Consider the following 230,686-nt stretch of genomic DNA (forward strand, 5'->3'; position numbering starts at 1 on the left):
TCCAGGCAGGGCAGCCTCAATATGGCAGCATTCTGAAACAAGTTTGTCATTATCATTAAAAATTACATGATTACAGCCAGGAAATGCACATTGATTCCCGGAACGTAACAATAACATCTTTATTGTTTCAGTAGCTGGTGTAAGTCTTTTGGTGTTAGCCATCAATCAAAGATTATTTAAATACTATTTATTCATTTTCATAAAGATCAAAGATAGTTAAAATTAATGTTTGTTAGATGTTAAATTCGAATGTAGAACTTTATCATCTTTTGAAATCATTCATCCTTAAACATCTTAATATTCACTATATTTGCAATATGACTGATATAAATTATTGAATAATTAAAATATTAGGAAATTTATAATTTAAATGAAAAACCTTGATTACTATATCCTATGCTTTACTCACTTAAGGAGAGCTCCCAATAATGGAGGTGCCCCTCATAAACCGATTTTATTATTGAGTATATTGGATTGCATTGAAAAGGGATATATTTTAGATAATAGAATTTACATTACTCCTGAACTTATTGCATATTTTAAAAGTAACTGGCAAATATGGGTGAAATCCAAACATATAATGAATTTCTCCATGCCATTTTATCATATGTCGGGAGAACCATTTTGGAACCTCATTTTAAAACCAGGTTGCGATTTAAAATTAGATAAAAGCAATTCGATAAAATCGTTCAACCTGCTGAACACAGTTGTTGACTATGCATTGATGGATGATCAATTAATGCAATTATTGTTTCAGCCTGATAATAGACAAATATTAAGAACTATCCTGATCGATAAATATTTTCCTACTATTCATCATTACACTGCAAGTAATATGGCTTATCTGGATTCTATTGCGGATGAGATACTCCACGACTCTGCAATCCAATACATGAAGAAGATTGAAAATATTAAGCAGAAGGAGAATATAGTAACATTTGAAGAAGAAATATTCCTGCGAAACTATGTTTTCAAGAAGCAGATTCCTTTAATATATGATAATACATGTTGTATATCCGGTTTAAAGATTAATACATGGTACAATATATCAATGATTGATGCTTGCCATATTATTCCTTTTTCCCAGACTCATGACGATACCATTGGAAACGGGTTGGCTCTTTGCCCCAATCTTCACAGGGCGTTTGACCGTGGATTAATTTCAATAGATGAAAACTATAAAATTGTTGTATCAAATATATTTAAAGAAGACAAAAAGAGTACACACTCTATTATACAATTTGACCGGAAGGAAATCAATTTGCCATCCAATGAAAAATTCCACCCGAAAATGGAAAATTTATTATGGCATAGAAATAATATCTTCAGAAGTTCACAATAATCATTTGACTTAATAGTAATTGGATAATTAAAATAGCATGTTGCAAAATATACGTTTGGGATCAATTATGGTAAGTACAGCCGAAAACAGTGCTTTTGCTGTGATAAATCGGTTAATTGATTCCATTGGTCCCCGGACGGAGCTTGTCATGACTTTTTTTGAAGACGGTCGATTCGGTTATTATTGTTCTAGTAATAAAGGATTTTTAAAGCTCGCAAAACAGTTCGGTTGGTTACTGACCGATAACAGGATAGATGAGTCAGGAATAATAACAGGAGAGGGCTACTATGCTACCCAATGGTTTGACGCCTGTTTCTGGCAATGCAAAAGTGAAAGACGAAGTATAGATCTGGAACATATATTGAGAAATAACTGGCAAAGTCTTGAAAGAGACGAATATTACCCACATAACATGCCTTTCAGACACTTCGAGAAAGACGGATATAAATGCTATTATATTTATGATTACTACACCAAAAATTCCAAACACGAAAGAACCGACCTGGACAAGAGAGCCCGAAATCTCATTTTTAATATGAAAAATGGAATTGCGGACCATCAGGCTGCACGTATACTTGGCAATGCCATAAATCTACAGTTTGATAAAGAATCGAAATCAAACCATCTGATAATACCTATCGCAGCATCAACAATTGAAACCCATACAAAAAGATTTTCCCGTTTCTGTCAGCTTTTATCTTGGTATACCGGTATAAAGAATGGTTATGATACAGTTGAAGTTGTGGAGGAAAAAATTGAAATTATTCCTAAATCATTGGTTTCACTACATCATATTAAATTGGATAATAAAAAGCTACACCGCAAATCCGTTTTTCTTATTGATGATGTATATACGACAGGAGGATCATTTACCGATATGGTATACAAGTTAAAGAAACATGGTATTACGGATATACAAGGGATTTTTCTAAGTAAGACCAATTTTGATTAGATATGAAACCGGTCAAAACCTCAATTCTTAAAAGACCTATTATAAACAAAGTGCCTGTTTCACAACAGGCACTTTGATAATGTTTAATTAATTGATTATGCATTCTATTTAATCATCAGTCGGATCTTTCTTCCGAGTGTTATGCTTCTGAAAAAATTCCATAACATCTGATTTCCTGTAATAGACCTTCTTATCTATTTTATAAAAAGGTATTAGTTTCAATTGACGGTATCTTTGCACCGTTCTTTTTGTTACTCCTAGTAAATAGCATAAATCCTGATTATCTATAAGTTCATCACCATCAAGGATAGACTTATTTCTAATCATCTTATCCAATTTGTTATCAATTTTGTCAAACCGTCCGGTTATATAGTCCTTGATCTCGTTCAATTTAGTAAAGCTATCATCCATAAATCTTAGTTTTTATATATGAAATTTTATAATAGAATTCTGAATTGTAAATATCAGAAGCTATATCCGTATTGATTCACAAGTTGGATTTATCATTTTTATTTATTTTATATATCCATGAATATTAGGAAGGTGGATATATAAGAATTTTTATTATCACTAGATAAGCATTTCGATACTGTGAGATTTATTATCAAAAAAATGAATAAATAGTATAAACCCGTAAATTTCACAACTTGGTATTATTGAAATTTTCAGACAGAATATATACAGATGGCCTATTCTAATTCATCTCCCCACAATTCAATATCCGTCTTCGCACATTTAATACTAATAATAATATATATCCAGGAAACCATTTGATATATTGCAATAACATACATCCATACATTCATGATCCTCTACCCTCCTCTGAAGTGTCGTTATTAAAATTGAAGGATAGTGGAAACTCTTTACCGAAATTGTCGTAAAAGACAATATCTATCGTTTGTCTTTCTTCTGACATAGAGGTATAATATAACCGGAATGTTTCTTTTTTCAATTCGTAGCTGTCATTAGGTTCGAAGATCGTTCCATCATCCATAGACAATATACCTTTTCCTTCCGGTTGAAAATAACGAATATAATACTTAGCCTTATCATAATCACCGCTTTTATCCAGTTGGCAACGGATCTCGGCAGTCTGTCCGTATTTTAGTTTTTTCGGGACAGGAAGGTTAGTAACCTTGAATTCATAAGACTGCTGAACGTCAATATCGTCACTACAGGCACATGCTATTGCCGCAAGCAATAGTGTGTAAATAAGGTATGATGCAAATTTTTTCATTGTTTTTTTATTAATCAGTTAATAATGAATTTTATTCCTGCTCCAGCCTGAAAATGGAATTTACCAATTGTTGAAGTCGGTAGTATTCTTTCCCTGCAATGGATAAGAAGTATCATCCTGTCCGTAAGGAAAGTTTCTATCTCAAGACCGATAGCCCCACCGTAAAGGAATTTATCTTTATTTGTAAGTACAGCCCCGTCATACAGCTCTTTCTTTCCCCAGTTGACCGTTTCATATCCCGACATTAAAGATGCTCCTATAGAAACGAAAATAGTTTTAGAATAATCCGAGAGGAATTTTTTATAATATCCTATTTCACCTGTGAACTGTGAAACGGGTATATACTGGTTACTGTATCCGTATTGTTTTTGAAGGTATTCGATGCCATATATCCACCTGTTACCGCTTTTATTATAAGTAGCTACGCCTATACCTAATGCGAACGCCTGACCGTCACCGCTTGTCAGTTTAAAGCCATCCACTGCAGAAGCGGTCAGTTGTATTCCCTTTTGCCCGGGCAGGTAACGCTGAGCCAAAGTTTTTTCAGTAATGAGTAAGCTTAAGGTAAATGCCAGTGTTATTATTAATATTATTCTGTCCATATATTTTTCGTAATTTATGTTTAACAAGAGGGTCTGAGACCTCTATTTTACTTTGAGTTCATTAATCCTTTCAGCCCTGATCAGGTCGGCATTCTCAATGGTAAAACTTTGATTACGCCCTCCCTGCTTTTCGTATAATTCCACAATAAGTTTCTTATCGTCGGGTATAGTAATTTTCTCTATTGTGAAGACTGTTTGCCCGGTAGAATTTCCGTGCACTTCAGTCACATAGTTAAATGCCCGGAGTGGTACAATAATCGTTTCCTGAATAGCGGTGCGTTTGGTAAGCTTTTTGTCGACAATTTTAAAGCGTACAAAATCTATATCAAAAGATACATTTGATTCATTCTTAATCTGGGTATGCAGGTAAAGGAGGTTGTTATGGGTGTAAATGCCTTTTAACAGGTACTGAATACCGAAGCGCTTACTGCCGATATGCTTTATAATACGTTTATCACCGTGATAAATGGAGCGCATAATCAGGTGCACAACTTTCGGGGATTCGCTGCCTAGGTCTTTCAGGTAGATCTCCATCGAATTATTGGGGCGGTTCACCGCTTCACCATTATGCATAAAATCCTTCATCTCGATATTGAGCTTCACCGGTTCATCCGAATACCGTATATTGAAGGTATAAAAACTTCCTTCTTCCGTGATGACGGACATATTGGTTTCTTTTTCAAAGCCCCTTAGAGCCGCTTTTACCCTGAGTACATTATCCGAACTCTGCGCTCGTGCCGCTACGATATTTGAAGAACCGAGATCAACATCCTTGATAGAGGATGGAAAAATAAGTGTAGTGGTCTTATCAAAAGTTACTTCGATGCCATATGGCGGTATCATCCTGTCAAACATAATTTTGCGGGTCAGTCCCTGATATAGGTCACCCACTGAAGGCTGTTCCTTTTTATCTTCTTCCTCTTGGGGAACATTCACCTCAGTTATTATTTCCTGTGAATGTCCATACGATACATGCAACAGGAGAGAAAAGATTAATACGGTTAAATATTTTATTGTTTTCATACTTTAATTTTTATTATTCATTTAAATGATTTTGAATTAAGACATATGCGTTTTGGCTTATTAACTTAATCCTATTTAGGTAATAACATCAGTTTATATCCGGCTTTAAGGATTACTGTTACCGTCCGGAATTTTTTTCCAAGATACTGGGACGTTCCTTGTATAAGCCCTCTGCCCGCATCACTTAACAACTGCTGTCCTGCACTTTGCTGTGAAATATTGATCGTTGAGCCCAGGTTACTGCCCATGTTGGCTGCTATTTCTTTGGCTGCGCTAAGTTCCATCGATCCGGGTATATGAATGCCTTTCTGTCCGTCCGAATCATAGACTGTCAGCTCCACATGGATAATCTTGCCTTCATGTTCAATCGTATTAATCAATACTTCGAGCCTCTCTCCCTGTATTTTTGCATGGCCCGTCAGCATGGTATTTACCGGGATAAAAGTATCCCCAGCTATCAGGGGTTCGGAAAGACGCATCCGCAAAATCTGTCCGTCTGTAACCTTCTGCTCATCATGGATACATGCGGAGATTGTATTCTTATTATTCCCGGCTGATTGTTTATCCATGGAGTTAAAACCGTAATTACGTTCCCGGTCATAGCGTTCCATCAACTCTTCATCACTCAAACGTTGGGATAAAGAAGAGACTACCGTTTCCAACAGATGATGAACAGGAGTTGCTTTCGGCTTCTTATTTGCAACCGAAGACTTTACAATTTTGTTTTTCATCTCTTCAGCCGACAATCCTTGTCCGGGGGGATAAGGATAGCCTTCTGCCTGCCCCTGCGGCATATATTTCGCTGCCATCTGATATGATTTTTCCATAAGGGCAAGTTGTTCATCCATCTGGGTTTTCCTGTTTTCCTTTTCGTCCAGTTTAGCCTCCAGGTCTTCCAGCCTCTTTTTCATTTCTTCCTTCTCCGGGTCTTCTTTAGGGTTTTCGTAGAAATTACCCAATGTCCTGTTTATATCGCTGTAAGCGGTTTGTGAAGTCTGAATGGCATTTCGTTTGCTTTGCTGTTTAGAAGACTGAGCAGCTTCACGTTCCACCTGTTGATTTTCCATTATATCTGACTCCTTACCGTCCGTATCCATCATAAAAGCATCCAGTGAGCGCATCCTGTCCTTTTGCTTTTGATCCAGCTGTTCCTGTTCATAAGCATCCCGTTTATCTGCAATAATCTCATCCTTTTTAGGATCGGGAATATCCGCATTAAATCCAATGCCTTCTTTCTGTTTTTCCTTTTCTGATTCGGATGGTGCAAATATCAGCCACATGCATCCTGCAAAAGCAAGGAACATCATGGCAAAAACAGCATATTTCTTCAATTGTTGTTTTTTGCCGGAGTTACCTGTCGTACTCATATTCGTCTGTTTTTTCGGTTAATAACTGAATGCTATCTTTGTCTGATAATTGTGCCAAAACCGTTTGTGCAGCCTTTACACTGTCGAATTTACTTTTAGGAACATAGGGATTATAATAAATATCTTCTATTTCCAGTTTCGTTTCCGGTTTATTTTTACCGCAGCATGTAAAAAGTATAAGAAAACATATCAGTAAAACCATTAAAGTGGATACAGGGCTGAATACACGAATATTTATCCGTTTTAATTTATTTTTCTTCATATTCATAAGTATTTGAGTTATCTACATGTTCCTTTTTCAGTATTTCAGGAACTTTTATCTGTTTTATCTCCTTATCATCAGCTTTACCGGATTTACCCCAGTTGTTTATTGTTGAAAACATAAAGTAAAAATTCAATATAGTGCCTGCCAGTAATAACAGTACGATAATGAATAGGCGGGTGTCGGGAGATAATAAGGCGCACAGATACCGAAGTTTATCCTGAATTTTGTCCCTTAACGAGATTGACAGGTCGTTTATCTTTTTCTTCATTTTTGCATGTATTTTATCTGTCCAGCACTCTTAAATCTTTATTCTCTTTAATCTCGAAAGCTTCAATTGTAAAACCATGGGGATTATTATCAGACCGCACCGAGTTCAAAAGGCGGCAGGATGTTATGAGGCTGCGTTCGGTGACGTTACTTTCCCGGATAATCATCTGACGGGCAAAGGTTGCTACACGGTAAGGATATACATCGAAATTGCAGGATATACTGTCAATCACCAGATTCTGATTAATATTACCGGAAATGACCCGGTTGTAAAAGCCCTTTTCAGCCAGGTCCCTGTAATAATTAAATGCGCTTTTGTCTGATAGTACCAAAGCTCGCTGGATATTACTCTCAATAGCGCTTTTATCAGGAGAGAGCGTGAAAAACAGTTCATGGAATCGCTTTACATGCTCACGGGCTTCAACCGGCCTGTTTTGTGACAGGTCCTGTGACAAGGCAAGCATCAGTGACTTCCCTTCATCGAGAACATAGATTTTCTGCCGTTGCTTTTCAGCAAAGTTATACGCCCAGAATACCGACAAAGAGGTAATGACTGTGCATAATACCAGAAAGGCAATGCTGAATATCCGCAGTTGCTTAAAGCTGGTTTCTATATTGGTTAATGATTTGAATTCCATAATTCTAATTTGTTAATGAGTTAATATGCCAATATGCCGATGATGAAATTGTTATTACTGAAATCCGGAAGCTTGAAAATATTGGCAAATTGGCACATTGAATAATTTGCATATTGATAATCCTTCGGCTTATCACCGCCCCATAAGCCGTCCACCGATGTTGCCTGAGGCAGCGCCGGCTGCTCCTGCGGCAACAGAACCGGCCTTAACTGCTGCTGTGTTCACGCTTTTCCCGTAATTACCCATTCCTTCGGCCTGGATTATCCATCCGGCAACAGTCGGTATCGTGAAATATCCTACAATTCCGATTATCAGAAAAATGATATAAATGGCATCAGAAGAGTCCATCGAATAGTTCGGGTCCGCTGTCATACGGTCTATATCTGCCTGTAGCATCAGTGATTGGAGACGTGCTAGAATGGAGCTGAACAGATCGGATACCGGAAGCCATAAATAAACGGTTATATAGCGGGATATCCATTGGGTTATAGTAGAGCCGAAACCATCCCATACTGAAATGGCAAAAGCCAGAGGGCCGAGTATGGCAAGGACAATCAGGAAGAATGTCCGGATAACGTCTATTACAAGGGCAGCTGCCTGAAAGACCAGTTGCAGGAAATTCCGGAAAAGTTCCTGAAACCATTTCTTCAGTTTATAAGCCGCACGGTCTATATATAAACCAGCCTTTTCACCTACATCGGTTACTCCCAGCTTTTTAAGCTCAGCTTCAAAGATGTCGTCGTCCACAAGATAGGCTGTCTCCGGATTTCTTTTTTTATCTCATACTCCAGTTTATCTTTTTGCTCGGCAAACTTTTTCATATCAAATGTTTCGGACTGCATCATCTGGTTGGTTCCCTGTACTACCGGACTCATAATACTGTTTATGGTACCCAGTACAAGGGTTGGAAAGAACATAATGCATGCACCGATAACAAAAGGTCTCAATAGCGGATATACATCTATCGGCTCTGCCCTTGCCAGACTTTGCCATACACGGTAGGCTACGTAGAACAAAGCTCCCAGGCCGGCAATACCTTTGGCTATACCGATCATATTGCTGCATAAGGGCATCATCTGGTCATAGAGCATCCGTAGGGTTTGGTGAAATTGATCGAAATCCATAGTTTTAATTTGAAAATGTGACAATTTGCATATTCGAAAATGAAAAGCCCTTCTATAGAGCAATTGGCTAATCTCCGAATTTGCTTATTTGCTAATTGATTCTACCAGTACCTGTCCGAAGGATTCCCATAAAGGGCTGTAACACGTGCCGTCTCTCCGGTCTTTTTTGCCCGCAGATAGGATACCCCGATATTTTTATTGGTAAAATACACCACAAGGTTTTTGTAGTTCAATATGGAATTGTATGAACGGTCCACAATATCCATACGCTCTTTATCGGTCATGGAGAGTGTCGTCACATTCACAACGTCCTTGAGTTCATTCAGGACACCGCTGCTCTCTTCCAGCAATTTTGCATAACCTGTGGCTATCGCATTCAGTTCTTCGATACTGTAATTAGGATCGGACATCATTTTCTGGAAATTAACGACATAGATATCTGATATTTCGCCAACCATCAGAATGGTTCTCTGTACTTTTCGTGCATCTTTTACAAGGTTGTGAACGGACCTGAGCTTGTCATAATACTCCTTTCCCAGCTTGTAAATTTTTACTGTTTCCTCGAAACTTTTTATCATGTTTGTCGCGGTCGTCGATGTCTGCACTACATTCCGCGTCGTATTTACAATACCTTGTGCCAGATTGGACGGATCGACGACTGTCCATTGTGCGTTTAATTGCGTTGTGAAGAATAAAACAAGTCCCCACAACATGAATAATCTCGTTTTCATATTGCCTATTGTTTAAGTAAATTGATAATTGATTTGCTGTATAAGAATGAAATGTCAGACAGGTTCAAATATTGCTTCGAAGTGTAAGGATTCACTTAGTACCGTATGATATATACTTCCACTCGTAGAACCGGAACTTCCCTGCCACCTTACAAATTTCCACCCCGATTTTGGTACCGCTTCTAAAAAGATTGTCGTACCATACATGATATTTACAACTGACCACCCTGAATCGTTTTCAAGATAATTCCGAATGAAACCCTGTCCTTGTATACCAAAATGGACGATGCCATACTTTGCGGTAAACCTTGCCTCAAAATGACGGTCATTCTCTACAGTGAATGAATAAATTTTCGATGTGGATACAAGTGAACCATATTCATACCATCCCTCAAACTTATAATCGGCATATTCGGTTGCTTTAAGTGTACAGATACTTCCCACGGAATATTTACCGGGTCCTTCAATAGTTCCGCCTCCGGTATTGTATACTGTAATAATTCCGTGGTGTAACGGTGCATATTTAACAATCAGATGTCTGTCTTTTGTCGCCTCGAATGTGTATTCCAGCTGATCGGATACTAATGTGCCGTCTTAAAACCATCCGACCAGATACCAATCCGGGTATACCCTCCCGTGAACAGTTACCTGCTCTCCATGCCCGTATATTCCACCACCATATACATTTCCTTCTCCATGGGCTTCGACACCTATCCTGTATTGCAGGGCACATTCAAACTGGTTTTTCACACCCGGTTTAAGGACAAGATCTTCTCCTGCCTTAAAAGTCCGGGTATTTCCGTCCACATGAAATACAAATAGCGTGTCGCCTCTGTTTATTTCCTGTTGTGGTGCGATATAACGGTATATAAAAGAGTTACCTATTGTTTGATCCAGAAACATTTTATTCAACTGCCTGGAGGAATTTTTCTCTTTTAATTCCCCCGTTTGGAGATTCAGGGATACAGCCGGAGTTTTACCGTAAAATTGTGCAGAGGCAGGTTTTTTACCGGATACAGAGTTGAATTTTACTTCCACTAAAGCCAGTTTATGAGTAAAATTAAGAGGAATCAGTTTGTCCATAATGGCGGAAGTATTTACAGCCCATAACAAATCACTCAACGTAATATTATCATCCTGTTCTTCCGGTACAATAAAATGAAGGTTCGTCGCATCGTCAATATTCTCCAGAAAAGGGTAATAGGCATAAAAATCCAGCTTATCTTCCTGCATATACAGTATTTTATCTTCTTCAGAAAAAGGGGAAAGGCCCTGTCCGTCAAAACGGTACTTTTTGTTATCTGCATAATTATCTTTGGCTTTGAGGCTAGAACCTTTTTTTACTGCATAAATGCCAATCAGGTCACCTTCTTCGAAACGGGTATCTGTGGCATAGGTTTCAGCACCTAATGTGAATCTTATCTGCCGCACCTCCGGACCGCTAAAACCTCCGGATTCCTCATCCCTATCACAACCATATAACAAGGTGAATAATGAAAGTATGACTAGTATATTAAATCTCATAATGCCTGCTTATTTGGTTTAGGAATAATACGGGAAGTAGAAACAGTTTTCACTCCCCGTATTACAAGTGTTCAACTATAATTAATAAAGATTCAGAGAGTTTTCGGGTCCTGTGAGCCAATCTGTAATGACAATATCATCGATGGTTAGTTCGGTTCCATTCAGCGTCACATTGAAAGTATTCTTTGTACCTTGCTTGAAAGTAGTATTGACCGGTATATAGTAATAGTAAGTCGAACCGTCAATAATAAATTTCAGGTATACCGAACCGTTGGCGGAAGTTTTGGATACCGGTAAAATCATTAGGTTCACAAAGTTTTCCTCTTTTGTAGGCATTTCTTCGGTAAGTGTAACCAGACCATTAGCATTTTCCACAAATGCCGGATTATGTTGTCCCTGGTAAGCAATCTCCCCCGATCCGATATTCAGAAGACCGTAACTTACAATTTCATATTTACTTTGGGCATTCAAAACTTCAACACGTGTTAGTTTTCCTTCACCCGGATAATTCATCTTCTTTACCTTGAATTGCAACAATGACAGCGCATGCTTCATACGCAGGCGAACATTGGGATTACTCCTGTCAACCGATTCTTGCCCTTCAGCATTCGTTCCGAACATATAATCGACCTGGTTAGAAGTATATATAGGCACAGAAGCCGCATTCGTAATTGAAGTGGTGTATGGAAAATAGGCGTAAATAATAGCCGGTGTATCGGATAGTTTTACCTGTGGAGTTAGCACCCATTTACCTGATTTAAATTCCGCCAATGCATTATTGTAAGGCCCGATAGGATAGTTTTGTCCGATTGCACCCGGAGTGACGAATAGTCCCAGTTTAGCTCCATCCGGGAATGTACTGAGCGGAGCATAAGTTTCCGGCATGCCTGAAATTTCAGTTTCTACATGCAAATCAGCAGTCTTTTCCGAAATACGCTGAGGTTCATCTTCATTATTGCAACCCGAAAATGAGAACAACATCGCGGACATAGCCGCCATAAAAAGAATCTTTTTCATTTTGTTTAATTTTAATTTGGTTATTATTGGGGAGCCACCTCCCTTTATTAAATTTCAATTTTACCTTCTTCTCCGGTTTCCCAGCCTGTAACTTCCGCCTCCATACCCAACAGTCCGAGACGTATTTCCAGTGTAATATGTATTATCGGAGATTCAAATCCCTCGAATTGTCTTGTCAGGTCTATTAGAGCATGGTGACTAGTGCCATCCGACAGTCTAAGGTCAACTTCAAGGATATTTTCAGTTGCTTCCGGTGTATCCTTATCTGGATTCATGCCGAAAACTACATTTGAGCTGCGGAAAAGGCCGGCTTTTTGCTTTTTGGAATTCACTTGCAGAATAGTACTGGAGGTATTGCCTTTCCATTTGAAAATGAATAGCCGGACTGCACTCCTGTTAGATTACCAGAAATATTATCGACTTCCTGCGCCACGCCGTTATCGGGTATTGTAAAATCGATTACTACCTGCTGAATGCAGGAAATGGGTATTATTTCGCACGCAGTAGTTTGTCCTGCAATTATCGTTACCTCTTTTTTATCCACATATATAACAGGCGCTTGTCCTATGTACTGATTGTTCCCCTGTATGTTTACAGGCAGGGTAATGGTTGCGGATTCTGCTTCATCCAGATTATAACTGACACCTTCGGCTATGTTAAACGCAAGCAGTGTCATCCTGCCTTCCGGAATTTGCTTGAGAATCGTATCACCGGATATCAAATAGCTATTGACAGGTTGGGTATAGAGCTGCAAATTAATCTCTCCCGGCTGCTTATCTCCTTCGAGCAGGTAATTCCAGTTCAGACGGATATCCAGATTTCCGTCATATACACAATCTTCCGAAAAATCAACGAGGCTGCATGATGCCAATATCATACTGATGAATACAGTAATTAGTTTTATCTTTTTCATTTCTTGAGAGTTTAATGATAGTCTTCGTTATTAAGCCCGTGAGCTTTTATAAGTTTGTTTATTTCGGGATCGAGCGTACCCCGCCAGCGTTTGGTAGCATCCAGTTCAACTGACCTGAGATAGCGCTTTACAGCTTCTTCTTCCTGACCTGTTCGTGAGGCCAGTACTGCCATCAGATATTCCCCATCCGCACTCTCGGGCTCATTCTCCAATATATGATAAGCCGCTTTATCATAGCCGAGGCTCATCATGCAAATCGCCGTATTGAAATCAGCATATTCATTCAGGATTTGCAAAGCTTCACCATATTTTCGCTTCATCATCAGTTCTATGCCTTTAGCGTAGTATGTATCCGGCTCGGTGGTATGGATCGTATCTTTTAGCATCCCTCTGCGGTGCATATGGAAAGTAAAATCGACTGCCCTGAGCTTTGGATAGAGCTCGTTACGTATAATCCTGTAACTTTCCGGGTATTTCTGCTTTATCGTCTGCTCGCGGTTATCAGGGTCACCGACCGATGAAATGTTTTCAAGGATCGATTGCTTTTGATCAATTCCTTCGGTTTCCTGTATCAATCTGACCAATCCGTCCCAGTCCTCACCGTAAGGATAGACCGGTAGCATTTTTTCAATTCCATATATTTCCGATAACTCACCGAACAGATAGACCCTGATAGATTCTCCCCTCTTTTTTGCCAGCAATAAATTGGAACGGTAACTGCCTTCCGGAGAACATCCTGCCTTTATCGAAATACTGTCCATCGCAAACTCACCGGTTTCTGTCAGTTCAACGATCATCTGATGTACCTTATCTGTTTCACTCTGGTTTAAGCCGAGCGAAATATCCAGTTCCGATCTTCCGGCCTTAAAAGTGATATTTGCCCTTAGTGAAGAGGTCGCTTTGCGCTCAATGATCTTTCGCTTATACCGTGGTGTGTGATCAATGAAATGTATCATTGAAGAGACTGTATAACTGAGTGTATCGGAAGGCGGTAACAGGTATTCCCTACCGTCTTTTGTCATTATTGTCCCGTCGACATACAGCTGCATCCGGTTACTATCCTCATCGGTATTTAATTCCTGATGGTAGTAGTACACGACTTTGCCTGCATTAAATATGACGGAATCCAATTTTGCCGTCTCATTTTTAGGAAAGCGAACCATGCTCCTGAAGGCGATATCCATATTATCTTTCAATAACCGGTTTTTCTCTATCTTGTCGTTCTTCAGAAAGCGTTTGATAATAAAAGCCGAGTCCGCAGCGGTGAACGGTTGGTAATCATTTATATATTCACCCTGAAATCTGTCGTCGCGGTATTTCTTTATCATAGTGGATGCAGATAACTCACGCAACATATAGAATTGGGGAAATGTTGATGATATAAACCTGAACCAGTTATGATAGACCGAGGCTAGATAGGTGGTATCTCTTTCGAAATATTCATAGCGCTGCCTTATCTTCGAATAACTTAGCCTTTTCCTGAGGGTTGTTTTATTTTTATCTATTTTGTTATTGAAAAGATCGTAACGGACTTGCAGCTTTCGGGTATAATTGCTAAAACCTACATATTCCATAGAATCTCTGTATATCCTGTCGAGTTCGGATTTTAAATAACCTGAGATATACCTGTTAAAGGCACCGGTCTTTACAAAATGGTCATTATAAAGACTGTCGGGAATTATCCGGCTCATGTACTTTTCATACCTGCGGTAACCTTCCTGCCGTACTTTATCGAATTCTCTTCCGGTAAGGATCAGATCGTCAAAATCACTCTCCGTCTCCTTTTTGATAAGATGAGGCGTCAGATTTACCTGCCAGTCTTCATGGATCAGGTTTTCGGGAATATGTACCATAAAATCCACGTCTACTTTTCCGAACCGTTCGGGTATGCTTTTAAGCTTGGCGGTAATCGTCACTTCGGAAAGATGTACGGAAACCTGCCTGTTTCCTTCCTTATCTAGTTCTGTCTGGGCGTAGATGGTCTTATTACCGTATCTGTCCTTCATCTCGACTACCGAAGGGAGATCATCTTCATTCTTTTTTTCCGTCTGTTGTTCCGGTTGTACAGGCAGCGACACTCCAATACGGGCGTTGCTGTCAGGACGCCTGACGGCGCAAGACGATAAAAGGACAAGGGCTATTACGGTGAATAATACTATCTGTATTCTCTTTTTTCTCATATCGTTTATTTTCTGATAACTGTTGACTGTTGACTGATTAAAAGAGATAGATAAGGGAGACGGCGACCTTATTGGGTACGGCATACCATTTGTTTTCATCACTTACTTTTTTGCCGCACTTTTCGCACGGGTATTTGTTATAATCAGCGTATACTAATCCTACGCCTCCTTCCACTTCCAGATTCCAGCGAGGAGAAAGCAGCCAGGCATAACCTAAGCTGATTCCGGCTCCGAAGGCAGTACCCTCATAACGGTAGTCTTTCCATGTGAAATGATATTTCGTTCCGATAGCATTCACTCCCCCAAATGCATGTACATAGGATTCAAGCAACCAGTAACGTACCCCCGGCATAGCGGCAATATGCTGGAATTTCTTATTATCCTTGAATACAAATGGATTGTAATAGACTGGAAGATGCAGCGACCATTTCCTATTCAGTGTCATACTGGCCTCGATATTCAGTGTGGTAGTTCCCAATGCAGGGATATTGGTTCCCAATGAATAAAACTGGCCGTATAAATGGGACGAGCAAAGACACAGGAAGGTCATTAGAGCATATATCGATATGATCTTTTTCATTCGTTTATTTATTTGATTATTACTGTTTTATTCTGTCGGAGTGTTATGGGCGCCGTCTTCTTTTATAATTTCGGTTTCTACGTTTTTATGGTGTGCGATGCGTTTATAGGTTTCATTTGAATGAAGCATAATCGTATCGGGTTCGGGATGATAAACCAGATGTTGCGGCTCAATAAAAATTGTGCCTGTATTGAAGTAAGGCCAGCCTGAATCCTGATGGATCGTATAGGTTTCCATGGTCAGCCTTCTGAATAAACCCCGCTTTTTAATAAAGAGCAATTTATATATATCATTCTCCCTGTAGATGACAAACCGGGTATTGGATGTTATACTTTCCCATTCACCGCACATGGTGTCCAGATCGTCAATCATATCGTGCCTGCGGTCTTCCGTAGCGTACAGGTTTAAAATACCCTTACATAAAGTCTGGAGTAGGAAAGCCATATTTTCCAGTTCTGCCTTGTTAAATCTGTAATTCATAATCTTCTATGTTTTTAATTAATTATTTCGTTTATTATTTGCGAGCCTTTTGATGGCCAGTTCTATATTGCCGTCCAGCTTTTCAGCCAGCTGGAATACTTCCATCTTCTCAGTCTCTTCGGTCGTATATGCCAGATATTCTTCCATCGAAACTTCGGTGGCATAGACCGCCGATTGCACTCCGCCAAGTCCGATCCACACTTCTTTGTATTTCCTGTTCGGATTATTGGCCATATTGATGGACAGTATCTGTGACTTTTCTTTATCGGTCAGTCCCAGTAATTCCTGTATGGAATCGAATTTGTTCATGTATTTACGTTGGTCGAGCAGGATTTTACAATCGGAGTTGTTGATTATGGACTCTTTGACTATCTCCGAGCTTAACAGATCTTCGACCTCCTGTGTGACCGTGATTGCCTCGCCAAAATATTTACGGACAGTCTTATACAAATACTTAATGTACTCTGCCATCCCCTCTTTGGCGATTGCTTTCCAGGCTTCTTCAATTAATATCATCTTGCGGATTCCCCTTAATCTTCTCATTTTATTGATGAATGATTCCATAATGATAATCGTGACTATCGGAAACAGGATTTTATGGTCTTTAATGGCGTCTATCTCGAAAACAATAAAGCGTTTTGACAGTAGATCCAGCTGCTTATCCGAGTTCAAGAGGAAATCATACTCACCTCCCAGATAGTATGGCTCCAATACATTCAGGAAATTATGAACATCGAAATCCTTCTCGCGCGTATTCTTCTTCTCGAGAACCTGCCGGTATTCGTCATACACAAATTCATAGAAAGTATTGAAACAGGGAATAACCGATTTATCCGTCTTTATCTTCTCAAGATACTGGTTGACGGCATTGGACAGGGCTACTTCTTCAGCGCGTGTCGGCGGCTCGTCATCCCTTTTCCAGAGGGTTAATATCAGTGTCTTGATAGACTCTTTCTTCTCAATATCGAAAATGCCGTCATCCGTAAAAAATGGATTAAACGAAATCGGGTTTTCTTCGGTATACGTAAAATAGATTCCATCCTCTCCTTTGGTCTTGCGGTTTATCAGTTCGCAGAGTCCCTGATAAGAGTTTCCCGTATCGACTAACAGTACATGCGTACCCTGTTCCCAATACTGCCTGACCATATGGTTCGTAAAAAAAGATTTTCCCGAACCGGAAGGCCCTAAGATGAACTTGTTACGGTTGGTGATTATACCCTTCTTCATCGGCAGGTCGGAAATATCCACATGAATTGGTTTTCCGGTCAGCCTGTCAACCATCTTGATGCCGAAAGGCGACGGAGAATTCCTGTAATTGGTTTCTTCCACAAACAGGCATACAGCCTGCTCGATAAAGGTGTAAAAACTTTCCTCATTCGGAAAGTCTCCTTCGTTTCCGGGAATGGCCGCCCAATACAGGGTAGGCACATCGATGATATTGTGGCGCGGCTTGCATTCCATCAATGCCAGTTGCGAGCCGACATCGTTTTTGATACGTTTCAGTTCTTCCGAATCTTCGCTCCATGCTATTACATTGCAATGGCAGCGCACGGAGATAAGACCGAAGCTATGGGCTTCGTTCAGGTAATGCTCGATCCATTCGCGGTTAATCTGATTGCTGCGGCTATACCTCGACAGGGAATGCATATTGCGCGCCTGTTTCTCAAACTGACTGAGGTTTTCTGTGTGGTCGTCAATAAAAATGAACTGGTTGTAAATATGGTTACAACTTAATAATACGCCCACAGGTGCGGCAAAGGACAACCTACAATCGCTCCTGTCGGTGGATAACTTCTCATACCGGGTGTCAGTATTGACCTTAGTGGGAAGATCTTCCGAATCGGACAGGGTATGCAACACCAGCCGCTTATCGCCGATACGCATCTCAGCCGGGTTCAGGTCAATATCCTTCAGGCAGGTCGTGTCTTCCTGAGACAGGGAGAAATATTTTTCGATAATACCTGCTTGTTCTTCCAATCCGGTGATATCATCGGTAGTCATTTTTTTGAGGCTGATAAATCCGCTATCATTAATGATCCGCTCGAATTGGTCACAGCTCTCCATAAACCGGAGCGCCGTTTCCTTATCCTGCATTTCTTTAGGTATGATAAAGCCTCTGGTCAGTGCATTGAAATTGCTTTGCTGACGTGCCCGTTCTTTCGTTGTCTTGGTAAGGAACAGATAACTGGTATGATTCAGGTATGGCCGCTCATTGAAGTGAAGCTGGAAACTGCGGTCAAGGAAACTCATGTCGGCAGAGCGTACCTGGGGTTTATAATTTTCCTGTATAAACCAGTCCTGCTTATGTACGATGGAATAATTCGGTAATACTTTGATGGCTTTAAGCCATGAACCGTGGATTGCTTCATATTCTGCGGATGTGACTGTATAGAGTTCGGGAAGTTCCACCTGGTAACAAAGTGTGATATCCGCATCCTTGCTGATAATAATACCATGCTCTACGGATAACAGCGGAAACTTACTCTCTAATGTTGCTGCTTTTAAAATATTCCTCATCGCGTCAGCTGTTATTGTCCATTTGTATTGTTGTCCTGACGATTCGTTTGAAAAGATGGTTTATCTTCCGTCGGTTAATGATATAGCGGGGATGGTTCGCCAACGCCATCAGTTTTAGTAATCCGTATTCACCGTATTTACCGTTCAGGAAGAAAGTACCCCAGACAAGCCCTCCGCCGGTAATAATCCCGAATCCGATACAAATCCACTGACTGACCCCTGCCATATACATGATTACAAAAAGTATAAATACAGCCAGTAATCCTCCTGCGAATATGAAAAGGTATTGCGCTTTGAGACCCTTGAACTCGCTATTGCGCCCAATGCCTTTGTTGATTGAATATTCCATTTTCTAAATCTTTAGTTCTAAATCGATTTTTTTGTACTCTCGGGCTTTCCCCATTGGGGAAACAAAAGGGACATTTACAAAAAGAATGATCTCAGGATTGTCGCAGCAACGATAAGGAAGATGCACGCTCCGAACCAGGAAGCTGCAGTCTTGGAGGTATCGGGATCTCCGGAAGAGAATTTTCCGTAGACTTTGACTCCGCCGATCAGGCCGACAACCGCGCCAATGGCATAAATAAGTTTGGTGCCGGGATCGAAATAAGAGGTTACCATATTGGTGGCTTCGGTAATACCGGCCTGGCCGTTGCCTTGGGCATACATGGCGGTTGCAGCTAAGAGAAATGTGGAAAGAAAAAATAATTTTTGCATCGCTTTTACATTTTAAAATGAATAACTAAATGAATTGCGATATCAAATATATTGGAACTAAATAGCTGAATTCCAAACCTGTCGGCGTATTGCTTTATATGTCATAATGTTTCACTTTCAGGAATTACGGTAGGGTGTTTTCTTAATGATACCTTAAAAAAATAAGGTATTAAAAAACTTGCTGACATACTGTTGTCATTCCCACCTGATACATTTGCAGTGTAGTTAATTAAAAAAAATATAAACATGAAAATTAAACCTTATTTAGCCTTTAATGGCAATGCAGAAGAAGCATTGAACTTTTATGCCGGAGTATTTAACGGAACAATTGGAGAGATATGTCGCTATGGAGAATATCAGGAAATGGAAAGCCCCGCGGGTTACAAGGATAAGATAATCCATTCCAATCTGGATTTTAATGGCTGCACAATCAGTATGGCAGATACGATGCCCGGTACAAAAACCGATTTCGGTTCAGGTCTTACAATAACGGTATTTTGCGATACAGAGGAGCAGCTTAAAGACATTTATGCAAAATTATCTGTCGGCGGACAAATAAAATGCGAACTTTGCCAGCCGGGTTATGCTAAGTTATATGCAGAAATTCTGGATAAATTTGGCGTACTTTGGGCATTGATTATTGAATAAAATTGCACAGTGGATAAAGACTTAAACCGAATTGACCGTATATCGGCATTATTAGTACAATTACAGTCGCGACCGATTGTCAAAGCCTCTGAGATGGCAAAACGTTTCGGGGTAAGTCTCCGGACGATTTATCGCGATATGAGTACCCTGTCGGAAGCAGGAGTGCCCATATGTGGTAATTCGGGAATAGGTTATTCACTGGTTGAAGGTTACAGGCTGCCTTCGCTTATGTTTACCAAAGAGGAAGCGATGGCTTTTCTTACAGCCGAAAAGATTATCGAGCAACTGACCGATACCCAGAACAGCAATTATTTTCGTCAGGGAATGGATAAAATCCGTGCTGCATTACGGGCAGTGGATAAAAAATACCTTCACGATATGGAAGATACCATTGCTGTATATAAAAGCAGGAATACCAAAGAAAGTTTACCCAATCTGATGCAGGTAATACTAAGCAGCATTAATGATAAATTAATCGTAGAGATTAACTATACAAATGCAGGAGAAAATAAAAGCAATCGGTTATTGGAAGCTGTCGGTATCAGTTATTCGCATCCCCGTTGGTATCTTGCCGCCTGGTGTCATTTAAGGGAAGAATACCGGATGTTCAGGCTAGACCGTATAGAGAATATAAAAATTACAGATAGTAAGCATACTAAAGTTCATCCTCCATTGGAATCTCTTATAGAAGTAGATGATCCCAACTGCCTTCATGAAGTAATTTTGCATACGAGTAAAGAGGTGTCCAAAAACTTTGCCGACAGATGCCATTACATGGGTTTAGTAGAAGAAAAAGAACTTGAAAACGGGCAGATTGAACAAACATATATGGCTTATTCTCTTGAAGGTCTAGCGAGGTGGGTATTGGCAAATGCCGACACAACAACAGTGGTTAAGCCTATTGAAATAAAAAGTATCATAAAACAAATAATTAAGAATTTAGACCTATGAAAATAAATAGTACAGAGATAAAAAATCTTGAACCGATAAATACAATTGCAATCTCACATGTAGGTGATTATTCCGCTATTGGAAGCGCATTTGAGAAACTTGCGGCATGGGCAGGTGAGAACAACCTTTGGGCGGCTATGCCTAAAATGGCGGGTATCTATCACGATAATCCGATGGATACTCCGACAGATAAACTCCGTTCGGAGGCTTGTCTGGAAGACTTGGCAGGCACTGAACCGGGAGAAGGAATGAAACGCTATACCATCACCGGAGGCAAGTATTTTATGATGCAGGTAGAAGTAACTATGGCAGAATATGGCGAAGCCTGGCAAAAGGTATATGTTTTACTTGGCGAAAAAGGCTATGGATGCGACATGAGAGACCATTATGAAATTTATATCAGTTGTGTAGGCGATACTCAGGATGCTAACTCCCCCTGGATTGTGGATATATGTATTCCTGTTAATTAATAGATTATTAACAATTTTATAACTTTTTATTTAAAATAAATAAAGCCCGTGAAGTTAACATCACAGGCTATCTTTTTATATTACTCAAGAAAGTTGAGATCAGCCATTAGTTTATCGAGATCACAAAATGGTGATAACTTCCCTGTTCAATTAGATTTTCATAAATGATAAAGATTCGTCATTCAGGACATTTTTGTTATCTATACTGTCATTTTCATTTCCCCATCTCTTGCTATATTTACCTGCAAGAAGGATACATGTTCTATATACCTGCTTTATATGTCTTCGTATCCTGAAACCTAATTGAATAACCAATATGCGCATAGCCATTTTTTTGGATAACATAAATTATAAAGAATTGAATGACGGGCTAAAGACTATACTATTGTTTGATGTTGATGATTACTTAGTTGTTGCTGTCGGACAACAATTATTATTGATATATAATTTCAGCTACCTGATAACATGGCTTTTGGGCAAAAGAGTTGAAAAGGTGTATATGACAGGGTCTGACGAAGTAATAAAAAAAGCCATTGAGCATAGCGGGGTCATAACAGTGGAACCCTTGTCTAAAATAAAAGACAATCCGTTACTAAAATCACTTGAATTACCAATTGATTAGGAGTTCCTGTATTTCAACGGGGTCATTCCTGTATATTGTTTGAAGAATCGTCCGAAAAAAGAAGGATTGGCAAAGTTCAGATCTTCAGATATCTGGAGGATCGATAAATCCGTTGTTTTTAGCTGCTTCTTAATTTCGGTTATCAGCGCTATCTGTATCCATTCCTGAAATGAATTTCCGCTCACTTTTTTTATAATGGATGACAGGTAGTTTGGAGTCAGGCATAATTTATCAGCATAGAAAGCCAGTTTCTTTTCCGCGCGGAAATGTTCCATCAGCAACAAAAAAAACTTTTTGGCAACATCGTCTTCCCTGGATGATTGCCTGAGGATCCCTCTATCCATTTCAATCTTATAATAAGAACCAATCTCAAGCATGAGGGCCATAATCAGGGATTTGATTATATCTTCCTTAAATGCAAGGTCTTCATGATGCTGCTTTATAATGATAGAATGAAGTTCAAGAATATTATAGATGGCTTCTTTACTCACTTCAGTAACCGGATTCTCATTCATATTAACCAAAATATCCTTATCCATACGCAGGGGAAAAGAAACGATATAATCCTGAGAAAAAAACATCAGTTCGAACAGGAAGTCATCCGATACTTTTAACATTGTGCATAAATTCTTTGGAAATATGCAGGTAATTGTATTAGCTTTTACTCCATATTGACGATGGTTGACTTTCAGCATTCCGTTTCCTTTGATACATACTCCCAATATAAGACCGTCAAAAAGGAATGCTTCTTCCAACCCTATATAATCGGGAAATTTACTGCTGTCGGAAATAATATAATTTTTCAAAAGCGCATTTCCTGTTTCGTCTGCTACTCTTTTCAATGATAATGTTTTATGCTCCTTCTGCATATCTTATCTTTTAGTGTTTATGAAGCCAATCTGTACACAATGATACAACTTTATTTTCAAAATTCGTTATTCAGGACATTTCTATTGTCAAATCAGTTACATACGGGCAGATTTAAAACAGCACTTTTGTACTAAACAAATAAATAAAATTAAACGAATTATGGAAAAGCAAGAAAAGAAGAATAAACAAAATGAACCGGCTCAGAATGGCAATACGCCAATGCCTTCTTATTACAATTTTATAATTGTGCTCGTTGTATTGATGCTGATCAATTCATTAGTTGTACCGGGCTTGTCGGAGAAAAAAATAACCGATACCGATTATGGTACATTTATCGAAAAAGTTGACAAAGGGAAAGTCAAGCAGGTAAAGATGGATGAGGGGAAGATCTATTATTCTGCTTTGAATGACAGTAATGAAGAGCAAACTTATCAGACAGGTGCGGTAGATGATCCTGATTTGGTAAACAGATTACTTGCTTCTGAAAGCCCGAATGAAAATGGTAAGATTGAGTTCACCAAGACCATTCCCAGGCAAAACTCACCGATTATCAGTTTCTTGTTAATGTGGGTACTTCCGGGATTGATATTCTTCTGGATATTCCGTTCAGGCTCAAAAATGATTCAGGGACGTATGGGAGGAGGTGAAAACGTTATGTCATTCGGAAAGAGTAATGCCAAGATATATGCCGAATCGGAAATAAAAACAACATTCGCTGACGTTGCCGGACAAGATGAGGCAAAAGAATCCCTGAACGAAATTGTGGACTTCCTTCATAATCCGCAGAGATATGCATCAATCGGTGCAAACCTGCCAAAAGGAGCCTTGTTGGTAGGTCCTCCGGGAACAGGTAAGACTTTGATAGCACGCGCTGTTGCAGGAGAAGCGAAAGTACCGTTTTTTGCTATATCGGGTTCTGAGTTTGTACAAATGTTTGTTGGTGTAGGCGCCGCTAAAGTACGTGACCTCTTTAAACAAGCAAAGGAAAAGGCGCCTTGTATCATCTTTATAGATGAGATAGATACCATCGGTAAAAAACGAGACAGCCGTATGGGAGGTAATGATGAACGTGAACAAACACTCAATCAACTATTGACAGAAATGGACGGATTTAATGGACAAACGGGCGTTGTTATACTGGCAGCTACTAACCGCCCGGAAAGTCTTGATAGCGCTTTATTACGCCCGGGACGTTTCGACAGGCGCATACAGATGGAATTGCCCGACCTTGAAGGACGGAAAGCTATACTAAACGTACATCTGAAAAAAGTTAAACATGAAAATATCAATCTCGACCTTGTGGCACGTGCTACTTCCGGTGCATCGGGAGCTGAGTTAGCGAACATAGTTAACGAAGCAGCATTAAGGGCTGTAAGGCTAGGTAAAGATAGTGTAACTACTGTCGATCTGGAAGAAAGTGTAGAGGTGGTGATAGCCGGAGCACAGAAGAAAGGGAAGGTTATTTCTGATGAAGAAAAAAAGATCATTGCTTATCACGAAATAGGACATGCCATTGTTGCCGCCAAACAGAAAAATACCGCTCCTGTGCATAAGATAACCATTATACCACGAACCTCCGGCGCATTAGGCTATACCATGCAAGTGGATTCAGGGGATCAGAACCTGATGAGCAGGGAAGAACTGCTGAACAGGATCGCTACTCTGACCGGAGGACGTGCAGCCGAAGAAATAATCTGCAATACGGTTACAACCGGAGCATCCAATGATATTGAACAGGCTACCAAAATGGCGCGGGCAATGGTTACCCGCTACGGGATGAGTGAAGAATTCGATATGATGGCTTTGGAAACGGTGAATAATGCTTACCTGGGTGGCGATAGTACATTGACCTGCTCGCCTGAAATATCGGCAGCCATAGACAGGGAAGTACTCAAGATGATAAAAGACGCGCATGAAAAGGCATCTCAGATTATCAGGGATAACCTGGATAAAATACATGAACTCACGGATTATCTTCTCCAGAAGGAAACAATAACGGGAGATGAATTCATGGCAATATTGAATAAGAAATGAAATAGCTTTTCTATACTATTTATTTGTTAGCCGTGTCAGGCAATGTATTTCATTCCGGCACGGCTTTTTTAATTACACATTTTAATCTTTGTAATAAAATGAATTGGGATATAATATTTTCAGGTTTTAATACGACATTGATCATATTGGTCGTAACAATAATATTCTTTGTTCGGGGAAAAATCCGTTCCGATCTGGTCGCCTTATGTTCACTCTTAGCCCTCTTGCTTTTCGGTATCCTTACTACAGGCGAAGCCCTTGCCGGATTTTCCAGTTCTATTGTATTAATGATGGCAGGATTGTTTGTCATAGGAGGTGCTATCTCCCGTACAGGCCTGGCCAAACTGATAGGCAGCAAGATACTTAAATTGGCGGGAGGGAATGAAAACCTTCTTTTCGTTCTGGTTATGCTGGTTACGGCATTTATCGGCGCGTTTGTCAGCAATACAGGTACAGTTGCTATTATGATGCCTATCCTGATTAGTATAGCTGCATCTTCTAAGCTTAATATACGCCGCTATCTGATGCCGATGGCTTTTGCCAGTGCGATGGGTATTTTCACGTTGATCAGTACTCCTCCGAATATGATAATACAGGACACATTGGTAAATAACGGATTTGAGCCGTTAGGATTTTTCTCTTTTGCCCCGATAGGATGTATAGCTGTAATAGTAGGGATAATTATCCTGTTTTTTTCCAGCAGGTTGCTCAAAGCAAATAAAAACGGGAATGACCGGTCGGTACAAAGTAAATCGTTATCAGAACTCATAGAAGAATATGATTTGAACAATAACCTGTGGAAAATTATTGTACCCGGTAAAACAGAAATCATAGGAAAATCTCTTGATGAATTACAACTAACATCAAATTATGGAATTGTTGTCGGGAAAATAATCCATAAAGGAAAGTCCGGGTTTATTTTAAAAAAAGACGAACAGGAGATTGCCAGGCCGGATTCTCGGATAGCCAAAGACGATATACTTTATTGTTATGGAAGTATTGATAATATAAAACTCTTTGTAGAACATTCTAGTCTCATCCTTTCTGATATCAGCCAAAAGGAAAAAGAATCCGGTTCGGAAGAATATGGATTGATAGAAGCTGTTATACTTCCTGATTCATATCTGGAAAACCGCACAGTTACAGATAGCCGTTTCAGGGAGAAGTACCATGTTATTGTGGCGAGTATTAAAAGCTCGGTGAGTGGCCCGGCCAAAGACGTGAAAGATAAAAAAATGCAAACAGGCGATGTATTGCTCCTATCCGGCAAATGGGAAGATATTATCTCATTGTCGAATAACCAACGGGATTTTGTTATTATTGGTCAACCGGAAAAGGAAGCATCAAAAGTCAGTTTTAATAAAAAAGCTCCGCTTGCAGCATCGATACTGATAGCAATGGTATTTGCCATGACATTTAATCTGCTGCCGGCTGTAACAGTTGTATTGATAGCGGCTGTTCTGATGGTTATTACAGGATGCCTGAGGAATATGGAAGAAGCGTATGATAGTATCAACTGGAACAGTATCGTCCTTATTGCAGCTATGCTACCTATGGCAACGGCCTTTGAAAAAACAGGTATTACGACATATATTTCCGAAGCATTATCGCAAGGGTTCGGTTCGATGGGGCCATCTGTAATGCTGGCGGCGATTTATTGTTTTACTTCGATACTTTCCTTGTTTATTAGTAATACGGCAACTGCCGTACTGTTTGCGCCAATAGCTATGAAGACGGCTCTGGTTATGAATGTAAGCCCGTACCCGTTCCTGCTGGCTGTAGCCGTAGCGGCATCTATGTGTTTTGCTTCGCCATTCTCAACCCCTCCTAATGCGTTGGTGATGAATGCAGGAAATTACACTTTTAAAGATTATGTTAAAGTGGGACTTCCTTTGCAAATAATAATGGGAGTAGTTATGATTATATTCATTCCTCTGATTTTTCCCTTTTAAGTCATAATCGATGATTCAGGACATTTTCGTTATAAGGAAGGACACGGATGTTTTTATTTAAATCATGATCTTCGTTATAAGAAATAATCAAGTAAAAAATACTAAAACTAAAAGATTATGAAAACAACATTTTTGTACAGAGAGAAGCCTAAATACTGGTGGATGTCGTTATTAATAGGCATATTGGCTCTTATTATGGGAGTTGTATCATTGGTTACACCCGATACAACACTGGTTGCCCTTACCGTTTTCTTTATTACAATGTTTTTTATCAGTGGTATAATTGATATTATATATGCTGTCTCGAACAGGAAAACATCCAATAACTGGGGGTGGGCCTTAACTGGAGGCATAATTGATATTGTATTGGGAGTACTGCTCGTTTGCATGCCTTTACCGGTAGTAACCACCATGCTGGTATATTTTGTGGGTTTTTGGATATTGTTCCGATCAATTCTTTCGATTGGTTTGTCCTGTGAACTTCAGCAACAGGGGGTAAAAGGCTGGGGATGGTTACTGGCTCTTTCTATCCTGGGAATACTATTCTCTATTTTTTATATGTTAAGTCCTGTACTTAATGGGTTATTTGTTGTGATGCTGGTTTCAATAGCTTTTATGACATATGGTATTTTCAGGATCAGTTATGCCTTTAAAATTAAATCGATAAATGATTTACTTAAAAAGGATAAATAAGAAACAGAAAAACGCACTATGGCTTAATTATTAGAACAAAATGTATTAAATGAGAGATTTTGGATTTTTCGAAGGCGGAATCTATCGAATAAAAACTAAATAAAAAGGAGGTTTATTATGAAAATTACAGATGGACAACTAAACGAAACAGATAATCAACAAAAGGTTGAACTTGTTTCAGATGATAAGCAGAGAATCACATCTCCTGAAGAAGATTATCAAAAGTTGAAAGAAACCAAGAGAAGAAGAAAAAAATATTGGTATTGGGTAAAGAATAAATAGGTATAATTCCCGATTCTGTTAATTATAAAAGAAGTATCTCAATTGTTAAGATACTTCTTTTGTAATTATTTATAGGGTAATTATTAATTTTTACGGCTTCTGTCTGAATAGACGGTATAATCCCGATTTATCTTATAAATATGTATTCCTATTTGGAGTTTCGAATAAAAAACCTGGATGATCTTTACTCTAAATACATATCCATATTAAACTCTTTTGTATCCACCTTTGTAATATCCACTTTATATTTCTTTATATAACCATCCATAATCGATTTAGCCATTATATCGCTCTCCTCGGTATTGATAAACATCTTGAACATATCCGTTCCATTCAGGGTATAAAGAACATTTGCTACAATATCGCTATTCACTGATTCTGCCGGTATTTTATTATGCAGGACTTTATAAGCCTGCTCCATTTCCTGAACGGATATACCGCTTGTATCATCATCAGGTAAATCATTTTCATACCCGTCAAATAACGCTTCCTCCATTTCTTTTCGAAGCTCTTCAGATGGAAGGGTTTCTCTTTCCTCTTCGAATTCATCCGATTCGGGAAATGGCATTTCTACCGGTTCCTGCGGTTCTTCCAATGGTACCTCTACCGTTTCAAAAGGAACAGCCTCATTCAGTTCAGGCAACCTGAAAATAAGAACAGTCTTTGTATTTCCAACGACCGGATGAGCCGAGTTGAGTTGTTCAGGTAAATTATCTTCTTTCTTTAATGGTTCTCTTTTTAAAATCTTCCTTTGTTCCCTGATGCTTAAAGCGAATAACGGGCGTTGGCTTTTACGCAGTATCCTATTAAATGAATTAATCAAATAGGATAAATATTTAATTGCTAATACAACGATTTTGTTGCACCACGTAACGCATTCGATCAAGCTTGCCAGAAATATATAGATAACTATTTTCATTTCATTCGTTGCTTTTAAGTTTCAGGATGCTTTGATCGATAACCTCATCTATATCATCTCCATATTCCGTAAAATGAAAATCAAGGATATTATTCATAAACATGGCAATCGACACGCCGGGTGTTAACATCAACAGCTTACCGACTTTCCTGTAATTATCCTCGGACAATTGTATTGTTGTCGCCCTTTTCAAGATGGGCTTGTTTAACTTAAGAAACAGTTCGCAATAATCTGTCTTTTGCTTTTTCTTCTTTACATTTCCTGAAACTGGATTTGATTGCGGAATGGATTCTTTCTCTACATCTTTCTTCGAAGGAACAATTTCGTAAGGCTTTTCACTACTTCCTGTCTCCGTTTCATCTTCACCTGCAATCATTCTTTTGAGTTTGTCCTCATCAACCTGCACTATTTTTCTTTTATTCATAGTCCGATCATCTTATTGATTTCTGTAACCAGCTTCTCAAGATTGCTATTGCGTAGCAAACGTTTATCAGGAGGGAATAAAGTCGACCGGAATATATCGGTACGGGTTACGGATAACTCCTTGTTGTATTTTTTAGTGTCGGGTATCTGTGTTTTTAATATCGGCAATTTCATATCTTTCGCCAACTCTGTAAAGATTTCATATAGTTCGGTATTTTCCCGCTTATCGACTTTGTTCCAGAAAAAATATGCGCCTTTCAGGCTACAGGCCAATGTCGTGTCCTGTATGTTTTTATTGAGTGTCATGGCAAAAGACAGGCTGCTGTTCAATGCCCTTCTGTCTGCAATGATGGGAATGAAAATAAAGTCCAGGTTGATAATCACGTTCAATACTCCCTGACTGTTTACGGTGCCGGGCAGGTCGAATAATACCACATCGACAGGCACTTTATTCTTGTCGAGCTGATTGATCACAGTTTCTAATGCCGTCTCAGGACTTGCTTTAATGATCTTATAGGCTTTCCGTCCTGTCAGATCAAATCTTTTTTCAAGCAGTGCCTGTAGTTGACTGTTTCTACCCATGGTTTCAATATCGGACTCACGCATATTAACAATGGAATGTTGGGGATAGTCACAATCGATAACTATCACGTTCTTCATCAATTCATAGTGAAGGTAACTGGCATAAATAGTGGTCAGGGCCGATTTTCCGACTCCGCCTTTCTGATTGCCGAAAGCAATAAAAATAGTCTTCTTATCCATAATTTATTAAATGAAAATTAATAGTCGTGCAATCCATTTAATTATTCATTAAAATCAGAATTATGGTTTTCGTATGATATAGTTCACCGGAGAAACGGATCATCGTTATTACCGTTTATCCATAATACCATGTAACGGTGGAACCGTGTAATAATATGATCCAAAGATTAAGTTTATATTCCGGATTTTCGGTATCGTTTATCAAAAATGGCGGTATATTTCACCGTTTGTCGATGTATTTCTCACCTGTATAATAATAAATCAGGATTATACTATAGTATGATCCTGCCTTAGGTTGGTTATTTTATTTATTATATCCTGGTACAAGCTCTGGCGTTGGCCTGAAAGGGACAACCTTATGTTCACGCGGTGCTATCCATCCTGATTTTTCAGGATTTAGTTCAACTTTATAGCAAATATCCGAAATTATTTTCCGATTGCAAATGGCTTTCCCTTCAAAAACATTCCAGGGCAGCGGTAAATTGTTCCAGTCATCGGTATTGGGATCGAGTTTACCCCCACTACTAATATGCCAGTAGACTACATCTCCTGCCATTAAGCGTAATACTTTACCGAAACAAAGTGTATCTAAAAGGTCATCCATACCCATAGCATAAATCAGATTCATCCAGTTATCCCTAGATTTATTCCATGCGCCGGCTGTATCGTTCCAGGTAGTCGAATCATTCCCTTTTTTTACGACCATGTTTTTAAGGTTTATATCACTTGTATTCCAGATTTCCTGCAACAAGTAAGATTCCCTTCTGCTCATCGGTGGGATTGTTTAATACTTCGATAGCAGGATATACATGTGATATTGCCCATCAGTTAGTGGATGGTTATCCAGGCAGCGTTTGTATAATAGTTCGCTTATTTCATCGAATGCTCTTTGTTGACCGTAGATAGTGAATTTACTACGCATGTTGCATCGTGAAGTGTAATATGCAATGAAACAGGCGGTATCCACATCGGATGCAAAATTTTCACAATCCAAACGGTGGATAATACCATGCTTGGCTATTTTCTGGAATTCAGTTTTACGGTTTTCCTGATAAATTTCATCAATTTATCTCCAATCTTATCACCGAGTACTTTTTAGGATCTTTTTAATCATTCATACTTCATTTCATCAGATTGTAAAAATGAAGTATGAATACATTAAAAATTATTATTTAACCTTCTTGATTGTATAATAATTATCCTGGGGTTTATTATTTTCCCAAAGCATTTTATCTAATTCATCTGCCTTTTTCATCCAGAAGCTTTCCTTTGATTTTAGATTAAAATACTCGTTAAAACTATCTGTATTTCCTTGAAATTGTTCCAGTATATCTGCTTTTGGAGTAGAAACATCGTCAATTTCATACCGTTTTTTGAGCTCACCATACTCTTTCATAGCAATGTATCGAATGTTTCCCACTATAGAAGTATATTCTGCTATGGTTTCTGCAAGTAAAGCAGCCTGTTTATTTTGGGGTGTATCAGCTATGGTAGCTAAATTAAGCCCTTTTGCAAACTCAGCCGCTTCATAATCCGCAATAGCGATACTATTTATAGAAAGGGTATATTTGCCCGGCGTTAGTCCGTCTATTTGAAGTATTTCCTGATTTAATTCATTCTCAAAATCCATAAATAGTGAAGCTTCCTCCGGAATAGCCACTTTGGGATAAGGCAAGGCGTATTCTAACAATGAAAAGCTAATAGTTCCATCTTTGAATGAGAGATTACTAACCGAGCAATTATTTTGTTCCCTAACCGAGAAAGACTTCGCATCAATCTTTGTTTTTGAAACGAAAGGAGTGCCATTTGTGGATTTTATAAAGATATATCCCATCAGGAAATCAGCCAAAGGAGTAGTATGAACGCGGTCTTTAGTAAGCAAAGTAAATGTCGAATCAATAGTTTGCTGCTCCAGTGTAATCTGATGCATTGGATTATAGAAATCAACTACAGGTAAATTCCGTTTTCTCCCCAAGTCGATAACCTGACTTGCCAGTCGTTCCAACCCCAGTCTTTTAGGATCTACCCGTTCTGTACTTTTCACAGAATAATCGTAGGGAGAAGGTGTAATGAGAATAACCCGACTACCATTTTCTTCCAGTCGATTTATAATTCCTTCGAGATCACGACTATAATTTTCCTTAGTAAAAAGTCCGCTGTTTTCCCACCAGATATCATTCATGCCAAGCATTATGGTAGATATTGTAGGTTGATGTACCAAAATATCTCCATCCATACGACGGGTTAGCGTACCGGTAGTTGTATCTCCTCCCGCACCACAATTTAATAATTTAAATTGCTGCGTGGGGAAACGGGTAATGTAATAAAGATATATCATCTCAAGGTATTTACCTTGGTGGGTAATACTATTACCTATGGCACACCAACGATCACCTTCTTTAAATGGGATATATGTTTGGGAGAAAGTCTCTACTAATATCAACATAGACAAACACAAACAAAGAATTATTTTTTTAATCATATCATATTTTGTTATTTATCGAATTTTATATTGAAAAGAATGTCTAAAAAGTTCTCCTCCACCTTTGGACTGCAAGAGAAGAAACTTTTTAGACAACTATTTTTTAAAACTATTTAGTTTACAGTAAGTTCTACTATCTCACTATAGTTTACTCCATTACTGGTGTGGGCGGCAACTCTTACATATATCCGGTTTTGATTAGCTTTGATTTTATGGATGTTTTCCTTAAAAGCATTATCGTTGGGCAAATCGAATATACATGTTCCGTTAGCCTCAGTTTGAGCGGTTCTTGAAGCGTAGTTCGAACTATTGGCATCTACACCCTTGGCAAAGTTCCACATAACAGATATTTCATTAATAGTATATGATGGGGCAGACGGCGTTGCCGTATAGGTTACCGATAATTGATTACTGGCATCTACCGTAGCCTGTATGCCTATCCGCGCATAAGGAGTAGCGGTAAGATCAAGTTGAGTTTGTCCTTTAATCGTTACGTTACTTTCGCATTTATCGGTAAATGGACCGTTCACTACTACACGGTATTCGCCGTTAAAAACCCGGCTGTTTTCGAAAGTACCGTCTTGCTTGGCACGGAAGTCGATAGATTTGGTAGCATTTGTATTGAGTTCGTACAAATTAACCATTATACCTGAACTGCCGGCTACAGGAAGTGGTATCGGTTTGTTGGTTTGTGCATCGTAAACTGTGCCCCGGATGCCTCCGTTGGGCGCATCATAATTATCTATGTCGTTGTCGCACGATATACATATGACAACCAGCATGATAAGATATATTATTTTTTTCATACTTTCTTTCATTAAATATTATTAGTTTTCGAATCCGGGATTTTGTACCAACAACGGATTGGTACTTATATCGTTACCATACAAACGCACGTAATAGTTTTTTTCGAGGAATATACGTTTCTGCTTAGGCGGATTGGTGCCTATTTCGAACGTATATTTGCCATCACTTAGGTTATACCACGGATAAAGGGCGCTGCCACGGAAGTTTGTTAGTCCGCCTTGTGTAACATCAAGGTGGGCAATGCGCCAACGTTTCATGTCCCAGTAACGGTGTTTTTCGAAAGCAAGTTCTATGCGACGTTCATGACGCACTTTTTCCAGAGTAATGACATCAAGTTTCTTAATGCCGGCTCTTCCACGTATTTCATTTACCGCCGACAATGCTTCGCCATCTTTGCCACCGAGTTCCATGCATGCTTCTGCAAGATTAAGATATATTTCCCCAAGGCGGAATACGACCCAAGGAGTTTCCGATTTCCCCATTTCCATATCGGTAAGAGTTTCATCGAAGAATTTCTTTTGGTAAAAACCGGTTTTAGAAGGGTCACCCACATCAGCACCGCCGTCTTTGCCCGATGCATTATATTTTACCCCGTTAATTTCTACGGTGTTGTCTCCGCTTGGTTGGTTATAGGCCTGGTATTTGGTTCCGTCAGGGCCAATTATTCCTCTTTTCCACTCGATACGGGTGTCCTGACAAGGTGAGCCGGGAAGATAAACTGATGCAAATAAACGTGGATCCTTGTCTGCAAATAGATCGAGTACATCGTCAAAGCGGCGCGGAGTTACTCCGTCAGCTTCATATATGCGGAGTTTACCTTCTGTACCATCAGTATATTCGAATGCTTCAACTATTTCGAGCGTAGGAGCCATACCGCTACCCCAGCCGTTTCCCCGGTATGAGAAAGGGGCGTTGCGTTTATCCCAGTCATGACCTTTTCCGCCGGCTGCATTGTATTGCTTCTGGAAAATGTATTCTCCGTTATCTCCATTACCTTTAGTAAACATTTCGTAGAAATTACGAGCCTTGTCGATATTTTTTTCATACAAATGGTATTCTCCCATTCCCAATAGTTCCTTAGATGCATTGTAGCATTCGGTAAACAATCTAGGTGCTTCGGAAGCCGGAATACCTACAACTCCGTCGAGTTGTACCTTACCGTATGTGGCGATAGAACCTGCATACAGGGCGGCACGCGAACATAGAGCCAGGGCTGCACCTTTGGTAGCACGGTATTTTCCGGAATTATTTCGTGTAGGTTCCAATACTTTTGCAATAGCTTTGCATTCGTCGATTATAAAATTGTACACTTCTACCTCCTTGTTTCTCGGAACTTGTAACGAACTTATATCACCGGGAACGTAGACTTGAGGCTCAATAATTAAGGGTACACCACCGTAGCGTTTTACCGATCCGAAATAATGCAATGCCCTTATAAATCGCGCTTCGGCATTGAGTAATTCCTTTTCTTTCTCGTTTAGAGCAGTTGTTTGGGTAAGCTGTGCCAGGAATTCGTTGGTGCGGCGTATGTGATTATATCTGTCGTAAAATTTGTCTTCGGCTAAATAATCATCATATGTATAAGTTCCGCCGGCATTGTCAAACATCGGGTCTTTCTGATACGAGCCCTGCGCCTCGTCCGAAAGTGTTGTAGGATTCATAAGCCGCCAGTCGGTAATATACCAGTCATTAAATTCGTCGAGACGAAGTCCATCATACAGATTCACAAGTACGGCATCGATTGCTTTGGGGTTTTGCCACACCAAATCAGGCGTGATAGTGCCGCTGGTACTCTCCCGGTCGAGGTAGTCGCTACATCCGCAGAATATGGAAGACAGGATGCAGAAACATAATATTTTTTTATAGTTTCGTATTTTCATAAATTTGATTTTAAAAAGTTATGTTTAACCCGAAATTAAATGTCTTCATCTGAGGATAGTATCTCAGTAGACTATTGTCACTCTCCGGATCGGTGTATTTCATTAGACCATCTCTATTGGTGAATGTAAGAAGGTTGTTGCAATTTACATATAGCCGCACTTGTTCCAAACCGCACTTACTTAACAATGTGGAGGGGAGCGAATAGCCGAACTCAAGTGTTTTTAATCTCAGGAAATTAGCCTTGTGTAACGACCAGGAATTGTTAGAACGGTTATCACTTAATCCGGCAGGACGCACAGCGGGCATTTCGCCCGGAATCCATTTGCTGTAAGGATCGGTAGGGTCTTCACGGTGCCAGCGATCGGTTTGTATGGCAAATCCGTTACCTAACCCTTGTTGAATGAAGGGGTCGAGCACGTCGCCACTTATGAAAATATCGTGTCCGGCAGCACCTTGAAAGAATAGAGTAAGATCAAATCCTTTATACTCACCCGAAAGGTTAAGACCATAATACATACTGGGTGCACTGCCATGCCCGATAGGTTGTTCATCGTTTCCATCGATAACACCGTCGTTATTCCAGTCCTGAAATTTCAAGTCACCCGGAAGAAGAGATTTATTTCCATTACCGTCCTGTACTGGCGAATTTAGTATTTCCTCATAAGACTGGAACTGTCCGATAACTTTTCTACCCCAGCGGATGTCTTTATAACGACCATTGCTATTATTGCGCCAGTTGTCGTACATATTAGTGGAAGCTTCGCGCTCTATATAATCGTTCAGAATACGGGTAAGGGAGAAGTTTCCTGATACCTGGTATCTGAAATCTCCGATTTTATTCATATGACCCAGCACGATCTCGAACCCTCTATTTTTATCTGAGTTGAGATTTTCCTGTGGCATGGGTTGTCCGAATGTGGTTGGTAAACTACCTGCACGGGTTGCCGGAAGCCCGGAGCGATTACGCTGGAAATAATCGAACTCAACAGACAGGAGTCCCCTTTTCCAAGAGGCTTCGAAGCCAATGTTTTTGATTTTTGACTCGTACCATGTAAGCCACGGGTTTGCCATACCACGGTTGCGAAGTCCGAGTGTAAGACCATCGGAACCTAACACGTAGTGCCCTTCATACTGGTATCCGTCTAAATATTGATAGGCATTAAAATCTCCTTCGTCACCCACTTTGGCATAGGATGCACGAATTTTGAGATTATCAAGATCAGGAAGCAAGTTCTTCATGAAAGCTTCTTCAGAGAGTCTCCAACCTACGGATACTCCGGGGAAGAACCCCCATCGGTCGCCTGCACGAAATTTATAGGAACCATCATACCTAAAATTGAACTCTACCAAATATTTGCCGGAGTATGCGTAGTTGAACCGCCCTACTAATCCCTGGTGCGCTGTTTCAACAGAACTACCTCCGGAAGTTTGGTTTTCCTTGTCACCATAATCCAGATCTTCAATCAGGCCAATAGTATATTGTTTGTATCCCTGTACCCAAGTTTTGCGGTCGTGATACATTTCCCAAAGCAGCATACCGCCAACATCGTGCTTATCGGCAAACATATGGTTGTAGTTTATAGAATATTGCTGAGTAGGTTTATAGTAATTTTCCATTTTCGACGTAAGGTGAGACATGGAGTTAATTATTTTTCGGTCATACTGCTCTGTTGAAGCATCGTAAGTATATCCGTAAGCTTCTTTTTTCCAACTTTTCTCTTCAACATTACGGTAGTCGTAAGCAACTAATGCTTTTGCAATTAAACCTTTAACGTAAGGTATCTTCCATGTTACGCCTACCGAGCCGTTAAATTCGCGACGTAAGCGGTCTTCGTATCCGACTTCGCTGGCATACGACATTTGTACCGGATTGTCTGCATGCCAATAGTCAGGATTATTGTTAGCATATATTGGGTAGGTTGGGTTTACCATCTGTGTCATACCAAACAAGTTCCATGCATTGTTGGGATTAGTACGTTTGTCGTAGCGACCGCTCAGTTGGAAGTCTACAGTCAGACCTTTGACAACCTCTGTGCTAATATTGGAGCGTACATTATATCGGTTATAGTTCCAGTCGGTAGATTTCAATATACCTTCCTGGTCCATGTAACCTAGTGACAGGTAGTATTTTGTTTTTTCCGTTCCACCGGTTACACTCAGGTTATGAGCCGTTTGCGGAGCAGAATTTCTCATCGTTGAGTCCCACCAATCAGTACCTACAGAGCCATTACGGAAGGCTTCCAATTGTTCGGGTGTAAATGCTGCTACACCGTTCCACTGGTTGGTATTATAAATAGCTTCGTTATATGCCGAGGCGTATTCGTAAGCATTCATTGCATCAGGATAGCGGGTTACTTGCTGAAACCCGAAATATCCGTTATAGTTAATTTTTGCTTTAGATTCTGTTCCCTTTTTAGTCGTAACCAACAATACTCCGTTAGATCCTTTGAAACCATATACCGCAGCGGCAGCATCTTTCAGTATGGAAATTGATTCTATGTCGTTAGGGTCGAGTTGAGAGTAATCCCGTTCGATACCATCGACAATGACTAGCATACTTCCATATCCACGGATATCTACCGATGCTCCATCGTCACCCGGGCTACCCGAACGCTGTACCGCGCGCAATCCCGGAAGACGTCCGGCTAGCATATTAGATACATTAGGTGCTTTTACTGTCATCAACTCATCGGATTTAATGGCAGATACGGATCCGGTTACAGATGCCTTTTTCTGTACACCATAGCCTACTACGACTATTTCGTCCAGTAATTCTGTATTTTCCTGTAATACAATTTTCATGTATGTCATGCCATTCACTGCCTGTTCTAGGGGTTTGTATCCTATATATGAGATTTCAAGTATGGCATTTGCTGGAACGGTGAGGGTAAAGTTACCATCCAAGTCCGTGATAGTACCTATAGTAGCAGCAGCTTTAACTTTAACGGAAGCTCCAATTATCGGATCTCCTTTTTCGTCGACTACCACACCGTTTACTTTGATTTCGGTTGATAGCTGGTCTGTTTCTCTGGCGTCTGCTCCGTAAGTCGGGCTTATTCCTGCCCAGCCGACAAAACAAATGAATACCACCAGAATAGTTTTCAAGTGTTGTTTCATGTTTAATAGATTAATTGTTAACGTTTATAATCGCATATCGCAACAGCTAATTGCGAATCTGCACACCCATAGTATAAATATAGTTTTCCGTTAAGGTAAGAAAGACCTTCAAGGAACACGGTTCCGTCTACATACTGCCCGCTTTTTTCGAAAGGAGCTTGTGGATAAAAAAATGGCTTATCCAAACGGTCGAGTACTTTATAAGGATCATTCTTGTCGAAAAGAAATTGTCCTGCACAATAAGCTCCGGCAGGATAATTAGGGTCTCCATTTCCATCGTGCCGTCCATTCTTGCCGTTGTAAAGTAAAACTATGCCATCATCAGTCATCAGAGCAGGAGGACCACATTCGGTTAAAAGGCTGTCGAAAAATCCGTCCCGGGGGGTTGCCATTTTTTTGAGTTCGTTGTTCTCATCCAGAACGGGAGTCCAGTCAATTAGATTATCAGATACTGCGGCACATACAGCATTCTCACCCCAATACATAAAATACTGGCCTTGAATCTTTTCAATTACAAGCTTGCCATCTTTTATACGGGTAACCATAGATGCCGATTTACAGCTCATATTTTTAAAACGTCCATCGTATGCCTTGCCGAATGCCAAACCGTGTTTCTCCCAATTAATGAGGTCGCGTGAGGTCGCTATAGCTAATCGGGCTCTATGATGGTTCCAAGCCGTATAGAGCATAACATACAATCCATCTTCAGTCATGGTTACACGCGGATCTTCACATCCACCGGGCCATTCGAGTTCTTTATTTTCATCTTGGGCCGGGAAGAGTACAGGTTCTGTACGGCGGCTCATAGTAATACCGTCGGCACTTTCGGCATAACCGATACGGGAAGTTCTACTTCCAATACCCTGTGCTGAATTATCTTCAGCGCGGTATAGAACAACAATCTTGCCGTCCTTAACGGTAGATGCGGGGTTGAACGTATCGCTTTCTTCCCATTTCATCATTTTTTGACGCATAGGACAGAAAAATTCGGTATTTGTTCTTGGTGAGATAACAGGGTTTACATTAGGTGGTCGTTTAAATTCGCCTAATACCCAGACTTTATTATCCTGAGAAGTTTCTGAACTTCCGGGTTCCTTACTCGCAGAGCATCCAACCAGAAGTGCTACTGCAAAAGACATAGAAATGATTAACCTTAGTTTGTTCATGCTTATTACATTTAAGTTTTTTAATTAACGATGCACAAAGCTATTTTAAGTTCTGCCGGGAAATGTCCTCTATGTTCCAAAAAATGTCCACAATCCGCTTGCAGTGCGTTTTTTCTTTTATGTATAGCTTTTTTTTGCTAACTTGCGTTCCTATTAGTTAACCACATTCTACACGGACTGATGAGAAGCATACGCTTTATATTTGCTTTATTATTGTGTTATATACCAGCTGCTAAATCACAATATGTTGTCGAACAAATTTCGAATATCGACGGCCTTTCTAACAGTTCCATCAACTGCCTTATGGAAGATTCTCATCATATTCTGTGGATTGGTACTTGGGATGGTCTGAATGCTTACGATGGTCGGGAAGTGAAAACATATCGGTACCACAAAGACAGCAAATCAATCAGCCATAATATCATCCGAAGCATTGTGGAACAAGATAACATGAATGTCTGGATAACCACTGATGGAGGTTTGAACCGATGGTGCCGGAAGACTCAGACTTTCGATCGTTTTTTCGAAAGAAATTCGAACATATTAATGGCTGTAACCGCTAACTCGACAATTGTATGTTGTATAAATAAGCATTGGTATTACTTCGATGAAACCCGACAGGAATTCATTGAAGTTAAACGTGAGAAAAACCTGAATATCAACAATATACATATTGATAAAGAGGATAATATATACACGTTATTGAATAACAAGATAGTTATGAAGGGGCGGATAGTCTATGAAAACCATATTCCACGAATAACTGAGGAGACACTTTTGTATGAGGGAGAAAATGTATTAGACTTATTGCTATCGGGCAATAAACTTATTATCAATTGCGGCTCTTATCTCGAAGTTATGGACAAGGACGACCGTAACAAACAACGGATAGAATCGCCTCATAAAACCATTGCGAAGATTTCATACCGGAACGAACTGTTATTTATGAACTATTCCTCTGGTGGGTGCGCCATGTATGATTTCGAAAAAAACAAGCTAATCCCCCTAAACGATATTTCAGCAGATATTCCGGTCTTTTCTATTCATGTAGGCTCGCAGGGGATTCTTTGGATAGGTACCGACGGAAAAGGTGTATTGAAAGTTTACAAGTATTCTTCTCCGTTCAATAAAGTATTTACTGAACATCATGTACGGTGCTTCTGCGAATCGGACGATGATCATTTGTTGGTGGGAACTAAAGGAGAAGGCATCAAGATACTGGACAAAAAAAGAAAGGTACTACAAGACTTTCTAACTACGGGTACCGGGCTGAATTCAAATGATGTGTATACCATCCGAAAAAATAAATACGGTGACTTCTTTGTAGGTACCGATGGTTTGGGGTTGGCTATTATCCAAGCCCGGAACAACAAAGTGCAATATCTGGAAATACCCGATAGCACTTTGAAGTTTAGATCGGTATATTCTATACTCTTTACTCACAATGATTCTTTATTATGGTTGGGTGCTGTAAATTACGGTTTATTAAAGATAGAACTAAAAAGAGAGAATGGTGTGTACAAGGCTAATAACATTCACTGCTATTACGAGGGTTCATTGAACAATACTTCGATTTATTCCTTAGTAAAAGGCAAAGACGATAACGAAATATGGATATCTACGCGCAAAAACGGCTTATTTAAACTGAATGTACTGGCAGAACATTTCGATAAACTTGAAGAATTGAACCGGAATCTCTCGAGTGAAGATATACTTTGTATCAAAAAGGGAAAAAACGACAAATTGTGGATAGGAACAGGATATGGATTGAACAGCATAGATTTAACCGTTCCCGAATATCCGGTAACAAATTATGCAGACAGGCAGGAATTTGTGAATAATACCATTCACGGTATATTGGAAGATAAAGATGAAAATCTATGGACGAGCACCAATCACGGCATATGTTTTTTAAATACGAAGTCGGGGAACATTATAAACTACACTTCCCTGAATGGTCTTCATAACGATGAATTTTCCGACGGTTCATTTTATTCCGACAGCGATAATATCCTGTATTTCGGCGGCGTAGGTGGTTTCAGTTATTTTAGGAACGACGAAATTCATTTACGCGATTATATACCTCCCTTGCACCTGAATCAGTTACGAATAAATAATGTTTCACAGAACGTATACGAACGCATTAAAAACAACACTTTACATCTATCTTACAATGAACCATTTGCTACACTCACTTTCCTGTCTGGAGATTTTATAAACAATGAAAATTGTGAGTATGCTTATCGTATTTCCGGTTATGCCGACGAATGGGTAGCAAACGGAAATAATCCGAATGTACTTCTTACCCGTCTTCCCCCGGGTCAATATATACTCGATGTGAAATGTACTAATGGTGATCGTGTATGGAGCGATGACATTTATTCGTTAAATATTCAAGCGGATCATCCATGGTGGCACAGTGTATGGGCATACGTCATATATATGGTATTATTGGTTGGTACGACTTATGTTATCATCTTCGTAATCCGTAACCGATTAAAAAGAAACCGTCAAGTATTACTAGACCGGATTGAGAAAGAGAATCAGGAACGGATGCACGAATCTAAACTGAACTTCTTTACCAATATAGCCCATGAGTTTTTTACACCGCTGACACTGATATATGGCCCTGCCAGCCACCTCTTGGAGAAAGCGAATCTTGACAACCTATCCAAAAAGTATATAAAAGTTATCAAGAATAATGCTGACAGGATGCAGAAGCTCATCAATGAATTGATGGAATTCAGGAAAGCCGAATCGGGTTTCTCGACTCTTCGTGCAGAAAGCATCAATATTGAACAACTCATGAATTACATCTCGGATAATTATGCTGAAATAGCAGCCGAAAATAAAATAGATTTCCATATACACATGGAAGAAAACATCTCTTTTGTCACCGACCGCAGCTCTCTGGAAAAGATAATATTCAACCTCATATCGAATGCATTTAAATATACACCTCTTAATGGTTATATACAGATATTTATTTATTTGAATGAAACTACTAAGCAATTGAATTTCCGAATCCGGAATTCAGGAAAGGGACTGACTGATAAACATAAAAGAGATATATTCGATCGTTTCAGTATTTTCGAAGAAAGCAGGTTGAAACATTCAGGAAGCATAGGCATCGGATTAAATCTCACAAAAAGCTTAGTAGAATTGCTTGGTGGGGAAATTAAAGTTGATAGTCGCATAGACGAATATGTAGAGTTCAGTGTCGTATTAAAGCCAATTATTGTAGAGGGTAATGGATCCGAAGACCCTGTATCGATGGCATTGAGTATTAATCCGGAAAACATCTTAACGCGTAAAGATATTACCGTACTTATTGTAGAAGACGAACGAGGAATACGTGAATTATTGAAAGATATTCTGGAACCTTATTACCGTGTGATTACAGCGGAGAATGGTAAAGATGGTATTGAAATACTTAACAAAGATGTACCCGATATAGTGATCTGCGACATTATCATGCCCGAACTGGATGGCATTGGTTTCATAGATCATCTAAAAGGAAACTTGCATACGGCCCATATTCATATTATCAGCATTTCAGCTAAAAACAGCATCGATGACCACATCAGTGCGTTCCGCCACGGTGCCGACTTGTACATTAATAAACCTTTCCAGCCACGGCACGTTCTGGCTGCCGTAGAAAATATTATCAACAAACATTTTACCCTGAAAAAGTACTTCAATTCGAGCCGTTCGGAAATGATGATTAAAGAGGGTATACAGATGCATCAAGAGGAAAATACATTCCTGCAAAATATTGTCAGATTTATTGAAGATAATGTCGATAACGAATCACTAAGTCCTACGCTCATTGCTGAAACTACAGGTGTAAGCAAAGCATCTTTGTATGACAAGATGAAGAAGATAGTCGGTAAAACACCTAGTGAATACATCAGGTACATCAGGTTAGAATATGCCTCGCGGTTATTGAAAACAACCCAGCTTACGGTATCCGAGATAATGTTCAAATCAGGATTTGCAAGTCGTTCGTACTTTTATAAAGAGTTTTCTAAAGAGTTTGGTGTATCACCAAAGGAATACCGAAAAAAAGAAGAGTAAATTATTGAAAATTTGAAAATATTTATTTTATCGACATTAATAGGGTGATTATGTGGATATCGTTTGCAATGGCAATTTTATATACTTCTTTTATTAGAGAATAATAAGAAAATAAATATTTCCAAATCTGTCATTGAAGCTATTTGTCTTTTTAAAACATAGATATACCTTTACACTGCCAACTTATACCACAAACTATTTTTCACTTATTTTCCTGACTTATATCTCTTTCCTTTGCATTTTCAAATCAAGAAAGGAGAAATATGGAAATAAAAATGATAGAAGGAAAAACTTTTGAACGACTCAAAATGTGTATTACCGATTTACTTGCACAAATTGACTCTCTATATAAAGAGCCAACCAATGACTGTTTAGACAATCAAGCAGTTTGTCAAATTCTAAATGTCAGCAAACGCACACTTCAAACATTCCGAGATAAAGGATTAATCCCATATTCACAGATTGGACATAAATGTTTTTACAAACCGGAAGATGTGAAAGAGTTCCTTGAAAAGAACCGTGTAGAATCGTTGAAAAAGTATAGATAATGGATATAAATGAGGTTTTAGATTCACGTTCACCGGTAATGAATGAACTGTTTTCTGCTATACGGATAGGCAGCAATAAGATTTTCACTTATAAGAAATTGCGGTAACCGACATTACTCGGAGAAACGTTTCTTACTAACAAGGAGGTCTGCAAAACATTGGGATTGGGATTAAGTACTTTACAGGATTACCACGAACGCGGGTATCTTGCATACTATAGGATTGAGGGTAAAATTCTGTATTAACTATCGGATGTGCTGAAAATACTTGAAAATAACTATTTTGATCTTTGGAAAAGAAAGCGGTATCTTGCGTCGTCCAAAACAGGTAATGATTTGGTAACGGAAATACAACGGAAATTATAAGATTTTGCACTTTTCGGATTAGGACAGCTTCGGACAACTAGTACATATCAAGCTAAGTATCAGCGGGTTCATCCAGTTTGGCATTTAATCACTTTGGGAGAACTTTAATTCAAATATAAGTATAATTTTCAAATGTTAATATTATCTTTGTGAAGTGTGGTATTTGTTTTCTGTCAATATAATAAAGTTTAAACTATGAAATCGCGGTTCAAAAAAGCACTACAAGGCATATTCCTTACTTCTGTAGCTTCTATCGTATCTACAAATGGAGCAGAAGCTTCCAATTACGATTTGGAAAGAGTAAATCTTGATGAAAATAACAGTAATACGGAGGTAGGTGGAAAAAACGGTAAAAACGACCCCTTAAAAACGGCGGAAAATGGCCATTAAAAAACGGTCGAAACTGACCCCTTGAAAACGGATGAAAGTGATCCCCTAAAAACGTTTCAAACTGACCCCGGCAAGGGTAATTGTTAAAAAGTTGTTCAAAGATGGTATTAAAAGTGTAAGATTTTGTTAGCTTGACCGGCGACCAAAATCAGAAGATTATGCCGAACATACCAATTAAGATGAACAAACTTAGAACCATTATCCGTTTGTATGAGGAGCAAACGGGTTTAAAGACCATCGCAGCGATGGCTCGCACCTCACGTAATACAGTAAAAAAATACGTTCAAAAGTGGAACTCTTTGAAAATGACCTACGAAGAGTTTCATGGCAAAAGTGATGCCGAGCTTCACGACCTGTTTTGTGTACCGGCTTGTATGCTTCAACCTAATCCCCGCCTGGAAGAATTGGAAGGTTTAATGCCCGATATCTGCAAAGAACTTGGACGTAAAGGAGCCACTACCCTCCAGCAATGGGATAAATATCGACAGAACCATCCTGATGGCTATGGACTTACTCAGTTCCGATTGGCTATCCAGCGTTACCGGATGATTACCAACCCTTCGATGCGGATGGAGCATAAAGCCGGGGATAAAATGTTTATCGACTATACAGGAGATAAATTATGGATATATCCTCATGGGGAATCTCCCCGTCAGGTAGAAGTCTTCGTAGCTATATTGGGCTGCAGCCTGTTAACTTATGTAGAAGCGGTTTCCAGCCAGACAAAGGAAGATTTTATATCAGCCTGTGAAAACGCTTTTTATTATTACGGTGGGGTCCCTCAGGCAATGGTTCCCGACAACCTGAAAGCAGCCGTGACAAAAGCCGGACGTTACGAATCGGTACTCAATGAAGAGTTTGAGCGTTTTGCCGAGCATTATGCCGTAACCGTTCTACCAGCCCGTGTGCGTAAACCTAAAGATAAATCAGTAGTAGAGAATGCTGTAAAATTAACATACAAAGATATCTTTACCCGGATAGAACATCTGCGTTGTCCGGACTTAAAGTCATTGAATGCGGCTATACGGTCAGCCCTTGAGATACATAACTACCAGCTTTTAAGTCGTCGTAATTACTCCCGCAGGAGTTATTTTGAGGAGATTGAGCGCGATGTATTGGGTCCGCTAAATCCGATACGTTATCAGATAAAAAAGCACATTATGGCAACAGTAGGTAAAGACGGCTATGTCCGTCTGCGTGAAGATATCCACTATTATAGCGTCCCTTATATCTATATCGGTAAAAAGCTGAAGATATCCTATACGACAAGTGATGTGGAGATATTTGACGGCTATACCTGTGTGGCTTGCCATACCCGTAACCGCCTTGAGTTTAAACATACAACCAATCCTGAACATTTGTCTCCAAAGCATAAGGCTATCCTGGAATGGTCACCTGAGACCTTTATTAAACAGGCTGCCGAGATAAATGAAGATGTCGAGTTTTACATCCGTAAGGTATTGGAGAAGAAGCGCTATGTTGACCAGGCTAATAAAAGCTGTTCGGGCATCCTGTCTTTAGCCCGTAAGGTAGGTCCTCTCAGGCTGGCTGCCGCATGCCGTCTTGCCGACAGCTATGGCAGGTATAGTTTCCTTGAGATACAGGATATACTTAAAACCCAGTCTGAACTTATTGAGGTTCCCGAAGAAACGGCAGACATCCCGGAGCATGAAAATATCAGGGGGAAAGACTATTATAAATAACCTTTAATAAATAAAACAATGAACAATCAAACATTAGACAAAATGCGTCAGATGCGCCTTTTTGGTATGCACGACGCCTTCAAGACATCACTGGAAAATACATTGAAAGAACAAATGACCCAGGATCAGTTTATAGGACACCTGGTGGCCAGTGAGTTCGACAACCGCCGAAACAGGGCTATTGAAAGGGCGGTTAAAGCTGCTTCATTCCGTTACAATGCTTCGATAGAAGAGATTGATTACACCTTTGAGCGGGGACTGGACCGTAATCAGGTTGAGCGGTTAGCTGCCCTGGAGTTTGTCGCAGAAAGTAAAGACCTGTTCATAACCGGACCCACAGGAACAGGTAAGAGCTATCTGGCTACCGCATTGGGTAATAAAGCATGCCAGGATGGATATAAGGTATTATATGCCAGTACTGCAAAACTGATGAGCCAACTGAAGATTGCAAAGGTCAAAGGCTCTGTTATAAACGACTTTAAACGTATCGAGAGGATGGACCTGCTTATACTGGATGACTTCGGTATGCAGGCTTTCGACTCTCAGGCAAGGGGAATACTGATGGATATAATAGAAGACAGGCATCAAAAGAGATCTACTATTATTACTTCGCAGGTCCCTGTTAAAGGTTGGTATGACGTTATTGGTGAGAAAACAGTTGCCGATGCCGTACTCGACCGATTAGTACATCATTCCCTGAGGGTAGAGTTATTTGGAGAATCAATCAGAAAAAGGAAAACTAAAAATGAAAATATGTATCGCTGATAAATTATGTGGGTCCGAATATAGAGATGTTGGGACTTATACCTATTTTTGTAAAATCTGTGGACCCATTACCTGGGTAGACCGATAAATATTAAGTTTAACTCGGGCTTAAATCTTCTTCTTTTAGACCCCAATCCCGAGAACAACTTTTTACTGTTTGAACGGCATAACTTCAAGGGATCATTTTCCGCCGTTTTTAAGGGGTCATTTTTACCGTTTTTTCCACTTTAGACACTTACAAAAAATGCGGTATTGCCCCATTAACATATTCCCGACTAATGCCAGATGCATTACATCCAAACGATGCCGGTCATTATGAGATAGCCCGTGTGATATGGGGCGATTTGGAGAACCTGATAATTTCATATTTCAATTCTTAGTATTTCATTTTGAGTAGATAAATTATAGGTGTACCAACGGATTTTTATCATTGTAGTGATAGGGCATCGTTCCTGCATTATTTATAAGATGACAGATTTCTCCATGATGAATTTTACAGCTGTAGGATCCGGAGCATGTGTATATGTTTCAATTTCATCCGAATTTAAATGGCCTGTTATTGTAGCAATAAATAAATTCGGATATCCCTGACTTTTAAGGTCTGTTATACCGGTATCACGGTATGAATATAGTTTCATTTCCTTTGGCATATCGGTTGCCTCTCTCATTTTGTCCCAATATTTATCTAGCTTTCTGGCGTTAAGAGGTTTTTTCCCGGGCATTAAACCCGATGAAAAAAGATAATAGTCTTCCGGATATCTATCGATACCTAAGTCAATGATCATCTTTATTAAATGCGGCGGTAGAAGACACCATCTTGCAACATTATTTTTTGCTTTCGTTTGATCCAAGTAAAGCGCATTCATAGCTATCTTAATATCTTTAATCTGTGTGAGGCATATCTCTTTTGGTCGCATAAAAGAATTATAAATCAAACCGCAAACGATTTCCATATTTGGTAAACGTTCTCTAAAATAATTCAGGGCTTCTTTACTTCTTTCAGGAGTAATAAGTATTCTTTGTTTCTTCATTGTTATTTTTGGTTTAATTTTTTCGAAATGATTCTCTTTACAATAACCTTTCGATTTAAACCAGATCCACACACCGCGAAGAAAGTTAAGATAATTATTCAGTGTTCTTGGGCTGACATCTTTTTCTTCGTAAACATAATCTAAATATTTATTCGCATGGTTTACATCAAAGTAACTAACATATATACTATTCAGTTTTTCATTGATAAGCCAATCTTTGAATAGCTTTATTTGCGATCTGTAGGTACGCATTGAGTCATCACTTAGTATCCCGTTTTTTTCGTCTTTTTCCTTAACTTTCAGGAATGCATCCAGAGCATCGGTTAACTTATGAAAAGCTTTGGCATTCTTTCCTTCTTCGTATGGATTCCATCCTGAGTCAAGCTTTTCATTAATCACATCGCAGTATAATTTTGCATATCTGCGTGCCCTCACATCGTTGCCGATACGTTTACGAATTTTCTCGAATCTAAGTCTTTTCTTTTCTAATAGTCCTGAGTCCGGATTTAATATGCGGTATTCAATCTGCCATCCGGTAGGCCACTCTTTTAATGAAGCAGGTTCATAGTTTACGAGTGGTAAACTTTCCAATCCCTTTATAAGTAGTTTTTTCTGAATTTGCCTGATGTCCATTTTTTTTTTAGCTGGCTTATAGCCGGCTAAGATTAAAAATATCTCCAGTTGCATTCTGGTTGCACTTCGATTAATCGCAACCCTAAAAACGCACATAAGCCGCTAGTAATTAGCGACTTATGTAATTTTTTGGCGGAGAGAGAGGGATTCGAACCCCCGGAACCTCGCAGTTCAACGGTTTTCAAGACCGCCGCAATCGACCACTCTGCCATCTCTCCAGTGTCTTGCATACACTGTGCTTTTCCTCAAAAGCGTTGCAAAGATATGTACTTTTTTCTAATTGCAAAATAAATAAATGCCTTTTTTATGAGAAAATATCTACCGTTAGAAGAAGTGTTTATTCAGAAACTCCATAAACTTGGCCTTATATGATTCTGATACAGGAATATACTCCTTGCCGAAAACAATGCAGTTTCTTTCTATCGTCTTTATCTTATCCAGATTGACAATGAAAGAACGGTGCACCCGCATAAACTGCTTTACCGGAAGCTTCTCTTCCAGCGACTGCATACTCATCAGCGAACTGACAGGCTCTTTCTGGTTTTCGAGATGAAACTTTACATAATCCTTCTGATTTTCTATATATAGTATGTTGTCGAAGTCAATCTTTTCCATCCTGTATCCCGACTTTATGAAAATACTCGAAGAGATTTCCTGCGTATTCTCTGTCGGTTGCGAAGATATCAGTCTGAACCATTCCAAAGCCTTATTAGCTGCCTGTAGAAATTCGGCATAATTTATAGGCTTCAGTAAATAGTCCAGCGCATTCAGCCGGAAACCTTCCACAGCATACTGATCGTAAGCAGTAGTGAAGATAATCTTGGTAGTGGGAGGGATGGTCTTTGAAAATTCCAGCCCTGTAATATGTGGCATATTTATATCGAGAAACAGTAAGTCTATTTTCTCGTTTCTCAGTATATCTATAGCAGCCAATGCATTGCTGAAAGTACCTGCTAAAGACAGAAAAGGTGTCTTGCCAACATACGTCTTTAACAAGTCTACAGCCAAAGGCTCATCATCTATAATCACACATTTGAGTATCATGATTCAGTAATTTCTTTTCGAAAATCAATTCTTAACAGCGTAAAGAAGCTATCAGTACGTTTCTCAGCTATAAATTCATGTTTATGAGGATACAGGAGTGCAAGTCTTTTAGACAGATTGGCAAGGCCGATACCGGAATTCTTTTCTTCCATATTCTGTTCTTTTTCCACAAGGCTGTTTTCAACTGTACATAAAACTCCTATACCGGGATCGACCAAGATACTGATATCTATAAAACTCTCGCTTCCGTTATTGATGCCGTGTTTGAATGCGTTTTCAATCAGGGTGATAAACATCAGTGAAGCGATCATATCATGGCTTCCTTTATTCTCTATAAGCACGTTCAGCTTCACTTCCGGACTAAGCCTAAGTTTCATCAGATCGATATAATTACGCGTAAATTCCAGTTCTTTATCCAATGGAACAAATAGTACATCATTGTCGTACATTACATATCGCAACAGCTTACTAAGCCTGTGTACAGCGTCCTGCGCCCTACTTTGGTCTATTGCTATCAGCGAATATATATTATTCAACGTATTGAACAGGAAATGAGGATTCAACTGACTCCTCAGATTGCGCAGATCCGCTTCCAGTTGTACGCTTTTAGCTTTTTCTAAATTGATAGAGTCGCGGTACCAGCGTATAGTTGTTTTTATAGCTACAGCAAGCCCGATAACAAAGATTATGGATACATAATCAAATATCACACGCATCACCATCGGAGGCTTACCATAGTGACGCGGCCGGTCTTGAATACCCTGTTGCACAATTTTCATAGCTTCGGGTGCAGGTTTCATATATTCCGAAAGCAGGGCCTGAAAAACTACAAGAACTGCGATAAGCATTATGTTTATAATTATATATAGTGTAAATTTTCTGTTGAAAAGATATTTTCTTATCAGATATGAATAATTGGCATAAAACAATATAGCGAATATTCCCATTCGTATAACATAATTATAATAAGGCTTATAATCGAACGTACCCTCGCGCGATATCAGGTATATAGGGACTATAAGCACGATAGCCCAGATAATTATGTGGGGAAAAATCTTTATGAAGTTTTTCATATCTGTCCTAATCATTATCTCACTCAAACTTATAATTAATATTTAGTATTTGTTAACTATATATTGTTAAAAAGTAACAAAAGTAACGTTTTTCAGCTATTCGTTATTAGTAGATACCTTTTACCTTTTTTATTTTGTCATTTTAAGTATAACGAAACACTTTTCTTACATTTACATTAATTAACTGTATTCTGTTAAAAAGTAACAAACGTAACAATTCTTAATAGACAGTTGATAATTGACAATGAATAAATCCAAAAGCTGTCAACTGTATACTATCCACTGTCAAGAAAAACAGAGAATTATCCACTAATACTGTATAGATAAATTATATACGTCAAAATCGTAATATATAAATCATATTTTAGTATCTTAAACACCCACTTTCTTTATCAGAGGTGCACCCCCCAGATAATATAAGCAGTTGTACAAATAATAAAAGGCAAAACAATATTTTTTCAACATGGGTTCTTCAGAAGAAAAACGATGGCCGGCATCAGGACACCAGCCATCAATAAACCCAACAATCTTAATTTACTATAAGTGTTCATATAAGCCTGATTTGTGAAGTTATTAAAACAAATCTTCATCCGGCGCATCAGTGCGGCCCTTGCCGTCATCCGGTCTTTGTGCAGGGGGCTGCGGCATTCTTCCTCTCGGCGGTCGTGCTCCTTGTCGGCCCTGTCCTCTGAATTCTATGTTTTTCTTATTAACCGCGAAGATGTTATATTGTTCATCGGATAATATGGAACGGTATTTTTTATCATACTTCTCCTCATTCTTCTTTATTTTTTCATCGATTTTAGCCACCTTCTCAAAGAGTTTCTGCCTTTCCTTTTCGGCCATACCCGGATTCTCACCATCTATCTGTAGTTCCCGTTTTTGCTGTATCAATTTCGATGCATCTTTACGTTCGTTGGTGATTTCCTTGCTTAACTTTTCGCGCTGTTCCAGTGTTAGTTCGGGAATATCAGACAGACCCATTATCATAAATCCATTTGCACTTTGTCCTTGCCCTTGACCCGCTCTTTGCATAGGAGGACGACCGCCACCGTGTCCACCCGGACGTCTTCCGCCATTGCCGCCACCTATCGGAGGCTGAGCTGCCAGTGTTGTACACCAAAAAATGAATATTGCTGCTAATAATCCTTTCTTCATAATTTTTTTATTTCAAAATTATGAGAGTGATAACGGCAAAACAATGATAATCGACAAAAGGGTTATTTTAGTCGAAGTATAAGCTTTTCAGGCTGATAAAATGTAGTTGTTTTGTGTATGGTTTGTAGTAAATAATAGAAAAAGGAAAATGAAAATTTGTCATCTTCCTTTATATTTACTTCTTCTTTGCACCGATCCAGGTCATCTTTCTCCAGATATATTCCAACGGCCCGTGCCTGTGGTTTTTCATCCACCAGTAGCAGAAGAAATATTGCAGGATAAACAATACAATGCCTAAAAGAAAAGAATATGTTATCCCCAACTTGTTATGCATAGCCAAGCCCCAATTATAGAAGATAAAAGAACCGATGATAGATTGCATAATATAGTTCGTCAGTGTCATTTTTCCGTATGGGCGTAACTTACTCAGCCATTTATGGCCTCTTACGGTATGGTAATAGATAAGAATGACAAGCGAAACAAGGAAAGTCATAAAGCCCATGTTTGCCAATGACCGTATTATCAACCGCAATGGTGTAAGAATGGCTTTATTTTCTATAAAATCCGGCAACATACTCACCAGTCCGCTCAACGGGAAGAAACATATAATACCTATTATCAGCGCTCTGTTCCAGAAACGGATGTTCTTCTCGTTATGCAGAAGCATTCCGGCCTTTCCTATCACCATGCCTATCATAAACAGAGCAGGTGTCTGGAAGAAGCGGGCGTTTTCCCATGCCCATGTAAGGCTCGCCAATTGTCCATCCCATAGATTTGTCTTAGCCATTTCGAGGAAGGTGCCTTCATTTTGTACTTTAAAAGCTTCTTTGAAAAAATACCCCGCCATAGGCCTGTCCGGTATGTATTCCGGATTTATAAGGGCATATATAAGTTTGCCCCATTCCATTGGCTGCAGCATCAGTATGGTTGCAATAATAAGGATTGTTTTTATTTTCAGGCGGGCAACAAAAATCAGTACGATGCCTGCAATGGAATAAAGTACAAGTATTTCTCCCGTAAAGAACATGGCATTTATATTTCCCCATATAAAGAGCAGGAACAGGCGCCAAAGGAAGCGCAGTCTGAAATCATTCCCTTTTTGCAGTTGGTTGTTGTCCTGAATAAAAAAGCTGAATCCGAACAATAATGCGAAGATACCGTAGGCCTTTCCCCCGAAAAGAAAGAACATGGAATCCCATATCGATTTATCGGTGAATTGAAGCCATGGATTATCAACTTCGGGATAAGAATAAAAATTGAAATGCTCTATACTGTGCAACAGAAAAATTCCCATAATGGCGAAGCCCCGTAGTACATCGGCAACATCGATTCGTTGTGTGTCTTTAATCATATATGGTATTATTTGAGTGCAAGGTATTACAGTTCTGATAGATAAAAGAGGGAAATTATTCATTTTGGGCAGGTAATTCCGTCTTTCGGGGATAAAAATACATAACTCCTTTTGATAATAAAAGGAGTTATGCGCTTATTTTAATTTGATATAATTTTCTATTTATTCCCCGATAATCTCCATTAGAGCCATACAGGCCGTTTCCACATTCGGAATATGCTGAATGCTTACCGAACGTTTTCCGTTACGTTCTTTCAGTTCGCAACTGCGTGGATATTTCTGTATATAATCCAGCAATTTATCGAATGCTTTCGATTGATAATAAGGAGATTCGGGATTGGAGACAAGGAACAGGCTCATACGTCCACCCTTAAGTACTACTTTTTCTATACCGAGTGTTTTTGCTAATATTCTTAGACGAACAACCATAATCAACTCGTGCCCTTCATGGGGTATCTTACCGAAACGGTCTTCTAGTCTGAGAATGAAGTTCTGTACATCGGCTTCCCGTTCCATATTGTCCAGTTCACGGTAAAGAGTAATACGTTCCGAATCGTTGGGAATGTATGTTGCAGGGAAAAGCAGTTCGAGGTCGCTTTCTATCTGTACATCGTCCACGAAGTTGTCTCCGGCAATTTTTTCGTCACCCTCCGTTTCATGATACAGGTCGGCAAATTCATCATTCTTAAGTTCATTTACAGCTTCGGTCAAAATCTTCTGATATACTTCATAACCGAGGTCGGCAATGAATCCGCTCTGCTCTGCTCCGAGCAGGTTGCCCGCACCGCGTATGTCTAAATCCTGCATGGCAATATGAAATCCATGCCCCAATTCGGAAAAATTTTCGATAGCCTGCAGACGCCGTCTTGCTTCGGGAGTCAATGTGTGCAGGGGAGGAGCGAGGAGGTAAGCAAAAGCCTTCTTATTACTTCGCCCTACACGCCCGCGAAGCTGGTGTAGGTCGCTTAGTCCGAAGTTTTGTGCATTGTTTACAATGATTGTATTTGCATTCGGTATATCAATTCCCGATTCGATGATAGAGGTGGCGATAAGTACATCGTATTCGTGATTTACAAAGTCGATAATTATCGATTCCAGTTTTGCAGGGTCCATTTGCCCATGCCCGACAGCGATACGTGCATCGGGAACCTCGCGACGAATGATGTCTTCGAGTTCGTATATGTTTTTTATACGATTATTGATGAAGAATATCTGCCCGTTTCGGCTCATCTCAAACTCGATAGCTTCGCGTATGATCTGCGGGTCGAATGTATGTACTTCGGTCTGTATTGGGTAACGGTTTGGCGGCGGAGTAGTGATAGCCGAAAGGTCGCGCGCACCCATCAGCGAGAACTGTAACGTACGCGGAATCGGGGTAGCTGTCATCGTTAGCGTGTCCACGTTCGATTTCATTTGTTTCAGCTTTTCCTTTACAGCCACGCCGAATTTTTGCTCTTCGTCTATTATCAGTAGTCCGAGGTCTTTAAATTGTACGTCCTTGCTTACAATGCGGTGTGTGCCGATAAGAATATCTACTTTGCCCTCTTTTACATCGTTGAGGGTTTGCTTTATCTGATTCGTACTGCGTGCGCGACTGATATATTCCACACGGCAGGGGAAGTCTTTCAGACGATCTTTGAATGTCTGATAATGCTGATATGCCAGTACCGTAGTAGGTACAAGCACAGCTACCTGTTTATTGTCCGTTACAGCCTTGAAAGCCGCGCGTATGGCTACTTCTGTTTTGCCGAAACCTACATCGCCGCATATCAGGCGATCCATTGGCTTCACGTTTTCCATGTCATGCTTCACATCGGCGGTAGCCTTTACCTGATCGGGTGTATCCTCATATATAAAAGAGGCTTCCAATTCGTTTTGCAGAAACGAATCGGGAGAAAACTTGAAGCCTTCTTCCTGACGGCGTTTTGCATACAACTGGATAAGATCGCGGGCAATATCTTTTACCTTGCTCTTTGTCTTTTCCTTTATATTGTTCCACGCTCCGGTTCCCAGTTTGTTGATACGAGGCGGTTCGCCTTCTTTTCCCCTGTATTTCGATATCTTATGAAGTGCATGAAGCGATACGAAAATCGTGTCGTTATTGAGGTAAATTAGCTTTATCAGTTCCTGCATCTTACCGTTCATATCCGAGCGGACAAGACCGCCGAATTGCCCTACACCATGATCGATATGTACGATATAGTCACCGATCTGGAACTGTTGCAGTTCTTTCAGAGATAAAGCAAATTTACCCGAACGTACACGGTCCGATTTCAGATTGTATTTATGGTAACGGTCGAAAAGCTGATGATCGGTAAAACAACATATTTTCAGAGTATCATCGCTGAATCCTTCCGATAAGGTTCTTTCTACGGGTGTGAAACTTATATTATCGCCGCGGTCTTCGAATATCGATTGCAGGCGTTTGTGCTGTTTCTCGCTATCGCTTAAGATATAGATTTTGAATCCGTTGTCGATATATTTATGGAATGTTTCACTTATCAGGTCGAAATTCTTGTGAAACGGTTGCTGCATGTTGGTGTGAAATTCGAATGTCGCATCGGGCACATCATAAGCCCGCGCTCCGAAGTGGATATGGCGGAATTCGGATATAAGCCTTGTATATTCATCCCTGTTAGTCAACTTATTCTGAATATCTTTTTCATACTCCGGATTATCCAGTATGCCGGAGTCATTATATACAGCCTCTACTTTTTCTGCTGCCCATGCAAAATCCCTGAATCCTATGATACTTTCTTTTGGTATCATTTTCAGAAGCGAATCCCTGTCGAGGTCGGATTTCTGCATATCGGGGATAATCTGTATTTGTTGCAGTTTCTCTTTAGATAACTGTGTTTCTATATCGAAGGTGCGAATTGTACTTACCTCGTCACCGAAAAAGTCAATACGGTAAGGGAACTCATACGAAAAAGAAAAGACATCGAGAATACTCCCACGAATTGCATATTGCCCCGGCTCATATACATAGTCCACATATTCGAAACCAAAACTGTCCAGCATTTCTGATACGAAATTGCGGTCTATCTCTTCATCCGCTTTGATATGGATTGTGTTCTTTTCCAAAATACTCTTGGCTACCACTTTTTCAGCAAGTGCTTCGGGATAAGTTACAACAATAAGATGTTTTTTATCGGCCTGCAATTTTCCCATAACCTCTGTACGGAGAATCTCATTGGCAGCATCTATTTGTCCGTACTTCAATGCCCTTTTATAAGCAGACGGGAAAAACAGCACATTATCCGTATCCAGAATCTGCCCGAGATCGTGATAGAAGTAGCCTGCGCTTTCCAAATCGTTCAGTACATAGAGAAAGCACTTGTCCGTTTTGTGATATAATGCAGCCGCAAACATGGCCGCAGAAGAACCTAGCAAACCTTTTGCATAAATATTCCTGTGTCGCGATAAGGTGTCGGCAATAGCCGGTATATTCTTGTGAGATTCGAAAACCTCCTGAAGAGCTGATAATTTCAATGTTATGATTTTTTTCTTTGTGAGGTGCAAAATTAATAAAAAAGAGCGAAAATTTCGAATCTTCACCCTTTCCTCTTTATGTTAAAAATTGTGCTTACTTCCTCAGTGTCAGTATTTCTTTAACTACATCCGGTGTAATATTGTGGCACTCGCCAAGTTTCCAGCCACGTTCTGCAAGGCGGTTAGAAACTTTTTCTACTACTTCTTCTCCCAGATTATAATCTTTCAGGTGTGTTTTAACACCCATGCTTTCAAAGAAACCTTCGACAGCCTTAATTGTCCTTTCGATTGTATTATCATCTTTTATGCCGAATACTTCACGGCCTAGGCGCGTTATCTTTTTAGATTTCTGTTCCTTCAACACAGTCATTACTCCCGGCAAGACAACAGCAAGTGTCTGCGCATGGTCGAGCCCGTAAAATGCTGTGATTTCATGACCTATCATATGCGTGGCCCAGTCTTCCGGCACACCGCAGTTAATCCAGCCATTTAAAGCCCATGTAGATGCCCACATAAGGTTGGCACGGACATCGTAATTTTCAGGATCGCTAAGTGCTTTAGGGCCTTCTTCTACCAGTGTTTTAAGGATAGCTTCGGCCATATTATCCTGTATGAGCGAATCCCCTTCATTATATGTCAGGTACTGTTCCATCACATGCACGAATGCATCTACTACACCGTTGCCCACCTGACGCGGCGGCAAACTGAATGTAACGGTAGGGTCTAGCACCGAGAATAATGGGAACGTCTTCGGCGAAGCGAAAGAAAGCTTTTCTTCTGTAGATACGCGGGTGATTACCGCCCCGTTATTCATTTCCGAGCCTGTAGCCGGCAATGTGATTATATCGGCAAAAGGCATTGCATTTTTTATTTCACTGCCTTTCGAAAGAATCTGCCATGGGTCACCGTCTTCGAAGCAAGCAGCAGCCGCAATAAATTTAGTGGCATCCAGTACTGAGCCTCCACCTACAGAAAGGATAAATGTAATACCCTTTTCTTTGATAAATTCTACGGCTTTTATACAAGTTTCGTAATGCGGATTCGGCTCTATACCTGAAAATTCGTACCATTCAATACCTTCGAGAGCTTTCACAGCCTGATCGTACACACCGTTCTTTTTGATACTGCCGCCGCCGTAAGTCATCAGGACTTTGCTTCCCTGCGGTATTTCCTTTGAGATTTCCTTAATAGTGCCTTTTCCGAAAATAATTTTAACCGGATTGGCAAATGTGAAGTTATTCATCGTTTTTATTATTTTTTATAATGATAGCAAAGGTATATATTTAGCGGTATATACTGATGATTTAATTATTAAAGATGTTAAAAATATAATCTATAAAGACACATTAGCAGTTCGCCGGATTTTTTGCCTATTTTTGGTGTAAAATTGTATTAAATGAAAAAGATCTTAACTCTGTCCTTTCTCTTCTCTTTTTGCATCTCTCTATCAGCACAAATAAACCTTAATGATTCTACGGTTCAAACCGTTGCTTACTGGGACAAAGGGGATGTATATGAATATCAGATTATCAATAAACGGACTCAATATAAAAATGCACAGTTGATTTCCTGCGATTCCCTTATTTATAACGTAGATATTACCGTTCTTGATTCTACGGCCAATTCATATACAATAGAATGGCTTTATAAAGACAATATCAATAAAGGCCTGAAAATCGTATATAAGACAAATGAAATGGGCGAATTTGACGAGGTAATGAACTGGGACGAGATCAGAAAATTTTTGGAAAAGGCTGCTGATACGATGACCCAGAATAAAGATACAGATATTGAAACGGTAGGGGTGAAAGAAATTATACAATACCATATGTTTTATGGCATGAAATACAAGGTAGATGAACTTATCGAAACGGAAACTGCAATCCCGAATGTTTTTGGCGCCGAGCCTTTTACTGCAGAAACAACTTATCTCTTAGAAGAAATTTATTCCGACGAAACTTATTTAGTAACAGCGGTTCAGACTATATCGAAAGAAGAATTAGCTGCGGCTACCATAGGGTATCTGAAGAAAATATCGGCGGCTACCGGTAATCCTATCGATGAAAATTCATTACGTAATATGGAATTTGAAAATAAGGTTATTACATTATCCGAAATACACAATGCAGGCGTGATTATTTCCAGCGTTCAGCAAACGAAAGTAACAAACGGAGACATCACTATCGTTAAAGAGTGCTCTATTGAATTAGAATAATCTAAAACTCTGCCAGCAGCCTCACATTCATTTGCCTGCCTGTAAGATAATTCGGCACTGCATAATGCTGATTATGAACGTCAGTTATCCAGTAATATGTATTTGTATTCTGCATATCGAAGATATTAAAGGCATCCAGACTCAGCCATATATTCTTAAATGCCCTGCAAAATGAATTGGTGTTGCGTATGGCAAAATCTTCTCCGAGTACCAGCCATGAAAAGCCGATATCTATACGTTTATAATTCGGAGTTCTGAAATAACCCGTTTCATATCCTTTGTATGGAGCAGATACCGGAAGACCTTGCGACCATAAACCGCGCAGGCTCATTTTCAACCGTTCATATCCCGGAAAGTAATCTTGATAAAACAAAGCCAGATTGAAGCGCTGGTCGGTAGGCAACGGCACTTTCACCCCGTCTATATCCTGTTGGGTTTTCATTACGGATAAACTTATCCAACTATCCGCTCCCGGTATAAATTCCCCGTAAAGCTTCACGTCGGCTCCCATAGAATATCCTTTTGACGAATTCTCGCCTGTATATCTTATTTTTACATTATTGACCGTATAAGGAATAAGGTCAGACAGTTTTTTATAATATATTTCACCTGATAGTTTGAAAGGAGGGATACCTCTTTCGTCATCACGTCCGAAGTAATAATCAGCTCCAAGGACTATTTGTACCGATTTTTGCGACTTGATGTCTTTATTCGGCTCTATAACGTTATTGCCGTTTACATCCTTTACAATCCTTTGCAGTTCCTTATAGAAAGGAGCCTGATAGTAAAGGCCGCCTGCAATGCGTAAAGAAAGATTATCGAGTCCTGCAGGAACGAATGCCAATGCTCCACGCGAACTGATTATAAATTCTTCGTTATATGTCCAGTAACTTCCGCGTAAGCCCGCATTCAGCACAAAGAGGCCCTTATCCGTATTGAGTGTATATGTGTCTTGTATGAATCCCGAAATACGGGAAGGGTTGAGGCGGTTATCTGATCTTAAATTAGAGAACAGGTTTACATCCGTACCCGTACTGGGTAGAGAATATCCGGCCGAGTCGCGCATTTCCCATTCTTTTATTTTATCTTCTACTTTTTCTTTGCGAAAACTGAATCCCCACTTCAGTAAATTTTTGTCTATTTTCAAATCTCCGAAATGGGAAAATGTGTATACATCGGATTTCAACTTATTCCGTGCATGCTCCATATATGTACCGATACCCAATGGTGAACCTATACTTTCATTTTCTCCTGTAAAGTTCGTTTCTTCAAGAAGATAGCGCCCTTCTATATCGTAGCGTTCCTGTTCATCGGATGAAAATGCGGAAGCGGTAAGTCCCAGATTGAGATTGTCCGTTACTTTCCCTTTTAACGTGAATGCCCCCTGATAGGTGAGAAATTTATCATTTTCCCAGCCATTGAAATGCACTTTAAATGTGCGTGCATTTGCTAACGTACCGAATGAAGTCTCACGCGTTTTCGGTGTGAATTCATATTTATTATACGAGTAATTTCCTAAGAAACTGGCTTCCCAGCGGGATGAGAGTTTATATGTAATATATGTCTGAAAATCGAGGAAAGACGGGTCATAATCGGCTTTTGTATCGCCTGTACTAAGTAGAGAGCGTAAAGTCTTATATCGTACGCTTGTTATCTGCGAAAAGCGTTCGGTAGAATTACCGACATAGACCTCTCCGCCGAGTAGTCCGGCTGAAAAAACCCCTTCAAAACGTTCGGGACGTTTATAGGTAATATCGAGTACAGACGACATCTTATCATCGTATTCAGCACTGAAACTTCCGGCAGAAAAGGATACTGTCTTCACCATATTAGGATTGATAAAACTCAATCCTTCCTGTTGTGCCGAACGGACAAGCATAGGACGGTATATTTCCACACCGTTTACATATACTATATTCTCATCAAAATTACCTCCCCGCACCGAATATTGCGAACTCAATTCATTAGTAGAACTGACGCCCCCCATTGTGGCAAGGAGCGATTCGATGCTGTTCCATGGATTGGACGGGCGTTTTGTTGCAATATAATCGATGCGGCCTATTACAACGGTTATCATCCTTTCACCCTCTACAGTGACGGGAGCCAGCGTATTATCTGCCGGTTGCATTGTAATGCTGAGGTTGTAGTCTTTGGCCAAACCGGGAATAATATACTGGTGTTTTTGATATCCGATAAGCGAGAAAACTACCTTAACGGAATCATCCGGCATAACTTCTAGTTCGTAAAAGCCGTATCGATTCGTTAAAGTACCGTTCGTTGTATTAGGCTGAGAAACAGAAACATGTTCTATAGGTCTGTTTTCTTTATCGGTGACTATTCCTGCTATCTTTACTTTTTGTGGAAAGGCATAGGCTGATATGAGAAGAAATAATAACAGGAAATATTTTTTTGCCATTGTTCAGCTATTTGGTTCAGTTAACAAATTTATGGATTATTTCCTGTCTTCAAACAATTTATAATCAGAATCTAACTGTTTGGCAATACATTTAAAAAGAAAAGCTGCCCGATGTATACCGGACAGCTTTCCATATTCAGTTATACTATTTACTCGTATTCGTTCCAAGCCTTGATCTCTATTTCATCCACATTCATCTTGCAGAATGCTTGGATAAAAGCCGATGCTAAGCGCGAATTTGTCAGCAATGGTACGTTATAGTCGATAGCCGCACGGCGGATTTTATATCCGTTATCAAGCTCGCTTGTCGTAAAGTTCTTAGGGATATTTACTACAAGGTCTATCTTCTTGTTCTGTATCATTTCCAAAGCACTCGGCTTTTGGTCTTCATTCGGCCAGAATACCTGTGTGGCAGGCACACCGTTTTCTACAAGGAATTTCTGCGAACCGCCTGTAGCATAAAGTTCGTATCCTTTCTGGTGTAGCAGACGCGCAGCCTGTAACAGTTCTACTTTCGATTTTGCAGGCCCTGTAGAGAACAATACTGTTTTCTTAGGCACGCGGTAACCTACCGAAAGCATCGACTTTAGCATGGCATCGTAGAAGTTATCGCCTATACAGCCGACTTCTCCTGTTGAAGCCATATCCACACCCAGTACAGGGTCGGCTTTTTGCAGGCGGGAGAATGAGAACTGCGAGGCCTTGATTCCTACATAGTCAAGGTCGAAGTCGTTCTTACTCGGTTTTTCTACATGTTTGCCGAGCATTACCTGAGTGGCAAGGTCGATGAAGTTTATCTTCAATACCTTAGATACAAACGGGAATGAGCGTGATGCCCGCAGGTTACATTCGATAACCCTTATATCATTATCTTTGGCAAGGAACTGGATATTGAAAGGCCCTGATATTTGCAATTCCTGTGCTATTTTGCGCGCTACTTTCTTTATCCGGCGCACAGTTTCTATATACAGGCGCTGAGCAGGGAATTGTATCGTGGCGTCGCCCGAGTGTACTCCGGCAAACTCGACATGTTCCGAAATAGCGTACATTACTATCTCACCTTTGTCAGCAACGGCGTCTATTTCCACTTCCTTGGCATTTTCAACAAATTCGCTGACTACTACCGGATGTTTTTTGGAAACTTCGGCAGCCAGCCCGAGGAAGTTTTCCAACTCCTGATCATTCGAGCAGACATTCATCGCAGCTCCTGAGAGTACATAGGACGGGCGTATCAGTACCGGATAACCGACTTCGTTGACAAAGCCTTTAATATCGTCCAGCGATGTTAACTCTTTCCAGCGTGGCTGGTCTACACCGATGCGGTCGAGCATGCTAGAGAACTTGTGGCGGTCTTCGGCATTATCGATGCTCTTGGCTGTTGTACCTAAAATGTTGACTTTTGCTGCATCAAGCCTCAAAGCTAGATTATTCGGTATCTGTCCGCCTACAGAGAGGATAACCCCATGCGGATTTTCCAGTTCGATGATGTCCATCACGCGCTCGTATGTCAGTTCATCGAAGTAGAGGCGGTCGCACATATCGTAGTCGGTCGACACCGTTTCGGGATTATAGTTTATCATAACCGAGCGATAACCCTCTTTGCGTATGGTTTGCAGGGCATTAACCGAACACCAGTCGAATTCTACCGACGAGCCGATGCGATATGCGCCCGAGCCGAGTACTATTACTGATTTACGGTCGCCGAGATATTTTACATCGTTTGCCTTTCCGTTGTAGGTGATGTACAGATAATTGGTTTGTGCCGGATATTCTGCGGCAAGGGTATCTATCTGTTTCACACACGGTACGATACCGTTTTCTTTACGGATGCGGCGTACATCGTATGATATGGTTTCTACAAGACTTGGTTCTTTGCAGACAATTTTTGCTATCTGGAAATCGGAGAAGCCGATCTGCTTAGCCGAGCGAAGCAAGTCGAGTGGGAGAGACTGCACATCATCGTATTTCTCCAATTCTTTCGAGCATTTGAAGATATATTGCAGTTTCTGCAGGAACCAAAGGTCTATTTTAGTCAGGTCGTGTATCTGTTCTATGGTATAGTCTCTTTTCAGTGCTTCTTCGATGCAGAAGATACGTTTATCTGTAGGATTTTTAAGCGCATCGTCCAGATTGTCTATCTCTAACGGTTTGTTCGCTGCAAATCCGTGCATGCCTATATTTATCATGCGAAGCCCTTTTTGTATAGCTTCTTCGAAGGTACGACCGATTGCCATGATTTCACCTACAGATTTCATGCTCGAACCGATTTCTTTCGATACTCCGTGAAATTTACCCAAATCCCAACGGGGTATTTTTACTACTACATAGTCGAGAGCAGGTTCAAAAAAAGCGCATGTGGATTTTGTTACCGAGTTTTTCAGTTCGAATAATCCGTATCCGAGTCCGAGTTTAGCAGCTACGAATGCCAACGGATATCCTGTTGCTTTAGATGCGAGTGCCGAAGAACGGCTCAGACGGGCATTCACCTCGATTACACGGTAATCTTCCGACTCGGGATCGAAAGCGTATTGTACGTTACATTCTCCTACAATTCCTATATGCTTTACAATGCGGATAGAGAGTTCACGCAATTTATGATATTCTGAATTTGTCAATGTCTGTGACGGTGCAACAACGATACTTTCCCCGGTATGTATTCCAAGTGGGTCGAAGTTTTCCATATTACACACTGTAATACAGTTATCGTATTTGTCGCGTACGACCTCGTATTCTACTTCTTTCCAGCCTTTCAGCGATTTCTCCACAAGAAGCTGGGTAGAGTAGGCGAGTGCCTTTTCTGCAAGTATACGCAGTTCCTGCTCATTGTCGCAGAATCCCGAGCCCAGCCCGCCGAGTGCATATGCTGCACGTACTATAATAGGATATCCGAGTTCTTCAGCAGCGCTTACAGCCTCTTCAATAGAGCCTACCGCATGGCTTTTGATAGTCTTGACATCTATCTGGTCCAGTTTCTTTACAAAGAGGTCGCGGTCTTCGGTATCCATGATAGCTTGTACGGGAGTTCCAAGAACACGGACATTGTATTTTTCTAGGATTCCTCCTTCGTAAAGCTGTACTCCGCAATTAAGAGCAGTCTGTCCTCCAAATGCGAGTAGTATACCTTCCGGTTTCTCCTTCTGGATAACCTTTTCTACAAAGTATGGAGTAATCGGCAGGAAGTATATTTTGTCGGCACTGCCTTCCGAGGTTTGCACCGTTGCAATATTAGGATTGATAAGGACTGTTTCAATGCCTTCTTCTTTCAGGGCTTTCAGCGCCTGTGAACCCGAGTAATCAAATTCTCCGGCTTCTCCAATTTTAAGCGCTCCCGAACCAAGGACTAATACTTTTTTTACATCTATATCCATATTTTAGTTACAAGTTACGAGTTACAAGTTAAATATTAATATGAAAAATCTATTCATTTGCTAATTATTATAGTTTTTCTACAAACATATCGAACAAGAAAGAGGTATCTGTCGGCCCGCTCGCCGCTTCAGGGTGAAACTGAGCTGAGAAGAACGGTTTGGTTTTGTGCCTGATGCCTTCGTTGGTTCCGTCATTGAGATTGATGAACAATGGTTCCCAGTCTTCTCCCAAAGATGAATTAGCTACCGCAAATCCGTGATTTTGAGAGGTTACAAAGCATTTTTCCGAGTCTACCAACTTTACGGGTTGGTTGTGGCTACGGTGTCCGTATTTCAGCTTATATATTGTTGCCCCTCCGGCTTTTGACAGTAACTGGTTACCCATGCAGATCCCGCAGATAGGTTTGTCGCCTTCCATTGCTTTCTGAATATTCTTTACAGTTTCCTCACAAAAATCGGGACTTCCCGGACCGTTGGAGATAAAGAGTCCGTCCCATTCCAGTTGGTTGAAATCATAATCCCAAGGTACCCGAATCAGTGTCACATTCCTTTTTAGCAGGCAGCGGATGATGTTATGTTTTACTCCGCAGTCGATTAGTACTACTTTCTTTTCACCATTGCCATAAGTTATTACTTCTTTGCAGCTAGCAATAGCTACCTGATTTTCAATATTCGGGTCGTAAAAGTCTATTTCATCTGCATCATTGAAGACTATTTTACCTTTCATCGAACCTTTTTCGCGAAGTATTTTCGTCAGTTCGCGAGTATCGATACCGTAGATACCGGGCACATCGTTTTCCTTAAGCCAGTCACCGAGACTTTTTTTGGCATTCCAATGCGAGTATTCGTGAGAATAATCAGAGATGATAAGCCCGTTAACCTGAATCTTTTCCGATTCGTAAAAGTCGGAAATTCCATTTGTGAATGTATTATCAGGAACTCCGTAGTTTCCTACAAGAGGAAAAGTAACTACAAGTATCTGTCCCAGATAAGAAGGATCTGTAAGGCTCTCGGGGTAACCTACCATTGCCGTGTTGAATACTACTTCTCCGGCATTTGCTTTTTCAGAGCCGAAAGATTTTCCTTCGAAAACCGTTCCGTCGTCAAGAATTAATTGAACTGCTTTGTCTGAATACATTTTTTGTTCGAAATATAATGTGAGTAATAACTGTTTTTAAAAGATAAAAAAAAGGAACGTGATACTGGTATATCCGTTCCTTCAGGTCTATAATTATATATTTGTTGTATCTTTTTCTTTTTTGTCATTTCAAATACCCAATCAATTTGTATGTGAATATCTGAGGTGCAAAGTTAGAAATAAAATTAAGATTAACCGTCTATCCGTTATAAAAAAATGCTATATATAGATTTTTTATGATTCTGCTTATTTTCAAGGTCATCCTGTAAGTTATCTTTGCATAATAAACCGATAATAACAAGAAAAGTAAAAAAGATGCAGGAAGAAATATTCCCGCTTGTCGACGAAACAGGCAATGTAATAGGGCAGGCGTCAAGAAGTGTCTGCCATAACGGTTCCAAATTGCTACATCCGGTCATACACTTACATATATATAACAGTGATGGGGAATTGTTCCTGCAAAAACGTTCTGCTACAAAAGATGTGCAGCCGAATAGGTGGGATTCCTCTGTTGCAGGCCATATCGATTTGAATGAAACACCCGAACAAGCAGCTATACGCGAGGCATTGGAAGAACTGGGATTATCTGTAATAGAACTTTGTTTCGTTACAAAATATGTAATAGAAACGGATACGGAAAGGGAACTCAGCTATTGTTTTTACACTATATATGACGGTGATTTTATTCTAAATCCCGAAGAGTTAGACGACGGTCGTTTTTGGAGTATAGAAGAAATCCAGTCGAATCTGTGCAAAGATAGCTTTACAACAAATTTCGAACTGGATTTTAATAATTTCTTATATAAAGGACTGAATGGGCTTATGCAAGCAACTTTAGTACTCTCTGCATATCCGAGAAATCAGGGATGACATCATTAACCATTTTTCTTAAATCGGCATCGGAATTTGTAGTGGATAATCCGACTACTTTCATACCTGCATCGAGACCGGACTGAATGCCGAAAAAAGAATCTTCAAATACAATACATTCGTCCGGCGATACATTCAGGTCTTTGGCAGCAAGGAGATAGCACATCGGATCCGGTTTGCCTTGTGTTATGCGGTCGGCTGTTACTTCCGTATCGAAAACACCTGTGAGATTCAATTCATCCAAAGCTATTTTCATTTTAAAGTCCTGCGAACTTGTAACTAAGCCTATCTTGTAATTATTCTTTTTCAGGTAATCTATAAATTCGAGAGCTCCCGCGATAGGTGGAAAGTCCATTTGCTTTTCGAATTCTTCCGTTTCGTTGATTATCGACTCTAAATCATTTGCTGAAAGGTGACTCAAGTATTTCTCCACAATATTAGGCATGGTAACACCCTTCACCATAGCTGCAAAGCTTTTATATCCAAGGTTATATTTCTCACCTATTCCGTCAAAAAAGGTATCGTAGAGAGGTTCTGTATTAGTAATCACACCATCGAAATCGAAAAGAACCGTAGAAATTTTAGCCATAGTTTATATTAGTTTTATGAACCGCAAAGGTAAGACAATATATAATGACAACCAATGAGAATATACTATAAACAAAAAAAAGATGGTACATATCTGCACCATCTTTTATTATCTGATTAATTAATTCTTATTTAAGCTTATATGTTACGCCAAATGTACCGTAGATATTCTGCATTTTGAAATTGATAGGGTTCTGATCCCTGTAGAAAATATCGGTTAATCCCAGATTCATATTGACCATTACGCCTATACGTTCATTTATTTTATATCTTCCGCCTACAACAAATCCGGCATCGAAATCACGCATATTATCTTCGAAATCGAATGTAGCAGGGTTATCGGCTTCAATAACGACTATCGGCCCGTTAGGCGTTTTATCTCTAAGGTAACCGTCCGAAACGTTACCTTCGAATTTCGATTTCAGTATACTTGCAGCATATACACCACCCTTGACTTCCCATCTCGATCCTATATTATAGATACCATATAACGATAGAGAAAGATATTGCAGATTGACATTCGTGGTGTTTTTACCTGTAAAATATCCGTCGACTTCGCTTTTATTCGGATTTCCTTTTTCAGAAACCAAAACTTTAGTCTGCATGTATTTTACTCGGTCTTTTACGCGCATCCCTTTGATACCTAATGAGAGTTCTGTGCCTACTCCCCATTTCCTGTTCAGATTATATACTGTAGAAATACCGATATGTGGGTTTATCTTAGGGTTGTAACTCTCTATTTTCCTAACTTCGCGCGGCAAAGGGACAGGCATCGAGCCACCCATATTCAGGCCTAGATTTAGATACCAGTCAAGTCCTTTCTTATCATCTCCGTCGTCTGCTAAGATATTCGTGCTAAATGTAATTAACGCAAGTAATATTATTATGATTTTATTTTTCATCTGTTTCATTATAAGGTTATTCAATATCTTCACAAACAATTTCCACTTCATCCACAATCAGGGTACTGCCGAGTGAGCCTTTATATTCATTGCCGTCCTTGCTGGATGCGAACATGATGACAAGTTTATATTCTTTATTTTCAAAATCGAGTTTAACTCCTTCTTTATATTTAAAAGGTATCTCAAATTTGATAAAGCCTTTTCCTCCTTCGGCAGGGGAATCCGTTATACTTGCTGTTTCAGGTCTCCAGTCAGCTCTGGCAACTATATTCGGAGAATCCATGATAGTGATACCATTTAGGTATTTAACCTGATCGGTAGTTTCGAACAGTACAGAATAAATAGAAAGCTGATCGGTAATATCTTCAGTACTTACTTCCTCCTTGTTTTCATTCAAATAAATGTATGGTTTACCTACTTTATATTTATAGTAACCTGTAAACATTACCGGTTTACCAGCCGATTTTGAAAACGATTGTCCGAGCCTCAAACATTTCAGAGGTTCTTTTATACCACTTAGCAAATTAAAACTACCAAAGAATAATGAGCCGCTGAAAATCGGAATTTTCAAATCGCCCATACTTACATTTCCTTTCAGAGTTTGTAGTTTTGCGGCGTATTTTCCGCTGTATACATCATTAAAATCGCTTGTAGGAATAGTAGCAAAATCTTTACCGGCATTTACAAATGCAATCCCCGGATTACCGGAATCCCACATCTTCACCAGTCTACCGTTGCTGTTCTTTACCATCATATTGTAGAAGCCCTGACTGCTCTGCTCCCAATCCTCGAAATCGAAAGTGAGTGGCATTGATGACGGCTTTATAATGGATACAGTATATCGCTTATCATATTTTCTGTCTTCGGATGTTACTACATAGTGAACGGGTCCTGCTGAAAAATCCTGTACAGTCCCGGATTCGGGAGATACGCTGGCTCCTTCTGATAATTCTATTCTTGGAATAATCTTCGTTAGATCGGTATCCTCAGTAACACTCACGGTGACAGTTTCATTCGATACTTCACTCGAAACAAAATTTTCCCCGTCTATCGTGAAAGAAACAATATCCGTTTCTTTTCCTAAAGGCTCATCTTTTATACATGAACTCATAATAAGAGAGATAAGGGCAATTTGGGCTAATAACAGTTTTGTTTTCATGTCTTATTGGTTGAAAAATGTGCACAAAGATAGAAATTTTCTATAATAAAATCATATGTATTATCATTTTAGCACAACATTTGTTTATTAAATTAAACATATTTTATAAAGAATTATAAAAAGCTCCATTATCGCAAACCGACAATGAAGCTTTTTGTTGAAGTACAATCTTTATATTATTTAGAGCTTTTATTTTGAGTCAGTACTACATTATCATTGTTGTCTATTTCGCTGCGTTTCACTGTAGTGCCTTCATCTGTATGCACATATGTAATATATTCTGATCTTTCGGCCCATTTTTTCTTTTCCGGAACCCATTTGGTTACAATTATATTCGATGTTTTGCCATCTGCCGTATATTCATAATTGTACTTTTGTGAGGGCACCCAACTAAATCGTTGCTTATCCCAATTATATGATGTCCTCTCTATATTAGTGCCGTCAGGGGTATAAAGATAAACAGTTTTGGATTTATTAGGGACAACAGATTCTTTGGTTGTATAACCCGCTTCATCTTTGGTTATCTTTACTTCCTGCCTTTTATTCTGGGAATACAGCCCCGTTGACATAATGAGAAATATTATGAGGGAAATCAAAACATTTGCTTTCATAATTACAATCTTTTTTAATATTATTATTCCTTACTATATATTTTGAAGCGCTTTCTGTAATATATTACGCAAATAAAAAAGAATAGTTACACTTTATTCGAAAAAAAATTATAAGCGATTATAATCAAGGGCATAAGCATCATAAAAAAGATAAGCCTTCCTTTTTTAGAGGAAGGCTTTTTATAATTCACCTTAGCTGCTTGGTAATTTATTAAATTATTATCATTATTATTTGGCCTTTTTTGCCCAGTCATTATTTTTCTTATCCCATTTTACAACGCTTGGAACCGGAAGATTCTCTTCGTTGTATGTGTATTCATATTTCTGAATACCTACCCAGCCCTTGTCGAGAGTCCACTCATAGGTTGCTTTTTCAAGTATACGGTCGTCCGTATCGAAACGATAAACCGTCTTACTGATAGGAGCATTCGTGTCTTTATCGCAAAGAGTTACTTCTTTCAAACTACCTTCTTCTGTCTTTTCTTCATTACTTAAGGTAATTGTTTCGGGAGTACTTGCAAAAATATTTGCAGAAAAGAATAGTACAGCTAATAACGAGATTAAAATTTTTGTTTTCATGACTTAAATTAATTTAGTTTCACAAAGGTAAATTGTTTTTAATGAAAACAAGAGGAAATATATCAAAATAACACAATGATCAAGTTAAATATGGTTAATATAGTGATTTTATATGTTTTTAAAATGTTAAATTCAATATATTTTCTTTCATAATGATATTTTAAAATTTAAGAAAGATGCAAAAAATGAAGAAAAACAAATGAATACCGACACAAAGGAAAATTAAAACAAAAAAAGACTGCTAATTGTATAAAAACACCTTACATAAGCATTCGAAATCCTTTCATATTTGAAAAAAAATAACGAAATTTGCGAGCCTTAAAAGAACTGAATAAATTTAACTGTATAAAATCAACAAACAATGGTAAAAAGCGCTTTACAGATAGCGAGAGCTACTTACAAACCTAAAATGCCGAAAGCATTATATGGTTCCGTGAAAATAGAAGAAGGAGCTGCGACTCAATCGGTAGCCGATCAGGAAGAAGTAAAAAAATTGTTTCCTAACACATATGGAATGCCGACTCTGAAGTTTGTAGAAACTTCTGAAAAAGTTGACTATCCGGCTATAAATGTTGGTGTTATTCTTTCGGGTGGACAAGCCCCGGGTGGACACAATGTGATTGCAGGACTTTTCGACGGAATCAAAAACCTGAATAGCGGCAGCCGTCTTTACGGATTCCTTATGGGACCGGGCGGATTGGTAGACCACGATTATAAAGAGTTAACCGGAGATATCATCGACGAATATCGCAACACCGGAGGTTTCGACATTATAGGTTCGGGACGTACAAAACTGGAAACTAAAGAACAGTTCGACAAAGGTCTTGAAATCCTGAAAAAACTAAACATCAAAGCGCTTGTTATCATCGGCGGTGATGATTCCAATACAAATGCGTGCGTACTGGCAGAATATTATAAAGCTATCGATGCAGGAGTACAGGTAATCGGTTGTCCTAAAACAATCGACGGTGACCTTAAGAACGAAATGATTGAAACCTCATTCGGTTTCGACACAGCATGTAAAGTATATTCTGAAGTTATCGGAAATATACAGCGCGACTGTAACTCGGCTCGCAAATACTGGCACTTCATCAAACTTATGGGACGTTCTGCTTCTCATATTGCCTTGGAGTGTGCTTTGCAGGTGCAACCTAATATCTGTATCATTTCGGAAGAAGTGGAAGCAAAAAAACTTTCACTCGACGATATAGTTACCAATATCGCAAAAGCCGTTGCAAGACGTGCTGCTGACGGTAACAACTTCGGTACAGTACTTATCCCTGAAGGGCTTATCGAATTTATTCCGGCCATGAAAGCTCTTATTTCGGAACTAAATGATTTCCTTGCTCATCATCAGGAAGAATTTAATGCAGTTCCTAAAGATGAACAATTGGCATATATCAAAAATAACCTGTCTGCAGATAATGCAAAAGTATTTACCAGCCTGCCTGACGGAGTTGCACGCCAGTTGACACTCGATCGCGACCCACATGGCAATGTACAGGTATCACTTATCGAAACAGAAAAACTTCTGGCTGAAATGGTAGGCAACAAGCTTGCCGAAATGAAAGCCGCAGGTGAATATAAAGGTAAATTCTCGGCGTTGGTACACTTCTTCGGATACGAAGGACGTTGTGCTGCACCGTCTAACTACGATGCCGACTATTGCTATTCGCTGGGATATACAGCTGCTGCTCTTATCGGTGCAGGAAAAACAGGCTATATGTCTTCAGTTCGCAATACAACTGCTCCTGCAAACGAATGGGTTGCTGGTGGTGTACCTGTAACAATGATGATGAACATGGAGCGTCGTCACGGTGAAATGAAACCTGTTATCCGCAAAGCACTTGTTGAGCTTGACGGTGCGCCGTTTAAATATTTTGCGGCAAACCGCGAAGCATGGGCGCTGGGTACAAAATTCGTTTATCCGGGTCCTATCCAATACTTCGGGCCAACTGAAGTTTGTGATCAGTCGACTGTAACGCTTAAACTGGAACAAGGCAAATAATCTGCTTAAACAATATCATTTAAAGGCATGGGATTTTTCCCGTGCCTTTGTTTTATATACTAATCAGTAGTTAAATGTTATTCTCTCATAAGCCAGATAAGGTCTGGTCGTGCGTCAGCCCTTGTGCATTAGTTCCGCAGGCGGGGAACCCACACGGTGCAGATGGCGTAGAAGGGACAGGGCGTTAGCCCATTTGTCACTTTCAGCCGGCAAACCGTCTGTGGGTCGCCGAGGAACGAAGCACTAGCTTTTTGGTTCGTTTTGGACAATGCCAAAATGAACATTTAGACGGAGCGTAGTGAAGTCGAAAAAGAATTTTATAATTAATTTGAAATACTGATTCGATTTTTTTATATAAATATGTACAGGCATTATCCAATCCCTGATAAAAAGTTCTTCTGTTACTGAAAAAGATGTATATTTGAATTAGGAAAGAGTAAGCACACTAAAATCATATACTAAACATTTGCATACATGATACTAAGTGCACTAAAATATACACGTTATGTAGGCGAGCCGCGCGAATGGAGCATAGTAGGCAGTAAGAAAAACTATGCCTATTTCGGAAACATAAATTTGCTCGTAGGTAAAAACGCATCAGGTAAAAGCCGTACATTGAATGTGATACGCGAAATAGCAGAATTGCTTTCAGGCAAGAAAGACCTTAAACACGCCATAAGCCCGTCCGAAATATTCGATATGGTATTTACCGATACCAAGAATAACAGATATAATTACAAACTGTCGTTTAAAAACAGAATTGTCACAGAGGAAATACTGACGCTAAATAATAAGGTTCTATTAAACAGAAATAAAAAGATACTTCTCAATGCTGAAGGCGAAAATGTAGATTTTACACTGGCCGACGGGCAGATTGCGATAGCATTATGCGATGCAGATAACAAGCCCTATTTTGAAAACTTTGTCACATGGGGCGAATCCCTTAAAAATTACCTTTTTGCCAATCAGGCGGAAAAGAAACGATTGGTTAAGGATTATACACAGGTTGAAAAAGGACAGGATCCCGACGATCCCGATGTTCTGATTTATACTTTCTACAGAGGACGAAAGCTCTTTGGCGACACATTCATCTCGGAAATTAAAGCCGGAATGCACGAACTCGGATATGATATTTCCGATATAGACATTGAAGAAACTGCTAACGGATATGGCTTGTATATCGAAGAGGAGGGGGAATATGTGGTCTCCCAGCGCGAAATGTCGCAGGGCATGTTCAGGGCCTTATCCTTACTTATTATGCTCGGTTTTGCCCGTATGAGCGATCTGTCTTTCTGCCTGCTTGTAGATGATATGGGCGAAGGATTGGATTTCGATGCTTCCAAAAAGATGATGGATCAGGTGATACGTAAAGTCAACAAATCCAATATGCAATTTTTTATGACATCCAACGACAGGAATGTCATGAATCAGATATCGCTTCGTTACTGGTCGATAATAGACAGGGAAAGCACTAAATCGATATTCTATGATTATACCAATTCGAAAGAAACTTTCGATGATTTCAAATATACAGGACTAAACAATTTTGATTTCTTATCCACAGACTTTTATAAAAAAGGATTTGGTGTTATAGACGAGGAAAATGAGGGATGAAACGAATCGCTTTTTTTGTTGAAGGACAGACCGAGCAGATTTTCGTGAATCGCTTAATAAGGGAAATCCTTGGAACACAGTACGTAAATATTATTCAGAAGCAGTTTCGCGGTGGGGTGAATATACCTAAAGTGGAAATTGTGAGGAATTCTGCATTCTCAAAAAATCCGAAATATGAAGTACTTATTTTCGATTGCGGTTCCGATAACAGGGTGAAATCTGAAATACTGGATAATATAGAAACTCTGCGCAAAAACGATTACGAAATGATTATCGGCCTGCGCGATCTTTATCCTATACCGCTCGATGATCTGGAAAAGCTGGAAAAAGGCCTGCGTTTTCTCCCAAATCATCTTAAAGACAGTACAAAGTATTTCGATATTATTATTGCCGTACACGAAATAGAGGCGTGGTTCCTAGCCGAAACCAACCATTTGAAGAAAATAGATAAACGCCTGAAAGGTCGTTTTATTAAAGAACGGTTAGGATTCGACCCGTATGCTATCGATGCCCAGTCGAGGGTGCATCCGGCCAAAGACCTCGATAATATATACCGCTTAGTGGGTAAATCGTATACGAAGAAATACAATGCTACTATACGTGTAGTGAACAAACTCGATTTTAATCATATACGCTTCGACTTACGCTATGATATAAGTTCGCTCGACCGCTTACTGAGAGTTATTGAAGACTTCAAAAGTAAAAGGTAAGGCGCCGGAATCTCCGACGCCCTTTAAAACAAGTATGTGGTGCTACTTTTATTTTCTTTTTAGAAAGACCATTTAGTGGATGTTTTAGGTGAATTTGTATTCACTTGTCCATGACCTTTATAATATTTCAATGCTTCCGGCAATTCTTTCTGCAAATCTCTTTCGCGAGTCTGATCGGAAGGGTGGGTACTTAAAAGTTCCGGAGTCTTTCCTCCCTGTTGTGCCATTCTTTCCCAGAAAACCGGAGCTTCGCGAGGGTCGTATCCCGCCATAGCCATGAATATCAATCCCAGATGATCGGCTTCTGATTCTTGTTTACGTGAGTATGGTAATAATATTCCCACTTGTGATCCAAGACCATATACTGCCATTGCCATTTCCTGAGTTTCTTGTTTTTGGTTACTCATAGCCACACCCAGTGCCACACCGCCTAACTGTGAGGCGAGTTGTTGGCTCATCCTTTCATTTGCATGTCGTGCAACAGCATGCGATACTTCATGTCCCAAAACAACTGCAAGCCCCGTTTCGTCGCGTGTATATGGTAAAATACCTTCATATACTACAATCTTTCCTCCGGGCATACAGAATGCATTTACTTCAGGGCTTTTCACCAGATGGAATTCCCAAGAATAGCTGGCAATCAAATCACCCTTACCATTATTTTTTAAGTAAGTTTCTACTGCATTCGCTATATTTCTTCCAACTTTAACTACCAGAGCTGTATTGGCAGCATCAGTAGAGAGTTTTGCATCCTTCATAAATTCGTCGTACTGCTGCAGGCTTAATGTCATAACTTCCTGATTGGATACCAATGACAATTGTTTGCGCCCGGTAAGAGGTACACTGCTACAAGCTGAAAGTAACAGCAATGTTGACATTAATAATAATGATTTAAAATATTTCATACCGCAAGGTTTGTTTACATAATTTGTTATCTCTTCTAAAAAAGAATTCTCTCATTCTTTTGACTTAAAGAACATCTCATTTTAGATAAATGTTTATTAAATCTTAAAAATTAACAATTTGGTCAACTTAAAATATTGATAGATTAATTAAGATGTTATTATTTATTTTTGATTGAGAATCCATATATTTGTTTCAATCATTTTTGAAGAGAGGGGAGCATGAGTTTTAAGATATATATAAATGATAAACGCAGGGCTATAATGCGTGGTCTTACACGTAATATAGGGCGTATTGTGTCAGGTTCCAGTAATAATGATCTTACAAATACCAATATAAAAAAAGTGTTGGTATCGAGACCTAACAGCCGTTTGGGGAACCAATTGCTTATAACTCCTTTAGTACAGGAAATTATTGATGTTTTTCCCGAATGCGAAATCGATTTGTTTGTAAGAGGGCAGATAGCTCCTATACTTTTCGAAAACTATAAAAATGTAAACAGGATAATCAGATTGCCTAAAAAGCCATTCAAGGAACTATTGAAATATATAAAAGTGTGGTTTTCCCTGAAGAAATACAGCTACGATATGGTGCTGAACATGGATAAGAATTCTTCTTCGGGGAGATTGTCTACTCAGTTTGCAAATGGCAGGTTTAAATTTTTCAATGACATTGATGAAGAACTACAGGCGAAATATGACGATTACGAACATAAAGCCAAATTCCCTGTATATAATTTTCGCAATTATCTTATAAAATCAGGCTTTGAAAATATAGATATCGATAAACCTATACCGACATTAAATATAAAATTAAGCGATTCTGAAATTGCCAAAGGAAAAGAAATACTGGATAGTCTGACTGATAAGAATAAAGAAACAATTGCTATATACACATTTGCTACCGGAGCCAAATGTTATTCGAAGGAATGGTGGTTGCCGGTATATGACAGATTCTGTAAAGAATATGGCAAAGAATATAATATTCTCGAAGTACTGCCTGTAGAAAATGTATCACAAATAGATTTTAAAGCACCGGCATACTATAGTAAAGACCTGCGGGAGATTACTGCTTTCATTAATAATACAAAAGTATTTATCGGAGCCGACAGTGGAATGATGCATCTGGCGAGTGCTGCACAGACTCCTGTCGTCGGCCTGTTTTCGATAACCGATATTATAAAATACCAGCCTTATAATGAAGGAAGTGTTGCTATAGATACCAACAAATCGGATATTGAAGACATAATAAAGACAATAGATAAAATCTTAGGAAAATAAAAAAGGTTCGAAGTTAATCCGAACCTTTATCATATTTATTTTATTTCTTTTAAAAACTCCACTTTTCAGATGTTTTAGCTGAGTTTGTCTTGGGCGTTGCCGGAGTTCCCTTATAATATTTCAGAGCCTCAGGCAAATCTTTTTGAATCTGCTTGATGCGTGTTTCATCAGAAGGGTGCGTACTCATAAATTCGGGAGTACCAGCGCCTTTCTGGGACATACGTTGCCAGAAAGCTGCTGCTGCCGAAGGATCGTATCCGGCCATAGCCATGAATATCAATCCCAATTGGTCTGCTTCAAGCTCCTGCTTACGAGAATATGGTAAAAGAATGCCATACTGCGCTCCCAAGCCTATTGCTACGGCACCTGCTTTTTGTACAGCAACAGATTTCCCATCGAGTACCTTTCCCAATGCGGAAGTGCCATACTCGGCGGCTATCTGGTTGCTCATACGTTCGTTGGCGTGTTTGGCTACAGCGTGGGCAACTTCATGACCCATTACTACTGCCAGTCCGGTTTGGTTCTGTGTATAAGGCAATATGCCTTCATACACTACAATCTTACCTCCCGGCATACAAAATGCATTTACTTCATCGCTTTTCACCAGATTGAATTCCCAACTGTAATCTTTTACCTGATCTGCATAACCATTGTTCTGCAAATAGGTAACTACTGCATTGGCTATATTTTGCCCTACCTTTCTTACCATAGCGGTATTTACCTGATCGGTAGAAATAGGAGCAGATTTTATAAAATCACCGTATTGCTGAAGGCTGAGCGCCAGCACTTCGTTGTTCGACACCAGATTTAATTGTTTGCGTCCGGTAACGGGAACACTACCGCAACCGAAAAAAGATAGCACATATGCTATTAATGATAAAATAAGTATTCTCTTCAACATAGTAGTCTGTTTGTATTGTGTGTCAGTATTTACTATTATAATTATTTATTGTTTCGTATTTTGTTCTTTCAGTAAATCCCTAATTTCAGTTAGTAATACTTCTTCCTTACTCGGTGCAGGAGGTGCTGCAGGTTCTGCTTGTTTTTTGGAATGCAATGCATTCATGCCTTTTATTGCAAAGAAAATAGCAGTAGATATGATTACAAAATCAATAACTGTTTGTATAAAAGTACCGTAATTGATACTTACAGCAGCAGTATCACCGACCGCACCTTTTATTACAAATTTAAGGTCGCTGAAATCCACACCACCCAGAAGTACTCCTATAGGAGGCATTATAATATCGCTTACCAAGGATGATACAATCTTACCGAATGCTCCACCGACAATGACACCGACAGCCAAATCGACCACGTTGCCGCGCATCATGAAATCTTTAAGTTCTTTTAAAACCGCCATAATTTTTTATATATTTTAGTTGTTTATACTATGTTCACATTTAGAACACAAACTTAATATATTTTGTTTAATAAAATTTTAACGGTTGCAGGTTTGGTTTCTGTCGATATTTCATAGCTTTCTACACATATACTGTCTGATGAATGTATCATATATGGTATGGTTTTAAGGTCCTTAATAGTGTCTTTGTTATTCCTGTTCAGCAGATAGCCTTCTGTTTTTATAGTATCGTTATGTATGCTGTAGTCCAGAGCCAAAATTTCTTTATACAGTTTCAAGTAAATACTAACCGGAGAGCTGTCCCGTACTTTTTCAATAAATTCTTTATCCTCTTCTTTGGCGAAAAATGAATCTTCGGGATTAGTATCAATTATATTTTCAACTATCTTGTAATGATCACTGATAGCAAATAACCCCTTATAATATGTGCACACAAGAAATTTATCATTCGCTACAGTATAAATGTAAATATTGCAGTCTTCATATTTAATTATACGTGGAGGAAATGGCAGGGCGATGTTATTTTCAATATGGGATCTGATTTTTTGCTCCTGTTCATAAGTCACTTTAGTAACAAGCAATCTATAACCGTCATTATATTTAGACAATACCAGAGGATATGAAACATTCTGCCCTAGGGCATCAGTCAAAGGAGAAAAAGAGCAGTCATACGCATAAAATTTTTCCAGATTGAATGCTCTGTTTATATTTATCACTTCTAAAGCTTCGGGTGAAACATATTCATATATATTTGTATCGAAGGAGCGTTTGTTACCCTCCAGCCTTTTGTACATATGCCATCCACCAAGAAGAATAGTAATCAGAAGAACAAATAAAATAACTATCTTTATTGCGCGTTTTGTCATAAAAATTGTAATCAACTCTTACAAAGATATATGAAAGCTTTAGTATTGAAAGAACTTAAGTCGGTTTTTTGTTCTGCGGCAGGTGCTTTTTTTGCATTGGCTTTCTATCTCATCATGGGAATGATGCTATGGTTCTTCGATGGCAGGTACAATATTATAGATGGCGGATATGCCGATCTGGAAAGGTTTTTCAGCCTTGCAGCACCTGTTTTTGCCGTACTTATCCCTGCATTGACGATGCGGTTGTTCGCCGAAGAAAAGAAAAATAAAACTTTCGATATCTTAAGATCAAGGCCTGTAAATATACCGGCTGTATATTTTAGTAAATATGTAGCCATTTTGATTTTTATACTGATTACTCTTCTGCCTACGGTCATTTACGTTTGTTCATTGCAGCAATTATCGAATCCTATAGGAAATGTCGATTTAGCTGCCATAACAGCCTCCTATATTTCATTGATATTAATTATTAATGTATTTATATCTATAGGTTTATTCGGCTCCGCCATTACCAAGAATCAAATAGTAGCCCTTATTATCTCTGTATTTCTGTGTCTGTTTTCTTTTTACGGTTTCGATTTGGCAGCAGGTTTGTTTCTTTCGGGAAAAGTACAGATAGCTGTTTCTTTAATAGGGCTGTTACAGCATTATAAATCAATGCAGCGCGGTGTAATCGGATTGTCGGAGATATTTACGGTTGTCAATTATCTGTTAGTATTTATATCTGCATCAATTATTATTCTGAGCCTGAAAAAGAAAACAATGACGCTATGTTTTATAGTAACAATATTGATTCTGAATGTTATTTTTCTATTTCTACCGAATCTCAGAATCGACTTTACTTCTGATAAACGCTATACTTTAAGCGATTTTTCAAGAAAGATACTGAATGATATAAATAAAGAAAAAGAATTATACATCGAAGTCTATTTAGACGGTGATCTTAACTATGGCTTCCAGCATTTAAGAAATGCTACAAATAATTTATTGGCTGACTTCAACAGTGTAGCTCATGGGAACATTAATATAAACTTTAAAAATCCGTATCAACAAGGAGCTTCTATAGAAGATATCCGTGAATCTTTTTCCAATAAAGGCATGCACAGCATTATGCTCAATGAAGTAGATAGGGAAGGAAAGGCCAGCCGGAAAATGATTTTCCCTTATGCGCAAGTAACCAACGGAAGCGATACCTTGGTTGTTTCTCTATTGAAAAATGTTGCAGGCAATACGGCAGAAGAAAATCTGAACGCTTCTGTTGAAAGTCTTGAATTTGAATTTATAGATGCGATACGCCTGCTTAATCAGGATACGGTAAAAACTATAGCATTTATAGAAGGGCATGACGAATTGCCGAGAAGCTATGTTTACGATGCCGAAAGGTTACTTTCGAAATATTACTCGGTCAACCGTGGTGAAATAGGAACTGAATTAGGCATATTAGATGATTTTGCTGCTATTATTATTGCGGGGCCTTTGCAGAAGTACAGTGAGGCGGAAAAGTATATTATCGACCAGTATATTATGCGTGGTGGTAAAGTATTATGGCTCATCGACGGCGTTTACTATTCGCATCAGGATTTAGCGACAACCGGACGATCGGCAAGTATGAAGAACGATCTCAATCTGGATGACATGCTATTTACATATGGAGTACGTATCAATCCTGACCTTATACAAGACAGGCAATGTATTTCCGTCTATCTGATTACAGATGAAAAAACACAGACTGGAACTGTATTGCCGAGCTTTTTCCAGCCTTTGTTTATCCCGTCGGCCGATAATCCGGTAACAAAAAATATAAGGGATGTGAAAGGTGGATTTGCCAGTTCTATAGATATTCTAAACAATTCGAATACTACAAAAAAAAGTGTTTTGCTTACAAGCTCACAGAATACGCATCTACTCCAAGTGCCGGAAGTAATCGATTTCGATGTAGAACGTATCCAGAATATACCTGATTATTTCAATCAGCAGTTTATACCAACAGCAGTAAGCCTCGAAGGCAATTTTACATCGGTGTTCGTAAACAGGACGATACCGGATAGTATTCAGTCGGAAGGCTATAAAACAATTATCCAAAGCAAAAATACGAAAATGATCTTCGTGTCATCGTCCGATATTATCAGCAACCAGCTGCAGGGAAAAGGGCAGGATACCATGGTTTTACCAATGGGCTATGATAAGGTATCGCAGCAGCAATTCGGCAACCCCGATTTTATCGTTAATGCGGTGAACTGGCTGACTGATGACGATGGGCTGATGAAACTACGAACAAAGCAACAACGTCTATATATATTGAATAAAAAGAAGGCTTTTGAAGAAAGAGATAAATATGCCCTTATGAATACCGCATTACCTATTCTCTTTATGGGAATAGTTATGGGTAGTATTTTTGTATATCGAAAAAGAAAATATGAGAGATAGAGAAAGTATAAGTCTTTTATACTATGCCACTTATTATCCATAGAGGTTTTCAGATATATTCCAAATCTGAAAAATAGCTAATTTTTTACTTCTTAAACCTATTTCTTATTATATTTGTATTCACACTTTTAACATTAAGAATGGACCAGATAAAACAACAGATTGATGCTCTACGGGAAGAATTGAACAAACATAATTATGACTATTACGTACTTTCAACCCCTACGATTTCCGATTTTGAATTTGATAAAAAGCTAAAGAAACTGTCTGATCTGGAAACCCGCTATCCTGAATATTTCAATCCGAATTCGCCTACACAGCGTGTGGGAAGCGATATAAATAAATCATTTAAGCAGGTCGTTCACAAATATCCGATGCTATCGTTGGGTAATACCTATACCGAAAGTGAAGTTACTGATTTTTATAACCGTGTACAGAAAGGTTTGAACGATGATTTTGAAATCGTATGCGAACTTAAATACGACGGTACTTCCATATCCCTCACATATATTGACGGCGAACTCACTCAGGCAATAACCCGCGGCGACGGAGTGCAGGGTGATGATGTGACGGCCAATGTACGCACGATACGCAGTATACCTTTAAAGCTAAGAGGGAATGATTATCCTGCCGAATTCGAGATACGCGGTGAAATATTGATGCCGTGGTCTGTCTTCGACGAACTGAATAAAGAACGCGCCGAACAGGAAGAAGCGCTTTTTGCCAATCCCCGAAATGCGGGTTCGGGAACATTGAAGCAGCAAGACCCTAAAATTGTAGCTTCGCGAAAACTCGATTCTTATCTATATTATATGTTAGGTGAAAATCTGCCGACCGACGGGCATTATGAAAACCTGATGAAAGCAAAAGAGTGGGGCTTTAAGATATCCGGTGCAATGGAAAAATGCAGAACATTGGATGATATTTTTGCTTTCATACATAAATGGGATATCGAGCGTAAAAACCTGCCTGTAGCTACAGACGGCATCGTACTAAAAGTAAATTCACTCACACAGCAACGAAATCTGGGGTATACTTCCAAGTTTCCGCGCTGGGCTATCGCCTTTAAATTTCAAGCGGAAAAAGCAGTTACAACACTCGAATCCGTTTCATATCAGGTGGGTAGGACAGGGGCTGTCACTCCGGTGGCAAACCTCAAACCTGTAAAGCTTTCGGGAACTACCGTTAAACGCGCATCATTGTACAACGAAGATTATATAAACCAACTCGATCTGCATATCAACGATCAGGTATATGTAGAAAAGGGTGGGGAGATCATACCCAAAATTACAGGTGTTGATGTAGCAAAGCGTGGTATTTTCGACGAAAAGGTTATCTTTACACAAATATGTCCGGAATGCGGCACACACTTAGTAAAAGATGAAGGTGAAGCCGTATATTACTGTCCGAATGAAGTGGCCTGCCCGCCCCAGATAAAAGGGCGGATAGAGCATTTTTGTACACGCAAGGCTATGAATATATCATGTGGTCCCGAAACTGTGGAACATCTCTATAATGCAAATATGGTCAGGAATATAGCCGATCTTTATACATTGCGCTGGCAGGATGTATCCAGAATGGAGCGCTGGGCAGAAAAGAGTGCAAAAAATTTGACGGATAGTATTCTCAATTCGAAAAATGTTCCTTATCCGCGAGTACTTTTTGCCCTCGGTATCCGTTATGTAGGAGAGACTGTTGCGAAAAAACTGTCAATGGCATTTACAAGTATTGATAAATTGATGGTTGCAAGTGTAGAAGACCTTATACAGGTAGATGAAATCGGTGACAGAATAGCGGAAAGTATCGTCAAATATTTCAATGATGAGAATAATCTTACGGTCATAAACAGACTGAAAGAATTTGGCATACAATTTGAACTTAGTGAAGATATTATTTCTAAAAGGACAGATAAATTAACCGGATTGTCAATAGTTATCAGCGGTACGTTTGAAAAACACTCGCGTGACGAATATAAAGCCATGATAGAACAAAACGGCGGAAAGAACAGCGGCTCAATATCTGCCAAAACAAATTATGTGCTGGCAGGAGATAATATGGGGCCCGCGAAACTGGAAAAAGCAGAAAAATTGGGAATTACCATAATTAACGAGGATGCATTTCTCGAAATGATAAAATAAAACATTAACTCATTTTTTATAAACCTAAATAATAACAACCATGGAATTGAAAGCAATTCAAGAAAAATTCACATCTCTTTACGGTGCTGATGGCGTTACATACACATCACCCGGACGCGTAAACCTTATCGGAGAACATACTGACTACAACGGCGGTTTCGTTTTGCCCGGCGCAATCGACAAAGCTATGTATTGTACAATCAAGCCCAACGGAACAGATAAAGTAAGAGCATATGCACTCGATCTTGAAGAATCTGCCGAATTCGGTTTGGGAGAAAATGATCTTCCGTCCAAATCTTGGGCAAAATATATTTATGGCGTTTGCCGCGAAATGATAAAGAAAGGTGCTACCGTAAAAGGCTTCGATACCGTGTTCGCAGGTGATGTGCCTCTCGGTGCCGGTATGTCATCTTCTGCTGCACTTGAAAGCTGTTTCGGTTTTGCTATCAATGATATGTATAATTTAGGTTTCGACCGCTTCGAACTGGCTTTGATAGGACAGGCCACAGAGCATAACTATGTAGGAGTTATGTGCGGAATAATGGACCAGTTTGCGTCATGCTTTGGCAAAGAAGGCTCTTTGATACGCCTTGATTGCCGTTCTTTAGAATATCAGTATGTACCATTCAATCCGGAAGGATATCGCTTGGTACTTGTTAATACATGTGTGGCTCACGAATTGGCTTCTTCGGCTTATAACAAGCGTCGTCAGTCTTGCGAAGCAGTAGCTGCCGCTATCAAAAAACATCATCCTGAAGTGGAATTGCTACGCGATGCTAATCTGGATATGTTGCGTGAAGTGGCTAACGAAGTAAGCGCAGAAGATTATATCCGTGCCGAATTCGTTATAGAAGAAATACAGCGCTTGCTGGATGCCTGCGAAGCTCTCGAAAAAGGAGATTATGAAACTGTGGGTAAGAAAATGTATGAAACTCATATCGGCCTGAGCCGCAAATATGAAGTAAGTTGTCCTGAACTCGACTTCCTGAACGATATCGCACGCGAATGCGGCGTTACAGGCTCACGTGTAATGGGTGGCGGTTTCGGCGGCTGTACTATCAACCTCGTAAAGAATGAATTACACGACGGCTTTATCAAACGCGCTACAGAAAGCTACGAGCAGAAGTTCAAGATCAAGCCTAAAGTATATGATGTGATCATTAAAGACGGGGCGAGAAAATTATAATATACCCTAAAGACTTTAATTCAAACTGTTTTGTAAAGTCTATTGTTATACTATTCCCCTGCTTAGGCGGGGGAATATAAATATAGAACGAACTACACCACAAAATAAACGATATTTATTTTCTTATATATTTTGTAATATGTTTGGTTTTAAAGTCAAAAAAAAGATAAGCTCGGCGCTTAAGGAAAATAAGCGTGAACATGTTTTCCATAATATGGGGAATATGAAAAAGATACTGATTCTCTTCAATTATAATGATTATAATGAAATCAAGCAGATAGTTGAAGATCTGAAAGTAAAAGGAAAAGAGGTCACGCTGTGGACCGTACAGCCATTGATGAAAGATACAGGCAATACGATATTTCCTCAGGAAGTGAATATCATCATGCAGAAGGATATTTCACGTTGGTTTGGCCTCTCGTCGCGTATCGTGAAAGAATTCAAGCAGTTGTCTTATGATACATTGCTCGATTTGACAACAGAAAACAACAAGACTTTATTATATCTGCTGGCTAACAATACCGCTGAATTCTGCATCGGTATCAGAGAGTTGGATTTTAAAGTTTACGATCTTATTATCCTGAAAGAAGAAAATGCAAATTTACCGGAAACGTATAATCAGATTAAATTTTACCTGAACAATATACGGTGAGGATTAAATTAATTCGTAATTTTGCACAAATTAAAATACAGGCCGTCTTTTCGAAATGGACAGACAGTCTATCTTGAATCATTTTTATGTCTGGAATAAATCTCAGAGGAATGGGAGTTGCTTTGATAACTCCTTTTAAGGAAGATGAAAGTGTGGACTATGACGCACTTCTCCGACTTATTGATTACCAACTGCAAAACGGTACCGATTATCTCGTTGTGCTGGGAACTACAGCCGAAACACCTACACTGACCGAAGATGAGAAGAAAAAGATTGTGGAAACGGTAGTCAGCCGTGTGAACGGTCAGATTCCTATCATTCTGGGCGAAGGTGGTAACAATACACGTGCCATCGTTGAGAAACTAAAGAAGAACGATTTTACAGGTATCGACGGCATTCTGTCCGTTGTGCCTTACTATAATAAGCCGTCTCAAGAGGGCATTTATCAGCACTATAAAGCGATAGCAGAGGCTTCATCACTACCAATCATATCATATAATGTGCCGGGACGCACAGGAGTGAATATGACAGCCGATACTACGTTGCGCATTGCCAACGATTTTCCCAATATTATAGCTATCAAAGAAGCATCCGGTAATATGGCCCAGATGGATGATATCATCAAGCGCAAACCGGAACATTTCCATGTTATCTCGGGAGATGACGGCGTCACGTTCCCACTCATTACGCTTGGCGCGATAGGGGTAATATCTGTTATAGGAAATGCTTTCCCGAAAGAATTTAGCAGAATGACACGTTTGGCGCTCGAGGGGGATTATCGCAGTGCATTAACTATTCATCATAGTTTCAATGAACTTTTCAACCTTTTATTTGTCGATGGCAACCCTGCAGGTGTAAAATGCATGCTCAATATGATGGGTTACATAGAAAATAAACTGCGTCTACCGCTTGTGCCGACGCGCATCACCACATACGAGCAAATCAGGAACGTTCTTATTGAACTGAATATCAAGTGCTGACTCGGATTCGGTGATTTTTTTTCGAAAAATCACTGTTCAGATTTGGAGAATATACAAAACTATTTTACCTTTGCATCGCAATTAAGCAATGGCTACGTAGCTCAACTGAATAGAGCATCTGACTACGGATCAGAAGGTTGCAGGTTTGAATCCTGCCGTGGTCACAAAAAGCATTTACAATGAAAATTTGTAGATGCTTTTTTTTATTTACCACTCAATATTTTTTGTTAATTATATAAGATTCTTATTGTTTGAATGAGATCATGTTAAAAGATGATTCTAAATACTTAATAAAGGTGTAGATATTTTTATTTTAATCCAAAAAATATATCTTTGTATCAGAGCGAGCAATCTACAAATATTTTAATTGCCCAACAAACTTAAAATTTCACAGTAATTATATTTTTAGATTTTGGTAAAAGATCTTCACAGATTCTTTTTATCAAACATTAAGGATACTCTTTAGGCATGTTAGTCTGTAAAAAAGGTATAATTTGATAAATATAATTACTTAGGAGACTGAACTCTATATGAGAAAACATTGTTTACTAAGAGCTACAAAGCGAAGATATATGAATAAAATATTCTATATAATAATTCTAGGTTTAATTATTATTTGCGGAAACCCATTATTTTCTTTTGCACAAGTAACTATCGGTTCAAACACTAAAGCAAATAAAGGCGCATTACTTGATCTGAAGGAGACAGAGGAGATTTCCGATAAAGCCAATTCTACTCGTGGCTTGGCATTGCCAAGACTTAAATTGACCAATGAAAACAATTTATTTCCTATGTTCGAAACTGCAATTGGTTCAGGAGTTGCTAACAGCGAATATGCCGGTGCGTTAAAATCGGCTCAGGATGAAAAACATGTAGGCCTTGTTGTTTATAATCTCAATAAGTGTAATGGTTTTGGACAAGGTACATACGTTTGGGATGGAAAGGCCTGGAAACCTTTAATAGATGTGGGAGAAAGCTTACAGTTACCCAATATACTTCTAACCGACCCGAATGTTATAAAAATTGATAATAATACATACTTATATCATCTACCTAGTGGAAAAGATTTACGATCTTTTCCGAGCGGAAATAAATTTAATCTCAATTTTAATTGGTTATATCCATCCAGCGGAAATCTGAAAATAACAGATATTACATCACTTCCGTCTTCATCTTCAACTCCGGGATCGGATGGTGCATTGAAATTCGCTAATAACACTAATGCTGAAGGTTGGGCTAACCCGGTTACCAAAAGCCCCGCCAGATTTGAGTATGAGTTGCAAGATATGTCTGATATAATAACAAGTGATAATCCATTTGTAAGTAACCCTTTCAGAAGCCGGGAAACAAGTGTTACATTCGAGGTGCCTGCCAATGAATGTTATGGAGCAAACAAAGTGACTGTGAAGTTGAATCAGACAAACTATAGACTGACGGTAAAGAAAGATAACGAGGCATTCAATCAAATGTCATATAGTTTTAAAACCGGTGGGCAGTATGGCACAGGAACGAATCATTACAGGCTTTTAATAACGCCAGTTAACACCAATTTTGAATGGGGTGACGGTATAGACCTGGAATTGCAGTCAAATGCCAAATGGAAATCCAGTCTTGTTAAAACAGATTATTTCTCTGACGTTTTTACCGATATGAATGTACCCGAACGGGGAGGGCAGGAGATAACAAACGGAGCGATGCCTGATATTGTATATCGTAAGCCTGTAAGGAATAGTCAGGCAGCTAATTACAGAACGCGCGGTGAAGTCGCGGCTACTATGACTTTTCAGGATACAGCTGTTAATGTCCGCTTTTATCCCATTATGATAGATTTTGTACAGTGTTCTTCAGACCTGTATGACGAGAAAGGAATGACGGATGTCGGGAGAGCAACAGGTCCATGGGCTAGTGGGGCCGGTGTGCTAAAACATACCGACCAGTCCGGAAGGATCTTCTATTCAGCCGAGTTTGGAACCGCCGGACGGTGGATGATAACAAATCTGGCAGCAACGAAGTTTGATACGGGAAGCAATGCTACCAAAGCTTTATCGCCATATAATAATACTGAAGTGCAAAATCAGGATAATGGGAATCCAAAATATGCCTATCCTCAGACGGAGGGGGTAGACGTAGGCTCCACCAACTGGAGTGAACAACCTAACGACTGGAGACAGACAGAAGGACTTTTCTATAACTGGTATGCAGCCAGCGGAAGGAAATCGGTCGATAATGCAAATGTAGAAGAAGGAAACACCAGTCAGGGAAACGTACAAGGTATTTGTCCGAATGGCTGGCATCTGCCGTCAGATAAAGAATGGAGCCAATTGGAAGAAGTAATACATAAAAATATCGGCACATATGCGACATACGACCAGGAAACGTTAAATGAAAATCTGCCGAAATTACCAGCATGGAGTTCCGGCTGGAATACAGCCAGCGGAGAAAGAGGCGCATGGCTTATGGATGGTGATTTCGGGCATGGTGCTGCTATGAAAGAAATATGCGGTATTAAAGGACAGGAGTTCTATTGGCTTTTAGGAACCAAAAACTATAGTAAGGTACCCCGTTTGGGAGGCTTCAATGCAATGCTTGCAGGCCGTATCAAAACTTACAAAACCAATCAAAATCCGATATCGGGACCAATGCGGCAGGAAGACCGCTATGCAAATGGCGATTACTGGTCGCTTTCCCAAAAAGCATCGACAGATGTAGTTGGGGTAAGTAATACTGCATGGACACGGGGTTTTAGTCTCTATGGGTCGACAGTGCGCAGGGAGGATGTTTCTAAGACACAACTTTTTTCGGTTCGTTGTAAGAAGAATTAAACTTCCCCCAATATACCAAGGCGAAAGTTCTTTATCATTTCATTTTAAATCAATTAACGAATTCAAACTTGACCATATTCATTAAGCATATGATATATCATTCATAAAAAAAAGCATCCGGATTAAACAGCATTCTCTTTATTTGTGTTAATATAAAGAATCTTTGTTTAGAGAGATAAGGCAAATTTTGAAAAGATACAAACAGACATCTGTCAAAAAAATGTATCTTTGTCTGAATTTTTATTATTGCAAAAAGAAATATTAATATATGTTGACATCCGGATTAGAAAAATTAGGGCGATATACACTTCTTATGCAAAAGGTTTTTACCAAGCCTCAGAAATGGAATGTGTTTTTTCGTCAGTTTTTTGATGAAATGAGCAAATTGGGAGTAAACTCCATTTGGATTGTGGTAATAATATCATTCTTTATCGGAGCGGTTATCGTAGTGCAGATAAAGCTGAATATCGATTCTCCTTTTATGCCGCGTTACACTGTCGGGTATGTATCACGTGAGATTTTGATCTTGGAATTTTCGTCCACCATTATGTGCCTTATCCTTGCCGGTAAAGTAGGCTCCAATATAGCATCCGAAATAGGTACAATGCAGGTCACCGAGCAGATAGATGCCCTCGAAATAATGGGTGTAAACTCTGCCAACTATATCATATTGCCCAAAATCGTTGCTTTGATGGCTTTCATTCCTGTTTTGGTAGTATTGAGTATGTTCTTCGGGGTTATCGGTGGATTTGGGGTCTGTATAGTTGGGCAGATAATGCCTGCCGATACATTCCAGTATGGTCTGCAATCGTTCTTTAAAGAGTTTTATGTCTGGTATGCAATTGTAAAAACTATCGTATTCGCTTTTATTATAGCATCTGTGGCCTCATACTATGGCTATTCGGCTAGGGGAGGTTCTCTGGATGTAGGTAAGGCCAGTACCGATTCGGTGGTGATGAGTAGTATACTTGTGCTGATATCAGACTTGTTAATCACTCAATTGATGATGTCATGATAGAGGTTAAGAACTTAGATAAATCGTTCGACGGCAGGGAAGTCCTCAAGGATATAAATATTATATTCGAAGCCGGAAAAACGAACCTGATAATAGGCCGAAGCGGTTCGGGGAAAACAGTATTGTTGAAAAACCTTGTCGGACTGATGCGCCCTACAAGCGGGCAAATCCTGTATGACGGACGCGACCTGACAAAAATGAAAACAGCCGAAGTAAAAGCACTGCGCCAGGAAGTCGGCATGATATTCCAAGGGTCGGCATTATTCGATTCTATGACAGTTTTCGAGAATGTAAACTTCCCACTGATGATGTTTTCGGACATGACGAAAGCAGAACAGGCTAAACGTACACAATTCTGTCTGGAAAGGGTAAATCTGGGAGATTCGGGACATCTTTACCCGTCCGAAATTAGTGGTGGTATGATGAAACGGTCGGCAATTGCACGTGCTATCGCCCTTAATCCTAAATATCTGTTTTGTGACGAACCAAACTCGGGACTCGATCCGCAAACGTCGCTCGTTATAGATGAACTGATACACGATATTACTAAAGAATACGAAATAACTACTATAATAAATACCCACGACATGAATTCGGTAATGGGTATCGGTGAGCGTATCAACTTTATAAAAGAAGGCCTGCTGGAGTGGCAGGGAACAAGCGCGGAAGTCATGTCTTCAACTAATAAAGACTTCAATGATTTCGTATTTGCCTCCGACCTGTTCAAGAAGGTAAAAGCGGCTGAAAACGAAGGGATAAAACTAACATAAAGTTAATGAGTTAATGTGCCAATATGCCAATGCTTATAATTGGCACATCGGCATATTATTTAATTAGCATATTAATATTATGAAAATCATATCATATAACGTAAACGGAATACGTGCCGCTGTAAATAAAGGTCTTTACGAATGGCTGGAAAGGGAATCTCCCGATATTCTTTGCCTGCAGGAAATAAAGGCTATGGAAGAGCAAATAGACGTATTAACGCTACAATCTCTTGGCTACCATTATTATTTTCATTCCGCTGAGAAAAAGGGATATAGTGGCGTAGGTATTGTCACTAAACGCAAACCAGATTTTGTGAAACCGGGGATGGATATGCCTGTGTACGATAGAGAGGGTAGGGTGCTTCGTGCCGATTATGGTGATATGACGGTTATTTGTGTATATATACCGTCCGGTACTATGGGCGATATACGTCAGGATATAAAAATGAAATTCCTCGCAGATTTTACACATTTTATCAACGAATTGCGAAAAGAACGCCCACAGATACTTATTTGCGGCGACTATAATATATGTCATAAACCGATTGATATTAATCATCCGGAACGTCATACCAAAGATTCGGGGTTTTTGCCCGAAGAACGCCAATGGTTCGACGAATATATCGCTACCGGACTGATAGATACGTTCCGCGAGTACGACCAAAGTGCCGAAAAATATAGTTGGTGGAGCTACCGGGCAGGTGCACGGCCGAAAAATCTCGGGTGGCGCATCGATTATCACATCATTTCGGAAGAAGCCAAACCAAGATTAAATGGTGCAGCAATATTAAGTGATGTAAATCATTCGGATCATTGTCCGATAGTGGTAGAGATGGATTTTTGAATAAGTATTATTAATATTATATCCGAAAAGGCTTTTATTTATTATAAAAGCCTTTTTTAATGTTATAATTTAAGGATCACTTCGTTATACTTTTATATATCTGATTTTTTAGTTGTTAATCTGAAAAAACATATATCTTTGGAATCTAAACCTTTGACTAAAATATAATCCTATGAAAAAACTATTTTTATTTTTAATGCTCACAGCTGTTTTATTTTCGTGTAATAAGAAGCCTGCAGAATATTTTATAAATGGAAAAATAAACAATCCGGAACTGAACGGTAAATTTGCTTATCTTCAGGAGTATGGTCATTACACATTAACCGATAAAAAAATAACTGACAGTGTGCTTATCGAGAACAATGCATTTTCCTTTACAGGCAGGAAAGATACAGCCGCATTGTATACTATATCATTTGATTACCAAATCACTTCGAATTATGCGACTTTTATACTTGATAATTCGGTGATAGATATAACTTTTGGTGGAGACAGTACAATAATAAAAGGAAATGCAGAAAGTGATATTATACAGGAATATAGAAAATGGTCTACTATAGAAAATAGGAAGATGAGAGAACTATGGGGCAAAATAAATAATGCGGAGAATGATGAACAAAAACAAAAAATGACTGCAGAAAATGACTCTATTTTCGAATTATTTATGGATAAATCGAAAGAACTTATCCGAAATAATTCAAACAATCTGGCTGGGGCGTTCGTTTACCTTGATATATTTTATGCTTTTTCCGAAGATGATAAGATAGACCTGTTTGATAATGCAGGGCCTGTATTCAAATCGGTTATAGGTATGAATAATATAGAAAAACGCCTCACAGCACTGAAGAAGATAAGAATCGGCAATAAGTTTATTGATTTTGAAATGGCTGATGCTAAAGGTAAAATACACAAATTATCTGATTATGCAGGCACTGGCAAAGTAGTGCTGGTAGACTTTTGGGCAAGCTGGTGTAAACCATGTATTGTTGAAATACCGAATGTAAAAGCGCTTTATAAAAAATATAAGGGTAAGGGGTTTGAAATAGTGGGTATCTCTCTGGATAATAATGAAAAAGACTGGATAACAGCCATGGACAAACATATGCTGGAATGGCCTAATTTATCCGATCTCAAAGGATGGGAGAGTGAAGCTGCAAAAATATACAGTATAGACATGATTCCGCAGACTTTATTAATTGGCAAAGACGGGGCTATTGCCGCCAAAAATATGGAAAGCAAAGAATTGGAAAAGAAAGTTGAAGAACTCCTGCAGAATAATTAAAAATTTAAAATGCTATAAATGTAACAATTTTAGGAGTTGCTTCGTCATAACATAATCCACCAAAAAATTAAATTATGAAAAAGCACTTCATCTTTTTATTATTAATTATCTTTTCAATAGCAGTAAAAGGACAGACAAATTCTCAGGAATCGATACGCGAAAAAGGAGATTATACCTATATTTTACAAAAATCGGGAAAATATACAAAGGAGCCGCCTGTATTCTCTTATCAGGAATCTACGGAACCCGAATTAGTAAAAATTAAAGAATATTTCAATCTGGATTCTATTGCAGGAAACGGCGATGAAATATCTAAAATAAAGAATCTGTTAACATGGTCGCACAACCTTATCAGGCACGATGGTAATAATATGCCTGATGTTAAAGAACGAACAGCGATAGCATTTTACGAATATGCAAAGGAGAACGACAAAGGTATAAATTGTCGGGCTTTGGCTATATTTCTTAACGAGTGCTACTTAGCGATGGGATTTAAATCCAATTTTATCACTTGTATACCAAAGAAAGAAGATGATCCGGATTGTCACGTCATTAATTCGGTTTATTCCACAACATTGAAAAAGTGGTTATGGATAGACCCTACATTCAATGCATGGGTAAAAGACGAAAATGGTAATATGTTAAGTATTAAAGAAGTAAGAAATCGCATAATTAAAGAACAACCACTTTTTATTAATGAAGAAGCAAACTGGAATAATGAAACAAAACAGACTAAGGAGAAGTATATCGATAGCTATATGGCTAAAAATCTCTATTGGTTCAAATGTCCGGTAAAGAGCAAAGTAAATGCAGATATGACCCGTGAATATAATTGTACGGCTGCTCTTGTTCCACTAAATCATTATATGAAAGCAATCGATAGTCTTACATACTACAGTCATGATGAAGATTACTTTTGGGGGAACTGATAACCGTAATTGAGATATAGATTTAATAAATAACTAATAGCCTGCCGGAAGCGGGCTATTTTATTTTTTATTTATTAATTTTGTGTCCGAAAGCCGAAAAGGCTTGAACATATAAGGATTCTTAGTGTTAAAAACGATAGTACCCACTAAGACTATTTATTTAAACAACATAAAAATATAATGGCAAACTTATTAAACATAAAAGACTTGCACGCCAGCGTTGAAGGCAAGGAAATTCTTAAAGGATTGAGTCTGGAAGTCAACGAAGGGGAAATCCATGCTATTATGGGGCCTAACGGCGCCGGAAAGAGCACCCTTGCATCGGTACTTGTCGGTAATCCAAACTTTGAAGTAACAGAAGGTGAAATAGATTTCAGAGGTCATGATCTGTTGGATATGGATCCGGAAGAGAGGGCTCGCGAGGGCTTATTCCTTAGTTTCCAGTATCCTGTAGAAATCCCGGGCGTGAGCATGACTAATTTTATGCGCGCTTCACTCAACGAAATACGTAAGCACAGGGGGGAAGACCCTATTCCGGCATCGGAATTCCTAAAAATGATAAAGGAAAAAAGGGAACTGGTAGAACTGGATAAAGACCTTGCAGGACGTTCTGTAAATGAAGGCTTTTCGGGCGGTGAAAAAAAACGTAACGAAATATTCCAGATGGCTATGCTCGAACCGAAACTTGCAATATTGGACGAAACAGATTCTGGTCTCGATATCGACGCACTGCGTATCGTTGCGGCAGGTGTAAACAAACTGAGACGTAAAGACAATGCAACAGTAGTGATCACACATTATCAACGCCTGCTCGATTATATCAAACCGGATTTTGTACATGTATTGTATAAAGGCCGTATCGTAAAAAGCGCAGGGCCGGAACTGGCTTTGGAACTGGAAGAAAAAGGTTACGATTGGATTATTAAAGAATTTCAGGAATGATAGAAAATCAATATATCGATATATTTAACCAGTACAGAGATAAGATTGATTCTAAATCTGCACCGGGATTAAATAATCTTCGCGATAAAGCATTCGAAGCTTTCCGGAAACAAGGTTTTCCGACTAAAAAGCTGGAAGATTACTTGTATATAGATGTCTCTGCAGAATTTTTACCGGACTACGGACTGAATCTTAACCGCGTACCTTTTAACGGAAATCCGTATGTAGCATTCAGATGTGAAATCCCGAATATGACTACAAATCTGTACTTTGTACTCAACGATTTGTTTCATGAAGAGCATAAACCCAGAGTAGAATATCCGAAAGGTGTATTTGTGGGTAGTATGCAGCAATTTGCTAAAGAAAAGCCCGAGGTTTTCTCTAAATATTACGGACAAATAGCCGATGTAAATAACAACGGTATTATAGCATTCAATACGATGTTTGCTCAGGATGGTTTTGTCATTTATGTGCCGAAAGGTGTTATTATAGAGCAACCTATCCAGTTGATAAACATACTGAAAAGTGAATTCAACTATCTGGTGAACCGCCGTATCCTTATCATTGCAGAAGACGATACACAGGTAAAGCTATTAGTTTGCGACCATACGGTAGACGAATCGCAATTTCTGTCTACTCAGGTAACAGAAATATATGCAGGACGTAACGCTATTGTAGACTATTACAATCTGGAAGAGAATTCGGATAAGGTAACAAGCCTTACAAATACTTTCGTTCATCAGGAAGAATCATCGAATGTGCTTGTAAATAATTTGACGCTGAATACAGGGGTGAGCCGCAATAATTATAATGTGAAGTTAAACGGAGAGCATGCCGAGGCCTATGTGTGCGGAATGGTGATTGCCGACCGTCAGCAGTATGTCGATAATTTTGCATTCCTCGACCATGCGAAGCCGCATTGTACAAGTACGCAATTGTTTAAATACGTGTTGGATGATGAAGCAAAAGGTTCTTTCTGCGGACGTATTCTGGTTGAAAAAGATGCGCAAAAGACAATGGCTTATCAGTCTAATAACAATCTTTGTATTTCACCGAATGCGCATATGTATGCCAAGCCACAACTCGAGATATATGCCGATGATGTAAAATGTTCGCATGGGCTTACTACCGGACAATTGGATGAAGAAGCATTGTTTTATTTGCGTTCGCGCGGTATAGGCTATGATGCTGCTAAACTGATGCTGATGCAGGCATTTACAGCCGGCGTGTTGGAGCATGTACGTATCCCGCGCCTGAGAGATAGACTGCAGGATCTCGTAGAGAAGCGTTTCAAAGGAGAAAGTGCGCGCTGCGGGAATTGCGCAGTATGTAAATAAACAGTTCAAGTTACCAGAGAGGGAAAATTGTACTCGTAACTTGTAACTCGTAACTCGTAACTAAAATGAATATTGAAAAAATAAGAGCCGATTTTCCTATATTATCTACTACCGTTTACGGCAAGCCGCTTGTCTATTTCGACAATGCAGCCACTACCCAGAAGCCTAGATGTGTAGTCGATGAAATAGAAAAAATATATTACACCACGAACGCTAATGTGCATCGTGGTGTACATCATTTAAGCCAGTTGGCTACCGATAGGGCCGAAGATGCGCGTGTAGTTGTGCAGCAATTTATCAATGCCAAATATAGCCGGGAAATAATTTTTACAAAAGGTACGACCGAGTCGATAAACCTTGTGACGCATAGCTTTTGCCGGCAATTTTGTAATCAAGGTGATGAGATAATCATCTCGGCTATGGAACATCATGCAAATATTGTTTCATGGCAATTGCAGGAAGATATACGGGGTATAAAACTCAAAGTAATACCTATTAATGAAAAAGGCGAACTGAAAATAGATGAGTTCAAAAAACTTTTTTCCTCTAAAACAAAACTTGTATCCATAATGCATATTTCTAATGTATTAGGTACGATAAACCCGATTGAAGAAATAATAGAAATTGCCCACAGCCATGATATCCCTGTCCTTATAGATGCCGCGCAATCTGTACAACATATGGAAATTGATGTGCAGAAGCTGGACTGTGATTTCCTTGTTTTCTCTGCACATAAATTATACGGGCCGAATGGAGTAGGGGTGCTATACGGAAAAGAGAAATGGTTGAACCAGATGCCCCCTTATCAGGGAGGTGGAGAAATGATAGGTCAGGTATCGTTTAAAAAGACGACATTCAATGAGTTACCATTCAAATTCGAGGCGGGAACACCTAGCTATCCCGACATAATAGCGACAGCTACAGCAATAAATTACATAAAAAATATCGGACTAGACTCAATAAAAGCATACGAAGATGAGTTATTACAATATTGTACCGATGAATTGATAAAAATCGAAGGAATCCGTATATTTGGTACTTCGGATAAGAAATGTAGTGTAATTTCATTTCTTATAGGTGATATTCATCATTACGATATGGGAATGCTTCTCGACAAGATGGGGATAGCCGTCCGCACAGGTCACCACTGTGCCCAGCCGCTTATGGAAGAGCTTGGTATAGAGGGAACTATAAGGGTTTCGATAGCATTCTACAATACAAAAGAGGAGATTGACAAGCTGATCGAAGGCGTAAAAAAAGTGGTTGCCATGTTTGGATAGGCCGAGCTTCAAATCTCAAAAAAAATATAATTGTAAAAGTTTATTTTCAAATTATAAAAGCTTTGTGTAAATTTGCAAACTAATTTTTGAGTAGAATGAAAATTAAAATTCTGTGTGCTTTATTATTGACCTTGTTATTTGCTTCGTGCGGAGAGTATAATAAAATACTGAAAAGCCGCGATGCCGAACTTAAATATACATACGCCAAGAAATATTTCGATCAAAAAAAGTATGGTAGGACTGTTACCTTGTTGGATGAGATACTCTCCACATATACAGGTTCTTCCAAAGAACAGGAAATTCTTTTCTTAATGGCTCAGGCCTATTTCTACGACAAAGATTATACAACGGCTACTCAATATTACACCCGATATTATAATAAATTCCCGAAAGGAGATTATACCGAACTGGCGCGGTTTAATGCTGCATACGGCTTGTATCTCGATTCTCCCGATGCCCGTCTTGATCAGACGAGTACGATAAGGGGGATACAGGAATTCCAGAATTTCCTCGAATATTTTCCACAGAGTGAAAAGGCACCTGAAGCACAGGACTTAATGTATAAACTTCAGGAAAAGCTGGCCTACAAGGAATACCTTGCTGCCCGTCTGTATTTCAATCTGGGACTTTATATGGGTAATAATTACGAGTCGTGTATCGTTACATCCCGCGAAGCACTGAAAAGCTATCCTTTTTCAGAATTCTCGGAAGAATTTCAGATTCTCATCGTAAGATCGAGGTATGAACTTGCATATTACAGTATTGAAGCAAAAAAACCTACACGTTACCGTGAATTAATGGACGAACACTTCAATTATAAGAATATGTTCCCTAACGGTAAATACTCTAAAGAGTCGGAAAGATACTACCGTCAGGCATTGAAAGCACTCGGGCAGGAAGTGGATCAGGCGACTAACGAAGCCGTACAACAGGAATTGAGCAAATAAAAGAATATAAATTATTATATAAATTAAATAGTAAAAATGGATTATAGAAAATCAAGTGCAGCAAGCAATACCGTTACCCGCGATATGATGTCTTTGTCGGAAGATACAGGTAACGTATATGAAACTGTAAGAATTATTGCTAAACGTGCTAACCAGATTTCTGTAGAAATGAAACAGGATCTGGATAAAAAGCTGCAGGAATTTGCTTCATATAGCGACAACCTCGAAGAAGTTTTCGAAAACAGGGAACAGATTGAGATTTCACGCTATTATGAAAAACTACCTAAAGCATCTTTGATAGCTGCACAAGAATATACAGAAGGTAAACTTTATTACAGAAATCCGAATAAGGATAAAGATAACTTCTAAAAAGAGATGATACAGCGTATACAGTCTGTTTTTCTTTTGCTCACATCTTTATTGATGGGAGCAACTGTTTTTTGTCCTTTAATGGAATTCAGGGACGATAGCAGAGAAATAGTGCAAATCTTTTATTCTACCGGAATAGGAAGCGACTTCCCGACATGGGGTGTGCTGACATTCGCTGTTGTAAGTGCATTACTAGCATTAGTGAATATATTCCTGTATAAGAAGAGAAAAGTGCAGATCAATATCGGCTATGTCACAGCTTTATTCATTATCTTATATTATGCAACTTCTTTTGTATATGTAAATGCTTTCATGGGTAAAACAGATTTTACTGTGAGTGTGGCTAATGTACAATACGGTATTGTGCTGCCTTTGATAGCGCTCATATTCGATTTTCTGGCTATATCGAAAATAAAGAAAGACGAAAAACTTGTAAAGTCACTGGACAGAATACGCTAATTATAGACGCTGAGAATATAGGAAGCTGAATGAAATAGATGATCATTCAGCTTTTTTTTATTTATATTTGTTCCCAATATACAACCCTCTTTATGAAAAAAATACCCGATATAAAAGAATTCCGCATCAAGGATACTTCTTTTGCCAACCTGATGAACAAACGTATTTACAACGTTTTGCTGATTGCAACCAAGTATGATTCTTTTATGCTGGAAGACGACGGACGTATCGATGAACAGATATTCAACGAATATACTTCACTTAATCTGAATTATCCGCCACGCTTTACTCGGGTAGTGACTGAAGAAGAAGCGCTGACCGAACTAGAAGAGAATCATTATGAGCTGATCATCCAAATGCCTAATATGGATGAAGCGGATATGTTTGCCACAGCAAAGCATGTAAAAGAAAATTATCATGATATACCGTTTGTCGTACTTACACCCTTTTCGCGGGAAGTAACAAAACGTCTCTCGCAGGAAGACCTTTCGGGTGTAGATTATGTATTCAGTTGGCTGGGCAACCCCGATCTTTTACTTGCTATTATCAAACTCATAGAAGATGCTATGAATGCCGAACATGATACGGAGAGTGTAGGGGTTCAGATCATATTATTAATTGAAGATTCCGTAAGGTTTTACTCTTCGGCACTGCCGACCCTGTTTAAAATCGTAATGGAAGAATCGAAAACATTTTCGAAAGAAGCTTTGAATGAGCATGAGCAGATGCTTCGTATGCGCGGACGCCCGAAAATCATGCTGGCACGTACTTACGAAGAAGCTGTCAATATATATACAGAATATAAGGATAATATTCTCGGGGTTGTTACAGATATGAGCTATATGCACGAAGGGCAGAAAGATAAACTTGCCGGCTACAATCTTGCACAATGGATAAAAAAGCAAGACCGGTTCAAGCCAATTGTATTTACCTCTTCGGAAGTAGCAAATAAAGCATATGCCGACGAACTTGGCTGTGGATTTATCGATAAAAATTCGAAGACCTTTCCGCGCGACCTCAGGAAACAAGTAGTAAATAACTTTGGTTTCGGTGACTTTATCATTATAAACCCCGAAACAAAAGAAGAAATATTCCGCATTCGTAACCTGAAAGACCTGCAGAAGAATATATTCGATATGCCTACCGATTCGCTGGTATATCATATGTCACACAATCATTTCTCACGCTTTTTCTACTCACGTGCTTTATTTCCGTTAGCAGAAGGGTTGAAGAAAATAGATATCAGCGATTTCGACAATGTAGAAGATGCCCGTCAGATTATCTACGAAATGATAATAAAATACAGGCGTATAAAGAACTCGGGGATTGTCGCCGTATTTGATAAAGACCGTTTCGATGAGTTTTCCAATTTTGTGCGGATGGGTGACGGCTCGATAGGAGGTAAGGGGCGTAGTATTGCTTTTATGGATAATATTGTAAAAGAGCATGCCGAACTAAACGGTGATGAAAACATAATAGTAAAGATTCCCCGTACGGTAGTGATGAGTACCGATCTTTTCGATGAGTTTATGGAGGCGAACGACCTGTATCCGATAGCCCTTTCGGATAGTACGGATGATGATATTCTTCGCGCTTTTCTTAGAGCTGAATTGCCCGACCGTCTTATCGAGGACTTTATGGCGTTTCTCGATGTGGTGAAAGCTCCTATTGCCGTAAGATCATCCAGTTTGCTTGAAGATTCGCATTATCAGCCGTTTGCAGGAGTGTATTCTACGTATATGATACCCTTATTACCCGACAGGTATGAAATGTTAGGGCTGCTGGGTAAAGCTATAAAAGCGGTATATGCTTCCGTTTTTTACAGGGACAGCAAAACTTATATGGTAGCTACTCAGAACATTATTGATGAAGAAAAAATGGCTATCGTCCTGCAGGAGGCCGTCGGTAGCCGGTATGGAGACCATTTTTACCCGACATTATCAGGTGTAGCACGGTCTTTGAATTTCTATCCTGTAGGGAATGAGAAACCGGAAGAAGGCATTGCCAATATCGTTCTCGGTTTAGGGAAATATATTGTCGAAGGGGGGGTAAGCCTGCGTTTTTCTCCGGCGCATCCACACAATATAATGCAGTTGAGTTCGGTCGATTTTGCATTGAGGGATACACAACGTTACTTCTATGCACTGGATATGCAGAACGTCGATCGGGAATTTTCCACGAATGATGGATTCAATCTCTTAAAACTGAATCTGAAAGATGCCGAAAAAGACGGTTCAATCAGATACATATCTTCTACATACGACCCTGTAGATCAGGTTATTTATGACGGATATTACGAAGGTGGGCGGAAAATACTTTCTTTTGTAAATATTCTCCAGCACAATGTTTTTCCTTTAGCCGATATCTTGAAGCAGGTGTTAAAAATCGGCCAGCAGGAAATGGGACGCGCTGTAGAAATTGAATTTGCAGCCGATCTGAAAGATAAAGGGGAGGGGAACTTCTATTTATTGCAAATACGGCCTATTGTGCAAAACAGGGAACTACAAAGCGAAGACCTGACACGGATAAAACCGGAAAATGAAATACTTCACTCGAATAGTGCTCTGGGTCATGGGGTAAGCAATGAGGTATATGATATCATATATGTTAAGACGAAGACTTTCAATGCAGCAAATAATCAAGTGATTGCTAATGAAATAGATGTGATTAACAAGGAGTTCCTTGATAATGAGAAGAATTATATACTTGTAGGTCCCGGCAGGTGGGGTAGTAGCGATCCGTGGCTCGGCATCCCGGTAAGATGGCCGCAGATAAGCAATGCACGGGTATTAGTAGAGATAGCGCTTGATAATTATAAGATAGAACCGAGTCAGGGAACACATTTTTTTCAGAATCTGACCTCATTTGGAGTAGGCTATTTTTCTATCAATCCATTTCTTCAAAATGATGGACTATTCGATGAAGAATATCTGAATCAACAGCCTGCTGTAAATGAAACAGAATTTATCCGTCATGTCCGTTTTTCGCAGCCTGTTATTATCAAAATCAACGGCAAGAAAAAAATTGGAGTTGTGCTGAAACCCGAAACAGAATAGTAATTTGATTTTCTATATATGAAATTGATTCTCCTTACATTCACTTTTCTGTTAATATCATTATTTAGCAGTGCTCAGGAAAAAGGAAAGGCGGCTTTCTATGGCACAAAATTTGATAATAAGATGACTGCCAGTGGCGAGATGTATAGGAAAGACAGTATGGTATGCGCTCATAAAACATACCCGTTCGGTACAAGGCTAAAGGTTAAAAATACGGAGAATAATAAAGAAGTCATCGTTAAAGTAATAGACAGAGGACCTTTCGGAGAGAACTGCATAGTCGATCTCTCGCATGCAGCAGCCAAAGAACTGGATATGGTAAAATCGGGCATTATTAATGTTGAAGTATCGAGATATATCGATAGCCTGAAACTGCCTGCAATTGTTAAATGCTTGCGGAGAATGTAGTTTTATACAAAAAAATATTATATTTGTAATGTATAATCGTTTTGAAAACAAAGGCCCCGGAACCAGTTAGCGATCAATTTATCTCCCTAAATAATAAATAAATACGAAAATCGGAGAGCGAAAATCTTTTATTCTGTCATATTTATTACATCGGAGTACTTTCAGGATTAGATATAAAAATATTTGCGAAAGCTTGTCTGTTGAAGAAATTGTTATATCTTTGCATTCGCTAACCAAAAAGGGTTCCTTGGCCGAGTGGTTAGGCACCGGTCTGCAAAACCGTTGACGGCGGTTCGAATCCGCCAGGAACCTCCAAAAAATCAAACTTTTAGGCTTTGAATAGATAATAATTGGTGTAGATATTATCTTCTAAAAAATAAGTTCCATAAATATTATACAAAATAATTGAACTACCAAAAGGGATACTTCTTGATTATTTTATTGAAAACATACTTAAGAGATTCAAAATCAATACAATTTAATATAGATATACATGCGTATATATAACATTCTTGAGCTTAACGAAAAGCTCACAATAGAACTAAGAACTATCGCTAAAGAGCTGGGGATCAGACGTCCGGATGCGTATAAAAAAGACGAACTCATTTATAAAATATTAGATGAGCAAGCTATTTTGGAAGCTAAAAACAAAAATTCGGAAAGTTATCAAAGTGAAGACAGGATAGAACAGCAGCAGAAAAAATCACAAGCAGCCGCAAAAGGAAAACAAAAGGCTCAAAATCAGCAGAAAAAACAGGATCAGCCGGCTAAAAAGGCAGAAAATCCTGCTCCTGCGAAAGAGAAGAAGCCGGAAGCCAAGCCTCAAAAAACAGAACAGGAAAAGCCTGCAACAGCAGAAAAGAAAGAGGTAAAACATGAACCGGTGAAGGTTGCAACTCCTGCACCCGCACCAGTTGAAGAGAAGAAAGAAGCACCTGCTCCTGCTAAGATAGCCGAAAAAGCTCCTCAAAAAGAGATTGTAGTGAAAAAGAATAATCCTGAAGTGAAAGATGTTAAGCAGGAAAATAAACCTCAGGCTCAGCAACCTGCAGCAAAACCGACTCAATTGGTTTTCCGCTCCAATAAAGTGAGGGAAGCAGAACCGCAGGAACCAATTCCGGGACTACCTTTATTATCACCTCTCGAAGTTGATTCGGAAGTTGCGCCGGTAGAGATTGTTGTTCAGGAAGCACCAGTTAAAGCTCCTAAGCAGCCACAACAGCAGAATCAGAATCAACAACATAACAATAACAATAATCAGAAACAACATAATAATAACCAATCTCAGGAAAAGCAATTCGACTTTGAGGGCATACTTAGTGCTACCGGAGTACTCGAGATAATGCAGGAAGGTTATGGTTTCTTACGTTCGTCCGATTATAACTATATGTCGTCTCCCGACGATGTGTATATCTCTCAATCTCAAATCCGTTTATTCGGACTGAAAACAGGAGATATTGTAGAAGGACCTATCCGCCCGCCGAAAGAATCCGAGAAATTCTTCCCGCTGGTTAAAGTAGACAGGATCAATGGGCGTACACCTGATGAAGTGCGCGACCGTGTACCGTTCGACCATCTTAAACCGCTATTCCCGGATGAAAAATTTAAACTTACTAAAGGCCGCAATGACAATCTTTCTTGCCGCGTAGTAGATTTGTTTTCTCCGATAGGTAAAGGACAGCGCGGTCTGATCGTTGCACAGCCTAAGACAGGTAAGACAACTTTATTGAAGGATATAGCGAATGCTATTGCAGACAATCACCCAGAAGTATATATGATTGTTCTTCTCATCGACGAACGTCCAGAGGAGGTAACTGATATGGAACGCAGTGTGAATGCCGAAGTTATTGCTTCAACATTCGACGAACCTGCCGACCGTCATGTGAAAATAGCGGAAATAGTATTGAATAAAGCAAAACGTATGGTAGAATGTGGTCACGATGTAGTGATACTTCTTGACTCTATTACCCGTCTTGCTCGTGCTTATAATACAGTACAGCCTGCATCAGGAAAGGTACTAACCGGAGGTGTGGATGCTAATGCTCTTCACAAGCCGAAACGTTTCTTCGGCGCAGCGCGTAATATCGAAAACGGAGGCTCACTCACAATCATCGCTACAGCACTTACCGAAACAGGTTCTAAGATGGATGATGTTATCTTCGAAGAATTTAAAGGTACCGGTAATATGGAGCTTCAACTCGATCGCAAGCTGTCTAACAAACGTATTTTCCCTGCTGTGGATATCATTGCATCGAGTACACGTCGCGACGACTTGTTGCTTGATAATGATACACTCAGCCGTATGTGGGTATTGCGTAACTTCCTGTCGGATATGAATTCGGTAGAAGCTATGCAGTTCCTTGACAACAGACTGAGGAAGACGATCAACAACGAAGAATTCCTTATCTCAATGAACGACTGATAAGCAGAAATTTAGAATACCAAATACTTAAAAGCAAGAGAAAAAGTTTAACTTTACTCTTGCTTTTTTTGTTGTATAAGCCCTGATCATTTTTATCTATATATTGAAGTCTACCGACTTTTATTCGGAGAGATTTAAACAAGTTGTTTGCAATGGCTGTTTATTGAAAAGTAAGAATAATATGAAAAGTCGTTACCTTTGTTACTTTTTAACAATATAACGTTAATAAACGTGAAATTACAGTGTGCTACATTCGCCAAACATACAAATCTAAATAATCTGTTATGGAACATAACCATACACATGACGACCATAGTCATACCCATTCACATGGAGGGCATAGCCATGGCCACAATGCCAATAAAAAAGCATTGACTATAAGCTTTGTGCTGATTGCAGGCTTTATGGTAATTGAATTTGTGGGAGGGTATTTAACAAACAGCCTTGCACTTATTTCCGATGCCGGACATATGCTAAGCGATGCTGTTGCTCTCGGATTAAGCCTTAGCGCCCTTATTTTCGGTGCCCGGGCAGCTACACCATCCAAAACATACGGCTACAAACGTTTCGAGATATTGGCCGCATTACTCAATGGAATAGTACTTGTATTACTGGCGGTTTTTATCTGTAAAGAGGCCATAGAGCGGCTCTCGACACCTCCGCAAGTAATAGGGAAAGGGATGATGCTTATTTCCACCATAGGGCTTATTATAAATATCATAGTAGCGTGGATACTACACTCAAAAGGATCGACAGAAGAAAACCTGAATATACGCAGTGCTTTCCTGCATGTCATTGGTGATTTATTAGGCTCGGTGGGAGCAATAGTGGCAGCAATATTAATCATGCTTTTCGGTTGGTATATAGCCGATCCAATAGCTAGTATGATTGTATCTTTGCTTGTATTATACAGTGGTTGGAACGTACTGAAAGAATCCATAAACATCCTTATGGAAGCCAAGCCTGCAAATATCGATTCGGGAGAAGTAATACATCTATTGAAATCGATAGACGGAGTGGAAGATATACATGACCTGCATATCTGGATGATTGCCTCCGACTTCTCAGTTATGACAGTCCACCTGAAAGTGAAACCTGCAGCTGACCGTGACGTTATTCTTGAAAAAGCGAAACGCTCTATTAAAAAAGAATTTGGCATAAGTCATGCCACTATTCAGATTGAAGGACGCGAATTATGCCTGTATGAGGAAACGTGCAATTGATTTTCCTACAAAATAGCTATTATATCTCATGTGGCTTTATCACACTAAATATAAGATCAAAATTTTTCCACAAGAATATGATTTTACAGGTGAAATCAATTTCATGATTATATATGATTTATTCCTCAAAAATTATATTAAAAACCGCCTGTAATCGCAATAGTTTTTATAACTTTGCTCCCCTTAAAGTAGGTAATTAACACATCATGTCTTCGGAGAAAAAAATTAAAACAGCATTGGTATCCGTTTATCATAAGGATGGACTGGATCAGATTTTAAAAAAGTTAGATAGCTTAGGTGTTCGTTTCGTCTCTACAGGAGGAACGAAGAGTTTTATAGAATCGTTGGGGCTGCCGTGTGATGCGGTAGAAGATGCAACAGGTTACCCTTCTATATTGGGTGGTCGTGTGAAGACGTTGCACCCAAAAATTTTTGGTGGTATACTTTGCCGCAGGGAATTGCCGGAAGACATGAAGCAAATAAAGGCATACGACATCCACGAAATAGACCTTGTTATCGTCGATCTCTATCCATTCGAAGAAACAGTAGCTTCGGGAGCTAGTGAAGAAGATATTATTGAGAAAATCGATATAGGCGGTATATCTCTTATCCGTGCCGCAGCCAAAAATCATAAAGATGTGATTATAGTAGCTTCTAAACAACAGTATCAGCCGTTGATGAATCTGTTAGAAGAGAAAGAAGGCAAGTCGGATATTACAGACCGTAAGTTCTTTGCTAAAGAAGCCTTTGCCGTATCTTCATCTTACGATACAGCTATATTTAATTATATGGACAATAACGAAGGCACAGCTTTCCGCTTCGCCGAGGATAATGCCATGTCACTTCGTTACGGAGAAAATCCGCATCAGAAAGGAACATTCTATGGAGATTTCAATGCATTGTTCGATCAGTTGCATGGCCGCGAAATATCATACAACAACTTACTGGACATAGAATCTGCCGTAAGCCTTATCAGTGAATTCGAAGAAACCACTGTTGCCATACTCAAGCATAACAATGCCTGTGGTATCGCTTCGCGCAATACCGTTACCGAAGCATGGAAAGATGCTTTGGCAGGCGACCCTGTTTCAGCCTATGGGGGTATTATTGTATGCAATAGAAAAATAGACAAAGCAGCTGCCGAAGAAATTAACAAAATCTTCTTCGAGATAATAATTGCACCTGATTACGATAAAGATGCCCTCGATATATTGGAACAAAAGAAAAATCGCATTATCTTAGCACAAAAACAGCAATTGACCGGAAGTAAGCAATTCCGTTCTCTTCTGAACGGTGTTTTAGCTCAGGATAAAGATTTAAGTATTCAAACTGCAGAAGACCTGAAACTGGTAACAAACAGGCCTTTGCAGGGAACTGAAGTCGAAGATTTATTATTTGCCAATAAACTGGTAAAACATACTAAGTCGAACGCTATCATTCTGGTTAAGAATAAACAACTATGTGCCGGAGGTACAGGGCAGACATCCAGGGTCGATGCTTTGAAACAGGCCATAGAAAAAGCCGGTACATTCGGTTTCGACCTTAAAGGCTCCGTAATGGCTTCCGATGCATTCTTTCCGTTTCCTGATTGTGTGGAAATAGCAGGAAATGCAGGCATAACGGCAGTCGTTCAGCCCGGAGGCTCGGTAAAAGATAACCTGTCAGTCGATTATTGTAACGAACACAATATTTCGATGGTAATGACAGGTGTACGTCATTTTAAACATTAGAAATAAAATACTTAGCTAAGTAAATAAAATAAGTCAAACATGGGATTATTCTCTTTTACGCAGGAAATAGCGATGGACCTTGGCACCGCCAATACCATAATAATACATAATGGCCGGATTGTTGTCGACCAGCCTTCTGTAGTTGCGCTAGAACGCAATACAGGAAAGGTCATAGCTGTCGGTGAACAAGCCCGTCAGATGCACGGTAAGACTCACGAAGCCATCCGTACCGTAAGACCTTTGAAAGACGGTGTAATAGCCGACTTTACGGCAGCAGAGCAAATGATTCGCGGCCTCATTAAAATGTTCAATAACAAAAGCCGCCTGTTTTCACCATCTTTACGTATTGTTATTTGTATCCCTTCGGGTAGTACCGAAGTGGAAACACGAGCAATACGCGACTCGGCAGAGCATGCCGGAGGACGTGATGTGTATATGATATACGAGCCTATGGCAGCAGCCCTCGGTATAGGTATCGATGTGGAAGCTCCCGAAGGAAACATGATAGTAGATATAGGCGGTGGTACGACAGAAATCGCCGTTATCTCACTGGGGGGTATCGTATCTAACAAATCGATAAAAATTGCCGGTGACGACCTTACTGAAGATATTCAGGAATACATGGGACGCCAGCACAATATAAAAGTAGGAGAGCGTACAGCCGAAAATATCAAGATCGCTGTAGGTGCTGCCCTTACCGAATTATCGGACGAAGAGGTGCCGGAAGATTTTATCGTTCACGGACCTAACAGGATGACATCATTACCGATGGATATTCCGGTATCGTATCAGGAAATGGCTCATTGCCTCGATAAATCTTTATCTAAGATGGATTCAGCTATACTGAGTGCATTGGAACAGACACCGCCTGAGTTATATGCCGATATAGTTCGTAACGGTATTTATCTTACTGGTGGAGGCGCGTTGTTGAGAGGTCTTAGCAAACGTTTCTCTGACAGAATCGGTATACCATTTTATGTGGCTGAAGACCCGTTGCATGCTGTAGCTAAAGGAACAGGTATTGCTCTTAAGAACATCGAGAAGTTTAACTTCCTGATGAGATAATTTTAAGACCCGGGCTAAAATATAACATTATCTGAACTAGTTATTTACAGAAACTTATTATGCGTAACCTGATTAACTTTTTACTAAAGAATAGTTCATGGTTTGTCCTTATATTTCTGGAAATAATCTGCTTCTACTTTGTTTTCAGTAGCAATTCTTATCAAAAAAGCGTATTCCTGAACTCTTCCAATGAAGTTACGGGAAGGGTTTATTCTATTTCAGGTACCATATTTTCATATTTCGGTTTAAAGACAGAGAATGAGCAGTTGCTTCAACGAAGCGCTGACTTGCAGGCTGAGATAAAAGAGTTGAAGAATTATATATTCGACTTGGAATCTGATTCGATAAAGACCGAAGCATTTTTGAAAGATTCGCTTGGACGGAGAGTTGAGCCGCAATATATTATTGCCCGCGTAGAAAAGAATAGCATCTCATTGGTCGATAACTATCTGATAGTAAACAAGGGGAATAAGCATGGGGTTAAGGCTGATATGGGCGTCGTATCTCAGCAAGGAATTGTAGGTGTGGTAAGATCAGCCAGTGCAAATTACGCCATTGTGCAATCTGTACTTAATCCGCATAGTAGATTTAGCTGTAAGATACAGAATTCGAATGCTGCCGGTATCCTTATATGGGAAGGTGGCGATCCCCGATACGCCAGACTTACCGAATATCCTAAGTATGATGATATTGCAATAGGTGATACAATAGTAACTACCGGATTCTCGGACTTCTTTCCCGAAGGGATAATGGTAGGTATATTAGAAGAATATACAAGTGAAACCGACGATAACTTTTATAGCCTAAAAGTTAAATTGTCAACTGATTTCGGTGCCCTTAAGAATGTCCTGCTTATCAATAATACCAACGATGAAATAAAAGAACTGGAGAAAACGATCAAGAATGTTAAAAAGTAATGTTATAAAGTATAGCATAATGTTTGTACTGCTTGTATTATTACAGGTGCTGGTACTCAATAAGATATCCTTTTTGGGGTATGCTGTTCCTTTTGCCTATATTTATTTCATACTTAAACTGCCGATCGGTTTTAACCGTAATTTATCCACTCTCTTGGGATTTCTACTAGGTTTTATAATAGACATATTCTGTAATACACCGGGTATAAATGCGGCAGCTACAACACTCATCGGCTTTCTGTGTCGTCCTGTACAAAGTCTGTTTTTCATGGTAGACGATTATAACGACCAAACTCCGGGGTTAAGACTTCTTGCCGGCGGGTTTATGAAATTTGCCATAAGTATAATTCTCATACATCATATAGTACTTATCTCGGTTGAATCGTTCTCCTATTTCAATATAAAGTTTGTTTTGCTCAGAATTGTACTGTCAGCCATACTCACGTCCATACTTGTTTTTGCATTTGAAGGATTTTCCTTAAATAAGAAGAGTTCATGGCAAAAATCAAACTAGACCTTACTAAGCGTAAATATGTACTTGGAGGCATAGCCTGCGGAATAGTACTTATATATATCGCCCAATTATTCAACTTACAGATAATCAAGAGTGAATATAAGGATTCTGCCGACAATAATGCCTTCTTCAACAGGACATTATATCCGTCACGTGGAAAAATATCCGACAGGAACGATAAGCTTCTGGTTTATAACCAGCCGACTTATGATTTAGTATATATTCCCCGCGAGATACAGCCTTATGATACGCTAGATCTGTGCAAAACACTTGGCGTCACAAGAGAACAGTTCGATAAGCGTCTGGCGGATGTAAAAGACAGGCGGATGAATCCCGGATACTCGACCTATACCCAGCAAACTTTAATGACTCAGTTATCTTCTCATGAGAGTGGTCTCTTGCAGGAAAAGTTGTATAAGTTCCCCGGATTCTATATACAAAAAAGAGCTTTAAGACAATATAATTATCATAATGCCGGTCTGCTTCTGGGCTATGTAGCCGAAGTGAGCAAAAGCCAGATTGAGAATGATAACTATTATGTAAGGCAGGATTATGCCGGAAAGTCGGGTATTGAAGCCTCATACGAAAAACATTTGAGAGGGGATAAAGGTGTTGAAATTCTGCTCAGAGATGCTCACGGCCGAATACAGGGGAAATTTGAGAATGGCAAAAATGATATTGCTCCTGTTTCGGGGAAAGACTTAAAACTATCTATAGATATCGACTTGCAGGCTTATGGTGAGCACCTTATGCAAAACAAGGTCGGCAGTATCGTTATGATCGAGCCTTCTACAGGAGAAGTTTTGTGCATGGTTACCTCTCCATCTTATGATCCCTCTATGTTGCTTGGACGCGATTTCAGGGATAGTTATAAGGAGTTGGAAAGCAATCCGCTGAAACCATTATATAACAGGGCAACTCAGGGTATGTACCCTCCCGGATCGACATTTAAAACCACACAGGGACTGATTTTCCTGCAGGAAGATATCATTACCGAAAATACAATGTTCTCTTGTGCCCGAGGTTATCCACCGCTTGGCGGCCGGCCGAAATGCCACCCTCATGGTGCGCCGCTACCTCTTATTCCTGCCATTGCAACATCCTGTAATTCATATTTTTGCTATGGATTGTCAGCTATGTTGAGCAACAGGAAGAAGTATAAAAATGTTCCCGAAGCATTCGATATATGGAGGTCTCATATGCTGGACATGGGCTTTGGCGACCGGTTAGGAATTGATATGCCATCCGAAAAAAGAGGCTTTATTCCTGATAGTAAGTTTTATAACCGTTACTACAAAAGTAGTTGGAATGCCAATACTATAATATCGATAGCGATAGGACAGGGCGAAGTAACTGCAACTCCATTGCAAGTTGCCAATCTGGCCGCAACAATAGCTAACAGGGGACATTATTACGTACCTCATGTTGTTCGTGAAATACAGGATACGCCTTTGGATGAGACATATACAAACAGACGAGAAACTGGTATAAGACAGGAACATTATCAATCGATTGTAGATGGTATGGCACGTGCTGTAACTGGCGGTACATGCCGGGGAGCAAATCTCTTACCGGATTTTGAAGTATGTGGAAAGACAGGTACAGCAGAAAATCCCCATGGTAAAGACCACTCTATCTTTATGGGCTTTGCTCCAAAAGATAATCCTAAAGTAGCAATATTCGTTATTGTGGAAAATGCAGGATTCGGTGCTACTTTTGGTGTTCCGGTGGGTAGGCTTATGCTGCAGAAATACCTGAGAGGTGAAGTGCCTGCCAGCGATAAATATATCGAAGACAGGATTGTAAATGCAACTATATTGCCGCAGTCATTCCTTAACTGGAACCGTCTGAATAAGAATACCTTTGAGTTTAGACTGCCTCTTAATGAGAATACGGATGCAAAGCAGGAAAGCGGGGTAAAACCGTTTACTCCGGATAAAGAGATTTAATAACGAATGTATCAGAGGGAAGAAGAAAATATAAAGAAGAGCCTCGACTGGCTTACCATTGCCTTATATATTATACTGATAATGGGCGGGTGGTTCAGTATATACGGAGCCAGTTACCAGTATGAGAATGCGACCAGTATGTTCGACCTTTCCGGCCGTGCAGGGATGCAACTCGTATGGATGGGTACTTCAGTGATACTTGGCTTTATTATATTAAAGCTGGATAGTAATCTCTATGATATTCTTGCCTACTATATCTATGCATTCTTTATTCTACTTCTGTTGGCAACAGTCTTTCTCGCAACCGATATTCGCGGATCGCGGTCATGGCTGAAGATAACAAGTTCAATACAAATACAACCCGCAGAATTCGCGAAGTTTGCAGTAGCTTTGGCTTTGGCCAGATTTCTCAATTCATACAATTTCAAATTACTGACGACCAAGAATCTGCTTATTATAGCTATGATGATAATAGTACCAATGGTACTTATCATGTTGCAGAAAGAAACGGGTTCGGCACTTGTTTATACAGCATTTATCCTTATGCTGTACAGGGAAGGGCTACCGGGCATCATCCTGTTCTTGGGTGCATCTGCTGTTGTTTTCTTTGTGGTAGGTCTTAAGTATTCCGAAACTGATATAGGTTTTCTTTCTACAGGAGAATTCATATCTGTTATACTGGTAATCCTTATCAGTGCGGTTTTGGTTATCAGTTACAGAAAGGATGGCATTACAGCCCGCAATATATTTCTCGGAGCCGTATCTGTATTCGGCATAGCATACCTGCTTACGTTGATCGGCATACCTGTCGATTTCGGTATAGTTGCTTTGGTTGCACTTGGTATTTTGGTTGTTTATCTGCTTTATCTGGCTAAGAAACACTGGTCGAAAGTGTATCTCCTTACAGCAGTTTTTGCCTTTGGTTGTATTGTGTTTGTCAGTTCTATCGATTATCTTTTCACGGATATTATGCAGCCACACCAGCAGATGCGTATCAAGGTTACACTTGGCATGGAAGACGACCTTATGGGAGCAGGATATAATGTCAATCAGTCAAAGATCGCGATCGGGTCGGGCGGCTTGATGGGGAAAGGATATCTCAATGGCACGCAAACCAAACTCAAATATGTTCCGGAGCAAGATACCGACTTCATTTTCTGTACAGTAGGTGAGGAACAGGGATTTATCGGTTCAACCCTCGTTATATTGCTCTTTCTTACATTGATATTGCGACTCTTCTATCTGGCTGAACGTCAGAAGAGTACATTCGGACGGGTCTATGGCTATTGTGTAGCAAGCATCTTCCTGTTTCATCTGGCAATCAATATAGGTATGGTGATCGGCCTGACGCCTGTAATCGGTATACCTCTGCCGTTTTTCAGCTATGGAGGCTCTTCATTATGGGGCTTTACAATCCTGTTATTTATATTCCTCCGTATCGATATGGCGAGAAAGCGCCGTTAACGGGTTGTTCCTTAAGAAAGAAGCCAAGTGTTCGAAGTCTTCAAATTTTATTTGTGATGATTTATCTGATATATTGACAGTTATATCATTCGTTTCTTTTGCGCTGACTATAAACAAACTGCTGTCTTTATTATCAGTTATTGCATAACCATGCCTCTCTAATAGGTTCTTTGTCCAATGGTAAAGATCGCCCTCAGCTTCGATAAATACATTTTTGCTGCTTCTGCGGTTTGGAAGAAAATTGCCTGAACTTCTGTCGAATACGACATTTTCTCCTTTAAAGAAATTATCCATTGTACCTGATAAAATGATGTCTTCGGTAACGCCGCTAACTAATCCCTTATCACGAGACAAAAGCCACAGACGGTCGGCGAGGAGTAAGGCCAGATCAAGGTCGTGTGTAGATAAGAGTACCGTTTTATCCTGATTCATAGCAAGATGATGCAAAAGGTTTATTATCTCTATACGGCTTTCAATATCAAGAAAAGCAGTCGGTTCGTCTAGTAAGAGGATAGGGCATTCCTGTGCGAGCGCTTTTGCAATCATAGCCCTCTGGCGTTCTCCGTCAGACAGTTCTGCTACATATACATCCGCCTTATGAGCAATACAGACATCATCCATAGCCTTGTAAACCACATCTTTATCCTGTCGGGTAAGCTGTCCGAAAAATCCTGTATACGGATATCTTCCGAGTTCTACCAATTCCCGCACTAATAACCCGCCTACAGAGGTTTTATCTGTGAGGACAAGTCCGAGTAATTGCGACAATTCTTTCTCAGAATAAGACTTTATATCCCTGCTTTTCAGTAAAACCTGTCCTTTCAGGGTAGGTTGCGAAGCACTGATAGTCCTGAGCAAAGTAGACTTTCCGGCGCCATTAGCACCCAGCAGGCATACAAGCTCTCCTTTATGCAAATTGAACGAAAGGTCTTCATACAAAGCTGTTTTCTCCCTATGCTTTGTCTTTGTATAACCAATGCTTATATTTTTAGCCGATATAATAATCTCTTTTTTCATTTTACATTTATTAACTATATATAGTTAAAAGGTAACAAAAGTAACGTTTTTCAGCTATTAGCTGATAGCCTCTAGCCATTAGTTTTCTATTTGTAATCTTGAGTATGATAAACATGTATTCATTCACATTCATTAACCATATTCTGTTAAAAAGTAACGAAAGTAACGAATTATTGTACCATTTCTTCATATCACTTTTCTACTTATAACTAAAAACTACTCTATATAGATAAATCAATTGAAATATTGTATCTTCTTCTGATTCATTATTACATAGATAATCACCGGAGCGCCAAATATCGGAGTAATAGCATTCAACGGTAACATGCCCGACGAACCCGGCAGTACACTGATCAGATTGCACACCAGTGCCATTACTGCCCCAATAAGAATAGTAACAGGCAGAAGCGATTTGTGATTAGATGTTCCCAATAGCAACCTTGCTATATGCGGAACTGCCAGCCCAATAAAAGCAATAGGCCCGCAAAATGCGCAGGTAATAGCAGTAAGTAATCCGGCACATAATAACAGAAGAAAACGTATCAATTTTATGTTTACTCCAAGATTGCTTGCATATCTTTCACCTAATAACAAAGCATTCAAAGGCTTAATTAATAATATGGATATAATCAAACCAATACTTACAACAATGCAATAGAATGGTAACTGATCGGTAGATACTCCCGAAAAGTCGCCCATTCCCCATATCATAAAAGAGTAAGCATCTTCGCTTGTACTCCAGAATTTTAGAATAGATATCACGGAAGATGTGAGGTAGCCGACCATAATACCTATTATCAGAAGCATGATATTATTGCGTACAACTGATGCAAACCCCATGATAACTACCAATATAAAAGCTGCACCCACAAATGCCCCGAATACAATAGTCATAGAATAAGATAAATCGAAACCTCCGACCGACCCAAGTGTATTCCCGATTAAAAGCATTACCAGTGCAACCCCCAGATTAGCACCCGAACTGATACCTAAAATACCTGCATCGGCCAATGGATTACGGAAAGCCGTCTGCAACAATAAACCGGATACCGCAATGCCTGCTCCTGTAAACAGTGCTGTTACTGCCTGTGGAAGCCGCGACTGAAGTATGATATATGTCCAAGCCTGTTTTTCAACTTCATTTCCGACTAAGACATCAAGTACTGCATGCGCAGGTATGGAAACAGAACCAAGAAATAAGTTTGCTATAAACAATACCGGTATACTGATAATAAATAATAAGCTATATGTAAAACTTTTAGGCATTGGTTTATCTATAAGAAGCCCCTCGGTAAGAGGGGCCAATATTTTTTTTAAGAAGTAAAATTAATATAAAACTTTATATTTATCGCCTGTCTCTTTAACAATACGGTCGTAATGCTCTTTCGGATAACCTACACGATTTGGCGATGACGGCTTTCCGTATGCATTGCGTGTAAATACGCCGTTTTCTTCTTTACGGATAACACCATCCATATATTTAATAGTAAGGAATTCACCCAGTTTTTTCCATCTTTCGAAAGCATATTGGGCTTGTGCATCACTATAGTTGGTAAGGAACTGTACTGCCTGAGCGGGAGATTTCTTGTATAATTCCATTGCCTGAGCTTCTGTTTTTTCCTGTTCAGCAAAGAATTTACCTTCAAGCTCTTTCTGTACTTTTTCCAGATCGGCGTGCATGTAATTGTATTTGTTGTATACCATATTCGAAACCCAATTCTGAATCCAGAAGCTGGATGTCCAAGAGAATGTATATAAGTCGCCGTTTCCTTCACGGTAGCATTCAGGAACTTTGGTTATAGAGCAATACATCGGTGTAAATACTGTCTGATCGGCGTCGTCAGTACCGAACCAAAGTATACCACCGATCGGATTAGGTAGTGAAGATCGCATCTGCGCAGTAAATACAAATCCTGATTGCTGTGTCGCTATCGGGCGCTCGTTGCAATACTGTACAGAATCGGATTCCCAGGTCAGCGGAGCCCAACGGTAAGGAGATTTATACGGGCCTGCGCCTACATCGTTCGTCCAGTCTAGTTCCGTACCTTCATAGTGGTCGCGCATCATTTCCTGTATATCGGCTATAGAAAGTTTCCTGTCCGGCTTGATATATAAAGGCATCGGTTCTTGTGTCTTACCCTGTGCATAGGTCACAAATTTAGCCATATCTTTATTGTAGCGGTTGAAGAAGCTCCATACACGGGCTTCACAGAAACGTTGACCGCCAAAGTCAAGAGGGTTATAAGCCTTAGCAAAGCTAAAATCTTCATCTTTACCGCTATAGTATCCTTTTTCCTTGGCAAAAGATATTACATCCTTTGAATATATGCAGTTGTCAGGATCATTCAATGGGAATTGCTGTATCCTAGCCTGATTGGCATGTGCCGAAATGCAATCGTCCGGAATGCGTACAGCTACCCATACAGCACCCTTATTGCCTTTTCCTTTACCTATCATTTCCAATACCCATATTTCGTTAGGGTCGCCTATCGAGAAAGATTCGCCGCCACTATAGTAACCGTATTCCGTTACCAGTTCCGTCATTACTTTAATGGCTTCCCTTGCGCTTTTGGATCTTTGTAATGTAATATATATAAGGCTCCCGTAATCCATTATTCCGTCCGGATCGGCCAATTCTTCACGACCGCCAAATGTAGTTTCACCTATAGTTACCTGATGCTCGTTCATATTTCCTACTACATTATAAGTTTGGGCTGGTTGGGCTATTTCACCCATATATCTTCCCGTATCCCATTCGTATACTTTAAGCATATCTCCTTTGTTCCATTTTTTGGCTGGCCAATGATAAAGTTCTCCGAATAAGGCATAGGAATCGGCCGAATAACTGATAATAGTAGAGCCGTCGACAGACGCATATTTGCCCACAAGAAAATTTGTGCAGCCAAATACGCGAATCAGAGCAAGTAAGCAGAATAACGCAAACAAAAATATTTTCTTCATAGTTCAAATTTTTTTTAGAGGTATAAAGATATACTTAATAATTTATATAGGAAAAAGACTTTGGATAAATATACAAAAGTATTGTATGAGGAATATACAAAAATACACACCGTATAATATTCAAAAATAAATTCACAACGAAACAAATGTAAATAGAGTAAATTTATACATATATAAACAGCATTTATACAAATGTAATCCAATCTATAGTATACAATTGAATATAGATTAAACAGCATTTATTTAATACATATTTAGTTATTTAAATATCAATATATCAGATATTTATATAAAATATTTAAAGTGATTATTCAATAATAATATGATAGAGTGGGAGAGAGGGTGATTTTTCCTTTATTATTACTAACTTGTATTAAATTTAATATACTTTTAATTAGATTATTAAAAATATAATGAGAAGTATTAATTTATATGGAATACGATTGTATACATTATAATTTATTACAAATGTAATTTGCGGTAATATTTTTGTAAACAACAAAAGTAAACTGGGTGTGTTTTCATTTGTAAAATATTTTATTTACATTTGTTCCTACAATGATATACAAACTTAAATATGAAAGACAGGATAAGATTTATAATGGAACAGGAGAATATGACTCCATCTGCATTTGCCGATAAACTTGAACTTGGACGAGCAGTGATTTCACATATCCTTAATGGCCGGAATAATCCCAGTTTGGATGTTGTTACCAGAATATTAGGAAAAATGAATTATATCAATCCGGATTGGCTCTTAACAGGAACCGGAGATATGTATAAGACTGAGGGGGGAAAGATTTCTTCTGTACAGCAAGAGTCTTCTTCAAATTATTTTCAATCGGGACAAAGTCAACCTGATTTATTCTCTCAGGCTCCCGTATCCTTACCCATTACCCAAACAGAAACCGAATATCGCAAGGAAAATATAGTTAATGAAGCGGCAAATACGCAAAAAGAATCTGAAAAACAGACTATTATATATCAAAAAGCACCTGAGCGTAAAATTACTAAAATAATAATTTATTACTCAGATAATACATTTGAGACATTCAATGCTGATAATGTACCATTATAAACAAATGGCAGGCTAAAAATATTAGGTATTTAATTATAAAACGGAATCTTTAACTTATAATAAACATATGATGGAGTTTTCCTTTCATTATTATACTTTCCGCATTTTTTAGTAAGCCCAAACTTTATTACCTTTGTGTCCGAATAAATCAGAAAGTCTTTATCTCTAAAAAAACTAAGGTAAATGAAAAAAATGCTGGATTTAGTTGTTACACAAAACAACCAACTAAACCAAAGTTACTGCCTCATCAAACTGACAACCACAGATAACTCTCCTTTACCGGAAATGTTTCCCGGACAATTTGTAGAAGTAAAAGTAGACGGCTCGCCCAAAACTTATCTGCGTCGCCCCATTTCGGTTAATTATATCGATAAATCGAAGAACGAATTATGGCTGCTTATACAGGCAATCGGTGACGGTACACGCAAAATGTGCGCATATAAAACGGGTGATATCGTAAACCTGCTTCTTCCCCTTGGTAATTCGTTTACCATACCCGATGAAAATAAGGCTCAGGAGCTCTTATTAATCGGCGGAGGTGTAGGAACAGCTCCCATGCTTTATCTTGGCTCCTGCCTCAAGGAAAAGGGCTTTAAGCCGACATTCTTATTAGGGGCACGATCTAAGGGTGATTTACTCCAATTGAAAGACTTTGCACAATACGGAGAAGTCTTTTGCACTACCGAAGACGGTTCGTTCGGAGAAAAAGGCTATGTAACCGATCATTCAGTGTTAAAAAACACCCGTTTTTCATCGATTTACACCTGTGGACCGAAGCCAATGATGATGGCTATAGCAAGATATGCAAAAGAGAACAAAATAAATTGTGAGGTCTCACTCGAAAACGTTATGGCATGCGGATTTGGAGTCTGCCTGTGTTGTGTGGAGAAGACTCGCGAAGGGAATGTATGCGTGTGTACAGATGGTCCCGTATTTAATATAGAAAAGTTGACATGGACAAATTAATCGTAAACATAGGTAAACTACATTTGAAGAATCCCGTGATGACAGCTTCGGGTACTTTTGGCTATGGGAAAGAGTATTCGGACATTATAGATTTGTCGCGAATAGGCGGTATATTTGTAAAGGGAACTACTATTCGGGAGCGTCAGGGGAATGATTATCCGCGTATGGCAGAAACGCCGGCCGGCATGTTAAACGCTGTAGGACTGCAAAATAAGGGTGTCGACTACTTCGTTTCCAATATATATCCCGAGATAAAAGATTATGATACAAATATAATTGTAAACGTATCGGGTTCTACTATCGAAGATTATGTAGAATGTACCGAAAAACTACTGAATCTGGATAAAATTCCGGCTATCGAACTCAATATTTCGTGCCCTAACGTAAAGGAAGGCGGCATGGCTTTCGGTGTATGCGCCGATTCGGCAGCCGAAGTAACAAGAGCGGTACGCAAAGTATGGGATAAGACTCTGATTGTAAAACTATCTCCAAATGTAACAGATATAACAGAAATAGCCAGAGCCGCCGAAGCAGAAGGTGCTGATGCCGTTTCTCTTATCAACACACTGCTGGGAATGGCTATCGACATCAACAGGAAACGTCCGGTATTATCAACGGTTACGGGAGGACTTTCCGGCCCGTGTGTAAAACCTGTAGCTTTGCGTATGGTATGGCAGACATACAATGCCGTGAAGATACCGATCATCGGTATGGGAGGAATTTCGTGTTGGCAGGATGCGATTGAATTTATCCTTGCAGGGTCATCTGCCATACAGATAGGGACACACAACTTTGTCGACCCCACTATTTCAGTGAAGGTGGTAGATGGCATCAAAGAATATCTCGACAGGCACAATATCTCATCCGTAAAAGAACTTATCGGTGCACTACAGCTATAAAATTAATATCTGGCGGAATATGGAGGAATTTGAAGTAAATAACATATCCTTGTTATCTCTGATTGAGAAATGGGAGCCAAAACTACAGGCTTTACCTGAAAATGTTATTACTCACAGAAAGAATAGTCAAAGCAGAACTATCAGGCAGATCCTCGGACATATGGTGGATTCAGCCTCAAATAATACCCACCGGATTATTCATCTGCAATATCGGGCTAGTCCGCTAATCTTTCCCGATTATGCGAATGTGGGAAATAACGACAGGTGGATTGCGATTCAGAATTATCAGACAGAAGACTGGAATAATGTCATTCAACTATGGAAATACACTAATATTCACATCGTGCATGTTATCAGAAATGTGAATCCGGATAAACTCGGTAATGAATGGATATCGGCTTTAGGAGATAAAGTATCCCTGAAAGATATGATTATGGATTACTTACACCATTTTGAACTTCATCTGAGCGAAATCGATGAACTGATAAGCCAAAACTAGAATCCGATATATAACTTACAATACAAGGTTAATCGAAATAGGTTAACCTTTTTTGTTACATAAATAATAAGTTTTGTTTAAAATATTATAAAATATGCAAAAGCAGAATTGATTTTCATTAAAAAATAAGGTTCTGTCGATTGAAAGAAGTTAATTTCGATCACTATGCGTAAAATATATGTTTTTTTACTGATAATAGGTAATTGTGGTATGCTATATGCGCAGGATGCATCACAAACAGATACCACTACTGTTGAAAAAAAGAGCTTTTTTAAACGGTTTATAGAATATTTCGAAAAATCGAACGAGGTAAATAACGACAAGCGTTTCGATTTTTCAATAATAGGTGGCCCGCACTATTCCGGTGATACCAAACTTGGACTGGGAATGGTTGCTTCGGGGTTGTATCGTATAGACAGGAGCGATCTGAGCATTTCGCCGTCGAACGTTTCGCTGTATGGCGATATAACCACCACTGGTGCATATGTGATCGGGATTAGCGGCAATGCTCTTTTCCCGAAAATGGCGTACCGCATCGATGCTGACATATATTTTGCACACCGCCCCAGCAGATACTGGGGAGTGGGCTATGATGCCGGACGAAAAGATTATGATTCGGATTATGATAATCAGGTAATGGGGCTTAAATTTGATTTTCTCAAGAAAATGGCTCCGAATACTTATCTGGGAATTACAACGAATGTGAGGAACGTAGAAGGTAAAAATTTCGATGATATAAGCTTGCTTGGAGATGCGAAAAGAAGTACTACTGCTGTCGGAGCCGGTCTTATACTATCTTACGATTCGCGTGATTTTATCCCTAATCCGTATAAAGGGATATATGCAAAAGCCGAACAGGTATTTTATCCTAAATTTGTTGGCAGTTCGTATAATTCCAGTACTACCGAGTTGGTGTTCAGGGCTTATAAGCAAGTGTGGGAAGGCGGCATCTTAGCATTCGACCTGCAGGGAATTTTCAACTGGGGAGATGTAGCATGGAATATGATGGCAGAAGCCGGAGGTTCCTATCAGATGCGCGGCTATTACAGGGGACGATACAGAGACAAGAATCTTATTCAGTCGCAGGTAGAGCTGCGGCAACATGTATACAAGAGAAGTAGCGCAGTAGTCTGGGCAGGAGCCGGGAATGTTTTTTCTAAATTTTCTAAATTCGAATTAGATCAGACATTACCCACTTTTGGCATTGGCTACCGCTGGGAATTCAAGAAGAGAGTGAATGTCCGTTTGGACTATGGTATAGGAAAAGGAGAATCCGCTTTTTATTTCAACATAAACGAAGCATTTTAAGAGCCCGAAGATGAACCTAAAAAAATGGATGGATAGCTTCATAGCTAATCCTGTTTATCTGTTCATACTGTTTGTTACAGTTAATTTTTTGCCCAATATTGGATTGATATTTACAGAACCGTTCAATATCGTAGGCAGGTTAATGCTTGTTGTTTTCCCTCTAGGACTTTATTTCTCTACCTTTAGTATATCGAAGAATATCGGTCTGATACAATTACTTCTTGTACCATTATTGGTCCTCCATGCTTTTCAAATGGTTGTTTTTTATTTGTTCGGGGAAGATGTGATTGCCGTAGATATGTTCCTGAATGTGGTAACGACCAATGCTACTGAGGCCGGAGAAGTGATTAACGGTATCTTTGCATCTATCGTTTTTGTTGTTATTGTTTATATTCCGACTATCGTTATCGCTGTGATTGCCTTTAAGAGAGGGGTAAGAAACGAAGGCTCTTTTCGTCGTAAATTCTTTTTTTCAGGCATCATTATCATGGTATCGTCATACGTCTTATGTTTCTTTGCCAAGAATGAGAATACCGGAAATTTTACATTTCATCAGGATGTATATCCGGTCAATATATTTTACAATCTTGATTTTGCTGCGAATAAATGGAAACGCAGCTGTAATTATCCGGTAACTTCTAAAGACTTTACTTTCAATGCCCGAAAAGTAAAAGAAGCCGGACAAAGGGAAATATATGTTTTGGTAGTAGGTGAAACAGGCCGGGCCGAAAACTGGGGGCTCTATGGTTACGAACGCAATACCACCCCTTATCTGGCAAAAGATACGAATATCGTCTTTTTCAAGGATGCAATTACACAATCGAATACCACCCATAAGAGTGTCCCGATAATTATGTCGGCGGCATCAGCTGAAAACTATGATGTGATATATCAACAGAAAAGTATTATCGAAGCATTTAAGGAAGTCGGATTCACAACAGCTTTTATTTCCAACCAGTCGGCAAACCGTACATTTACAGATTACTTTGCTCAGGAAGCCGATTTTGTCCATTATTACCGTTATGCAAATGACCGGATAAATAATTACGATGAAGCTTTATTGCCTAAATTCAGGCATTATATCGATTCTGTTAAAGGAAATCTGTTTATTATACTTCATACTTACGGGTCACATTTTAATTATAAAGAGCGTTATCCGGAAAATTTTGCTAAATTCACGCCGGATAATGTAGAAGAAATCAGCCGGACCGAAAGGCAAATGCTCGTGAATGCTTATGATAACACGATACTATATACGGACAATTTTCTTCATAGCGTGACAGAGATATTAACAGAAACAGGCGCCTGCTCGGGAATGTATTATGCATCGGATCACGGGGAAGATATTCAGGATGATAAGCGAAAACGCTTTTTGCATGCCTCGCCTAATCCGACTTTCTATCAGTTGAAAATACCTATGCTTTTATGGTTTTCACCTGTTTATAAAGAAAATTATCCGTGGAAAACGAGAAATGCTGTAAATAATAGTTCCAAGCCTGTTGCCACAAATGCTGCATTCCATACAGTTCTCGACATGGCCAATATAGAAACGAGCTATCTGGATGCCGACTTATCACTGGTAGATAAAAGGTTTAAAACGACAAAAAGGATGTATCTGAGCGACCATGACAACCCGATTTCTTTCTATAATGCAGGCCTGAAGAAAGAAGATAAAAAGATGATAGAAGAAAGGAATATGTTTCATTAATTAAACTAAGATATGACACAACTACTTAGAAAAACCACACTGTTCGCTATTACAGGATTAATGCCCCTGATTACCCTATTCGCCCAGAATGAAACTGTTGAGCTTATCCCGTTCGGCAATATGGACAAATGGATGGTAAGACAGATAAAAGAATCGAGAATGATAGGCGGTAATACCAAATACTTATATGAAATAACATCGGGTGACACCCTCAAAGACGTGGCCTACAAAAACACCGTATCTCCATGGGCTAATTCGTCTGTGCTTGCTAAAGTAAAAACGATAACTAAAGGCAGCGTAACCGTTTTCCCTGAGAAAAGAGATAACGGATTTTGTGCAAGACTGGAAACAAGAATCGAAAAAGTTACAGTACTCGGTATGATCGATATCAATGTACTGGCCAGCGGCACCATTTTCCTCGGAGAAATGCTGGAACCGATAAAAGATACGAATAATCCCCAGTCGAAACTGGTAACAGGTATACCCTTTACAAAACGGCCAAAGGCAATGCAATACGACTATAAAGTAACTACAGGAGGTAATTGTGTGCAGGCAACAGGCTTCAGCAAACAAAAGAAGCTCGATAAGAAAGATATGGCCGAAGTCCAGATCCTGCTTCAAAACCGATGGGAAGACGCAGACGGAAATATATACGCCAAGCGTGTAGGAACAGGATGGGAACGTTTCGACAAATCGGTTCCTAACTGGCAAAACGGTCACAGGTTGGAAATCCAATACGGAAATATTTCGTCTAAAAGTACATTCGCTCCATACATGGGATTGAAAAACCAAGAAGAAACCTATTATTATACCCGCAACAGTAAAGGGAAGATGGTTCCGATCCGCGAAGCATCATGGGGGCTGCCCACCGACAAAGTTACTCATCTTATCGTCCAATTCTCATCCAGCAACGGTGGCGCGTATACGGGAAGTATCGACAGCCGATTATGGATTGATAATGTAGGTCTTGTGTATTGATTATCACATATTTATATAAAAAATGGCTGGAGAATATCCAGCCATTTTTTATTTCTCTTCTCATTTTTACTTTATATATCCCACAGCTTGAGTCAATACAACTTCCTGCTTATCCGTCAGTTTCATAACATTTTGCAGGTCAGGCCTTTTAAATGAACCGCGGGCAACTGCGCCAAGCCCCGCAGATGCACAGTACAAGTATACATTCTGTACAGAAAAACCAGCTGCGATCAATCCGGCATCGCGGCTGTTCTTATCCAGATTGATTACATAAATAAGTGATAATGCAGCACTTCCCGTAATATTCGGTTGCCCGAGAGCCGCACAAAAATCACCTTTCTGTTTCATTATCAGTTTATTTTCTTTTGCATCATAGAAATAGATTCCGGTACTCAACATCACATATACATCCAATTCCTGCCTGTTCTGGGAGGAAGGTACAGTACGTTTATCTTCCCTGTTAAAACCATATGCCGCCCAAAGCATATCGGATAAAGTCTGAGCCGGCAAATCCTTTTTTACAAAATTTCGGTTCGACTGACGTTCGTTCAATGCATCCATCAATGGCTTACCGCCTGTCCGTGTGGGAGTAACCAATTGAATATCTTGCGCCGTGGCAAAAATAAAAGAGCACAGCAAAACAATAAGTAATAATCCTTTGTTCATATACAAACATTAATTTAATTTTTAACAAAAATCAAAAATAAAGAATATACTGATTCATAGTTCAATATTTGGTTACAAAACGATTATTTTAAATAAAATTCACAACATTACACCGAATGAAGAGTCTTTGCCGATAGATAGTTTAAGCATATATCATTATCTTTGTAAAGGAAAAATTTTAACAATGAAGAAATTTATCATCCTCATACTTATTATATGCGGCTTTGCCGTACACGGAAAGGCACAACAGATTCCACGCATTACATTGAGCGACTCGGCAAAAATCAGCCTGTTAACAAATGCCCCTTGGGACGAAGCTGTTTATTCTCTTTTCGGGCATACATCCATGAGGGTATCCGATCCGTCGCAAAATATCGATTATGCCTTTAATTTCGGGCTGTTCAATATATCGAAATCTAATTTCATACTTCTATTTATACAAGGAAAGACTGATTATATGGTTGCGCCTATCCCGTATGCTCATTATTATAACGAATATAAAGACAGAGGAGTAGGCATTATAGAACAGGAATTTAATCTGACACAAAAAGAAAAGCAGGATATATTCGAAGCCTTGCTGATAAACTGTCTGCCGGAGAACAGGGTTTACCGCTACAATTATTTCTACGATAATTGCACAACCCGTCCGCGTGATATATTTCAAAAATATATTAACGGTAAAATCAACTATACGCCTACCGACAAGGAGCAAACTTATCGGGATTTAGTATGGGAATGTACCAAGGAAAAGCAATGGTTCAGATTCGGAGTAGATTTGGTAATAGGTGCCGATGCCGATAAAGTGATTACAGACTGGCAGAAATATTTTCTTCCGCGTTATCTGATGAATGCGTATGAAGGTTCTAATATAACAAATGAGGACGGAACAACAAGAAATACACTTTTATCGACAAAGAAGCTACTCGAACCGCTACCATTCGATAAGGATTTTCCTATAACGCCTCTTTGGGCGGGAATCATTTTGCTGGTTGTTAGTGCTCTTATATCATATCTGGCATATAAAAAGCAGATGCTTATTTTAGGCAAGGTATTCGATACTTTACTCTTTCTTGTGGCAGGGATTGCAGGCTGCATTATCTTCTTCCTGATGTTCTTTTCAGAGCATCCTTGCACCAAACCAAACTGGAATATAGTATGGTTAAACCCGCTTCAATTCATAGTTGCATTACTATTCTTTGTAAAATCACTGTCAAAGTGCATTTATTACTATCATTTTATTAACTTTGTGGCGCTTTTAGCATTTCTTTTGGCATGGTGTTTGATACCACAGCAATTGGAAATAGCATTCATTCCGTTCATTTTGTCCATAGGGCTCAGATCGTTTATGAATATCGCACAACAAAAAAAGTTAAAGAAAAAGGCTGATTACAGCCTACCTAAAGCAAGATGATAAGAATAATAACCTCACTGGTAGCAGTACTGACTATTACATCTGTTCAGGCGCAGACAACTGTGCGTGAAACGCCTAAATTGGTAATAGGTATAACTATAGATCAGCTCAGAGGCGATTATCTGGAGCTTTTCCGCAATAACTTTACCGAGAGAGGTTTTAAACGCCTTCTCAATGAAGGACTTGTATACCAGAATATTAAATTTGATTTCCCTTACCTCGACGATGCTTCGGCCATTGCAACCATATATACGGGAACAACGCCGTTTTATCATGGCATTGTAGGTAATAAGAAATACTTCGCTGCGAAAGATGAAGAAACTTTCACTTTTTCCGACCCTAACTATCTGGGAAATTATACGGAAGACAAAGTATCGCCTTTGGCCCTCAAAACATCTACTATAACAGATGAATTGAAACTGGCTACAAAGGGAACATCCGACGTATACTCTTTTGCTCCGCAGATATCTCAGGCGCTGATTACAGCCGGATTGAGAGGGAATGCAGCATACTGGGTCGATGATTACACTGGTAAGTGGGCTACTTCAACCTATTATAAGAACTTTTACTGGACTGTAGATCAGGAAAATCGCAGCAATAACGATTTTTCGGTAAAAGCATGGGATATGCGCTGGACTCCGTTATTAAGTACCGGAGACTACAAGGCATTCCCGTATGTAGAAAATAAATCACCGTTTTCACATCACACAGGAGTCGATAAAGCCACATATCAGTTGGCTAAGACCATGCCTGTAGTAAATGAAAATGTATCGTCTACTGCTCTTACTGTACTTTCGAAGGCTGAATTAGGGAAACGTACAAGCCCTGATTTTCTTTCTATGACGTTCTATGCTGGTAATTATCCGAATGTAAATACGGATTATTCCTTCGAAATTCAGGATGTTTATATCCGCCTCGACAGGGAAATAGAGAAATTGCTGGATGAAGTAGAAAAATCGGTAGGTCTGAAAAATACACTGATATTCGTTTCTTCGACAGGATATTTTAATTCCAACGAGATATCCTATACATCGGAACAGAATATTCCTGAGAACAAATTCTATATTAATCGTTGCGAAGCGTTGCTCAATATGTATCTCATGGCCATTTACGGCAGGGATAATAAATGGGTGAATAAGTTTCACAACGGACAGGTATACCTGAACAGGGAACTGATAAAGCAAAAGCAAATATCACTGCAGGAAATACAGGACAAGGCAGCCGAATTCATTTCAGAATTTACGGGTGTACAGGAAGTATATACTTCTTATCAGATACAGCATGGGCAATGGAATCCTGTAATGGAATATTACAAAAACGGATACACCAAGGAAACATCCGGTGACCTGTTTGTGGAAATACAGCCGGGATACAAAATTGTAAATGAGCCTGACCCTACCTTTAAGGAAAAGCAGGTTCGCAACAATGCGGTGATTTGCCCTGTTATATTCTTCGGAAACGGTATAAAAGCCGAAAGAATAAAAAGAACAATAAAAGCTACAGAAATAGCGCCGACCGTATCGTATATTATGCGCATACGTTCACCGAATGCAGCCCGGGAAGAAGCATTATCAGAATTACTCTAAGATTATTAAAAACAATAAACAGAAAAAAATAAAAACTAAATATATGGGATTCGCTGATATTTTATCATCATTATTCGGAAACAAATCTCAACGCGACTTAAAGGAGATTAATCCGTATGTAGACCGCATTAAGGCTGCATATCCGTCGATAGAAAAACTTTCACACGACGAATTGCGTGCCAAGACTGCCGAAATCAGACAACAGGTGCAGGACTATGTAGCTACAGAAAAAAACAGAATAGAAGAACTCAAAGCCAGCGTGGAATCGATGGAAATCGACCAACGTGAAGAAGTTTGGGCAGAAGTAGATAAACTGGAGAAAGAAGTAACAGACAAATACGAAGAAGTTCTCGAACAAGTACTTCCCGAAGTATTTTCAATAGTAAAAGAAACAGCACGCCGTTTTACGCAAAATGAAGAAGTGGTAGTTACCGCCACAGATTTTGACCGCGAACTTGCAGAAACACACGACTTTGTTTCCATTGATGGCGATAAAGCAATTTATTACAACCATTGGGTAGCCGGAGGAAATGACATTGTATGGGATATGATTCATTACGATGTACAGCTGTTCGGTGGTGTCGTTCTACATAAAGGTAAAATTGCCGAAATGGCTACGGGTGAAGGTAAAACCCTTGTAGGTACACTTCCTGTGTTCCTGAATGCCCTTACCGGAAACGGAGTACATGTGGTTACGGTGAATGATTATCTGGCAAAACGTGACTCGGAATGGATGGGGCCTATCTATATGTTCAACGGGCTGTCTGTCGATTGTATCGATAAACATCAGCCGAACTCGGAAGGACGCCGCAAAGCATATCAGGCAGATATTACATTCGGTACGAATAATGAATTCGGCTTCGACTATCTGCGTGACAATATGGCTATTAATCCGTCAGACCTTGTACAGCGTAAACATAATTATGCAATTGTCGACGAGGTTGACTCCGTATTGATCGATGATGCCCGTACACCGCTAATTATATCCGGACCGATACCGAAAGGCGAACAACAATTATTTGAAGAGTTTCGTCCGCGTGTAGAAATTATAGTGAAAGCACAACGCGACCTCTGTACAAAATTGCTTGCTGAAGCCAAAGCAAAAATGGCATCGGAAGATAAGAAGGAACAGGAAGAAGGTAGCTTATTGCTATACCGTTCATTCAAAGGGCTTCCTAAGAATAAACCGCTTATCAAATTCCTCAGTGAGCCGGGTGTAAAAGCATCTATGTTAAAGACTGAGGAGCATTATATGTCTGAACAAATGCGTAATATGCATATTGTTACAGATGATTTATATTTTGTTATCGATGAAAAGAATAATAGTATCGAGTTAACGGATAAAGGTATCGACCTGCTTACAGGTAACTCCGATGACCCGTTATTCTTTGTATTACCTGATATAGGTGCTCAGCTTTCCGAACTTGAAAACGAATCTGTATCTGATAGCGATAAAGCGCAGAAGAAAGATGAGTTGATGCAGAATTATTCTATCAAATCGGAACGTGTACATACTGTCAATCAATTACTGAAAGCATATGCATTATTCGAAAAAGATGATGAATATGTTGTTATGGACAACAAGGTAATGATTGTGGACGAGCAAACCGGACGTATCATGGATGGCCGTCGCTACTCGGATGGTCTACATCAGGCGATAGAAGCTAAAGAACGCGTAAAGGTAGAAGCTGCTACACAGACATTTGCAACTATTACCCTGCAAAACTATTTCCGTATGTACCACAAACTGTCGGGTATGACCGGTACAGCCGAAACGGAAGCAGGCGAGTTGTGGAACATCTACAAACTGGATGTAGTTGTAATCCCTACCAACAGGCCGATTGCACGTAAGGATATGAACGACCGTATCTACAAGACGAAGCGTGAAAAATATACCGCAGTTATCCACGAAATTGAAGAGCTTGTAAATCAAGGTCGCGCCGTACTTGTAGGTACTACTTCGGTAGAGATATCCGAACTATTGAGTAAGATGCTTACCATGCGTAAGATAAAACATAATGTACTGAATGCGAAATTGCACCAACGTGAGGCAGAAGTAGTGGCGCTTGCCGGACAGCCGGGAGCAGTTACCATTGCTACCAATATGGCCGGTCGTGGTACCGACATCAAGTTGGCGCCAAGTGTAAAAGAAGCAGGTGGTTTGGCAATTATCGGTACTGAAAGACATGAATCGCGCCGTGTTGACCGCCAGTTGCGTGGTCGTGCCGGACGTCAGGGTGACCCGGGTTCATCTGTATTCTATATCTCGCTGGAAGACGATTTGATGCGTCTGTTCGCATCGGAACGTATTGCCGGAATGATGGACCGTATGGGTTTCAAAGAAGGTGAAATGCTTGAGCATAACATGCTTAGCAAGTCTGTAGAGCGTGCTCAGAAGAAGGTGGAAGAAAATAACTTCGGTATCCGTAAACGTTTGCTGGAATATGACGATGTGATGAACTCGCAGCGTGAAGTTATCTATAAACGTCGCCGTCATGCCCTTATGGGTGAGCGTATCGGTATCGATATTGTAAATATGCTTTACGATACATCAACAAGCCTTGTAGAGCAATATGCCGATGATCTCGATTATGAAGGACTGAAGATAGATTTACTTCGTTTATTTGCTACAGAAGCGCCATTCGACGAAGCTACCTTCCGCAATATGAAATCGGATACGATGACAGACCAGATTTATGACAAAGCTGTTCAGAACTTCAAACAGAAAATGGATCGTCTTGCCGAAATAGCTAATCCGGTTATCAAACAGGTGTATGAAGAGCAGGGAGATAAATTTGAAAATATATTGATCCCGATTACAGACGGTAAACGTGTCTACAATATATCCTGCAATCTGAAAGAGGCATATGACAGCCAATCAAAAGATATTATCAAAGCATTCGAGAAAGCAATTGTACTGCATACCATAGATGAAGAATGGAAAGAACATCTTCGCGAAATGGACGAACTTCGCCAGTCAGTACAGAATGCAAGTTACGAGCAGAAAGATCCGCTATTGATCTACAAGTTGGAATCATTCAATCTGTTCAAATCTATGCTCAACAGTGTAAATACCAAAGCAGTTACAATTCTTATGCGTGGCCAGATTCCTGTACGCGAACCGGAACAGGTACGTCAGGCTGCTCCTGAGCAAAAGACAGATTACAGCCGTTACCGTACCGAGCGTAATGAAATGGAAGATGGGGCACCACAAGGGGGTGGACAAAGACCGCAACAACAGGGTGCACCTAAAATTTCTCCGGTTCATGTAGACAAGAAACCGGGACGTAACGACCCTTGTTATTGCGGAAGTGGCAAGAAGTATAAAAACTGTCACGGAAGGAACGAATAAACTGACAATTTCAGCAGTTCGACATTGATATACAAAACGTTAATTTAAGGTTTGTCATCACTTCCGGATTTCTGATAATCATAATATAAAAAAGCCCGTTGAAAATTACTGTTCAACGGGCTTTTTTGCTGTATTATTATTTTCATAATAGGAAGAAAATTTGTATCTTAGCATGTTTTTTGAACACTAGTAAATACCTTATTTCTGAGGTACTTCACAAATATTTGAGAATAAAAATTTTATCTTAAAATAATGGCAGAAACAGAGGACAGAATTATTAAGATTAACATCGAAGATGAGATGAAGTCGGCCTACATTGACTACTCAATGTCGGTTATCGTATCGAGAGCATTACCCGATGTAAGGGATGGTTTTAAACCGGTTCACCGCCGCATCCTTTTTGGTATGAGCGAACTGGGTAATACATCTAACAAGCCGCATAAGAAATCGGCCAGAATTGTCGGGGAAGTATTAGGTAAGTATCACCCTCACGGTGATTCATCGGTATATTTTGCCATGGTTCGTATGGCTCAGGAATGGAGCATGCGTTACTTACTGGTCGACGGTCAGGGTAATATGGGTAGTGTAGACGGTGATATGCCGGCAGCTATGCGTTATACCGAAGCCCGGCTAAGCCGTCTGGCAGAAGAAATGCTTAAAGATATCGATAAAGAAACGGTTGATTTCCAGCTTAACTTCGACGATACGTTAAAAGAGCCGACTGTTCTCCCTACACGTATTCCGAATCTCCTTATCAACGGAGCATCCGGTATTGCTGTAGGTATGGCCACCAATATGGCTCCTCATAATATGACGGAGGCTATCAATGCAACTATTGCATATATTGAGAATAGAGATATAGATACAGAAGGATTGATGCATCATATTAAAGCTCCGGACTTTCCGTCAGGCGGCTTTATATACGGCTATCAGGGTGTAAGAGATGCTTTCGAAACTGGTCGTGGACGTGTTGTGATGCGTGGCCGTGCCGAAATAGAAATGGAAGGCAATCATGAAAAGATTGTAATTACAGAGATTCCATATCTGGTAAACAAAGCAGAACTGATAAAACACATAGCCGACCTTGTAGGTGAAAAACGTCTGGAAGGTATAAGCAATGTTAATGACGAATCAGACCGTCAGGGTATGCGTATCGTTGTGGATATCAAGCGCGATGCCAATGCGAATGTGGTTCTGAACAAGCTATATAAACTGACCGCATTACAATCCTCTTTCAGTGTAAACAATATCGCTCTTGTAAAAGGACGGCCTAAGACACTGACTCTAAGGGATATGATTGTTTATTTCGTAGAGCACAGAATAGATGTAGTTACACGCAGAACTATTTATGAATTACGTAAGGCTGAAGAACGGGCCCATATTCTTGAAGGACTGATTATTGCTTCCGACAATATCGATGAAGTAATTGCTATCATCAGGGCTTCAAAATCACCGCAGGAAGCGATTGACAATCTGATAGAAAGATTTAAACTAACCGAAATACAGGCCCGTGCAATCGTAGAAATGCGTCTGCGCCAGCTGACTGGACTGGAACAAGACAAATTGCATAAGGAATATGAAGAAATTCAGAAACTTATCGCTTATTTGAATGAAATCCTGACTAATGAAGAACTTCGGATGAAGGTTATCACTGACGAACTGATCGAAGTAAGGGATAAATACGGTGACGAAAGACGTACCGAAATTGTTTATGCTTCTGAAGAACTCAATCCGGAAGATTTCTATGCCAATGATGAAATGATTATTACCATTTCTCACCTTGGATATATCAAACGTACCCCTCTTACCGAATTCAGGGCGCAAAACAGAGGTGGAGTAGGAGCTAAAGGCTCCGAGACACGCGATACGGACTTTATCGAGCACATATACCCGGCATCTATGCACAATTATATGTTGCTTTTCACTCAGAAAGGTAAATGCTATTGGTTGCGCGTATTCGATATTCCGGAGGGTACCAAAAATTCGAAAGGACGAGCTATACAAAACCTTTTAAATATCGATTCCGATGATAAAGTAACTGCTTTTGTACGTGTAAGAGGATTTGGCGACACAGATTTTATCAATACGCATTATCTTGTATTCTGTACCAAACAAGGTGTAATTAAGAAAACCAAGCTCGAAGCATATTCCCGTCCGCGTCAGAATGGAGTAAATGCTATCACCATTCGTGAAGACGATAAGGTTATAGAAGTGCTCATGACAGACGGTGAAAGTGAAATACTGTTAGCTAACCGTAACGGCCGTGCTATTCGCTTCAACGAAAAGGATGTCCGCGAAATGGGACGTACGGCAACAGGAGTTCGTGGTATGCGCATAGACGAAGATGGGCAGGATGAAGTGATCGGAATGCTGGCAATGTCGAAAGAAGCGCAGGCTAATGAAACAATCATGGTCGTATCTGAACAAGGTTATGGTAAGCGTACCAATCTGAATGAAAAAGATGAAGAAGGTAATGACATACTTGATGAAAACGGCGAAGCTTTACCGGTTTACCGTATAACCAGTCGTGGCGGTAAAGGTGTTAAAACACTGAACATTACAGAGAAAACAGGTAAATTGGTTTCGATAAATAGTGTTACAGATGACAACGATTTAATGATTATTAACAAATCTGGTATCACTATTCGTCTAAAAGTTTCAGATATTCGCACTATGGGACGAGCTACCCAAGGTGTTAGACTCATCAATTTAGGTAAAAGGAATGATGAAATAGCTTCTATATGTAAAGTTGAATCGTCTGTGGAAGCTGATGAAAACGAAGAAGTTGACAATCCTGAAGCTGAAATGGATAATACAAACAATACAAATATAAACGAATAAAATAATTTTAAATAGGTGAATTTATGAAACGTATCTTATTAGTAACATCATTATGTTTGTTGGCTAGCTTTTCATTTGCCCAGAAAAAAGCAGTGAAAGATGCTAAATCGGCAATGAAAGGTAACATAGGAGAAGCAAGAGAACTTATCAAACCGGCTCTGACTAATCCGGAAACATCTAATGATCCGGAAACATGGAAAATTGCCGGGGATATCGAATTCAAAGCATTTGATGACGAACGTACGTTGGAAATGCAAAAGGAGATAACCGGTAAAGGAGGGAATGAAGAAGCCATGTATATAGGTTTGTATAATATGTATGATCCATATATCAAAGCTGATGAATTAGGACAAATGCCTAATGAAAAAGGACAGGTAAAAAATAAATTCAGAAAAGACATTGTTAAAAACATGAGAGACGGCCACAGATTCTATATCAATGGCGGTGTTTATTACAATGATAAAAAAGATTTCAAGAGAGCTGCCGACTTCTTCGAAAGATATTGGGAATTGCCAACTCTAGCTATGTTTGATGAAACTAAAGCAGACTTCAATATGCAGGACAGTACTTATCAGACAATTAAATATTATGCTGTAATCAGTGCAATCCAGTCTCAGGATCATCCGCGTTCTGTAAAACTATTGAAAAAACTTATAGCTGAGCCTTATGTACCGAATGGCACATACAAAGAAAGTGATGTATATGAGTTGCTTACAAGCGAATATCAGCAGATGGACGATAGTGTTGCCTATGTAAACGCATTGCTTGAAGGTGCTCGTAAATTCCCTGCTAATAAATACTTTACACCGAATCTTATTAATGAATATATCAGAGGCGGTAAGACAAAAGAAGCTATCGAATATCTCGATCAGGCTATTGCAAACGATCCTACAAACACATGCGACCTGATGAGTGTAAAAGCTTCATTATATTCTGAACAAAAAGATTATGCACAGGCAGAACCTGCTTATCAACAGGCTTTAAGTGCTGATGCTAATTGCGAAAGGGCACTTGAAGGACTTGGAGTACTTTACGTGCTTCAGGCTCAGGATATGAAAGAAAAAGCAGGGCAGTCTACAAACAGAAAAGAACAGGCTGATATGGATAAGCAAACTACAGATTTGTATAATAAAGCATTACCATATCTTGAAAAATATCGTGATATCCTGAAAGGCAGGAATGCAGATAGTCTGGATATGAAGCCTGCGTTGATGAAACTTCAAAATGTATATTATAATCTAAGTCTTTTGAATGTAGATAAATCTAAAGAATTAGAAGCGATAGATAAAGAATTGAATAGCCTGTAATAAAAAAGCAGTTTATACTAAAAAGGGTGTCCTTGTAGGATACCCTTTTTTAATAGCAAAAATCCGTATATACAGATAAGCCTAAAATTTGTACTGATTTTTTTCGCACAAAATCTCTTTGTTTTTTGTTATATTTACAACGGGAAATTATTGTATAACTAATAAATAAAACAAATTCATATAAAAGTTACATAATTACTATTATGTTTAATTGCTAACTCTCATTTGTCCCCTTTCTTGCAATTTTACTTTTTATGATATGTAAATAACATAATGGATCACATTGAGAACGACGACCAGTTTCAGGGATTACGAGTAAATAAAGGAATATCAGAGCAACCTACAGTTAATCCTTATTTAAATAATTTCAAGAGATTTAAGCGTAAAGAGTATTCTGTTTCTGAATACGTTGAAGGCATACTGAAAGGAAATATAACTATTTTGGGACAGGCTGTAACGCTTATCGAAAGCGCAAAATACGAACATCAGGCTATAGCACAGGAAGTTATAGAAAAATGTCTGCCTTATACCGGAAAGTCAGTACGCGTGGGTATCACCGGTGTGCCGGGTGCCGGAAAAAGTACCTCTATAGATTCATTCGGAATGCACATTCTGAAGGGAAATGAAACGTCCAAAGTGGCTGTTTTAGCTATAGACCCTTCGAGTGAACTGACCAAAGGAAGTATATTAGGTGATAAGACGCGTATGGAGCGGCTTTCTATAGAAAAAAGGGCATTTATCCGCCCCTCCCCTTCCGCAGGATCTCTCGGTGGGGTGGCACGTAAAACCAGAGAAACTATCATCCTTTGCGAAGCTGCAGGTTTCGACAAGATAATAGTTGAAACGGTGGGCGTAGGCCAGTCAGAAACTGCTGTACATTCTATGGTTGACTTCTTTTTATTGATACAATTGGCCGGAACCGGAGATGAACTACAGGGAATCAAGCGTGGAATTATGGAAATGGCCGATGGTATTATAATAAATAAGGCTGACGGAAATAACATTGAAAAAGCACGTCTGGCTCAATCCCATTTTAAAAATGCATTGCACCTGTTTCCTTTACCTGACTCAGGTTGGGCACCTAAAGTACTCACATACTCAGGATATTATGAATTGGGTATAGATGAAGTATGGAATATGATAAACGAATATATCGATTTCGTCAAAAAGAATGGGTATTTCGACTATCGGCGTAATTCTCAATCCAGATTCTGGATGTATGAAACTATAAATGAAAGGTTAAAAAACAATTTTTATAATGATCCTGTTGTGCAAAAAGAACTAAAAATTTGCGAAGAACAAGTGTTAAATTCACAAATGAGTTCTTTTGCTGCTGCAAATAAGGTACTGGATATATACTTTAAAGGGCATAAATAAGGCCTTTTAACTAAAATGCACAAGCTATTATTCACTGTTTTAACTAATGATTAAGACAGAAATAATTATATTTGTACACACATTTTGAAAATAATCTCTTTGTTGAATTAACATTAATATAAATCATGGAAAAACCATATGCTATTGGAATCGATATCGGTGGAACTAACTCTGTTTTTGGGATTGTAGACAAACGCGGACACATTATCAATCAGGGATCAATTAAAACAGGTGCCTATAAAGAAATAAACGAATATGTAGAACATCTTTCGGCCGGAGTTCAGGAGATAATCGATCAGGTAGGTGGTTCAGGAAATATAAAAGGAATCGGAGTCGGCGCTCCTAATGGTAACTATTTTACTGGCTGTATCGAATTTGCCCCTAACCTCCCATGGAAAGGTGTAATTCCTTTGGCCCAGATGCTTACCGATAAGTTAAACATTCCTGTAGCATTGACAAACGATGCGAACGCTGCTGCAATCGGCGAAATGACTTACGGTGCTGCACGCGGAATTAAAGACTTCATTGTCATCACATTAGGAACGGGTGTAGGTAGCGGTATCGTAGTAAACGGTCAATTGGTATACGGACATGACGGCTTTGCTGGAGAATTGGGACACACAACTGCAATTCGTGAAGGACGTATGTGTGGTTGCGGCAAAAAAGGTTGCCTCGAGACATACAGTTCTGCTACCGGAGTAGCACGCACAGCAAAAGAATATCTGCAAACTAAGAAAGACCCGAGTATCCTCAGGGAATTGAATGTTGAAGAAATAACGTCGAAAGATGTTTACGATGCTGCTGTAAAAGGCGATAAACTGGCTAAAGAAATATTTGAATATACAGGAAAAGTTTTAGGTGAATCGTTTGCCGATTTTGTTGCTTTCTCCAGTCCTGAAGCTATTATTCTTTTCGGCGGATTGACAAAAGCAGGAAAACTTATTTTCGATCCTGTACGCAAGCATATGGAAGAAAATATGCTTCCTATTTTCCGCAACAAAATTAAGCTGTTAATGTCCGAACTTAAGGAAAGTGATGCTGCCGTACTGGGTGCCAGTGCATTAGGTTGGGAAGTAAAAGACTATTAATAAGCATAATATACATATAAAAACAGCCTGTAAAATAAAAAATTGCAGGCTGTTTGCTTTTATAAAGTCCGGTTTCATTATCTGTCCGATTTTATTAACTTTGTCCTCCAAACAGAATTAACTTATCCTATAAAGAATGAGCGATCAAAGATATAACCAGCGAGGCGTATCTGCATCGAAAGAAGATGTACACAATGCCATAAAAAACATCGATAAAGGTATATTTCCAAAAGCCTTTTGCAAGATTATCCCTGATATACTGGGCGGCGATCCCGAATATTGCAATATAATGCATGCCGACGGTGCCGGAACCAAATCTTCCCTTGGTTACATATACTGGAAAGAGACAGGCGATATTTCCATATGGAAAGGCATTGCACAGGATGCTCTTATTATGAATATCGACGATTTGCTTTGTGTAGGTGCAACCGATAATATTCTGCTTTCGTCAACAATCGGGCGGAATAAAATGCTTATACCCGGCGAGGTCATTTCAGCCATTATAAACGGCACTAACGACCTCTGTGAAGAACTTTCCCGTTTGGGAGTAAATATCTACCCTACAGGCGGCGAAACGGCCGATGTAGGTGATTTGGTGCGTACAATCATCGTAGATAGTACGGTTACTTGCCGTATGAAGCGCTCTGATGTAATATCAAATGATAAAATACAGGGTGGCGATGTTATTGTCGGACTGTCTTCAAGTGGGCAAGCAACCTACGAAAAAGAATATAACGGCGGTATGGGCAGCAACGGACTGACATCTGCCCGCCATGATGTATTCGCAAAATATCTGGCTGCAAAATATCCGGAAAGTTATGATTCATCTATCCCGCTCGATTTGGTTTATTCGGGAAATATGAGACTTACTGATAAAATAGAAGACCTAAATATCGATGCCGGAAAACTGGTTCTCTCCCCTACCCGCACCTATGCACCTGTAATTAAGGATGTTCTCGAGAAATTAAGACCGAATATTCATGGCATGGTACACTGTTCGGGCGGTGCTCAGACGAAAGTCCTGCATTTTGTTGATAATGTAAAGATTACGAAAAATAATATGTTCCCTGTTCCTCCTCTATTCAAACTAATTCAGGAACAATCGCGTACTGATTGGAAAGAGATGTACAAAGTCTTCAATATGGGACATCGCATGGAAATATACTTATCACCGGAATATGCTCAGCAAGTGATAGATATTTCTCAGTCTTATAACATCGATGCGCAAATAGTAGGTTTTGTAGAATCTTCGGATAAAACTGAGCTCGTTATTGAAAGCGAATTCGGTAGATTTGAATACTGATTTTGAACTATTAGTGATTAAGCAGTTAACTTTTAACATCCATTAATAATATCGAAATCAAATAGCGCATATATTTGCAGGTAACCAAACTCAATATTCTAACTAAACAATTAAAAAAGGAAGAGATGAAGAAACTTGTAATGTCAGCTATTTTATGCATAGCTTTTGTAGCTTCGGGTAATGTAATGGCTCAGGATAGCACGCCTAAAAAAGATTGCTGTAAAGCTAAAACCGAATGCACTAAAGATAAGAAATGTACAAAAGATAAAAAGGAATGTAAAGACAAGAAAGCTTGTTGTAAGGACAAAAAGTCTGACAAAAAATAATTCTAAGAATATTAAAAGAGGGATTTTCGATAAGAAAATCCCCCTTCTTTTTTATAGCTTTCTGAAAGGTGGTTTTACTATTTCTGCTTTCAGGTTTTTATCTCGTATCTTAATAAAAACAGGAGTTCCCAATGCGGCATATTCCGGTTTTACATACCCTAGTCCTACTCCAATTTTCGCAGTTGGCGACATTGTACCTGAAGTAACGACTCCAATCTTCTCATCTTTATCATTCACTATATCATATCCATGACGAGGTATGCCTCTTTCCAACATGTGAAATCCACAAAGCTTACGGCTAACACCTTCTTGTTTTTGCTTTTCCAGAATAGCACGGGCTGTGAAATCCCGTTCTTCAGTAAATTTGGTGATCCAACCTAAGCCTGCTTCAATCGGGGTAGTCGTATCATCCAGGTCATTCCCATACAGGCAGAAGCCCATTTCAAGACGTAAGGTATCCCTTGCGCCTAACCCTATAGGCTTGATACCGAATTCTTCTCCGGCTTCAAATAAGGCTTTCCATATTTCCACCCCGTATTGCGGATAAAAATATATTTCGAAACCTCCTGCACCTGTATAACCTGTATTGGATATAATAACATTATCCAATCCCGACCCTTCGAGGCTGCCAATAGCAAAAGTATAGTAAGGTATCTTAGTGAGGTCTATTTTAGTAAGTTTTTGCAATGTAGCCAATGCCTTTGGTCCCTGTATAGCTAATTGAGCCATATTATCCGATGCATTCTCCAGATCGGCCGCTTCTTTATTATTTTCGGTAAACCATTTCCAGTCTTTTTCTATATTCGATGCATTCACTACAATCAAATACTTTTCAGGTTCGTAATGATATACAATTACATCATCAACAATTCCACCCTGATTGTTTATAATAGCCGAATATTGCGCTTTTCCTATTTCAAGTGAAGCTACATCGTTGCTCATCATGCGTCGTAGGAAAGCTTCGGCGCGCGGGCCTTTCACCCATATTTCACCCATATGTGAAACATCGAAAACGCCTACACCCGTGCACACGGTCATGTGTTCGTCTATTATGCCTGAATACTCTATAGGCATGTTATAGCCTGCAAATTCATGCATCTTTGCTCCCAGAGCAATGTGAATGTCGGTAAATGGTGTTTTTTTCATTTGGTATTTATCAGTTTATTTAGATTTTTTCAATATCGTGTATCTCTGTGAGATTCGAAATCAAATTTAAATTATTTTTCCCTAATCTCAAGCTTTCTTATTGTATTAAGTTACTCTATCGGTTTTATATTGTTTTTAAATATTTCTAAAATTTCTTCTTTATTTTCCTTATTATCCGCCAGAGCCATAATAAACAAATCGTAGCAGCCATAATTCCTGACCGACATCAGAGAATAGGATTCCTGTCCGTCTTTTTCGGATATCAGTTCCCAATAAGGCTGAGTCCAGTTTCCAACAGATAAACTATCCTTTATATTCGACTCGATAATTTTATATTCGGAGGAAATAGTTCTCCTCTGCTTTATTATTTCCAAATCGTTCTTATCATCTTTAGTCTCAGAAAAGATAATTCCCATATGTATAAATGAAGTGGCCTTGTCGGTAGTCGGGATATCTAGCGAATCTTTATACAATGTACAAAAGAAATAAGAATTATTCTTTTTTGTCACATCCCATAGTTCTGATAAGGTTGTGGTAGATGTTCCATGGCTTTTGCTTTCGTCGGCTTCACCGATACGGACATAATTTAATGTATAATCGTCTTTTGATTCAATTGATATATACTGGTAAAACCAGTTGTGAGGGAACTGAAATTCAAAACTTAAATCTTTGTTTTCATAAGTCCATGTTGTGCCGTCTAAAGCTCCTAACGATACAGTAGAGTCCATATCGCAATTATTCCTGTTTTTGCTACATGCCACAAAAACAGGAATAATTAATAATAAAAGATATTTTTTCATTTTTATTTTATCGGGCTACCAGTTCTGCAATTTTCACAATCACTTCCACAGCCTTCTCCATCGATTGAACAGGTATAAACTCATAACGTCCATGGAAATTATGACCACCACCGAAGATATTGGGACATGGCAAACCTTTAAAAGACAGTTGCGCACCGTCTGTTCCTCCGCGTATCGGCTTTACAATCGGGGTCACTCCCACTGCTACCATCGCCTCGAAAGCTACATCAACAATATGTTTAACAGGCTCGACTTTTTCGCGCATATTATAATACTGGTCTTTTATTTCAATGGTTGTACTTTCAGGATAAAGTTTATTAATAAAATCTACGGTATCGTGCATCAGTTGTTTACGCGCCTTAAATAAGTCGCGGTCGTGATCGCGTATGATATAACCGATTGTGGCGGAATCCACTGTACCCGACACATTGGTAAGATGAAAGAATCCTTCATAGCCTGTTGTGTGTTCCGGCCTGTCACTCTCCGGCAAGAGAGAAATCAGTTTATTGGCCACTACCAGAGCATTTGTCATCTTATCTTTAGCATATCCGGGATGCACGCTCCTACCTTGTATATTTATTTTTACACCCGCAGCATTGAAGTTTTCATATTCAAGTTCGCCTATAGGGCCGCCATCCATTGTGTAAGCCCATTCACAGCCGAATTTTTCGACGTCGAACTTATGAGCGCCTAGTCCGATTTCTTCATCTGGATTGAATGCAATGCGTATCTTCCCGTGTTTAATTTCAGGATGTTCCTGCAGATATTTAATTGCAGTGATAATCTCAGCGATCCCTGCTTTATCATCTGCTCCGAGTAAAGTATTCCCGTCTGTTACTATTAAATCTTGCCCTTTGTAATCGAGCATTTCAGGAAAATCTTTCGGAGATAATATCACATTGGTGTCTTTATTCAGTACTACATCACCTCCGTCATAATTATTTACAATACGCGGATTGACATCCTTTCCTGTGAGGTCAGGACTTGTATCGAGATGAGCTATGAAACCGATAACCGGCACTTTTTTATCGGTATTGGCCGGAAGCGTCGCCATCAGATAGGCATTATCATCCAGAGTGATATCTTCGAGCCCCATTTCGCGAAGCTCTTTCTCTATTTCACGAGCCAAGACCATTTGTCCGGGTGTACTAGGGGTTATACCCGTTTCGGGGTTCGATTCAGTATCAAATTTCGCGTATTTGATAAAACGTTCTACTACTGTCATTATTCGTTTTTTATATTATTATTCAATAAAGATATAATTCTTTCATCTTATCTATATCTATCGCCAGTTCTTTCGTAAGGAATGTATTCATAGAACCGTATTTTTCCTCAATTGTTTTATATACTGCTTCCAGATATACCCTGTCTACCGTCACCAGAGGTGCAATGGCCGGATATATTTTTAAGTATGAGTCATATTTCCCGGCGATATATTGTTTACTTAGCAGATAATCTTCCATGATGACTTCTTTATCTACATCAAGTGCCGAATATATTAGCATCGCAGCAACTCCTGTGCGATCTTTTCCTGCTGAACAGTGGTAACTGACCGGCAGATTAGCCTCATTTTGTATCTGAGCAAAGAAATCTTTATAAGCTTTTACATAATCACTATTACTTACTAGCTGCGAATATGTATCTTTCATTACTTCGACAAGTTCTTCTTTAGATGCGCCATTTCTTATCTTATTCAACATTTCATCTGAGAAAATATTTCCTGCCGCAATTTCAAAATCGTGAGTATTCTTAACGCTTGACGGCAGTTTATCCGGTGCAGGCGGTATCAGACCTCCCATAGCGCCCTCTTTCTCGCCTTTTGTGCGGAAATCTACAACTGTTTTCAGCCCGGTACTAGTTATGTATTTCAAGTCTTCATCCGTGAGTTTATTCATCTCATCGGTACGGAAAAGCTTTCCCCAACGCACAAAACGGTTTTCTTTATTTTTTATACCGCCCATATCGCGGAAGTTATAAGCGCCTTTAATCGGCAATAGTTTTTCTGCCAAAAGCACTTGACCTTCATTCGTTCCGAACTGGAAAATATAACGTTTATCGGCATCGACGGTTAAATTGTATTCACCCTCTTTATCACCGGCCAATAGTGTTCTGTTCAGGTCTATATTTTCAACAGCTGTTCCTGCATAAAGTTCCCATCTGTTATTTGTATTGACATGCAAAACAGCTTGCTTGGTTTCAGCATCCCGTACAACAGTTACCTGACCGGTTATATCCTTTCCCGAATATCCGATTATTGTTTCATTTCCATTATCGTCATCATTACTACATGCCATACCTGTCAATAAAAAGAAAATAATAAGATAATTAAATACTTTTTTCATAATAGATCAATTTTAGTTTTAATATAGTGTTTCGAGTTTCATTCTTATATCTACTTACCGAATCTTATTTTTTTAGATTTTTTTCAACAGAAAACACATCATTATAACTAACTGACAGCTAACTTATTTTTTCCGCAAATGAGTTCCACACAAATGTAGTAAAAGGAAATCAAAGGAAAAAATCGAATCTGTATTTTGTCAATATGAAAAATTTATCTACTTTTGTCGCGGGTAAGTCCTATACGGTCAGCTCCCGATTAATCCCCCAGGGTTTGATCGCAGCAAGGGTCGTCGGTTGTAGCGACGCGATATAGTAAGCTTGCCCACCTGCCTCTTTAGCTCAGTTGGCCAGAGCACGTGATTTGTAATCTCGGGGTCGTTGGTTCGAATCCGACAAGAGGCTCAAAAAGAAAGACTGCTTAAATATTAAGCAGTCTTTTTTGTTTCAGAAGATTAAAACCCCAAGAAAGTTATCAGAGGAAGATAATCTTTAAGTTTTATGCGCAGGATTTTCAATGACTGTTGTATCCTGTAATCTACTGTTTTAGGGGAAATATTCAGTTCGGCCGCAATTTCCTTATATGTTTTCTCCTCAAACCTGTTCTTTTCGAAAGCTACACGGTAAGTTTCGGGCAATTGGCTGAGAGCTTCTTCAATCTTTGTTACTAATTCATCCATGATATAAAAATCAGGATCATTGAATACATCCGTCATTTCATTATACAGGGCAGAATTCACTTTTTCTTTTACCTTATCTCTTTCTATCAGATTCAGGCATCTGTTTTTCACCATTTTATACAAATACTGCTTCAGAGAATAATTTATAGGATTATCTTCCCTGTCTTTCCATACCCACAGCATAATATCCTGCACTATCTCTTCCGAGTCCTCGAAACTGACAAACTGCCCTGCATAGCTGCACAAAGAAGGATAATACTTTACGAAAAGCAGATCGAATGCTTCTTTATTTCCATCTCTTATGCGCCTGTAAAGAACATCATCGGCCTGAATAGTTATTCTGTTCATTTATTTTGCTGTGTAATGATAAGTGTAAAATGTACAAAATGTAAAATTAGATATTATAATTTGATTTTAGAGTTTAGGACATTTTCTTTTTCACTTGTCTTAAATATATAGAAAGAATATATTATGCAAGAGAATACACAGATAGAAGAGATGTTAATCCGTTATTATGCAGGCGAATTAGATACTGAAAATAAAAAGGCTGTAGAAGAATGGATAGCATCCTCTGACGAAAACAAAAAAACTGCAAAACAAGTATATTATATCTGTTTTGCTACAAACGCATTAAAAACATTCACCAAAATAGATGTGAATCAAGCGTTGACTAAAGTACATAAGAGAATGGAAGAATCTTCAAACAGAAAGAAAATAAGTATATGGACGTATTTGCAGCGTTTTGCGGCGGTACTGTTTATACCTCTGCTTTGTGCACTTGCATATACAACACTTAAACTCGAGAATGAAGATCTTATTTATCTGGAAACAAGGACAAATCCCGGCATGGTTTCATCTCTGGTTCTGCCCGACAGCACCAAAGTTTGGTTGAATGCTAACTCACGTCTCCGATATCCTCAACGATTTACCGGAAATAAAAGAATAGTAGAGCTGGTGGGCGAAGGTTACTTTGAAGTGAAGGAAAATAAACGGAGCGAATTTATAGTTAAGGCACCGTCAGGAGTTGAAATAAAAGTATTGGGAACAAAATTCAATATTGAAGCCTATCATGAAATAGACAAAATATCGACAAGCCTCTTATCGGGGAAAGTCCAGATGAGTTATAAAGACAATAACAATGATATAAAAACAATCCTTCTCGACCCGCATAAAAAAGCTGTATTTGATAAAAACACTATGTCTGCTATTATGGAAGATACTTTTATCGAAAAGGATATTGCCTGGAAAGACGGAAGAATAATATTATACAACACCTCTCTGGAAGAGTCGTTATGGCTGCTCGAAAAGCAGTTTAATGTCAAATTCACTATTAAAAACGAAAGATTGAAGAAGAACCGTTTTACGGGGACATTCACTCATCAACAATTAGATCAGATACTCAAATATTTTCAGATTTCCTCGAATATAAGATATAAATACATCCCTCAACCGCAGCTCCCCAACAAAATGCAGGAGAAGGATAAAATAGAAATTTACTAACCTAAAAATCTGCCTATGAAAAATGATGATTCTTAAACAAAAAACATACAGGAAAATATTGGCGTATTTCCCTGTATGAAAACAATGACGAAGCTTGTTAAGAACAAGCCTTAAATCTTATTATTTTTTTACTAAAGCACATCAAAATTATGGAAAAAAATTTTCATGTCCAAGCCCATTGGATATTAAAGATCGCGTGGATCACACTTAAAAAAATACCTTTAACTATGAAAATCCTCTTTTTGATACTATGTCTTTCTATAAACATAGTACACGCAACAAACAGCTACGCCCAATCTCAGAAATTAAATCTGAATGTAAATGATGAAACAGTAGAAACAGTATTGAAAATGATTGAAAATCAATCGGAATTTACTTTCTTCTACAATACCTCTCAAATAAATATAGACAGGAAGGTGAAAGTTTCGGCCGAAGATAAAGACATTTTCAAAGTCTTAGATCAAATGTTTACCGAAACCGATGTTGCCTATACTGTGTTCGATAAAAGCATTATATTATCAAATAATAAAAAGATAGGTGAATCTTTTGCTACAGAGCAAAATAAACGCATAAGCGGTACTATAACCGATAGTGAGGGCGAACCTATCATCGGCGCCAGTGTGGTCGAAAAAGGCTCCCGCAACGGAGTTATGTCCGATGTAGACGGAGGCTTCTCCATATCTGTGCCTGTGGGCAAAACAATTCAGATAACTTTCATCGGATATATCGCTCAGGAAATTGTAGTTACTGCCGATATGAGTACACATCTGAATATTACCTTACAGGAAAACGATGAATTACTCGACGATGTGATAGTTGTAGGATACGGCACGCAGAAAAAAGAAGTGATTACAGGTGCAATAAGCAATCTGAAATCCAAAGATATATCATTGAGCCCGTCGGGCAATATGATAGCAGGTCTTGCGGGACGTCTTTCGGGTGTTATTATCAATACACGTACAGGTGAAGCCGGAAATGAAGGAACATCTATACGTATAAGGGGCCAAAATACATTTACAGGATCAAACGACCCGTTGTATGTAATCGACGGTATAGTTCGTTCGGAAGAAGGTGGTATATTATCGAGATTAGACCCTGAGGATATAGAATCTATCAGTGTATTGAAAGACGCTTCTGCAGCAATATATGGATCACGTGCTGCTAATGGTGTTATACTCGTAACTACAAAACGTGGTAAAGCCGGGCAAAAACCGACAATAACTCTTACTTACAATCATTCTTTCTCGCAGCCTACCCGTCTGGTGAAAATGGCCAACTCCCATTCTTATGCCATAGCACAGAATCTGGCTAACGAGATCAGAGGATTATCACCTGCATGGACAGATGATGAAATTCAAAAGTTTGCCGATGGTTCAGACCCACAGCATTATCCGAATACCAATTGGTACAAAGAAGTGCAAAAATCATGGTCGCATCAGGATAAAGCGAATCTGCAACTCACAGGTGGCTCTGAACGATTCACTTACCTTGTATCGGCAGGCTTATTGAAACAAGGTACGCCGTATAAGAACGGTGCGATGAAAAACGACATGTATAACCTGCGGTCGAATATAGATGCGAAAGTAAACGACTATATAAAGATTACATTCGACCTGTTCGGTAAATATACAGAGCGCGTGTTGCCTCGTAACGGTTCGGCTAATGACGGTGGTATATATTCTCACATAGGCCTTAGCGCCCCTACCAAACATGCTATTTGGCCGGGCACAAATTATGCTGCTCCGGGCTGGGGTAATGACAATGCGCTTACATATACCTCGGGAGAAGCCGGAAATATCACCTCTCCTAACTGGGTGTTTAACGGACAGACTACAATAGAAATAAAACTGCCGTGGGTAAAGGGCATGTCTGTAGGAGGAAGTCTGGCGTACGACTATTTTGGTCAGCAATTCAAACAATTCGAAAATATAAACTATGTATATCGTTACCATGAAGACACCAATACTTATGAGAAGTATAAAGGTTCTATCGATGCGCCACAATTATACATTGAAGAAAAACGAACTGAAATTATGACAGGAAATGTACGTATCAATTATCTGAATACTTTCAATAATGTACATACTGTAGATGCATTCGTCGGCTTCGAACAAAGTGAAGCCAGAAATACTTATCTGCAAGGCAGGCGCAGTAACTTCCCTACAGGAGCATTGAAAGAATTAAGTGCCGGAGATGCTAATACACAGAAAAATGAAAGCGGCTCGGGAAGAGATGCCCGGCAGAACTATTTCGGCCGTGTACAATATGATTACGATAACAAATACATGCTGCAGTTCCAGTTCAGATATGACGGTTCGCAGAATTTCCCTAAAGGAGAACGGTTCGGTTTTTTCCCCGGAGTATCGGGCGGATGGACTATATCAAGAGAAAATTTCATGCAAAATCTCACATGGCTTGATAACCTGAAGCTTCGCGGATCATGGGGAAAAATGGGTAACGATGCCGTTAACAATAATAAATTCCAATATATGACAATGTATACATTGGCTGGAGGATATGTTTTCAACGGTACACAATATCAGGGAATTTCAAAAGCAAATACGCCTAATCCTAATATAACATGGGAAACTGCCGAGACATACGACATAGGACTTGAAACCAGATTCCTTAAAAACAGGCTGACTTTCGAATTCGACTGGTTCAAAACAAAAAGAAGCGATATTCTTGCACAGCGTCAGGCATCCATTCCTAGTTTTACAGGTTTGAGCCTTCCTCAGGAAAATATCGGTAAAACCGAAAATAAAGGGGTTGAATTTATGCTTGGTTTCAGAGATGAACCTAATAAGGATTTTTCTTACTCTATATCAGGTAACTTCACTTATGCCAAGAATAAAATAATTTACATGGATGAAACTCCTATGTCGGAAGATTATCAGAAAAGAGAAGGTAAGCCTATAGGTGCCGAACTTAGATATCAGGCAATAGGAATATACAGTGCAGCAGATATTGCCGATGCAAGTGTTCCTAAAAGAGCCGGAACTGTAGCCGGAGATATTAAATTATTAGATGCTAACGGAGACGGTCAAATAACTGATGCTGACCGCATACGTCAGGATTTAACCAACATTCCTGATATCATTTACGGTTTGAATATAAACCTCACCTACAAACAGTTCGACCTTATGCTTGGTTTCCAGGGACAGGCTCGCGCTATATTCTATCTTCGTCAGGACTGGGTAAACCCTTCTACACAAAATGGTGGTGGAAATATATTACAGTGGTGGACAGAAGATACGATGACTTCCGACAATCCAAACGGAACAAAGCCACGTTTGGGTACTGCCTACGGAATAGGCGGAACAACTTTTACCCAAAGATGTGCCGATTTCTTTAAATTGAAAAACGCTGAACTCGGATATAACGTACCACGCCATATTTCATCTAAAATGGGACTGGAAAAAGCCAGAGTATACTTAAGCGGAACAAACTTATTCTCTATCGATAGTATGCACAAATTCGGTATCGACCCCGAAGCTACTTATGGAGGATGGACTTTGAATCCTATGCGTTTAATCAATATCGGTTTTAATATTTCATTCTAAAACATACTATAATGAAAAAGATTATTTATATAATAGGTTTAATAACCATAATGTTGATGCCGTCCTGTAGTGATGTGCTCGACCTTACCCCGACCGACAGATATGCGGAATCTCTTGTGTGGCAGGACGAAAATTTGCTTAAAATGTATGTAAATGAGCAATATACCGGCATATGTAATAACAGTAATTATTATCAGATAATGTACTTCTCCGATGATAATTTTGCCAAATATAACGGAGGAAGTGTAAACATTATTAGGGAAAATATCTTAACATCTGACAATGTAAACAGCCTGAGCAATATTTTACGCACATGGGATGATTCTTACAGATATATCCAGAATATAAACGCATTCTTCAAGAACATAGATTCATCACCTGTAGATGCAGAAGTAAAAAAAACGCTTACAGCAGAAATAAAGTTCGTACGCGCCTATATCTATGCAAAGTTAATTTGGGCATACGGCGGTGTTCCTATCATAGAAGAAGTATATGACATATCCAGTGACTGGTCGCAGGTGAAAAGGAAATCGTGGGAAGAATGCGTCGCTTACATCATAAAAGACTTGGATGATGTAATCACTGCGCTTCCCGACCGTCCGGCTGTAAGGAACAGGGCTAGCGGAAATGCAGCCCGTGCCCTGAAAGCCCGTGTACTATTGTATCATGCCAGCAAATTGAACAATCCGAATAACGATATGCAAAGATGGCAGGATGCAGCGGATGCAGCGGAAGATCTTTTTGATAAAGGATATACACTTGCTACAGATTACCGTACAATGTTTATCGATGTAAACTGCAGTGAGTTCATTCTTTGTAAGGAATTCAATGAAACGTCTTCTACAAACTTTACATTTATTATGGGTGTTGCCGGCGATAACGGCCGCGCATGGGTTACTCCGTCACTCAATCTGGTAGATGCGTATGAAACGACGGATGGCGAAATTCCTGTAATAGACTCGGAATTGGGTACTGTCAACCCTAAATCAATGTACGATCCTGCTAATCCTTTTGCAAACCGTGACCCGCGCTTCTATGCATCTGTATACTACAATGGCGCACAATTCAGAGACCGTAAGATCGAGATTTATAAAGATGTATCTACCGATCCGCCGACATATAGCAAGGACCTTAATAGTCAGGATGCCTCCATGACAGGCTACTATCTAAGAAAATTTATTGAAGAAGATTTGGGGATTGCCGAAACGAGACACTATACAGGGCCGTTCCCATTATTCCGCCTGTCTGAAATGTATCTGAATTATGCAGAAGCTCAGTATCATTTGGGAAATGAAGACCTTGCCCGTGAATATATAAATAAAATAAGAGGACGGGAAAGTGTAAAAATGCCGGCTATAACTGATACGGGAGAGAAACTACTGGAGAGAATATATCACGAACGTTTTATCGAGCTGGCATTCGAAGGTCATCGTTACTTTGACGTACGTCGCTGGAAAATAGCCGATAAAACAGAAACTACCCATATCATGGGTCATGAAATTACTAAGGAAAAAGACGGTAAATTCACGTATAAGAGATATAAACTGACTCAGGATTCCCGAAAAGATGAATGGAAAGATGCATTTTACCGCTTACCTATCCATTACTCGGAGATCCAGAAAAGTAAAAATAGTTTGGAACAAAACCCGGGTTACGATCTTAAATAAGATATTGGTTAAATTCTATATTAACAGTTTTGCTGGAGATGAATTAGGTACTAATTAGCATTCAATTCTAAGGACTGTTTATTATATTTACAGTCCTTAGATCTTTTTAGCCCGATTTACCAAATCAAATAATACCTTGAATTATCATAAAAACAACTAAATGAAACAGAAAAGATTATCCTTAATCCTTATTATGGGAATTATTTTCCTGTGCACAGGTTTTCTTTCTTCTCTTGCACAGGTTGTACATGCCCCTTTCCTACCCTCAAAGGACGAACTGTATAGGCCTTTCGGGGAACACGACAGGAAAGCATTTGCTGCTCCGCCCAAAGTTTATTACCCCGAAACATGGTTCCATTATATCGGCGGCAATGTTTCCAAAGAAGGGATAACAAGGGACTTGGAAGCAGTCGCAAAAGCTGGAATCTCCGGTATCCAATTATTCCATGGACAGTTTGGAGGCCCATGGCCGGGAGTAGAACCACAGATAGCTTGCCTGAGTCCTCTATGGGACGATGCAGTACGTCACACAGCCGATGAATGTAAGCGTTTGGGGCTGCGCCTTACAATGCTCAATTGCCCCGGATGGGCGACTTCAGGTGGCCCATGGATAGAGGAATCGAATGCAATGCGTCATCTGGCATGGAGCCGGACGGATATAAAAGGTGGTACAACAATTTATAAACCCTTACCTGTTCCCGAACCAAACGATGAGCCGTGGCGCGACTATAAAGATATTACAGTACTGGCCTTCCCTACCCCGCTCGATGATACGGATAAGCCACTTGTGCCTCAGTCAGTAAAAAGCAGTAATCAGGCCGACTGGCAGGATTACTTTGCTGGAAAGGCAAAACAGCCGATCAAATTTGCTCCCACTACCGAGGATAAGCCACACTGGGTAGAAGTTACTTTCCCCGAAGCAGTCACTCTTCGTTCTGTAGAGTTTCCTGCTGTGAATAGTTTCAATCATCCTCAATGTTACGAACCCGGAGTATCTGTCAAGATACAGGCTATTTTACCCGACGGCAGTGTAAAAGATATGTTGGCGACCGATATGCCGCAGGAAAATTCACAGGGAAATAAACCCATTACCCTTGCTTGTTCGGATGTGTACGGAGTCAATGAATACCGGATATCTATTGTCAACAAATACAATATGGCTCTTTCATCGCTTCGTTTGTTCTCTGCCGCACGAAAAAACAGCTGGGAATCGGAAGCCGGATGGGTTCTGCGCAGACTTGAACGTGCCGGAGCATTCCCCGAACAATCGCCTAAGGCTTTTATATCTCCCGAACAGATTGTCGACCTTACAGCGATGATGGATAAAGACGGGAACCTGAAATGGACAGCACCGACGGGCAACTGGACAGTACTCCGTATAGGACATGTAAATACCGGAGAAAAAAACGGCCCGGCACCGGCTGAAGGTAAAGGCTGGGAATGTAACAAACTTTCTAAATCAGGGCCTAAAGCACAGTTTGACGGTTATATAGGACGTCTTATCGGTAAAGACGGTCCGTTAGCTAACGGACAACTGGAAGGTATGCTCATCGATAGCTGGGAATGCTATACGCAGACATGGACTGACGAAATGGAAGCCGAATTTAAACGTGTAGCGAATTATCAGCTTCGCAAATGGTTGCCTGCCGTATTCGGGTATGTGATTAAAGATCATGAAACTACTACCCGTTTCCTTTACGACTGGCGCGCCACAATTAACGACTTATTTGCCAATAACTTTTACGGAGGCATGGCCGAACTGGCTCATCAAAATGGTTTATATATGACCTATGAAACGGCTGCGGGCGATGTCTTCCCTGCCGATATCCTCGAATATTTTAAATATGCCGATGTGCCGATGTGTGAGTTCTGGCAACCGATTACAAGCGGCTTTGTCGGTTCGCCGAATTTTAAACCTATTAAACCGGCTGCTTCTGCTGCTCGTCTCTATGGCAAAACGCGACTTGCTGCCGAAGCTTTCACTTCTTTTTCCCTGACATGGGATGAGCATTTCGATATGCTTAAAGAAGTTGCTAATATAAATACGATCGATGGTGTTACACATCTTGTATTCCATACGTATACACACAATCCGCAGGAACCGTTTTTCCCACCCGGAACATCTTTCGGTTCGGGAATCGGAACACCTTTCCTACGTGGACAGACATGGTGGAAATTTATGCCCGAACTAACTTCTTATCTTTCCCGTTGCAGTTACATGCTCGAAAGAGGTAAACCTGTTTCAGACGTATTATGGTATCTGGGAGATGAGATAAATCAAAAACCAAATCAGAATGCACCATTCCCACAAGGGTTCAAATATGACTATTGTAACCCGGATATATTATTGAACCGAATATCTGTAAAAGACGGAATGTTGGTAACACCCGAAGGAATTTCTTATCGCGTATTGTGGATACCTGATGCTCCGCGTATGTTGCCCCAAACTATAGAAAAAATATACGAACTTGTACGTGCGGGAGCAACTATTGTCGGTAATGCTCCAGAAAAATTAGTTACCCTCACCGGAGGAAGTGCAGCACAGAAACGTTTCGATACGGCTGTAAACAACATATGGGGAAAAGGTGGTCAGAGTGTTGTACGTAAAGTAGGCAGGGGTCTTGTATTTTCCAATACCACACTAGATACTGCTCTCGATGAACTGAAAATGACTCCGGATGTGACAGGTGGGGATGCCTTATGGGCACATCGCCAGATAGACGGAGCCGATTGGTATTTCGTTTGTGCTCCGAAAGGTCGCGGATTTAAAGGCGCTCTCGATTTCCGTAGTAACGGGAATATTGAAATATGGGACCCGGTAACCGGAGAATCCAAATCCGTAGCAGGCAAATCCGACGGTAACCGAACATCAGTAGAACTCGACTTACCGCAAGCGGGCTCCTGCTTCGTAGTATTCAGAAAAGGAATTACTACGAAGGCGCAAGCAATATCGAAAGTACAAAATGAAGTTGTTTCGTACGTCACACTTTCCAATCCGTGGACACTTTCTTTTCCGACGGGTTGGGGCGCTCCACAATCGCTGCAAATAACGGACTTGAAGCCATGGAAAGATTTGGATATATCTGATGAAGGAAAAGCCTTTTCAGGTACGGCAACATATAGCACATCTTTCGATATCGGCAAAATAGAACAGGGAATGTCTTACACGCTGGATCTCGGACAGGTGGATATGATAGCAGCGGTATCGGTAAACGGCAAACAATTACGCACGTTATGGGCACCGCCTTATTGTCTTGACTTATCAGATGTGATTAAAGTGGGAAAAAATACACTTACCGTAGAAGTAACCAGTACATGGTTCAACCGTCTGGTATACGACGCTAATCAACCGGAAAAGGACAGGAAAACCTGGACTATAAACGGACCGAGAAAAGATTCGCAATTAAAAGAAACCGGTTTATTAGGACCAGTAAAAATCATACAAGAAAGAAAATAAGAATTCACTTATTTAATATTTATAAAACCACCGATGATGTGTTAATGTATTTATCCGTCACCGGTGGTTTTTATTTTCAAAAATTCTGAATTACAGATATTTATCCGATATCTCAGTCAAACAAACCATTTAAATTAAGATACATACGGAAATTATATTATTTTTGTATATATGAACAACGCATCTATGAAAAGCCCCATACCCTATGAATAAAGTTATATTTGTTGTTACCCTCAACATTATATCTTTTTCTAAGATAATAAAGTGCTTGGCAGGCATCCCTCGGTTTGGAATATAAAAATCAATTAAAATATTATAATCAAACACTATGTTTAGAAAAATTGCAATCTCCTGTTTCATTAGCCTTTGCATAATAATTACAAGCTGTACAATGGAGATAAAAACAGAAAGTTTCGCACCGTCTGATTATGTCAATCCTTTTATAGGAGCCAGTACCAGTGTCGGTTCGGCCGGAGTATATCACGGATTGGGCAAAACCTTTCCCGGGGCAGCCACCCCTTATGGAATGGTGCAGGTAAGCCCGAATACCATAACAGGCGGCGACAACGGTCCGGGTTACAGCTACGAGCATAAAACCATAGAAGGATTCGCCTTTACACAAATGAGCGGTGTGGGCTGGTACGGTGACCTCGGGAACTTCCTTGTAATGCCTACCACAGGAGAATTAAAGATAATAGCGGGTAAAGAAGACGGCAGTATCAGCGGTTACCGTTCTCTTTATAACAAAGGCACAGAAACTGCAAAAGCCGGTTATTATTTGGCTGAGTTAATTGATTACAATATAAAAGCCGAAGCAACTGCAGCGCCTCACAGCGGTATTCTTCGCTTTACATTTCCCGAAAATAAGCAGTCGCGTATACAGATCGACCTTGCCCGAAGAGTGGGCGGAACATCTGTTCAGCAATACATAAAAGTTGTGAATAAAAATACGATAAAAGGCTGGATGAAATGCTCTCCCGAAGGTGGCGGCTGGGGAGATGGTGCAGGCGGCACAGACTATACTGTATATTTCTATGCCCAATTCAGTAAACCGTTGGATAATTACGCTTTCTGGAGTGCCGATATACCGGACGGCTGGCAACGCAAGAACAGGGATGTAGTCAGCGAAACATATCTGAAAAGAGTTTCCGAAGCGCCTGTTATAAAAGGACAAACAGAACTTGAAGGTAAACATCTGGGCTTTTTCACCGAGTTTGAAACACAAAAAAATGAACAAGTAACACTTAAAGTGGGCATATCATTTGTAGATATGGACGGTGCAGAAAAAAACCTTAAAGCTGAGATCGCCAATAAAGATTTTGATAAAGTAAAAGATGAAGCTAAGAAATCATGGGATAAAGAATTGAGCCGTATCAAAATATCGGGAGGCTCGGACAGTGAGAAAACAGTCTTCTATACAGCACTCTATCATACAATGATCGATCCCCGCATCTATGCCGATGTAGACGGCCGATATGTTGGCGGGGACATGCAGATACATAAAACCAATGATTTTACTAAACGTACCATATTCAGCGGATGGGATGTGTTCCGCAGCCAGTATCCGTTACAGACGATCATAAATCCACGTCTGGTTAGTGACCAGCTGAATTCACTGATTACCCTTGCCGATCAAAGCGGAAGAGAGTATTATGAACGTTGGGAGATAATGAATTCTTATTCGGGTTGTATGATTGGAAATCCCGCAATATCGGTTCTGACCGATGCATACGTAAAAGGTATCAGAAGTTACGACATCGATAAAGCATATCAGTATGCCCTGAATACATCCAAGAAATTCGGAAACGACGAATTAGGCTATACTACAGCACTCGGTATTTCCAACACATTGGAGTACGCTTATACCGACTGGTGTATTTCACAGATGGCGAAAGGCCTCGGTAAAAGTGAAGATGAAAAAGCTTTTCTTAAAAAAGGGCAGGCATACCGGAATATTTTCGATAAAGAAAAAGGCTGGTTTCGTCCGCGAATGGCAGACGGTTCATGGGAACCATGGCCGGAAGAAGGTCGCCTGAAAGAATGGTACGGCTGTACCGAATCCAATCCTTACCAACAAGGATGGTTTGTTCCGCATGATATTCCGGGAATGGTAGAGTTAATGGGAGGCCGTGATAAAGTAATTGCCGATCTCACTTATTTCTTCGATCAGACACCTGAGGATTTGCTATGGAACAATTATTATAACCATGCAAATGAACCGGTTCATCTCGTACCGTTCCTGTTCAATCATCTTAATACGCCGTGGCTTACCCAGAAATGGACACGCCATATTTGCAATAAGGCATATAAAAACTCGGTAGAGGGAATCGTTGGTAATGAAGACGTAGGACAAATGTCGGCTTGGTATGTGCTTGCTGCCGGTGGTATACATCCTGCATGTCCGGGCGACACACGTTTTGAAATAACAAGCCCCGTATTCAGCACTGTGGAATACAGACTAAACCCCGATTATGCTAAGGGTGAAAAATTCACAATTATTGCTCATGATAATTCACCTGAGAACATTTATATCCAAAGGGCATCGCTCAACGGCAAAGAGTATAATAAATGTTATATAGACTTTTCATCTATAGCCGAAGGAAGCAAACTGGAATTGTTTATGGGAAATACACCAAACGAAAAATGGGGAATCGAGAAATAACATTTTAAATCTATAATAAACACCATCATGAAAAAAATCACTTTTAATCTGAGCCTTCTTATATTGGCAATAGGACTTATATCCTGTCAGGGAAAGAAACAGACAGAGCCCATAGCCGCTGAATCACCTCAATTTCCTGACTGGGCATGGGCTGATTTTCAGCGTCCCGAAGGTATCAATCCTGTTATATCACCAAATCCCGACACGCGTTTTTATTGCCCGATAACTAAAGATTCGGTCGATTGGGAATCTAATGACACTTTCAATCCTGCAGCTACAATATACGACGGCAAAATTGTTGTCCTTTACCGCGCCGAAGATAAATCCGGCGAAGGTATCGGAGGACGCACATCGAGGCTGGGATATGCATCGTCGGATGACGGGCTACATTTCGAGCGTAAAACGACACCTGTATTCTACCCTGCTAATGACAGCCAGAAAGAACTGGAATGGCCGGGCGGATGCGAAGACCCACGTGTAGCAGTAACCGAAGACGGTACATATGTAATGTTTTATACTCAGTGGAATAAAAAGACGCCCCGTCTTGCTGTAGCTACAACCAAAGACTTACAGAAATGGGAAAAACACGGTCCTGCTTTTGCCAAAGCTTACAATGGACGTTTCTTTGATCAAGCTTCAAAATCAGCTTCTATCATTACCAAACTTGTCGATGGCAAACAGGTCATAGCTAAGATAGACGGCAAATACTGGATGTACTGGGGCGAACATTTCGTAAATATCGCATCATCCAACGACCTTGTAAATTGGGAACCAATGCTGGAAGAAAACGGTGATTTAAAAAAACTGATAAAGCCGAGAAAAGGAAAATTCGATAGTTCTCTTACTGAATGCGGCCCTCCGGCAATAATGACTGATAATGGTATATTATTGTTATACAACGGGAAAAATGATTCCGGAGCGAAAGGCGATACACTATATACAGCTAATTCCTATTGTGCCGGACAGGTATTATTCGACCTGAAAGACCCGACTAAAGTAATAGGTCAGCTAGACAAGCCATTTTATGTTCCTGAGGCTGATTTCGAAAAGAGCGGGCAATATCCTGCCGGAACTGTATTTATCGAGGGACTTGTATATCATAATAAGAAATGGTTCTTATATTACGGTTGTGCCGATTCGCGTGTAGCTGTAGCTGTATACGACCCTGAGAAAACGGCGAAATAAAAAGCGACTGATGAGTTATTGTAACTTTCAGTAATGTTTTAAAAGATTCATATATAATGCACTTTAACGGGCAAAATATGTGAATCTTTTCTTTTAATTTAAAATCTTTGAAACAGTTCTTTTCAATATATGTTTCAGGCGGTTTCTTTTTACACTCTCACGGACAATCTGAATCATTTTCGCTATGTCTTTTTCCCTCATTGCAATAGCCTTTTCAGACAGTTCAATATCTTTAAATATATCTTTGTCATAGAACTTGTCTTGTATTTCCTCCCCTATAAGCTTTTCCACTACATTGTAGTTTAATTTATCGAGTAAAATAAGATTTTCGAAATGAGAGTAAAAGCAGTTTATCAACTCATATTTAATATAAGGTATTGCAATTGTATAGTTATATTTTTCAATATATTCTTCTTTCATTAAATACTGGCCTTTTACTGTCTTCAAAAAATCCGGAGTTGTCTGACTGGTCATACCCCATAACGGTAATAATACACCGTTTCGGTAACAAAGCTTATCTTCGTGAGATAAGGATGTAGCATAAGATTAAATATCATATCTTCAAACATCGGATAAGATGTGGGCTTAACGGGTGATTTATCGAGTGTATGCTTACGATAAATTTTCCCGCACATATATGAGGGCAGAAGATTGACCCCGAAAAAATTTATATAATATTTATCAAATAATTCGGGCATGGTTATACTCTCTGTCCTGTTTTCTCCGATGGCGGTATTTCTAGGCTTTGTTTTTATGATTTTATGACTGTCGATAACTTTCACCATCCCTCCGATAACAATATCAGCATCTTCTTTCTCTATCTTATCATACAGAAGTTCAAGAGCATTTTCAGGTATCCAGTCGTCTGCATCGACAAAAACAATATATTTACCCCGAGCATTCTCCAAACCTGTGAAACGGGCATTAATTGCTCCGCGATTGACGGAATGGTTGATGACCTTAATTCTGTTATCCTTCTTTTCGCAGGCTGAGAGTATTTTATAGCTATTATCAGGAGAACAGTCATTGACAGCAATAAGTTCCCACTTCTCAAAAGTCTGGCTAACTATAGAATTAATGCATTTCTTCAATGATTTTTCTTTATTATAAATGGGTATAATAATGGATATTTCGGGCATCATATATTTGTTGCTTATAAGAAAAGACTTTACAAGATAATAAAAAAGCTGGGCGAATGCTTCTAAAAAAATATTAAACTAAAGGTAAATATAAAATTTCTTATATACTCAAACAAATCGTTAAACAACATGTGCAGTAACAAATTACTTTAAATAAAAAGTCCTCTAAAATTTAGAGGACTTTTTATACTTTATGCTTTTTCTAATGCCTGTTCTACGTCGGTTATTATATCCTCTATGTCTTCGATACCGACAGAAAAACGAATTAAATCGGGAGCAACCCCGGCTTCAATCAATTGCTGGTCGGTAAGCTGCCTGTGCGTATGGCTTGCCGGATGTAACACGCAAGAGCGTGCATCGGCTACGTGAGTTACTATGGCAACAAATTTCAGACTGTCCATAAAGCGGATAGAGTTTTCGCGGCCGCCTTTTATCCCGAAAGATAATACGCCACAAGATCCGTTCGGTAAGTATTTTTGCGCCAGTTCATAGTATTTATTATCGGGAAGTCCGCAATAGTTCACCCAGGATACTTTCGGGTGTTTTTCTAAATACTGGGCTACTTTCAGCGCATTTTCGCAATGCCGCGGCACACGCAAATGAAGCGTTTCCAAACCGAGATTCAACAGGAATGCATTCTGCGGCGATTGAATGGAACCTAAATCCCTCATCAACTGCACAGTTGCCTTGGTTATATATGCATTTTTACCAAATCTTTCGGTATAAGTTACTCCATGGTATGAATCATCGGGTGTAGTCAGTCCCGGATATTTATCTTTGTATTTATCCCAATCGAAATTTCCGCTATCTACAATTGCACCGCCTACAGCCGTTGCATGGCCATCCATATATTTGGTTGTAGAGTGAGTCACGATATCCGCACCCCATTCGAATGGACGGCAGTTTATTGGTGTCGGGAATGTGTTGTCAACAATCAACGGCACTCCTTGTCGATGTGCAATGCGTGCAAATTTCTCAATGTCAAGTACCGATATGGCAGGATTGGCAATCGTCTCTCCGAAGAGAGCCTTTGTAGTCGGGCGGAATGCCTTTTCAATTTCTTCTTCCGAAGCATCCTGATCGACAAAAGTAACTTCTATACCCATTTTTTTGAAAGTCACTTCAAACAAGTTGAATGTACCTCCATATATCGTCGCTGCAGAAACAACATGGTCGCCTGCAGAACAAATATTAAAGATAGCGAAGAAAGATGCAGCCTGTCCTGAAGATGTCAGCATGGCAGATGTACCACCTTCCAGTTCTGCTATCTTAGCAGCAACACAATCATTGGTAGGATTTTGCAGGCGGGTATAAAAATAACCGGCTTCTTCCAGATCGAATAATCTGGCCATCTGTTCGCTGGTTTCATATTTATATGTTGTAGACTGATAAATCGGCAACACGCGAGGTTCGCCGTTCTTAGGCTTCCAGCCTCCTTGTACACAGATGGTACCTTGTTTGTTTTTCTTCTCCATGAGTTGTTAATATTTGTAGCGCAAATTTAAAGATTTCTTATTCTTAAATGTAAAAAATAGCATATATTTTTAAAGAAGATCGATATTAGATACTTATAGACATTAAATTGATATATAATAAGCTGTTAAAAGAAATGTAGTATGAAGATGCTGATAAACAATTTAGAATAAATAAGCGTTTTTAGTGTATATAATTCAGAATAAAGCATATCAATAGTCTTTATTTATTTTCCCCCATAAATATATTGATACTTGTTATACAGAGAGTTTATTCAAGATGAAAAAATTCTCCTGATGTTTTTATCTACAGGAGTAAACAGATAGTTTTTTATAATAATTAAAGCAATAAAATATATGGGAAAAGAATCATTTTACAAAATGCAAAACCCTCTTACGCAATATCGTCAAGACGGTTTTCCAAAACAGTTACAAGAAGCTCCGGGTGTTCAGTGCGAAATGACTCCGGTTCCTGATTGCGGCGAAGAGAGTTACAAAGGTAATGAAAGGCTAAAAGGACGGAAAGCCCTGATTACGGGAGGGGACTCCGGAATCGGTCGTGCTGCGGCTATAGCCTATGCACGCGAGGGTGCCGATATTGCTATCAATTATCTGGAAGCAGAACAGAAAGATGCCGAATCTCTTGCTGAGTTATTAGAAAAAGAAGGCAAGAAAGTAATCCTGATTCCCGGCGATTTAAGCGATGAAAAGTTTTGCAGGCAAATGATTAAAGAAGCGCACGAAAAACTGGGCGGACTAGACATTTTAGCTCTGGTAGCAGGCAAACAGGTTTCAAAAACAGATATAGAAGAAGTTACTACCGAACAATTGACCAATACATACGCAATAAACGTATTCTCGCTCTTCTGGACTGTTCAGGAAGCATTACCGTTATTGCAGCCCGGTTCTTCCATTATTACCACATCATCTATTCAGGCCTATCAGCCAAGCCCCGACCTGTTGGACTATGCAGGCACAAAAAGCGCTATTATAGCATTTACACGAGGTTTGGCAAAACAGGTAGCATCGAAAGGTATACGGGTAAATTGCGTGGCACCCGGCCCGATATGGACACCTCTGCAGATAAGCGGGGGACAACAGCAGGAAAAACTTCCGAAGTTCGGTCAGAATACCCCACTAGAGAGAGCAGGCCAGCCTGTTGAACTTGCAGGCGTGTACGTATTACTGGCTTCTCAGGAATCCAGCTATGTAACTGCGGAAGTATACGGTGTAACAGGCGGCAATCATTTAGGATAAAAGTTTAAGGACTCATTTCAATATAGTATTAATTATAAAAATAAATTATTATGGCAGTAACAACTCCGGACGAAGGCAAATTAACAGTTGCCATCGAAAAACAAACAGCAAAAGTTCCTTCAGGTGTATATTTGGCAGCATCTATCACAGCTATGGCTACGTCACTAACACTTAAATGCTTTGGCAAGAATCACGCTGCATTATTTGTAGGCCAATGGGCAGCACCGTTTCTTATCATGGGATTATATAACAAGGTGGTGAAAACCGAAGGACACGATTGATTGTTAATAATAAAGTAAGAAGGGGCTATTTTTTAATAACCCCTTTTACTGTTATTATAATTATAAATTCGTTAATGATATAAAGAGATGAAAAGCAATATACATTTATTGGCCGGTACATATGTCTTAGGTGAAAATAACGGGATTCATATTTATCGCTTCGATCAGGATTCAGGAGAATCAGAACTTATCGGAAAAGGTGAAGTCGATTGCCCTACCTATATAGTTCCGTCAAAGAATGGCAAATATATATACTCGGTTTTGGAAAATGAAGAAATGCCTTCTTACGTAAATGCATTTTCGTACAAAAAACAAAAAGAGGAACTAGAACAGATAGACAGTATTCTCTCCGGCGATGACGGTTCTTGCTATATCACTATCGATAAAGACGACAAGCATATCATTACAGCTAATTACGGTGGCGGCAGCATCAGCGTATTCGATATAGATACCAACGGACAATTCTATAAAATGTCGCAGCTGATAGTTTTCGAAGGGAAAAGTGTAAATCCGGAAAGACAAACGAAGTCTCACATTCACTGTGTCGAATTTTCACCTGACGGCAGATATCTTTTCGCTTCCGATTTGGGGGCAGATATGCTGTATCAAATGGAAATAGATTACGAATGCAAAGAATGTCAACAGGATTTTGTAATCAATAAAACAATAAAATCGATTAAAGTACCTGACGGCTCGGGTCCTCGACATATTGTATTTCACCCTAGCGGAAAGTATCTCTATCTTATTAATGAGCTCTCTGATACGATTATCGCATTTTCATATGATGACGGTGAAGTAGCCCAGATACAAGAGATCCCTGTCGTAACAAATAAGGCAGGAGGCAGTGCCGATATAGTAATTACCCCTGATGGCAAATATTTGTACGCTTCCGTAAGATTAAAAGACGATGGTATCGCCGTTTTCGCAATTGATCCGTCAAATGGAATATTGGAAAAAACAGGCTACCAATCCACAGCAACACATCCGCGCAACCTGCGCATTACGCCTAACGGTAAATATCTATTATCGGCATGTAAAGAGGATTCTGTTATAGAAATATATAAATTGAATGAAAGTGACGGTTCGCTTGAAAATATCGATAAAGATATAAATATAGTAGAGCCTGCCTGTCTCAAATTTATCTGAAAATCTTGGAGCATCTTCATTTGAATACGATTCTCAGTTCTGCTGCCATTTATATTTTTATTATTGTAGGATTACGTTTACCGGGAAAGAAAGAACTGGGTCAGCTATCGGTAGCCGACCTTGTCTTTATTATGCTGATAAGCGAAGTTGTAGGAGATGTTATGAGAGCATCTGACGATTCGCTACTTATTAGATTGATCGGAGCTTGAAGTAGATGGAAAAATAAGGATACTCAAAGATGAGAATATAAAAACCGAAACAAAAATCGAAGAATAGATTGTTATTTCATATCCCTTTCGAAACCGAAAACTTTATAACGCTCATCCTCTTTTCCCTCAATACTATTGCATATCATCTGTGCAGCACTCATGCTGAAAGTAATACCGTTACCACCATATCCGAGAGCAAAGAAAATACCTTTCTTACCCGGCCATTCGCCTATATAGGGTAAACCGTCTTTTGTAGAACTGAATGTTCCGCACCATGCCATATCTGTTTTGAATGGAATATCAGGGAATAATTTACGGAACTTTTTCTCCAGCTTAGCAGTTTTCTTGCGTAGTAATTCATCTCTTTTGACAGGATCGTGGAAATTTTCGTCCTCTCCACCTACTATAATGCGGTTGCCATTTACAGTCCTTATATAAATGTACGGTTCTTTTGTTTCCCATAACAGGCTTTTATCTTTCCATATATATTTAGGGTCTACAGGTTCGGATATCAACGCATAAGTAGACGTAAGCTGCATAACCTGCTTCGGTAAGAACATTCCGGCTTCAAAGCCTGCAGCAATTATTACATATTTACATTTTACTTTATGTCCTTTATTGGTCGACAGTTCATATCCCCCACCCTTTTTGTCACACTTCGCAACCTCAGTATGAGTGAAAAGCTCCAGTTTATTCTCTTTCATGTAGTAATCGAGAATAGTTATCGAAGCTAGATATGCATCTATCTGTGCCGATTCTTCATTCATCAGGGCACAGGGAGCATCGAATCCGTATTGTTTCTTTACGTCACTCTCTTTCAGTAATTTCACCGGAAGCCCATGCTTTTTTCTGATTGCGTATTCTTTTTCTATTATTTCCCGTCCCTGTTTGTTACTTGCGTAGAATACACTTGGTACACGTTCGAATCCGGGATTCGATCCAATCTCTTTAAAAACATTTTCTACATCGGTTATTGCCTGCAGACAGCTGCGATATGCAAGGAGCGCATTTTCTTCTCCTACCGATTTTGCCATTTTATACAAGGGCTCATCTATCTCGTATTGAAGTAATGCCGTGCTGGCTGTAGAACTTCCGGTAGAGGGAGTGCGTTTGTCTATTATACAACACTTTATACCTGCTTTACAGAGCTGATTAGCAACAAGCGAGCCTGTGATGCCTGAGCCGATTATAGCTACATCTGTCGTATAATTTTTTTCTAGTGGATTGAAATAATCGTATAGCGAATTTTTAGCTATCCAGTAAGGTAGTCCAGAATATAAATCCATATTTCTATTATAAACAAGTTAAGTTTTCAGAATATTAACGCCTTTGTTATTTAATTTGTTTATCGAACATTTGATAGAATTACGTTTCATAATAAAATAAAATTGGCGGATATTCTCCGCCAATTTATTATGCCTTGTCTAATAGAGGATGGAACTCTGCTAATAAACAAGGCATTGGAGTCACCATCAAAAATAGATTTTTAGTCCATATGAAATACTTCTTTAAGAAAATGTGATACAGGTGATTTATCCGGATTGGTTTCCATCAAGTCGGCCATGTGTTCCCACCATTTCATGATTATACCTCCGGCATCAGGTTGTTGGGAATTTGCATTCCCTATATTCTTTTGTACTGCAAACAATACATTGGTATCCGTATCTAAAAATATCGTATAATCTCTTACCCCTTGCTTATGCAATAATTCTTTCAGTTCCGGCCATATTGCATTATGCCTTTTACGGTATTCTTCTTCCATACCCGGTTTGAGGTACATCTTAAATGCTTTTATTTCCATATAATATATCTGTAAAGGTTAGGCTAATAATATCAGCGATAAAGATATAGCCCTGTTTTTTCTTTACAGATAAGTAAAATGGCAATTAGGCATAAGGAATTGATTTTTCTGCTTTTTTGAATGGAATTGTATTCTGTATTTCGTCCGAAGAGAATTTATCCCTGTATGCTAAAGGTGTGTATCCCGTATATTTTTTAAATAGTGCGGTAAAATATGTAGTATCATCATAGCCGACCATATACGATATTTCCTTCACATTCAACGAAGAGTTTAATAATATACTCTTCGCTTTCTGCAACCTTAGTTCCAGCATAAAATGCGCAGGAGAAACATTGGTATATTCCTTAAATAGTTTTCTGAACCATGAATATCCCATATTTACCTGTTTTGCCACTTCCCGCGGCGATATTCCCGTTAGGTAATTCTCCCTCATTATCACACGGGCCTGATCGATACGCTTGACCATAACATCGTTTGTGAACTGCTGGTTGCGGTCGTAATAAATCGCCAACCCCAAAATAAGGTTGCCTATTCCGGCAAGCGCCTGCTGATAGGTAGTATTTTCTGAAATGGCGAGGTCAATCGCCTGATTGTATAGCTGGATAATATCTTCACGCAGGCCTACTTTATATATCAACTGTTTGGCACTGAAAAAACCGTTCTTGAACCTTACATCTATGTTAGGTCCGCGCATACATATCCAGTATTCCTGCCATCCCGTTTTCTTGTCGGGAAGATAACTATGCCACATATAAGGCGGTATTATCAGCATATCGCCTGCAGTGACGGGGATACATTCGTCCTTAGAGATAAAGTATTTCCCTTTGCCCCGCGATATATATATAAGCTGGTAATTATCTAATATACGTCCGTTCTGCGGATTAAAATCATAATCCTGAGGGTGACCTACCTTTGGCGGATAAGCTTCATAATCCATAGAGATGTTTGTCTGACCTACAGTGTCAACGATCAATCCCCAAAGCAAATCCCTTTCACTACTGGCAAGATACTTGAACAGATTTTTATTTTTCATGGTACTATAGAATTCAAGGTTTACACAAAAATAAAAAAATCATTTTACAATAGCAATTTACAATGTTTAATACGATCCGGAAAACTGAATATATAATTCATATTATCAACCTATACTATTGCTTTTTCGGCACTAAAACCACATAAAATACATATTAAATATTAATATCAAAATATTATATATTAAGAACAAACTCTCATGCTTATTTGATAAATAAAATAAAGAATTTTGTCCTTGAGTTATTCTTTTTATTACTATACTTTAAAAAACCTATACAACCATGACAAGCAGAGAAAGGGTTCTCAAAGCCTTTAAAATTATTCCGGGATTACCCGACAGAGTTCCTATCGAATTCGACCTTTCAAAAAACCATCTTAAATATTTTGGTGAAAAGCTGGGCATACCGGTTAACATAACCGACAACCCATATGAAGATGTAACATGGCGCATCAGCGGCAACGAGATACGTGTAGCAATGGGTAGTGACGTCGTCATTACCGGAGCATCGGTCAGCGATAATTTCAAAATTGTAAAAGATGCGGACGAGACATGGCTCAACGAATATGGCATGCGTATGCGGCAGGGGCAGGTGTATGTGGAAGTGGTAGGCTATCCCCTCGCCCATGCAGAAACTAAAGCCGATATAGATGCTTTTGAATTTCCCGATCCTTATGCACCGGGGCGCTATCGTGATGCGGAAAGGCTTATTGCGCAATATAAAAAAGACTATCTGATCTTTGGGGATGTGGAAGTAACTATATTTTCTCTGGCACAGCAACTTGTAGGACTGGAAAAATTACTTATCGATATGATGCTCGAGGCAGAATACGTACAGCCGTTGTTTGCCAAATGCACCGAATACCAGACAAAAATTGCAGCCGAACTTATCAAACGAGGTGTCGACGCCATATGGTACGGCGATGATTTCGGTACACAAAACAGCCTGCTGATGCCTCCGGATATATTCGTTACGCAAGTTAAGCCATGGTATAAGAAGATGAACGACGACCTTAAAAAGCTTAATCCTGACATTATACTTATCCTGCATAGCGACGGCGCTGTAGCTCCTCTACTTAAGGATATAAAGGAAATGGGATTCGAGATATTCAATCCTGTGCAGCCCGATGTTCCGGGACATTCAGCTAAAGAAATAAAAGAAGGTTTCGATCATTTGTTTGCTTTTTGGGGTGCTATCGACCAGCAGCATCTTCTGCCGTTCGGCACAGACGAAGAACTGGAAGCCGACATAAAGGAAAAAATAGAAATCCTGGGTGCCGGAGGCGGTTATATGATTGCCCCTGCACATATCATGCAGGATGATGTTTCGCATGAAAGAGTAGAGAAATTTATTAGTCTTTGTCGAAAATACGGAGCAATTTATTAATACTTAACAGAATGATTATGGCTGACTTAGACAAATTATATGAAGCTGTACTTGGCGGCAAACTTGAGCCTGCCGTTGCAGTTACCAATGAAGCAATAAGTGAAGGCGCAGACCCTCAAAGCATAATAAACGAACATATGATACCCGCCATGGAAGAGATCGGAAAACGCTTCGAACAAGGAAGCGCTTTTGTTCCGAATCTCTTGATGAGCGCACGCGCTATGAAGGGTTGCCTCGATATTTTGAAACCTCTTATGGCGGGAAGTGAAACGGCCAGTAAGGGTAAGATTGTGATAGGCACTGTTAAAGGTGACCTGCATGATATCGGTAAAAATCTGGTAGCAGCCATGCTCGAAGGATGCGGATTTGAAGTGGTGAATATCGGTGTGGATGTACCCAGAGAAAAGTTCGTGGATGCCCTGAAAGAGAGCAAAGCCGATATACTGTGTATGTCTGCCCTTCTGACAACAACAATGAGCTATATGAAAGACGTTGTAGATGCCATAGTGGAAAGCGGATTGCGCGACTGTGTAAAAATAATGGTAGGAGGCGCACCTCTCAATGAAAATTTTGCCCGCTCTATCGGAGCCGACGGATACAGTACCAATGCGAATGGCGCGGTCGTTTTGGCAAAATCATTAATGAATGCCTAGCCCCGATTACCGATACTTATGACTGCAGTATATATTCCTTTGTCACTTCTTGAAGTAGATTCGGATGAAATCTACCGGAATATGGGAATGGATTTTACTGCTGCAGATAAAGAGATTACAGCACTGGTATCGGAATCGATGAAAGAACTTTTGCCGTTCTGCCATCCAAGATATGGCTATACGATATATCCGATTACCGACAGGGATACATCAGGAATTACGATTTCGGGTAAAAGATTCAATATGGGAAAGATTATCACCCGTTTTTTTGCCCAAGCCGAATATTGTGCCGTTTTTGTCGCAACTGCCGGAAATAAATTCACATCGTGGTACCACAGTGAAAATGTATCGGGAGATATAGTCAAAGCTTTGATAGGCGACTGTATAGGCTCGGAGATAGCGGAAGCGGCTGCAAGAAGGTTAGCACAGGATATTACGGTCAAATATGAAGCGAAAGGTCTAAAAACAGGAAACTCATATAGTCCCGGTTATTGTGGCTGGGATATATCTGAGCAACATAAGTTATTTAGTCTTTTTCCGAATGATCCCTGTGGCATTATACTGAATGAATCCGGTCTGATGAATCCCGTTAAATCTGTAAGCGGATTTATACCAATAGGTCGTGATGTTAAGAAAATGCCCTACGGATGCGCTATCTGTAAACGCTCCGATTGTTACAAGAATAAACATAACCAAAAATCAAATTAGCTATGAATACCAGTCAATGGATAGCCTCCGTTATTGAATCGAAAAAAAATGTTGCCGTACCGATTATGACACATCCCGGAATAGAAATAATCGGTAAGAAAGTCATCGACGCCGTAACAAACGGACAGGTACATTTTGAATCGATAAAAGCGCTTAATGAACGATTCCCCCAGTCGGCAGCCTGTACAACGATAATGGATCTTACAGTCGAAGCCGAAGCATTCGGGGCAGAATTGTATATGAGTGACGAAGAAGTGCCGAGTGTTACAGGCAGATTGTTATCCTCACATGAAGATGTGGCGGCTCTGGAAATCCCGACTTTGGATAAAGGAAGGATACCGGAATATCTTAAAGCAAACAAGCTGGCAGCGGAGAATATAGATAAGCCTACCTTTGGCGGGTGTATAGGTCCTTTCTCGCTGGCAGGACGCCTTTATGATATGACCGAAATAATGATGGCCATATATACGGAGCCTGAAACAATGAAATTACTTCTCGGAAAATGTACCACTTTCCTAAAAAAGTATATAGCAGCAATAAAGCAAACAGGAGTGGCAGGTGTAATATTAGCCGAGCCGGCCGCAGGGCTCCTTTCGAATGATGATTGCTACGAATTTTCATCTGTATATGTGAAAGAGATTGTAGACGAACTTCAGGACGATAATTTTGCGATTATACTTCATAATTGCGGTAATGCAGGACATTGTACGCAAGCAATGATAGCTACCGGAGCAAATGGTTATCACTTCGGCAATAAAGCTGATATGGTTGAAGCTTTGAAAGAGTGTCCGACGGATGTACTGGTTATGGGGAATATAGACCCTGTCGCACTATTTAAAGAAGCTACACCGGACGAACTGTTCGAAGCTACAAAAGAATTACTGGCAGCAACCAGCGGCTACAAGAATTTTGTAATATCATCAGGTTGTGACACGCCTCCGGGCGTTTCATTTGATAACATTACGGCATTCTATAATGCGACAGTATAATCGATTAATGAAAATAATTTAGGTTATATACTTAAAACGTCATTGCGAACGAATTGAAGCAATCTATTTTTCAGCGATATATTTGCTAGGATTGCTTCGCCATCGCCCGCAATGACAACTTTTAATACAGCTTCTTCACAATCTTATTTATTCTTTTCAAATTCAAACAATTGAACAAGAGCGCCATTGTATTCAATCATTGCATCCCTAATACCATCAGCAGGAGAACCGGGATGAGAGATTACGTTTAAACCCCTGTTTTTCAGTTCCCAATCAAGGTCTTTCACTTCGAATGCTATATGAGGAACCGTTTGTATCAACTCCTGTACTTTAGAATCTTGTTCAAACCTCATCCATTCAATCCCAAAGGGATTACTGTCAAAACCTGAAACATAAGTTTTAAATTCAGGAAGATATCTTTCATTCTCTTTCTGTTCGTTTGTCGGAATACCTATGTGGTGATATTTCCAGCCCCAGGATGCGATGCATTCCGGCAATTCATGATCTAATCTTATTTTATTCATACGTTTATTTTTTAAAAGTTAGTTACATAAGGTGTCTTTAGTAAATAAATCTGACACCTGTTTTGTTGAGTGTTTTGTATGATGAGCCATTGCTCATCGGTCAAATAACCCATAAACATTTTTTTTAGGATAATAGGAATAGAGGGAATATTCAAACTTTCCCAAAGGCTTTTTATCCGGATTAATAAAACGAAAATTTTAGATTATAGAACTAAGCAATGACACTACCCCCCAGTCAGTTGGGTGGAAGAAAGTGGATTAAAAAAGATTGTTAAGATTCGTCATATCAACGAATCAACTTAGTTCCCGCGATTTTTTTTATTTGCAGACTAACATGTTTGTACCCTTTCTATATATTTAAGGGTTAGTACTTAATTGTCAAAGGCAAATATAATCATTTAATCAAAAACACAAATAAATTTTTAATCAAAAACAGAAATAATTTGTTTTCAATCGATTCAACCGGAACAGATTACTATATTTGTAAAATTGGTAAAAGAAACCTTACTATGAAAAAAACGATTACACTTCTCACACTGCTTTCCATTATGCTATCGGTTACAGCCCAGACGGTTGATATGAATGATGCCACCTTCAGGCAATTATATGAGGAACCTGTTTCGCAGGAATGGATGACCAAACTGGAACCCTATGCACACCAAGTAAGCAACGATGTAGACAACCCCTTATCAGAAAAGGTGTACATGCTATATCCGCGTATGACCGATGATGATAAGAATACTCCCACAGGCAAAAAGTTAAAAGACCTGCTGTTAGCCAATCTTCTTCGCGATCCTCTGAGGTGGCAGCCAGCTATCGATACCGACTTTAAAGACCTTGAGGGTAATGCTCATAAACTGGCAGATTACAGGGGGAAGTATGTACTGCTCGACTTTTGGGCTTCGTGGTGCAGGCCTTGTATAATGGCATTGCCTGAGATACGCAGTCTGACAGAGAAATATAAGGATAAGTTGATAATCGTAAGTATCAATCTGGATGGTGATATCGACAAATGGCGTCAGGTAGCAGAGAAGCATAATATAAGCTGGACAAACCTGAGTGATGGCGGAACGGATCACAGTGGAATATTCACCCAATACATGGGAGTAGGTATACCTTATTTTATACTCATCTCACCCGATGGTAACGTAATGGTTAGATGGGAAGGATACGGCTCCGATAATACGTATATTGAAAAAAGAATCACCAGATATATGAAGTAATGTATAAAAAGGAATAAACATAAATAAAAAAAGTCATGAGTAGAATTTTATTAGTCATTTTAGCTACGCTTTGCTTTCAGGCATGCGTTGTAAAAGAAGAAAAAAAAGTTGTTTTGGAAAGACCAACGGCTGACAAAAGAGTAGAATTGTTAAATATTGTTTTTCGTTTGGCGGAAGCGCCGGGGTATTCATTTCAAGATTATAAACCTTATGTTGATAGAATTGAGCAATATTTTGGAAAGTACAAAGATCACGAATTGATACAGTATACCAAATCAATTTTGAAGGAGAATGAAACAGATTGGGATGCTGTTGCGAAAATGGCTATACGCCTCGACGATAACATGGTACTAATGACAGGTGTCAGTGATGTCTGGCAGGCAGATGCACGGTGGAGTAAAGAAACCGCCGAAAAATTTGTTTCGTTGCTGCCGCAGTTTGTCAAAGATACTGAGTTTGATAATTTTTTCAGGGACAATGCTGATCTATATACTGCAGCAGCCGATAGATTTGTCACTGTTTGTGAACAGGTCAATATGGATTGGTACGGGACCTTCTATGGAAATGAGTCTTCCGGGGAATTTTTAATAATAATGGCACTAGGTAGCGGACCCAGTTGTTATGGAGTAACTCTGGAATATGCAGACGGAGGTCTAACGGCATATGCTATTATGGGTGTATGGAAAACTGATGATGAAGGAATGCCCCTGTTTGATAATCACTTGCCATATAGTGACACTCCGGTTTTACCGATATTGCTTCATGAATTCAATCATTCATTTGTAAACCACGTGACAGAAAAGTACAAAGACTCATTTCAGGAAAGCGGAGAGAAAATAGCTTCTATTCTGAAAAGTAAAGAGAAGATGGCAGGACACTACTATTGGAAAACAGTGTTTGACGAAGCATTAGTCAGGGCCTGCGTAATCAAGTATATGAAAGATAATGGTTTCGCACAGCCGGAGATAGATAAGGAAATAAAATTTCAAAAAGAATGGTGGGGCTTTGTTTTCATAGAAGAACTTGTTTCCGAACTGGAAAGTTACGACAGGCAACGGGACACGTATCCGACATTTGAGAGTTATATGCCGAAACTCGTTGAATTTTATAATGCTTTGCCTGAAAAAATCTGATAAACCCGTCATCTAACGAATAACAAAATGCAGAACGTCTGATAAGCGGTTTATAAATCCGAAAGGGCGGCATTTTCCACTAGGGGTTACATAGAAGCTGTATTAAAAGCCGCAATGACGACTTTTAATACAGCCCCCCTCACAATCTTATTTATTCTTCTCAAATTTAAGCAATTGAGCAAGGGTGCCATTGTATTCAATCGTTATGTGGCCTTTTTTATTAATTCATATCATAGACAAAAGCCTATGCTGTTCTACCCATGCTAAAAGCCCTGCACGAGCATCAGGAAGTTTGTCTTCCCAATGTTGTACAGAGTTTTGCCCGACAACATCTGTGATATATTTGATGGAAAGAAAAGGAATATTGAAGCTTCTGCATACAAAAGCCTGAGCATAAGCTTCCATATCTATGACATCCGCTTTGAATGAAGATACTTCGGTAACGAATGTATCACCCGTGCTGCAAATGCCTGCTTTATTGTAATTTATTATCCAATTTTTGAGCGTTTCATAGCCTTTTACAAATTGCAAACCTTCTATCTCATATTCTACTCCGGGAAGCTTCGTGACTTCATAATCCCTGTCGATAAAATGATTGGAGATAAAGATATCACCTACGTTGTGAATCAATGTTCCGGCGGTTCCTATATTGATTACAAAATCGGGCTTGATTTCGCAGATATGCCTTGTTAGTATAGTCGCAGAGCGGGTTTTCCCAATTCCGGTAAATACAGGTATTATGTTGAAGCCCTCTGCTTTCAGATCGATATATTCATCCTTTACGGCATAGGTGGTCAGGATTGTTTTCATACTATAAATTTTACTCAAAAGTATATTTAAAATCGGATACACATGCCCATTATCTTAATATATTTTGAATTTTTATTATTTCTGTAAAATATCACAATAAGTAAGTGTAATTAACTTTCCATATAGTCGTTTTGGATATAGAAGTCATTGAAATTGGAGTAAGTTGCAGTATCTTTGCACAAAATTTCAATTCGGTTGAAAATAGTTTGGTTATCAATATTAATACAACTTTAATGGAAACATATAAAGACTTCAAAGGTAAGAGATGGCAGGAAACGATTGACATCAACAACTTTATTCTTGAAAATTATACAGAATATACAGGAAGCGCCGACTTTCTGACCGAAGCAACTCCGGCGACGAAAAAACTTTGGGAAAAGCTTGGAGAAATGTTCACCGAGGAAAAGAAAAAAGGTATTTACGATGCCGAAACGCGCATGCCTTCACAGATAGATGCATACGGCGCAGGATATATAGATAAAGATTTGGAAAAAATAGTCGGTGTACAAACCGACAAACCTCTGAAAAGAGCGATTTTCCCGAACGGCGGACTGCGTATGGTAGAACAAAGTCTTAAAGAGTACGGCTATAAGCTGGATGATACGACAAAAGAAATTTTCTCAAAATACCGTAAAACTCACAATGAAGGGGTATTTGCAGCCTATACAGACAGTATCCGCAAAGCGCGAAGTAACGGCTTACTCACCGGCCTACCGGATGCATACGGCCGCGGACGTATAATCGGAGATTACCGCCGTGTTGCATTGTATGGTGTAGACAGGCTGATCAACGAAAGGCAACGTAGATTTGAAGAGTGCGACCCGTCAGAGCTGAGTGACGAACTGATACGGCTGCGTGAAGAATTATCCATGCAGATACTTGCCCTTAAAGCATTGAAACGAATGGCCGCATCTTACGGCTTCGATATATCATATCCGGCAAAAACAGCGCAGGAAGCTATCCAATGGACTTATTTCGGCTATTTGGGCGCTATTAAAGACCAGAATGGTGCAGCCATGAGCCTTGGACGGACAAGCACATTCCTTGATATTTATATCGAAAGGGATTTGAAAAAAGGACTGATTACAGAGCAGGAAGCACAGGAAATGATAGACCATTTTGTGATGAAACTGCGTATCGTGCGTTTCCTCAGAACGCCTGAATATGACGAACTGTTCTCTGGTGACCCGGTATGGGTAACCGAATCGTTAGGCGGAATGACAAAAGACGGTAAATCACTGGTTACGAAGAATAGTTTCCGTATGCTTCATACTCTCTATAATCTAGGGCCGGCACCGGAACCTAATCTGACTGTCTTGTGGAGTGAAGACTTGCCTGAAAACTGGAAGAAATATTGTGCAAAAGTATCTATAGATACATCTTCTCTCCAATATGAGAATGATGACCTGATGCGTCCGCAGCTAGGCGACGATTACGGTATAGCTTGCTGTGTTTCGCCTATGGAGATAGGAAAGCAGATGCAGTTTTTCGGAGCGCGCGCCAATCTGCCTAAAGCGTTGCTTTATACGATAAACGGCGGTAAAGACGAGAAAACAAAAGTACAGGTAACGCCTGCCGTTTATGATAAAGTTACAGGCGACTATCTCGATTTCGACGATGTATGGCAGAAGTTCGATAAAATGCTCGACTGGGTTGCCGAAACATATGTAAAAGCATTGAACATCATCCACTACATGCATGATAAATATTCGTATGAGGCGCTTGAAATGGCTTTGCACGAAGTAGACATCCTGCGTACACAGGCATTCGGTATTTCGGGACTTTCTATCATTGCAGACTCGTTTGCAGCTATCAAATACGGCAAAGTTCGCATTATCCGCGACGAAGAGGGCGATGCGGTAGATTACATTGTCGAAGGCGATTATGTACCATTCGGCAATAATGATGACCGCACCGATGAATTTGCCGTGAAGATTGTGGAAATGTTTATGAATAAAATCCGCAGGCACAGGATGTATAAGAATGCCGTACCTACACAATCGGTATTGACCATTACATCGAATGTGGTATACGGTAAGAAAACAGGCAATACACCTGACGGTCGCCGCGGCGGTACTCCTTTTGCACCGGGTGCGAATCCGATGCACGGACGCGATACGAAAGGCGCAGTAGCATCACTTTCGTCTGTTGCCAAGTTGCCGTTCGAACATGCAAATGACGGTATTTCCTATACATTCGCAATAACCCCCGAAACATTAGGGAAAAGTCAGGAAGATAAGGTAACAAATCTTTCGGGTTTGCTCGACGGATATTTCCACAGTGCAGGACATCACCTGAATGTGAATGTCTTCAACAGGGATTTGCTTATCGATGCTATGGAGCATCCCGAAGACTACCCTCAACTTACTATCAGGGTATCGGGCTATGCGGTTAATTTCGTGAAACTTACAAAAGAACAGCAGTTGGATGTAATAAACCGTACGATTACAACAACGTTTTAAGTAATATAATTATATGAATAACAGGGAATTCTCATCACACAGGATTTCCTGTTTATTCTTTTCAAAAGGAATATATGAAAGGTTACATCCACTCATTCGAATCATTCGGTACCAAAGACGGACCCGGCATACGTTTCGTATTATTTATGCAGGGATGCCCTTTACGCTGTCTTTTCTGTCACAATCCCGACACATGGGGAATGAACGATAAGAAATACGAACTGACTGCCGAAGAAGCCTTTACTGAGATATCGAAAGTCAAAACGTTTATCCGCAACGGCGGTGTAACAGTTTCGGGAGGAGAACCTTTACTGCAACCTGAATTTATAAATGAACTCTTTCAGCTATGCAAAAAAGACGGAATACACACTGCAATAGATACATCCGGCTTCTTACTGAATGATAAAGTAAATGAGGTATTGAATAATACCGACCTTGTCCTTCTGGATATAAAGCATATCAATCCTACAAAGTATAAAGAACTGACTTCAAAACCGCTGGAGCCGACTTTACGATTCATGGAGTACCTCTCGAAAATAAATAAGCCAGTATGGCTCAGATATGTGCTTATACCCGGCTTTACGGACGATGAAACCGATTTGCACGAGTGGGCTAAATATGTATCCCGATTCAATAATGTAGAACGTGTAGAGATACTCCCTTTTCACCAAATGGGATTACATAAATGGGAACAAATCGGAGCCGACTACAAACTGAAAGATATTTATACTACGTCCGAAGCCGAAATAAAAAGAGTAGAAGAGATATTCAAAAGCTACAACCTTAAATTTTAAACCGCTACAGGATAAGCCTTCATATCCTTTCTCAGATATTCCGCTGTCAAGGAATTCTGCGCCCCTAACAATTGTTGCGGAGTACCTTCAAATATTACTTCTCCACCGTTTTTACCCCCGTCGGGTCCCATATCTATAATCCAATCGGCCTGCTTTATAACATCCAGATTATGTTCGATGATTATTACAGTATTACCGTTATTCACCAAACGTTTCAGCAAGCCCATTAAAATTGAGATATCTGCCATGTGAAGACCTGTAGTAGGTTCATCCATTATATATATACTTCCCGTTTTTTTCAGTTCGTTAGCCAGCTTTACGCGTTGCAGTTCGCCGCCGGACAGCGTATCCAGTGATTGCCCCAACGTAAGATATCCTAATCCTACATCATTTAGGGATTGTAGTTTTGGTAAGAACTTTTCATCGGCAAAGAATTCCAATGCTTGTTTGATTGTTAAAGCCAGCACCTCTGTAATAGATTTACCTTTTAGTTTATATTTCAATACATCCGGATTATATCTTTTACCCTCGCATGTCTCACAAATTGTTGTAACGGTATCCATAAAAGCCATATCGGCAGTAATCACTCCCCTGCCCCCGCACGAGGGACATGCACCTTCAGAGTTGAAACTGAACATACCTGCTTTTACTTTATTTGCTTCGGCAAACATCTTACGTATATCGTCCATAATACCGAGATAGGTAGCAGAATTGGAGCGTGTATTGCCTCTGATTGCTTTCTGGTCGACAACTACAGCCTCGGGATGCTGTTCCGTAAAGACCTGTGATATCAACGTACTCTTACCCGAGCCGGCAACGCCTGTAATGCAGGTCAGCACTTCTTTGGGAATATTTACCGATACATTTTTCAGGTTATGCAGATTAGCATTCTTTATTTCAATCCACCCTTTCGGCATATTGACCGACTCTTTGACAGAAATAAAATTATTGAGCATTTTACCCGTCAGTGTATCAGACCGATACAGTCCGGCGACATTCCCCTGATAGACGACTTCGCCACCGTGTTCTCCGGCTAACGGTCCCATATCGATTACCGTATCGGCATGATGTATAATATCCTTATCGTGCTCTACAATCAGTACGCTGTTTCCCTTGTCGCGCAATGCAATAAAAAGATTCTTAAGCAGGCCTATATCGCGCGGATGCAACCCTACGCTGGGCTCATCAAAGATGTAAGTCATACCCGTTAAACTGCTGCCGAGATGCTTTACCATTTTGAGACGTTGCGATTCTCCACCCGATAAGGTAGATGTTTCGCGTCCAAGGTGGAGATAGCCTAAGCCGACGCCTTTTATCCGTTCAAGATTCTCTATAAGTATACGGGCAACAGGCGTTCCTAGTTTATCATCTATTTTTGATAATACAGGAATCAGGTCAGATATCTCCATTTCGGAATAGTCGGCAATATTATACCCGTTTATCCTGCTGTTTAGTGCCGCCTGACTCAAACGTTTTCCTGCACATACATGACATATCTGTTCAGTTACGAAACTGCTTATCATATTATTTGTTCTTTCGGATGAAGCATTCGAATCGCGGTTGAGATAGATACGGTTGAACCTGTCTATAATACCTTCATAGCCCAGACGCTGAAATGTGGGAATATCCTTTCCGAATGAAACTTCTACTTTTTTACCCTCCACTCCTTTAGCATAGAGGAACATATCCATTTCTTCCTTTGTATAGTCTTTCAATGGCTTGCGGTTATCAAACAAACCGGAGTTGGCATATTTCTGCCAGTGCCATGTGCCGAAACGGAACGGCGGGAAAAGTATAGCCCCTGTATTAAGCGATTTTTCCATATCGAATATCTTACTCATATCCAGAGCTATTGCCTTGCCAAGCCCCTGACAATGCGGGCACATCCCTGTAGGGTCATTGAACGAATAACGGTTAGATGTACCTGCACTAGGTACTCCCGCACGTGAGAAGAGCAGCCTTAACAGTGGCTGTATGTCCGTAATTGTTCCTACTGTGGAGCGGATATTACCGCCCATTTGTTTCTGGTCTATAACAATTGCCGGTGAAAGGTTTTCGATACTACCCACATCCGGTTTTTCATATTTTGGCAAGCGGTTGCGTATAAAGGAAGAAAACGTATCGTTCAGTTGCCGTTGCGATTCTATAGCTACAGTATCGAATACGATAGATGATTTTCCCGATCCTGATACTCCTGTAAAAACAACGATTTCATTCTTCGGTATCTGTACGGAAATATTCTTTAGGTTGTTGAGTTTAGCCGATTTTATGATTATATAATCTGCCTGTTTATTTTTCATTTCTGTTTATTCTTGTGGTTCTGTACAAAGATAAAACAGGCTGATGACAACAGTATGTCAGCATGTTTTTGATTTTTTGAAGTAAGTTTTCGACAGAGAAGACTTCACTTGGTTTTGCATGAGTAAGAAAAAAAGGAGGTTTAACTATTCCAGCTAAATTATAATTTTATATTTTCCAGTATCTTACGCACTGAATCTTTAAATTCGAGAGGTTCGATAATACTGGCCTGATCGGCAAATGTGATATACCAGCGGGCAAATTGGTCTAAAGAATAAGTGATGTAATGCTGTATTACATAATCGGTTCCGTCGTCCTCTTCATTCAGCAAGCCGAATATATATTTTGTACGTCCCATACTACGCAAAGCCGACTTATTTACTCTCACTTTTACATTAAAGGTTTCTTCCCGCGCATAAATCGTTTCCAGTAGTGTCTGCACATCGGGATGTTCTTTGGTAAACTTATTCTCTGACGGTGTAATTTTTCGGATAAGGCTGAGATTAAACGTCCGGTAATCCTTTCTTAGCCTGCACCAGGCAAATACATACCAGTTGTTTACCATGTAGTATATACCCAACGGTTCTATATCCCGCGAAGTTATTTCCCTGTTGTAGTTGGCAAAATATTCAATCTTTGAGCAGCGCTTTTCTATGATACAGTTGAGTAACGGCTGAAGTATATTTGAAGCCTCTGAATGGGGCAATGTATGGTCTTCAAGCACATGGATATATTCGTCGAAATCTTCCAGAATGTTTCTTTCTGTATTTTTTAATACCGCACGTATCTTATCCATCCCGCTACGGTAGAGGCGGTGCGTATCGCCATCTGTCTGCCGGCTTATCAGTTTCTCTGCCATCAGGAAAGCAATAGCTTCTTCGACAGAGAACATCAGTGGCGGCAGTTTAAAGCCCTCCACTAGCGAATAGCCGATACCTGCCTCTCCGGTAATGGGTATACCGGATTCTTCCAACACCTTTATGTCACGATAGACGGTGCGCAGACTTATCCCAAACTGGTCTGCAATCTGCCGGGCTGTAACCACAGAGCGTGATTGCAGCCTGACAAGTATGGCAGATATTCGTTCAAGTCTGTTCAAAATGAAAATCTATTAATAGTATGTAAAGTTAGCGAATTAAGCATATGTTATTATAAGAACTCTGCATTTTCACATAAGCATAGCTTTTACCGCCGAAGTTTCAAATTTTAGGATACATAAGCCCTCGCTTTCTACACCTTCGGGGCAATGGTGAATCATCCAGTCTTGCCACTTGGCTCTTTTCGTTTCCAGATCGATCAATACCTTAACTTTTCCTGTCAATATTACTTGTCCATTACCATCGGTGTAGAGGATTTCGCATGACGGGTTTTCTTCGATGTTCTTTACTTTTTGTGATTCCGTGTCCGTTGCAAAATAAAGTGCATTCATTGTTTGTGCGGGCAAGTTGCTTACAGTTGACAGTCGTGCTCCCGTTTGTTTGTTGTTTGTCGCTATTACAGTATATTCACATCCCTGTATAAATTCTTCCGCTAACCGGACGTCATTGGCTGCCATAGCGTTTACTTCTCCGGTATAAAATAATTTCATTTCCATAATTAATAATTTAAAGTTTGTTGATTCCGTTATCTGCGGCAAAAATATAACCCTGTAGTGACAACAGTATGTCAGTAGCATAATAAAAATATAAATTTTGCCTTCACAAATAGCTATATTTGTATATCAATCATTTAATCCCAATCGATATGAAAAACGAACTACAAAAATGCATAGACGGAGAATGGTACGACTGCCACGACGATATCTTTATCGAATTCAAAGCTAAAGCACGCAGACTGGTAACGCAATATAACGCTACGCCATACGACGATAAAACGACAAGGCGAGTTATCCTGAAAGATTTATTTGGCAGCATAGGCACGAATGTATCGGTAGGCAATCCGTTCATCTGCGATTACGGACGCAATATCTATATGGGAAATAATGTTTCGGTGAATATGAACTGTACATTTGTCGACTGCAATAAAATCACTATCGGCAACAATGTACTCATAGCCTCGAACGTGCAAATATATACAGCGGCTCATCCGACAGAACTGACTGAACGGCTTACACCGGATTGGACACCCGAAAGCAATGAATATTTTTGCCGTACATTTGCACTTCCTGTTACGATAGAGGATGGTTGCTGGATTGGCGGCGGTGTTATTATATTGCCCGGTGTGACTATAGGCCATGGCTCGGTAATAGGTGCAGGCAGTGTAGTCACCAAAGATATACCTGCCAACAGTCTGGCAGTAGGAAGCCCATGCAGGGTTATACGTAAATTAAACGGAGAGCAATAATAAAATGAGAATCATAGACAAGAAGCCCGAACTATTCGAAAAATCCAGTTGCAATATTTGGACTGATCCATACATCCAGCAACAAATGCTGAAAGAACATCTTAATCCTTCATCGGACGGAGCCAGCAGAAAACAGGAGTCCATTCTTAAAATCAGGGATTTTATACTCGGACAAATAAAACCGTCGGGAAGCTTGCTCGATCTGGGTTGCGGGCCGGGATTATACACCTCTCTTTTCGGGGATGAAGGTTATACTGTTACAGGCATCGATTTTAATAAGGCATCTATAGAATATGCTAAAAAACAAAGAAAGGATATAGACTATATATGCGGTGATTATATAAAGGATTTTCCGCAGGGCAGCTATGATGCCGTATGTATGATCTATTGCGATATGGGTACTCATTCGGATAACGACAGGGATTTACTATTAAAAAATATTTATAATTCTCTGAACAACGGCGGCGTGCTTATTTTCGATGTATTCACTGAAAGGCTGATGAATGATAAACAGGAAGGCCAAAACTGGGAATATGCACCTACAGGTGGTTTCTGGAATGAAAATGAATACTTACTGTTAAGCCAGACTTTTCACTATCCGGAAGCTAAGGCTTTTGCCTATCAATATAATTTATTATGTACTGGCCAAAATAAACATTTCATTGTTTGGGACAGATACTATTCTGAAAATGAGATAATAGACATATTGAAACAAACGGGATTCAGGAGCATTTCAATTCATCATAATGTACTTAACGGTAATAACTTTACATCCGATAATGAAATGTTTATAGTAGCGAAGAAATAACTAAAGATATGAAAACTAAACTCAAAGTAAATAAAATAAACGTCGTCATCGACTGCCAAGACGCCGGAGTAATGGCAGACTTCTACAGCAAATTACTGGATTGGGAATGGACTCACCCGCATGCAAACGGTTGGGCTGCCATAACTTCTCCTGACGGTACGGTATATGCTTTTCAGGAAGTGGAGGATTATCAACCGCCTGTATGGCCGTGGGAAAAGGGAAAACAGGGGCAGATGCTGCATCTCGATTTCTATGTAGATAATCTCGAAGAAGCAGTACAATATGCTGTCAAGCTGGGTGCAAAGCAGGCAGATACACAATATTTCAGGACATCAACAACGATGATAGATCCGGCAGGGCATCCGTTTTGCCTCGATACGGAAGAAGAGGAAGTATAAAACAAAATTACATAATAAGAGCGATAGGTAATACATATAACTTATCGCTCTTATAGTGATCCAGTACAACCACCTTTACTTTAAAGGTAACTTTTTCAGGTTAATTTTCGGTTTTGCCGCACTGTTTGCAGTCCGGTCGAATATGGTAAATAAATCTGTATTATCGTCAAAAAATCCGCAATTCTGCAGGAAGAAGCGATTATCTTCCACTCCACCTTTATAGTCTTTCCTCACCCCTGCAGTCGCAGTAGCATCATATGTAAAACGACCTTTAGTAACAGGCATCCATTTGCCGCGTGATGTCACAAGCCACTGGTTGCCGAAGTATACTTTGCGGGTAAGATTACCCTGCTCGGGAATAAAATTTTCCAAAAATGAATGTGCTCCGGTATACCATAGATCCGTTTTAGGCCGCAGGAAACTGGCTATCAGCCGCCAACGGTTTTCATCTGTAGCATAGAAATAAGCAGTAAAAACAGTATTTCCTTTTCCGTCGGGATGTATGCGGGTAAGAAATTTGTAAGTAACGTCCGTTTTCCATGGATATATGAGATAACTCTGTCCGCCGGAACCTTCATTACCGAACTCGCCTATATGTACACCTTCGCCACGAGCCAGAGTTTTAACCTGATATTCTTCGGGAATCGATTTCGGGTCGTCGGTTTCGTAAGGACTCCAGACTGAGAATAATATCCTGCGCTCAGTCGGACTGTTTGCCTGCATACCGAAGTATCCGCCACCAAAGCCATTAGCCATATAATATGAGCCTATAACGTCGTTGCCTTTAGGCACTGTAACTTCATTATAAAACCACTCTATATCTTCGTTTTCCGGAAGAGTATAACCCATATGCACTGAAGGTCCTCTCCTGCCCCAGTATGTTTCAAATTCCCTGAGAAACGACAACGGTTCTTCCGCAGCAGGCCCGCTGATGATTATATCTGAAATATCGGCAAAAGCATCACCTTTCTTTTCCAAACCCTGAAAATCGATTTTGATATATCCCGCTTTGCTTACATCTATTTGTCCTACAGGGATAATCGCCCATGTCTTATTCTTCATAGATATATCGAAAGGTTTACCATGGGCTGTAACTTTTATTTTTGCTCCTTTATCATACGTTTTAGCTCTTAATGAAATGTTAAGCTGACCCGGTTTCGATACTTTAAACCATGACGAAAACGTGAAAGAAGGATCATTCCAAGCATATATACCGTCTTCATTGATAAAATTACGCTTGTGGACGCCATCGGTTACATATGTATTACCATTCAGGGGAATACTTACAATATTCCCACAATCAGATACCTGTGCAGATATGGCACTTACTAATAAAAAACAAGAAAATAAAGATAGGGTCAACTTCTTCATCAAGCAGGTATTTAAGGTTAATAGATACAAATATAAGCCTTTCGTTAGTAATAAACGAAAAAAGAGCCCTTATTTAAGGACTCTTATGTATATTTTACACAATAGAAGATATTTATCTCAATTGCGCTCCTAATTCACTTTCCAATGACTTCTGTATTTTTTGCATAATTGCATCGATCTGCTTATCGTTGAGCGTTTTCTCATCATCCTGAAGTACAAAGTTAATGGCGTACGATTTTTTGCCCTCCGGAAGATTTTTCCCTTCATATACATCGAACAGCGTCACATCCTTCAGAAGCTTACGTTCTGCTTTGTAAGCAATTTTCTCGATCTGGTCGAACAATATGCCTTTATCTACTAAAAGTGCCAAATCGCGCCTTACAGCAGGAAATTTCGACATCTCGGTATATGTGATCATATTCTTTCTTATCTCTTTCATCAGAGAATCCCAGTTGAGTTCGGCAAAGAAAACGTCCGTATTTATATCCTGTACTTTCAATAGCTTTTTATTTACGATACCAAGTTTACCCAGCGATTTTCCCTTACCTTTTGCCTGAATATCAATTGCAGTGCTGAATATTTCATTCGAGAATTGTACATAATCATATCGGCTGGCCGGTATTCCCAAACGGTTCAGTATATTCTCCACATGGGCTTTAAGCTGGTAAACCGACGACTTTTCATCTGCGACCGCCCAACTGTTATCTATGCTGCTTCCGCTAAGCCACAACCCTAAATGGTATTCTTCTGAATATTCTTTCAGTGTTTCACCCTCTACCTTTTTCGAAGCATCGTAAAAATAGCAATTGCCGAATTCATAGAAACGGATATCCGGATTCTGGCGGTTACGATTATAGGCTATGCTTTCTAATCCGCCATATATCAGGGTTTGCCTCATTACACTGAGGTCATTGCTTAAAGGATTCAACAGATGTACACATGATGATATCGGATAAAGTTCCGATTCGGCATAATAAGATTCCTTTGTCAGCGAATTATTCATTATTTCATAAAATCCGCTTCCTGTAAGCTGTTCCGAAATCAACGTCTGCAGGTCATAGCTTTTATCAGTAGCCGTTTCGTACGACAGGTTCGATTTTAGACTTTCGCCCATTTCAATATTGTTGTAGCCGTATACACGCAGGATGTCTTCTATTACATCCACATCGCGCAATACGTCTACACGATAAGTAGGTACTTCTATTGTGAGCATATCCCCGCTTTCTTCTGTAATAACCATTTCCAGATTATTCAGGATAGATTTTACCGTTTCCTTATCTATAGTTTTGCCAATGAGTGAATTTACTTTTTCATACGACAATTTCACTACAGGCTTCGCAATCGAATTCGGATAAACATCTTCTATCTGTCCTGTAATCTTTCCGCCTGCTACTTCCTGTATCAGCATAGCTGCATATTTCAGTACGTAGATGGTATCGTTAGGGTCGCAACCGCGTTCGAAATGGAAAGAAGCATCCGTGTTCAGTCCGTGACGGCGTGCAGTCTTACGTATCCATGTAGGATTGAAGTATGCACACTCAAGGAATACATCAGTAGTACTCTCTGTAACTCCTGATTTTAGTCCGCCGAAAACTCCCCCGATACACATTCCCTCTTTATCGTTGCATATCATCAGGTCTTTATCACTAAGAGTACGTTCCACTTCATCGAGAGTTACGAACTTGGTTCCTTCGGGCAAGGTCTTCACGATGACTTCACCGCCTGTGATATGCGCTACATCAAAAGCGTGCAGCGGATGTCCGAAGCTGTGTAATGCATAGTTGGTGACATCCACAACATTGTTTATCGGCCGCTGACCTATAACCGTAAGTTTTTCTTTTAGCCAGTCAGGGCTTTCAGCAACTTTTACACCCCTTATCGTCAATCCTGCATAACGCGGACATGCCTCGGCATTCTCCAGTTTTACAGGGATACCACCTGTAGGTTCATCTATTTTAAATTCGTCCACAGAAGGCATCGTCAGACCGCTTTTCAGCTTATTCTGACGCAAATAAGCTTCCAGATCGCGGGCAACACCATAGTGAGATGCGCCGTCGATACGGTTAGGCGTAATATCTACTTCGAGGATATAATCGCTCTTTATATTGTAATATTCTTTTGCAGGCGTTCCAACTTTAGCATCGGCAGGCAATACGATAATTCCTGCATGGCTGGTACCGATACCGATTTCATCTTCGGCACATATCATACCGAAAGATTCTACACCTCTTATCTTCGATTTCTTTATGGCAAAAGACTCTTCTCCCGAATACAGTTTTGTGCCCACAAGCGCCACAACAACCTTCTGTCCGGCAGCCACATTCGGCGCACCGCATACAATCTGCAAAGGTTCGCCTTCACCTACATTTACTGTAGTTACATGCAAGTGATCAGAATCGGGATGAGCAACACAAGTTAATACTTCACCTATCACGAGGCCTTCCAAACCTCCTTTGATAGCTTCTACTTCTTCCACGCCTCCGGTTTCCAGTCCGAGTGAAGTAAGCGCCGCAGATGTTTCTTCGGGCGACAAATCGAAATCGAGATAGCTTTTCAGCCAGTTGTAAGAAATATTCATTTATATGATGTTTATATTTTTCAAAAAAGTCCGTCAAAAATACAAAATAGTTGCGAGTTACGGATTAGATGTCATGAGTTATTTTCTCCATATCCGTATACACCGGATATAAAATAGGGTTTATCCTTTAAAATAAATTGTTAATTATCACACCATAGTTAACAACAATCTGTAAGGTGGTGCGGGTTTCATTTGGCAGTGTCAAAAAAAATCTTATATTTGTATTGAGATAATAAGACCTAACATTATATACTAAATCAGCACAATTATGAAAGAGTTTTTTTCGAGTATGGACGCTGCACAACAGTTTTACTGGTATGTAGCCATTGGCGCCAGTGTAATATTTATCATCCAGACTATTATGACTTTTATAGGGGCAGATTCCGATACCGGGGTCGATGCTGATTTCGACGGAAATCTGGATGGTGGCGATTCTCCTTTTCAGCTATTCTCATTGAGGAACCTTGTTTGTTTCCTGCTTGGATTCGGATGGACAGGAGCGGCCATGTATGGTTCGTTCGACAGTAAAATACTGCTGGGTGTTGTAGCACTGTTGGTAGGATGCCTTTTTGTCTTCCTTTTCTTTATGGTGATGAGAACGTTGATGAAACTGTCGGAAGACAATTCCTTTAAAATAGAAGACACTATAGGTAAGACTGCCGACGTATATATGAACATACCTGCAGAGAAAAAAGGAAAGGGCAAAATATTTATAAGTGTGAAAGGCTCTACACACGAACTCCCTGCAATTACAAACAGCACAGAACCCATAAAAAGCGGAGCGCTCGTAAAAGTTGAAGCGCTGGAGGGAGGTATATTGCTGGTTACCCCATTAAACCAATAAATAAAACTAACTATATTATAAATCAACTAAACACTTAATTAAATTATGATTGAAGGTATACCTGATATTGCAATTATTATTGTCGTAGGTGCCATTGCGCTGTTTGCATTCATTGCAGCCATGGTATCCAGATACAAACGCTGCCCGTCGGATAAGATACTGGTAGTTTACGGAAAAACAGGAGGAGCATCTGCCAAATGTATTCATGGCGGCGGTGCATTCATCATACCTGTTATCCAGGACTATGCATATCTCGATCTGAAACCAATCTCTATTGAGGCTAACCTCACCAGCGCACTGAGTAAACAGAATATCCGTGTGGATGTGCCCTGCCGGTTTACGATTGCCATTTCTACCGAAAAGGAGAATATGAACAATGCGGCTGAAAGGCTTTTGGGATTGACTACATCACAAATACAGGAGTTAGCAAAAGATATCCTGTTCGGACAGTTACGTCTGGTTATCGCTACCATGATGATCGAGGAAATCAACTCCGACCGCGACAAATTCCTTGACAATATCTCTAAAAACGTAGATACAGAGCTACGCAAAATCGGTCTGAAACTGATAAACGTAAATGTAACCGACATTAATGATGAATCGGGCTACATCGATGCATTAGGAAAAGAAGCTGCTGCTAAAGCTATCAATGAAGCGAAAGTGAGCGTAGCTGAACAGGAAAAAATCGGGGAAACAGGTAAAGCCATTGCCGACAGAATGCGTGATGTTCAGATTGCCGAAACCCACAGAGACAGGGACGTATCTATTGCCGTAGCACAGAAAGATAAGGAAGTAAGCATTGCTGGTGCCGTAAGGGACGAATCTATTGGTAAGGCCGAAGCAGACAGAGATACCCGTGTGAAGACTGCTGAAGCAAATGCGATAGCCGTAAAAGGTGAAAATACGGCTAAAATAGAGATTGCAGGATCGGACGCATTGCGCCGTGAAAAAGAAGCGGAAGCTGCCCGTCTGGCTGTTGCAGCAGAAAAAGTGCAACAGGCGAAAGCTCTCGAAGAAGCATATGTAGCGGAGCAGAAAGCCGAAATGGCGCGTTCGGAAAGGGAACGCTCTACACAGATAGCCAATGTTGTGGTTCCTGCCGAAATAGAAAAACAGAAACTCATTATCGAAGCGCAAGCTATTGCTGAGCAGAAACGCGAAGAAGCAAAAGGGGAAGCCGATGCTATATTCGCGAAAATGGATGCCGAAGCACGCGGTTTGTATGAAATACTTACCAAGCAGGCCGAAGGTTACAGAGATGTTGTGAATGCTGCGAAAGGCGACCCTGTGGCAGCTTACCAGTTATTGTTGATCGAGAAACTTCCTGAACTGGTGAAAACGCAGGTTGAAGCCGTTAAGAATATCAAGATCGATAAGGTTACTGTCTGGGATACAGGAAATGGTGTCGGTGACGATGGCAAAACGTCTACAGCCAACTTCATATCAGGGTTGATGAAGTCTGTACCGCCGCTTAACGACCTGTTCGGCATGGCCGGAATGAATCTGCCTTCCTATCTGAAAGGACAGGCCGAGAAAGATAAGGACGTAATAATTCCTTTGGCTCCTACTGCTACTCCGGTAGAAACAGAGGAGAAGAAAAAGAAATAATCAGATATTTGATATTTGGAATGCCCGCCGGACAAGTTCTGAGCGGGTTTTCTTTTATCTTATACTTTCCGGCAAATCAGCAAAACTTTTCTATCATCGGCAAGGGTGGTTGCAAATATGTATACTTCGCCTCCGTCTTTTAGTCCGGTTTTCTTTCTGATTTCCTGTACTGATAGAGGAAAATTGCGGGTTGTAATATTTGCCTGCTTTATATCTGCCAGATGCAGTTTAATATCTTTCTTATTGAGAGAACTGATAGTCTGTATAGCAAATACACGTCCGGGAAAATTGCTATGCAAAGTATCGGAAGTATATAAATGGCTACTCGGATGCAGCTTATCTAGAGAGAAAGATCTGGCTATACTTTTATATGCACCGCCTTTTAATATGGAAGCATTCGGTTCGTAAAGGTATTTACCGAGATCGGAAGAATAAGATAGAGAAATGTTGTCCTCTTCCTCTTTATCGAAGGTAAATGAATCGGTCTTACTACCTGTAATATTTATACAATGATAGTGTGTTCCACTACTTTGTCGTTTCTTTATAAACAGGAGTTCCTTACATTCATTGCCGACACTGATGATATATACATCCGATACATTCCGCAATGATTTTACCGCTAATGAAATATCCAGCATCGGCGAAAGTTTAATCATTGTCTGCGCGGCTTTCTCTTCCAATAAATCTTCTATCGCAAGGACATTAGGCGTACAATCTTCTATAAGGACTGTTTTACGCCCTGTATTATCCCTTCGCGCAGGATCGATATATACCATATCTACAGCAGGCATGGAAGAAAGATACTCTACGGCATCGCTGTTAATTACCTTTATTCGTTCTAAGCCCAGCTGTTTGAAATTATGAACTGCTATTTTGGCGAGTTCTTCCTGCTGCTCTACATAGCTTGTTTCTTCAAAACTTGCAGACAGAAAAGAGCAATCAACGCCGAAGCCACCTGTAAGGTCTGTCATAGATTTTCCTTTGCATAAGGATGCCTTAAAACGGGCGGTTTGCTCCGAAGAGCATTGTTCTAATGAAAGATGTTGCGGGTATAAAATACGGTCATTGGCATACCACGACGGAACTTTCTCTTTTACAATCTGCCTGCCTTTTATCTGGCGGATAGCAAACTGCATATCAATATCGGGATATAACTTAGATTGCAGGGCAAGAGTATGGATATCGTCCTTCTCATGCTCATTGATAAAGTGTATAATCCTATCGTTTAAGATCATTTCTTCATTCTGATGAAAGGACTCAATGTACTGCCCTTCTGGATAGAATCGGGAAGAAGCGGAGCAATACTATCTCTGCTTATCACTCTCGGACGGGTACGGTGAAAGAGGTCGCGAAGTTCGTCGAAGTCCTTTTTATAGATAATACCTACTCCCTGTGTCTGGGTAGCATGCCCGAGATAATAATATTTTTCGTTGTAATGGTTATAAGCTTTTATACGCCATGTTCCCGCATTGTTGAGCAAGTATTCGATATCGATATCGGTTATCATCGCCTCATTTTTCAGGTTGATGTCGTTTCGGTATCCGAAGTTACCATTTATCAGCAGCCTGTCGTTCAACAACTGACTTGACAGTAAAAGTTCAGCCTCGGTATTTGTCAGTTCGGTATCACTGTATCGTATATTTGTTCCCAGCTGCCAGCGGTCGTCTATCTTGCTTACAATCTTTGTCAACTGGTTTGACAAGGTTGAAGAGGCCAATGCGGCAAAATCGGATGTCTGCGAGCCCGGATTAGCATAACTCGGTGCCTTGAATTTAGACAATATCAACAAATATGCTACCTGTTTATTTATCTCATCCTGTGTATTCAGTATACTTTTCACCTGACGCTCTACTTCGCTGTCAGTAGAAGGTAGTGATATATCCAGCCCTACATTCGGATGCTTCAGAGGTCCGGTAAGGTTCAGGACGCAATTTACAGGAATAGTCGTCTGCCCCACCCTATCGGCTAGGTCTTTATCCAAGTCGTTCAGGCTGGCATTCACTTTATAGATAGCTTCCACATCGAGAGTAGCTTCGAACGGGTCGCCCCTGAACTGCACATTACTACCGTCCACTATATTAAAGCGACGTTCCATAAGCCGCTGGAAAGTAAAGTTATAGCTTCCCCGGTTGATATTATATGTTCCGAAAAGTTTCGGAGAAGACTTCATGTTCCATTCAAACTGCATAGCACCGCTTCCCGTACCTTTCAGTATATCTCCGCCTGCAGGGTCCATTAAAAGCTCCAATGTGGCGTCGGGTGTTGCATCTACATAGAAATGCATATTGATGTCCATTCCGGAATCATTCCGTAGATATGCAGGAAGAGTGTTCGATACAGCGGTTGTATCGGGATTGCTCTTATCCTTATATGTAATGAAAGAATATTCGTTTACAACATCTTCCATAAAGTTCATACGTACCAGCGTATTAGCCTCAGTACGCATACGTACATTGATATCCACGCCGCTTTCATCTCCGCCTATAGTTCCGTTACCGCTACCGAAAACTTTTCCGTAAAATAACGGATTAACGGACGGTGTGGCATTATATACAAGGAAATTATTGGCATTCAGTTCAATGAGATACATAAAATTACTGAACAGGTCATGCGCTACTTTCCCGCTGACTTGAGCCGTATTGTTATACTCATCGGCCATTGTTATATCGTTGAAGTAGATCAGGTCATTTTTCAGATACACCGTATCGGTAAAGTTATAACGGGTATTCAGGAAACGAATTCCAAAACTTCCATCCTCAATAAAAGCCTTGCCTTCTACCGTTACTTTCGAGAAATTCCCATGCAGATGTACCTTCCCCGTACCCCGTCCGGTTATATTGTCGAAGATAGTTTCTGCATATTTATTAAGGAAACCTATATTGATGCTGTCGGCATCGAAGTTTATCGATAGCTGCTGCTTCACAGGATCGAGCGTACCGTCGACCTTTGTCCTTTTGTTCTCATGGCTGACAATCAATCCGTCGAGAACTACCTGACTTGTTTCATCGTCCAGTTCGCTGAACAGGTTCAGATTTCCGAGTTCTGCTCCGTTAAACTTAAAGTCGGTGACATTGAGGCGTGTATTCAGATACGGCTTCTTTTCTATACTGGAAACAAACAGGCTTCCTGTAGCCGCACCTCCGAACTGGAGTGCATCGATAGCAAGCGTCTGGAATATATATTCAAGGTTGATATTTTTCAGCTCAGCTTTTAGTATATCATTGGAATCCTTTTGGGTATATTTTCCGTTTATCTTAATCTCCTGACTTCCATCGTCGTTATATACCCTGAAATTATCGACATCGATCAATCCGTCCTGAATAGCTATATGCGACTTATCCATTCGCCAGTCGGCATTATTGAGCAATAAATCGCTAGGCAACATATCTATATCCACTCTGAACGGGTCTGTTCCGTCTTTAGTCAGAAGAGTAGCAATAGAGAAATTTCCGCGGGCACGTTGCGCACCTGTATTCATCAGCGATATATCAGTATTTATCAGGTTGTTGCTTATTCTGGAATTTATGGCAATGTCGTTTATGGCATCTTTTTTACCTATCACCAGTACATTGATCTTGGCATCTATCGTATCGCACGGATTCTTTATGGAGACATAACCCGATTTAATATTCATTCCGGCAGCTTTTACCGACGGGGCAAATATTTCAAGGTTAAAGTTATTACTCATATTATCGTACGAACCTATTATTTTCGACGGGCTGAGTATAGTCACAGGCAGCTTAAGAATAGTGCTCAACGATTCTGTATTATTCACCTGAAAGTCGAAATTCATCCGATTTATCTGCTCTTCATACTTCTTATTCTCGGATGTCTTAATCAGTGCAGGCAAGTAATGTCCTAAAGTTTGCTTTACACTGCCGACCATAGACAATATAGAATATATACCGTTAATCTGGCCTTTTATCAGATTAGAGTTTAGCGTTAACTGCCTGCTGTCCTCAAATCCAGTTATATTTAACACAAGGCTATCCATTTGGAAAAACTTATCTTCACGGATAAAGTCTATAGAATCTATCCTCACGTATCCCTCTGCATTATCGATATGGCGTCCTGTGAAATCGGCATCCATTACAAATGAGATGTACGAATGTTTCATGTTTTCGGCAATATGGAGATTATCCAGTTGTACGTTTTTCACTTTGGCTTTGAAATTCAGATCGGGATTCTCCTTATCCGTAAGATCAAACAAACCATTTACGCTAAGTAAACCGTTCTCATCGTCCACATCCAGCTGTCCTTCCAGCCTTAAGCCGTCGTAACTGGCATCGAGCGTGATTTCCTTGTATGTATAACCTTTAAAATCAAAATTATGTATATCCCCTTCAGCTTTGCCTTTAAGTTTGCCATGGGTGGGTTTTTCCATTTCCACAGCCAGATTCAGTGAAATCTTGTTCAGGTCTTTATTATCCAAAAGGTTACCCAGTTCAAAATCTGTAGTATAAACCTTTCCCTGCACAAAACTACTGATACCGCTCCTCGGATTCAGACCAAAAAGCACGTCTGTCTTTACAATCCCCAGATCGGTATCGAGACTACCGAATGCAGTAAGCTGTTTCATATAGCCCGATATATCTCCTTCGAACGAAACAGTACCCAGTCTCTTCAACTGGTGAGGCAGGTTAACTTTTTTCGTAGAAAAGTTATTGACTATATCTTCTATATCGTTAATACTCACTGTGAGTTCATCCACACTTCCCAACAGGTACATTTTATCCTTGTCTTTGGCATCCCTGATCTCTGCATTAGCTGTCAGATGCAGCTTTTCCCCAAAGTCGATCGATAATTCCGACAAGTCGAGATTACCGGATGACGCATGAATATTCGCCCTCAAGTTCAACACATCCTTAAAATTCTTCAATGCTGGAACAAGAGCAGCAATATCTTTCGGGGCAATGTATGACGGAGCGATACGGCAATCTACTACTGCATAATCCTGCACCTTAGCCGAATCGCCCGTAGGGGTGAGATCAAGTTCGAATTTATCGAATACAAGCGAAGAAGAAGGCATATCAAGTTCAAATCCCCTGAGTGAATATTTCTTACCCTGACTAACCAGTTTAAAGACAAGATCGGATATTTCCAGTCCGCTCTTCTCTTTCAGGCTGATCTTCTTTACCTGCACATTGAGCGAATCTTCAAGAATGGATTTCACAGTCAGTTTTGCATTCAGATCGGATACGTCTACATGATTGGCATCGAACACCGATGCTTTCCACGGGCGGTCTTTTACATTATAGGAGAAACGCCCATTCGATATATTAACGGCATTCAGTTTGATATCGAGTTTTGCTTTAGGCTTGTCATCCTTCGATTTAAAGGCATCTATGATATACTGAATATTCAGCGGGGCATTCGTACTGTCTTTCGACAGATGCACTTCCATATCGGTCAGCCAAGCGGAAGTAATGACAATCTTACCTTTAGCCAGCGCGAATAAATCTATTCCTGCCGAAACCTTATCGGCCATCAGCACTTTTTCGTTCGATTGGTCGTAAAGGTAGAGGCTATCGATAGCCAATGTATTGAATGGATAAAATGAAAGTTTCTTTATACCGAGTTCTGTGCCGAGTTTAGCTTTAAGTTCCTCCACGATAAGGTCTTTGGCGTATTGCTGAACCGCAGGAGTGTTCAATAAACCAAACAAAATGACAATCAACCCCGCGATTATCAGTAGAAGTGTCAGAAATATTTGCTTAAACCTTTTTATAACTCAATCTTTTAAGTGGTACAAAATTATCAAAAAAAAGAGATTTTTCCTTATCGGCACAAACCTATCTTAATGAAAATGGTAATTGTTAAGATAATTTATGGAAAAATGCTTATAATGAGTAAAGAGGCAATCGTATCGCCTCTTCAATATAAAACATCTGTAAGTATATAAAGTTGAGCCCCTCCCTCATAGACTTTGGGGAGGCTCTTACTCTTTCTTATCTTTCTTAACACGCCCTGCCTTACGCAAAGCCTGATCGAGGATATACTGTATCTGCCCGTTGGTACTGCGGAATTCATCCGCAGCCCACTTTTCTATGGCATCCATCATATCCTGATCGATACGGAGAACAAAGCTTTTTGTAGTCGATTCTTTTTTAGCCACAATGTAAATGTTTACTTAACTAATGGTGAAGCGTACCCGCATTCACAATAGGCTGGGCTGCTTCATCGGCACATAGTACAACCAGCAGGTTGCTTACCATTGCTGCCTTGCGCTCTTCGTCCAGCTCTACTATTTCTTCTCTCTGAAGCTTATCGAGCGCCAGTTGTACCATACTTACCGCACCTTCCACAATCTTTTCGCGGGCAGAGATAATAGCATCGGCCTGCTGACGGCGAAGCATTACGCTGGCAATTTCGGCAGCATAAGCCAGATAGTTGATACGGGCTTCGATAACTTCTATGCCAGCTATTTCGAGGCGGCTATTGAGTTCTTCCTCAAGTTTCTGGCTTATTTCACCATTGTCAGACCGCAGAGTAACGTCAAAATTCTTACTTTCATTACTATCGTAAGCATACATGCCGGCAACTTGACGAAGGGCAGCATCACTCTGTATTTTTACAAAGTTTTCGTATGACTGCATACGGTTCGAAAACTGGACATAAGAATTTGGAGCACCGGGAGCAATGCCCGAAATAGAAGATGTATCGATATCGAACATGGCTTTGTAAGTATCTTTTACACGCCAGACCAATACAGAACCGATCATAATAGGATTGCCTACCTTGTCGTTTACCTTGATTGGCGGAACGTCGAGGTTGCGGGCGCGCAAGGTTATTTTCTTTTTGCTGTAAAAAGGATTTACAAAGAAAAAGCCATTATTTGTAATTGTTCCTTTATATTTCCCGAAGAAAATCATAACCCGCGCATTATTAGGCTCCACGACCATAAATCCGAAAAAAGAAACAGGTACCAGAAAGATACCCAGCATTCCCAGAGGTATAGCCCAGATCAATCCACTTGCAACAGCCCAGATACTAATACCCAATATGACAATATCGAAAAATAAGGCTAGAAAGCCGGAGATACAAGTACCTTTAAATGTTATTTCCTGTGTTTTCATAATTAATTAATTTGATATTAAAATGATATCATAAAGATATAAACAAAATTCAAAGAAACAAATTATTAGCTACTTTTTTTAACCGGAAAAAGATGCCATATCTGACATCTTTCTCTCTGTTTATTTACACATTATTATCATAATTCAAAGACCGATATCTGCCCATATTCCGACAAATCGTCGAATGCCCCCTCCAAATCCGTTTTACCGAAGTACACCTTAAAACAATTGATTACCCCACCATGAGCAAAGACAGCCACCGTAGAATAATCCTGCTCTTTCAGCTCATCCAGAAAAGAAGCCACTCGCTCATACATCTGCCGGAACGACTCCCCGTTTGGTGCAGCGGTATTTACCCAATCTTTTTCCCATATACTCATATCCAGTTTGTCCCAGGGATGCATCTCCCAGTCACCGAAATGAAGTTCCTTCAGCCGGTCATACAGTTGTATGTCTTCGTAGCCGCAATACTCTGCCAATTTTTTTGCACGGCTCAATGGGCTGGAAAAGACGGCATCGAAGTGAATATCCTTAAGGTTTTGCTTCACTATTTCAGCTTCGCTTTCGAAAGTATTTTTCAGCGGAACATCCGTCTGACCATAACACACCCCGTTCACTCCCACTGCCGTATGCCGTATTATATATACTTTCATAAACCGCTCTTTATTGTCATTATCATTACAACTCCCAGATAGAAAGACAGTTCGCACATCAGGAACAATGCTCCGCAGCAATCGCCCGTATAGCCCTGTATTTTCTTTTTCATTAGCAAAATCAATCCTGTAAAGGCAAAGATAGGGAATATTATTGCAGGCCAAAAGCGTAAATCAAGTAATAATATAAGAGGTAATAAGCCGAATATAACAGCAATTAATCCTGTCTTAACCGACATTTTATTATATACTACTTTTGCCTTGCTTGTTTCTTCGTTGCGGGCATAAGGTAAGAATAACGTTATCAATGACGCAGTAAGTTTACACAAAGGGTCGGCTGCAAGAATCACTAAACAAGTCATTTCAAGACTAAACTGGCTCAGCAATGAATATTGCAATAAAAAATAGAATATCAGACTGATAACCCCATAAGTACCAATATGTGAATCTTTCATTATCGCCAACGTCCGTTCCTTTGTATTCCCACCGCCGAAACCGTCGAAAAAATCAGCCAGACCGTCTTCGTGTAAAGCTCCCGTTATCAGCACCCTACTCAGTATAGCCAGAATCACCGCTATAGATAAGGGCAAAACCTGTGCCGTACACCATAATACTCCTGCCATTACTCCCGCTGTGAGCCACCCTGCTACAGGCCAGTAATTCACCACCTGCTTATAATATTCCGCAGGGACGTTAAAGGCCTTCAGCCGCCAGAACGGCAGGCGTGTAAAGAAAACAAGGGCGGCAGCAATATTCTTCATCCTAGAAGTATTTTGTCACTTTTATTTCTTTAAAGGAATGCATCTCGTTTATCATATGTATAGCGGAAGCCACAATCGGGTAAGCGCACAATGCTCCTGTACCCTCTCCCAACCTCAAACCGAGATTCAGTATCGGTTTTGCTTTCAGGTAATCGAGAACCAGCTTGTGTCCTGCTTCGTCGCCCTGATGACCGAAGATAGCGTAATGCAATACATTTTCGTTCAAGCGGGAAGCCATCAGCAGGCAGTTTGTCATAATGAAACCGTCGACTAGGATAATCATTTTCAGTTCCGCAGCCTTAAGCATCGCCCCTACTGTCATTACCATTTCATAGCCGCCGAAATAGCGCATGATATCTTCGGGCGAAGTATCTCCCTTATAGTTTTCCATCGAACGCTTCAATACATTGTACTTGTGGCTGATAATATTACCCGTATGGTCGCAACCCGCACCGATGCACTGGTCTAGCGGAATTCCCGTCAGGTAAGTCATCCACAGCGAAGACGACGATGTATTGGTTATTCCCATTTCGCCAAAGCCGATTACATTACACCCCTCATCGAAGCATGCCTGTGTACATTCTGCACCGTACCGGACAGCCTGTTCCATTTCTTCATGCGTCATTGCCGCTTCATGCAGATAGTTGCGGGTGCTTTTGCGTATCTTCTTATCTATAATAGGGTCGTCCTGCTTAAAATCGAAATTGACGCCTGCATCTACTACTTTTAGGTTGAAACCGTGCTGACGCGCCAGGAAATTGATGCCTGCACCGCCTGCCCAAAAATTCAGAATCATCTGATAGGTTACTTCTTGCGGCGATGGGCTTACTCCCTCTGCGGCTATGCCGTGATCGCCTGCAAAAACAATATGGCAGGGATTAGTAAGTTTCGGGTTCAACGATTGTTGTACCCAGCCTATTTGCATGGCAAGGTCTTCCAATACGCCTAACGAACCTTTAGGCTTTGTCAGGTTATCTATTTTTTCCTGCAGATAGGAACGAACTTCGTCGTTTGGTTTTTCGATATTGAACTGTAGCATTATTGTTATATTGTTAGTCTATAATCAGTGGTTATAAAAAGTAACAAAAGTAACGGAAATCAATTAATAATTAGGAATGAATAATTAATAATTTCCGGTTTCATCCATTGCTTTGTGTTAAATTGAATTGTTAAAAAGTAACGAATGTAACGGATTTTCCAGTTAGCAGTCAACAATATTTCTCGCAAAGACGCAAAGTCGCAAAAGGTAACAAAAGTAACGCTTTGAGAGCAAAGTTGACAATTGATAATGGACAATGAAAAACAAAAACTCGTAACCTGTAACTGCCCGAAGGGCGAAGTAACTCGTAACTAAAATCCTATTTCAAAGAACGACACAAGCCAATAGCAATATACTATCGGCCCACATATTATAGATAAAATTATTCTGATTTTTAACTTACTTATAGCCCAGATATTCCAAGGCGTCGGCTACTACGAAGTTACTGCCGCCGATAAAGATAAAATCATTCGGCGCAGCCCAGTCTTTTGCAGCCTGTACAGCTTCGGCAACGGTAGGATAAGAATAACCCATAAGGCCTTTCTTTTCGCCCAATGCCCTCAGCTTCATTTCGTTCATCGAGCGGGGAATTGCAGCCTTTGTGAAGTAATAGATAGCATTGCGGGGCAATAACGACAGTACCGCCGAGATGTCTTTATCGTTTACCATGCCTAATATAATATGCAGTGTAGAATACCGTTCGCTTTTAAGCTGACTGACTATGTATTCCATTCCCGCAAGGTTATGTCCTGTGTCGCAGACAATCTTCGGATGCATATCCTGTATGACCTGCCAGCGCCCCATCAGCCCCGTAAGTTTTGTTACGTAGGCAAAACCATTATATATAGCTTTCGACGGTATTACATTGCCCTGCTTCTGCAGTTCCTTTACGGCGCAAAGCACTGTTGCCGCATTTTTCTGTTGTGCATAGCCCGACAATTCACCTTTCAGGTGCAGATAATATTTCGTATCGAATAGCCATCCGCTTGCTGTTTTCAGGCTCGACTGAATAATATGATCGTCTTCGGCAAATGTAATCGGGGCTCCTACCCTTTCGGCAGTTTCCTTAAATACATTCCTTACCTCTTCATCTTCTGCTTCGCCTATTATTACAGGTATATCTTTTTTGATAATTCCGGCTTTCTCTGCAGCTATTTTATCCAGTGTATTACCCAGAAACTGCATATGATCGAAGCTGATATTAGTAATAATGCTCAAAACGGGAGTTATAATATTCGTACTGTCGAGCCTGCCTCCCAAACCGACTTCAATAACGGCGATATCGACCTCCATGTCGGCAAAGTACTGGAAAGCCATCATCATTGTCAGTTCGAAAAAAGAAGGTTCTATCGGTTCAAAATCTTCGCGGTAGAGATCCACGAAATCCGTAACGTATTGTTGTGAAATTTTTTCTCCGTTGATGCGTATACGTTCCCGAAAATCGAGCAGATGCGGAGAAGTATACAAACCTACTTTGTAGCCTGCTTCCTGCAGAATAGCGGCCAGCAAATGAGAAACAGAGCCTTTGCCATTGGTTCCGGCAACGTGTATTGTCTTATATTTGGTGTGCGGATGAGAAAAATACGCATCCAGTTTCAGGCTGTTGTCGAGGCCCTCCTTGTATGCATTGCCGCCTGTCTTCTGGTAAACCGGCAATTGATTGTATAGATATTCTACTGTCTCCCTATAGGTCATTATAATTTTACTTTTTTAATCTGAATGGATTTGTTCATTTAGTTCCCCCAAAAATTGCCCGACATGCAATCCGTCCATTACGGCATGATTTACAGTTATAGAAACAGGCATCATCATTTTTTGTTCTTCGCGGAAAAGTTTTCCCGTAGATATTTTAGGTATCGAGCCCTTACTCCCTAAAGACATGGTATGTTTCATCTCGGTAAATTGCACCCATGGCACGGATGAATAATGTATTACATCGTTCCTGAGAGCATTCTCGTCCATACCGATACCCGATGTATGCTGTATTTGCCGGATAACGTCCGATGCATTCTGTCTGAAAATGTCTATATCGGTATCGTATTCGAAGAAAGAAAAAGAGAATGTTCCGTCTTCGCGCCCGATAGTCGATGCCGGATGAATGATATCGTAACAAAAAAGCTGTTCTCCCTCTATCCTGTATCGGAATAGCTCGACAGCATTTACCGCCTGCATTATCCGGTGCAGTGAATTGAGAAAAAAAGAAGTGCCTGTTGCTGTGCTATGCTCATAAACAGGTGTAAAATCGACATTGGTTGTCATACCGAAAAAAGGATCGTCAAAAGCCTTGAAAAAATAAAAATGTTCTTTCCGGTTCCAGTCTTCGATATCAATAAGAGTCTTCACAATTCTTCTACTTTTTTGATGGAAGTGTATCTGTCTTACTACCCGATAATGTCCCTGAGCGGACAAAATCCAAAACACAAATGTAGTTACATTTTTATTATTTGCACCCGTTGGCGTGGTATAAAAATAGGAGAAAGCGGATAAATGTTGTTTTATTTAATTTTTTTACTGATTGTATAAAGTTGAATCCTTACGGACTTATGTATGAGAAACGACAGATAGCATATAATCGTTTAGGTTTATTTTCCCATTTTATTCTTTATCATCTGCAAAATCACCGGAAACGACATGATAAGAAATCCGCCTATAAGGCTTATCAGCATAAACGGAACTGTCAATATCCCTCGATCGTATGCAATCTTATATGCCCATACACACAGCGGTATAAAGAAGAAAACGGATGTGATCAGCCCCGGTGAAAATTTCCGTTTTACAATCGTAGTTCCAATATGCGCAAATAGTGCATTCACAGCAGCCAGCCCGACAAAAAGATATGCAAAGACAGGACAGTCGCAACCCACTGCCGAACAGCAGATACCTAATACAATAACTGCAAAATTAGCTATCAGAAATTCCGTCCATTCCATTTTCAGGCCGGAAGTCTTTTCCGCCCATGTTTTCCAGTCCAGTACATATTCTTCGAGAATATGAGCCGAATAAGCGACTGTCAATGCCCAGAACGGTACGTTTTCCATAGTTGAAAGTATCTTTCTTCTACCCGAAAAAAACAATTAGATTGATTTGCTTAAAATCCCATAGCTGTTTTTACTACTGCCGTGTCTTCTTCTGAGGTCAGCATTTTTAATAATTCAAATGCGACTCCCGCGGCTGTCTCCGGGCAATAAGAGGTAATAATATTATTATCGATTACTATTGGCTCATTAACAACATTCACTCCAAATTCTTCCAGCTTTTTTTGAAAATATCCGTCTTTTAAGTGATAAGTAGTTGCTCTACGATTTTTAAGAACTCCGCTTTTTCCTAAAGGGAAAGCCGCAGAACAAATTGACGCTATGATTTTACCTTTTGTATTAAATTCCCTGATTAATTCTAAAAATCTTTCATCATACACTTCTTCATAAAAGCCAAATTCACTAAATCCACCCGGTATTGCTAAGGCGTCATATTCGTCAACGTTTATTTCTCCAATGGTTTTATCTACAATGACAGGTATATTAAATGTGCTTATAACTTTTTCAGTAAAGCCACAAGTATCAACGAACAAATTATGTCCATAATCCACTCTGGCCCAACCAAGAACATCTATAAAAGCAGAAAACTCCATGGTTTCAAATGCCTTTGCCAAAAACACTAATACTTTTTTATCTTGCATATTTTTTTAAATTGTGATTTTGTCAAATACCAAAGTTACTTCTATCCCGGTATTTTACATGTGTGAATGGATGATTTTCCAATCTCCTTTCACTTTCGAATATATTAATGTCCACGCAAACTTTCCTGTTAAAGTGCGGCCGTCTTCGAGCGCTAACGAATAGTTTCCCGATGTGGTGAGCAATGCTGCATTGTCAGCCAGAACTGTAATCTTTTTATCGACGACATTAATTTCCTGCGATATGCAGCCTCTCTTCTTTTCTTCAAAATCTGCCATTACCTGACTGAAAAGCTGAAAGAATTGCCCGTTGACAATAAATCCGGCTTGTAAACTATCATCCACATTATCCGCCAGCATTTTAGAATTGAAGCTTTCGGAAGCTTGGACACTTTTCTCAAAAGCCGTTGCAATCTCAGAATTGATCTTCTCTTTTTGTTTATTAGTCAGTTCTTGTGAATATCCATTCAGGCTGATACAAAAAGAGATAGCGATAAATAATAAATAAGATAAAGTTTTCATGTGTTTTGCTTTTATATTAGATTTTTTCCTTTATGGCAAGAAATTAACTATCTTTTTAAACGTAGACTTATATGAGTGTTACCAGAACCCGCTAAAGCAAAATAACAATATTTTATCCGAACAACTGCCTGAGAGCTTCCTCTACTTTCCTCACCTGTACGATTTCAATATTTACTTTCGATGTGAAACCTTTCAGATTGTTCTGAGGTATAAGTATTTTGGAGAAACCGAGTTTTTCGGCTTCAAGTATACGCTGTTCTATACGGTTAACCGGACGTATTTCGCCCGATAAACCGACCTCTCCCGTCATGCATACATGCTTTTCGATAGAAATATCGAGGCTCGACGAAAGCACCGCGCTGATAACCGATAAGTCCATGCCGGGATCGTTTACTTTCAGTCCGCCTGCTATGTTCAGGAAGACATCTTTCTGTATCAACTTAAAGCCTGCACGCTTTTCCAGTACGGCAAGAAGCATGTTCATACGGCGCAGGTCAAATCCCGTAGCCGAACGCTGCGGTGTGCCATAGGCCGCCGTACTCACCAGTGCCTGTGTTTCTATCAGGAACGGGCGTATACCTTCGATAGCAGCAGCGATGGATACCCCGCTGAGTCCTTCGTGATTTTGGGTAAGAAGCAATTCGGACGGGTTACTGACTTCCCGCAGGCCGTTTTGCCTCATCTCGTAAATACCGAGTTCGGCAGTACTTCCGAAGCGGTTCTTAATGCTGCGCAGGATACGGTACATATAATGCTGGTCGCCTTCGAACTGAAGAACAGTATCTACAATATGTTCCAGCACTTTCGGGCCTGCAATGCTGCCCTCCTTATTTATATGGCCTATGAGTACCACAGGCGTATTCGTTTCTTTTGCAAATTTGAGAATGGCTGCCGAGCATTCGCGTACCTGCGACACGCTTCCGGGCGACGATTCTACCATATCGGTAAATATGGTCTGTATTGAGTCGATGATGACAAACTCCGGTTTTAGGTTTTGTATATGAACGAATATCTGTTCCAGATTGGTTTCGCAGACAATGAAACAGTTTTCACTGCCGGAATTGATGCGATCGGCACGCAGCTTTAACTGTCGGGCGCTTTCTTCACCGGATATGTATAATGTCTTTATTTCGTTCAGCCCAAGAACAGTCTGCAATATCAATGTCGATTTGCCTATTCCGGGTTCACCTCCTACCAGTACCAGCGAACCGGGAACAAGTCCGCCGCCCAACACACGGTTCAGTTCTTCATCGCGCAGGTTGATACGCGGCTCTTCGCCTGTCTGCACATCTTTCAGCAGCAGCGGTTTGGCTTTTGTCGTATCGAATCCGTGAGGACTGACCTTCGAGGGTGATTTATCTTTGCTGATTATTTCTTCCACATAGGTATTCCATTCACCACAAACAGGGCATTTACCCAACCATTTAGGCGAGTCGTTCCCGCAATTGCTGCAGACGTATACCGATTTTATTTTTACCATGTTATTTTCTTCGCTTCCTTATGTCCTTTTTTAGTGAACACCTGTATAATATAGGTATCCCTCGCTAAATTCTTTATACTTGGTATCGTATGTTCTTTTTCATCGAGGCCTTTTTTATCATAAACAGTATTTCCGGTAAGGTTTATAATTCTGACACGCTCTATAGCATCTTCATCTTTATATATACTGACTTTCAATTCATTGTTAGCTACGGAATACTCTATCTCATGGTGAACACGTACGTTTATTATAGCTTTCTTATTCTTCTTATCGGTTACAGTTATATCTGCCGTACCGCCGTTTAGACCTTTGATGTTTATTTTCCTGTCTGTAATTTCTACAGTTGCCACATTGTTATCGGACGATATTGCAGTATATTCTCCATTACCGTCCAGAATATTTACATCTGACATTTTATCAATGGTAAGAGAAAGTACAGTATTATCCAGCACGATATTCTTATCTATATTGATATTATTATTGATACCCGCTATCTTTGTTGCACCCGAATTTTTAGGATCGAGATATTTCTTCATATGCTGCTCTGTATCTTTATACTGATCCCAATGATACCATAATTTACCGTATGCATCCGAGATATCAGGATTGTTACAATTATTATCACCGCCGGTGAGAGTTCCCGTTATCAGCCCTGCCTGATTAAACAAGGGGCTGCCCGACGAACCACCCTCTGTTGCACCCTCAGAATAATAAACCACCCAATGCGTACCGAACTGCGATTTAGAACTCCATTTGCCGGATACAGGCGCTTTTTCATAGAATGATATCTTTTTCACATCACCTTTAGGATGATGAATTACTGCTCCATTCGCTGCCGGCTTATTTTCCCTATCCCAACCATTAAAATACACATCCCAGTCGTCAGGAATTTTTTCCGAAAGTTTAAGAAGCGCTCCATCACTTCCCCCCTCTATAGGGTTCAGCACAAGAACTTCCGAACCTTTATGATATTTATATTTAGGCGCTTTATCACCGGGTTTTATTTCACATGTAGGGAGCTCGTATTCGAAAATGAATGCTGTATTCGGCGCGATCGATTCCGGCGTCATATTTTCGAAACAATGCTCCGAAGTCAGCAGGTAAGGTGTCTTATCGTTAGTGGTATTGTTTATCATTGTTCCCGAACAAAGATAAGTATTGCTGTTTCGCGTTATCCTCAGCAAAACTATTCCCCTTTTCTGATCCTGCCATTTTTCACCTTCCGGACAATTGATATTTATCATGCATGGTTGAGATGTATTAAAATCATTATGCTGATTGGTTCCGGTAGTATATTTATATCCGATATTGGATAAAACCATACGTGGAGACTCCGTTGCCTTATCTGATGTCACATATTCCAATACCACATTATCTCCCGACATATTTTCGAGCGAATAAGGGCCTCCGCCGGGGTTATCTTTATGGGTATATATGACGGCGTCTGTTGTATTGCTTTTATTATAAGCATATAATTGTGCACCCTCCGGAATATAGAAATCGTCGAAGCTGATGAAAAACCGCTTCGCCTCAGGCACTTTTATATTCAGTTTCCATATATTTTCTTTTCCCGAAAAAGCCGACCAGAATCCGACAGTATCCATACTGATACCTAAATCGTATATCCTTGCTTCCAACATCGCTGTCCCGCGCTTGCCATATTGCATGTCGGCAGCAGTATATGTGGTCTTAGTGCGGTCTACCAATACGGAGATTTCTGTTTTTTCCTTATCCAGTGTATACTGTTTGTTTTGTGCAACCATAAGGCTCACAGGCACAAATAGGATAAGGCTTGCAAAAAGCTTTTTAAGGGAAATAAATTTCATAATTTCTCAATTAATTGCTGTATATATGTGTTTACATCTTCACGGTTTACCAATTCCTCCGTTTCGAATATGATCTGTGCCTGTGAATAATAAGGGTTTCTTTTTTCGAGGCTCTCTACCACAAATTGATAAAGTTCTTCTTCATTCTTATCTTTTATCAAAGGGCGTTTGTCTTTACACGTATTCAATCGTGATGCAAGGGCTTCCGGCGTGGCTTTGAGATAGACAGTCGTTCCGGCATTATTCATATAGGACATGTTATCAAAGAAGCAGGGTGTACCTCCGCCTGTAGAGATAACCACATTTTCGAACTCGCCCACCTCTTTTAACATATTGCGTTCTATATTACGGAATTCATTCTCTCCTACTTCCTGAAATAGCTGGCTGACCGTTTTCTGGAAACGGGCCTGTATGAAATGGTCTAAATCAATAAAGTCGAGATTTAAAACTTTTGCCAACTCACGTCCGGCGGTCGTTTTTCCCGCGCCCATATATCCAATCAGGAAAATTCTCTTCATTTACAAGTTTAGTATTGACTCATTATGCAAAAATAGAAATAAAATAGTTAACGAAGATTACAGCGCTTAATATTATTAAGTTTTAACGACATTATATTCTATTTTAGAAATCAGATTGAAATCCTTTCCTGATGCACAAAATCGTTTATTCTTTTTAACGTGTTCTTATCCGCTCCTGTATGCTTCTCTTTAAACATACAAAATGCAAAACAGCTATAAAGGTAAGCATTTATACCGGAGTTTTATTATATTTAATTAACTAAAAAACAAACTTCATATTGTATTAATATACACAATAAATTTTGTTGTCTAAATAATTAGACATATATTTGTCATAATCTAATTGAAAAAAGCATGCAACTGACCAAAGCAGAAGAACAAGTGATGCAGATATTGTGGACTATGGAAGAAGGCACAGTACAGGACATTCTTAAAGGATTTGCCGAAACGAAGCCTGCCCGAACCACTATTGCAACCATATTGACCATACTGGAAGGAAAAGACTTTGTTACCCACCGCACCGAAGGCCGTGTAAACATCTACAAGGCACTGATATCAAAAGAAAGCTATTCGAAGAAGCAGCTATTCGGATTCGTGAAAAATTATTTCAACGGGTCGTTTACATCTATGATATCGTTCTTTGCCAAGGAAACAAACCTAACCGTAGAACAAATGGACGAAATGCTGGAGGAAACACGCAAAGAACTTGAAAACGAAAACAATAAAACTGAATAATTATGGAAGCACTGATTATATATATCGCTAAAACAGGCATTTGCCTCGGTGTATTCCTCATTATATACACATTATTCCTGCGTCCTACAACATTTTTCCGTCTCAACAGGCTGTTTTTATTATCGGGATTTTTCTTTTCGCTTATTTTTCCGGCGATTAAATATACCTACGATGTAGTGCTTCCCGCTTCGAATATTCCGGTTACGCAAACCTTAGCGGAGAATGTTGCAGCGGCTGCGCCTGCGTCGCAGATAAGTATCTGGATGATTCTTAGTGGCCTCTATCTGGCAGGTATTTTTATACTGATAATAAGGAATACGTATTCATACATCAAACTTCACCGGCTGGTGAAGACAGGAACTATATATAAAGACAAGGGTTTTAATGTGATAGAAAACAGGCAGGTGAATTCGCCTTTTACCGTATTGAATTATATCTTGCTAGACACAAGCAGGTTAAGCGATACCGAAAAAAAACTTATCTTGAAACATGAAATAACCCACGTAAGCCAAAAACACTGGGTAGACCTTCTTTGCAGCGAATGCATGCTTATGCTGCAATGGTTCAATCCATTGGCTTGGGTATATGTGAAATTGCTGAAAGAAAATCATGAATTTCTGGCGGATAAGGCAGTGATAGATTCGGGTGTATCGCCTGCATTGTATCAGGCTGTGCTGATCAACCAGAAATTTCAGGGCCCCGTATTTTCTTTCTCCAATTCATTCAATTATTCGAAACCATTAAATCGTTTATCAATGATCAAAAAAGCAAAGAGTTCGCCTTGGAAGAGGGCTGTTGTTTTGGCAGTCATACCCATATTCGGCCTGTTCGTGTGGGCATCGGCCGAGCCCCGCTATGTACTCGATACCTCGGTGTCGCAGATGCCGGAAGTATCTGTAAGTAATGTCATTCCTGAATATCCGGAAGATTCGGTAGTCGTTATCGGATACGGAACCCAACATAAAAAGACAAGTACTAAGATTGCACAGGATGTGTATGTCACCAGAAGTGATACTAAAGAAGTGACAGACACTACTAAAAATGTAAAGGTCAAGGTCGTAAGAACAGATAAAAGTTCCGAACCTTTGGTAATTATCGACGGCAAGAAGGGGAATATGAAAGACCTTGAAATAGACCCCGACCGAATAGATAACATAACAGTATTGAAAGATAAAGAGGCTATAGCTGCTTATGGTAAAAAAGCTAAAAACGGGGTTATAATAGTTACCACAAAGGAACATGCAAAAAAGCAAACTAAAGATCGTATTGTTACAGTTACCACTGTCACTACAGACGATAATGAGCCGGGGATTATTAAACCTGAAGAGCTTCCCTCTATGATAACATTCGGTACACCGACTTCCCCACTGGTTATTATCGATGGGGTAAAACAGCGGGATAAAAAAAAGTTTGAAAAGCTGGATGTACGAGATATAGAATCGTTTACTATTCTCAAAGATAAATCTGCGATAGAAACATATGGAGAAGAAGGTAAGAACGGAGTCATTATTGTGACGATTAAAGCTTCAAAAAAATGGAATAACTTTTTATAATAAAAAAGAGCAGCTATATGAAATAACTGCTCTCTTTTTTTATAATATCTTTATTTATAATGTTTTCAGCTTTAGGTTGCGCCACAATACCTTGATGCCGCCGCCGTCGTGTATCTGCAGTGCAATACGTCCTTGACCTTTACCGATCTTTTCGTCTTCAAGATTTACCATTTCCACACCGTTGAGCCATGTGGTTACTTTATCGCCCTGTACGAGAATGCGCATTGTATTCCAGTCTTTCACTTTCAATACATTGTCTTTATCCTTAGGCGCTTCGATGAGCCATCCGCGACCGTAAGATTCATATATACCGCCTGTACCGTGGCCTTTCGGAGCCACTTCAACCTGCCAGCCGTTTACTTTCACACCTTCTTCGATAAAAGAGCGGATAAATACACCAGAGTTTCCGTCCGCTTCCTGTTTGAATTCTACTGTAAGGTCGAAATCATCATAGTAATTCTGTGTAGCCAGATAGCCGTATTGTTTATCAGGACCGCTTTCGCATACCAGCAATCCGTCTTTTACATACCATTTTTCAGTTCCGTAGATATCCCATCCGCTAAGGTCTTTACCGTTGAAGAGATTAATTTCTGCTGTCTTACGTGGTAATTCCTTAATTTTTATATTGCGGAAAGATGCCGGATAACCATGATCCTGCAGGCAGATAACACCTTTCTTTGCAAGTCCGTATTCCGGAGCATTTGTCCATTTACCGCTGTTCTTACGGGCATGCCAGTCCTCTGTCCATGCTTCGAATTCGAGTATTTTCTGACCATTGAGCCAATGTTCTACATGACCGTTGTCGAATACGATTTTCGAATTGTTCCATTCTCCCTGCGGATTTACTTTCATCTTGGTAGTATCAGGGATATACATGGCATAGTCGGCTCCCATATTCTGCCAGTCTTCCAGCTTATCAGGGAAATTAGGAGCGTCTATCAATTGATATTCGGGGCCTGTAACGTAAGGCACTTTATATTGCGGACGCTCTACCACGTGATACAGCATACCGCTGTTTCCTGCTTTGGAGAGCTTCCAGTCCCACGACAGTTCGAAGTTTTCATACTGTTTTTCTGTCACGATGTATCCGCTTTCATCGCTGCCGTCTCCTTTGGCCTGTATGCATCCGTCTACTACATGCCACGGCTGTGTGAGCGAAGTGCCGTTATAATCGCGCCACCCTGCCATTGTCTGGCCGTCGAATAGCAACTGCCACCCTTCGGATTTTTCTGTCTCAGTCAATGTATTTTGCTGAGCAGTGTTGCATGCAGTAAATCCGAAAAATCCGGCTACACACAATAATGATAAATTTCTGAATTTGTTTTTCATGTTCTTGGCTTTGTATTTTGAAAATTAAAGTTATTGGCGTAAAGATAGTGAAATAGCACTAACTATGCATTTTTTTAACTTTTTTCCGCGAATAAAGCTATTTGTTAAATTCCTTTTCTTTCTTGGCTTTCCCGTAATCGGGGTCTATTTTAAGTAATGCAACCGCTATTATCGGGATTATACTGCATATCATTACCCAGATAAAGAAATTGTTATAACCGAGTTGCTCCTGCAGCCACCCCGCAAACATTCCCGGAAGCATCATTCCCAGCGCCATAAAGCCTGTACAGATAGCATAATGAGCGGTTTTTTGTTCCCCATCCGAATAGTACATCAGATAGAGCATATAGGCCGTAAATCCGAATCCGTATCCGAACTGCTCAGCACATACACATATATTAATTAATAACAGGCTATCTGTCTGTGAAAAGCTAAGGTAAAGGAAAGTTGCGGATGTAAGCAGCATACTTAGCGCCATCGGCCACAGCCATTTTTTCAATCCTCCTTTGGCAGCAACCAATCCTCCGATAATTCCGCCCACAGTAAGGCCAATAATCCCTATTGTACCGTACACCAGTCCAACTGCGCCTGTTGTCAGCCCCAAGCCTCCGACATCCTTAGAATCTAATAAGAAAGGATTGATAAGCTTTATTAGTTGTGCTTCCGAAAAACGATAGGTAAGCATGAAAAATATAGCCGCTGCAGCCTGCGGTTTTTTGAAGAAAGAAACAAATGTCGAAGAAAACTCCCTCATCACTGACCTTGCCGTCACATTTGCCGACGGTTTATCCGATGCAGGTCGAGGCAATGCTGCCCGATGATAGAAGCTAAAGAAGATAAACAGTCCGGCCAATACAAAGAAAGTGATAGACCATGCAAACGGTATGTTTCCCGACAGACCTTTATATTCCACTGTGCTATCGGTAGCTAGTTTTTCATCGACTTGGAAAACCATATAGGCAGGTTTATTCCAGTTATTTTCATTGAATGCAAGCCGTTCGCCCTGTATCATGGCTATACTTTTATCGCCGTTGCTCATAGAGGTATTCAGGACCATTTCTTTACCCCTTTCAGGCGGGGCGGATAGATGTACGGCTACGACTGCCACATTTCCCGCATGGTCTGTTTTATCCACATAGCGTTTCTCTCCGAATGAATCTTTTATCCATTTACCGAAAGGCTGGGATATATTGGTTTTCCACCAACCGTCGCTATCTGCTTCTTTTTCTGCTTCTTTAATTACAAAGCCGTTTTGCTCGTTTAGAGCGGATACTTTATTCAGAAAAACTTTGAGGCTGTCTTTATTGAGTCCTTGTGTACTCAGTTGTACCGTTTCCCTGTCTAATACGAAATGAATATCGCCTTCCTGCGCAACAATATTATTCATTTGCGGAATATATAATGCAGATTGCGTAAAGCGCGGCGATGCTTCTATATTTATCTTTATGGGTTCGCTGCCCGATGTGCTTTCCAAAAATCCGGCAAGGATAATCAAAAGCCCTTGTCCTGTAATAGTTGCAACACGGTAGAAAGTACTCCTGATTCCGACATACATAGCCTGCTGATTAGTGTCGAGACCAAGCATATAGAAGCCGTCCGCAGCAATATCATGCGTAGCAGAACTGAATGCCAAAAGCCAAAAGAAAGCCAGTGTAGCCTGAAAGAAGAACGGTAGAGGAATGGTAAAGGCAATACCCGCAAGCCCCGCACCGATAAGCAACTGCATGGTTACAATCCACCAGCGTTTTGTCTTTAATAAATCGACAAACGGGCTCCAGAATGGCTTTATGACCCATGGCAGATACAGCCAGCTAGTATACAGTGCAATATCGGTATTGGATATTCCCATGCGCTTGTACATAATCACCGAGATAGTCATTACAGCCACATAGGGCAGCCCTTCCGCGAGATAAAGCGAGGGAATCCATGCCCATGGCGATTTCTTATTTCCTTTCATAGTATATATTTTGGTCTCAGTATAATTTCTCTAAACTTGCACCTCGGTAGTAGTGCAGCAGTATCCGGTCAAATGTATAGCCCTTTTCTCCCATTACAGCCGCACCTATCTGGCACAACCCTACCCCATGCCCCCAGCCGGCACCCCGCAGGATAAAGCTACCGTCATGCTTTTTTATTGTAAATGCCGAACTGTAGAGATGCGATTCGGAAAGAATACGTCGTATTTCAAGTTCCTTTCCTATTGTCATTGTCTTTTTTGAGCCGACAATTTTTAGTTTTATCAGACGTCCGGAAGCACCTCTCTCTACAGGAATCAGTTCCTCAATAGTTCCGAAATCGATACCGGAACGTTTATAAATAAGTGCAGATAATTCTTCTTGCGTATAAACTACCTGCCAGCGGTAAAAATCAGTGGTTTCCTGATCGTAGTTATTCAATACCTGCCTTAATATCTTTTTATCCTGTGTATTACAAAATGCAGCAGGCCGCGATTCTATCCAGCGGGCAGCCTTATCTTCTTTTGTCAGGTCGAGAATGTCGTTTTCATTTTCCGTATCCCGAAGTTTCGACAAATAAGGATGTTTTATATCTTCCCAGCAATTCTGAAACTCCTCCACTACTCCACCACAGCATTTCGAAAAACGGGTATCGCATATTTCGCCTGCGTATTTTAATACTAAGCCTCTGGTTTCTTCTATAGCCTTCCTGACAACATTCACATTAGCAGATACACGCGTAATCCCCTGATAACGTTGGCAATGGTCATCCGCACATACATCAAAATCGGTATGGTCTTCACGGTCGTACCAGCGGATAATTTCATCTTCTGTTTCGGTGAAAGCAGTATAATTTTCTTTCTTTTCAATTATATGTTTGTTCTTCTCTATCTGTGCCAGCAACCAGCTGCGCGAAATTACGGCATGTGATTTCAGCAATGCTGCCGAGGCCGTCGCACTCATTTCGGAAGAGATAACACTGGTAAGATAATCTTCAATGCCGATAAGATTAATGGCGGTAATCATTCCGTTTGCAACAATCAGTTTCAAATCGCCTTGGAAGCGCTGTTCTTCTTTGCGTTCCCAATGAAAATTGATGCCGATAACGACATCTCTGAGTATAAAAGTCGATTGTTCAGTTTGGGGAGTAAAGAGCAATTCATTGTATATTTGACCGTTCCATAATATCTGATTGTCTTTATAAGATACAGTATGTTCGCCCGATACTTTACGTTCATCACATACATATTCCCCATCGAGAAGAAAGGTTATTTCCTTGTTCCATAATATACCGACATTTACCTTCGGTTCCATATCTTATATTTGCTTTACCTTATCGATTATCAATTGCATTTCTTCATCACTGATACATATCTCTTTATATATATCTTCGATATCGGCAGCAGTAATTTTGTTGAAATCCTTTTCCTGCGGCACAATCAGCACTCCGCCCATATCTACAGCCCCCGGACTAACAAGTATCTGCGTATCGTCATTGGCAAAAAAGCAGTCCGGACGGTGTTTCTCACGCGGGAAGATGCAGAAATAATATTCGCCCTCTACATGCCAGCCAAGTATGTTCATCTTCGGTTCTTTGTCATCTTCTTTAATTTCCAGCAAGCTATAAAGCTTTTCGAAATATATTTTTATCCGCTCCTTATCTTTCGAGCGCAGCAGGAAAAAATTGCGGAGATAACTCTTTACGGCATAAATCAGTATATCACCCGATTCGTAAATGACGTCCTTTTCAAGCGGATAAATATCTTTTTCAATCGGTAGAAATCCTTTTATACCCGCCTGAAAATGTGCATGGTCGGGGGCAGATGCTCCGGCTTTAGGCCCATTGTAAAATATAGTATATTCAGGCAACTCTTCTGCCAAATTCACCATATCGCCAAAACGGTTCAAAATCAATTGGTCGGTATGCTCACAGGTCGGAATAGTATAATGTACGGGAAATATAGGGAACGGATTCACAAGTATCTGATATTCTTCTTCATAAGGAATACCCTTTTGCTGTTCCGGCAGGTTTTGCGGACAAAGAAAACATTTGCGTTCCTGTATAGAAACCGCATCTACTTTCGCAGAAGCCGAATGCATACGGGCAGGATTGAACTGAACTTTTACCGAAAAGCTGCCGAAAGAAAAATTTCTCGTTTTTACTTTCTTGAGTGCTTCGTAATTAGTTTTTGCCTGCTCCCATTCCCTAAGCTGGCTGTCGAACAATTCCTTTATTTGTTGTGATAAAATACTCATACTTTATACTTATTTATTCTTATTCATTGCAATACGTGCCTGCAACTCCCATGTGCGAATTCTGTCCTTATATGTATTATGCGCATTCATCTTCTCGATATTCAGCGATGCATCCGAGTTATCTTCCCACCGGCGGCAGAGATACAAAACATCATAAATACGCCCTATGCGATACTCGCGCGAAAAGTACAACCCGAGCGCATAATCTTCACCGTAACTTGTATTAGGTACTTTTATTTCCCTCAGCAAAGGCGTATAAAAAGCACGCGGGGCGCCCAGCCCGTTGATGCGCAGTGCATTGTTGCGTCCGTTATCTGGTGTCCATTCCTTATGGTCGATAATACCCGGCGGTATCATTTTCATGTCGAAGTCGGTCAGCATATAAGTACCAACAACCATAGCACAATTCTGTTCGTAGAAAGCATCGACAATTTTCTGCAATGTGTTTTCATCGGAATATACATCGTCGCTATCGAGCTGTACTGCAAACTTCCCACATTGAGGATGATGCACTCCCGCATTCCAGCAGCCGCCGATTCCCAGTTCTTTATTCTCGGGAATGATATGTATTAGTCTGTCATCGGAAGCAAAAGCATCGATAGCTTCTGTTGTACCGTCGGTCGAATAATTGTCTACCACAATCAGATTGAAACGGAAATTCGTTTTCTGATTCAGTACCGATTTTATAGCATCGCTGATTGTACGTATGCGGTTGCGCACAGGAATAATAACGGATGCTTCATATTCGAAACCGCTTTTATTGAAATCCACATCTTTGAAATGAGGTGCAAGATAACCACCGACCTTTTTAAGATGGTCGGTACACGCCTGTTCCATTTCTATCTGCACATCACGGTTTTTAGGGTCCACATAGTCGAATATTTTCTCTCCGCTTTTGCGTGTATCGTTTTCCTCTTCTGTATATAAATATTCATTGATATGTACAAGTTCCGCATGCTGGGATACTTTCAGGCGAAGATCGTACAATCCTGCATATTTATATTCAGTATCTATACCTGCGACCGCTTTTTTGAACACTTCCGTATCATATAAGAGTACCGACCCGAAATTGAAATCATCCCTCAGGCTTCCCTTTTGATAAGCAATCAGCGGATTGTTCTTCTTTTCCCCGTCAGTAATCTGATAATGATCCGCATAGACGAGTCCGGCTCCCGAATCGCAGGCAATCTGCACCATTCTCTCAATGGCAAACATGCCTATACGGAGATCGGCCTGCTTGGTATATATCAGTGTATATTCCGTACCGGCTTTTGCCTCTATTTTTCTTATGGTAGCAGTGGAGCATAAAGAATCGATGCGAATAATTTCACATCCGGCAGGCTGATCTGCAGAATCGTTATCTGCCAGCAGATATATATTATTTACTAAAGGAGATTCTTTTAATGATGCTACAGTATTTTTTACCTGTGCAGCATTATGGAAAGGCACAAAACAATTTATTTTCATTAGGATGTCGGTTCTGTTTTCTGAATATTATTTTAAGCCTTGAAGTTAAATAAATTTCCGTTCTGTCAGGTATTTTCAGCGTTTTAGTTTTTCACAAAACATGGAATAAAAGATACAAAACAGTCATGTAAACAAGGCAAAAATACTTTTCAACATACTATATATTTTTAATATTTTTTGGTACAAATCTGTCGCTGTAAATGCTTTTCTTTGTATCAGTATGAACGATAATGTACTCGAAAAACTCAAAGTACTGGCAGAATCGGCAAAATATGATGTTTCCTGTTCTTCCAGTGGAACTGTCCGCAAAAATAAAGCAGGCGGACTAGGAAATACTGTAGGCGGAATGGGTATCTGCCACAGCTTTACCGAAGACGGGCGGTGCGTTTCGTTACTCAAGATCATGCTTACCAATTACTGTATTTACGATTGTGCGTATTGCATCAACCGCCGTACTAACGATATCCGGCGGGCAACGTTATCGGTACAGGAACTGGTCGATCTTACAATCGAGTTTTACAGGCGCAATTATATCGAAGGGCTATTCCTGAGTTCGGGAGTAATCAAAAATCCCGATTACACAATGGAACGCATGGTACAGGTAGTGAAAGACCTGCGCAAAGTGCATCGCTTCAACGGATACATACATATGAAAAGTATACCGGGCGCCAGTCAGGAACTGATAAGCGAAGCCGGACTGTATGCCGACCGTATGAGCGTAAATCTGGAAATACCTACCGAAGCCAACCTGAAACTGCTTGCACCCGAAAAAGACCACCGCAGTGTATACAAGCCTATGCGCTATATACAGATAGGTATGCAGCAGAATATTGAGGACAGGCGGAAATTCCGTTCGGCTCCACGCTTTGTTCCTGCAGGACAAAGTACGCAAATGATTGTAGGCGCTACAAACGAACGCGATAAGGATATACTCAGGGTATCTTCGATATTGTATCAGCAGACACAAATGAGGCGTGTATATTATTCGGGGTTTATTCCTGTAAACAGCTATGACAACCGTCTGCCTGCACTGAAACAGGCGCCGTTGGTGAGGGAAAACCGTCTGTACCAGGCCGACTGGCTGATGCGTTTCTATCAGTACAGGGCTGATGAGATTGTAGACGATTCGTATCCTGACCTCGATCTCGAAATAGACCCGAAACTGGCATGGGCACTTCGTCATCCGGAGATGTTCCCTGTGGATATTAACAAAGCGGATTATGCCATGATTTTGCGAGTGCCGGGCATCGGGGTAAAATCTGCTAAGTTCATCATCACTTCACGAAGATACGGAAGACTGAATGCATCGCAGTTGAAAAAAATCGGCGTAGTCATGAAAAAGGCTCAGTACTTTATTACGTGCAATGAATTACCTATGTTTACCGTAAATGAGGCAACTCCGGAGTATGTACGCAAGATTCTTACAGAACCAAAGAAAAGGAAAGGAGACCAAAGACAGCTGTCAATCCTTTTCCCAGACTGAAATCCGGTCATTTTTTGCAGCACTTTAACCCGCTGAGATTTTGATATTTCATTTTTTCTGTAAAACAGGACGTAAATATTGAAAGCTGGATATAGGTTCGGCAGATTATTACATAGATTATTAAATTACATTTCAAAACACATAACATCATCAAAATTAGACAATGAAAACATTCACACTACTATTTGCCGTTTTCTTCCTTGCTTCATGCAACGTCAAAGTCAATCCGACCTATCCTTATGTATATGCATATTCCGTTGAAACGACTTACGAGGAAGCTTTGGAAAAAATAAAAGAAATGCATGAGGCGACACCATCGTACGCAGTTGAAAACACAGATGTAACAGGAATCGACAATGAATTTAGTAAAGTGCATCAAACACACTTTTATTTATCAGAGACTAATCAGGTTGCCGTTTGTGCGTTCTATGGAAAGAAACGTGATTATAGTCTGGCAGTAATGGCGCACTTCTATGATTTAGAAGACTTTGGAAAGCTCACTCCTCGGGAAATCATAAAAAAGGACACTTATACACAAGAAGAAATTGACCGCTATAAAGAATCAAAAGAGATATTCGAATCTCATATACTTGAGAAATTCGGTAACTGGCAAGAAATCAAAATACAAGACCTATAAAAATTATGATTGTTTTTTTCTACGACAAAACTTTTGAAGGCCTGCTTACTGCTATCTTCGATGCTTACAGCCGGAAGGTTTTTCCCGACAAGTTGCTTGCCGAAGGGGATATTCTTCCCATATTCGTAGATGAAACATATACCGTCGTCACACAGGAAGACCGTGCCGCGCGTGTATGGGCTGCGCTGGAAAAGAAAATGAGCCGGAATGCCTGTAGCAGTCTCACTTGTGCATGGCTGTATGACGAGGCCGGAGCCGACGAGATCATATTCAGCTATATCCGGAAGATGCTCAACAGTAAAATATCGATTGAGACAAACTTCGGCGACGAAGATGTGCTTCGAGTAAATAAAATGGCGCATAAGGTATTGAAGGAGCAATATTATATAAAACAGTTTGTGCGCTTCCAGAAAGCTGCCGACGATATATTCTTTGCTACCGTTTCTCCTACTTACAATGCTCTGCCGATAGCTATCCCCCACTTCAAAGACCGTTTTGCCGACCAGAAATGGGTAATCTATGATATAAAAAGGCATTACGGTTTTTATTACGATCTGCATACTGCTGTAGAGATGACGTTCGACGATGATGAACATTTACTTAGCGGAAAGCTGGATGAAGAATTAATGGCGCAGGATGAAAAATTATTTCAGGAACTATGGAAAGGCTATTTCAAATCGATGACGATTAAGGAAAGAATCAATCCTAAATTGCACCGGCAACATATGCCAAGACGTTTTTGGAAATATTTGACTGAAAAGCAATAAACTTACGTACGAATACATATATTAAATCAAATAAACAATATTATTCTCAACAAATAACAATCTAATATATAGATGCTTAATAAATATACACCGGTTATAGCATACACATCTATCTATACTTTAAAAATTGACTTGAGAAATAATAGCATTTAGCAGGAATTCATGATCACCGCATTCAGCCTGATTTTATAGAATTATAATGCGATTATGGCATATGCGAATAGCAATACATTTTCAACAAAACAACATAATTCGCGAAAACAAGTACTGATTATGAGTTACTTACATCTATATATCTTGATACCTGTCCACTGATCTGCATCAATGATATTTCGCATAATTTTGTCGCATATTCTGCCTGTACAAGCCTTTCTTCCGCTTCCAAAAGACTGTTTTGTGCCTCTCTCAATTCTATACCCGACAAGTCACCTAGTTTGTAACGTTCGATGGCAATTTCATGGTTTTCGCGGGCAGTTTCTACATTCTGTTTTTCGAGGTTTGTAAGTTCAATGTTATTTTTATAGGCCATCCACATATTGGCCAGGTCGGCCTTTAGCGACAGGATAGTTTGTTCGTATTCCAGTTGCTTATTTTCAATTTCTATCCGTGCATTCCTCTGCTTTCTCTTCCGGTTGAACCCGCTAAAGAGGTTATAACCTACCGTCAATCCGTAATTCAGTCCTAACGTACGTTGATTATCAATTGTTCCGGTGTTGTAAATATTCTTGGTGATTCCGTATCCCGCATTTAATCTGAGATATGGATAGTTTTCACTCTGCGCGGTTTTCAGATCCAGCATACTAAGCCTCCTACTCCTGTCGGTAACCAACAGGAATGTATTTGATGACAGCATACCCTGCATTATAGCATCCTGATCTATAAACTCATCGTATTGAATAATTGAATCATTTAATACAATAGACTGGTCGATCTTATCTTTAGCCATCAGTTTATTAAGCAATACGCGAGATGCATACAACACTTCGTATTGCTTTATCAGGCGCGAACTGTCACTATTAAAATCTACACGTGCCTGCTGCATATCGAGGCGCGAACCGGCACCGATTTCATAGCGGGCTTCCACTATCCGTAGGCGCTCTTTAGATAAACGCACTGCCGATTTAAGGTTTTTCAGACGGATAGTCTGCTGGATATAATTATAATATTCTGAAGTAATATCGGCTATAAAATTTTCTATAGTAAGTTGGGTTTCCAGACGTCCTATTTGCTGCAACTCTTTCAGACGGTGGTAATTAGTCTGCATATTGAATCCGTCGAAAATTGTCCAGTTAAGGTTTATCCCTGCATTCAGGTTCTGGTTATTGACGCCATTGTTGGTATTCGTTTCTCCGGACTCCATTTTCTGTTTTGTATTGTTGGAAGTTCCCGAATATCCGCTAGTAAGGTCTACAGTAGGCAGGTAACCCGCATTACCGAGTGTCACATTATTATCGGATATCTCCTGATTTTTCCTCGATATCCTGATATCATAATTATTCATCAACCCTTCCTGTATGACCGAGCTCAGTGTATAGAATTCCTGTGCTTGGAGTACTACAGGCAATGTAAGAAACAATATAATTATAGCAGATAAACTTTTTTTCATATATCAATCAATGTAATATAATATGTTAACCCTCGGTTACCACTTTAGCATCCTTAATTTCCTTAGCTTCTTCTTTTTCTTTTTTCTTTGTCCTGTCTGTCGAAATATACATATACACCGCCGGCACGATAAATATAGTGAGGAATGTAGACACCATCATCCCACCGATAACTGCAACTCCCATCGCCATACGCCCGTTAGCACCTTCGGCACTTGCAAATACCAGCGGCAAAAGCCCGAGTACGGTAGAAAAGCTGGTCATCAGGATAGGGCGAAGACGCTGCACGGCAGCTCCCTGTATAGCTTCCAATTTGCTGTAGCCTGCGTCCTGACGCTGATTGGCAAACTCTACGATAAGAATACCGTTCTTAGCTACCAGCCCGATAAGCATAATGATACCGATCTGGCTGAAAATATTCATCGTTATATCCTTCACATACATGAAAAGCAATGCCCCCGCTATCGCCAGTGGTACCGTAAGCATGATAACGAACGGGTCTTTGAAACTTTCGAACTGTGCAGCGAGAATCAGGAAGATGAGTACGATTGCCAGTATAAAGGCAAACATAAGGCTGGACGAACTCTCGCGGAAATCCTTCGAATCTCCTGCCAATGCCGTACGGAACGTATCATCGAGTGTTTCTTTAGCTATACGATCCATTTCGTCGAGCCCCGCACCGATAGTCACACCCGGTGAGAGTCCGGCAGAAATGGTTGCCGAGTTGAAACGATTGTAACGATATAGCTGTGGAGGAGCAACGCTCTCCTGCAATTGCACCAGATTGTCGAGCTGTATCATGTCGCCTGCAAGATTCTTGAGGTATATCGATTTCAGATCGAGCGGTGTATTACGTTGCTGACGGTTGATCTCACCCAGTATCTGGTATTGCTTTCCGTTCATATAAAAATACCCCATACGTTGCCCGCTCAGCGCGTATTGCAATGTCTGACCGATATCACGTGTACTTACCCCGAGTAGGGCAGCTTTATCCCTGTCGATAAGAATACGGGTTTCGGGCTTTGTAAACTTTAGGTTTACATCCGCCATCTGAAACATCGGGCTTTCCTGCACTTTACGTATAAATTCGGGTATAAATTCTTCCAACTTGGCTATATTCGGCGCCTGCAACACATATTGTACCGGCATACTCGAGCGTCTGCCGCCAAAGGTAGACTGTTGCTGTACGAAAGTACGTGCTGCGGTCTGCCCTCTTACCGCTTTAGTTAGTTCACCCGCAATCTCCATCTGGCTTCTGTCCCTGTCTTTTATGTCGGGCAGATTAAGGCTTATAAATCCTCCACCCGTCCATACACGCATGGTATTGATTAGCCTCTCGGGTGCTACAGAGTCTGCTATGACTGCTATTTTCTCCGTATAGTTACGGTTATATTCGTATGTGGAACCTTCGGGACCGCTTGTCCTTATCGTTACCTGTGAACGGTCTTCCAGCGGTGCCATTTCTGAAGGGATCAGAGACATCAGAAAGCCAATACCTATAAGTGTGGCTGCAATTATCGGCAATACGATGACTTTTTTTCTGAGGAAGCTGGCCAGTAACTTGGAATATCCGTTTGTCATGCCAGCGAAGAACGGCTCTGTCTTACGGTAAAACCAGTTTGGTCTTTCCCTTCTTTTCAGTAGCTTGGTGGCGAGCATCGGGGTAAAAGTGAGGGCTACAAATGCAGAGATCAGTACAGCCCCTGCCACCACAATACTAAATTCGCGGAAAAGCCGCCCCGTCATCCCCTCGAGGAATACAATAGGGAAGAATACGGCTACCAGCGTAATAGTGGTGGATATGACGGCAAAGAAAATCTCCTTAGACCCCTCTATACCGGCCTGCCTGGGCGTCATGCCGTTTTCTATCTTAATATAGATGTTCTCCGTGACCACAATGGCATCGTCTACCACCAGCCCCACAGCAAGCACTACTGCAAGCATCGACAGAACGTTGATTGAGAATCCAGCAACATACATCACAAAGAATGCACCTACCAGCGATACAGGTATAACTACGCATGGAACCAGCGTTACACGCCAGTCACGCAGGAACAGGAATATAATAATAACCACCAGTATGAACGCTATATAGACCGTTTCTTCTACTTCGGCTATCGAAGCGCGTATAAATTTGGTATTATCGAAAGCTACATCTATAAATACGTCTTCGGGTAAATCTTTTTTAAGTTGTTCGAGGCGGATCATAGCCTCATCTGATATTTCTATCTGATTGGCTCCCGGTTGTGGAATTATAACCGTACTAACGGCCGGAATGCCGTTACGGCGCATGATGCTGCGGTGGTTTTCAGTTCCCAGTTCGGCGGTACCTATATCTTTAAAGCGTACAACATTGAAGTTGTCCTCTTTTACTATCATATTATTGAACTCTTCCGGAGTCTGCATCAGTCCCAGCGTACGTATGGTGAGTTCAAGTGCGTCACCCTCTATACTACCCGAAGGCAACTCTACGTTTTCGCGGTCTACGGCATTTTTGACATCCATCGGCGTTATACCGTACGATGCCATTCTCACAGGATCGAGCCACAGGCGCATTGAATAGCGGTTTTGCCCCCAAATTTCCACGGCACTTACATTCGGAATCGTCTGCAAACGCTCTTTTACCGTCAATTCGGCTATCTCGCTCAGTTCAAGCAGCGAACGTTTTTCACTTTGTATGCTGATCTGTATAATCGGATTGGCATCTGCATCGGCCTTGGATACTGTCGGCGGGTCGCAGTCTCGCGGCAGGTAACGCTGAGCACGCGATACTTTGTCGCGAACGTCATTTGCTGCTGTTTCGAGGTCTACCGACAATTCAAATTCAACCGTAATACGGCACTGTCCCTGACTACTGCTACTGGTCAGCGACCTGATACCCGGAATACCGTTGATATTCTGTTCGAGCGGTTCGGTGATCTGGTTTTCGATAATCTCGGCATTGGCGCCGGGATAAGTAACATTTACGGAAATTATCGGGTTGTCGATATTAGGATATTCCCGTACGCCGAGGTATGTGTAGCCGATCATCCCCAGCAGGAAAATAACCAGTACAAATACGGTAGCAAGTACCGGACGCTTAATACTTATTTCGGATATTGTCATTTTCTAGTTACAAGTTAGAAGTTACAGGTATATTTAAAACCGGTATCTGTCTGTTCTCTGATTTTTAGTTATTTCTCTACAAATGTGTCAATCTTAACCGGCAGGCCGTCGCGCAGCTGCATGACTCCCGTCACCAGCAAGGTATCGCCTTCATTGAGTCCGTTTAATATCTGCACCGAGGATGCTGTACGCATACCTTTCTTCACTGTCACCTGATGAGCTTTCCCCTCCTTGTATATATAGGCGATATCACGCCCCATTTCGGCAATAGTGGAAAGGCTCGGTATGACTATCGTATTTTTAATTTCCTGCAATCTTATTTCTATATTGGTCGACTGGCCGGGCTTTAGGCGTCCGTCTACATTCGGATACAAGGCGCGGGCTGTCTGGCTGAATGTCATTTTATCCAGATTAGATTCTACTGCATAAACAGTGGCTCCGTAATTATTCAGATCATTATCGAAACTGAATGTGAGAGGCGTTCCGGCCTTCACATTATTTGCATATGCTTCGTTAACCGAGAATTCGATTTTCAACGGAGACACCTTTGTCAGGCGCGATATGATTGTGGTAGGCGATGCGTAAGTACCTTCACTCACCTGACGTAGCCCTATCACCCCGTCAAAGGGGGCACGCAGCTCTGTCTGGGCGATACGCGCTTTCGTGAGTTCTATATCTGCCAGCAACTTATCCAGTTCGGTATTTACTGATTCGTATGCTTCCTGACTTACGGCATCTTTTGCTAAAAGGGCTTTCTGACGGTAAACCCTGTCCTGTGCCAGCGGAATCTGCGCTTCCAGCTTTTTCAGTTCGGCCTGCAACGGCTTATCGTTTACTTTTGCCAGTAATTGTCCTTTGCGGACTTTGGTACCTTCGTTGAACGAAATCTCGGTTATTTTTCCCGATGTTTCGAAAGACAGGTCTACTTCTTCATCCGGTATCAGTAATCCTTTGGTACGGATTACATCCGTCAGGTTTTCAGTTTTGAGAATCTGAGCATTTACGTTCAGCGTATTTCTCATGATGCCCGGCGTAGGGGCACTTGTTGCGGGTGGCGGTGTATCGTTTTCGGCTAAAATTATTGCTTTTATTTTAGGGTAAAAAGCCATCCCGGCAATGATCAGTGCAATGATAACAATTAGAATTATTTTCGTTTTTTTATCCATGGTAACTACTCTGTTTTCAGCTCAAAAATTTTACACTCGGAATTGTGACGGAAAGTAAGCAAAAAGGTTTAATTCAATCAGCTAACTTTAGCATTTATTTACATTCGTAAAGAAAAATTACACAAGAAATTAATTTATTGATAATTTAATATTACAATAAAAGCTCAATGATACGAATGTTCACCAAGCTTTATATTGTAGTTGTCCATTAATTATCAGAGTGCAGATAATGCTTCTGCCGTTTTGTTCAATATATTATCTGCATTCGCTATTTCATCACCGTTTTCGGAGAATATACCTATTATATATTGCCCTTGCCACAAGACAGGTATATCTCCGTTGTAGCGGTCGTTTACAGTCAGGCGGTTCTCTTTGTAATCGAGCGGTTGCTTGGTAAAAGTAAAATATTTGTCAAGAACATCTCTTGCATTTCCTCCACTCTTTCCTGCATCAACAATAAATACCTGATAAGGTTTATTTCCCTGCTTATATTTTGCCATATATACCGCATTAAGGAACGTATGCCCTATATAGTTTGCAGTGATATAAGCCTCTGTATGCGGTACCATATTCTCTTTAGGCAAAGCGCGGATAATAGGCGGGTAGGCCGCCGCCGGGTCTATCCTGTTTGCCAAGCCCGCAGCAATACTTTCCATAGTAGCGAAAACATTCTCCGAAGCGCTGCTCCACATCTTTACATATATATTGCCTGCAAAGAAGAATATCCCCGAATCGTCGCCCTGTGCTTCGCCTCCTATAGAGAAAAACTTCAGATCGGGCGAACGCTCCGATGCATACATGCCGAAAGCATCTTCGGGTGTAGCATGGCGGTAGGCCTGAATGGAGATATAGTCGTCGCCGCGGGTGTATTCCAGTTGCGTCATCTCCCGGAAATTGTTCTCTATATACAAAGGTGCAGCCCCGTTGATACGGTCGAAAAGATTATCCGGATTGAATATCTCGACCTTCTCGGATATTGTCCAGCCATCGACAACAGGCAGCCACGACTTTAAATCGGCCGGAGTCTGTGCCGACAAATAGCACGATGAGCAAAAGAACAATAAGAGAATCAGTTTTAACATTTTCATAAACACATATTATAATATTAAGTAAGGAACTCGTTCGGTATGCTCATTACCGGAGTAATGGCTGCGATCTTTTGCACCACGTTAAATCCTGACGGACATTTCACTTTACAACTGTCGCAGTTTGAGCATGCGTTTTCTGCCAGATTGATTTCTTCCAGTGTTTCTTTCGACAACTGCGCATATTTATATCCGTAAGTATACATATAAGCGCGCATGATATCAGGGATAGGAAGTTTTTCAGGACATTGGGCAACGCACTCTTTGCATTGCTGGCAAAACATCATTTCGTTGTCGCAAAGCGAAGCCAGATATACCTGTTCGTCCTGTGTCAATTCCGGAGCCTGTGCCGCGGCTAGGCATTCGTCGAATTCGTCGTAATTGGAGAATCCCGGAATGATTGTAGTGATATGCTTGTTTTTCCATACCCATTTGAGGCATGCCTGCGCATTTATCTTTTTCTTGCCTTCGGCATCTTCCACGCCTCCGGTCATTGTTTTCATGGCTACGATGCCTATGCCTGCTTCTGCCGCCCGCTTGATGGCGTCTTCCGTTTCTTTCAGGTTTTTCAGTTTGAAGTTGTAGCTGACAAGTATTACATCGTATATGCCGGTATCGATAGCCGCGTGCAGTAATTCCGGCTTATGGGCATGTGAAGAGAAGCCGATAAATCGAGCTTTGCCGCTCTCTTTAATTTTCTTAAGAGCCGCGATAATCTTTTCATCTTTTACTTCCTCAATCTTATCATAAGCATGTGCATAGAAAATATCTACATAATCCATTTTCAACCGTTGCAGGCTCAGGTCTAATTTCTCATTCAGGTCTTGTTCGTAGTTTTCTTTCAGCGGGTAATCTATTTTCACCTTTGTGGCTATAAAATAGTCTTCACGCGGTTTTCCTTCGAAGAAAACACCCAGCATCTCTTCATTCCTTCCTTTCTGGTAGCCGTGAGCCGTATCGAAATGATAGAGGCCTGCGTTATAGGCAGCACGTACGACATTCGGATTGTCGGCGCGCATCACCCCCATGCTCAGTATAGGCAGTTCTACTCCTGTACGTCCAAGTTTACGCAACGGGAATTTATTTTTTGGAGGTTGCTCTGTTCTATCCAGCGTAGAGGCCGTAGCCCCGGGAACTATCAATGCCCCTGCACCTACAGTGGCAGAGAGCCGCAGAAAATCTCGTCTGTTAACACCTTTCTTTTTCATGCTGATATTTGAATAAATAAGGTTATAAAATAGTTTATTTGACTGTGTTATTTGTGGCTGAATGGTCTTCACAAATATAACAATATTTTTCAATTGCCTGTATTATGATATAATAATAATGTTAACCGCCCTCACATTTGTGTAAAAATGACGACTATGCGGTGTTAAAGCGTAATAAAAATGCTTATTTATTGAGTTTATATAATCAATATGTCTTTGAAATTCAACGAAGATTAATATATTTGCACAGCATATAAATAATTTGCCTGAATTTAACGAATAAATATACCCTATGAAGAAAAACATCTTTAATCTGAAAACAAAGCAATTGAAAGAGATTGCCCAATCACTCCAAGTCAAAGTAGAAAACGGCCTTGAGAAAGACAACACTGAAATACAGTGTATTCCTACTTATATCAACCCTAAAACAACAGGTATTGAAGGTTCGGCCCTTGTACTCGACCTCGGCGGCACAAATTACCGAGTGGCTACTATCGACTTCGAAAACGGCAAACCGTCTATCCATCCCGAAAACGGTTGGAAAAAAGATCTGTCCGTGATGAAAACTCCGGGCTTCAGCGAAGCAGATCTGTTTAAGGAACAAGCCGACCCTATAGGAGAAATAAAAATGGATGGCAAAATGCCTATCGGCTATTGTTTTTCATATCCTGCAGATTCGATGCTGAACGGCGACGCTGAACTGATGAGATGGACAAAAGGCGTGGATATCAAAGAAATGCTGGGCAAGCCTGTAGGTAAGCCGCTGATGGACTATCTGAACAAGGAAAACAATGATATGTTTACGGATATTAAAGTAATCAACGATACTGTTGCCAGCCTCTTTGCCGGACTTACCGAAAGCAATTACGATGCGTATATCGGTCTGATTGTAGGTACAGGAACAAATATGGCCACATTTATCCGTCCTGACAAAATTAAGAAACTGAATCCT

At 40.0% G+C, this 230,686-nt stretch carries 190 protein-coding genes, 4 tRNA genes and 2 pseudogenes (1 of these 196 cut by a window edge); 96 read left to right on the top strand and 100 right to left on the bottom strand.

Features of this window, described 5'->3' with window-relative positions; all coding sequences use genetic code 11:
* The first annotated feature begins 370 nt into the window (after positions 1-370).
* A complete protein-coding gene (locus K348_RS0100010; RefSeq protein WP_029901708.1) occupies positions 371-1,342 on the top strand; it encodes an HNH endonuclease in 972 nt (323 codons plus the stop codon).
* 37 nt (positions 1,343-1,379) lie between these two features.
* Entirely contained in the window at positions 1,380-2,294 is a 915-nt protein-coding gene (locus K348_RS0100015) for a phosphoribosyltransferase (protein WP_029901710.1), read from the top strand.
* Positions 2,295-2,402: 108 nt separating this feature from the next.
* On the opposite strand, the gene K348_RS18235 is transcribed toward K348_RS0100015, so the two are convergent.
* The 21 genes and pseudogenes from K348_RS18235 to K348_RS0100125 all read right to left on the bottom strand — a co-directional run bounded on the left by K348_RS18235 (position 2,403) and on the right by K348_RS0100125 (position 19,476).
* Positions 2,403-2,705, bottom strand: a complete 303-nt coding sequence (locus K348_RS18235) for a helix-turn-helix domain-containing protein (protein ID WP_051697435.1) — start codon at positions 2,703-2,705, stop codon at positions 2,403-2,405.
* A gap of 391 nt (positions 2,706-3,096) precedes the next feature.
* Positions 3,097-3,531: a DUF3872 domain-containing protein gene (locus K348_RS0100030; RefSeq protein ID WP_029901714.1), complete on the bottom strand. Its 435-nt coding sequence runs from the start codon at positions 3,529-3,531 to the stop codon at positions 3,097-3,099.
* Between the two features lie 14 nt (positions 3,532-3,545).
* Positions 3,546-4,133 (bottom strand): conjugal transfer protein TraO, encoded by a 588-nt coding sequence (locus K348_RS0100035; RefSeq protein ID WP_029901716.1) that lies wholly within the window; start codon positions 4,131-4,133, stop codon positions 3,546-3,548.
* A gap of 42 nt (positions 4,134-4,175) precedes the next feature.
* A complete protein-coding gene (traN, locus tag K348_RS0100040; RefSeq protein WP_029901718.1) occupies positions 4,176-5,156 on the bottom strand; it encodes a conjugative transposon protein TraN in 981 nt (326 codons plus the stop codon).
* A gap of 71 nt (positions 5,157-5,227) precedes the next feature.
* On the bottom strand, positions 5,228-6,523 hold the full coding sequence (gene traM / locus K348_RS0100045) for a conjugative transposon protein TraM (protein ID WP_029901720.1): 1,296 nt from the start codon (positions 6,521-6,523) through the stop codon (positions 5,228-5,230).
* On the bottom strand, positions 6,507-6,785 hold the full coding sequence (locus K348_RS0100050; RefSeq protein ID WP_029901721.1) for a hypothetical protein: 279 nt from the start codon (positions 6,783-6,785) through the stop codon (positions 6,507-6,509). The genes traM and K348_RS0100050 overlap by 17 nt, the downstream gene beginning before the upstream one ends.
* Entirely contained in the window at positions 6,772-7,056 is a 285-nt protein-coding gene (locus K348_RS0100055) for a TraL conjugative transposon family protein (protein ID WP_051697436.1), read from the bottom strand. The genes K348_RS0100050 and K348_RS0100055 overlap by 14 nt, the downstream gene beginning before the upstream one ends.
* 13 nt (positions 7,057-7,069) lie before the next feature.
* Positions 7,070-7,693, bottom strand: coding sequence for a conjugative transposon protein TraK (gene traK / locus K348_RS0100060; RefSeq protein ID WP_029901725.1), 624 nt, complete (start codon positions 7,691-7,693; stop codon positions 7,070-7,072).
* A gap of 132 nt (positions 7,694-7,825) precedes the next feature.
* Positions 7,826-8,817 (bottom strand): annotated as a pseudogene (gene traJ, locus K348_RS18240) (conjugative transposon protein TraJ).
* A gap of 101 nt (positions 8,818-8,918) precedes the next feature.
* Complete coding sequence (locus K348_RS0100070; RefSeq protein ID WP_029901727.1) at positions 8,919-9,548, bottom strand: DUF4141 domain-containing protein; 630 nt, start codon at positions 9,546-9,548, stop codon at positions 8,919-8,921.
* Between the two features lie 54 nt (positions 9,549-9,602).
* A complete protein-coding gene (locus K348_RS0100075) occupies positions 9,603-10,118 on the bottom strand; it encodes a hypothetical protein (protein ID WP_369793885.1) in 516 nt (171 codons plus the stop codon).
* Between the two features lie 24 nt (positions 10,119-10,142).
* On the bottom strand, positions 10,143-11,072 hold the full coding sequence (locus K348_RS0100080; RefSeq protein WP_029901731.1) for a fimbrillin family protein: 930 nt from the start codon (positions 11,070-11,072) through the stop codon (positions 10,143-10,145).
* An 81-nt stretch (positions 11,073-11,153) separates the two neighbouring features.
* Positions 11,154-12,089 carry a fimbrillin family protein gene (locus tag K348_RS0100085; RefSeq protein ID WP_081852470.1) on the bottom strand — a complete coding sequence of 312 codons (936 nt, stop codon included), beginning with the start codon at positions 12,087-12,089 and terminating at the stop codon, positions 11,154-11,156.
* Positions 12,090-12,136: 47 nt separating this feature from the next.
* Entirely contained in the window at positions 12,137-12,364 is a 228-nt protein-coding gene (locus tag K348_RS0100090) for a hypothetical protein (RefSeq protein ID WP_197027609.1), read from the bottom strand.
* A gap of 53 nt (positions 12,365-12,417) precedes the next feature.
* Positions 12,418-13,002, bottom strand: coding sequence for a hypothetical protein (locus tag K348_RS0100095; protein WP_029901737.1), 585 nt, complete (start codon positions 13,000-13,002; stop codon positions 12,418-12,420).
* 11 nt (positions 13,003-13,013) lie between these two features.
* Complete coding sequence (locus K348_RS18650) at positions 13,014-15,182, bottom strand: M48 family metallopeptidase (RefSeq protein WP_029901739.1); 2,169 nt, start codon at positions 15,180-15,182, stop codon at positions 13,014-13,016.
* A 37-nt stretch (positions 15,183-15,219) separates the two neighbouring features.
* The gene (locus K348_RS0100105) at positions 15,220-15,762 is read right to left on the bottom strand and encodes a DUF3575 domain-containing protein (protein WP_029901741.1); all 543 of its coding nucleotides are present in this window, start codon (positions 15,760-15,762) and stop codon (positions 15,220-15,222) included.
* Between the two features lie 27 nt (positions 15,763-15,789).
* Positions 15,790-16,242, bottom strand: a complete 453-nt coding sequence (locus K348_RS0100110) for a DUF3876 domain-containing protein (RefSeq protein ID WP_029901743.1) — start codon at positions 16,240-16,242, stop codon at positions 15,790-15,792.
* An 18-nt stretch (positions 16,243-16,260) separates the two neighbouring features.
* A complete protein-coding gene (locus tag K348_RS0100115) occupies positions 16,261-18,759 on the bottom strand; it encodes a TraG family conjugative transposon ATPase (protein ID WP_029901745.1) in 2,499 nt (832 codons plus the stop codon).
* 4 nt (positions 18,760-18,763) lie between these two features.
* Positions 18,764-19,108: a DUF4133 domain-containing protein gene (locus K348_RS0100120; protein WP_029901747.1), complete on the bottom strand. Its 345-nt coding sequence runs from the start codon at positions 19,106-19,108 to the stop codon at positions 18,764-18,766.
* 74 nt (positions 19,109-19,182) lie between these two features.
* Positions 19,183-19,476 (bottom strand): DUF4134 domain-containing protein, encoded by a 294-nt coding sequence (locus K348_RS0100125; protein WP_029901749.1) that lies wholly within the window; start codon positions 19,474-19,476, stop codon positions 19,183-19,185.
* A 246-nt stretch (positions 19,477-19,722) separates the two neighbouring features.
* Between K348_RS0100125 and K348_RS0100130 the strand changes: the two genes are divergently transcribed.
* Genes K348_RS0100130 through K348_RS0100140 form a run of 3 tightly spaced genes read left to right on the top strand, consistent with a single transcriptional unit; the run spans position 19,723 to position 21,545 of the window.
* Positions 19,723-20,124: a VOC family protein gene (locus tag K348_RS0100130; protein ID WP_029901751.1), complete on the top strand. Its 402-nt coding sequence runs from the start codon at positions 19,723-19,725 to the stop codon at positions 20,122-20,124.
* A 9-nt stretch (positions 20,125-20,133) separates the two neighbouring features.
* A complete protein-coding gene (locus K348_RS0100135) occupies positions 20,134-21,075 on the top strand; it encodes a YafY family protein (RefSeq protein ID WP_029901754.1) in 942 nt (313 codons plus the stop codon).
* A complete protein-coding gene (locus tag K348_RS0100140; RefSeq protein WP_029901755.1) occupies positions 21,072-21,545 on the top strand; it encodes a GyrI-like domain-containing protein in 474 nt (157 codons plus the stop codon). The genes K348_RS0100135 and K348_RS0100140 overlap by 4 nt, the downstream gene beginning before the upstream one ends.
* A gap of 150 nt (positions 21,546-21,695) precedes the next feature.
* Here the strand turns inward: K348_RS0100140 and K348_RS19110 are convergent, their stop codons facing one another.
* A complete protein-coding gene (locus tag K348_RS19110; RefSeq protein ID WP_156032673.1) occupies positions 21,696-21,869 on the bottom strand; it encodes a hypothetical protein in 174 nt (57 codons plus the stop codon).
* Here K348_RS19110 and K348_RS0100150 point away from each other — a divergent pair.
* Positions 21,862-22,167 (top strand): hypothetical protein, encoded by a 306-nt coding sequence (locus K348_RS0100150; RefSeq protein ID WP_029901757.1) that lies wholly within the window; start codon positions 21,862-21,864, stop codon positions 22,165-22,167. The two genes, K348_RS19110 and K348_RS0100150, sit on opposite strands and share 8 nt — an antisense overlap.
* Here the strand turns inward: K348_RS0100150 and K348_RS0100155 are convergent.
* A complete protein-coding gene (locus K348_RS0100155; protein ID WP_029901759.1) occupies positions 22,164-23,036 on the bottom strand; it encodes an AraC family transcriptional regulator in 873 nt (290 codons plus the stop codon). The genes K348_RS0100150 and K348_RS0100155 overlap by 4 nt on opposite strands.
* A gap of 220 nt (positions 23,037-23,256) precedes the next feature.
* Between K348_RS0100155 and ftsH the strand changes: the two genes are divergently transcribed.
* The 4 genes from ftsH (at position 23,257) to K348_RS19115 (ending at position 27,998) form a co-directional block, all read left to right on the top strand.
* Positions 23,257-25,071 (top strand): ATP-dependent zinc metalloprotease FtsH, encoded by a 1,815-nt coding sequence (gene ftsH, locus K348_RS0100160; protein ID WP_029901761.1) that lies wholly within the window; start codon positions 23,257-23,259, stop codon positions 25,069-25,071.
* Between the two features lie 98 nt (positions 25,072-25,169).
* Positions 25,170-27,023 carry an SLC13 family permease gene (locus K348_RS0100165; RefSeq protein WP_029901763.1) on the top strand — a complete coding sequence of 618 codons (1,854 nt, stop codon included), beginning with the start codon at positions 25,170-25,172 and terminating at the stop codon, positions 27,021-27,023.
* 117 nt (positions 27,024-27,140) lie between these two features.
* On the top strand, positions 27,141-27,716 hold the full coding sequence (locus tag K348_RS0100170; protein ID WP_029901765.1) for an HdeD family acid-resistance protein: 576 nt from the start codon (positions 27,141-27,143) through the stop codon (positions 27,714-27,716).
* Positions 27,717-27,833: 117 nt separating this feature from the next.
* The gene (locus K348_RS19115) at positions 27,834-27,998 is read left to right on the top strand and encodes a hypothetical protein (protein WP_156032675.1); all 165 of its coding nucleotides are present in this window, start codon (positions 27,834-27,836) and stop codon (positions 27,996-27,998) included.
* 184 nt (positions 27,999-28,182) lie between these two features.
* On the opposite strand, the gene K348_RS0100180 is transcribed toward K348_RS19115, so the two are convergent.
* The 10 genes from K348_RS0100180 to K348_RS0100220 form a co-directional block, all read right to left on the bottom strand.
* Positions 28,183-28,917 carry a hypothetical protein gene (locus K348_RS0100180; RefSeq protein WP_029901767.1) on the bottom strand — a complete coding sequence of 245 codons (735 nt, stop codon included), beginning with the start codon at positions 28,915-28,917 and terminating at the stop codon, positions 28,183-28,185.
* A 1-nt stretch (position 28,918) separates the two neighbouring features.
* Positions 28,919-29,341 (bottom strand): DUF3408 domain-containing protein, encoded by a 423-nt coding sequence (locus tag K348_RS0100185; RefSeq protein WP_029901769.1) that lies wholly within the window; start codon positions 29,339-29,341, stop codon positions 28,919-28,921.
* The gene (locus tag K348_RS0100190) at positions 29,338-30,102 is read right to left on the bottom strand and encodes a ParA family protein (protein WP_029901771.1); all 765 of its coding nucleotides are present in this window, start codon (positions 30,100-30,102) and stop codon (positions 29,338-29,340) included. Before K348_RS0100190 ends, K348_RS0100185 begins: the two co-directional genes overlap by 4 nt.
* 304 nt (positions 30,103-30,406) lie before the next feature.
* Positions 30,407-30,874 carry a hypothetical protein gene (locus tag K348_RS18655; protein WP_051697438.1) on the bottom strand — a complete coding sequence of 156 codons (468 nt, stop codon included), beginning with the start codon at positions 30,872-30,874 and terminating at the stop codon, positions 30,407-30,409.
* A 98-nt stretch (positions 30,875-30,972) separates the two neighbouring features.
* Positions 30,973-31,113: a hypothetical protein gene (locus K348_RS19120; RefSeq protein ID WP_156032677.1), complete on the bottom strand. Its 141-nt coding sequence runs from the start codon at positions 31,111-31,113 to the stop codon at positions 30,973-30,975.
* Positions 31,114-31,270: 157 nt separating this feature from the next.
* The gene (locus tag K348_RS0100200) at positions 31,271-32,584 is read right to left on the bottom strand and encodes a GDSL-type esterase/lipase family protein (RefSeq protein ID WP_081852472.1); all 1,314 of its coding nucleotides are present in this window, start codon (positions 32,582-32,584) and stop codon (positions 31,271-31,273) included.
* 113 nt (positions 32,585-32,697) lie between these two features.
* Positions 32,698-33,390, bottom strand: coding sequence for a DUF3823 domain-containing protein (locus K348_RS0100205; protein ID WP_029901775.1), 693 nt, complete (start codon positions 33,388-33,390; stop codon positions 32,698-32,700).
* Between the two features lie 21 nt (positions 33,391-33,411).
* Entirely contained in the window at positions 33,412-35,271 is a 1,860-nt protein-coding gene (locus K348_RS0100210; RefSeq protein ID WP_029901777.1) for a RagB/SusD family nutrient uptake outer membrane protein, read from the bottom strand.
* A 10-nt stretch (positions 35,272-35,281) separates the two neighbouring features.
* On the bottom strand, positions 35,282-38,389 hold the full coding sequence (locus K348_RS0100215) for a TonB-dependent receptor (RefSeq protein ID WP_081852473.1): 3,108 nt from the start codon (positions 38,387-38,389) through the stop codon (positions 35,282-35,284).
* A gap of 17 nt (positions 38,390-38,406) precedes the next feature.
* Positions 38,407-39,555 (bottom strand): glycoside hydrolase family 130 protein, encoded by a 1,149-nt coding sequence (locus tag K348_RS0100220; protein ID WP_029901781.1) that lies wholly within the window; start codon positions 39,553-39,555, stop codon positions 38,407-38,409.
* Between the two features lie 180 nt (positions 39,556-39,735).
* Between K348_RS0100220 and K348_RS0100225 the strand changes: the two genes are divergently transcribed.
* From K348_RS0100225 to istB, 5 genes are all read left to right on the top strand, one after another.
* Positions 39,736-43,632 carry a hybrid sensor histidine kinase/response regulator transcription factor gene (locus tag K348_RS0100225; RefSeq protein WP_029901783.1) on the top strand — a complete coding sequence of 1,299 codons (3,897 nt, stop codon included), beginning with the start codon at positions 39,736-39,738 and terminating at the stop codon, positions 43,630-43,632.
* A 263-nt stretch (positions 43,633-43,895) separates the two neighbouring features.
* A complete protein-coding gene (locus K348_RS0100230; protein WP_029901785.1) occupies positions 43,896-44,180 on the top strand; it encodes a helix-turn-helix domain-containing protein in 285 nt (94 codons plus the stop codon).
* Between the two features lie 560 nt (positions 44,181-44,740).
* Positions 44,741-44,935, top strand: a complete 195-nt coding sequence (locus tag K348_RS0100235; protein ID WP_029901787.1) for a hypothetical protein — start codon at positions 44,741-44,743, stop codon at positions 44,933-44,935.
* A 179-nt stretch (positions 44,936-45,114) separates the two neighbouring features.
* On the top strand, positions 45,115-46,638 hold the full coding sequence (gene istA, locus K348_RS0100240) for an IS21 family transposase (RefSeq protein ID WP_036930072.1): 1,524 nt from the start codon (positions 45,115-45,117) through the stop codon (positions 46,636-46,638).
* 18 nt (positions 46,639-46,656) lie between these two features.
* Positions 46,657-47,403, top strand: a complete 747-nt coding sequence (gene istB / locus K348_RS0100245; protein WP_029901791.1) for an IS21-like element helper ATPase IstB — start codon at positions 46,657-46,659, stop codon at positions 47,401-47,403.
* A 461-nt stretch (positions 47,404-47,864) separates the two neighbouring features.
* Here istB and K348_RS0100255 read toward each other — a convergent pair whose 3' ends face one another.
* From K348_RS0100255 to K348_RS0100290, 8 genes are all read right to left on the bottom strand, one after another.
* The gene (locus K348_RS0100255; protein ID WP_197027610.1) at positions 47,865-49,067 is read right to left on the bottom strand and encodes a site-specific integrase; all 1,203 of its coding nucleotides are present in this window, start codon (positions 49,065-49,067) and stop codon (positions 47,865-47,867) included.
* Positions 49,068-49,197: 130 nt separating this feature from the next.
* A tRNA-Ser gene (locus tag K348_RS0100260) sits at positions 49,198-49,285 on the bottom strand.
* Positions 49,286-49,391: 106 nt separating this feature from the next.
* Positions 49,392-50,111, bottom strand: coding sequence for a LytTR family DNA-binding domain-containing protein (locus K348_RS0100265; RefSeq protein ID WP_029901795.1), 720 nt, complete (start codon positions 50,109-50,111; stop codon positions 49,392-49,394).
* Positions 50,108-51,184, bottom strand: a complete 1,077-nt coding sequence (locus tag K348_RS0100270) for a sensor histidine kinase (protein ID WP_029901797.1) — start codon at positions 51,182-51,184, stop codon at positions 50,108-50,110. Before K348_RS0100270 ends, K348_RS0100265 begins: the two co-directional genes overlap by 4 nt.
* A 573-nt stretch (positions 51,185-51,757) precedes the next feature.
* A complete protein-coding gene (locus tag K348_RS0100275; RefSeq protein WP_029901799.1) occupies positions 51,758-52,342 on the bottom strand; it encodes a hypothetical protein in 585 nt (194 codons plus the stop codon).
* A 175-nt stretch (positions 52,343-52,517) separates the two neighbouring features.
* Positions 52,518-53,693: a DUF418 domain-containing protein gene (locus K348_RS0100280; protein ID WP_036929982.1), complete on the bottom strand. Its 1,176-nt coding sequence runs from the start codon at positions 53,691-53,693 to the stop codon at positions 52,518-52,520.
* Positions 53,694-53,855: 162 nt separating this feature from the next.
* Complete coding sequence (gene mfd, locus K348_RS0100285; RefSeq protein WP_029901801.1) at positions 53,856-57,185, bottom strand: transcription-repair coupling factor; 3,330 nt, start codon at positions 57,183-57,185, stop codon at positions 53,856-53,858.
* 94 nt (positions 57,186-57,279) lie between these two features.
* Entirely contained in the window at positions 57,280-58,428 is a 1,149-nt protein-coding gene (locus K348_RS0100290) for an iron-containing alcohol dehydrogenase (RefSeq protein ID WP_029901802.1), read from the bottom strand.
* 153 nt (positions 58,429-58,581) lie between these two features.
* On the opposite strand from K348_RS0100290, the gene K348_RS0100295 reads away from it, so the two are divergent.
* Complete coding sequence (locus K348_RS0100295) at positions 58,582-59,400, top strand: hypothetical protein (RefSeq protein ID WP_029901803.1); 819 nt, start codon at positions 58,582-58,584, stop codon at positions 59,398-59,400.
* Between the two features lies 1 nt (position 59,401).
* Here the strand turns inward: K348_RS0100295 and K348_RS0100300 are convergent, their stop codons facing one another.
* The 3 genes from K348_RS0100300 to carA form a co-directional block, all read right to left on the bottom strand.
* Complete coding sequence (locus K348_RS0100300) at positions 59,402-61,816, bottom strand: carboxypeptidase-like regulatory domain-containing protein (RefSeq protein ID WP_029901804.1); 2,415 nt, start codon at positions 61,814-61,816, stop codon at positions 59,402-59,404.
* Between the two features lie 149 nt (positions 61,817-61,965).
* Entirely contained in the window at positions 61,966-65,184 is a 3,219-nt protein-coding gene (carB, locus tag K348_RS0100305) for a carbamoyl-phosphate synthase (glutamine-hydrolyzing) large subunit (RefSeq protein WP_029901806.1), read from the bottom strand.
* A gap of 67 nt (positions 65,185-65,251) precedes the next feature.
* Positions 65,252-66,322 (bottom strand): glutamine-hydrolyzing carbamoyl-phosphate synthase small subunit, encoded by a 1,071-nt coding sequence (gene carA / locus K348_RS0100310; RefSeq protein WP_029901809.1) that lies wholly within the window; start codon positions 66,320-66,322, stop codon positions 65,252-65,254.
* Between the two features lie 315 nt (positions 66,323-66,637).
* Here carA and K348_RS0100315 point away from each other — a divergent pair, with 315 nt between their 5' ends.
* Complete coding sequence (locus tag K348_RS0100315) at positions 66,638-67,192, top strand: NUDIX domain-containing protein (protein ID WP_051697440.1); 555 nt, start codon at positions 66,638-66,640, stop codon at positions 67,190-67,192.
* Here K348_RS0100315 and K348_RS0100320 read toward each other — a convergent pair.
* The 5 genes from K348_RS0100320 to K348_RS0100340 all read right to left on the bottom strand — a co-directional run bounded on the left by K348_RS0100320 (position 67,143) and on the right by K348_RS0100340 (position 71,031).
* Positions 67,143-67,781 carry an HAD family phosphatase gene (locus K348_RS0100320; protein ID WP_029901813.1) on the bottom strand — a complete coding sequence of 213 codons (639 nt, stop codon included), beginning with the start codon at positions 67,779-67,781 and terminating at the stop codon, positions 67,143-67,145. The genes K348_RS0100315 and K348_RS0100320 overlap by 50 nt on opposite strands.
* A 127-nt stretch (positions 67,782-67,908) precedes the next feature.
* Complete coding sequence (locus K348_RS0100325) at positions 67,909-68,682, bottom strand: porin family protein (protein WP_231496719.1); 774 nt, start codon at positions 68,680-68,682, stop codon at positions 67,909-67,911.
* Between the two features lie 16 nt (positions 68,683-68,698).
* Positions 68,699-69,841 (bottom strand): PCMD domain-containing protein, encoded by a 1,143-nt coding sequence (locus K348_RS0100330; RefSeq protein ID WP_029901816.1) that lies wholly within the window; start codon positions 69,839-69,841, stop codon positions 68,699-68,701.
* Between the two features lie 176 nt (positions 69,842-70,017).
* Complete coding sequence (locus K348_RS0100335) at positions 70,018-70,452, bottom strand: hypothetical protein (RefSeq protein WP_029901818.1); 435 nt, start codon at positions 70,450-70,452, stop codon at positions 70,018-70,020.
* A gap of 228 nt (positions 70,453-70,680) precedes the next feature.
* On the bottom strand, positions 70,681-71,031 hold the full coding sequence (locus K348_RS0100340) for a DUF3836 domain-containing protein (RefSeq protein WP_029901820.1): 351 nt from the start codon (positions 71,029-71,031) through the stop codon (positions 70,681-70,683).
* 361 nt (positions 71,032-71,392) lie between these two features.
* On the opposite strand from K348_RS0100340, the gene K348_RS0100345 reads away from it, so the two are divergent.
* The 3 genes from K348_RS0100345 to K348_RS0100355 all read left to right on the top strand — a co-directional run bounded on the left by K348_RS0100345 (position 71,393) and on the right by K348_RS0100355 (position 75,363).
* The gene (locus K348_RS0100345) at positions 71,393-73,039 is read left to right on the top strand and encodes a diphosphate--fructose-6-phosphate 1-phosphotransferase (protein ID WP_029901822.1); all 1,647 of its coding nucleotides are present in this window, start codon (positions 71,393-71,395) and stop codon (positions 73,037-73,039) included.
* Positions 73,040-73,513: 474 nt separating this feature from the next.
* On the top strand, positions 73,514-74,653 hold the full coding sequence (locus K348_RS0100350) for an AAA family ATPase (protein ID WP_029901824.1): 1,140 nt from the start codon (positions 73,514-73,516) through the stop codon (positions 74,651-74,653).
* Positions 74,650-75,363 carry a DUF4276 family protein gene (locus tag K348_RS0100355; protein WP_029901825.1) on the top strand — a complete coding sequence of 238 codons (714 nt, stop codon included), beginning with the start codon at positions 74,650-74,652 and terminating at the stop codon, positions 75,361-75,363. Before K348_RS0100350 ends, K348_RS0100355 begins: the two co-directional genes overlap by 4 nt.
* A 59-nt stretch (positions 75,364-75,422) precedes the next feature.
* Here the strand turns inward: K348_RS0100355 and K348_RS0100360 are convergent, their stop codons facing one another.
* A complete protein-coding gene (locus tag K348_RS0100360; RefSeq protein ID WP_369793880.1) occupies positions 75,423-76,241 on the bottom strand; it encodes a M48 family metallopeptidase in 819 nt (272 codons plus the stop codon).
* Positions 76,242-76,487: 246 nt separating this feature from the next.
* On the opposite strand from K348_RS0100360, the gene K348_RS0100365 reads away from it, so the two are divergent.
* Positions 76,488-77,546: a glycosyltransferase family 9 protein gene (locus K348_RS0100365; RefSeq protein ID WP_029901827.1), complete on the top strand. Its 1,059-nt coding sequence runs from the start codon at positions 76,488-76,490 to the stop codon at positions 77,544-77,546.
* Positions 77,547-77,595: 49 nt separating this feature from the next.
* Here the strand turns inward: K348_RS0100365 and K348_RS0100370 are convergent, their stop codons facing one another.
* Genes K348_RS0100370 through K348_RS0100380 form a run of 3 tightly spaced genes read right to left on the bottom strand, consistent with a single transcriptional unit; the run spans position 77,596 to position 79,772 of the window.
* Entirely contained in the window at positions 77,596-78,447 is an 852-nt protein-coding gene (locus K348_RS0100370; protein WP_029901828.1) for a M48 family metallopeptidase, read from the bottom strand.
* Between the two features lie 45 nt (positions 78,448-78,492).
* Complete coding sequence (mscL, locus tag K348_RS0100375; protein ID WP_029901829.1) at positions 78,493-78,906, bottom strand: large-conductance mechanosensitive channel protein MscL; 414 nt, start codon at positions 78,904-78,906, stop codon at positions 78,493-78,495.
* Positions 78,907-78,959: 53 nt separating this feature from the next.
* On the bottom strand, positions 78,960-79,772 hold the full coding sequence (locus K348_RS0100380) for a hypothetical protein (protein ID WP_029901830.1): 813 nt from the start codon (positions 79,770-79,772) through the stop codon (positions 78,960-78,962).
* 30 nt (positions 79,773-79,802) lie between these two features.
* Here K348_RS0100380 and gldG point away from each other — a divergent pair, with 30 nt between their 5' ends.
* From gldG to rodA, 29 genes are all read left to right on the top strand, one after another.
* A complete protein-coding gene (gene gldG / locus K348_RS0100385) occupies positions 79,803-82,199 on the top strand; it encodes a gliding motility-associated ABC transporter substrate-binding protein GldG (protein ID WP_029901831.1) in 2,397 nt (798 codons plus the stop codon).
* Positions 82,200-82,339: 140 nt separating this feature from the next.
* The gene (gene ligA / locus K348_RS0100390) at positions 82,340-84,337 is read left to right on the top strand and encodes an NAD-dependent DNA ligase LigA (RefSeq protein WP_029901833.1); all 1,998 of its coding nucleotides are present in this window, start codon (positions 82,340-82,342) and stop codon (positions 84,335-84,337) included.
* A gap of 40 nt (positions 84,338-84,377) precedes the next feature.
* On the top strand, positions 84,378-85,523 hold the full coding sequence (gene galK, locus K348_RS0100395; RefSeq protein ID WP_029901835.1) for a galactokinase: 1,146 nt from the start codon (positions 84,378-84,380) through the stop codon (positions 85,521-85,523).
* 223 nt (positions 85,524-85,746) lie between these two features.
* The gene (locus tag K348_RS0100400) at positions 85,747-86,175 is read left to right on the top strand and encodes a hypothetical protein (protein WP_231496720.1); all 429 of its coding nucleotides are present in this window, start codon (positions 85,747-85,749) and stop codon (positions 86,173-86,175) included.
* 86 nt (positions 86,176-86,261) lie between these two features.
* The gene (gene dapA / locus K348_RS0100405) at positions 86,262-87,155 is read left to right on the top strand and encodes a 4-hydroxy-tetrahydrodipicolinate synthase (RefSeq protein ID WP_029901839.1); all 894 of its coding nucleotides are present in this window, start codon (positions 86,262-86,264) and stop codon (positions 87,153-87,155) included.
* A gap of 90 nt (positions 87,156-87,245) precedes the next feature.
* Positions 87,246-87,319: transfer RNA gene (locus tag K348_RS0100410), tRNA-Arg, on the top strand.
* A 408-nt stretch (positions 87,320-87,727) separates the two neighbouring features.
* Positions 87,728-89,977: an FISUMP domain-containing protein gene (locus K348_RS0100415; RefSeq protein WP_029901841.1), complete on the top strand. Its 2,250-nt coding sequence runs from the start codon at positions 87,728-87,730 to the stop codon at positions 89,975-89,977.
* A gap of 271 nt (positions 89,978-90,248) precedes the next feature.
* Entirely contained in the window at positions 90,249-90,992 is a 744-nt protein-coding gene (locus K348_RS0100420) for an MlaE family ABC transporter permease (RefSeq protein WP_369793886.1), read from the top strand.
* On the top strand, positions 90,989-91,762 hold the full coding sequence (locus K348_RS0100425) for an ABC transporter ATP-binding protein (protein WP_029901844.1): 774 nt from the start codon (positions 90,989-90,991) through the stop codon (positions 91,760-91,762). The genes K348_RS0100420 and K348_RS0100425 overlap by 4 nt, the downstream gene beginning before the upstream one ends.
* A 79-nt stretch (positions 91,763-91,841) precedes the next feature.
* Positions 91,842-92,606 carry an exodeoxyribonuclease III gene (locus K348_RS0100430; RefSeq protein ID WP_029901846.1) on the top strand — a complete coding sequence of 255 codons (765 nt, stop codon included), beginning with the start codon at positions 91,842-91,844 and terminating at the stop codon, positions 92,604-92,606.
* Between the two features lie 172 nt (positions 92,607-92,778).
* A complete protein-coding gene (locus tag K348_RS18660) occupies positions 92,779-93,888 on the top strand; it encodes a TlpA disulfide reductase family protein (RefSeq protein ID WP_081852476.1) in 1,110 nt (369 codons plus the stop codon).
* A 74-nt stretch (positions 93,889-93,962) separates the two neighbouring features.
* Positions 93,963-94,817: a hypothetical protein gene (locus K348_RS0100440; protein WP_051697443.1), complete on the top strand. Its 855-nt coding sequence runs from the start codon at positions 93,963-93,965 to the stop codon at positions 94,815-94,817.
* Between the two features lie 180 nt (positions 94,818-94,997).
* Positions 94,998-95,759: a Fe-S cluster assembly ATPase SufC gene (gene sufC, locus K348_RS0100445; protein ID WP_029901852.1), complete on the top strand. Its 762-nt coding sequence runs from the start codon at positions 94,998-95,000 to the stop codon at positions 95,757-95,759.
* Entirely contained in the window at positions 95,756-97,096 is a 1,341-nt protein-coding gene (gene sufD / locus K348_RS0100450; protein WP_029901853.1) for a Fe-S cluster assembly protein SufD, read from the top strand. The genes sufC and sufD overlap by 4 nt, the downstream gene beginning before the upstream one ends.
* Positions 97,097-97,161: 65 nt before the next feature.
* Positions 97,162-98,376: an aminotransferase class V-fold PLP-dependent enzyme gene (locus tag K348_RS0100455; RefSeq protein ID WP_029901854.1), complete on the top strand. Its 1,215-nt coding sequence runs from the start codon at positions 97,162-97,164 to the stop codon at positions 98,374-98,376.
* A gap of 95 nt (positions 98,377-98,471) precedes the next feature.
* Positions 98,472-99,323, top strand: a complete 852-nt coding sequence (locus tag K348_RS0100460; protein ID WP_029901855.1) for an outer membrane protein assembly factor BamD — start codon at positions 98,472-98,474, stop codon at positions 99,321-99,323.
* Between the two features lie 36 nt (positions 99,324-99,359).
* Entirely contained in the window at positions 99,360-99,692 is a 333-nt protein-coding gene (locus tag K348_RS0100465) for a DNA-directed RNA polymerase subunit omega (protein WP_029901856.1), read from the top strand.
* A 6-nt stretch (positions 99,693-99,698) separates the two neighbouring features.
* A complete protein-coding gene (locus tag K348_RS0100470) occupies positions 99,699-100,151 on the top strand; it encodes a DUF4293 domain-containing protein (RefSeq protein WP_029901857.1) in 453 nt (150 codons plus the stop codon).
* Positions 100,152-100,243: 92 nt separating this feature from the next.
* Entirely contained in the window at positions 100,244-103,207 is a 2,964-nt protein-coding gene (locus K348_RS0100475; protein ID WP_029901858.1) for a PEP/pyruvate-binding domain-containing protein, read from the top strand.
* 18 nt (positions 103,208-103,225) lie between these two features.
* On the top strand, positions 103,226-103,615 hold the full coding sequence (locus tag K348_RS0100480; RefSeq protein WP_051697445.1) for a septal ring lytic transglycosylase RlpA family protein: 390 nt from the start codon (positions 103,226-103,228) through the stop codon (positions 103,613-103,615).
* A 241-nt stretch (positions 103,616-103,856) separates the two neighbouring features.
* A tRNA-Cys gene (locus tag K348_RS0100485) sits at positions 103,857-103,930 on the top strand.
* 178 nt (positions 103,931-104,108) lie between these two features.
* Complete coding sequence (rho, locus tag K348_RS0100490) at positions 104,109-106,037, top strand: transcription termination factor Rho (RefSeq protein ID WP_029901860.1); 1,929 nt, start codon at positions 104,109-104,111, stop codon at positions 106,035-106,037.
* A gap of 284 nt (positions 106,038-106,321) precedes the next feature.
* On the top strand, positions 106,322-107,260 hold the full coding sequence (locus K348_RS0100495; RefSeq protein ID WP_029901861.1) for a cation diffusion facilitator family transporter: 939 nt from the start codon (positions 106,322-106,324) through the stop codon (positions 107,258-107,260).
* A 206-nt stretch (positions 107,261-107,466) separates the two neighbouring features.
* Positions 107,467-108,990, top strand: a complete 1,524-nt coding sequence (gene purH / locus K348_RS0100505; RefSeq protein WP_029901864.1) for a bifunctional phosphoribosylaminoimidazolecarboxamide formyltransferase/IMP cyclohydrolase — start codon at positions 107,467-107,469, stop codon at positions 108,988-108,990.
* Between the two features lie 39 nt (positions 108,991-109,029).
* Entirely contained in the window at positions 109,030-110,055 is a 1,026-nt protein-coding gene (locus K348_RS0100510) for a rod shape-determining protein (RefSeq protein ID WP_029901865.1), read from the top strand.
* Between the two features lie 59 nt (positions 110,056-110,114).
* Complete coding sequence (gene mreC, locus K348_RS0100515; protein ID WP_029901868.1) at positions 110,115-110,972, top strand: rod shape-determining protein MreC; 858 nt, start codon at positions 110,115-110,117, stop codon at positions 110,970-110,972.
* Positions 110,959-111,486, top strand: coding sequence for a rod shape-determining protein MreD (gene mreD / locus K348_RS0100520; protein ID WP_029901870.1), 528 nt, complete (start codon positions 110,959-110,961; stop codon positions 111,484-111,486). Before mreC ends, mreD begins: the two co-directional genes overlap by 14 nt.
* The gene (mrdA, locus tag K348_RS0100525; RefSeq protein ID WP_029901872.1) at positions 111,468-113,435 is read left to right on the top strand and encodes a penicillin-binding protein 2; all 1,968 of its coding nucleotides are present in this window, start codon (positions 111,468-111,470) and stop codon (positions 113,433-113,435) included. Before mreD ends, mrdA begins: the two co-directional genes overlap by 19 nt.
* Positions 113,436-113,441: 6 nt before the next feature.
* On the top strand, positions 113,442-114,899 hold the full coding sequence (gene rodA / locus K348_RS0100530; protein WP_029901874.1) for a rod shape-determining protein RodA: 1,458 nt from the start codon (positions 113,442-113,444) through the stop codon (positions 114,897-114,899).
* Here rodA and K348_RS0100535 read toward each other — a convergent pair.
* From K348_RS0100535 to K348_RS0100545, 3 genes are all read right to left on the bottom strand, one after another.
* Entirely contained in the window at positions 114,855-115,916 is a 1,062-nt protein-coding gene (locus K348_RS0100535) for an ABC transporter ATP-binding protein (RefSeq protein WP_051697448.1), read from the bottom strand. The two genes, rodA and K348_RS0100535, sit on opposite strands and share 45 nt — an antisense overlap.
* Before the next feature lie 234 nt (positions 115,917-116,150).
* On the bottom strand, positions 116,151-117,182 hold the full coding sequence (locus tag K348_RS0100540; RefSeq protein ID WP_029901878.1) for an iron ABC transporter permease: 1,032 nt from the start codon (positions 117,180-117,182) through the stop codon (positions 116,151-116,153).
* Positions 117,183-117,242: 60 nt separating this feature from the next.
* Positions 117,243-118,877 (bottom strand): C69 family dipeptidase, encoded by a 1,635-nt coding sequence (locus K348_RS0100545; RefSeq protein ID WP_029901880.1) that lies wholly within the window; start codon positions 118,875-118,877, stop codon positions 117,243-117,245.
* A gap of 577 nt (positions 118,878-119,454) precedes the next feature.
* On the opposite strand from K348_RS0100545, the gene K348_RS0100550 reads away from it, so the two are divergent.
* The 7 genes from K348_RS0100550 to K348_RS0100580 all read left to right on the top strand — a co-directional run bounded on the left by K348_RS0100550 (position 119,455) and on the right by K348_RS0100580 (position 126,313).
* Positions 119,455-119,955, top strand: coding sequence for a helix-turn-helix domain-containing protein (locus tag K348_RS0100550; protein ID WP_029901882.1), 501 nt, complete (start codon positions 119,455-119,457; stop codon positions 119,953-119,955).
* Positions 119,956-120,138: 183 nt separating this feature from the next.
* Positions 120,139-120,921, top strand: coding sequence for a dihydroorotate dehydrogenase electron transfer subunit (locus K348_RS0100555; protein WP_029901884.1), 783 nt, complete (start codon positions 120,139-120,141; stop codon positions 120,919-120,921).
* The gene (locus tag K348_RS0100560) at positions 120,909-121,820 is read left to right on the top strand and encodes a dihydroorotate dehydrogenase (protein WP_029901887.1); all 912 of its coding nucleotides are present in this window, start codon (positions 120,909-120,911) and stop codon (positions 121,818-121,820) included. The genes K348_RS0100555 and K348_RS0100560 overlap by 13 nt, the downstream gene beginning before the upstream one ends.
* A 19-nt stretch (positions 121,821-121,839) precedes the next feature.
* A complete protein-coding gene (locus K348_RS0100565; protein ID WP_029901888.1) occupies positions 121,840-122,319 on the top strand; it encodes a hypothetical protein in 480 nt (159 codons plus the stop codon).
* 165 nt (positions 122,320-122,484) lie between these two features.
* Positions 122,485-123,627, top strand: coding sequence for a BamA/TamA family outer membrane protein (locus tag K348_RS0100570; RefSeq protein ID WP_029901890.1), 1,143 nt, complete (start codon positions 122,485-122,487; stop codon positions 123,625-123,627).
* 10 nt (positions 123,628-123,637) lie between these two features.
* Positions 123,638-125,335 carry a phosphoethanolamine transferase gene (locus tag K348_RS0100575; RefSeq protein WP_051697451.1) on the top strand — a complete coding sequence of 566 codons (1,698 nt, stop codon included), beginning with the start codon at positions 123,638-123,640 and terminating at the stop codon, positions 125,333-125,335.
* Positions 125,336-125,347: 12 nt separating this feature from the next.
* A complete protein-coding gene (locus K348_RS0100580; RefSeq protein ID WP_029901894.1) occupies positions 125,348-126,313 on the top strand; it encodes a PCMD domain-containing protein in 966 nt (321 codons plus the stop codon).
* Between the two features lie 66 nt (positions 126,314-126,379).
* On the opposite strand, the gene K348_RS0100585 is transcribed toward K348_RS0100580, so the two are convergent.
* Complete coding sequence (locus K348_RS0100585) at positions 126,380-126,979, bottom strand: SagB/ThcOx family dehydrogenase (protein WP_029901896.1); 600 nt, start codon at positions 126,977-126,979, stop codon at positions 126,380-126,382.
* A 184-nt stretch (positions 126,980-127,163) separates the two neighbouring features.
* On the opposite strand from K348_RS0100585, the gene K348_RS0100590 reads away from it, so the two are divergent.
* The 9 genes from K348_RS0100590 to K348_RS0100630 all read left to right on the top strand — a co-directional run bounded on the left by K348_RS0100590 (position 127,164) and on the right by K348_RS0100630 (position 141,570).
* Positions 127,164-128,390 (top strand): DUF4105 domain-containing protein, encoded by a 1,227-nt coding sequence (locus K348_RS0100590; protein ID WP_029901898.1) that lies wholly within the window; start codon positions 127,164-127,166, stop codon positions 128,388-128,390.
* Positions 128,387-129,976 carry an alkaline phosphatase family protein gene (locus K348_RS0100595; RefSeq protein ID WP_029901900.1) on the top strand — a complete coding sequence of 530 codons (1,590 nt, stop codon included), beginning with the start codon at positions 128,387-128,389 and terminating at the stop codon, positions 129,974-129,976. The genes K348_RS0100590 and K348_RS0100595 overlap by 4 nt, the downstream gene beginning before the upstream one ends.
* Before the next feature lie 43 nt (positions 129,977-130,019).
* Positions 130,020-133,328, top strand: coding sequence for a preprotein translocase subunit SecA (gene secA, locus K348_RS0100600; protein WP_029901902.1), 3,309 nt, complete (start codon positions 130,020-130,022; stop codon positions 133,326-133,328).
* 252 nt (positions 133,329-133,580) lie between these two features.
* On the top strand, positions 133,581-136,169 hold the full coding sequence (gene gyrA / locus K348_RS0100605; RefSeq protein ID WP_029901904.1) for a DNA gyrase subunit A: 2,589 nt from the start codon (positions 133,581-133,583) through the stop codon (positions 136,167-136,169).
* Between the two features lie 23 nt (positions 136,170-136,192).
* Positions 136,193-137,476, top strand: coding sequence for a lipopolysaccharide assembly protein LapB (locus K348_RS0100610; RefSeq protein ID WP_029901906.1), 1,284 nt, complete (start codon positions 136,193-136,195; stop codon positions 137,474-137,476).
* Between the two features lie 273 nt (positions 137,477-137,749).
* Entirely contained in the window at positions 137,750-138,853 is a 1,104-nt protein-coding gene (gene meaB, locus K348_RS0100615) for a methylmalonyl Co-A mutase-associated GTPase MeaB (RefSeq protein WP_029901908.1), read from the top strand.
* Positions 138,854-138,978: 125 nt separating this feature from the next.
* Positions 138,979-139,941 carry an ROK family protein gene (locus K348_RS0100620; protein ID WP_029901910.1) on the top strand — a complete coding sequence of 321 codons (963 nt, stop codon included), beginning with the start codon at positions 138,979-138,981 and terminating at the stop codon, positions 139,939-139,941.
* Between the two features lie 136 nt (positions 139,942-140,077).
* A complete protein-coding gene (locus K348_RS0100625; protein WP_029901912.1) occupies positions 140,078-141,244 on the top strand; it encodes an AIR synthase related protein in 1,167 nt (388 codons plus the stop codon).
* 125 nt (positions 141,245-141,369) lie between these two features.
* Complete coding sequence (locus tag K348_RS0100630) at positions 141,370-141,570, top strand: hypothetical protein (protein WP_029901913.1); 201 nt, start codon at positions 141,370-141,372, stop codon at positions 141,568-141,570.
* A gap of 51 nt (positions 141,571-141,621) precedes the next feature.
* Here the strand turns inward: K348_RS0100630 and gcvT are convergent, their stop codons facing one another.
* The 4 genes from gcvT to K348_RS0100650 all read right to left on the bottom strand — a co-directional run bounded on the left by gcvT (position 141,622) and on the right by K348_RS0100650 (position 145,858).
* Positions 141,622-142,716 (bottom strand): glycine cleavage system aminomethyltransferase GcvT, encoded by a 1,095-nt coding sequence (gene gcvT, locus K348_RS0100635; protein WP_029901915.1) that lies wholly within the window; start codon positions 142,714-142,716, stop codon positions 141,622-141,624.
* A 110-nt stretch (positions 142,717-142,826) separates the two neighbouring features.
* Positions 142,827-143,516, bottom strand: coding sequence for a hypothetical protein (locus K348_RS0100640; RefSeq protein WP_029901916.1), 690 nt, complete (start codon positions 143,514-143,516; stop codon positions 142,827-142,829).
* A gap of 7 nt (positions 143,517-143,523) precedes the next feature.
* Complete coding sequence (gene pepT / locus K348_RS0100645) at positions 143,524-144,741, bottom strand: peptidase T (protein WP_029901917.1); 1,218 nt, start codon at positions 144,739-144,741, stop codon at positions 143,524-143,526.
* Positions 144,742-144,763: 22 nt separating this feature from the next.
* Positions 144,764-145,858, bottom strand: a complete 1,095-nt coding sequence (locus K348_RS0100650) for a tyrosine-protein phosphatase (RefSeq protein ID WP_036929991.1) — start codon at positions 145,856-145,858, stop codon at positions 144,764-144,766.
* Positions 145,859-146,187: 329 nt separating this feature from the next.
* Here K348_RS0100650 and K348_RS0100655 point away from each other — a divergent pair.
* Positions 146,188-146,261: transfer RNA gene (locus K348_RS0100655), tRNA-Thr, on the top strand.
* 50 nt (positions 146,262-146,311) lie between these two features.
* Here the strand turns inward: K348_RS0100655 and K348_RS0100660 are convergent.
* Entirely contained in the window at positions 146,312-146,884 is a 573-nt protein-coding gene (locus tag K348_RS0100660) for an RNA polymerase sigma-70 factor (protein WP_029901921.1), read from the bottom strand.
* A 123-nt stretch (positions 146,885-147,007) separates the two neighbouring features.
* Here K348_RS0100660 and K348_RS0100665 point away from each other — a divergent pair, with 123 nt between their 5' ends.
* From K348_RS0100665 to K348_RS0100690, 6 genes are all read left to right on the top strand, one after another.
* Positions 147,008-148,036: a FecR family protein gene (locus K348_RS0100665; RefSeq protein ID WP_029901923.1), complete on the top strand. Its 1,029-nt coding sequence runs from the start codon at positions 147,008-147,010 to the stop codon at positions 148,034-148,036.
* A gap of 227 nt (positions 148,037-148,263) precedes the next feature.
* Positions 148,264-151,599, top strand: a complete 3,336-nt coding sequence (locus K348_RS0100670) for a TonB-dependent receptor (RefSeq protein ID WP_029901925.1) — start codon at positions 148,264-148,266, stop codon at positions 151,597-151,599.
* 11 nt (positions 151,600-151,610) lie between these two features.
* Positions 151,611-153,266, top strand: coding sequence for a RagB/SusD family nutrient uptake outer membrane protein (locus tag K348_RS0100675; RefSeq protein ID WP_029901927.1), 1,656 nt, complete (start codon positions 151,611-151,613; stop codon positions 153,264-153,266).
* A gap of 160 nt (positions 153,267-153,426) precedes the next feature.
* Complete coding sequence (locus K348_RS0100680; RefSeq protein WP_029901929.1) at positions 153,427-156,723, top strand: glycosyl hydrolase; 3,297 nt, start codon at positions 153,427-153,429, stop codon at positions 156,721-156,723.
* Positions 156,724-157,051: 328 nt separating this feature from the next.
* Positions 157,052-159,385: a GH92 family glycosyl hydrolase gene (locus K348_RS0100685; protein WP_029901931.1), complete on the top strand. Its 2,334-nt coding sequence runs from the start codon at positions 157,052-157,054 to the stop codon at positions 159,383-159,385.
* 27 nt (positions 159,386-159,412) lie between these two features.
* Positions 159,413-160,570 (top strand): glycoside hydrolase family 130 protein, encoded by a 1,158-nt coding sequence (locus K348_RS0100690; protein WP_029901932.1) that lies wholly within the window; start codon positions 159,413-159,415, stop codon positions 160,568-160,570.
* A gap of 93 nt (positions 160,571-160,663) precedes the next feature.
* Here K348_RS0100690 and K348_RS0100695 read toward each other — a convergent pair whose 3' ends face one another.
* The 3 genes from K348_RS0100695 to K348_RS0100705 form a co-directional block, all read right to left on the bottom strand.
* Positions 160,664-160,990: a hypothetical protein gene (locus tag K348_RS0100695; protein WP_156032679.1), complete on the bottom strand. Its 327-nt coding sequence runs from the start codon at positions 160,988-160,990 to the stop codon at positions 160,664-160,666.
* A gap of 50 nt (positions 160,991-161,040) precedes the next feature.
* Positions 161,041-161,712, bottom strand: a complete 672-nt coding sequence (locus tag K348_RS0100700) for a glycosyltransferase family 2 protein (RefSeq protein ID WP_029901935.1) — start codon at positions 161,710-161,712, stop codon at positions 161,041-161,043.
* 188 nt (positions 161,713-161,900) lie between these two features.
* On the bottom strand, positions 161,901-163,184 hold the full coding sequence (locus tag K348_RS0100705) for an O-acetylhomoserine aminocarboxypropyltransferase/cysteine synthase family protein (protein WP_029901937.1): 1,284 nt from the start codon (positions 163,182-163,184) through the stop codon (positions 161,901-161,903).
* 354 nt (positions 163,185-163,538) lie between these two features.
* On the opposite strand from K348_RS0100705, the gene K348_RS0100710 reads away from it, so the two are divergent.
* From K348_RS0100710 to K348_RS0100725, 4 genes are all read left to right on the top strand, one after another.
* Positions 163,539-164,438, top strand: a complete 900-nt coding sequence (locus tag K348_RS0100710) for an SDR family oxidoreductase (RefSeq protein WP_029901939.1) — start codon at positions 163,539-163,541, stop codon at positions 164,436-164,438.
* Between the two features lie 50 nt (positions 164,439-164,488).
* Positions 164,489-164,719 carry a hypothetical protein gene (locus K348_RS0100715; protein WP_029901941.1) on the top strand — a complete coding sequence of 77 codons (231 nt, stop codon included), beginning with the start codon at positions 164,489-164,491 and terminating at the stop codon, positions 164,717-164,719.
* Between the two features lie 87 nt (positions 164,720-164,806).
* The gene (locus tag K348_RS0100720; protein ID WP_051697456.1) at positions 164,807-165,865 is read left to right on the top strand and encodes a lactonase family protein; all 1,059 of its coding nucleotides are present in this window, start codon (positions 164,807-164,809) and stop codon (positions 165,863-165,865) included.
* Between the two features lie 5 nt (positions 165,866-165,870).
* Positions 165,871-166,074 carry a hypothetical protein gene (locus K348_RS0100725; RefSeq protein WP_156032681.1) on the top strand — a complete coding sequence of 68 codons (204 nt, stop codon included), beginning with the start codon at positions 165,871-165,873 and terminating at the stop codon, positions 166,072-166,074.
* A gap of 71 nt (positions 166,075-166,145) precedes the next feature.
* On the opposite strand, the gene K348_RS0100730 is transcribed toward K348_RS0100725, so the two are convergent.
* From K348_RS0100730 to K348_RS0100740, 3 genes are all read right to left on the bottom strand, one after another.
* Positions 166,146-167,360, bottom strand: coding sequence for an FAD-binding oxidoreductase (locus tag K348_RS0100730; protein WP_029901947.1), 1,215 nt, complete (start codon positions 167,358-167,360; stop codon positions 166,146-166,148).
* A gap of 200 nt (positions 167,361-167,560) precedes the next feature.
* Complete coding sequence (gene rhaM, locus K348_RS0100735) at positions 167,561-167,875, bottom strand: L-rhamnose mutarotase (RefSeq protein WP_029901950.1); 315 nt, start codon at positions 167,873-167,875, stop codon at positions 167,561-167,563.
* A gap of 85 nt (positions 167,876-167,960) precedes the next feature.
* Complete coding sequence (locus K348_RS0100740) at positions 167,961-168,908, bottom strand: AraC family transcriptional regulator (protein WP_081852477.1); 948 nt, start codon at positions 168,906-168,908, stop codon at positions 167,961-167,963.
* Between the two features lie 280 nt (positions 168,909-169,188).
* On the opposite strand from K348_RS0100740, the gene K348_RS0100745 reads away from it, so the two are divergent.
* Genes K348_RS0100745 through K348_RS0100760 form a run of 4 tightly spaced genes read left to right on the top strand, consistent with a single transcriptional unit; the run spans position 169,189 to position 172,642 of the window.
* Entirely contained in the window at positions 169,189-170,292 is a 1,104-nt protein-coding gene (locus K348_RS0100745) for a uroporphyrinogen decarboxylase family protein (RefSeq protein ID WP_029901954.1), read from the top strand.
* A gap of 17 nt (positions 170,293-170,309) precedes the next feature.
* Positions 170,310-170,945, top strand: a complete 636-nt coding sequence (locus tag K348_RS0100750) for a corrinoid protein (RefSeq protein WP_029901957.1) — start codon at positions 170,310-170,312, stop codon at positions 170,943-170,945.
* Between the two features lie 18 nt (positions 170,946-170,963).
* Entirely contained in the window at positions 170,964-171,653 is a 690-nt protein-coding gene (locus K348_RS0100755) for a vitamin B12 dependent-methionine synthase activation domain-containing protein (protein WP_029901959.1), read from the top strand.
* Positions 171,654-171,655: 2 nt separating this feature from the next.
* Positions 171,656-172,642 (top strand): methylcobamide--CoM methyltransferase, encoded by a 987-nt coding sequence (locus tag K348_RS0100760; RefSeq protein ID WP_029901961.1) that lies wholly within the window; start codon positions 171,656-171,658, stop codon positions 172,640-172,642.
* A gap of 143 nt (positions 172,643-172,785) precedes the next feature.
* On the opposite strand, the gene K348_RS0100765 is transcribed toward K348_RS0100760, so the two are convergent.
* Positions 172,786-173,166 carry a VOC family protein gene (locus K348_RS0100765; protein ID WP_051697461.1) on the bottom strand — a complete coding sequence of 127 codons (381 nt, stop codon included), beginning with the start codon at positions 173,164-173,166 and terminating at the stop codon, positions 172,786-172,788.
* Positions 173,167-173,675: 509 nt separating this feature from the next.
* Between K348_RS0100765 and K348_RS0100770 the strand changes: the two genes are divergently transcribed.
* Entirely contained in the window at positions 173,676-174,389 is a 714-nt protein-coding gene (locus K348_RS0100770) for a TlpA disulfide reductase family protein (RefSeq protein ID WP_029901965.1), read from the top strand.
* A 35-nt stretch (positions 174,390-174,424) separates the two neighbouring features.
* Positions 174,425-175,522 carry a DUF4932 domain-containing protein gene (locus tag K348_RS0100775; protein WP_051697462.1) on the top strand — a complete coding sequence of 366 codons (1,098 nt, stop codon included), beginning with the start codon at positions 174,425-174,427 and terminating at the stop codon, positions 175,520-175,522.
* A gap of 225 nt (positions 175,523-175,747) precedes the next feature.
* Here the strand turns inward: K348_RS0100775 and K348_RS0100780 are convergent, their stop codons facing one another.
* On the bottom strand, positions 175,748-176,332 hold the full coding sequence (locus K348_RS0100780; RefSeq protein ID WP_029901969.1) for an MTA/SAH nucleosidase: 585 nt from the start codon (positions 176,330-176,332) through the stop codon (positions 175,748-175,750).
* 233 nt (positions 176,333-176,565) lie between these two features.
* Here K348_RS0100780 and pflB point away from each other — a divergent pair, with 233 nt between their 5' ends.
* Both pflB and pflA read left to right on the top strand, forming a co-directional pair.
* Positions 176,566-178,794, top strand: a complete 2,229-nt coding sequence (gene pflB / locus K348_RS0100785; protein ID WP_029901970.1) for a formate C-acetyltransferase — start codon at positions 176,566-176,568, stop codon at positions 178,792-178,794.
* Positions 178,795-178,868: 74 nt separating this feature from the next.
* Positions 178,869-179,588, top strand: coding sequence for a pyruvate formate-lyase-activating protein (gene pflA, locus K348_RS0100790; protein WP_029901972.1), 720 nt, complete (start codon positions 178,869-178,871; stop codon positions 179,586-179,588).
* Here the strand turns inward: pflA and K348_RS0100795 are convergent.
* The 3 genes from K348_RS0100795 to K348_RS0100805 form a co-directional block, all read right to left on the bottom strand.
* Positions 179,585-181,888: an excinuclease ABC subunit UvrA gene (locus tag K348_RS0100795; protein ID WP_029901973.1), complete on the bottom strand. Its 2,304-nt coding sequence runs from the start codon at positions 181,886-181,888 to the stop codon at positions 179,585-179,587. The genes pflA and K348_RS0100795 overlap by 4 nt on opposite strands.
* Before the next feature lie 158 nt (positions 181,889-182,046).
* Positions 182,047-182,985: a YafY family protein gene (locus K348_RS0100800; RefSeq protein WP_029901974.1), complete on the bottom strand. Its 939-nt coding sequence runs from the start codon at positions 182,983-182,985 to the stop codon at positions 182,047-182,049.
* A 69-nt stretch (positions 182,986-183,054) separates the two neighbouring features.
* Positions 183,055-183,480 carry a pyridoxamine 5'-phosphate oxidase family protein gene (locus K348_RS0100805; RefSeq protein WP_029901976.1) on the bottom strand — a complete coding sequence of 142 codons (426 nt, stop codon included), beginning with the start codon at positions 183,478-183,480 and terminating at the stop codon, positions 183,055-183,057.
* A 149-nt stretch (positions 183,481-183,629) separates the two neighbouring features.
* On the opposite strand from K348_RS0100805, the gene K348_RS0100810 reads away from it, so the two are divergent.
* From K348_RS0100810 to K348_RS0100820, 3 genes are read left to right on the top strand one after another with little or no spacing between them, the layout of a single operon-like run.
* Positions 183,630-184,229, top strand: coding sequence for a sugar O-acetyltransferase (locus K348_RS0100810; protein ID WP_029901978.1), 600 nt, complete (start codon positions 183,630-183,632; stop codon positions 184,227-184,229).
* A gap of 4 nt (positions 184,230-184,233) precedes the next feature.
* Positions 184,234-185,037: a bifunctional 2-polyprenyl-6-hydroxyphenol methylase/3-demethylubiquinol 3-O-methyltransferase UbiG gene (locus K348_RS0100815; RefSeq protein ID WP_029901979.1), complete on the top strand. Its 804-nt coding sequence runs from the start codon at positions 184,234-184,236 to the stop codon at positions 185,035-185,037.
* 8 nt (positions 185,038-185,045) lie between these two features.
* Positions 185,046-185,435, top strand: coding sequence for a VOC family protein (locus K348_RS0100820; protein WP_029901982.1), 390 nt, complete (start codon positions 185,046-185,048; stop codon positions 185,433-185,435).
* A 75-nt stretch (positions 185,436-185,510) separates the two neighbouring features.
* Here K348_RS0100820 and K348_RS0100825 read toward each other — a convergent pair whose 3' ends face one another.
* On the bottom strand, positions 185,511-186,806 hold the full coding sequence (locus K348_RS0100825) for a DUF3472 domain-containing protein (protein WP_029901984.1): 1,296 nt from the start codon (positions 186,804-186,806) through the stop codon (positions 185,511-185,513).
* 112 nt (positions 186,807-186,918) lie between these two features.
* Positions 186,919-189,384, bottom strand: a complete 2,466-nt coding sequence (gene pheT, locus K348_RS0100830) for a phenylalanine--tRNA ligase subunit beta (protein WP_029901986.1) — start codon at positions 189,382-189,384, stop codon at positions 186,919-186,921.
* Positions 189,385-189,652: 268 nt separating this feature from the next.
* Here pheT and K348_RS0100835 point away from each other — a divergent pair, with 268 nt between their 5' ends.
* Positions 189,653-190,228, top strand: coding sequence for an NfeD family protein (locus tag K348_RS0100835; protein ID WP_029901988.1), 576 nt, complete (start codon positions 189,653-189,655; stop codon positions 190,226-190,228).
* Positions 190,229-190,348: 120 nt separating this feature from the next.
* Positions 190,349-191,836 carry a flotillin family protein gene (locus K348_RS0100840; RefSeq protein WP_156032749.1) on the top strand — a complete coding sequence of 496 codons (1,488 nt, stop codon included), beginning with the start codon at positions 190,349-190,351 and terminating at the stop codon, positions 191,834-191,836.
* Positions 191,837-191,895: 59 nt separating this feature from the next.
* Here K348_RS0100840 and K348_RS0100845 read toward each other — a convergent pair whose 3' ends face one another.
* The 15 genes from K348_RS0100845 to K348_RS0100920 form a co-directional block, all read right to left on the bottom strand.
* Positions 191,896-193,071, bottom strand: coding sequence for a class I SAM-dependent methyltransferase (locus K348_RS0100845; protein WP_029901992.1), 1,176 nt, complete (start codon positions 193,069-193,071; stop codon positions 191,896-191,898).
* Positions 193,068-197,513 carry a translocation/assembly module TamB domain-containing protein gene (locus K348_RS0100850; RefSeq protein WP_231496722.1) on the bottom strand — a complete coding sequence of 1,482 codons (4,446 nt, stop codon included), beginning with the start codon at positions 197,511-197,513 and terminating at the stop codon, positions 193,068-193,070. Before K348_RS0100850 ends, K348_RS0100845 begins: the two co-directional genes overlap by 4 nt.
* A 261-nt stretch (positions 197,514-197,774) precedes the next feature.
* Complete coding sequence (locus K348_RS18935; protein WP_081852478.1) at positions 197,775-197,951, bottom strand: Arc family DNA-binding protein; 177 nt, start codon at positions 197,949-197,951, stop codon at positions 197,775-197,777.
* 19 nt (positions 197,952-197,970) lie between these two features.
* Positions 197,971-198,912, bottom strand: coding sequence for an SPFH domain-containing protein (locus K348_RS0100865; protein ID WP_029901996.1), 942 nt, complete (start codon positions 198,910-198,912; stop codon positions 197,971-197,973).
* Positions 198,913-199,049: 137 nt separating this feature from the next.
* Positions 199,050-199,565 carry an alpha-ribazole phosphatase gene (cobC, locus tag K348_RS0100870; protein ID WP_029901998.1) on the bottom strand — a complete coding sequence of 172 codons (516 nt, stop codon included), beginning with the start codon at positions 199,563-199,565 and terminating at the stop codon, positions 199,050-199,052.
* Positions 199,562-200,326, bottom strand: a complete 765-nt coding sequence (gene cobS, locus K348_RS0100875; protein ID WP_029902000.1) for an adenosylcobinamide-GDP ribazoletransferase — start codon at positions 200,324-200,326, stop codon at positions 199,562-199,564. The genes cobC and cobS overlap by 4 nt, the downstream gene beginning before the upstream one ends.
* A 1-nt stretch (position 200,327) precedes the next feature.
* Positions 200,328-201,365, bottom strand: coding sequence for a nicotinate-nucleotide--dimethylbenzimidazole phosphoribosyltransferase (gene cobT / locus K348_RS0100880; protein ID WP_029902002.1), 1,038 nt, complete (start codon positions 201,363-201,365; stop codon positions 200,328-200,330).
* 399 nt (positions 201,366-201,764) lie between these two features.
* Positions 201,765-203,060 carry a folylpolyglutamate synthase/dihydrofolate synthase family protein gene (locus K348_RS0100885; protein ID WP_029902004.1) on the bottom strand — a complete coding sequence of 432 codons (1,296 nt, stop codon included), beginning with the start codon at positions 203,058-203,060 and terminating at the stop codon, positions 201,765-201,767.
* 15 nt (positions 203,061-203,075) lie between these two features.
* Positions 203,076-203,708 carry a chloramphenicol acetyltransferase gene (locus K348_RS0100890; RefSeq protein WP_029902006.1) on the bottom strand — a complete coding sequence of 211 codons (633 nt, stop codon included), beginning with the start codon at positions 203,706-203,708 and terminating at the stop codon, positions 203,076-203,078.
* A 239-nt stretch (positions 203,709-203,947) separates the two neighbouring features.
* Positions 203,948-204,403: an HXXEE domain-containing protein gene (locus tag K348_RS0100895; protein WP_029902008.1), complete on the bottom strand. Its 456-nt coding sequence runs from the start codon at positions 204,401-204,403 to the stop codon at positions 203,948-203,950.
* A gap of 50 nt (positions 204,404-204,453) precedes the next feature.
* Positions 204,454-205,041 carry a DJ-1/PfpI family protein gene (locus tag K348_RS0100900; protein ID WP_029902010.1) on the bottom strand — a complete coding sequence of 196 codons (588 nt, stop codon included), beginning with the start codon at positions 205,039-205,041 and terminating at the stop codon, positions 204,454-204,456.
* Between the two features lie 54 nt (positions 205,042-205,095).
* Positions 205,096-205,560 carry a nuclear transport factor 2 family protein gene (locus tag K348_RS0100905; protein ID WP_029902013.1) on the bottom strand — a complete coding sequence of 155 codons (465 nt, stop codon included), beginning with the start codon at positions 205,558-205,560 and terminating at the stop codon, positions 205,096-205,098.
* 112 nt (positions 205,561-205,672) lie between these two features.
* Positions 205,673-207,040 (bottom strand): DNA repair protein RadA, encoded by a 1,368-nt coding sequence (radA, locus tag K348_RS0100910; RefSeq protein WP_029902015.1) that lies wholly within the window; start codon positions 207,038-207,040, stop codon positions 205,673-205,675.
* Entirely contained in the window at positions 207,034-208,866 is a 1,833-nt protein-coding gene (locus K348_RS0100915; RefSeq protein WP_029902017.1) for an Ig-like domain-containing protein, read from the bottom strand. The genes radA and K348_RS0100915 overlap by 7 nt, the downstream gene beginning before the upstream one ends.
* Positions 208,863-209,384: a shikimate kinase gene (locus K348_RS0100920; protein WP_029902019.1), complete on the bottom strand. Its 522-nt coding sequence runs from the start codon at positions 209,382-209,384 to the stop codon at positions 208,863-208,865. The genes K348_RS0100915 and K348_RS0100920 overlap by 4 nt, the downstream gene beginning before the upstream one ends.
* 354 nt (positions 209,385-209,738) lie before the next feature.
* On the opposite strand from K348_RS0100920, the gene K348_RS0100925 reads away from it, so the two are divergent.
* Both K348_RS0100925 and K348_RS0100930 read left to right on the top strand, forming a co-directional pair.
* The gene (locus tag K348_RS0100925) at positions 209,739-210,119 is read left to right on the top strand and encodes a BlaI/MecI/CopY family transcriptional regulator (protein WP_029902021.1); all 381 of its coding nucleotides are present in this window, start codon (positions 209,739-209,741) and stop codon (positions 210,117-210,119) included.
* A 2-nt stretch (positions 210,120-210,121) separates the two neighbouring features.
* Complete coding sequence (locus tag K348_RS0100930) at positions 210,122-211,672, top strand: M56 family metallopeptidase (RefSeq protein WP_029902023.1); 1,551 nt, start codon at positions 210,122-210,124, stop codon at positions 211,670-211,672.
* A 54-nt stretch (positions 211,673-211,726) separates the two neighbouring features.
* Here K348_RS0100930 and K348_RS0100935 read toward each other — a convergent pair whose 3' ends face one another.
* The 5 genes and pseudogenes from K348_RS0100935 to K348_RS0100955 all read right to left on the bottom strand — a co-directional run bounded on the left by K348_RS0100935 (position 211,727) and on the right by K348_RS0100955 (position 218,679).
* Positions 211,727-213,001, bottom strand: a complete 1,275-nt coding sequence (locus tag K348_RS0100935; protein WP_029902025.1) for a DUF1080 domain-containing protein — start codon at positions 212,999-213,001, stop codon at positions 211,727-211,729.
* Between the two features lie 1,453 nt (positions 213,002-214,454).
* Positions 214,455-214,958 (bottom strand): annotated as a pseudogene (locus K348_RS19550) (MFS transporter); the annotation flags it as partial.
* 16 nt (positions 214,959-214,974) lie between these two features.
* Positions 214,975-216,270, bottom strand: a complete 1,296-nt coding sequence (locus K348_RS0100945; protein WP_029902028.1) for a SpoIID/LytB domain-containing protein — start codon at positions 216,268-216,270, stop codon at positions 214,975-214,977.
* 3 nt (positions 216,271-216,273) lie between these two features.
* A complete protein-coding gene (locus K348_RS0100950; protein WP_029902031.1) occupies positions 216,274-217,212 on the bottom strand; it encodes a DUF4922 domain-containing protein in 939 nt (312 codons plus the stop codon).
* Between the two features lie 9 nt (positions 217,213-217,221).
* Complete coding sequence (locus K348_RS0100955; protein WP_029902033.1) at positions 217,222-218,679, bottom strand: glycosyltransferase family 2 protein; 1,458 nt, start codon at positions 218,677-218,679, stop codon at positions 217,222-217,224.
* Positions 218,680-218,899: 220 nt separating this feature from the next.
* Between K348_RS0100955 and K348_RS0100960 the strand changes: the two genes are divergently transcribed.
* The 3 genes from K348_RS0100960 to K348_RS0100970 all read left to right on the top strand — a co-directional run bounded on the left by K348_RS0100960 (position 218,900) and on the right by K348_RS0100970 (position 221,566).
* Positions 218,900-220,162 (top strand): putative DNA modification/repair radical SAM protein, encoded by a 1,263-nt coding sequence (locus K348_RS0100960; protein ID WP_029902035.1) that lies wholly within the window; start codon positions 218,900-218,902, stop codon positions 220,160-220,162.
* Between the two features lie 163 nt (positions 220,163-220,325).
* On the top strand, positions 220,326-220,799 hold the full coding sequence (locus K348_RS0100965) for a hypothetical protein (protein ID WP_029902037.1): 474 nt from the start codon (positions 220,326-220,328) through the stop codon (positions 220,797-220,799).
* 5 nt (positions 220,800-220,804) lie between these two features.
* Entirely contained in the window at positions 220,805-221,566 is a 762-nt protein-coding gene (locus K348_RS0100970; RefSeq protein WP_029902039.1) for a TIGR03915 family putative DNA repair protein, read from the top strand.
* A 271-nt stretch (positions 221,567-221,837) separates the two neighbouring features.
* On the opposite strand, the gene K348_RS0100975 is transcribed toward K348_RS0100970, so the two are convergent.
* From K348_RS0100975 to K348_RS0100995, 5 genes are all read right to left on the bottom strand, one after another.
* Complete coding sequence (locus K348_RS0100975) at positions 221,838-223,172, bottom strand: TolC family protein (protein WP_029902040.1); 1,335 nt, start codon at positions 223,170-223,172, stop codon at positions 221,838-221,840.
* A gap of 25 nt (positions 223,173-223,197) precedes the next feature.
* On the bottom strand, positions 223,198-226,275 hold the full coding sequence (locus K348_RS0100980; RefSeq protein WP_029902041.1) for an efflux RND transporter permease subunit: 3,078 nt from the start codon (positions 226,273-226,275) through the stop codon (positions 223,198-223,200).
* 68 nt (positions 226,276-226,343) lie between these two features.
* The gene (locus K348_RS0100985; RefSeq protein ID WP_029902042.1) at positions 226,344-227,441 is read right to left on the bottom strand and encodes an efflux RND transporter periplasmic adaptor subunit; all 1,098 of its coding nucleotides are present in this window, start codon (positions 227,439-227,441) and stop codon (positions 226,344-226,346) included.
* 215 nt (positions 227,442-227,656) lie between these two features.
* The gene (locus K348_RS0100990) at positions 227,657-228,529 is read right to left on the bottom strand and encodes a DUF6599 family protein (RefSeq protein ID WP_029902043.1); all 873 of its coding nucleotides are present in this window, start codon (positions 228,527-228,529) and stop codon (positions 227,657-227,659) included.
* Positions 228,530-228,546: 17 nt separating this feature from the next.
* Positions 228,547-229,734, bottom strand: a complete 1,188-nt coding sequence (locus K348_RS0100995; RefSeq protein WP_029902045.1) for an aldo/keto reductase — start codon at positions 229,732-229,734, stop codon at positions 228,547-228,549.
* A gap of 292 nt (positions 229,735-230,026) precedes the next feature.
* Here K348_RS0100995 and K348_RS0101000 point away from each other — a divergent pair, with 292 nt between their 5' ends.
* A protein-coding gene (locus K348_RS0101000; RefSeq protein WP_029902047.1) for a hexokinase crosses the window boundary here: on the top strand, positions 230,027-230,686 show its 5' portion. The gene runs 549 nt beyond the window's last position; only the first 660 of its 1,209 coding nucleotides appear in the window; its start codon is at positions 230,027-230,029; its stop codon lies beyond the right edge, outside the window.

Origin of the sequence: Prevotella sp. 10(H) (assembly GCF_000711235.1) — a bacterium.
Lineage (GTDB): Bacteria > Bacteroidota > Bacteroidia > Bacteroidales > Dysgonomonadaceae > Dysgonomonas.

Coding starts and splice junctions, on each gene's coding strand:
- cobC (WP_029901998.1), bottom strand. CDS start 199,565: ATGAAAGTATATATAATACGGCATACGGCAGTGGGAGTGAACGGGGTG.
- pheT (WP_029901986.1), bottom strand. CDS start 189,384: ATGAATATTTCTTACAACTGGCTGAAAAGCTATCTCGATTTCGATTTG.
- K348_RS0100825 (WP_029901984.1), bottom strand. CDS start 186,806: ATGAAGAAGTTGACCCTATCTTTATTTTCTTGTTTTTTATTAGTAAGT.
- K348_RS0100695 (WP_156032679.1), bottom strand. CDS start 160,990: ATGAAAGAAGAATATATTGAAAAATATAACTATACAATTGCAATACCT.
- K348_RS19120 (WP_156032677.1), bottom strand. CDS start 31,113: ATGGTATTATCCACCGTTTGGATTGTGAAAATTTTGCATCCGATGTGG.
- K348_RS0100325 (WP_231496719.1), bottom strand. CDS start 68,682: ATGAAAAATAAAATCATAATAATATTACTTGCGTTAATTACATTTAGC.
- K348_RS0100015 (WP_029901710.1), top strand. CDS start 1,380: ATGTTGCAAAATATACGTTTGGGATCAATTATGGTAAGTACAGCCGAA.
- K348_RS0100535 (WP_051697448.1), bottom strand. CDS start 115,916: ATGAAAAAAGAGATTATTATATCGGCTAAAAATATAAGCATTGGTTAT.
- K348_RS0100895 (WP_029902008.1), bottom strand. CDS start 204,403: ATGGAAAACGTACCGTTCTGGGCATTGACAGTCGCTTATTCGGCTCAT.
- K348_RS0100050 (WP_029901721.1), bottom strand. CDS start 6,785: ATGAAGAAAAATAAATTAAAACGGATAAATATTCGTGTATTCAGCCCT.
- K348_RS0100465 (WP_029901856.1), top strand. CDS start 99,360: ATGGATTATAGAAAATCAAGTGCAGCAAGCAATACCGTTACCCGCGAT.
- K348_RS0100720 (WP_051697456.1), top strand. CDS start 164,807: ATGAAAAGCAATATACATTTATTGGCCGGTACATATGTCTTAGGTGAA.
- K348_RS0100690 (WP_029901932.1), top strand. CDS start 159,413: ATGAAAAAAATCACTTTTAATCTGAGCCTTCTTATATTGGCAATAGGA.
- K348_RS0100750 (WP_029901957.1), top strand. CDS start 170,310: ATGGCTGACTTAGACAAATTATATGAAGCTGTACTTGGCGGCAAACTT.
- K348_RS0100685 (WP_029901931.1), top strand. CDS start 157,052: ATGTTTAGAAAAATTGCAATCTCCTGTTTCATTAGCCTTTGCATAATA.
- K348_RS0100715 (WP_029901941.1), top strand. CDS start 164,489: ATGGCAGTAACAACTCCGGACGAAGGCAAATTAACAGTTGCCATCGAA.
- K348_RS0100970 (WP_029902039.1), top strand. CDS start 220,805: ATGATTGTTTTTTTCTACGACAAAACTTTTGAAGGCCTGCTTACTGCT.
- meaB (WP_029901908.1), top strand. CDS start 137,750: ATGGATCACATTGAGAACGACGACCAGTTTCAGGGATTACGAGTAAAT.
- K348_RS0100370 (WP_029901828.1), bottom strand. CDS start 78,447: ATGTTGAAGAGAATACTTATTTTATCATTAATAGCATATGTGCTATCT.
- K348_RS0100570 (WP_029901890.1), top strand. CDS start 122,485: ATGCGTAAAATATATGTTTTTTTACTGATAATAGGTAATTGTGGTATG.
- pepT (WP_029901917.1), bottom strand. CDS start 144,741: ATGACAGTAGTAGAACGTTTTATCAAATACGCGAAATTTGATACTGAA.
- rodA (WP_029901874.1), top strand. CDS start 113,442: ATGTATCAGAGGGAAGAAGAAAATATAAAGAAGAGCCTCGACTGGCTT.
- K348_RS0100350 (WP_029901824.1), top strand. CDS start 73,514: ATGATACTAAGTGCACTAAAATATACACGTTATGTAGGCGAGCCGCGC.
- K348_RS0100885 (WP_029902004.1), bottom strand. CDS start 203,060: ATGACCTATAGGGAGACAGTAGAATATCTATACAATCAATTGCCGGTT.
- sufD (WP_029901853.1), top strand. CDS start 95,756: ATGATAGAAAATCAATATATCGATATATTTAACCAGTACAGAGATAAG.
- K348_RS0100495 (WP_029901861.1), top strand. CDS start 106,322: ATGGAACATAACCATACACATGACGACCATAGTCATACCCATTCACAT.
- traM (WP_029901720.1), bottom strand. CDS start 6,523: ATGAGTACGACAGGTAACTCCGGCAAAAAACAACAATTGAAGAAATAT.
- K348_RS0100225 (WP_029901783.1), top strand. CDS start 39,736: ATGAGAAGCATACGCTTTATATTTGCTTTATTATTGTGTTATATACCA.
- K348_RS0100765 (WP_051697461.1), bottom strand. CDS start 173,166: ATGAATAAAATAAGATTAGATCATGAATTGCCGGAATGCATCGCATCC.
- K348_RS0100085 (WP_081852470.1), bottom strand. CDS start 12,089: ATGAAAAAGATTCTTTTTATGGCGGCTATGTCCGCGATGTTGTTCTCA.
- K348_RS0100945 (WP_029902028.1), bottom strand. CDS start 216,270: ATGGAACCGAAGGTAAATGTCGGTATATTATGGAACAAGGAAATAACC.
- K348_RS0100340 (WP_029901820.1), bottom strand. CDS start 71,031: ATGAAAACAAAAATTTTAATCTCGTTATTAGCTGTACTATTCTTTTCT.
- K348_RS0100550 (WP_029901882.1), top strand. CDS start 119,455: ATGAAAGACAGGATAAGATTTATAATGGAACAGGAGAATATGACTCCA.
- K348_RS0100545 (WP_029901880.1), bottom strand. CDS start 118,877: ATGAAGAAAATATTTTTGTTTGCGTTATTCTGCTTACTTGCTCTGATT.
- K348_RS0100205 (WP_029901775.1), bottom strand. CDS start 33,390: ATGAAAAAAATAATATATCTTATCATGCTGGTTGTCATATGTATATCG.
- K348_RS0100665 (WP_029901923.1), top strand. CDS start 147,008: ATGCAAGAGAATACACAGATAGAAGAGATGTTAATCCGTTATTATGCA.
- K348_RS0100955 (WP_029902033.1), bottom strand. CDS start 218,679: ATGAAAATAAATTGTTTTGTGCCTTTCCATAATGCTGCACAGGTAAAA.
- K348_RS0100930 (WP_029902023.1), top strand. CDS start 210,122: ATGGAAGCACTGATTATATATATCGCTAAAACAGGCATTTGCCTCGGT.
- K348_RS0100125 (WP_029901749.1), bottom strand. CDS start 19,476: ATGCAAAAATTATTTTTTCTTTCCACATTTCTCTTAGCTGCAACCGCC.
- K348_RS0100115 (WP_029901745.1), bottom strand. CDS start 18,759: ATGAGGAATATTTTAAAAGCAGCAACATTAGAGAGTAAGTTTCCGCTG.
- K348_RS0100105 (WP_029901741.1), bottom strand. CDS start 15,762: ATGAAAAAGATCATATCGATATATGCTCTAATGACCTTCCTGTGTCTT.
- K348_RS18235 (WP_051697435.1), bottom strand. CDS start 2,705: ATGGATGATAGCTTTACTAAATTGAACGAGATCAAGGACTATATAACC.
- K348_RS18660 (WP_081852476.1), top strand. CDS start 92,779: ATGAAAAAACTATTTTTATTTTTAATGCTCACAGCTGTTTTATTTTCG.
- K348_RS0100990 (WP_029902043.1), bottom strand. CDS start 228,529: ATGAAAATGTTAAAACTGATTCTCTTATTGTTCTTTTGCTCATCGTGC.
- K348_RS0100215 (WP_081852473.1), bottom strand. CDS start 38,389: ATGAAACAACACTTGAAAACTATTCTGGTGGTATTCATTTGTTTTGTC.
- K348_RS0100845 (WP_029901992.1), bottom strand. CDS start 193,071: ATGATCTTAAACGATAGGATTATACACTTTATCAATGAGCATGAGAAG.
- mreC (WP_029901868.1), top strand. CDS start 110,115: ATGCGTAACCTGATTAACTTTTTACTAAAGAATAGTTCATGGTTTGTC.
- K348_RS0100585 (WP_029901896.1), bottom strand. CDS start 126,979: ATGAACAAAGGATTATTACTTATTGTTTTGCTGTGCTCTTTTATTTTT.
- ligA (WP_029901833.1), top strand. CDS start 82,340: ATGGACCAGATAAAACAACAGATTGATGCTCTACGGGAAGAATTGAAC.
- pflA (WP_029901972.1), top strand. CDS start 178,869: ATGAAAGGTTACATCCACTCATTCGAATCATTCGGTACCAAAGACGGA.
- cobT (WP_029902002.1), bottom strand. CDS start 201,365: ATGCTACAGTTCAATATCGAAAAACCAAACGACGAAGTTCGTTCCTAT.
- K348_RS0100625 (WP_029901912.1), top strand. CDS start 140,078: ATGAGCGATCAAAGATATAACCAGCGAGGCGTATCTGCATCGAAAGAA.
- K348_RS0100360 (WP_369793880.1), bottom strand. CDS start 76,241: ATGTCAACATTGCTGTTACTTTCAGCTTGTAGCAGTGTACCTCTTACC.
- K348_RS0100700 (WP_029901935.1), bottom strand. CDS start 161,712: ATGATGCCCGAAATATCCATTATTATACCCATTTATAATAAAGAAAAA.
- K348_RS0100265 (WP_029901795.1), bottom strand. CDS start 50,111: ATGATACTCAAATGTGTGATTATAGATGATGAGCCTTTGGCTGTAGAC.
- K348_RS0100555 (WP_029901884.1), top strand. CDS start 120,139: ATGAAAAAAATGCTGGATTTAGTTGTTACACAAAACAACCAACTAAAC.
- K348_RS0100960 (WP_029902035.1), top strand. CDS start 218,900: ATGAACGATAATGTACTCGAAAAACTCAAAGTACTGGCAGAATCGGCA.
- K348_RS0100165 (WP_029901763.1), top strand. CDS start 25,170: ATGAATTGGGATATAATATTTTCAGGTTTTAATACGACATTGATCATA.
- K348_RS0100080 (WP_029901731.1), bottom strand. CDS start 11,072: ATGAGATTTAATATACTAGTCATACTTTCATTATTCACCTTGTTATAT.
- K348_RS0100110 (WP_029901743.1), bottom strand. CDS start 16,242: ATGAATTACAGATTTAACAAGGCAGAACTGGAAAATATGGCTTTCCTA.
- K348_RS0100455 (WP_029901854.1), top strand. CDS start 97,162: ATGAATATTGAAAAAATAAGAGCCGATTTTCCTATATTATCTACTACC.
- K348_RS0100345 (WP_029901822.1), top strand. CDS start 71,393: ATGGTAAAAAGCGCTTTACAGATAGCGAGAGCTACTTACAAACCTAAA.
- K348_RS0100915 (WP_029902017.1), bottom strand. CDS start 208,866: ATGAAATTTATTTCCCTTAAAAAGCTTTTTGCAAGCCTTATCCTATTT.
- K348_RS0100275 (WP_029901799.1), bottom strand. CDS start 52,342: ATGAAGAAAGGATTATTAGCAGCAATATTCATTTTTTGGTGTACAACA.
- K348_RS0100575 (WP_051697451.1), top strand. CDS start 123,638: ATGAACCTAAAAAAATGGATGGATAGCTTCATAGCTAATCCTGTTTAT.
- K348_RS0100640 (WP_029901916.1), bottom strand. CDS start 143,516: ATGAAAAAATATCTTTTATTATTAATTATTCCTGTTTTTGTGGCATGT.
- K348_RS0100770 (WP_029901965.1), top strand. CDS start 173,676: ATGAAAAAAACGATTACACTTCTCACACTGCTTTCCATTATGCTATCG.
- K348_RS0100660 (WP_029901921.1), bottom strand. CDS start 146,884: ATGAACAGAATAACTATTCAGGCCGATGATGTTCTTTACAGGCGCATA.
- K348_RS0100840 (WP_156032749.1), top strand. CDS start 190,349: ATGGTATCCAGATACAAACGCTGCCCGTCGGATAAGATACTGGTAGTT.
- K348_RS0100430 (WP_029901846.1), top strand. CDS start 91,842: ATGAAAATCATATCATATAACGTAAACGGAATACGTGCCGCTGTAAAT.
- K348_RS0100810 (WP_029901978.1), top strand. CDS start 183,630: ATGAAAAACGAACTACAAAAATGCATAGACGGAGAATGGTACGACTGC.
- K348_RS0100270 (WP_029901797.1), bottom strand. CDS start 51,184: ATGAAAAACTTCATAAAGATTTTTCCCCACATAATTATCTGGGCTATC.
- K348_RS0100480 (WP_051697445.1), top strand. CDS start 103,226: ATGAAATTGATTCTCCTTACATTCACTTTTCTGTTAATATCATTATTT.
- K348_RS0100705 (WP_029901937.1), bottom strand. CDS start 163,184: ATGGAGAAGAAAAACAAACAAGGTACCATCTGTGTACAAGGAGGCTGG.
- K348_RS0100540 (WP_029901878.1), bottom strand. CDS start 117,182: ATGCCTAAAAGTTTTACATATAGCTTATTATTTATTATCAGTATACCG.
- K348_RS0100095 (WP_029901737.1), bottom strand. CDS start 13,002: ATGAAAAAGATAAAACTAATTACTGTATTCATCAGTATGATATTGGCA.
- K348_RS0100150 (WP_029901757.1), top strand. CDS start 21,862: ATGCGCATAGCCATTTTTTTGGATAACATAAATTATAAAGAATTGAAT.
- K348_RS0100950 (WP_029902031.1), bottom strand. CDS start 217,212: ATGAGTATTTTATCACAACAAATAAAGGAATTGTTCGACAGCCAGCTT.
- K348_RS0100680 (WP_029901929.1), top strand. CDS start 153,427: ATGAAACAGAAAAGATTATCCTTAATCCTTATTATGGGAATTATTTTC.
- K348_RS0100440 (WP_051697443.1), top strand. CDS start 93,963: ATGAAAAAGCACTTCATCTTTTTATTATTAATTATCTTTTCAATAGCA.
- K348_RS0100055 (WP_051697436.1), bottom strand. CDS start 7,056: ATGAAGAAAAAGATAAACGACCTGTCAATCTCGTTAAGGGACAAAATT.
- K348_RS0100460 (WP_029901855.1), top strand. CDS start 98,472: ATGAAAATTAAAATTCTGTGTGCTTTATTATTGACCTTGTTATTTGCT.
- K348_RS18650 (WP_029901739.1), bottom strand. CDS start 15,182: ATGAGAAAAAAGAGAATACAGATAGTATTATTCACCGTAATAGCCCTT.
- K348_RS0100995 (WP_029902045.1), bottom strand. CDS start 229,734: ATGAAAAAGAAAGGTGTTAACAGACGAGATTTTCTGCGGCTCTCTGCC.
- istA (WP_036930072.1), top strand. CDS start 45,115: ATGAACAAACTTAGAACCATTATCCGTTTGTATGAGGAGCAAACGGGT.
- K348_RS0100925 (WP_029902021.1), top strand. CDS start 209,739: ATGCAACTGACCAAAGCAGAAGAACAAGTGATGCAGATATTGTGGACT.
- rhaM (WP_029901950.1), bottom strand. CDS start 167,875: ATGGAAATAAAAGCATTTAAGATGTACCTCAAACCGGGTATGGAAGAA.
- K348_RS0100220 (WP_029901781.1), bottom strand. CDS start 39,555: ATGAACAAACTAAGGTTAATCATTTCTATGTCTTTTGCAGTAGCACTT.
- traK (WP_029901725.1), bottom strand. CDS start 7,693: ATGGAATTCAAATCATTAACCAATATAGAAACCAGCTTTAAGCAACTG.
- K348_RS0100185 (WP_029901769.1), bottom strand. CDS start 29,341: ATGAATAAAAGAAAAATAGTGCAGGTTGATGAGGACAAACTCAAAAGA.
- K348_RS0100730 (WP_029901947.1), bottom strand. CDS start 167,360: ATGGATTTATATTCTGGACTACCTTACTGGATAGCTAAAAATTCGCTA.
- K348_RS19110 (WP_156032673.1), bottom strand. CDS start 21,869: ATGCGCATATTGGTTATTCAATTAGGTTTCAGGATACGAAGACATATA.
- K348_RS0100820 (WP_029901982.1), top strand. CDS start 185,046: ATGAAAACTAAACTCAAAGTAAATAAAATAAACGTCGTCATCGACTGC.
- K348_RS0100980 (WP_029902041.1), bottom strand. CDS start 226,275: ATGACAATATCCGAAATAAGTATTAAGCGTCCGGTACTTGCTACCGTA.
- K348_RS0100795 (WP_029901973.1), bottom strand. CDS start 181,888: ATGAAAAATAAACAGGCAGATTATATAATCATAAAATCGGCTAAACTC.
- K348_RS0100510 (WP_029901865.1), top strand. CDS start 109,030: ATGGGATTATTCTCTTTTACGCAGGAAATAGCGATGGACCTTGGCACC.
- gldG (WP_029901831.1), top strand. CDS start 79,803: ATGAAAGCTTTAGTATTGAAAGAACTTAAGTCGGTTTTTTGTTCTGCG.
- K348_RS0100745 (WP_029901954.1), top strand. CDS start 169,189: ATGACAAGCAGAGAAAGGGTTCTCAAAGCCTTTAAAATTATTCCGGGA.
- gcvT (WP_029901915.1), bottom strand. CDS start 142,716: ATGAAAAAAACACCATTTACCGACATTCACATTGCTCTGGGAGCAAAG.
- K348_RS0100380 (WP_029901830.1), bottom strand. CDS start 79,772: ATGACAAAACGCGCAATAAAGATAGTTATTTTATTTGTTCTTCTGATT.
- K348_RS0100415 (WP_029901841.1), top strand. CDS start 87,728: ATGAATAAAATATTCTATATAATAATTCTAGGTTTAATTATTATTTGC.
- K348_RS0100070 (WP_029901727.1), bottom strand. CDS start 9,548: ATGAAAACGAGATTATTCATGTTGTGGGGACTTGTTTTATTCTTCACA.
- dapA (WP_029901839.1), top strand. CDS start 86,262: ATGTCTGGAATAAATCTCAGAGGAATGGGAGTTGCTTTGATAACTCCT.
- K348_RS0100675 (WP_029901927.1), top strand. CDS start 151,611: ATGAAAAAGATTATTTATATAATAGGTTTAATAACCATAATGTTGATG.
- K348_RS0100935 (WP_029902025.1), bottom strand. CDS start 213,001: ATGAAAAACAAATTCAGAAATTTATCATTATTGTGTGTAGCCGGATTT.
- K348_RS0100290 (WP_029901802.1), bottom strand. CDS start 58,428: ATGAATAACTTCACATTTGCCAATCCGGTTAAAATTATTTTCGGAAAA.
- K348_RS0100580 (WP_029901894.1), top strand. CDS start 125,348: ATGACACAACTACTTAGAAAAACCACACTGTTCGCTATTACAGGATTA.
- K348_RS0100400 (WP_231496720.1), top strand. CDS start 85,747: ATGAAAAAGATACTGATTCTCTTCAATTATAATGATTATAATGAAATC.
- istB (WP_029901791.1), top strand. CDS start 46,657: ATGAACAATCAAACATTAGACAAAATGCGTCAGATGCGCCTTTTTGGT.
- K348_RS0100140 (WP_029901755.1), top strand. CDS start 21,072: ATGAAAATAAATAGTACAGAGATAAAAAATCTTGAACCGATAAATACA.
- K348_RS0100590 (WP_029901898.1), top strand. CDS start 127,164: ATGAAGAAATTTATCATCCTCATACTTATTATATGCGGCTTTGCCGTA.
- K348_RS0100595 (WP_029901900.1), top strand. CDS start 128,387: ATGATAAGAATAATAACCTCACTGGTAGCAGTACTGACTATTACATCT.
- K348_RS0100355 (WP_029901825.1), top strand. CDS start 74,650: ATGAAACGAATCGCTTTTTTTGTTGAAGGACAGACCGAGCAGATTTTC.
- K348_RS18655 (WP_051697438.1), bottom strand. CDS start 30,874: ATGAGCAGAAGGGAATCTTACTTGTTGCAGGAAATCTGGAATACAAGT.
- K348_RS0100780 (WP_029901969.1), bottom strand. CDS start 176,332: ATGAAAACAATCCTGACCACCTATGCCGTAAAGGATGAATATATCGAT.
- pflB (WP_029901970.1), top strand. CDS start 176,566: ATGGAAACATATAAAGACTTCAAAGGTAAGAGATGGCAGGAAACGATT.
- K348_RS0100610 (WP_029901906.1), top strand. CDS start 136,193: ATGAAACGTATCTTATTAGTAACATCATTATGTTTGTTGGCTAGCTTT.
- purH (WP_029901864.1), top strand. CDS start 107,467: ATGTCTTCGGAGAAAAAAATTAAAACAGCATTGGTATCCGTTTATCAT.
- K348_RS0100620 (WP_029901910.1), top strand. CDS start 138,979: ATGGAAAAACCATATGCTATTGGAATCGATATCGGTGGAACTAACTCT.
- K348_RS0100760 (WP_029901961.1), top strand. CDS start 171,656: ATGAATACCAGTCAATGGATAGCCTCCGTTATTGAATCGAAAAAAAAT.
- K348_RS0100170 (WP_029901765.1), top strand. CDS start 27,141: ATGAAAACAACATTTTTGTACAGAGAGAAGCCTAAATACTGGTGGATG.
- K348_RS0100320 (WP_029901813.1), bottom strand. CDS start 67,781: ATGGCTAAAATTTCTACGGTTCTTTTCGATTTCGATGGTGTGATTACT.
- K348_RS0100865 (WP_029901996.1), bottom strand. CDS start 198,912: ATGAAAACACAGGAAATAACATTTAAAGGTACTTGTATCTCCGGCTTT.
- galK (WP_029901835.1), top strand. CDS start 84,378: ATGGAATTGAAAGCAATTCAAGAAAAATTCACATCTCTTTACGGTGCT.
- mrdA (WP_029901872.1), top strand. CDS start 111,468: ATGGCAAAAATCAAACTAGACCTTACTAAGCGTAAATATGTACTTGGA.
- K348_RS0100315 (WP_051697440.1), top strand. CDS start 66,638: ATGCAGGAAGAAATATTCCCGCTTGTCGACGAAACAGGCAATGTAATA.
- K348_RS0100630 (WP_029901913.1), top strand. CDS start 141,370: ATGAAGAAACTTGTAATGTCAGCTATTTTATGCATAGCTTTTGTAGCT.
- rho (WP_029901860.1), top strand. CDS start 104,109: ATGCGTATATATAACATTCTTGAGCTTAACGAAAAGCTCACAATAGAA.
- K348_RS0100365 (WP_029901827.1), top strand. CDS start 76,488: ATGAGTTTTAAGATATATATAAATGATAAACGCAGGGCTATAATGCGT.
- K348_RS0100120 (WP_029901747.1), bottom strand. CDS start 19,108: ATGGAATATTCAATCAACAAAGGCATTGGGCGCAATAGCGAGTTCAAG.
- cobS (WP_029902000.1), bottom strand. CDS start 200,326: ATGAAGAATATTGCTGCCGCCCTTGTTTTCTTTACACGCCTGCCGTTC.
- K348_RS0100905 (WP_029902013.1), bottom strand. CDS start 205,560: ATGAAAACTTTATCTTATTTATTATTTATCGCTATCTCTTTTTGTATC.
- mreD (WP_029901870.1), top strand. CDS start 110,959: ATGTTAAAAAGTAATGTTATAAAGTATAGCATAATGTTTGTACTGCTT.
- K348_RS0100330 (WP_029901816.1), bottom strand. CDS start 69,841: ATGAAAACAAAACTGTTATTAGCCCAAATTGCCCTTATCTCTCTTATT.
- carB (WP_029901806.1), bottom strand. CDS start 65,184: ATGGATATAGATGTAAAAAAAGTATTAGTCCTTGGTTCGGGAGCGCTT.
- K348_RS0100755 (WP_029901959.1), top strand. CDS start 170,964: ATGACTGCAGTATATATTCCTTTGTCACTTCTTGAAGTAGATTCGGAT.
- K348_RS0100475 (WP_029901858.1), top strand. CDS start 100,244: ATGAAAAAAATACCCGATATAAAAGAATTCCGCATCAAGGATACTTCT.
- K348_RS0100030 (WP_029901714.1), bottom strand. CDS start 3,531: ATGAAAAAATTTGCATCATACCTTATTTACACACTATTGCTTGCGGCA.
- carA (WP_029901809.1), bottom strand. CDS start 66,322: ATGTATTCAGACAAAGCAGTTCAATTAATTCTTGACGACGGAACGGTT.
- K348_RS0100255 (WP_197027610.1), bottom strand. CDS start 49,067: ATGGACATCAGGCAAATTCAGAAAAAACTACTTATAAAGGGATTGGAA.
- traN (WP_029901718.1), bottom strand. CDS start 5,156: ATGAAAACAATAAAATATTTAACCGTATTAATCTTTTCTCTCCTGTTG.
- K348_RS0100230 (WP_029901785.1), top strand. CDS start 43,896: ATGGAAATAAAAATGATAGAAGGAAAAACTTTTGAACGACTCAAAATG.
- K348_RS0100650 (WP_036929991.1), bottom strand. CDS start 145,858: ATGAAAAAAGTATTTAATTATCTTATTATTTTCTTTTTATTGACAGGT.
- K348_RS0100805 (WP_029901976.1), bottom strand. CDS start 183,480: ATGGAAATGAAATTATTTTATACCGGAGAAGTAAACGCTATGGCAGCC.
- K348_RS0100900 (WP_029902010.1), bottom strand. CDS start 205,041: ATGCAAGATAAAAAAGTATTAGTGTTTTTGGCAAAGGCATTTGAAACC.
- K348_RS0100835 (WP_029901988.1), top strand. CDS start 189,653: ATGAAAGAGTTTTTTTCGAGTATGGACGCTGCACAACAGTTTTACTGG.
- K348_RS0100560 (WP_029901887.1), top strand. CDS start 120,909: ATGGACAAATTAATCGTAAACATAGGTAAACTACATTTGAAGAATCCC.
- ftsH (WP_029901761.1), top strand. CDS start 23,257: ATGCCTTCTTATTACAATTTTATAATTGTGCTCGTTGTATTGATGCTG.
- gyrA (WP_029901904.1), top strand. CDS start 133,581: ATGGCAGAAACAGAGGACAGAATTATTAAGATTAACATCGAAGATGAG.
- K348_RS0100235 (WP_029901787.1), top strand. CDS start 44,741: ATGAAATCGCGGTTCAAAAAAGCACTACAAGGCATATTCCTTACTTCT.
- K348_RS19115 (WP_156032675.1), top strand. CDS start 27,834: ATGAAAATTACAGATGGACAACTAAACGAAACAGATAATCAACAAAAG.
- K348_RS0100280 (WP_036929982.1), bottom strand. CDS start 53,693: ATGATTAAAGACACACAACGAATCGATGTTGCCGATGTACTACGGGGC.
- K348_RS0100920 (WP_029902019.1), bottom strand. CDS start 209,384: ATGAAGAGAATTTTCCTGATTGGATATATGGGCGCGGGAAAAACGACC.
- K348_RS0100180 (WP_029901767.1), bottom strand. CDS start 28,917: ATGAAAATAGTTATCTATATATTTCTGGCAAGCTTGATCGAATGCGTT.
- mscL (WP_029901829.1), bottom strand. CDS start 78,906: ATGGCGGTTTTAAAAGAACTTAAAGATTTCATGATGCGCGGCAACGTG.
- secA (WP_029901902.1), top strand. CDS start 130,020: ATGGGATTCGCTGATATTTTATCATCATTATTCGGAAACAAATCTCAA.
- sufC (WP_029901852.1), top strand. CDS start 94,998: ATGGCAAACTTATTAAACATAAAAGACTTGCACGCCAGCGTTGAAGGC.
- K348_RS0100670 (WP_029901925.1), top strand. CDS start 148,264: ATGAAAATCCTCTTTTTGATACTATGTCTTTCTATAAACATAGTACAC.
- K348_RS0100130 (WP_029901751.1), top strand. CDS start 19,723: ATGAAAATTAAACCTTATTTAGCCTTTAATGGCAATGCAGAAGAAGCA.
- K348_RS0100300 (WP_029901804.1), bottom strand. CDS start 61,816: ATGGCAAAAAAATATTTCCTGTTATTATTTCTTCTCATATCAGCCTAT.
- K348_RS0100210 (WP_029901777.1), bottom strand. CDS start 35,271: ATGAAAATACGAAACTATAAAAAAATATTATGTTTCTGCATCCTGTCT.
- K348_RS0100155 (WP_029901759.1), bottom strand. CDS start 23,036: ATGCAGAAGGAGCATAAAACATTATCATTGAAAAGAGTAGCAGACGAA.
- K348_RS0100975 (WP_029902040.1), bottom strand. CDS start 223,172: ATGAAAAAAAGTTTATCTGCTATAATTATATTGTTTCTTACATTGCCT.
- K348_RS0100965 (WP_029902037.1), top strand. CDS start 220,326: ATGAAAACATTCACACTACTATTTGCCGTTTTCTTCCTTGCTTCATGC.
- K348_RS0100775 (WP_051697462.1), top strand. CDS start 174,425: ATGAGTAGAATTTTATTAGTCATTTTAGCTACGCTTTGCTTTCAGGCA.
- K348_RS0100985 (WP_029902042.1), bottom strand. CDS start 227,441: ATGGATAAAAAAACGAAAATAATTCTAATTGTTATCATTGCACTGATC.
- K348_RS0100740 (WP_081852477.1), bottom strand. CDS start 168,908: ATGAAAAATAAAAATCTGTTCAAGTATCTTGCCAGTAGTGAAAGGGAT.
- radA (WP_029902015.1), bottom strand. CDS start 207,040: ATGGTAAAAATAAAATCGGTATACGTCTGCAGCAATTGCGGGAACGAC.
- K348_RS0100090 (WP_197027609.1), bottom strand. CDS start 12,364: ATGAATCCAGATAAGGATACACCGGAAGCAACTGAAAATATCCTTGAA.
- K348_RS0100815 (WP_029901979.1), top strand. CDS start 184,234: ATGAGAATCATAGACAAGAAGCCCGAACTATTCGAAAAATCCAGTTGC.
- K348_RS0100190 (WP_029901771.1), bottom strand. CDS start 30,102: ATGGATAAGAAGACTATTTTTATTGCTTTCGGCAATCAGAAAGGCGGA.
- K348_RS0100710 (WP_029901939.1), top strand. CDS start 163,539: ATGGGAAAAGAATCATTTTACAAAATGCAAAACCCTCTTACGCAATAT.
- K348_RS0100470 (WP_029901857.1), top strand. CDS start 99,699: ATGATACAGCGTATACAGTCTGTTTTTCTTTTGCTCACATCTTTATTG.
- K348_RS0100010 (WP_029901708.1), top strand. CDS start 371: ATGAAAAACCTTGATTACTATATCCTATGCTTTACTCACTTAAGGAGA.
- K348_RS0100200 (WP_081852472.1), bottom strand. CDS start 32,584: ATGATTAAAAAAATAATTCTTTGTTTGTGTTTGTCTATGTTGATATTA.
- K348_RS0100295 (WP_029901803.1), top strand. CDS start 58,582: ATGAAAAAGATCTTAACTCTGTCCTTTCTCTTCTCTTTTTGCATCTCT.
- K348_RS0100425 (WP_029901844.1), top strand. CDS start 90,989: ATGATAGAGGTTAAGAACTTAGATAAATCGTTCGACGGCAGGGAAGTC.
- K348_RS0100335 (WP_029901818.1), bottom strand. CDS start 70,452: ATGAAAGCAAATGTTTTGATTTCCCTCATAATATTTCTCATTATGTCA.
- K348_RS0100035 (WP_029901716.1), bottom strand. CDS start 4,133: ATGGACAGAATAATATTAATAATAACACTGGCATTTACCTTAAGCTTA.
- K348_RS0100565 (WP_029901888.1), top strand. CDS start 121,840: ATGGAGGAATTTGAAGTAAATAACATATCCTTGTTATCTCTGATTGAG.